Origin of the sequence: Prevotella fusca JCM 17724, assembly GCF_001262015.1 — a bacterium.
Taxonomy (GTDB): Bacteria; Bacteroidota; Bacteroidia; order Bacteroidales; family Bacteroidaceae; genus Prevotella; species Prevotella fusca.
Genome location: NZ_CP012075.1, coordinates 807,400 through 1,038,085 on the forward strand (window position 1 = coordinate 807,400; position 230,686 = coordinate 1,038,085).

Below are 230,686 nucleotides of genomic sequence, written 5' to 3' on the forward strand. Positions count from 1 at the left end.
CCACACAGAGGACGCACAAGCCGTGCGCCCCTACATCTAAAGCTATCCTACAGCCAACCGATTATCCACAACGTGAAGCACCACAGTTGGTACAAATCAGGCATCCCTCCTGATAAACCAGCGTTTCCTCGCCGCAGACAGGACACTTCTGACCAGATGCACTCGTACCGTCGGTAACGTACTTCTTCAAAGCACGCTCTACACCATTCTTCCATGTGTTGATGCTCTCACTCTTCAACTGCAAAGAACCGACGAGCTTGATGACATGATCTATTGGCATACGATAACGCAGGACACCGGAAATCAGCTTTGCATAGTTCCAGTATTCGGGGTTGAATTTCTCTGACAAGCCCTCAACTGTAGTCTTATAACCACGCTTGTTCTCGAACTGGAAATCATAACGATGACTGCCATCCTCGGCCGTCTGCTTGATAATCTTACCCTTGGTAACGCTCTTCGGCAGCGCAATACCTTCCTCGTCATCCTGCAGACCCGTGAAGATTTCGTATGGATAGCCATCCAGCAGACCCACAAAAGCCACCCACTTCTCCTTGTTGTTCTGGAAACGCACGACGTCACAGTCGAGTTCTTTCGGTCGAACCTCTACCACATGTGGACGCTCGCAGATATGCTCGTGATGCTCCTCAGCTGAATTAAGGTCTTTCGCCTTTTCTTCATCAGCGGGCTTGTCCTCCCTCTTCTTATCCTTCTTTGACACTGAAATCATCACACCCGAACGGCTGCCGTCACGGAAAATGGTACAGCCCTTGCAGCCACTGCGCCATGCCTCAACATAGAGTTTGTTAACCAGAGCCTCATCAACACTGTTCGGCAGGTTCACTGTCACGGAGATTGAATGGTCCACCCACTTCTGAATAGCCCCCTGCATGCGCACCTTCATCAGCCAGTCAACATCGTTGGCTGTAGCCTTATAATAAGGAGAGCGCTTCACCAGCTCGTCGATTTCTTCCTGACTGTATCGCTTCTGCGTGTCAACACCGTTCACCTCCATCCATGTCAGGAACTTACGGTGGTAAACTATGTACTCTTCAAAGGAATCACCTACCTCGTCCACAAAGTCTACATGCACATCCGTGTCATTCGGATTTACCTTGCGACGACGCTTGTATACAGGCATGAAGACTGGTTCTATACCCGATGTCGTCTGTGTCATCAGGGAGGTTGTACCCGTTGGGGCAATCGTCAGACAGGCTATATTCCTGCGTCCATACCTCTTCATATCCTCGTAAAGCTGTGCATCAGCTTCCTTGAGGCGGTTGACAAACGGGTTGTTCTTCTCACGCTTTGCATCATAAATCTCGAAAGCTCCACGCTCCTGTGCCATTGTCACAGACGAACGGTAGGCATTCAGAGCCAAGGTACGGTGTACCTCAACCGAGAAGTCAGTTGCTTCCTGTGTTCCATAACGCAATCCCATAGCTGCAATCATGTCGCCCTCGGCAGTGATACCCACACCTGTACGACGTCCCTTGCCGCTCTTCTCCTTAATCTTTTCCCAGAGATGATACTCAGCACTCTTCACCTCATCAAGCTGCGGGTCGGCCTTTATCTTTGCCATAATGAGCTCAATCTTCTCCATCTCAAGGTCAACGATGTCGTCCATAATCCGCTGTGCCAGCTGTGCATGGTGCCTGAACAGCTCGAAATCGAAGTGCGGATGGTCTGTAAACGGATTGATAACATACGAATACAGATTCAGTGAAAGCAAGCGGCAGCTGTCGTAAGGACAGAGCGGAATCTCGCCACAGGGGTTGGTAGAGACTGTCTGAAAACCAAGGTCAGCATAACAGTCGGGGATACTCTCACGGATAATCGTGTCCCAGAACAGCACGCCCGGCTCGGCACTCTTCCATGCGTTGTGTACTATCTTCTCCCATAACGTCTTGGCTGAAATCTCCTTCGTGAAGCTCGGCTCGCTGCTGTCTGTAGGGAACTGCTGGACGTATGTCTTATTGTCAACAACAGCCTGCATGAACTCATCCGTTATCTTTACCGACACATTGGCTCCTGTCACCTTACCCTCTTCCATCTTGGCATCAATGAATGACTCGGAATCAGGATGCTTGACACTTACGGAAAGCATCAATGCACCACGACGACCGTCCTGTGCTACCTCACGTGTACTGTTGGAATAACGCTCCATGAAAGGAACAAGTCCAGTCGAAGTCAGGGCAGAATTGTTGACAGGAGAGCCTTTGGGGCGGATGTGTGTAAGATCATGCCCCACACCGCCACGGCGTTTCATCAGCTGCACCTGCTCTTCATCAATGCGCATGATGGCACCGTATGAATCGGCATCGCCGTCCAGCCCGATGACAAAACAGTTGGAAAGTGATGCCACCTGATAGTTATTGCCGATACCCGTCATCGGACTACCGGCAGGAATAATATATTGAAAGTGGTCCAGAAGATCGAACACCTCCTGTGCCGTCAGTGGATTCTTATATTTATTTTCGATACGAGCAATCTCATTAGCAATGCGCCAGTGCATCTGTTCAGGCGATTTCTCGTAGATATTACCAAAACTATCCTTCATCGCATACTTGTTCACCCATACACGTGCAGCAAGTTCATCACCGTCGAAGTATGCCAAGGTTGCCTGGAAGGCTTCTTCAAAAGAGTAAGTCTGATTAGTTTCCATTGTTGTCGTTTTAGAAATTTTACGACTGCGAAGTTACGAATTGTTTTCCAAAATAGAAAACATTTACTTAACTTTGTAGCATCAAAATTATCCAAAATGAAAACAATCAATTCAAGGAAGACTATAAGAAAATACACCAAAAGGGATGTGTCAGAGAGTTTATTAAGGGCATTATTGGAGAAAGCAGAGCGAACCCCAACGATGGGTAACCTGCAGCTTTACTCGGTCATCGTCACACGCAAGGCGGAGATGAAGGCAAAACTCGCACCCGCTCACTTCAACCAGCCAATGGTTGAGGGGGCGTCTGTGGTACTTACTTTCTGCGCTGATTTCCGCCGTACAACGCTCTGGGCAGAGAACCGCAACGCTACACCGGGATATGACAACTTCCTCTCTTTCCTCAATGCTGCTACCGACTCCTTATTATATTGTCAGACTTTCTGCAACCTCGCTGAGGAAGAAGGGCTGGGCACTTGCTTTCTGGGAACAACCATCTACAACTCCAAAGCCATCATTGACGCATTACAGCTGCCACGCCTGGTGATGCCAGTTGCTACCATTACACTCGGCTGGCCTGACGAAGACCCGACACTCTCTGACCGCCTGCCTGTCGACAGCATAATCCACAATGAGACATACAACGACTACACACCGGCTCGAATTGATGCCTTCTATACTCCGAAAGAGCAGCTGGAAGAAAACAAACACTTCGTGGAAATTAATAATAAGGAAACCCTCGCACAAGTCTTCACCGATTTACGCTACACAAAAGAGGCAAATGAGGCAATGTCAAAGGAATTGTTAAAAACACTGGAGGAGCAAGGGTTTACAAAGAACTAACTGACCAACCAGCCACCCCCTCTCCTCCCCCTCCCCCGTAGAGAGGGGCAAGAATAGCGAGACACCCTAAAGTTTTCTACTGACTTTTTATGCTCGTAGCACCAAGATAGGTGAAACTTCTTACATATCCAAGTGTGTTGAGAACTTTGTTTCTCAAGCACTTGGATTTCTCACAAGAAATTATGCTGCGGAATTAAGGTAATATTTAAATAGTATAGTCATGACACAGGAAGAATTAAAGAAAGAGTATGACAAGTATAATACTCCCAGTATGTTTGACGCTCTTAAAGAGAGCGTAGAAGCACAAATAGTAGAAACGGAGGTCTATAAAGGAGTCTATTATGAGATTTTTCCATATTCTTTTCAACGGGTAGGGATGCGAAAAGGGAGACCCGTGAAGCAGTTCAGTCGTTTGAAAAGTTCAGACGATCTCTATTTCTATGGTTTCAATGAAAAAAAACAGATTGTAGAAGTTCGAGAAGGATGTGAGATTGAGAATCAGTTTGATTATCAGTTTATATTTTACAACGATGCTTATATTAAATCTTTGGACTATGACAATGACAAAGAACTTCAGAATATAAGTTACTATAACTTGGATAAATCTCACCAGATAGAAACTATGCTGTCTATAGGATGTTTTGGTGCAGGGGAGGAAGAATATTTTTATGATAATAATGGTAAATTACAGAAAATAAAAATAAGACAGTTTGAGTTGAATGGACAGGAGGGTTGTACCTTGTATCATACTTTTAAATATTCGCAAGATGGCAGTCTGGATTCTATCATAAAGTCTACCTCTATGTATGAAGAAGTTGTTTATACTGAAAAGAAAAAGTGAACTTTGTCCTGTTTATGAATAAACACTTAATGCTATCTCGGTATAGCAGTACGGAATGACGGTGGGAAAAGGGAAAATCCTTACGGTAAAGAGAGGGATATGGACTAAACGAGCCATTTCCCCTTTTTGCCCGCCGAATTTATATTGTGAATTTATATTTCCTTAATTCCGCAGCACAATTTCTTGTGAGAAATCCAAGTGCCTGAGAAACAAAGTCCTCAAGACACTTGGACATGTCAGAGATTTCACCTATCTTAGTGCAACAAACATAACAAGTAAGCAAAAATCTGACATGACAAAGGTAGCAATTAAAAACGAGAATATCACTTCCTTCGGAGGAATTTATCACATCATGGACGTTTTTTCAAAGTTGGGCTTTGAAAAACTTACCGAATCCGTGTTGGGCAGACGCGGATGCAGCGGCAAGGCATTCAGCCATGGAAGCATCCTGGGTTCTCTCTTCTTCAGCTACCTTTGCGGTGGGGACTGTCTTGAGGACATCAATGCGCTTATTGGGCAGTTCAGGCAGAGACCTGGTACGCTGTTACCCGGCGCCGACACAGTGGGGCGCGGACTGAAGGAGCTTGCTGAAGAGAATATTGTCTACAGGAGCGAAACCTCCGGCAGGTCTTACAGTTTCAACACTGCAGAGAAGCTGAACACCTTACTTTTACGGATGATACGGAGAATGGGGCTTATAAAGGCGGGCAGCCATGTTGACCTGGACTTTGACCACCAGTTTGTTCCTGCCCGCAAGTTCGATGCAAAGTATTCCTACAGGCAGGACCATGGCTATTTCCCGGGCTGGGCTTCCATCGGGGGCATCATAGTCGGAGGTGAGAACCGTGACGGAAACACCAATGTGAAATTCCATCAGGAGGACACGCTCCGCCGAATTATGGACCGTGTGACCTCCGAGCTTGGTGTTGTGACAGAGCGTTTCCGTGCCGACTGCGGGTCGTTCTCGAAGGAAATCATCCGAACCGTAGAGCAGCGCTGCAACACGTTCTATATACGTGCTGCCAACTGCGGCAGCCGGTGCGGGGAGTTCCGCCAGCTGGAAGAATGGAAGAGCGTTGAGGTTGGCTATGAGAGATGCGATGTCACCTCCGTCAGCATGGACGACCTCATCGAAGGAAAGTCATACAGGCTTGTCGTACAGCGTATTCCCTTGAAAGACAGGCACGGCAGGGTACAGACCGACATGTTCGGAGTGATATACACATACCGCTGTATCCTTACCAACAACCGGACATCCACAGAGAAGGACATCATTACATTCTACAATGAACGTGGAGCGAGCGAAAAGAACTTCGACATACAGAACAATGACTTCGGCTGGGCACATCTGCCCTTTTCCTTCATGGCTGAGAACATGGTTTTCATGATGGTTACCGCCATGCTGAAGAACTTCTATCTCTATCTCGTCCGCCATATCAGCGAAAAGGTCAAGCCGTTGAAAAAGACAAGCAGGCTGAAAGCCTTTATCCTGCATTTTGTCAGCGTGCCGGCAAAATGGGTGAGAACAGGAAGGCGGAACGTTCTGAACCTGTATACAAATAAAGCATACTATTCTGAAGTATTCCTTGAATAAGCAGCATTTCTTTGTGGTTCTCATATTCCCCATTGGTTTGGGTGGGGGATTTCATGCCTATGCAAGAACCAAGAAGCCCCGAAAAACCTCATATCAGCATATAGAGCCCAAAAAGACATCTCAACATATAAAATCGCCTCACAAGGAAAAACGCTGCGGAATTGAGGTATTAAAAGTTCCGGCTATAAGTTCATCCCCAATTTTCATTAATTCTTCTTCAAATTGATCTTTATCATTAATGTCTTTCAATCTATCGTAAACAATCTTTTTATAAGTATCCGTATGTACTTTGCTATGGGCATGAGCCGATACGCCAACAGCATCTTTTAGATGTAATTTCCAATTGAGGTTTAGTTGTAACAATTATAAATGTCATCTATGCTGTTAGCATCTTCAATAGTCATTCCATTGGGAACTAATCCTGCATAAAGCAGTGTGTAAGTATGTGTGCGATACTCTTTTGATAGTAAATTGTAAAAATAAGATTGTATTTCTGTTAGTTTTTTGGGGTCAAGCAGTCGCCCTTTTCCAAGATGTTCTTGAAACAGAACACTACTCAAGTCTTCTAACATAAACTTATGGGGTGGAAAATCAATATCTTCATCAAGTTTCATATCTTTAATTGCTTCGTAACCATTCATTATATCATTGACTGTGTTTTCTTGGCATCTTAAATCTTGATGTAAACTATCTATCATCAGTGACGATGTTGCCAATACGCATTCATAACCATTTCCCCACACAAATGGGTGCTGTGTGGGGGTGGAAAGCGAATTAATCGCAAGTATTCTGTCATACTCCATTCGGTTTATACATAAGCCCAGATTAGTAATACTATCCTGTTGAGTCAGTTTTAAATTATGGATTTTTAAATTGGGATTTTTGAAACTCATCAATCCACATGCAAAAAGAGACTCTCCTATATTTTGTAAATTAGCATTGTATATCAATGTTTCAAAAGTTTTTGGGCTGTCATCCAGTGTAGATTTATAAAAAATGACTTCTGCCATTTTCGATTCAATAGTGTCAGGAAAGACTCTTTTCACAAAGGTTTGGAATCTCTTGTAAAATTCAAACTCGTCAGAATATTGTAATGACAACTTCAGTGCGGCAGCCTGATATTCTATAGGGGTTACCAAAATATGATTTTCATCTCGAATATACTCTTGGAATATATATCCTAAAAAGTTTAAAATCTCATTCTTATATTGAACCTTTCCTTTTTGGCGTATATTGAAGTCCATTACTTCAATTACAGGCTCTATTATATTATATATTTTAGTTTGATGTTTTATATTGGGAGCCAATTCGTTATAAAGGAAACACTCTATATCTTCTGACGAGTCCTCGGTAGAGAACAGATAGTCTAACTGATAAGATACTTCTTCAATGGCATCCTTATTAGGTGCTTGATAATATTGCCAATTTATTTTCATTTTTTACTGTTTTAAGAGCATACTTTTGCTTTTGGATAACCAACTTGTTTCCCTCTATAATTATATTCAATTTGCATCTTATTCTTTATTGCAAATTCGTCCATTCTTGCATCGCAAAAGTCACACGGTTTTATACCTTCAATTTTAACTGTTTTACCTGTAGGAGTTTTAATAAATGTTGGTTCAGAATTTATTGTAAGTTTTGTTCCCTCAAGATTTCCAGCATGTCTTGCTTCTATTGTTTTAAGTATTTTCTGCTCAGAATCTCCTACTCTCCCAGGTATTGTTTTTGCTTTAGGATCCGGCTTCATAGTTCCAGAATCAAGTAAACTTCCATCTGAATCATGAAGCCACCAAGACGTTTTGTTTAAACCCAACAAATCAATCCGGTTATTTGTATCACTTACATACCCATACAGCGTCGGGTTATTTCCTACTAATCCTATAGGGTCCTGACTGATATAGGTTCCTGTATTCGGGTCATAGTAGCGGAAGCGGTTATAGTAGAGGCGAGTCTCATCATCCTCATACTGTCCTAACTGGCGGAAGGGAATGAAGTCACGGATGCCCTTGCGGTTGCGAAGGTCACCATAGATGTCATAGTCTGCTTGCCAGACAACCGTACCATAGCTGTCATACGCTTCCACGGGGCGCCCCATATAGTCGCTGATGATCGTATAGCGTTCTCCGTTCTGCAGCTTTGCCACAGGGACGTATGAGCCTTCCTCATATACCCACGTGACAAGGTTCTCTACTGGCTCATCGCCCAGCATTCGGATGCGACCGAACTCATCGATGCTATGCTGCGGACAGTGCCTCCGCATGCCAACCGCACTTTATACCGCAAGATTATCGTATCTTGTTCTATCAGTTACAACTTCGTCAGACTCTTCATACATCCCAACATATTCCAAGCATAGTGACTTACACTCTTCCTTGTGTTATTTAACCAGAACATTATGAAAATGTTGTAATAGTTGATTTACTTTCTTATACTCAGTTCGTCCCATTTCCGAATGCGCCATCAGCCCACAGAGGTTAGAATAAAAACATTCCATCAAATGAAATTGAACTTCTTCTGTCGCATCTTTTAGCTTCTGAGCCATTCCTTTATATACTTCTATTCTATTATTATTGTCAGAAATATCTGTCAGTTCTAACAAAGATTCTATTATTGTTTTCATAAGCTAAAATTTACTTTTTCTGTCTTTATAATAGTTGAATTTGGTAACTCTTTGATATTTATAATACCTTGATATCCTCTTCCTTCAAGAATTTCAGTTCCGTCTTGACTAATCTGCCTAGCAGCTGTCCCTTCTCCTATCCATGTTCCAGCTTGAGGTCTAAATGTTGTGACATATTCTATATCAACTCCCCATTCTTTTAGAAGAGCTAAGTCTTCCCTCAACGCTTGTTCTGATAAATATTTCTTGTTTGTCACATAATTATATTCTTTTCCTAATCTGTTTGATTTACCATGATATTTGTAAAATATTTCATCACCATTAACTTGTCGCATATTTACAACTCCATCTGTGAAATTTTTTCGATGAAATTCGGGTATACTTGGACCTTTTTTCTTTACCTTTTTACATCTAATCCAAATACATCAGCCCACATATTTAAATCCCCCACGTACCCATACAGTGTCGGGTTATTTCCTGCCAGCCTTATCGGGTCTTGGCTTATGTAGTTACCAATCCTCGGGTCATAATATCGAAACCTATTGTAGTAGAGGCGAGTCTCATCGTCCTCGTACTGTCCTAACTGGCGAAAGGGGATGAAGTCACGAATGCCCTTGCGGTTACGAAGGTCACCGTAGATGTCATAATCGGCTTGCCAGACAACAGTACCATAGCTGTCATACGCTTCCACGGGGCGACCCATATAGTCACTAATGATCGTATAGTGTTCTCCATTCTGCAGCTTTGCCACAGGGACGTAAGAACCTTCCTCATATACCCACGTGACAAGGTTCTCTACAGGTTCATCGCCCAGCATACGAATGCGACCGAACTCGTCGATGCTATGCTGCGGACGGTCCTTCTCCTCATACTGCCACTCCTGCACCATCACGTTGCCGTCCCAGAGATAGCGGAAGACGTGACCGTTGAAGAGCTTTGCCGTGCGACGCCCAAGGGCATCATACTCGAAGCGGACGGTCTTGCCGTAGGGAAGCCGCACCTCCTTGAGCATGCCGTTGCCATACCACTCATAGGCATAGTCACCTGTCTGCCAGGCAATATGCGTGCCACTTTCCTCCGACACCTCATGATTCTGATGCTGTGTCAGTCCACGACGTGGAGTCTTCAATATGAGGTTGCCCTCTACGTCATAGAGATAGTCATAATGGCGGTCACGGAGAATCCTGCCGCCCTTGCCGTATTCCCTGTCCCTGCGGTCACGACTGCGGAAGACATTGCCCACGGCATCGGGCATACGGTAGTCGGCCGTACCATCTTCATAACGGGCACCCGTCAGACTGCCAACCGCATCATAGGCGTAGGCTGTCTTTCCTCCCGTGATCCCGTCTATAACACTCTGCAGACGTCCCGATGCATTCCACGCATAGCGGCGGTCGTAGCCGTCCTGACGCAGCGAGCGGCTCTTCTGCGTGATGACATTGCCATAGGCATCGTAGGTACGTGTCATACGGATGCCACCAGAGAAGATCTTCTCTATCTTCAGCCCCTCGCTGTCACGGACGATCTTCTCCTCCCAGCTCTCACCGCCACCACCGGCTGCCGTCACACGGTTGAGAAGTCCGTCCTCATCAAAGCTGTTCCGTACGACAGAACCAAGTGAAGTACGTGTCTCTATACGGTTTCCAAGGTCATCATAGACATTCTCCACCGTCGTACCCCTGTCATCAGGCAGACCACCACTGAAACACTCCCTGATTACACGACCGCCTTCGTCATACTCCATGGCAACGCTTCCCGTAGCATTGCGTGCCTCGGTAAGCCTGCCGAGTGCATCATAGCAGAAAGCCTCCATCGTACCGTCACTGAAGCTGCTGCACAACAGCCGTCCCCGCTGGTCATACTCATACTCCGTCCATCTGCCGCCAGCCCTGTCCTCACGGATGACACGTCCGGAGCAGTCACGCATATACCTGCGGTGCATACGGTCAAAGCCCGTCTCACCTCAACCACATCCTAATCACCAATAGGATATCACGAAAATGCTATAATCAAATAGGTGCAAATGTCCCGTTACTCCATTCTCGCCCCATATAACTTTTATATGCTCCAATATCGGCTTTACATTTTAATTCATTAGCTATTTTCCAACTTGAACTATTACCTGATGATCACTTTATCACAGCATCCCAATAATGCGGACAATAGACTGTTATTGTTCTTTGCCCTTCTTTTTCTTCAAAACCACTAAATGAAATTCCAATGCTATCAAAAATATAGAATCCATATTTTATAATACCTGGATAAGTCTTTTGCAATTCCTGAATAATATTATTATCTTGAAATAGACTATATCCATCAAAACACAATTCAACACCATTGTTTTCTATAACAGAAATTTCCATCAATTGATTATTCTCAAAGGTGAAAGATAAATCCTCCGAGTATAATTTCGTTATCTCTTTTTTTTGAACCGTCTTAAATGAGACATTATATTTTTTTTGAATACTCTCTATAGAAGAGCCAAAAATAAAATCATTTATTCCTTTGTAAGGTTTAATTAAATACTTCATTTTCTGATAGGTATTATTTTGTACATATTTTCATTTTATCTCTCTGCCTCTGATATTAAGCCTTTTTCATATGAATAGTCTAACATCTCATTAATGGAAGAATCGTATTTACTTCCAAAACTTGACTGAATATCATCAATATCCATTTGAATCGCATCTGCAAACTTTCCTTGATTTATAAGATCTAATTGTGTTTGCCGATACAAAGCTCCTTCTTTTCCTTGCCAACCATGACTAGATGTCATCCTATGATCGGTTGTTTCCATCCAAATACTTGGTCCTTCGCCATGAGAAAGACCATTAATTGAGTTTGCAGGTGTGTGATGCACTTCCCCTCCAATATTACTACTTCGCACGGAAGAATAAGAACCACCCCCTTTTAATCCAAAAATATCGGTCCTCTTATTTAAATCCCCCACGTACCCATACAGCGTAGGATTGTTTCCTGCCAGCCTTATCGGGTCTTGGCTGATGTAATTACCAATCCTCGGGTCGTAATATCTGAACCTGTTGTAATACAGCCCAATCTCCTCGTCCTCGTACTGACCTAACTGGCGGAAAGGTATAAACTGCCTGCTGCCGTGAAGATTGCGGAGATTACCATAGATGTCATAGTCTGCCTGCCAGACGACATTACCTTTATCATCATATGCCTGGACAGGACGGCCGATGTAGTCACTGACGATGCTGTAATGTTTGTCACCAACAATCTTGGCGGTAGGGACGTAGCCGGCACTGTCGTAAACCCACGTGATGAGATTCTCAACTGGTTCAGGCCTGTCAAGTGTGACCTCACCTGTCTCGGTGACAACCGTATTCGGACGGTCAGCCTCGGCATACTCCCACTCATGCAGGATGACATCACCATCCCAGAGGTAGCGGTACACTCGTCCGTCAAAGACCTTCTCTATGCGTCTGCCTAAAGCGTCATACCTGAATGTAACAGTCTTTCCGTCCGGCCGTGTTACACTCCTGAGCATACCATTGCCCTGCCACGTATAGGCATAGTCACCGCTCTGCCATTGAAGGAGCTCATCCCGCACCTCCGCATTACGTGATGGCTCCATCCTGCGCATGGTCTTCAGCACAAGGTTGCCATGGCTGTCATAATAATACCGCCACTTCCTGTCCTCACGCAACTGTCCACCACGGGCATAACTCCTGTCCGTCCGGTCGGGGCTGTCGTACACGTTACCCATTGCATCCGGGTTACGCCACTGACGGCTGCCGTCACCATACACAGCACCCGACAGAGAACCGAAGGCATCATAATCGTAACGGACACTCCTGCCGTTTATTGTATCAAGCGTCCGTAGAAGGCGGAGATTATCACCCCAAAGGTATGACTTGTCATACAGCGTCCGCCCATTGTGACGGACACGCTGATGCGCAGGGCGGCCGACATTGTCATACTGCATAAGTGCACTCCACGCAACCGACTATGGTACACGAAGTTTCAAATATGAATAGACATTATCACAACATAGATCCGTCCTAATACTGGTTCTTCCGCTAAATGTAAAGACTGAAAATAGAATAAAGACTTATTTCCATTTTCTACAAACAACTTATTCCCATACCGATCGCTATTTGTAAACTATTTTCGTACAACCCAAAACCAATACATGACCTTTTGGCTTTGAAAAGACGCCCAATTGACTTGCAATAGATGCCCTTTTGAGGTCTAACTGACGCCCTTTTGAAGTCCAATTAAGCACCTTTTCTTGCACGACTTCATAACCAGCTGATTTACTGTTGGTTGCAGTCATGCTTTTTACACGTGCTTTTGCCTTTATTTGTAGATGTTTTACCCGAAATTATGTCATGATTTTTCAATAGCTTATCTGCAAATTTTCGAAGCGTTAACATGAAAAGGTTTTCTGTGTCGGAGGATGAATAAAACAGACAGCCAAGACAGCCTTGGCTATCTATTTGTTTAACGCATAACCTCGGTTCTTCCTTTAAAGCTATACGAAAAGTGTCCACGTATTTAATGGAAGAACCTTTTGTAATACAGTTCGTTTCTTTAACACATTTAGATTTTCTATATTCTTTTTATTTTGAACGTAATTGCCTCTTTATTTGCATTTTAATTACTATTATAACTTCTTGTTTTGAATATTACAGTATTATCTTGATTCTATAAAATCACCAACTTCACCTGTATAGGGATTAAATTCAAACCTATAGTCGGTATTTGAAACTACAACAAAAAAATAGAGCGAATCATTTATATAATAAACATCATAAAATAAAGGTCTATCTATATTTCTTTTTCCTTTTAAAATATCTTTTAAATCCCAGATTACTTCACCATTTCCATTAATAATATAAGCCATGTTGTATACTTTACTGTATGGTGCTTGGACAATTGCAACATATTGATTATTTTTTAACATTAATGGAATCAGTTTGTCTTGATGCTCTATTCTATGATTTGTACCATTATAAAACCATGTTATAGCACAAGGCAAGGTGTCTAGTACTGTAAATGTTCCCTTTTTCTCTTTTGAAGTATCTCCATAATCAACCATGAAGTTTTTTATCTTTCCCATTATTTATATATAACTAATTTTTCTTGGTTTACCAATTGGCTCTAACTTAGCCCTATCCTCGAAATTTAAAATTTGAATTTGATTTCCTCCACCCTCGTATATTATTCCATTATAAGTTTGAGGACCAACTGTGCCTATTTGAACTCTTACTCCTTCTGGAATATGAAACTTTTGAACATGTGATATTTCTGGCTTAAATTCAGGAGTAACAGCTAATTTATTTCTTACAAAATCAACATCCGTAATTTTATCTGTTGTTGCCCATCCTCCTGGTCTCGTTTATCCTGGAGACATAGCCATTTCTACATCTAAGCCTCCTTTAGGTATAGTAGTAGATACTATTTCTCCACTTCCCCAAGGATTTTTCCCAGTAGGAGCTGGCAATGCTAGCATATCTAATCCAAACATGTCAGTCCACTTATTACAATCCCCCACATACCCATATAGCGTAGGGTTATTACCCATCAACCTTATCGGGTCTTGGCTGATGTAATTACCTATCCTTGGGTCATAATAGCGGAAGCGGTTGTAATAGAGCCCAGTCTCCTCGTCCTCATACTGTCCTAACTGGCGGAAGGGGATAAAGTTCCTGCTGCCGTGGAGATTGCGGACGTTACCATAGATGTCATAGTCTGCCTGCCAGACGATATTACCTTTTTCATCGTATGCTTGGACAGGACGACCGATGTAGTCACTGATGATGCTGTAATGTTTGTCACCAACAATCTTGGCAGTAGGAACGTAGCTGCCACCGTCGTAAACCCACGTGATGAGATTCTCAACTGGTTCTGGTCTGTCGAGTGTGACCTCACCAGTCTCGGTAACAACCGTATTCGGACGGTCAGCCTCGGCATACTCCCACTCATGCAGGATGACATCACCATCCCAGAGGTAGCGGTACACACGTCCGTCAGAGACCTTCTCAATGCGTCTGCCTAAAGCGTCATACCTGAACGTAACGGTCTTGCCGTCAGGTCGTGTTACGCTCCTGAGCATACCATTACCCTGCCACGTGTAGGCATAGTCACCGCTCTGCCATGCAAGGAACTCTTCCCGCATCTCCGCATTACGGGATGGTCCCGTCCTGCGCATGGTCTTGAGCACAAGGTTGCCATGGCTGTCGTAATAATACCGCCACTTCCTGTCCTCACGCAACTGTCCGCCACGGGCATAGCTCCTGTCCGTACGGTCGGGGCTGTCGTACACGTTACCCATCAGGTCCGGGTTGCGCCACTGACGGCTGCCGTCACCATACACAGCACCCGACAGAGAACCGAAGGCATCATAATCGCAACGGACACTCCTGCCGTTTATTGTATCAAGCGTCCGTTGAAGACGGAGATTATCACCCCAGACGTATGACTTGTCAAGCAGCGTTCGCCCATTATGACGGACACGCTGATGTACAGGGCAGCTGATATTGTCATACTTCATTGTACGCTCCACACAACTGGTTGAGATGCACGAAGTTTCAAATATGAATAAACACTATCACAACATAAATCAGCCCTGATGCTAACCTCCATTCTAACTAAGCCTACTTAAATGGCAAAAGATGCTCAGCTAAAGTCCAACTAAGCCTTACTTGGACACTAACTGAGCACTTTTTCTTGTTCATTATACCGATTTTATATATAGTCTTAAAGTATCATATTAAAAGTGTATTGTTCATCTTCACGCGGATCTTTATAACTTATAAACTCATTAGTAAGTTCAAAGTTAAATCCATAACCATAAATAGTGCTGTCGGTCGTTACTCTTTTTTTATAACCAGATATAGCCACACGATATTTGCCTTTTTCGAGTCTTATTCTGAAACCTTTATACAATGTTTGCCCATCTAACGTCTGATAGGATAAACTATCTAATGTAGGATTCTTAAACTGACTTATTTTAAAATTAACCAAACTCCCCAAAGAACCTATCCAAATGTTGCCGTCTTCAACATTTAGATTAAATCCATCATAGGTAAAAACTTCATTCCAATGGTCTTTTATAATTTCGTCACGACCTATCAAAATCTCATAATCTATAGAATTAATGGGGACAATAGGAATCCATACCCCTTCCTTCAAGGATTCAATATATAATTCATAATTGTTCTGAAAAACCGCCAAGAGATTTTTACGCTTTATTTGTTTTTTTTCAAGAAACCTCTTTAAAGAGGCTATACAAACGACATAAATGCCATAACTTTCAACTGATAGTATTCTTTTTTCCATTAATTACTTACATTAAAATATATCATTATTTATAGTATAACTCTTTTAGCTTCTGCAAACCCTCTAAAGGCGTCACATCCTTATATAGAATCTCATCAGTACCAGGCTTTTTAATAAATCCTTTCTCTGTAAAATCCTTATAAGCATTTTCTGCCTTTACAAAGAAGTCTTCTACTGTTCCTGAGAATTTAGAACCATGGAATGGAACTCCTTCTTCGATAAGTTTTGCATGCAATTTTTGATGTAATGTTGAGGTTCCCGCAGCAGTATTAGGATACCACGCAATAGAGTTTGTTTGAGAAAATTGGTAAGGTCCAACTTCTTTGCAACAGATCGTGGGATTAGATGATGCCCCATACCAGTTCCTAATAAATCAGAATATAACCCAAATTCGTCTATCCAGACATTAGTATCTATCACATACCCATACAGCGTCGGATTTCCTCCTCCTAACCTTATAGGGTCTTGGTTGATATAATTACCAATCCTCGCGTCATAATATCTGAACCTGTTGTAATACAGTCCTGTTTCATCGTCCTCGTACTGACCTAACTGGCGGAAAGGAATGAACTTCCTACTGCCGTGGAGGTTGCGGACGTTACCATAGATGTCATAGTCAGCCTGCCAGACGATATTACCTTTTTCATCGTATGCTTGGACAGGACGACCGATGTAGTCACTGACGATGCTGTAATGCCTGTCACCAACAATCTTGGCAGTAGGGACGTAGCTGTCACTGTCGTAAACCCACGTGATGAGATTCTCAACAGGTTCTGGTCGGTCGAGTGTGACCTCACCTGTCTCGGTGACAACTGTATTCGGGCGGTCAGCCTCGGCATACTCCCACTCATGCAGGATGACATCGCCATCCCAGAGGTAGCGGTACACACGACCGTCAAAGACCTTCTCAATGCGTCTGCCTAAAGCGTCATACCTGAACGTAACGGTCTTTCCGTCCGGCCTCGTTACACTCCTAAGCATACCGTTTCCCTGCCACGTATAGGCATAGTCGCCGCTCTGCCATTGAAGGAACTCATCCTGCGCCTCCGCATTATGCGATGGTCCCATCCTGCGCATGGTCTTCAGCACAAGGTTGCCATGGCTGTCATAATAATACCGCCACTTCCTGTCCTCACGCAGCTGTCCACCACGGGCATAACTTCTGTCCGTACGGTCGGGGTTGTCATACACGTTACCCATTGCATCCGGGTTACGCCACTGACGGCTGCCGTCACCATACACAGCCCCTGACAGAGAACCGAAGGCATCATAATCGTAACGGACACTCCTGCTGTTTATTGTATCAAGCGTCCGTAGAAGACGGAGATTATCACCCCAGACGTATGACTTGCCAAGCAACGTCCGCCCATTGTGACAGACACGCTGATGTGCAGGGCGGCCGACATTGTCATACTGCATAAGTGCGCTTCACACAACTGACTATGGTACGCAAAGTTTCAAATATGAATAGACATTATCACAACATAGATCCGTCCTAATACTGGTTCTTCCGTAAATGCAAAGATTGGAAATAGAATAAGAGGCTTATATACTTACACGGTATGACTATCCAAAATCAGATAGTCTTACAGGGGGGACAAGCTACAAGATAAAGTGCAGAAAAAGCAAATAATTACCATGGCTTTCCGTCTTCTACAAACAACTTATTCCCATACTGACCACTATTTGTAAACTATTTTCGTATAACCCAAAACCAATACATGATCTCTTGGCTTTGAAAAGACGCCCAATTGACTCGCAATAGATGCCCTTTTGAGGTCTAACTAACGCCCTTTTGAAGCCAATTAAGCACCTTTTCTTGCACGACTTCATAACCAATTGATTTACCGCTGGTTGCAGACTTGCTTTTTATACGTGTTTTCCCACTTTATTTTAGGTGTTTTGTTCGATATTATGTAATGATTTTTCAACATCTTGTCTGCAAATTTTCAATGTGTTAAAAAGAATAGCTTTTCGGTGTCGGAGGATGAATAAAATGAGGGTGTGTCAAAATAAAAATACCATTTTGATAATCTTACAGTTTAAAACAATCCAATAAAAAATGACCATTCCTGTACTCGATTTTGAGTAAAGAAATGGTCTTTTCTTTGCTTTTAGGAAAACCTACTATAGTTTGAAAGTTGTCAAGTTATTAATTTGCATTTTGACACACCCTCATTTGTTTAATGAACACTTTCGGTTCTTCCATTAAAGCTATACAAAAAGTGTCCACGCATTTAGCGGAAGCCCCCTAATGGTAACCTCAATTCTAACTAATCTTTACTTAAACGGCAAAAGATGCTTTATTGACGTCCAACAAAGCCTTACTTGGACTTCAACTAAGTACCTTATTCTTAGAGAGCAAACAAGGTTCTTCGCCTTGAGACTATATGCATGGTAAGTGTCTACTTTTTAAAAGGAAGGAGAGTGATAGGGGGCTATAGTTGTTAATCTATATGCTACTATTAGACAAGCCTTCAGTGATTTATGACCCTTATAGTCTCATTTTTACCACACTCTAAAATCAGGACGACAATACCCCTCTATTAAATCCACTATTTCATATACGAATTCGCGATTATCTTGATTGTCTTCTGCTATTTTGCTGAAAAATGATAAAACTTCTTTCTTGCTCTTTCCTGTTTTTTTATAAGAAGACAATATTTTCTTATATTTCAAATAAAACTCTAATGGAAGGTTTTCGATATTTACATATTTCGCCTGCCAATCTTTAATATCTGAAATAATTAAACGAGCATCTTTTTTATCTATCTTAAACATATGTTTTGAATTTATTCTGTAAATCATTTAATGCTTCTTGGTATTCTTCCAGTGTCATTGATCTTGCAGGCTCTATAACACCATGCGTACCATTTTTATCAGGCTTAAACATCAAGAGGTCACCTAAATTATCTGAGTCTATTTGAAACATTGAGGAACCCTTTTGTGTACCTCCAAATTCTATCGGCTTTCTATGAGGGGGAATATTAGTGATACTTGTATTTACAGACATCCCACCGCTATTAGGATAAACTTTTCCATCAACAACTTTTATGTCAACATTTGGTCTAACACCTAATTTGTCTGCAGTGTTCCCTATTAAAGGGACATTATTATTTTGTTTCATTCCCCTAAACAAGACCTCCAAACCAAACACATCCACCCAGAGATTTGAATCTCTGATATACCCATACAGTGTAGGGTTATTACCCATCAACCTTATCGGGTCCTGGCTGATGTAATTACCAATCCTCGGGTCATAATATCTGAATCTGTTGTAGTAGAGGCGAGTCTCATCGTCCTCATACTGTCCTAACTGGCGGAAGGGGATGAAGTCACGGATGCCTTTTATGTTTCGGAGGTCACCGTAGATGTCGTAGTCGGCTTGCCAGACAACAGTACCATAGCTGTCATACGCTTCCACGGGGCGACCCATATAGTCGCTGATGATCGTATAGCGTTCACCGTTCTGCAGCTTTGCCACAGGCACGTATGAACCTTCCTCATATACCCACGTGACAAGGTTCTCTACTGACTCATCGCCCAGCATTCGGATGCCCCCAAGCTCGTTATTGCTATGGTCTTGCTATGAGGAATCCACACTTCCTTGAGCATACCGTTTTAACAAAAAGCTACATCAAAATCTCCAATTTCAATTAGTTTATAAATTGAATCACAAACTTCTATTTTTAATCCACATCCATGTTCTTGTTCCTCTTTTATTCTAAATCCGAGTCCGAAAAGTCCTTGTTCATTTTGTTCAAATAAAACAAAAATTTTCATAAGTTCAACATCGTCTGGCAGAGTTATGCTAATTCCTTTTCTATTAAAGTAATCTTTAATGGCATTAAAGACATCACCATACCATATTTCAAAATCGTTTATAAACAGAGCTATCTTTTTCTTATATTCATCAGTTAAGACCTCATCAGAAGCTTCTAATCCATCAGATAGAATTATATTAATACTCTTGCCAATATGTTCAGCAAAAAACTTCATCGATAAGTCTTCATCAAATAAAATATCACAACTATTTAACATAATCTTTAACTTTTACATTCTATTTTTATTCCTGTATCTTTACTATTTAATTTCTTAGCAGCATCTTTAGCCTCATCACTTTCATATTTAAAACCTGTTTTTTGTTCAAATTGGCTAACAGATCCTTCATGAGGAAGAGAAGCCTCATGGTCTGCCCGCTTGACTAACTGCATTACAGCTGTATTGTCATCAGGATTATAGGTAGCATGATGCCATGTTACTTCACCATAAACCTCTCTATGCGCATTAATTGTTGCCTTTCCTCTTTTCCCTAATATTTTCGATTTTTTATTTGCTTCCCTAAAATCCCAATCACGACTTCCCTGCATTTTTATGGTAACTTGTTTTATCACTTTTTCTTTTGAAAAAATGACAGTGTCATACAACCCAAATACATCAGCCCACATATTTAAATCCCCCACGTACCCATACAGTGTCGGGTTATTTCCTGCCAGCCTTATCGGGTCTTGGCTGATGTAATTACCAATCCTCGGGTCGTAATATCTGAACCTGTTGTAGTAGAGGCGAGTCTCGTCGTCCTCGTACTGCCCTAACTGGCGGAAGGGAATGAAATCACGGATGCCTTTTATGTTTCGGAGGTCACCGTAGATGTCATAATCGGCCTGCCAGACAACAGTACCATAGCTGTCATACGCTTCCACGGGGCGACCCATATAGTCGCTGATGATCGTATAGCGTTCGCCGTTCTGCAGCTTTGCCACAGGAACGTATGAGCCTTCCTCATATACCCACGTGACAAGGTTCTCTACCGGCTCATCGCCTAACATTCGGATGCGGCCAAACTCGTCAATGCTATGCTGCGGACGGTCCTTCTCCTCATACTGCCACTCCTACACCATCACGTTCCCGTCCCAGAGATAGCGGAAGACGTGACCGTTGAAGGGTTTTGCTGTACGACGCCCAAGGGCATCATACTCGAAGCGGACGGTCTTGCCGTAGGGAAGCCGCACCTCCTTGAGCATTCCGTTGCCATACCACTCATAGGCATAGTCACCTGTCTGCCAGGCAATATGCGTGCCACTTTCCTCCGACACCTCGTGGTTCTGATGCCGTGTCAGTCCACGGCGTGGAGTCTTCAATATGAGGTTGCCCTCTACGTCATAGAGATAGTCATAATGGCGGTCACGGAGAATCCTGCCGCCCTTGCCGTGTACGCTTGAACGCTGTAGGATGCAAGAACTAGATTTAGTCATATTTTTAATACTTTGCGGTATCTATGCGTTGCATCTTTCCATTTTTATATTTAATATTAATTATAAACCCACAATCATATGCTTCTATTAAAATGTCAGAGAACTCTGTTGCAATTTTTATCTTGATTATCTTATTATCAAAATATTCCCAGCTATAATTTTGAAGAAAACCTATTTCCTCTGCATTCAAGATAATTACAGAACAATCATCAGAACCAGATATGTTTTTCTGTTGTTCTTTTATAACAGGAGTCTCTAAAATATCTATATTTTTGTCGTTGTTGTATAATCTGATGAACTCACCATCTTTATCTTTGAGATATAGCAAATTAGGATTCACAGAAATAACATTATCCATATTTAAATGACATATCTGTATAATCTCAGAATTAAGCTCTTCTTTTCGTTGGGAATTCTTCCCTATGTCTTTCTGAAATACTTTGTTAAATAGTTTCATCTGAGATGAATCGTTCTCCGCACTCATTTCTGAAAAAATAAAACGAGAACTAGATATTCCCAAGTGATACAACTCATTCGCTAAATGATTTAATTTATCTATATCATTATCAAACCATTTATACTCGCCTTCCGAAATAGAATAATACCTTTCATACCAAGCAATCCAAGTAATAGTTATTGCTAAAACATACTGCTTGAGGTACGGGATATAGCCAACTTTGTAGTAATTATTTTTATTTACTTTAATTTTTTCTAACATATGGAATTACTTTATAATTCTTGTTATAGTTACATTTCCCTTTGGTACCTGGTCTATTATACCTTCTGATATACCACCAGAGGTCTTACCTCCAGCTATAAACAAATCATTAGCACCAGAAATTCCCGAGCTTGCTGATCTTAAGTTATAATTTTGAGGATTTGAAATATCTATTCTGTACATACCTCCTTTTCCTTGCCAACCACCCTTAGGAATACCTAAAGCTTCTTCTATTATAGAAATATCTCCATTAGCTTTCTTTAATAAATCATCTATCTGATTGCTTGGAGAAACAAACTGTCCGTCAGGTCTTCCAACCATAGATGAGTTTTTAACAAATTGTTCATAACTATCACCAGGAATGAGAAATGAAGCTCCATTCTTAAAATCAGAACTCAGCTTGCAATCTGATAATCCCCAAACATCTACATACTTATTCAAATCCCCCACATACCCATACAGCGTTGGGTTATTTCCCGCCAGCCTTATCGGGTCTTGGCTTATGTAGTTACCAATCCTCGGGTCATAATATCGAAACCTATTGTAGTAGAGGCGAGTCTCATCGTCCTCGTACTGTCCTAACTGGCGAAAGGGGATGAAGTCACGGATGCCCTTGCGGTTGCGAAGGTCACCATAGATGTCATAGTCGGCTTGCCAGACAACAGCACCATAGCTGTCATACGCTTCCACGGGGCGACCCATATAGTCGCTGATGATCGTATAGCGTTCTCCGTTCTGCAGCTTTGCCACAGGAACGTACGAGCCTTCCTCATATACCCACGTGACAAGGTTCTCTACCGGCTCATCGTCCAGCATTCGGATGCGGACGAACTCGTCGATGCTATGCTGCGGACGGTCCTTCTCCTCATACTGCCACTCCTGCACCATCACGTTCCCGTCCCAGAGATAACGGAAGACATTGTTTATATAATAATAGCTTTAAGATTATGTGTACAGCAAGTTTGTTGTTACATTACTTTATGATAGCATTTATTTCTTTCTCTAAGAAATATAAATCATTGATTATAGGATCTTCATAATCGCTGAAAATATCTAAATAGGCTCTAGTTATTCCATTGATTGGATTCAGCGTCAAACTTCTGATGTTATCTGACAATAAACTCTTTGTTTTTTCCAATCTTGAAATAATCAAGTCTAATTTAGGCTCGATAGATTGCCTATTTTTCAAATCAACTATTACTTTGTCTAATTTATTTTTTATTTTTTCCATTATATTGGTAAATTTCTAGTGTCTATAATCCAATCTTTTGGCCAATTTCTAGGCATTAAAACTTGATCTGCATTACCTATTAGAACAGTACCAGAAAGAGTAGTTTGTGAAGCAACTTTTCCAATATTAAGAATAGTACCTTTAGGAACTTTTATTGTAGCCTCAAATTCTCTAGTATTACCCCACTGTGGCAAGAGAGCAGCATCTATTTTGGCTTGTATTCTATCAGAAGCCTTAGATGTAGTTGCAAATGCTCCTGTAGGCCCAGCTTTTCCACCATATACCCGATACAGTATAACATCATCAGTTGTTATGAATGTTTTATATTTACCATCTTTAAAGGTTTCTATAACTTGGTCAGGAAGTATTTGTTTTTTTATCTCTTTCATCTTCCCTTTCAAATTATCAGAACATTTTAGTCCAAATACGTCAGCCCACTTATTCAAATCCCCCACATACCCATACAGCGTAGGGTTATTGCCCATCAGCCTTATCGGGTCTTGGCTGATGTAATTACCAATCCTTGGGTCATAATATCTGAACCTGTTGTAATAGAGGCGAGTCTCATCATCCTCATACTGTCCTAACTGCCGGAAAGGAATGAAGTCACGGATGCCTTTGCGGTTGCGAAGGTCACCATAGATGTCATAGTCTGCTTGCCAGACAACCGTACCATAGCTGTCATACGCTTCCACTGGGCGACCCATATAGTCGCTGATGATGGTGTAGCGTTCACCGTTCTGCAGCTTTGCCACAGGAACGTACGAACCTTCCTCATATACCCACGTGACAAGGTTCTCTACCGGCTCATCGCCTAACATTCGGATGCGGCCGAACTCGTCGATGCTATGCTGCGGACGGTCCTTCTCCTCATACTGCCACTCCTGAACCATCACGTTCCCGTCCCAGAGATAGCGGAATACGTGACCATTGAAGAGCTTTGCCGTGCGACGTCCAAGGGCGTCATACTCGAAGCGGACGATCTTGCCGTAGGGAAGCCGCACTTTCTACCGCAATATATAGTAAGGGGTTAATGATTCCTTATGAAGAAAAAATATTGTGCAACACCAACAACATTTTTATCTTCTAAATAAATTTATAAAACTAAAAATATCGTCAGCTTCTTTTTTCATACCCCAAGCCCCTAATGCTCCAAGATCATTTGAATATATAGAATTATCATTGGAATTATTTCTATTAATGAAATAAGCTAAATCACCATCCTGTCCTATCATGAAATATTTAGGTTCAAATTCATAAATTTGATATGTCTGATTTCTTTCCTCTAAGTCAGAATAAGAATACATACATATTCCTGTGTTTTCAATTTCAAAAACATCTCCATCGTTAATCTCTGATAGAAATTTAACATACAAGCTTGGGAACTTCATATTAATTCTGTTCTCAAGTTCAACTATACTTTTTTCATTTTCTTTTGTTTTCATACATTATATTTTTTATATATCAAAAAATGGATTACCTATATTTTGTCCTCTTAAGCTATCAAAATATTTATACGAATCTTTTATCACTTTCTTGGCTTGCTCTGGTGCAACTCCAGCGTCTATCATTTCCTTATAACTTATATTAAACTCTTGTTTCAAAGTTGTATTCCAACCACCATATCCTGCTCTTCTTGTTCGTTGTGATGAGCTAATTTTTGCATGTGGCTCACCAGAAGCAGACTTTAATAATGTAGCAGGAGCGTCATTTCTATTATAGCCATTAATATTTTTTTGCGCCCATAAGTCTTGAATAGGATGATGACTTTGTACAAAACCATCTGCTCTAGTATTCGTATGACCATGAGCTCTGTTTGATTGTGGAGATAAGTTACCATGAACATCGACATCTCCTGTTTTATAACCATTAGGCGATTTGCATTTTAAACCTAAAATATCAACAAATTCATTACAATCTCCCACATACCCATACAGCGTCGGGTTATTTCCTTCCAGCCTTATCGGGTCTTGGCTTATGTAGTTACCAATCCTCGGGTCGTAATATCTGAACCTGTTGTAATACAGACGAGTCTCATCGTCTTCGTACTGTCCCAACTGGCGGAAGGGGATGAAGTCACGGATGCCCTTGCGGTTTCGGAGGTCGCCGTAGATGTCATAGTCTGCCTGCCAGACAACAGTACCATAGCTGTCATACGCTTCCACGGGGCGACCCATATAGTCGCTGATGATCGTATAGCGTTCATCGTTCTGCAGCTTTGCCACAGGCACGTATGAGCCTTCCTCATATACCCACGTGACAAGGTTCTCTACCGGCTCATCGCCTAACATTCGGATGCGGCCGAACTCGTCAATGCTATGCTGCGGACGGTCCTTCTCCTCATACTGCCACTCCTGAACCATCACGTTGCCATCCCAGAGGTAGCGGAAGACGTGACCGTTGAAGAGTTTTGCAGTGCGACGCCCAAGGGCATCATACTCGAAGCGGACGGTCTTGCCGTAGGGAATCCGCACTTCTTTGAGCATACCATTGCCATACCACTCATAGGCATAGTCACCTGTCTGCCAGGCAATATGCGTGCCACTATCCTCTGACACCTCGTGGTTCGGATGCCGTGTCAGTCCACGACGTGGAGTCTTCAATATGAGGTTGCCCTCTACATCATAGAGATAGTCATAATGGCGGTCACGGAGAATCCTGCCGCCCTTGCCATATTCCCTGTCCCTGCGGTCACGACTGCGGAAGACGTTTCCTGCAGCATACGATAGTCGTCCGTACCGTCCTCATAGGGGTGCTTAAGTGTAAGTTACGTAAAATCACTTAGAATAACGAACTACCATTATTCTTCTAACCATTTATGTTTACGTAGCCACTCTCTTGTATCATTAAGGAATGGCTCTCCAAAATCTTGAATTCCATCTAATTTTCGTTTATACTTTTTAAATGTTTCAACCAGGAAACTATAAAAAGTTTTCCCCATTAGCAAACGTTGATTTTCCTTGGAAAGGGGATAATATTTCCCGTCTATAAAAGGTCTGACAACTTCCTCTTCGATAGCTATGTCTATACCCAAAGCATTGTCACTCTTATAAAACCTCCTCATTGATTTTCGACCATATTCTTTGGGAAGGCAACGAAAACATAACCATAACTTGAATGAAAAACAATTCTTATACTTTGGAAAAACCTCGGCCTCATACCCATACAGTTCTTCTTCAATTTCCCATATTTTACACCATTTCGCACCTGGCGCATCTTTAGTAAGTCCTAATTCTAACATATCTATTCTATTTAATGACGACATTTATTACCTGGAGGAAGTACCCCCCTTCTTTTCTCGTATTTTTTTATCTTAGCAGTCTCGACTTTATGAATGTGTTTTTTTGAGCCTATACCCTTGTTCGCATCCATAATAACACCCTCACGTTGTAAATATACTTGAGAATATCTTTTTTTAGGATTATATGATTCCCCAATTTTCCAGATATCATCTTTATATAAATAAACCTTTCCTGTTGGAGCTTTACTACCTTTTGAGTAAACATTGTAAAAGCCATCTTTAGACGCTCTTAGATAATATAATTCTGTATTCCTTAAACCATAAACATCGAATTCTATGTTTAAGTCTGAAACATACCCATACAGCGTCGGGTTATTTCCTTCCAGCCTTATCGGGTCTTGACTGATATAATTACCAATCCGTGGGTCATAATATCTGAACCTGTTGTAGTAGAGACGTGTCTCATCGTCCTCATACTGTCCTAACTGGCGGAAGGGGATGAAGTCACGGATGCCCTTACGATTGCGAAGGTCACCATAGATGTCATAGTCTGCTTGCCAGACAACAGTACCATAGCTGTCATACGCTTCCACGGGGCGACCCATATAGTCGCTGATAATCGTATAGCGTTCACCGTTCTGCAGCTTTGCCACAGGAACGTACGAACCTTCCTCATATACCCACGTGACAAGGTTCTCTACCGGCTCATCGCCTAACATTCGGATGCGACCGAACTCGTCGATGCTATGCTGCGGACGGTCCTTCTCCTCATACTGCCACTCCTGCACCATCACGTTGCCGTCCCAGAGATAACGGAAGACGTGACCGTTGAAGAGCTTTGCCGTGCGACGCCCAAGGGCGTCATACTCGAAGCGGACGGTCTTGCCGTAGGGAAGCCGCACCTCCCTGAGCATACCGTTACCATACCATTCATAGGCATAGTCACCTGTCTGCCAGGCAATATGCGTGCCACTTTCCTCCGACACCTCGTGGTTCGGATGCCGTGCCAGTCCACGACGTGGAGTCTTCAATATGAGGTTGCCCTCTACATCATAGAGATAGTCATAATGGCGGTCACGGAGAATCCTGCCGCCCTTGCCGTATTCCCTGTCTCTGCGGTCACGACTACGGAAGACATTGCCCACGGCATCGGGCATACGGTAGTCGTCCGTACCGTCCTCATAGCGGGCACTCATCAGACTGCCAACCGCATCATAGGTATAGGCTGTCTTGCCGCCCGTAATTCCGTCCATCACACTCTGCAGACGTCCCGACGCATTCCACGCATAGCGGCGGTCGTAGCCGTCCTGACGCAGTGAGCGACTCTTCTGCGAGATAACATTACCGTAGGCATCGTAGGTACGTGTCATACGGATGCCACCAGAGAATATCTTCTCTATCTTCAGCCCCTCGCTGTCACGGACGATCTTCTCCTCCCAGCTCTCACCGCCACCACCGGCTGCCGTCACACGGTTGAGAAGTCCGTCCTCATCAAAGCTGTTCCGTACGACAGAACCAAGTGAAGTACGTGTCTCTATACGGTTTCCAAGGTCATCATAGACATTCTCCACCGTCGTACCCCTGTCATTAGGCAGACCACCACTGAAACACTCCCTGATTACACGACCGCCTTCGTCATACTCCATGGCAACGCTTCCCGTAGCATTGCGTGCCTCGGTAAGCCTGCCGAGTGCATCATAGCAGAAAGCCTCCATCGTACCGTCACTGAAGCTGCTGCACAACAGCCGTCCCCGCTGGTCATACTCATACTCCGTCCATCTGCCGCCAGCCCTGTCCTCACGGATGACACGTCCGGAGCAGTCACGCACATAGGAACGGTGCATACGGTCAAAGCCCGTCTCACCGACAATCTCCCCACGGAGGTTGCGGTCAAAGGTATATTCCTCCCCATGCTCGTTGGTAAGCATACGGAGACGGTCCATGCGGTCGTAGGCAAAGCGCAGCACGCTGCCGTCCTCGCCCTCACGCTGGAGGATGTCGCCCATCGGCGAATACTTGTACTTCACACGGTGGAAGCCCTCGCTCGCCTCGACCACATCCTCATAGGAGTTGTAGCGGAGCTTCGTCGTACGCTTCCCAGTGGTGATGGCAGTAACCCTGTTCAGACGGTCGTAGCGGAAAGTCTGTCTTGCACCAGCAGAGGTAAGTACAGAGAGAATGGAATTCTATGTGAAAATATAAACGCAACTAAATCCATACAAATATTTTCTTACCTTCTTTCTAAGCCCTACTTAAACTAATGCAAAAAACCATTCTAAAAACTCATTAAAACCTCTCCATTGAGGGTGTAACTTTCCTCTTTGGAAATCAATTGTTTTTTGTCCAAGCTCAAGTTCTAAAACTTCACCAGTTAAACGATTATAAAAGAATCCTCCTTCGCCTTCAAAACTATCAAGTGGTATATACTCTTCTGGTAGATTTAATGCAGAACGCATATCTTCTATTTGCTCAAAATATGTTGAGTTTATAGCAAACCAACACACATTATATATATCACTATATCTACCAGAGAATGTTATAGCATTTGTATAAAGATTAAACTGGGCAAATGGTGTTTCCAAATCTATCCCAAGTTTAATCATAACTTCCCGATAGCTTATGTCTTCTGTTAAATCATACAGACCAACTTCTTCCAAATATTTCTTTATTTTTTCTGATAACATAATTTTTTATTTACAACCTGTTATTTTATTTCTTACATTTAATTCTGCTTCTGCTCTCTGTTTCCAATAAGCTTCTCTATCTGTTCTAAATAATCCTCTATCTACAGGATTATCAGGATGAGCATTAGGTAAATAAGGATGCAGTGCATTACTTTTATAATACTTTCGATGTGTAGATGCAGATAGCTCAAATAATGAACCTTTTGCATTTTGCTTTGAATGATGCAGATTAATCAGCTGGTATTTCCCATCTTTAACTACAAAAGGGGCGTCTCCTCTTAAAGCTCTATCTAAATTAGTTTCTATTATCCCACCTTTTCCTTTAGAAGGTAAATCCCAATCTATCTTCTGCTGAAAAACAGTATGTATATTTCCAGATGGCGCATGAAAAATAGTTGCTGTAAAGAAACCACTCAATCCCCAAAGATCAACCCAATTATTTAAATCCCCACATACCCATACAACATAGGATTATTTCCCATCAAACTTATCGGGTCTTGGCTGATGTAATTACCAATCCTCGGGGCGTAATAACGGAAGCGGTTGTAATAGAGGCGCGTCTCATCGTCCTCATACTGTCCCAACTGGCGGAAAGGGATGAAGTCACGGATACCTTTTATGTTTCGAAGGTCACCATAGATATCATAGTCAGCCTGCCAAACTACGTTGCCATAACTGTTGTATGCTTCCACAGGGCGCCCCATATAGTCGCTGATAATCGTGTAGCGTTCACCGTTTTGTATCTTTGCCACAGGAACGTACGAGCCTTCCTCATACACCCATGTGACAAGGTTATCTACTGGCTCTTCACCCTGCATACGGATGCGACCGAACTCATCAATGCTATGCTGCGGTCGGTCCTTCTCCTCATACTGCCACTCCTGCACCATCACATTGCCGTCCCAGAGGTAACGGAAGACGTGACCATTGAAGAGCTTTGCCGTGCAACGCCCAAGGGCATCATGTTCTATGTATTCTTCTTGTCATACGTCTTTATTTATCTAAATTCATTATAAATAAACTTGCACGCATCGTCCTCTGTTTTAAAGGACGCAAGTTCATTTTGATTACCATGTTCATCAATATATAATACTTTCCACATGCTATAGTCTTCAACTAAGACAATAGTATCCCACGTAGCAATAGAGCCTTCTAAAGAATATTCGTGGGGCGAAATACCCATAGACAGTAGCTGTTTAGCTAACTCTTTCTTATTCATTACATTATTATATTTCTTTTAATATACCACGATTAACGAGTACTTTTATTTGCACAGGTGTTTTATACTGGGTTCCTAAACCTATTTGCCCAAAGGCAGGTGCAATAGTCGACCTCTCAACTTCAAATGGTTTTATCACTTCATATATATGGTATTTGCCAGTATTGTTCGGAGGAAGGGCACGCATAGGCATAGGTGTACCTGCTGGTGCTAAATATTTGCCAGTATCTCTACCAAATCTATCCACTTTTTGACCAGGCATCAGAAACACTCTCTCAATATCACCTAACGCACCGTCATTAGGCGGATAATATGGTACAATATCTGTTGCTATTTTTTTATTCTGAATAACAGTATCATTATTGCTGACAATAGATTTATAGCCAGTTTTTTTACTACACTCTGAAAGACCCCAAATGTCTATAAGCGTATTACAATCCCTTACATACCCATACAACGTAGGGTTATTTCCCATCAATCCAATCGGGTCTTGGCTAATATAATTACCAATCCTCGGGTCGTAATATCTGAACCTGTTGTAATACAGACGAGTCTCATCATCCTCGTACTGTCCCAACTGGCGGAAGGGGATGAAGTCACGGATGCCTTTGCGGTTGCGAAGATCACCATAGATGTCATAGTCTGCTTGCCAGACAACAGTACCATAGCTGTCATACGCTTCCACGGGGCGACCCATATAGTCGCTGATAATCGTATAGCGTTCACCGTTCTGCAGCTTTGCCACAGGAACGTACGAACCTTCCTCATATACCCACGTGACAAGGTTCTCTACCGGCTCATCGCCTAACATTCGGATGCGACCGAACTCGTCGATGCTATGCTGCGGACGGTCCTTCTCCTCATACTGCCACTCCTGCACCATCACGTTGCCGTCCCAGAGATAACGGAAGACGTGACCGTTGAAGAGCTTTGCTGTACGACGCCCAAGGGCATCATACTCGAAGCGGACGATCTTGCCGTAGGGAAGCCGCACCTCCTTGAGCATACCGTTGCCATACCATTCATAGGCATAGTCACCTGTCTGCCAGGCAATATGCGTGCCACTATCCTCCGACACCTCGTGGTTCGGATGCTGTGTCAGTCCACGCCGTGGGGTCTTCAATATGAGGTTGCCCTCTACGTCATAGAGATAGTCATAATGGCGGTCACGGAGAATCCTGCCGCCCTTGCCGTATTCCCTGTCTCTGCGGTCACGACTACGGAAGACATTGCCCACGGCATCGGGCATACGGTAGTCGTCCGTACCGTCCTCATAGCGGGCACTCATCAGACTGCCAACCGCATCATAGGTATAGGCTGTCTTGCCGCCCGTAATTCCGTCCATCACACTCTGCAGACGTCCCGACGCATTCCACGCATAGCGGCGGTCGTAGCCGTCCTGACGCAGTGAGCGACTCTTCTGCGAGATAACATTACCGTAGGCATCGTAGGTACGTGTCATACGGATGCCACCAGAGAATATCTTCTCTATCTTCAGCCCCTCGCTGTCACGGACGATCTTCTCCTCCCAGCTCTCACCGCCACCACCGGCTGCCGTCACACGGTTGAGAAGTCCGTCCTCATCAAAGCCGTTCCGTACGACAGAACCAAGTGAAGTACGTGTCTCTATACGGTTTCCAAGGTCATCATAGACATTCTCCACCGTCGTACCCCTGTCATCAGGCAGACCACCACTGAAACACTCCCTGATTACACGACCGCCTTCGTCATACTCCATGGCAACGCTTCCCGTAGCATTGCGTGCCTCGGTAAGCCTACCGAGTGCATCATAGCTGAAAGCCTCTATCGTACCGTCGCTGAAGCTGCTGCGTGTCAGCCGTCCCCGCTGGTCATACTCATACTCCGTCCATCTGCCACCAGCCCTTTCCTCACGGATGACACGTCCGGAGCGGTCACGCACATAGGAACGGTGCATACGGTCAAAGCCCGTCTCACCGACAATCTCCCCACGGAGGTTGCGGTCAAAGGTATATTCCTCCCCATGCTCGTTGGTAAGCATACGGAGACGGTCCATGCGGTCGTAGGCAAAGCGCAGCACGCTGCCGTCCTCGCCCTCACGCTGGAGGATGTCGCCCATCGGCGAATACTTGTACTTCACACGGTGGAAGCCCTCGCTTGCCTCGACCACATCCTCATAGGAGTTGTAGCGGAGCTTCGTCGTACGCTTCCCAGTGGTGATGGCAGTAACCCTGTTCAGACGGTCGTAGCGGAAAGTCTGCCGTGCACCGGCAGAGGTAAGGACAGAGACGACATTACCCTTATGGTCATAGCCCCACCGTGTACCCACACCCTTCTCATTCTTTACAGAGACAAGATTGTTCTGCTCATTGTATTCCAGGTGTACCGTCCTGTCATCAAGGCTCACCGAAGACAGCAGTCCACGTGTGTCATACTCAAAGAAGGTAGCCCGGTCATCCGCCTCTATGACGGCAGCGAGCTGTCCCTCTCCGTTGACAGGCGTGCCGTCTTCAGAAGGTTCATGATAAACAAGAACACGACGGTTGCCCAAGGCATCAGTCTCAGTTATCAGCCTGTCCTCCTCATCATAGGCACGTGTCTCCTCCGTTCCGTCAGGATGGACAACACTTGTAAGATTACCACGTTCATCATAGCAGTAGCCTGTCATACGTCCTTCGCCATCCCATTCACGGTAGACCTCATAATATTCTGTATATTCGTAGCGTTCACGCACACCCAGTTCGTCTTCCACGGAAGTGACAAGCTGTTCTGGGGTGTAACGATAAATAGTCCTCTCGTTCTCCCCATTGACAACTACGTTATAGCCTTCCTCTGTGTGGTATTCCATCCAGCCTTCCTGGTAACCGCCCTCACCCCAGGTATGTATGCAGCGGGCCTTCTTTCCTTCTCCCTGATACTCCCAATAGAAAGTCTGGCCGTCCCTGTCGGTCTTCGATGTCATAAGATGGTTCTCATATTCAATATGAGTGGTCTTACCCATGGCATCCGTGACACCCGTCATATCACCCGCCTCGTTATAGCTATACTCGACGAGCGTCTCGTCCTCGTGTCCGTCAGCAGACAGGAGTACTACTCTTCTTACCTCCGGGCAACGGTCATACTCAAGGCGTAGCTTTCTTCCAGAAGCATCAGTGATTTCCTTCAGTTTTCCTGCTACATACTGGAACTGTATTGTCTGTCCGGAAACATTCCTGATGGATGTTAGTCTCCACCTGTCAGCTTCTACAGCATTGACCCTTGCATAAGTCTTGGTAATACGGCTTTTATGGTCATAAGTTTCAAAAAACTCATGTCCACGACGGAGTGTCAGATGCTCAGATCGGATATAGGCTTCTTCTCCCTCGGAAAGCATAGGGAAGCCCAAGACCCTTCCGTCCTCGATACGCACACCGATAGCATCCTCCTCAGGGTCAAGGATTATATCAAGGTCATAGTTGTTCTGACAGCCATGACCGAGGATACCCACATAGTCATTACTGCTACTCCACTTCCGCTTCCATTCAAGTGGCATAATCCCTTGAAAGGCAAAGTCAGTACCCTCATAGACTACTGCTCCACTCACAAGATTCACCGGTTCAAAGCCCAACTTACAAAGCAGAGAACTAAACCGATTATCTTCTCCTGCTATCTTCTTCATCAGCTTGTTTGCACCTATTCGGGCATATCGCATGATAGCACCAAAGCCAAAACTCATGGCAAGCCCTTTCAGCATACCAGCCCAGTCAGGGACAAGCGGATCACCAATATTTACAGGTGCTCCGTAAGGAATAGGAAGCGAACCTGAGAATGGAGCATATCTGGTTGGAATAAGATCCCAGAATTTCTTATGTCCAGGCTGTATCGACAAAGGTATTCCTATATCGCTACAAGTCATTACGAAGTATCCTTTTCCACTCAGTCGAGAACCTTCTGCGTAGACTCTTTCTGCTCCAAAAAAGTTCATTGAATCATGACCGATAAGAGGTGCCATTGTAAATATACCTACTATAGGGATGTGAACAAGTGGAATAATAATACCTTGCGTATCAGATACTCCTCTCTTGAATCCATTTACATGAACTGTGGCACCGATATATGGAATATAGTCCATCGGATCCATAACGAAACCAATAAACGGATGAAAAGCATTCCATGATGTCGTAAAATGGATGTCAATTCCTAATATCGGGGTCAGATGTGTATCAACTAAATTCATCTATACTGGGTTGTTTAGGGTTCTTTATTTGCTGGAACTGTAGGGTGGCACGAGATGCCCAGTCTTCACCATATATTCTGTTCATTCTGTCTTCAATATCTCGCCGCTCATCCTTTGTCAGCTTTTTATCATAGAATAAGAGGAAAGCTGCAACAAGGAAGGATTCTGTATATTTGTGGCTTTCTGCTTCCATCATTGAAAGATGTGGAAGGACTCTACGAAGAAGTATGGAAGCACTCTCTTTTGTGGAATTTAGAATGGAGGCAACTATAATATTCTGGCAAACTCCCATAGCACCGATAATATCGTTATGAGAAAGACAATAGTCCATCGCCTTCCCGAACCAGTTAAGTCCTTCATTGTGCTTGCCAATATAGTTTAAATATGAAGCCTTATAGGTATAAAGAGTAACGGTCATAGCTGCTACTGAACCGTCTGACTGGTGGGAATCACACAAGGTTATACCCTTATCCAGCAGTGCAAGTGCTTGTCCATCCTTGTAACGGAAAAGGAAACCAGCATAGACGATATAGGTGTAGAGCCACAATGATGCCTGGCCGGATGCACGACCGATATCCAGCAGACGTTCTCCAAGATTATCCAACTTACCCCTTTGGTCTCTGGAGGCAGCCTTGCCCATCTCAACCATAATCTTTCTGATCTTTACGTTTGGATCTTCGGGATTGCCTTGTGTAAGCAGTTCGTTATAAGCTCCTTCCATATCAAGGTTATTCAAGTTTATGGTCACACATTGTTTTTTAAGGCTGGAAGCCAGTGAACTGTAAACTTCTTTATCCGTATAATCAATAACAAGCAGTGCAATATGGGAAGGAAGTGATTTACAGAATTCTGTTAACCATTTTTCAAGCTGGTCATAACCACATAATAGTCTGGGAACAAGTCCGAGAAGAAGCATGCTCCGACCGTGATTTGGAAGGCTCTGACTGAAACTGTCCAAAACCGAAAGCAATAACGGCTCCTGATGAACGTGGTCAGCCTCTTTCACCTTGGCAAGATATCGGGTGTGTTCCTTCCAAGGGAGTTGCGGGAATTGTTCCAGTGCACGTGCATACTCTTGAAGCCAGTCATTACAAAGCTGCCATGCGAACGTATGTGGATCAGAAAAATCTGTCAGCATCACTACTGGTGTCTCTTCTATCTTACCGTAAGGTGATGACTCTAATTTCAAAAATCCATTGACAATGGGAAGGTCTGCCTCCCTGATTGCAAGCCTGACAAGTTTATAACCTGACTTTCCTGCCATTCGTTCCTTCCAGATACCCTGTATTCTGCCTATCCGTTCTGCTATTGGGTTATGTTCGTTTGACACCATATAAAATACTAATTGAGATTGATGGATCCGCTACCCTTGACAGTCGTCGTAATGGATTCGATATCTGCAGCCACTTTACCCTTAATACTTACAGTGTTGCCAGCATTGATGTTTACTTTGTTTGCTTTCTGTTCGACAAGTGCATTGCTCTTGATCTTTACAGACTGCGTACCTGTTGTAGTGTATTGCTTTGTTGTCTGTTCGATAGAGTCCTTTCCATCTACCGTGATTTTCTTACCATCAACCGATATATCCTTGCCGTTTATCTTTATCGTTCCATCTTTGTGTAACTCAATGGTAGCACTACCACAGGAGATGAGTATTTCCTCAGACGACTTGAACGTGGCATTTCCAGAACCATCCATGAAAATACTCGTATTACCTGGGTCAGCTAATGTAACGCTACCCTTTGAGTCATCAAGTTTCAGTGAACTGCCACTGCGTGTGGTGAGGCTCTTGCAGTTATTGCCCTTGCCGCCGCCACCACCTGTCGATCCGTTGAACAGGCTGCCCATGACATAGGGACGGGAGGGATCTCCGTGGCGGAAGCCGACGAGGACATGGTCGCCGACCTCGGGGATGAATACGAAGCCGCGGTTGCTCTTCACGTCACTACTGCTACCACCATCCGGTGTCATCACACGGATCCAGTTCGTGTTCATGTCGTCAGCCTGCCAGTTCATCCGCACCTGGATGCGGCCGCTGCCCTTAGGGTCGTCGTTCCTCGTCACCGTAGCCATCTGCGTCTCGGCATGGGGGATGCGTGCGTCGGGCACGGGGATCACCTCAAGGGCGGAGGGGAGTGCCTTGAAACGGTTGCGGTAGTAGCCGTCCTCACCCACCTCGTGCACGATCTCGGTGATGATGAACTCGCCCAGCGTCTTGCGGGAGAGCGACCTGAAGGACTGGTAGAAGGAGCTGTCTATCTTGACGACGCTGCCCACACAGAGACCCGGGACACGGCTCTCGGCGGTGACGTAGTGGCTCTCCGCCGTCTCGGCCGACTGCTTGCGGCGCATGTAGTCCACCAGCTCCGGACCGGAGTTGACACGCTGCTCGGCATACTGGCGTGCCGGGACGCTGAACAGCTTCATCGAGGCTGCCACCGCCTTGCGGGCAAGGAGGTCCTGGCCGGCCGTCTCCGACGGGCTCGCCTCGTTCATCTGCTGGTCGGATGAGGAGTGGTAGCTGTAGGCCTTCTTGGGACGGGCAAGCGTCTGGATGCCGATGTCAAGCGAAGAGAGGGTGGTGCCGAACTCAAGGCAGACCGAGTCGGGAAGTGTCTTGGGGCGCCCGAAGACGAGTGATGTGCCGTCATAGTAGAGCCATTCCTTGTACTGTGCGGCAAGGCGGCGGATGAAACCGAACTGGGACTCGCCGTACTGGCAGAGATAGTCAGGCGTGCCGCCGTAGGCTGCATTGACCCGTGACTCAACATTCGCATCGTCACAGAGCCGGCTGACGATTTCTCCGATCTTCTTCCCTGTCCATGAGAAGTTGCCGGGGGCGGTCTCCAGGCGGTAGGTGGCGGAGTAGCCGGACACGATGAGATGCCCGAACTCGCTGTCCTCACGGTGCATGTGGACGTTCGTCACCACGCCCAGGAAGGAGGTGCTGCCGTCGGTGCGGACGGTCAGGGGCTCGCCGAGCCAGTCGGAGCTGCCGCCCATGTCATGTGAGAAGCGGCTGCTGCCGGTCTCGAGGTCGAGGACCAGCTCGAAGTAATGATGGTCGCCTATGCGCTGTTCCAGGCGGAAGGACTTGAAGGTGGGGATTGCAGTGTCACCGATGGTCACGGTGAAGCGTATGTCGGGAAATGCCATGTCGTATCGTTTTTACTGTGGGAATGTCTGTCGGGAAAGGGATGGTCATAAGGAAAGGGATGTAGGCATAAGGCAGGAGGGCATGCCGGGAGACCTGCTCCCTGACATGCCCTCCCCGCCGTCCGTAGGCTTATGTGCGTGGCCAGCGGTTGTCAAGCTCCGCATTGCCCACCGTGATGGTCTCCGCAGAGAAGGTCATCGCGATGGTCATGGGAGTCTCGTTCTCAACGTTCAGCGTCTCCTTGTAGTGGACGATGTACGCATTCTTGAAGCAGATCTCCTTCATCTTCGCGTCCTCCTCGGTCTTCTTGTAGACGATCTTGCCCTCGACGGCCTTGAACTGGCTGTTGAGCATGGCCTCGATGGCCGTCGTGTCGTCCGTTGACTCTACCGTCACGCTTACGCGGCCGCCCGAGATGCTTGATGAAGGCTTGCCCTTGCTGTCAGTGTTGCGGCTGAACTCGTAGTTGGAATAGAGTACGTCGTACTCCTTGCCACCCAATTCCAATGTTGCTCTGAATGAACCCATGATTGAAAAAATTTTAAGTTGTTAATAAATAATGATCAGAGAGGCAACTCTGCATCATCCTGCAAGGGACAAAAAAGAGAAAACCTCAAACAACTTCCTGAAGTCTCCTCTGTGCGGCTGTGAACAGTCTTGCTCTGAATGAAGAGGAAGAATTGCAATCTGTTGTATAATAGAATATTGTTTCCTACAATATATACGCAAATATATACTGCAAATATAGAAAGATACCCCCGTACATGCAAGTATCTCGCCCGTATTTTATCCACCTTTAACATTCCTTGTCAGGTTTTTACGGTTGCTGCCCGATAAGACCAAAACAAGCATACGCTACAAAGCGGAATCACTTTCAGTCCAGCCCAGTTCATCAGGACATGAATGGTTTGGGCTTGAACTGACAGCCGACAGGTATCTGACAAACACTTGTTCTCAACTACAACTGTCTGACAACACCACACCTGGCAGGCAGCAATACTGGTTCATCCGTTAAATGCGTGGATGCTTTTCGTATAGCTTTAACGGAAGAAGCGAAGTTGTGCGTTAAACAAAGCAGACAGCCAAGACCGTCTTGGCTGCCTGCTTTATTATCATCCTCCGATGCAGAAAACCTTTTCATGTCAATACTTTGAAAAGGCAGACAACGTCTTGAAAAATCATGACATAATTTCGGATAAAATACCTACAGATAAAGGCAAGAACACGTGTAAAAAGCAAGTTTGCAACCGGCAGTAAATCAGTTAGTTATAAAGCTGTGCAAGAAAAGGTGCTTAATTGGACTTCAAAAGGGCGTCAGTTAGACCTCAAAAGGGCATCTATTGCAAGCCAATTGGGCGTCTTTTCAAAGCCAAGAGACCATGTATTGGTTTTGAGTAGCATGAAAATAGTTTACAAACGTTGAGTGATATGGGAAAAAGTTGTTTGTAGGAGACGGAAAGACATGGTATCTGTTTGCCTTTTCTGCATTTTTATCTTGCGCTCTATCCCTTTTTGTGAGACCGTCCGATCTTGGACAGTCATACCATACAGGTGTATAAGCCTTTGTTCTGTTTCCAATCTACGCATTTAACGCATATCGGTCATTAGAGCCTAAACAGATTGTGTTTGATCGGAGTCCAATTAAGCATCTGCTTCTTTACAAGGATGTAACACGCTGACTGATTAGAACTTGCAAACAAGAGAAACTTCCTTTTTTTTCCCGCTGTTTTCAAGCAGGATTTCAATGAATTATGTAATAAAAAATCAAAAATTAGAAGACCTCAATTCTGCAACCAAATACGTAATTTGTTATTAACACGTTTTATAAGTCTCTGAGGAAACGAGTCCTCGGAGTTTTGCCCTCCGCAGAATTTTCACTAAGTTCATGGTGAAGATAATTCAAGAACAAGATGCTATCAGTACAGAACAGAAGGATAAAAGAGCATACACAGCATGATCTGAAACCATAAAAGTAACATGAGACAATGCCGTAAAATAAGGAAAACAATCTTGCCCTTCTATAAAATAATGATTATCTTTGAACCACAATTATCACACAGGATTCATTATGGACACTCTGTCAAAACAACAACGTCATAACAACATGGCATCCATCAAGGGCAAGAATACCAAGCCCGAAATGATTGTCAGACGATACTTGTGGCACTCTGGTTTTCGGTATAGGGTGAATAACCCACGCCTGCCGGGACACCCCGACATCGTCTTACGTAAGTACAGAACCTGTATCTTCGTAAACGGTTGCTTCTGGCATGGGCATGAAGGATGCAGACATTATGTTGTCCCCAAGACCAATACCGACTTCTGGGTGAGGAAGATTATGCGCAACAAGGAACGGGACAAGGAAACCCAACAGCAGCTTGCACGGATGGGCTGGCATTGCATCACGGTATGGGAGTGCGAACTGAAGAAAGACAGGCGTGAACAGACCTTGGCATCACTGGCTTTTACGCTCAACCATATCTATCTGAAAGACCGCTCCATACTTTATCAAGTTCCCGAAGAGGAAACAGGAATGTGTATTGCCGCTGAACCAGAGGGAGAGTATTAGCAGACAAAAAGATGAGTTGACAAGTAGACGAGATAAGTGAGAAAGACAGAGTAACAAGAAGACAGAAAAGTTAGTTGACAGGTGACAAGCTGACAGGCAAACAAGATAATGGAGAAAGGTCAAGTGACAGACTGAAAGACAAAACAATAGATTATTATTTTACTCTTTGGTTAGCCTTTCTTATTGAGCATAAACTATCCTTCCCTACTGAGCACAAACCACCCTACCCCGTCTGTCCGTTCTGATAATTACAGCAGGGGATACACGGCAGCCAGACGCACGATAAACACTGTAAACAGTATTTGCCCGCAAAGGAAGCCTACGAAGAGACAACGTGTCACCATGCTGTACGACACTGCAGCAAGAGGGAAGATTGTTTATTTCAAGTGCGGATGGGTTATAGCTATCATACCAGAAAGCATGTACATTCCTATTATAACCAACACTGAAACAGTCTGTACCATCATCACTGGAAAATGACAAATCACCGCCACAGACACAACCCTGCCTAACAAAGAAGGTCTGCTTGTCCATGTCAAAACCAAGACCAACTCCGTCCGAACAGCCCTGCATAAAAACCAAGATAAACTCTATCATCAGTGTTGATACAAACACGATGACTATCAATAATATCTTCCTTGTATTCCATACTCTCTGCTTCATCTTTACAGTTCCTGTTACAAGCAAAAAAGCCAATGCAAACAGCGAACTGTTCGTATTGACTTGTAGTTTGGAATATCAATATTCAGTTTTATCAGTCTTTGCAGTCCATTGTTCAAAAACCTTAATCGCCTCATTACGCAAAAGGATTTCTGATGGTTTTCTGCGATATTGCGGTTTTACCTCAATCTCCTGATAGATGAAATCATCATCGAACCCAATTTCAGCAGCATCCTTGCGGTCGTTGGCATAGTAAATCTTGTCGAGGTGTGCCCAATAGATTGCACCGAAACACATCGGACAAGGCTCACAGGAGGTATAGATTTCACAACCTGTGAGGTCAAAGGTGTTCAGCTTCTGACATGCCTTACGGATAGTAGAGACCTCGGCATGAGCTGTCGGATCATTGTAAATCGTCACTCCATTGCTTCCCTCAGCAATGATTTCGCCGTTACGGGCAATAACAGCTCCAAACGGACCGCCGCCATTGCGTACACTTTCGGCAGAGAGTTCAATTGCTCTCCGCATCAATTCTTCTTTTGTCATTTCGTATGGTACTTTATTAGTTATTTATAACTTATTCACGTATCTGCTTATAAATGCGGTCGAAGGCTTTGCGTAATTCCGACTCATTATCTATCGTCTTACGGATTGCTTCAAGATTTCGGGCATTCGGAGAGCCCGGTATCCAGAGTTTCAGATAGCCTGCCCGTCCATATTTCTCCTTCATATGGTCACGGAACCGCTCCCACATCTGTTCATCATTCTTCTCGGGATAGTTCTCAATACCAAAGAGAATGGCACGTGAGAACACCACCTCAGGCTCAAGGTCACGGTCAGCCTCAGCTACTATCTTTCCATATATGCTGCGTGGTGTGCGTGAACTGCTGGCTCGATGATCCTCAACGGCTTCCTTCATTATCTTTATCTGTTCGGCAGAGAACCATTTTCTCAGTCGTGCATCAGCAATGAGAATCTTTCCGCTGGTTATATGATGGATGGCACGTGGTCCTGCCATGCCAAGGTCGTGATAGGCGGCAATGACATACACCATATTCACATCAGCACCCGTCACAGCTGCCAAAGCAAGCGAACTTCTTATGACACGCTGGACATGTCCGAGTCCGTGACTCTTACCAAAAGCGTTATAGCGTGGGAGAATCTGTTGCTCCACAAAGGTCATTATTTCAAGGTTGGGTTGTTGCATTGTTGGGTGATGGGTGTTGGGTGATGGGTGGTGGGTGTTGATGATTTGTTATAAGTAATGGGTGTTGATACGAACTATAATATTGTTGCTAACTGATGATAGACTGGTGTTGATACGAACTATAATGTTATTGCTAACTGATGATAGACTATAAAAATGAACTCGCCCTCAGTAGTAATCACTCCCCTCTCTCTTTGGAGAGGGGTTGGGGGGGCAAGGATATTCTTTTATGAGCTAACTATTGCAATCGTGGTTGCTATGCCATAGAGCAGCATATTGCGGGCTGTATGTGCCAGGATGAGATTCAGCTCCTTACCTTTCTTTATCTTCTTCATCAACATTGCCGTCTTGTAATGAAGGATTCCATAAGGTGCAAAGATGAAACACAAGAATATCACGAAGAGAGTATCTTGCTTTTCTCCTAAAAAAAGGATGCACGCCATCTGAAGATAAGACATAAGACCTAAGGCTGTATATAGTTTTTCAGCTTCTTCCTCGCCTATTCGTACAATGAGCGTAATCTTTCCATCACGTTTATCATTGTCCCTGTCACGATAGTTATTGACGACAAGCAGTGTATCAATCACCAAGCCACAGATGACACCTGACATAATAACCTTCAGACATAACGCCTGCGAATGGTCGGGAAGAATAACGTATGTGGTGAAAACAACTGGTACAATGCCAAAGAACACAAGTACCAGGAGGTCGCCCAATCCAAGGTAAGAGAAGTATGTTGTGTAGAGAAAAGCAAAAACAACACAGACTACTCCTACAAGTATCATCTTCCAACCACCAAAGAAAATGAGTGGCAAACCAACAAGACAAGCCAACAACGAGGTGAATACGAGTCCAATACGCATGGCAGGAAGTGTTATCCAACCTTCTGAACAAGCCCGCTTCGGACCTAACCGGGTGGTATGGTCATCGTTCCCCTTCACGCAATCGAAGTAATCATTGATGAAGTTGGAATCAATCTGCATCAGAAAAGCAAACAGGAAACAAAGAATGGCAGGGACAATCCGGAAGTTCTCCCCGCCACTTATCTTCCAAGCCCACGCAGCACCTATCATCACGGGTACCATTGCACCAGTGAGCGTCTTCGGACGCGCAGCAAGTATCCATGCGGCAAGACTGTTAGTCTTTATGTTATCGTTCTCAGAAATCAACTTTATTATTTAATGTATAAGTGATTAGTTAAAGAAGTTCCAGCTGATACCAAACCTTAATATACGCTGGTTCAACGGATAGTGAGGCGTGAAGAAATACTTGCCTCCGTCATCATAGTTCACATGCGTGAACATTATAAAGAAACGAGTGTGCTGGAGACGGAAGTTGGCATAAGCATCAAGAAGTGGGTAGTTGCCAATCTTTGTACGGCTTGCTTCAGTCTCCTGTATACCAAAAGCACCGATACCCGGTATATACTCTGGCGCATAATAACTCGTGAAGTAACGACCGTCAACACCAAGGTCAACATCAAGCACACGTGCTATCTTGAACCGAACAAACAGGTTGCTATAGGCATTGAAGGTAGGCACTGGGAGTATGTCCTCCTTGCTTGACTTCTGCAAGGTCAGCACATTCTGCCAGTTAAGAATACCCAGACGGAAGTCCTGCTGGAGCTGTAATGTAAGCAAGTTGACAGGACTACCAGTCTGACGGACATTCAAGTCATTATGCTGTACAAGGTAGTTATCACCGCTTTTCACACGGTCGTTCTGTATTCCGAAGTAAGTGTAGTTCTTGATAACATCATAGCCCACACGCATTCGGGTGCGAGTCTTCTTCAAAGAGAACTCACCAAGGATGCGGGAATGTATCTGCTGGTCAAGGTTGTTGTCCCACCAGTAATGCTTTCCATAGAACTGGGTCATATAGAACGATACAGCAGAACGATGCAGGAACGCCGTAGCTGCTAACTGAACCGTGTCACCCAAGAGCGGAAAACCAAGGTCAGCATGACCATCAAGATGGAACTGTCCAGCCCTGTTGCCTGCTAACCACGCCTCAGCACTGATGTCATAATGGAACGCCTTTCCTTGTGTCTTCAACAGCTGTCCACCCACAGAGACATCGTGCTGGTTCCACGTCTGATCCCCATTATACAAGGCTACAGTAGAACCACCTGGCGTTATCATTGACGGAAGTGCATAATGACGCAGTTCATAAGAGACAAACGCCTTAAGTCCGGCTTTTGCCCACTTGTTAAATCCTTCCAGCAAGGCAACTGCAAAGGTATTCTTCAATGACCAGTGCTTAGTTCGGTCAAAGATAGAATCGTTGGCTGCAGTACCATAATTAAAGTAATTCTGTGCGTAGAAATCCGTCGGTGTATTGTAAGCCTGATAAGTACGACGATAATTGTCAAAACGTACAGTATGGATGAAACTCGTTACTGGAACATACTCATCCTTCATCCATTTCTGTGTAGAATCCTTTGCCAGTGCGTCCTGCTTCTTGAGATTAGCCATCTGTACAGAATCCTCAAGATTAACAGTCATACGGTCACTTGCCTTGACACTGTCCGCAACAGCCTTGACCTGAGACACATCACCAGCAATGGCAGCATCATCAGGACGACCAGCCGAACGCTTTTCTTTATCGTATGCTTCTTCGTCAAACTGCTCACCATTCGCCTTTGCACGGCGGCGGGCTTTCTCCTTTGCCTGCTGCGCTTCCTGTGCTTTCTGGGATTTAAGTGCAAACTGCTTTGCCTTGATTTCCTCTTCTGTCATTGGCACTTTACGGAAGAAGCCGAGGCTGTAACGATGATTGAAGAAGACATGCTGATTGTCATTTCTGTTCCAGTTCTGCTTCAAGATGGTCGGAATTTCGTCCTCACTGTAATTATCACGGAACGACTCGGGATGCGTGATATAGGCATCATTGGCAATACCTCCATTCTCTGCCACCTTCTGATGATTCAGAGAAATGAGCAAATGTGCCTGGTAACGCTCCCCCAAATAACTTCCCCACATAGAATAATTGAAGAGGGAAGTACTCTGGTTACTGTAATATCCACGTCCGTACAGATAATCAAACTTAAAGCCGAAGCCCCACTTCTTACCTGCATTCACTGCAAAGAGTGCCTTGAAACGGTCTTCGCCGTTGTTCCTGTTACCAGCAGTATTATAGGAAAGAATGGTAATTGGAGAAAGTGTTGAAGTAAACTGGAAGTCGCCCGGCTGTACGATAAACATATCATACGGATCAAGGAAGAAGAACTCCGATGCCTGACGACGGTCTATGAAGATTCGGTTTTGACGTGGTGCGCCAAGGTTTCCCAGCGTATTATACTCTCCTCTCAATCCCGTGTTAAGCCCCGAGTTCATATACATATACGACAACGTATCGGGAACAGCAGGCTTGCGGTCACCGAAACGCTCATCAACCGTCCACACTTTCAGTCCACGTGGTATCTCCTTGTGCTGACTTTGTATAGAATCCGAACGTCCAGAATGGCGATTGTTCCTATAATCTTCAGCAGAGAATGTACCATCATCAACCGTAGAGGGGTCATCGCTCTGCGCCATAGCAGCATTGCCCACTAACACAAGCAGGGCAAACAAGAAGGCAAATCTCTTCATCTAACGTATAAAACGGAGTACACACTCGATAATCTTAAAGACCATCGCAGCAAGAATAATAATTATACCAACCGTAGTTGTATCGGCAAGGAGATAAACTGCCACACCTATGACTGCACCCAACATAAAGATGCCGTTAAGCCACTGACGGACTGGCAGGAACCTGTCTTTCTCTTCACGTCTGCGACGACGGTGGTCGGGACGACGCACCGTACTATTCTGTATTTCCATTTTTTATTCTTTATTATATTCAACCCAAAGGGAGAATGTACAAGCCCGTCCTGCCTATGCCAATAGGCATTATCCATGGACACACAAACCATGCTTTCCTTACAGAAAGCCATTGTTACACCCTCAGGTCTATCTGTTCGTTTCTTACTTCAAAGCCTGCACGAAGCCCTCAAAGATACTATTCTTACGGTCAACGGTAGCACGACGGAACTTTCCAGATACCGGCAAAAGACGGGTCTGCTTCTTGTTCACAGCATATTTGTCAGTAATCCACTGCTCAGCCGTAAGGTTTGACACATTACCCTGAACGTCGTAATTATAAGTCAACCGGTTCATTGTCAACGTAGCCTGCCCGTCACGACAGGTTGCCTGAAGGACATAATTGAACTGGGTAAAGTCAAGGGAAAGGAATGAAGACGAGAAGACGAGTTTTTCATGCACCGTTGCCACGATACTGTGCTCACTCTTGTTTACCAAGGCGACCTTACTCCCATCCAACTGGTTGCTGCCTTGTGTCAGTTCAGTTAGATAAGCAAAAGCCTTGTCATAAAGCTGGTCTGCCGTTGCCCCGGGAGCATCAACTGTTTCCATCCATACGACCTGTCCGCCCACTTCCGGGATAATACCTTTCTGAAGATAGAAGTCTTTATTATCTTTATTCTCCGTGCGTACCGACTTATTGGCACGTGCAGCAGCTGTGGCAGGCGTTGTCGGAACAACCCAAGCATCCGAAGTGCTCCCCTCAACGGCACTGTCACCAGCCTTTGGTGAAGGTGAAGCCTGCGACTTACTGGCAGCTTCACTGATAGCTGCAGCCTCACGAGCCAGCCGTTCTGCCTCTGCCTTTGTCTCGGCAATCTTCTTTTCTATATTCTTTGCCTCAGCTTCTTTCCTGGCTTTTGCTTCCGCCTCGGCTTTAGCCTTTGCAGCCTTAGCCTGCTCCAAGGCAGCCTTAGCTTCTTCCAACTGACGCTGTGCCTGTTCCAACTTCTGTTCCGGTGTAAGCGTAGTCTGTGCCATAGCCATCATTGGAAGACACATGAACAAGAATATCAAAGTTTTCTTCATAATCTCAAACTTTTATCAAACGACGATTTAATAAGCAAAGATACAAAATTTCCTTTACTTTTCAAGCCTTTCGCAAAATTTTTTATCTTTTTTTATTGAGACAGGATAAGGGAAAGACAACGTAACAGAAGAAAAGAAGATTGGATAATATAAGACAGAATAACATAAAGACAAAGTAACAGAAGAACAAAAATAGGGTAATGCAAAGACAAAGTAAACGAAGAACGAAAGTTTACGGAGGAACCACTTTGTCATATATTTTCGCACCCTGCTTTTCAATACATGCTCTTTTGGCTTCTAAAAGACGCCTAATTGGCTTGCAAAAGATGCCCTTTTGAAGTCTAACTAACGCCCTTTTGAAGTCCAATTAAGCACCTTTTAGAAAGCAGTTTCATAACCTACTGATTTACTGACGATTGCAAACCTACTTTTTATTCATATTATTCGCCTATATTACAGAACACTCAGCTAAGATATTGTAATATTTTTTTCAAGCCCTCGCAGCAACTTTTTCACCATGACCCAAACGAACTAAACAAACATTTTTTCACCCTCCTCTGACCCCTCTTTTTACATTTAAAATCTGGGTATCTCGCATTTTACTCCCCTCTCCACTCGGAGAGGGGCTGGGGGTGAGGCTACTTCGCCTCCAACTCCTTTTGCAGACGGATAATTTCATCACGATACTGCGCTGCCTGAAGGAAATCAAGGTCTTTTGCAGCCTGCTTCATAAGGGCTGTTGTATTTGCAATACTCTTCTCCAACTGCGCCTTGCTCATCTTCGTAATAATCGGATCAGCAGCAAAGAGGACACCATTATTCGGTTCAACGTAAGCCTGTCCGACGTTCCTGCTAACAGAAGCAGTCTGTGCTGTGAGATTCGCCTCGCCACCCGTTGGCAGCGTCCCCTTGATAGCCTTGACAATCTGTTTCGGTGTAATATGGTTCTTTTCGTTGTACTTCAGCTGTTTCGTACGCCTTCGCATCGTCTCGTCAATGGTCTTCTGCATACTCTCCGTGATGTTATCGGCATACATAATCACCTTTCCATTCACGTTACGCGCTGCACGTCCTGCCGTCTGTGTCAAACTTCTATGGCTACGGAGGAAGCCTTCTTTGTCGGCATCAAGGATAGCTACCAGCGAAACCTCCGGCAAGTCAAGTCCTTCACGCAACAAGTTGACACCCACAAGGACATCGTAGATGCCGGCACGGAGGTCGTTGATAATCTTGATGCGGTCAAGACTGGCTACATCACTGTGGATGTAAGCCGTGCGGATGTCATGGTTCAGCAGGTACTCTGTCAGTTCCTCTGCCATTCGCTTGGTCAGTGTCGTCACCAGCACACGCTCTTCTTTCTCAGCACGGACAACTATTTCGTTCATCAAATCATCAATCTGATTCTCCGAGGGGCGAACGTCAATCTCCGGGTCAAGCAGTCCTGTCGGACGAATAAGCTGTTCAACCACAACACCTTCCGCTTCTGCCAGCTCGAAATCAGCCGGGGTAGCCGACACGTATATAATCTGATGGATAAGACTGTGAAACTCCTCAAAACGCAGCGGACGGTTATCAAAGGCGGCAGGAAGCCGGAAACCATATTCCACAAGATTGGTCTTACGGGCACGGTCACCGCCATACATCGCCGAAATCTGCGGCACACTCACGTGACTCTCATCAATCACCATCAAGTAATCATCGGGAAAGAAGTCCAGCAGACAGTAAGGACGCATCCCCGCCTCTCTGCCATCGAAGTAACGGGAATAGTTCTCAATACCGGAACAATGACCGAGTTCCTTGATCATCTCAATGTCATACTCCACACGCTCCTTGATACGTTGCGCCTTGATATTATCCCCTATCTCGGTGAAGAAATCAACCTGTTTCACCAAGTCGTCCTGTATCTGACGTATAGCCCCTTCGGTCTGTTCCTTAGACGTAACAAAGAGGTTGGCTGGATAAATCTCGTAAGCATCAAAAGTAGCAAGGCGATGGAAGTCCACAGCATCCACCTCCTCTATTGAATCAATCTCATCGTCCCACCACGTAATACGCAGCACATTGTCGTTATAAGCCATCGCAATATCCACCGTATCGCCCTTCACACGGAAGTTTCCACGCTGCAGTTCGATGTCATTGCGCATATAAAGCGCATCCACCAGACGCCTTAAAAAATCATTGCGGTCAATCACCTGCCCTTTCTTGATGGAAACAACATTTTCCTTCATTGCCACAGGTGCACCCATACCGTAGATACACGAAACGGAAGAGACGACTATCACATCCTTGCGACCTGACAGCAAGGAGGATACAGCTGACAGACGCAGCTTGTCAATCTCGTCATTGATGGCAAGGTCTTTCTCTATGTAGGTATCAGTCACAGGCATATACGCCTCCGGCTGGTAGTAGTCATAATATGAAACATAATACTCTACGGCATTATCAGGGAAAAAGGCTTTCATCTCCTCATAAAGCTGTGCTGCCAGAGTCTTGTTGTGCGACAAGATCAGTGTGGGCTTATTGACATTTGCGATCACGTTTGCAACAGTGAAGGTCTTACCCGAACCAGTCACACCCAACAGCACCTGGCTCCTGTCGCCACGCTCAAGTCCGTCAGTCAGTTCCTTGATTGCTTCCGGCTGGTCGCCTGTCGGCTTATATTTCGATGTTAAATTGAAGTCCATTTTCTACACGTCAAGTGAATCAATCTTTGATTGCAAAGATACAAAAAACCGCTGACAGTATATAATTAATAGTGATTTTTTGCTAAAATTGCAAACCTCCTTTGCGTATTTATAGAATAATATGTAACTTTGCAGTTCAAAGTCAAATTATGAAGAAAAGAATTCTCATTGGCATTTGCGCTGCTTTGCTCCTGACAAGCTGCGCCCATGAATATAATCAGGTTTACAAGACAACTAATAATGATTATAAATACGAATTTGCAAAAGAATGTTTTGCAAAGGGCAAGTATAGCTTCGCCGTACCATTGCTGCAAAGCCTTGTAACGGTTGAAAAAGGTACTGACAACGCACAGGAATGCCTCTATATGCTGGCAATGGCTGAGTACGGTCTGAAAGACTATCAAGCTGCTTCAGAAACATTCAAGAAGTATTACCAGACCTATCCACGTGGACAGTATGCGGAGATGGCATCGTTCTATATCGGACAGAGCCTCTTTGAAGGTACGCCGGAACCGCGTCTTGACCAGACACCTACCATCGCTGCCATTGCTGCTTTCCAGGACTATCTGGACATCTTTCCGAACGGCAAGATGAAAGGGACTGCCCAGCAAAGGCTCTTCGACTTGCAGGACAAACTGATCCGCAAGGAGTATATCAACGCAAGACTGTATTACAACCTCGGTTCTTACTTCGGCAACTGCACCAGTGGCGGCAACAACTACGAGGCGTGCATCATCACGGCACAGAATGCTCTGAACGACTATCCTTACAGCAACTTACGTGAGGATTTTGCCATCCTTGTTATGAAAAGCAAGTTTGAGCTGGCACAGATGAGCGTTGATGCCAAGAAACTGCAACGCTTTCAGGATGCAGAAGATGAGTGCTACGGATTTATCAACGAGTACCCTGAGTCTAAAGAACGCAAGACAGCCGAGGAATACATAAAGAAATGTAAGGAAATAACAAAAGATTAAAGAATAACAGACTTATAAAATATAGACAATTAGAATGGATTACAAGAAGTCAAAAGCACCGTCAAACACGGTAACCCGGGATGTTCAGGAACTTTGGAAAGATACTGGTAACATCTATGAAAGCGTTGCTATCATAGCAAAGCGCGCAAACCAGATCTCGGTTGAAATAAAGCAGGACTTGAGTAAGAAACTTGCTGAATTTGCTTCTTATAACGATTCTCTTGACGAGGTTTTCGAGAACCGTGAGCAGATTGAAATCAGCCGTTATTACGAGAAACTGCCAAAGCCAACTTTGCTGGCTACCCAGGAGTTCTTGGATGGCGACGTTTATTGGCGCGACCCTTCTAAGGACACTCTGAACGAGGAAGAAGATTAAACTATGATACAGCGTAAACAAACAGTATTTCTGTTTATTGCACTGCTTGTCACCATTGCCTGCCTCTGTCTGCCCGTAGGCAGCTTTGAGCCGAAGGGAATGGGTGCAGAAAACCAGCTGATGAATCTCTGGATAAGCGATGCAAATGGCGGTAGGAACTTCAATGTATGGGCATTGTTTGCCATTCTTCTGGTTACCTGCCCTATCAACCTCTTCGCCATCTTCGATTACCACAACCGCAAGCGGCAGGCACGCTTCTGTGCTTTCTCCATGCTGATGATTATCGGTTGGTATGTTGTCTATGGCGTGTTCAGTCAGGTTCTTATGACCGGCTTCACTTTCCACATAGAGTTTGCAGCCTGCCTTCCAGCCGTTGCTTTTATCCTCCTGTGGCTTGCACGCCACTCCATCCTTGCTGATGAGGCTATGGTAAGAGCTGCCGACAGAATACGATAAGATAAAGAACCTCTACATCATAGATAAAGAACCCCATATATCATAAGGAGACAGTACCAAAAGTTTGTTAATTGGTGCTGTCTCTTTTTTTGATACTCTTTCAGCCGGTCCAGACTGATCCTTAGCTTATTCTAATCCTTAGCCAGAACGATGGCGTTATATTTGATTCTTTCTAAATTTGGAGTGATAAAGCCTATAAAAACAAGAAGAAAACTACTGAACTTATCACAAGATTATTTTTAATTTCATCTTGCTGTCATTTTAACATTTCACACGAACTCTTTGCTAACCAATCAGTTAAATATTCACGATGGATGACAGTAGTGACAGGAAACTCAGTTTTGAAGTAATCGTTTATTGATTATGAACTGCTTACCCATACAAGAAAAAGACCAATGTATAGCGGCTTATCATTTCTCAATAATCCTACCGTCATCCCTGATTATATAATTACGGATTTCTTGTGGAGAACCTACGGATGTAGTTTTAACCTTAATGGAAAAGTTTTTATCAATTCTAAAGGATGTAATCTCCTCAGACTCATTACTGCCAGGTTCAAACCAAACTCCTTCAACATACAGGTTTGACATAATGGTATTATTCTTAACAGTTAGTAAATAAAACCGATAGTCAAAATCGCCACAGTCCATTGGTATCAATATCAAATATATGTCGCCTTTATTAGGTAAAGGTAGATACCTGAGTTTACCTCCTCCATCACAAAGAAAATCTGAAGCCCCTTTCAAGAGTTTACTATCTATCTGATTGTACTTTACAGTCTTTACATCAATACGCTTATCGTATGGCAACGTTTCGTTGCTCTTTGCCAAGGGGCTTTTACTTGCAACTCCCTTAGGGGAGGCTTTACGTATTTTGTTACTGAATGCCTTAAAGCTCAGTTGTGCATCAGCAGGGAGTTCTTCTAACATATTGTCAGTATTTCCTTTGTACCGAACAGAACTCACCTCATTCAAAGAGTCACAATAAAACAAAACAAGTTTTACGGTGTGCCATATTTACATCTTTTTTAGTCGTACCTCGCAAATATACGAATTTTCCCGCCATTCCGCAAACGAAAGAGCGGAAACTTTGGGTTGCACTCGTCCATATTGCATTGCCATATAATCATTTATAGGTATTTTTCATGGTAAACGAATGAAACATGCGGTCTTATTCCATGATTATTGCTACCTTTGTCGTTGAAACCATAACACCCCTAAAATAAGATGCAGTCAAGACAACTTAACCGAAGGCAGTATTTCAACGAACTCGCAACCACAAGCGAGAAGTATTTCATTCCTTACATCAAGCGGTACAGGCAGGTAGGGAAAGGCACGAATGTGTTGGAGATAGGCTGCGGGGACGGTGGAAACCTCCTGCCTTTCTCACGCATGGGCTGCGATGTAGTGGGCGTGGATATGGCAGAGGGACGGATAAGGGACGCAAGGAAGTTTTTCCAAGAGAACGGAGCAAAAGGGCGTTTCATCGCCTCCGACGTGTTCCTGTTGAAGGAACTCAGGCATCAGTTCGACCTGATTGTCTGCCATGATGTGATAGAGCATATCGACGACAAGGAGGAATTTATGCACAAGTGTAAACAGTTGTTAAAAATCGGGGGGGTAATTTTCATGTCCTTTCCTGCTTGGCAGATGCCTTTCGGTGGGCATCAGCAGATATGCCGAAGCCGCTTCCTCTCGCACCTGCCTTTCTTTCACCTGCTTCCGACGAGATTGTATGAGCGGATATTGAGGGCTCGGAAGGAAGACGAGGGATGCGTCAGAGAACTGTTGAACATCAAGAAGACCAAATGCCCGATAGAGTTGTTTGAGAGGACGATGAGAAAGGAAGGTTTTGAAGCCATTGACAGGACTTTCTATTTCATCAATCCGCATTACGAGGTGAAATTCCACCTGCGTCCCCGAAGGCTGTACGCCGTGATAGGGGCAATTCCATATATCCGCAATTTCTTCACAACATCGTGTTTCTACTTCTTGAAATCGGCAGGGGAATAATTTTTTCCTTGCCTTGAAAAAATAAAGCAAAGAGTAGAATTGTTCGGGAATAATCATTATCTTTGTCGGAGATAAAGAGTTCTTTGCAAGCAAAACAAAGCAGTACACAGCAAATGGAACGGTTGCCAAATCGTTACCCCAAAATCAGCCAATCGCACAAGGTGCCCTTGTATAAAGGATTGTCGCTATTCTATCCAAAGTTACACAAATATTTTGTACTACTGACGTTTTTTGCAAGTATTCTGATGAAGAGAACGACTTTAGAAAGATATGTGATTGAACAAGACAAACAACTTAGATTATTCCAAGGCTTATCCTGAACTGGAATATTATCTTCTTTCGCAAGTGTGACCGGAACAAGAACCAAGTGATATTTGTAAATTATTTTCAATATCTCCAATTATGTTTTCAACAAGTAAAAAAAGCAAAAACAACGCATGCCAAGCGGATTTGTAACCTACAGTATTCCAGATAGTTATAAACCCCTACAAGAAAAGGTGCTTAATTAGACTCCAAAAGGGCGTTAGTAACAACTCAAAAGGGCATCTATTGAAACTCAATTGGGCGTTAATTGAAGTGCAAGTAAGCGTCTGTTAGGTTTAGGGAGGGGAAAGAAAGCTCCAAATTGTAAAGATACTTGACAATCTTTTTGTTAGTCTTATTAGCCCAATCAGACTGATTAGGCTGATATGACTGATCAGCTCAACAAAAAAAGGACAGGCGATCGCCTGTCCTTTTATATTCTTAATTCTTTGGCATCAGCCCTTCGATATACTTACAAAGGATATTGATTCCCTTTACATTCTCGCCTCCCTGTGGAATAATCACGTTGGCATAACGCTTGGTCGGCTCGATGAACTGTTCATGCATTGGCTTCAACACTTCCAAATAGCGGTCAACAACCATCGAAACAGTGCGACCACGGTCTATCGTATCTCGCTGGATATTACGGATAAGACGCTCATCAGGGTCGCAGTCAACGAAGATCTTGAGGTCCATCATATCACGCAAGCGCCTGTTGCTCAATGCCATAATACCCTCAACAATGATTACCGGCTTTGGCTCTACGTGAATTGTCTCTGGCAAGCGGTTGCTGAGGATATAACTATAGGTAGGCTGTTCAATTGCCTTTCCCTCACGCAGCTCATTCACCTGCTTGATCAGCAGTTTCCAATCGAAGGCATCCGGATGGTCGAAGTTGATTGCCTTGCGCTCTTCATCGGTCAGCCCCGTCGTGTCATTGTAATAGGAATCCAAAGGCACTACAGCCACATAATGAGGAGGAAGACTCTCAACGATTTTCTTCACTACGGTGGTCTTTCCCGAACCTGTCCCACCGGCTATTCCAATGATTGTTATTTTATCCTTCATCTTGGTTGTTTTTTATTATTCTTATTATTGGGCTCTTATAAGACTAATTGGACTAATAAGGCTCATTAGCCTAATATCCCTAAATCCCTGAACATCCTTTCGTAATACTCCGCCTTCTTCTCTACCTTCATCGGATAAGCACGGCTGCTGCTGGGCTGACGATAAAGGCGCAAGGTGCGTTGCTCGAAGCTGAATTCCTTATATTCACCCATCTTCATCTTGCGTGCATCAATACCATAATGCTCCGTGAACACTTTTGTAGCCAACTGACCTGCTGCCAGTACAGCCTTACACGCTGGCAACGACCGAAGCATACCGTCAAGATCGGCTGGTTCAATGATTTCCAAATCTTTATCCGAAGCCGTACCCGTTGTGCGATGAATACGTAAGGCTGTATCAAAAAGAGCAATCCCCTTCTCCTTCAAGAACGGCTTAAGTAAATCGAGCTTATAGGTTTTCTTTTCCTCATCCACAAAGTAGAACTTATCCCCGAAGAAGATATGACCGAATATGCGCCACATATCATTCGTGTAATTAGGATAATACCACTCCATACACCACCGCTTCGGTGCTGGCGGAAAAGTTCCTAACAGCAACAGCTTGGCATTGGACGGCAACCACGGCTCGAAGGGATGGGTTTCAATTTCCATTATCTTGAGAAATTAGGGATATTGGGCTTATTGGGCTAATTAGGCTATAATAATCCTTACTGCTCCTTAGCAAAGTAACTCACGACCGGCAAGTGGTCAGAATACCCATCAAGCCATACACCACCGGCAGTGGTACGCTTGGTATTGCCCTTGTACTTTCCTGTTTCCTGGAAAAGATAGTCACGACGGAAAATCTGACTCTTCCAGTACTTCAGTTCAGAGAAGTCTTTTCTGCCATCCTTGTTCAACAGGTTAGGAGTCATGATAATCTGGTCAAACAGATTCCACTTGCCCTGATACTGCAAAGTTCCTGTACCTTCCTTTACAAGCATATTATACCAAGGGTTATACATGTCACCTGCACCGACCTGGCTCATCTCGCCCTTTGCCGACAGGCATTCATACATACTCTTATTAGTAGGGTCATCGTTCATGTCACCCATCACAAGCACCTTCACCTTCGGGTCCTCACGCAGCAGGGAGTCCTTCAGTGCCTTGACTTGCGTGCCACCTATCTCACGATAGTGAGAACCTGCACCACGACTTGGCAAATGGCAGACAACAACAGTGACGTGCTCACCAGCCAACGTACCGCTGACCGTGAGGAATCCACGGGTTGCACGGGCACTGTCCTGTGGCAGGTCATAGACGTAAGGTACCAATTTAGTATCTCTTACGGTAAAGAGCTTTGGATTATATATCAAAGCACAGTCAATACCACGACGGTCAGGACCTTCGATGTGCACGTACTTATAGTTGCGTGCAGCCAGCTCGGGCTGGGCAGTAAGGTCACGCATTACATGGTCGTTCTCTACCTCAGACAAACCAATCACCGCACAACCGACGTTTGGAAGGACGTCAGTACCCATTTCAGCCAACACAGTTGCCATATTATGCAACTTATGAGTGTACTTCATCTCATTCCATTGATAACTTCCATTCGGTGTGAAAGCATGATCGTTCTTCCCTTTGTCATGCGTATAGTCAAAAAGATTCTCCTGGTTGTAGAAGCCGATGGCATAAACTGAAAACTTCTTCTGAGCAGAAGCAGGCGTACCGAAAAGCACGGCACAGAAAAGAACAAATAGTAATTTTCTCATTATTATTCTAAATGTTGTTATTGTTATGTTATTATCAGAGTTTCCAAACATGAGTCTGTATCAGACTGGAAATCAGTGACAATCCGTAAGAACGCTTCCTTGTGTTTCCGCTATTGAAACTTACTTGCGAACACTCACTTCTTGCACCATAACCGCTAAATACAGTCACATTGAGTTTGCAAATATCGGTAATAAATCCGACATTTAGGCATAATTCTCGAAAAAAACATCAAAAAGCCTTTCTATTTTAAAATTTATTTTGTTACTTTGCAATCAAAGTATAACATCTATTAATGTAATCAACTATGCAGAAAAAGCTGAAACTCGCCGTTTTAGCACTATGTAGCTCGTCTATGGTGGTCGCACAGAACACCAATACCACGACGAGCCAGCAGGAGCAGACGGCCAACGCTATGGATGAATCGGCGTTCACCTTTACTGAAGCGCAGTTAGGTGAGGACAATGACATGAATGACAATGTCACGATTCTTAACTCAAACAGTAACGTCTATGCCTCGCAAATCGGATTCCTGTATTCCCCCATGCGCTTCCGTTACCGTGGATTGAACCAGAAGTATAACGACATCTACATCAATGGTGCGCCCATGAACGACATGGAAAGCGGACAGTTCCGCTACTCTATGGTGGGTGGTATCAACCAGCAGACACGCAATGTCGACTTTGCTCTTCCTTTTGAGAACAACAACTTCTCAATGACGGCACTGGCAGGAAGCAACAACTATGACTTCCGTGCCGGCTCAATGGCGGGCGGACATCGCCTCACCCTTTCTGCAGCCAACCGCAACTATACCGTCCGTGGCATGTACAACTATGCCAGCGGCTTCAATGCCAAGGGCTGGGCTATTGCTGCCAGCGTAGCTTATCGCTGGGCTAACCGCGGCTATGTTGAGGGTACATTCTATAATTCATTATCTTACTACTTCGGTGTCCAGAAGAAGTGGAACAATGGTCATTCACTGGCTTTGTCAACATGGGGCAACCCTACCGAGCGTGCATCGCAGGGCGCAAGTACCGATGAGGTGTACTGGCTTGCCAATGACTATCAGTACAACCCATACTGGGGCTATCAGAACGGACACAAGCGCAACAGCCGTGTCATAAACGACTTTGCCCCGTCTGCCATCCTCACATGGGACTGGGACATCAATAAGAAGACGAAGCTCACAACGAGCCTCTTTACCAAGTACTCTATGTACAAGAGCACAAAGCTGAACTACAACAACAGTGACAACCCACAGCCTGACTACTGGAAGAACCTTCCAAGCAGCTATTATGACGTGTGGGACGAGGGCAATGCACGCTATCGTACAGCACAGGCTTTCGCTGACTGGAAGACTGCTGTGGAATGGTGGGGCAAGAAGGAGAACCGACAGATTCAGTGGGATCGCCTTTACTATGCCAACCGTCAGGCTGCTGCCAACGGACAGGATGCACTTTATTATATACAGGCAAAGCATAATGACAACCTGACGACAACTCTTTCGTCTACACTTACGAACCATATCGGAAAGAACAAAGTGCTCAACATCGGTTTGTCACTTGCTCAGAACTATGCCCGTCATTACCAGACAATGGAGGATCTGCTGGGTGCAAAGAGCTTCCATAACGTAAACACATACGCCATCGGAACATACGCAGCCAACGACCCACGTGTACAGTACGACCTCAACACCATGGGAACACTGGGTCTGGGCAAGCTCATCTACGAAGGTGACAAGTTCGGTTATGACTATAACATCAACGTACGTCGTGGACAGTTATGGACAAACTACGCTGAAACTATCGGGAAACTCCACTATATGGTAGCCGGCAGAATCGGATATGACAACATGTATCGTGTCGGTCACATGCGTAATGGTATGTTTGCAGACAACTCTGACGGCAGAAGCAAACACGCAGAGTTCCTGTCTGGTGGCTTGAAATCAAATGCTACACTCACACTCGGTGGAGGCAATGCACTATCACTTGGTCTGGGCTATGAGCATCGTGCACCAAGCGCAAGCAATTCCTTTGCATCACCAGAGATGAACAATGACTTCGTCCTCAACCTCCGCAACGAGCGTATCTTCTCAAGTGAACTCAGCTATCAGTACTCCGGCAGCTGGCTTCATGCCAACCTCAGTGGTTACTATAACCACATGACACACGTGACCGAGTGGCAGAACTTCTACTTTGATGATGCCAATTCATTCACTTATGTCAGCATGACAAACATGAAGAAGAACTACTACGGCATTGAGCTGGGGCTTGATTTCAAGCTCACAAGTTTCCTTAACTTCAAGGCACTCGGCACATGGAGTGAGGCTGAAAACGCCAACAATGCTGATGTCATCTACATGAACTCAACGAAGAACACCTATCACAAGGATATTGTTTATAACAAGGGAATGCACGAGGCAAATACTCCTCTGAGTGCCTACAGCGCAATCCTCAGCTACCACAAGGGTGGATGGTTCATTGACTTGAGCGGTAATTACTATGACCGAATCTACCTTTCATACGCGCCAAGCCTCCGTTATGGCAACACACTCCGCACAATGGGTACCGCGCTTGGTGGCATGGATGCTGACGGCAACTACACTCCTTACGCACAGAGTGAAGGAAAGGGCGGCTTCATGCTCGATGCTTCAATCGGTAAGAGTCTTTACCTCCGTCATGGAAGTCTGTCAATCAACTTGATGATTACAAACCTGCTGAACAACCAGAAGATTGTCAGCGGCGGTTATGAGCAAAGCCGTAGCAACTACACTGTCAACAAGACAACTGGAGCAGCAACAACCCGTGCTTACGATTTCTATCGCAATCCTAAGAAGTATTACGTGAATGGTATCAACGGTATGTTGAACATAGCTTACAAATTCTAAAACTAAAGATAAGAAACGATTATGAAGAAACTGAAATTTATAATGATGGCAGCTGTCTGTGCTCTCTTTGCTTCCTGCATGGGCGGCAGCTATGCAGAGCCTGACGAGCATGCACCAGCTCCTTACGGCAACAACGAACTGACAGAAACGAATGTCATTTCCATTGCCCAGCTGAAGAGTAACTATTCAAACTATATCGGTACTGATTACCGTGATGGCATCAGCTATGCAAAGGTAACTGATGACATCAAAATCAAGGCTGTCGTTACCAGTTCTGACGTTGCTGGCAATTTCTATCAGGAATTGGCACTGCAGGATGCAACGGGTGCAATCATCGTAAGTATAGCACAGAAAGGCTTATACGGTGCATTACCTATAGGTACTGAAATCTTAGTCGCCCTGAAAGACCTTTACGTAGGCAACTACGGCAAACAAGCACAGATTGGAGTTCCTACGACCAATGCCTCTGGCGCAACATCCATCGGTCGTATGAGCCGCGCCACATGGGACCTGCATTACAAGATACTCTCTACGGGCAACAAGGTTGAACCGACCGAGTTTGCGGTAGGTAACAAAGAAACCACATGGGACCTCAACACCGATGGCGGTAAGCTCGGTGTTATCCGCAACGTAAGTTTCAAGAGCAGTAACAATCCCAAGGTTACAGACACTTTCGCCAGCGTTGATGGCGGTGCCGGCAGCGTAAGCTGGACATTAAACGAGCAGGATGGCAAGAAGGTTATCGTCTACAACAGTAACTTTGCTAATTTCGCCAACAACAAGATACCGACAGGCAAGGTTGACATCACAGGTATCTTCAAGCGATTCAACAACCAGTGGGAAATCCTCATCCGTTCACTTGATGACATCAAATCTGCTGAGAAGATAGATCCATTCAAAGGACTCCCAGGTAAGGGTGACGGCACACAGGCTAACCCATTGGACATCACACGTGCACTGGCGTATGCAAAGCTGAACAAGAAGGATGCTACGACTTACTACATCAAGGGTATTATCTCACAGGTTGACGAAGTATCGCTCCAGTATGGTAACGCACGCTACTACTTGTCTGACGATGGCACATCAACCAACCAGCTGCAGGTGTTCCGTGGTTTCTATCTGAATGGTAATAAGTTCACTGATGCCTCACAGATCAGTGCAGGAAAGAAGGTCGTAATTCTCGGCACCTTAGATTTCTACGAGGCAACATCTACACCACAAGTAGGAAAGGGAAGTAAGATTATCTCAATTAATTAACAAGACAAATAACAAAAAGAAAATGAAAAAGATTATTTATTCAATGATGGCATTGGCAATGACAGCCACAGCCTTCACAAGCTGCGAGGACGTTCCAGCACCATACAACATTACTTTTGAGGAAGGCAATAATAACACTACACCATCAGCTCCTGCTTCGGGAACTGGCACGGAAGCTGACCCATTCAATGTTGCTGCAGCACTTAAACATATTGATGCAGGTCAGAATCTCGACAAGGAAGTATATGTTTCCGGTACGATTGTAAGTGTCAAGGAGATTGATACTAACAATTATGGTAACGCAACCTACTTCATCTCTGACGACGGAACAACCAAAGGACAGCTGACTGTCTATCGTGGCTATGCACTTGGCAACAAGAAGTTCACGCCAAACGATGTCCTCAAGGCTGGAGACAAGGTTGTCGTATATGGTAAACTTGTCAACTTCAATGGAACCAAGGAGTTTACACAGGGCAACTACATCTATACCCTCAATGGCAATAAGGCTTCACAGACACCCGTAGTAGATTTGAATACAGAGGCAACTGCATGGACCGTAGCTGAAGCTGTGCAGAAGATACAGGCAGGGCAGACAGCCAATGGCGAGGCATACGTAAAGGGTATCATCGCTGAAGTAGCTTCCTACAACGACAAGTACAAGAGCATCACTTACTATATCTCTGACAACGGCACAGACAAGACACTCCAGGTGTTCTCCGGAAAGGGTCTGAATGGTGCTGGCTTCGCTGCAAAGACCGACCTTCAGGCTGGCCAGACAGTTGTTGTAAAGGGTAACCTGAAGGCGTTTACCAACAGCCAGGGGCAGGTTATCATGGAGGTTGACAAGGACAACAAGATCATCTCTATCAGCGGTCCATCAAACCCACAGCCTTCCAATGCAATCCTTACAGCAAAGTTTGAGACAGGCATGGACAACTTCACGATTAAAGACATCAACCTTCCATCCGAGCTCACTTACATCTGGAAACATGATGCCTCCAAGAAATACATGAAGGCTTCTTCACATAAAGGCACTGCTGACTATGCAGCACAGAGCCGTCTGGAGTCACCTGTTTTCAGTCTCGTGGGCAAAAACTCGGCAACTCTCACATTCAATGTTGCAGCCAACTACTTCACAAATGCAGCCAACAACTTTAAAGTACAGGTTTCTACCGATGGTACAACATGGAATGATGTTGCCCTGTCAACCTATCCTGCTGCAGACTGGAAGTTTGTTACCACAACCTGCGGCCTCTCTGCATACGCCGGTCAGCCTACTGTCCGCATCGGTTTCCTTTACACTTGCGACGGCACAAGTGCCGCAGGTACATGGGAAATCAAGAACGTAGAAGTAAAGTAAAAAACAGCTTGAAATATTTGGCAGGGTGCAGAATTATTCGTAATTTTGCACCCTGTTAAGTGTCTGTATCTTTTAAGAACAAAGAAAAGGCAATGGCAAGCATATTATTAACAATTAGATAAAAACAAAATGAAACAAGGTATTCATCCAGAAAACTATCGCCCCGTCGTATTCAAGGATATGTCCAACGGCGATATGTTCCTTACAAAGTCTACATGCAAGACTTCAGAGACAGTAGAGTTTGAAGGCGAGACTTACCCAGTGGTAAAAGTCGAAATCTCAAGCACCTCTCACCCATTCTACACAGGTAAGAGCAAGCTTGTCGATACAGCAGGTCGCGTTGACCGCTTCATGAGCCGTTACGGTAAGTTGAAGAAGTAATCGATAATACCCTTCGACATTATTACATACAAAGTGCGGACAAACGTAGTTGCATATACGTTTGCTCGCACTTGTGCGTTTTTGGCTACCGGGATTTAACTCAGAGTACGGTCTCAGAAAACAAAGTTTCATACGCCGGCATCCCTCTGCATACCCTTGGGACTTCAGACTTCTGCGAGACATTTCCCTTTTACGCTGCACAGTCAGCCCAGTGAGAGGGTTTCCCGCAAACCCTGCACCGTATTTCGCTCACACAGCGAATGCGAAACAAAGAACAAAGAAGCTCCACAGCATCCTGAAAGTCATCGAGGACGCAGAAGCCAACGCTATGAGGTAACCCACAGTTCACGAACAGCAAAGACAGCCAAAATGCGCTACACCAGCACTTGGAAATAAAAACAGCAAAGCATAACAGAACCACTCAACAAACTATTTGGAAATAAAAACAGCAAAACATAACAGAACCACTCAACAAACTATTAAAACCCAAAGACAGAACAATGAAAAGAATAACACTAATCACAACAGCACTGTCATTCTCGTTCCTTGCCCTTACAGCATTCACATCATGCAGCAAGGACGATGACAACTCCAATGACACAGGGGGAAAAGAGAATGTTTTTAACAACACCAACTCCAATCTCAAAGACCTGCGTCCAGTAACACACCGGCTGGAATTTCCGAAACTGAAAGGCGGCAAGAGCGTCATCCTCACCCATAAGCTGAGCGACGGTGAGGTGAACTACAGCGTGGAGTGGGACGTGGAGAAGAAGTCGAACCGCTGGACCTGCTACCAGATATATGCCAGCAATGCAAAACAAACCGTGAAAAGAAAGGACCAGAAGAGTGCAAACCTCTACCCTATGGATCCGCTCTGGCCAGCCAATGCCTTCTTCACTTACGACCCTTACCGGGGTTCGGGCTATGACCACGGACACCTTTGTCCCTCACAGGACAGGGTAAACAGCCGGGAGTCGAACGACCAGACCTTCTATCTCAGCAATATGCAGCCACAGGTTCACGACTTCAATGCAGGCATCTGGGAAGTAATGGAAAGAAAGATGAGAACCTATATCACCTATACGAGTGGCTCAAAGGACACCTTGTTTATCTGCCGTGGTGGTACGATTGACAAGCAGGGGCAGTACACCTATATCAGGAACAACTTCATCGTCCCCACTTACTTCTTCTCTGCAGCCCTGATGAAATACAAGGTCAGAGGACAGGGCGACTGGCAGTATAAAGCCATCGGCTTCTGGTTCAAGCATGAGAGTAACTCTCGCACATCCCTCACACCTTATGTTGTCAGCATCAAAGAACTTGAAGAAAAAACCGGCATTGACTTCTTCTGCAACCTGCCCGATAACATAGAACAGGATGTAGAAAACAAGACTCCAGGTCAGATGATCATTGTCTGGAATATACGATAGGCTATCTGCCTGTCACCATAATATAAAAAGAGCGCATCAAACAAGCTGCTACAGCAATGTTTAACGCGCTCTTTTTTCATAGTGTTGACAACGCAACGACTGTCAGTTATCCCGTTCCAGCCATCAGAACCGACACCGTTTTGTAAAGATAATTCCACGCTTCAAAATTTACTCATGCTTAATTGCACCTCAATTAAGCCTTAACAGAGGTCTAACTGATGCTTAATTGAGGTCCAAGTAACGCCCAATTGAAACCCAATTAAGCACCTTTTCTTGCACTGTTTTATAACTAATTGACTACCTGCATATTAGAAACACGGAAATCAAGGCTCATTATTTCTTTTCCATACCGCTAAGAATAAGAAATAATGTAAGGAAAATTCAAATTGAAAAACAGCAAATACCACCATTCTCAGTAAAAGGATTCTTTCTGCACAGACTCATCAGGACCAGCCTTCAAGCAGATGTCCAGGACCAAACAAACACCCTTATTTATGCTACCCAGTAAATACAAACAGCCATCTTGACAAAGATAATTCACCACAAAAAACCTTTTGAAACAGAATCAACACGGGAGAGATTCTTAAAGGACATAAAAACGAGGATTATGATTAGCATTTTTCAGATTTTATGAGTACCTTTGCCATGTGGCAGTGTGTACTTAACCGAACGGGGAAAAAGCACGCCGACATACAAGAAGACAAGCTATAACAGAGAATACTGAATGAAAGAATTTATCATATCTGACGTCAAGGCTGAGACAGCCGTCCTTGTAGGTCTTATTACCAAGGAACAGGACGAGGCCAAGACAAAGGAATATCTTGACGAGTTGGAATTTCTTGCTGACACTGCAGGTGCTGTCACCGTGAAGCGATTCACACAACGGGTGAACGGTCCGAGTGCTGTCACATACGTCGGAAAGGGAAAACTTCAAGAGATAAAAGATTATATCAAGCTGAAGGAAGACGAGGAAGAGCCTATTGGCATGGTCATCTTCGACGATGAACTGTCAGCCAAGCAGATGCGTAATATCGAGCAGGAACTCGGCGTGAAGATACTGGACCGGACTTCCCTCATCCTTGACATCTTCGCCATGCGTGCCCAGACTGCCAATGCCAAGACACAAGTGGAACTGGCACAGTACCGATATATGCTTCCACGTCTGCAACGCCTGTGGACGCACTTGGAGCGTCAGGGCGGCGGCTCGGGCTCTGGTGGCGGCAAAGGTTCGGTAGGTCTGCGTGGACCGGGTGAGACCCAGCTGGAAATGGACCGCCGTATCATCCTTCAGCGCATGTCACTTCTGAAGCAGCGGCTGGTAGAGATTGACAAGCAGAAGGTGACACAGCGCAAGAACCGTGGGCGTATGATACGTGTTGCACTGGTAGGTTATACGAATGTGGGCAAGTCAACAACGATGAACCTACTGGCGAAAAGCGAAGTATTTGCAGAGAACAAACTCTTTGCAACACTTGACACAACCGTGCGTAAGGTAGTTGTAGAGAACCTTCCTTTCCTGTTAGCTGATACCGTAGGATTTATCCGTAAGTTACCGACCGATCTGGTGGACTCCTTCAAGTCTACCCTTGACGAGGTGCGTGAAGCCGACCTCCTGCTGCACGTCGTAGACATCTCCCATCCTGACTTTGAGGAACAGATACAGGTGGTCAACCAGACATTGTCTGAACTCGGCTGTGCTGACAAGCCGTCAATGATTATCTTCAATAAGATTGACAACTATCATTGGGTGGAGAAAGAGGAGGATGACCTCACACCAGCCACGAAGGAGAACGTCACACTGGACGAGTTGAAGAAGACATGGATGGCTAAGGAGCACGACAACTGCCTCTTCATATCAGCCAAGCAGAAGGAAAATATCGACGAATTCAGGGAAGTGCTTTACAAGAAAGTGCGTGAACTGCACGTTCAGAAGTACCCTTACAATGATTTCCTTTACAACATTGAGGAAGAATAAAAGTTATTGGGCTAATTAGCCCAATTAACCCAACAAGGCTAATAACAACTAAAAGAAAACGCTTATGCAATACCGTTCCCTTACCCGTGAAGAGATTGAGACACTGGAGAATAACAACTGCTGGGCAGAAGACTGGAGCCAGGTGAAGGTTGTTGAGGAAGGATTCCAGGCGAAGTTCTTCCACCGTGTCATGTTCTATGGTGACATCCGGCTGGGAAGTTTCCAGAAAGATGTTGAGATAACAAAAGGGTTCTTCAAACATTCCGGCATCAATGATGCGACCCTTCGCAATGTGACTGTCGGGAACGACTGTCTGATTGAGAAGATTGGGAACTATATCAACAATTATACGATTGGCAACGACTGTCTTATCTCCAACATCTCGGTCATGGAGACAACGGAGGGGGCTACATACGGAGAAGGCAACCTTATCTCGGTGCTGAACGAGGTGGGCGACGGAAATGTAATCTTCTTCCATGACCTCAACAGCCAGTTCGCAGCCTTCATGGTGAAGCATTTCAACGATAAAGACCTCAAGAATGCCATCCGAAGACTGGTTTCGGAAGAGATTGCACGCACAAATCCTGAACGTGGCACGATCGGTAACAGCGTGAAGATTGTCAACACGAAAGAGATTACGAATACTGTAATACAGGACGACTGTGAGATTTCCGGCGCAAGTCGTCTGAGTGACTGTACCATTCTCAGCTCTGAATATGCCAGCGTCTATATCGGCACGGGGGTCATCTGCGAGAACTCCATCATATCAGACGGCTCAAGCATTGTGAACAGTGTGAAGATGCAGGACTGCTTCATTGGCGAGGCATGTCAGATTGTTAATGGCTTCACGGCATCACAGAGCGTATTCTTCGCCAATTCATTCATGGCAAACGGCGAGGCATGTGCAGCCTTCTGCGGACCGTTCTGTGCTTCTCACCACAAGAGTTCGCTGCTCATCGGTGGTATGTTCTCGTTCTATAATGCGGGTTCTGGCACCAACTTCTCCAATCATGCGTATAAGATGGGACCGATGCACTGGGGCATTCTGGAGCGTGGAACGAAGACGGCAAGCGGCAGTTATCTGCTGATGCCTGCGACAATCGGAACTTTCTCCGTCTGTTTCGGTAAGCTGATGCACCACCCCAACACCACTGCCCTACCCTTCTCCTACCTTATTGCCGAGGCTGACAAGATGTTCCTCGTGCCGGGTCGCAATATAACTACCGTCGGACTTTACCGTGACATTCGCAAGTGGCCGAAGCGTGACATGCGTCCACAGCAGACACAGAAGAGTATTGTCAACTTCGACTGGCTCTCTCCTTTCTCTGTCGGTGATGTTCTACAAGGCAAGAAGATACTTGAAAATCTGCGTCAGGCAAGCGGTGACAACGTTTCATCTTATAACTACCATGAGTATGTCATCAATGCCAGCAGCCTGCGCAAAGGCATCAAATACTATGACATTGCATTACGCATCTACATGGGTGCCGTGCTGAAGCGGGCACACAAGTGGGGCTTCTTTGGCAAGCCGGAGACTGAAGTGGGTACTGGAAGATGGGATGACCTGTCGGGGCTTCTGCTCCCTGTATCGGAAGAACAGCGCCTGATTGACGACATCAAGAACGGCAGTCTGGAGACTATCCAGGAGGTTATTGAACGCTTCCGGGAAATCAATGACAATTACCGTGTCTATCAGTGGGCATGGACTTACCGCCTGATCTTGGAATACTATGACATCGAGGAGATTACTCCCGAGGATGACGCACGTATCAAGAAGGATTATATCGAAGCACGTCGGGCATGGATTGCTGAGATTAAAAAGGATGCCGAGAAGGAGTTTGAGATGGGCGATGTAGCCAGAGAGGTGTTCGAGTCGTTCGTCAACAGCCTCGACCATGAGATTGACTTTGAGAATTAATAATTACACCTTATATAATATTAAACAACTGACTGTATGAGAAAACATTCCCTTAACCGCACCCTCATGAAGGGACTCAGCTTAGGAATATTCTTCCTGTTGGCCACTCTGACGGTTCATGCACAGCATTACAGCTATGAAAGTGTACCGAATGACCCGATGCAGACACGTATCTACACACTGAAAAACGGTCTGAAAATCTATCTGTCTGTCAATAAAGAGAAGCCACGTGTGCAGACTTACATCGCCGTACGCACTGGTTCACGCAATGACCCGAAGGAAACAACGGGACTGGCACACTATCTGGAGCACCTTATGTTCAAGGGTACAACCCACTTTGGTTCGTCAAACGTGGAGGCTGAACGTCCTTACCTTGACTCTATCGAGGCTCGTTTCGAGCAGTATCGGCACATCACTGACCCTGCTGCACGCAAGCAGTGGTACCATCAGATTGACTCAATCTCACAGCTCGCAGCCCGCTACAACATCCCGAACGAGTACGACAAGATGATGACTGCCATCGGTAGTGAGGGTACAAACGCCTACACTTCTAATGACGTAACTTGCTATGTAGAGAATATTCCATCTAATGAGTTGGACACTTGGGCAAAGGTTCAGGGTGATCGCTTCCAGAATATGGTTATCCGTGGCTTCCACACAGAGTTGGAGGCGGTATATGAGGAGTATAACATAGGTCTTACCAGCGACTGGCGCAAGATGTATGCAGCACTCTTTGCAAAGCTATTCCCTACCCATCCTTATGGAACACAGACTACTATCGGTCTTGGTGAGCACTTGAAGAACCCTTCAATCACCAACATCAAGAACTATTTTAACAAATACTACGTACCAAACAACGTGGCAATTTGTCTCTCTGGTGACCTTAATCCAGACGAGACTGTAGCCATCATTGAGAAGTATTTCGGTACTTGGAAGCCAAGTGCACATATTGATGTGCCACAGTTCCCAGTACAACCAGCCCTAACAGCACCAGTAGATACGACTGTTATCGGTAAGGAAGCTCCAACCTTCTTCATGGGTTGGCGCGCTGATGCTGGCAATTCTTTGCAGATGGATACATTAGAGATTGTTGCGCAACTGCTTTCTAACGGACAGGCTGGACTCTTCGACCTCAACCTTAACCAGAAGTTGAAGGTACAGGAAGTCGGTGCAGGAGTAACCGACATGAATGACTATTCTGTCTTCTATCTCTATGGACAGCCAAAGAGCGGACAAACTTTACAAGAGGCACGTGCCCTCGCTTTGTCAGAAATCGAGAAGCTCAAGAAGGGCGCATTCTCTGATGATCTTCTTCCATCTATCATCAACAACTACAAGCGTTACTACTATACACAGCTGGATAACAACCAGTTCCGTGCAAATCAGTACGTGGATGCTTTCATCAACCATAAAGACTGGAAGCAGGAGGTTGATAAACTCAATCGTATTTCAAAGCTAACCAAGGCTGAACTTGTAAGATTTGCTAACAAATTCCTTGGCAACAACTTCGCTTGTGTCTATAAGGAGCAGGGCAACGACACCACTATCAAGAAGGTGGAGAAGCCATCTATCACTCCTATCCCTACCAATAACGACAAACAGAGTGACTTCTTGAAGGAGATTGTAAACACGAAGACAACTCCTATACAGCCACAGTTTGTTGACTACAAGCGTGACCTTACCAAGGCTACAACAAAGAAGGGGCTGCCTGTTCTCTATAAGCAGGACACATCAAACGACCTCTTTACACTTTGTTTCGTAGTTCCTTACGGTGACGAACACAACCCAATGCTCAGCTATGCGGCAGGTTATCTTGACTATTTAGGTACAAACAAGCTCAGCAACGAGCAGATTAAGCAGCAGTTCTACAAGTTAGCTTGCGACTATAGCATCTCTGAAAGAAACGAGGTTTCGTACATCACATTAAGTGGTCTCAACTCTAACCTGCCTCAGGCACTTGCACTCTTGAACAACTTGCTCAACAATGCAAAGGTTGACAAGGAGGCTTACGAACTCTATGTAGAGCAGATCCTGAAGTCACGTAGTGACAAGAAGGCTAACCAGAAGGCCAACTTCGCAGCCCTCAGAAACTATGTTACTTACGGAAAGTACAACCCTACTCGCAATATTCCAAGCGAACAGGAGTTGAAGTCAATGAACCCACAGGAGCTCCTTAACCTGCTTAAGAATTTGAAGAACTACAAGCAGACAGTGCTCTACTATGGTCCTTCAAGTCTGAAAGCGGTTGACCAGCTTGTCAGCAAGACAATCCTTTCGCCAAAGAAGTTCGCTGAAGTCCCTGCTATCAAGCGCTATAAAGAGGAGGCAACACCACAGAACGAGGTTATCATTGCCCCATACGATGCAAAGAACATCTATATGGTTCAGCTCCATAACGAGAACAAGTTGTGGTCAGCTGACCATGCACCAATCATCGCACTCTTCAACGAGTACTTCGGAGGTGGTATGAACGCAATCGTCTTCCAGGAGTTGCGTGAGGCACGTGGTTTGGCTTATTCAGCTTCAGCTGTCTATGCTTCGCCTTACCGTTTAGGAGGTAATGAGAGCTTCTACACCTACATCATCACACAGAATGACAAGATGATGGACTGCGTAACAGAGTTCAACAAGTTGCTCAACAGCGTACCAGTACGTCAGAGTGGCTTCGATCTTGCAAAGCAAAGTCTAATGAAGAGCCTTGCTTCTGCACGTACGACAAAGTACTCCATCCTCACATCTTATCTTGCAGCACAGCGTTTAGGTCTTGACTATTCATTGAGTGAGAAGATTTACAATGCCCTTCCAAGTCTGCAGCTTCAGGATGTTATCAACTTCGAGAAGGAGAATATTGCCAACAAGCCATTCAAGTATATCATCCTCGGTGATGAGAAAGAGCTTGATCTCAAGGCGTTGGAGAAGATTGCACCTATCAAGAGAGTGACAACAGAGGAAATCTTCGGCTATTAAAAGACAATAGATAGATACAAAAACATATTACTAATAAATAGAAAAACCCTGCCTGCCCTACCTAAAAAGGGCAGACAGGTAAACAAAACATTATGGCTGAATTCAAATATGCCCCAATGTTCCAATTGGGCAAGGATGACACCGAGTACCGCCTGGTATCAAAGGAAGGTATCAGCGTCGGTGAGTTTGAAGGTAAAGAAATCCTGAAGGTTAGCAAGGAAGCACTTACCTTGCTGGCACAGGAGGCGTTCCACGACTGTGAGTTCACACTCCGCCGTGCGCATAATGAGCAGGTTGCAAAGATTCTGACCGACCCGGATGCGTCAGAGAACGACAAGTACGTTGCTCTCCAGTTCCTCCGCAATGCTGAAACAGCAGCAAAGGGCGTGCTGCCTTTCTGCCAGGACACGGGTACTGCCATCATTCACGGCGAGAAGGGTCAGCAGGTTTGGACTGGTTTCGAGGATGAGGAGGCACTCTCCCGTGGCGTGTTCAACACCTTTACAGAGGAGAATCTCCGCTACTCACAGAATGCTCCGCTCAATATGTACGATGAGGTGAATACAAAGTGTAACCTCCCCGCACAGATTGACATCGAGGCTGTTGAGGGCGCAGAATATCGTTTCGTAATGGTAGCTAAGGGTGGTGGCTCTGCTAACAAGACCTACTTCTACCCGATGACCAAGGCAACTATCCAGAACGAGGGCACTCTCATTCCTTTCCTCGTTGAGAAGATGAAGAGTCTCGGTACGGCGGCTTGTCCTCCTTACCACATCTGCTTCGTAATCGGTGGTACTTCAGCAGAGAAGAACCTCCTCACCGTTAAGCTCGGAAGTATCAAGTATTACGATAATCTTCCTACTACCGGCGACGAGACAGGACGTGCTTTCCGCGACATCGACCTCGAGGAGAAACTTCTCAAGGAAGCTCACAAAATCGGTCTCGGAGCACAGTTCGGTGGTAAGTATCTTGCTCATGACATCCGCATCATCCGTCTGCCACGCCACGGTGCAAGCTGCCCTATCGGTATGGGCGTCAGCTGTTCTGCCGACCGTAACATCAAGGCAAAGATCAACAAGGACGGTATTTGGTTGGAGAAGATGGACACCAACCCGAGCGAGTTGATTCCAGAAGAGTACCGCAAGCCGGGAGAAGGTGCGAAGGGCATTGAGATTGACCTCGACAAGGGTATGGATGCTGTTCGTGCTGAGCTGACAAAGTACCCGGTTTCAACCCGTGTCAACCTCAAGGGTACCATCATCGTTGCCCGTGACATCGCTCACGCTAAGCTCAAGGCACGCCTGGATGCAGGCGAGGAGCTGCCAGAGTACTTCAAGAACTACCCTGTCCTCTATGCCGGACCAGCTAAGACTCCAGAGGGCTACCCATGTGGTTCAATGGGTCCTACCACTGCCAACCGTATGGACCCATACGTTGATGAGTTCCAGGCACACGGTGCATCACTCGTGATGATTGCTAAGGGTAACCGCACACAGGCTGTGACAGACGCCTGCCAGAAGCATGGCGGCTTCTACCTCGGTACTATCGGTGGTGTTGCTGCCGTTCTCTCACAGAGCAGTATCAAGAGCATTGAGTGCGTAGAGTATCCAGAACTTGGTATGGAAGCCGTATGGAAGATTACCGTTGAGGACTTCCCTGCCTTCATCCTCGTTGACGACAAGGGGCACGACTTCTTCAAGGAACTGAAGCCTTGGACGGGCTGCAGCTGTGAGAAATAAAACCCTCCAACACATAAAGCAGCTGTACCAGCGTTGTTATCTATCGTAAATCGCAGGAAAGCACAGGCCTTTTCCTAACGACACACTGGTATAGCCTCATCTTACAAAGCGGTATAAGACGAACTTCCGTGACGTCTTTATACCGCTTTTTCATTTGATACTTCACCAAGAACAGAGCCGCAACTGATGCGAAAAAACATGACAAAAAACCGCAATGCTTCCCTCTAAAAAACCGAAAAAACATCCATTTTCATCTCATTTGTAACTAACAGCTAATCAAACACTTGCAAAACACAAATGTAAAAGGTGCTTAATTGGACTTCAAAAGGGCGTTAGTAAGACTTCAATTAACGCCCTTTTGAAAGCCAAAAGGGCATCTTTTAGAAGCCAATTAAGCATCAATCGTTTTCAGAGAATGGAAAAAATATTACAAATCGGGGAGGTGGTGGGTGGTGGGTGATGGGTGGTGAAGGATAGTAATAAAGAAGGGTGATGAAAAGTAAAAGAACTTTGAAACTCATAAAGTTATATCTTTAATTCATTGTAAGAAATGATGCGGCTGAAGTATTGATGAGGCGTTTTTTCAGGATATTTGGTTCTATATTGTCCATTATAAGCGTTTTTGTAATGGTTGTTATTTGCAGTATAAAAGATTCATTCTGCCTTAATATATCTGTTTTGTTGATAGATAAAGGTTTTAATCTGTTTCTATCGGATGCCAATATTTTTCGTATTGATGGCGAAAGTATTTCTACTTGTTCATATTCTGTCTTGAATTTTATTGCACACAGGTAAAAGAATGTGCGCAATATCAGGGCTTTTAGTATTAAAGTGTGTGAAATAATGGCTCAATTCTATTATTCAGTAACAGGAAAAGCCGTAATTTTGCAATGAATTATTAAAGGGAGAATGCTTATGGGACAGAATATTATTATATCAAAGCAATTCAAGAGTGAATTGGCTACAGCCATCTCAGAATGTGAGAATGACAAGACTTTCGTACTCGTCGATGAGACGACACGTGAGAAGTGCTGGGAACTTATCAAGGACGAGTTCTGTCTGAAACAGGCGCAGGTGATTAGTATCGGTACGACTGACGGCAATAAAACGCTCGACACGCTTGCCTATGTATGGCAGGCATTGCAGCTGGGCGGTGCAACACGTCACTCCCTGCTGATCAATCTTGGAGGCGGTATGGTGACCGACCTTGGTGGCTTTGCTGCTTCAACCTTCAAACGTGGTATCAACTTCATCAATATTCCGACGACACTCCTTGCAATGGTGGATGCCAGTGTAGGAGGCAAGACAGGTATCAACTTCGGTGGATTGAAGAATGAAATCGGTGTTTTCAGTGATGCCGGCTTTGTTCTTCTTAATACCGAATGGCTCAGAACACTGGATGCAGAAAACATCCGCAGCGGTTATGCTGAGATGTTGAAACACGGTCTGATAGCCGATGAGGAGATGTGGGCAGAGCTGGTCGGCTTCAATCTTGCGCAGCCTGACCTACAACAGCTTGCCGTAATGCTTGGCAAGAGTGTCCGTGTGAAGGAGCGTATTGTTGAGGAAGACCCACATGAGAAAGGTCTGCGAAAAGCACTGAATCTTGGCCATACCTTTGGTCATGCCTTTGAGTCATGGTCAATGAAACGTAATCCTGTCCTTCATGGTTATGCTGTTGCTTTCGGGCTGATAGCTGAACTTTATCTGTCTGTCGTGAATACTGGTTTCCCAATCGAGCGGATGCGGCAGACGGTCAGTTTCATCCGGGAGTATTACGGTTCGCTGCGAATTACCTGCAATGATTATCCAGACCTCATTGATTTCATGCACCATGACAAGAAAAACCGTGGTGATGAAATCAATGTAACACTTCTGGGTGCTGTCGGTGATGTCCGCATTGACCAGTCTGTCAGCGAAGAGGAGGTCAAGGAAGCACTTGACTTTCTGCGTGAGGGATAGGCAGTGAAAAGGGAGAATGGGCGGTTATACCCCATCTTCCTCTGCCATTTCCAGTTCCGATTTCGGTTCTTCAGAGTTGGGATGGTCGGTAGGTGTGTCAAGCTGGGTAGCTTTGGTGATGCGGATATGGCTCATATTGTCTATAGTTACGTCCATTGGCATATATTCATCACTGTTAGGGTCGGGAGAGCCGACGCTGGCACCGAAGTAGAGAATATTGCCCTCTGCACGGTCGAACATGAAGCCTACGAGTGCACCATTCTTACCGTACTGATTGTTGGTAAACTCTCTGAAGTCATCTTTTGTGAAGGTACGGTCATAGAAAGTTGAGCCATCCTGCCGGAGGATGTTAAGCTGTATTTTATTATCGTAATACTTGCGTCCATCCTCGTCATGCACCATGGCGAGCGACTTGTCCGCAAAACGGCGGATGCGGATTGTATATGCATTACCAAGCCATTCTATCTTTTTCTCATACTGGAAGTCAGACATCTGCTGTGGACCACTCGGCAGCTTTGGCTTTGGTACAATCTTAGTAATAATATCCTTCGATTTCTTTTCCTGTTTGCAAGCACTGATACCTAAAAGCATCAAGCCCATGAGTAGGAAGTGGAGTATTTGTTTTGTCATAATCTGTGAATCTTGTTCACAAAAGTACGCATTTTCTTTGAACCTTGCAAGTATGGGGATTGAAAAGAGTGGGCAGTAGTAGCTTGATGGGGAGAGGTAAGCGGTGATGTGTTTGCAGGAGTGTTATCTGCCAGGCGTTTCCTCTCCGTGACTTTTGAGCTATAGCTGTTAGTTGGGAGAGGAATACGCTTGTTGAGGTTACAGGCAGTCCTTTATCAGCTTGACAAGCTGTTCTTCGCCCAGTCCTGAACGTTCGGAGGCTGTGCGGATAGTTGCTTTCTTGAGGATAAGTTTGCCCAATGGCGAGTTCAGCATCTTGAAGGATGGGTAGCGGGAAGCAAGTTCTTTCTTGAGATGCGGATAGGTCGCAAAAAGGTCTTTCAGAAGGGTGTCGGAGGTAATATCGAGGGATGGAGCATGGCTTTCATTGCCATCATCTCCAGTTGGATTAGTGGTAGCAGGTTCGGCAGAACCAACAGAACTGTCCGAATCATCAGAACTGCTATCCTTCCCTGCCCACGTCAACAATGTCTGCGAACCCGTCAGCTCACGGATATGCGTACAATCCTGCATCATCTCCAGTACGCCACGGAAGCGACCTTCGGCATCACGCACAGCAAAGTACACAATATATATGAACACTTCCGGCTTGTTAATCCAAAATTCCGCCTTGTCCTGTTCGCCACTGCGGAACTTCTCAACGATTTCCTCTACAATGTGTACGCTCTTTCGTGGGTGACAGTTGGACACCTGTCTGCCAATGACATTCTTTGACCTTGGGAAGATGCGGTGGTCCGTATCGGAATAGAACTTCACCAGTTCGTTCTCGTCCACGAAAGAAATGTCTACTGGTAGATGCTTGTAAATAAGGTTAACCTGCTCCAGAGTCAGCTTACCTGTTGCCACATCCAGTTCTTGCTGTGGTCCTGCAGCGTATCCATACTTGCTGAGTAATGCTTGCAGGTCTTCTGCAAAGCCTTCCTTGGGTGATGAGTATTGGGTGTCTGGTGTTGATGGTGTCTCCACATTGAAGAATGCAAAGCCGATTTCCTGGTCACCCGATTTCATATCTTCAAACTCTTCAGGCGTAATAAGTGCAAGTGAGGTGGGATAGAGAATTGTCTCCTCTTTCTCCATCAGGTCACGGGCATGTGCTATGAATGGTTCTTGTGCAGCAATGAAGGTCTCCTCATCGCCTGTCTCCAGCAGCTGCACAGACTCTTTGATTTCATCACGTATGATGTCATCAAAGATCCACATAGTTGTTGTCGGACGGTCAAAGCCTTTCTTTTCCAGAAGAGGATAGAGTTGATTCTGCTTGCGCTGATAGTGGATGGGATACTGACGTATCTGGTCATAAAGCTCCAGCCACTGGTTCTTGATGACCGGATACTGCATGAGATCTTCCACAGCAAGCAACAGACGGCGCATCTCATCGTTCTCTTTATAATAATGTATGAGCGGATGACCGGCAGGCAGTTCGGGGCGACTGTTATCCATGAAGCCTTCCACGAGTTCCATCATCCTGCGCATATCAGCCCGTATGCACTCGTCTTCGTCGCCCGTCTTGAGGTTCTGTTCCATGTAAGCGATGTGATAAGGGCGGATTGTTCCCACCTTCGTCCGCATCACTTCACGTGCCTCTTCCAGTGTAATCAGTCCAGTTTCGTACTTCTCTTCAACTTCCTGCAGTGCCTGCATCTTCTCCATCTCGATTTTCGGGAGAAACTCTTTCATCTTATTTGCCATAGTTCTTGTTACTGATTTATGAATTCTGCAGCAAAGATACAGTGTTGTAAGAGCATAAAAGGATAACAAATGTGACCATGGAAAGTTAAATAACAATAATTTATAATTGCTGTTACTGCTGTACTCTCTTGTAAGATGGGGCTTGTGTAGGCGGTGATTATCAAAGAGGGCATTATACTTTATCAGTGTTCTCTTATGGGATGAGGCTGTCAATCAATGGTTTCAATATATTCTCAAACAAGGATTTCCTGTCAATGTACGGGCGTACTTCGTTGCCTACAATGAAGCATGGCGGGATAATACAGACGATATAAGCATTACCATCTATGAAGTAAGGTATTGCATGTATAGGTGACTTGAAATCATCCAACAGGAAGTATTCAGTATCAAAACTGTTGATACACCATTTTGTTTCCGCAGATTTCAAGGCAATGATGGTAACAGCAGTCTGTTTCACACTGTCTTCGAGCACCAGCACTTCCTTTATTGCTATCTTAAGCGAGTGTTTCAACCATTCGCTGTTCAGTCCTTTTACCACAGCTTTTGCAAGCCTTGTGTCAGCTTTGTCATTGTCCGTGCCGCTAAAAACCTTACCTGTCCATAGCAAGGAGTATGTCTGTCCGGAAGACAGGATGCGGTAAGCAGGCATGTTCTTCTTTCTGTCGGCGACCGTCTGCAGCGTGTCCAGCTTATGCAGCAGTGCTTTTTCCGTAGTCTGTGAGAATGCACTCTGTGCGTTACAAGTGCAAAACAAACAAGTAAGGTGCATGATATACAAGGCTGATTTATTCATTTTTTGTATGGATTTTAGCGTGGATTAATATCAGAGCAGCGGATGGTTTTATAGCTTGAAGGTTTCGATTTGACGATTTCTGCAAGCAAATACAAATATAGTCAATGTTTTCCTAAAACGCCTCTTTTGATTTTTTATTTTTCATTCATCAGCTGTTAATCCCCAATCTCTAAATTAAACCGCAATATCCATTATTGCCAACCGCATCGTTTTCTGGCATCTTTTATTTTCTTGCCGGCATCTGACCTGTCTTTATAACTTGACGTAACCCGCTATGTTTTCGTCATAAAGACAAACAATCTACTTGACAATATAACAAGTTACATTCAGGCTCTAATGACTGTTTGTGTTTAAAAAGTGATAGAGGTGGCAGGGAATGTCTGCTTAAAAAAACTTACAAAAGCACTGCAAAGGAATAATATTCCTTAAAATACAGTATTGTGAGGCATCTGACAAGGAATATTAGTTATATTTGTAAAAACTAACTATCGATCACTATGGCTAAAATTTCTTATGCAACACTTAGCTTTTATTTCTCAAAAGTTAAAAACCTTAATCCTTCTCAAGTAGGTACTTTTATTGGCGGTAAAGTTGAAGCAAATATTAAAGCCAATATCTTCAGGAATGCTTGTGCTATCCGACTTTCATACGCATTCAATTATTCTGGTCTTCGGATAAGTCGTTTAGACGGGAGTGTTTCTTCCGGCAAGGACAGGAGATGGTATCTGTATCGTGTTGAAGACGTGAAGAAGTTTGTCAGACGACGTATCGGCGGAACTCCGATAAAAGGACATTGTGCAGAGGATTTCAAAGGCAAGAAAGGTATCATTGTCTTCTCTGACTGCTGTTGGTCGGATGCTACTGGTCACGTAGACTTATTCAATGGAAAGGAAGTTGAGGGCAGCGCATATTTCAACGAATGTGGTACGGTTGTCCTGTATGAACTAAAATAGGTGCGAGATGAATATTCAGCGTAAACTTATCTGTTATGCGATAGCGTGTTTCCTCCTTTTGTCTGCCGCCAGCTGTGGCAGGATGGAAAGGAAACTGTTTGTCGTAGAAAAGAACGAACTGTATGGTTATGCCAATGAAAGTGGAGATACCGTCATAGACTGTGTTTACCCATTGGCATTCACGGACACTATATCCCGGATTGGTTTTGTTGCCGATGACAAGGGACGAATCAGGTGTTTCAATAATGAAGGTAAATTCCTCTTTTATACATATATGTGTGACAACGGACCGGATTATCCTCATGAAGGATGCTTCAGAATTGAAGACCAGAACGGACTCATTGGGTTTGCTGATACCCTGGGGAATGTTGTCATAAGTCCTAAGTATAAGTTTGCCTATCCTTTCTCAGGTGGAAAGGCAAAAGTAACCGATTCTGGTAAACCTGCTATTGAAAAGGATTCTGAGTATAGTAGTTGGGAATCAGATAACTGGTATTTCGTTTCACGGGAGGATGGGAAATAGTATTTCTCAAGGCGAACTATACATGACAAACTGCTGGTGAGCATGGTTTATGCTGCAGCTGTAATGAAAAACAGGGATGCACACTCGTGCATCCCTGTTTGGTTTTATCCTTAATCCCGCAGCATAAGACACTCCCTCTGTACGTACTCTGATAAGAAGAATAAACAGTCGTTCCTTAAAAAGCCCATTTCGCCGAAAAGTTAACCGAAATCAACTTTTCGGTGATAATTTTTATAACACTGCAGAGAAGCTGAACACCTTACTTTTACGTATGATACGGAGAATGGGGCTTATAAAGGGTTCTTCCGTTAAATGCGTGGATGTTTTTCGTATAGCTTTAACGGAAGAACCGGAGTTGTTCATTAAATAAAACATAGCCAAGACTGTCTTGGCTGCCTGCTTTATTATCATCCTCCCATGCAGAAAACCTTTTCATGTCAATACTTTGAAAAGGCAGACAACAGATTGAAAAATCATGACATAATTTCGGATAAAATACCTACAGATAAAGGCAAAAACACGTGTAAAAAGCAAGTTTGCAATCAACAGTAAAGCAGTCAGTTATAAAGCAGTACAAGAAAAGGTGCTTAATTGGACTTCAAAAGGGCGTCAGTAAGACCTCAAAAGGGCATCTATTGCAAGTCAATTGGGCGTCTTTTCAAAGCCAAGAGACCATGTGTTGGTTTTGAGTTGTATGAAAATAGTTTACAAACGTTGGTTGATATGGGAATAAGTTGTTTGTTGAAGATGGAAAGACATGGTATCTGTTTTTTGCATTTATTATCTTGTGCTTTATTCCGTTTTGTGAGACCATCTGATTTTGGATGGTCATACCATACAGGTGCATAAGCCTTTATTCTATTTTTAATCTATATAGTCGTCCCTTAAATACATTATATTATACTGATTTACAGTTATTTATCTCTCTATTTATTTGTGTATTTCTGCAAGTTTTTGTACCTTTACAGTATAAAACTTGCAGAAATATATGTTAAAAAGGACCTCTAATCAATTATCATTATTCTCTTCCTTAGAGGATATGCTCAATCACAATCACCCCCTTTATACGCTTGGTAATAAAATCAACTGGCGTAGATTTGAAAACTCCTTCTCTCGTTTGTATTGTAGTACAAATGGTCGCCCTGCGCATCCTATTCGTTTGATGTGCGGACTTTTAATCTTGAAACACTTGCGTAATATCTCTGACGAAAGTGTTGTTTTACAGTGGAGTGAAAATGCTTATTATCAGTATTTCTGTGGTCAACTGGAGTTTCTTCCTAAAGAACCTTGCGAAGCTTCTGATTTGGTTCACTTCCGCAATCGTATAGGCGAAGAAGGAATTGAAGTCATTCTTGCTGAGAGCATCCGTGTCAATACTGAGAATGATAATGAGGATCATTTTAACACAGCTTTTATAGATTCTACGGTACAGGAGAAGAATATCACTTACCCAACGGATGCGAAGTTGCATAAAAAGATAATCAATCGAGTGCTCAAAATCGTTCGTGAGAAGAAACTTCCTTTACGTCAGAGCTACCAAAGGACACTGAAAGCAATCTCTCGCAACCAACGTTTTCGCAATCACCCCAGGAGTCACAGGAAGGCTGTCAAGGCTGACCGGAGTCTGCGCACCATAGCCGGTCGTTTGGTCAGAGAACTTGACCGTAATCTTCCTGACAGGAAAGGCTATGAAAAGATGTTTGAGCTCTTCTATAAGGTCCTTTCTCAAAAACGTAACAGTCGTAATAAGATATATTCTCTTCACGAGCCTGAAGTACAATGCATCAGTAAGGGTAAGGAACATAAGAAGTATGAGTTTGGCAACAAAGCTTCCTTTATCCGTTCGCTATCAGGAATTATTCTTGCTGCCGTTTCTTTTAGGAATGAATATGATGGGCATACCATAGAAGCATCCTTACAACAAACCGAAAGAATGACAGGCAAGCGCATTGATAACTTGGCAGGAGACAGAGGATATAGAGGAACAGATCTGGTTGGAACAACAAAAATACTCATACCACAAGCCCCTAAAGACAAAGATAGTTACTATCAAAAGAAAAAGAAACACAAACTGTTTTGCAAGCGGGCAGGAATAGAGCCTACCATAGGACATCTTAAAAGTGATTACAGATTATCTCGCAACTTTTATAAAGGTGTGAAAGGGGATGCTATGAATATAATGCTGGCAGCTGCAGCATATAACTTCAGAAGAGCTATGAGAGCTCTTTTGTGCTTTACAAAAACTATCATCGAAAAGTCAGTTTTGGTTGACTTTTCGACAAAATGGGCTTTTTAAGGAACGACTAATTATGTATTCTCTATTAGGCCTAATGCTGTTCGTTTGATACTATCTCATACTTTGTTGTCGTGTAATGGCTGCTGCCAGGAAGTGGAGCTGTTTGTGAAAATAGATTTTATTCTTTGATAATTACTTTACGACTATATTTTAAAAACAAGGTGCATAAAATTATTTATTTGTACTCTCTGTAAGTGTTAGTATACTTTCCTAAGTTTAGATCTTGCATATTTTTTCAACAGAAATCAATTCCAATATATTCGCACTTGTTTTATCATCATAGAAAAGAACAATATTATCAGTACCGACAAGAGAACTTTTATATATGATTCCATCAAAATGACTTCCATCCTTAGCGCGTTGGATAAATCTAAGATATTCTGAAAACGCTTGAGTAGGAATGTATTCTAACTCTGATTTATCAGCACTTATGGGTTTTGAAATTTCATTATGAAACAGTTTTAGGAATAAGAAAGCTTGCCAATCATCTTTACTTTTCATCCAAAAATTAGGCTTAGGAATATTGCAAAGATTTATTAGTCTCAAATCTTTGGTTGTTCTAAACTTTCCCACATAAATTAAAGTCTCTTTGTCTTCTAAATAATTTCTTATCTCATTGCAGCAAGTCTTTTCTTCGAAAGCACCATAAAACATGGAAACTCCGACTGGACTCATCCTATTTGTTTTAGCAAACTTTATAGGAGGAGCTGTCAACTCTTCAAATAATTTGTATGGTGCACTATCCCCATTAGGGCGCCCTCTGTAAATATATGTGCCAGCCTTTAAAATATCTTCCAAGAGACATACCTTTTCACCAACCTCGCTGAGAACATCTATTTCTTCCCCATAAGTATCAACTGTATCTTTATAATAACTTATGTCTTTAAAGAAAGTATATCTTTGTTTTTTTACTCTTTCTGAAAAGTTTTCCCATGCATACGCCATTTTCTCGTGGTAGAGTAAAGCTGTCGGGTCTTTTCTAATCCAATAATCAACGTTAAAGCAGTTGGCTATGTTCTCAGTAAGTTTGTCATTATCAGTCATCAACTCAAAATCAAACATCAAGTCTTCTACATCTGTATAATATTCCACATTTGAAGGGGCAATATAAGAACCTAGTCTTTTATAACCAGGAATCTCATCCTCGCCTTTATCAAGAAAACTGCTAGCTAAATACAACTCTTCATCATCAATAGGGCCCAGGTAATCCGTAATCCTTTCTCCAACAAAATCCATGAAAGAAGTAAATTTACACACCTTTGTTTTACTGTTACAGTACGAACACTTTCCTATTCTACTATTATCTATTATAAATTGCTTCAAATGACTATTAGTAAAATGACTTAAACAGACGTATTTGTTCTCTTCGTCGGGTGTAACGTAACCACGAGAAAACAACTCCTCCTCTTCCATCATAAGTTCTTTAACTCTTCCCATAAGTTTTTGAATATTTTATTTTAAATATGTGTTATTTTCATTATGAAATGATTAATGTACAAAGGTATTCATTTATATAATGTTATAGCATAAATTTCTTATAAAATTGGTCTCTTTACAAGTAGCCTAATTTTAATAAAGTCATATAGTCATTAGCATCTAATATAACTAACTATCACCTTTTGTATTTACGCTCGTCGTCTACATAGTCCCAATTACTATTTCCACCAACCTCCCACTCTCTATTAGAATGGTGTGCAGAACTTGTAGAGCTTAATATTTTTCCCCATTGGCCAGGAATGTTCACCTGATTCTCTTTTTGGTTATTATGTCTGTTATGATATACTTCTATTTTGGAGAGAACAATATCGGTCTCACGTAAGTTAACTATGGTAGAGGTTTCCATATCAAGTGCATATAGCTCCTGTTCCTTTCTTATAATTATGATTTTGGCTGCTTTTAGATTTTTGTATATCTCATCTTTCTCTGACGTATCGATAACTTCTTTTATGTTATTGATTAGTGCATTCGTCTTTTCTCGATTAATTTCTGGAGCAATTTCTATATCTTCCTCATTATCGATATGACCAAACTGACATAGAATAGCCCTTTCTTGCATAGTAGAAGGATTAAAGCCTTTAATCCAATGTACCTTAGCATTATAATTAAGAGTATCAAGGATTCTTTGTTCTACCTGAGCAATGGCTCTTTTTCGCTTATCACGAATAACTCCATCACTATAAATGTTTACTCCAAATTTATGCCACAGACTTTTATTTACCTCTCTCATTGTTGACTTATTGTTTACTTCAAGAAGGCTATTCAAGGTTTTCAAAATGACATCTTTGTTATTATTGTCTATTACTTGTTTCTTTTGAGGATAAGTCAACACTTCTTTCAAGGAAAGGACATCTCCACCTTTATAAACAGCCTTTTCCTTATGGTCAACGACCAAATAACCATAAGGAGAATCTTTCTTACCTATAAATATAAGATCTACTCCAAACTTCTTTTTTAGAACTCTATCAAGTTCTTCTTTGTTTGAAGTTATCTTCTTGTATTTTAGGAAAATCGCTTTTAAATGCTTACGCCTTTTCTCGCTTTTTTCTTTGTTGGAAACCTTAAAGTGCTTGCTTATCTCATCTAAATGAATAGTATCGAGAACAACACCTCCCTTCTTAATGCAAATCATGTCAGCATCATTAAAGCTTTCATATCCGCAGCTTTCCAGGATAGCTTGGAATTGTCCTAACGTATCAAATGAATATGCAAACGACTCTTGTATCGCTTTCTTAACTTCGTATTGAGGATTTAATCCCATTAGCTTGTTAATAACTGCTTGAGAACGTAGCCTTTCATTATCATGCCCTATCTTTTTACCCTGTGGGTCTATTCTACTTGTAACAATATGAATATGGTGATTATTTGTATCATAATGACCATAGATTAAGAGAGGTTGCCCTTCTTCGCCATATCCCATTTCTTTTAGATATTTGTGGGCAAACTCTATCAGTTCATCGTAGTCATATTCATCTTTCTTGCAAGAGATAGCAAGATGAAATTGTGGCTTTTGAATATTATCATTCTTTGCAGAGTACTTGATAAGATAATCTTGTAAACTTGATGAGTTTACATTGCCTGTATTTTGTAGTAGGTCAAAGTTTTTAATCTCAAGAAGTTCTGCTGTTCCTTGAGTAACCTTCTTTTCATTATATTCGACGGCATTAAAGCGCGTACTTGACCTTAATATAGTTGCAATCATACTTACCCTTATTAGTTTATAAATTACTACAGCGTATTATTAAAGGGTACTGAAATGGCAACAGCCAATACCGTCAGTAAGCGTATTAAAGTATTCATTATAGCGATAGTACAAAGATAGACAAATATTTTGATATAACTATCAGAAAAACTTTCTTTGTATCTTTATAAACGTGTTGTAATATCCAATATAGATGAAAGAAGATAAAAGAGTCAATAGAATTAATCTCCATCTTAACAACAAAGAGTTGGAATTGTTTAGAAATAAAGCGAATAATTATAGCCAGATGTCTGCTATGATTAGGGATGCAGTTACTCAATTTGATGACATAAAAACGAAAGGTTGGATTACTGCCTTAAATGATTTGTCTATTTTAATCTCTAACTTTTCTACTGAACTTTCTAAGCAAGGAGGTAATTTGAATCAGATAACTAAACGTGCAAACGAGTTGATTTTTATGGGAGAGCTGGATAAAACGTACTATGAAGAAGTTATTTCACATCAGATAAAATTACTGCAGGAGCTGGTTTATGACGTCAAGAAACAGCAATCTGAAATCTTTAAGCGATTGCTGAAATCATAAAATACATTTTCCCTTTTGTCCTTATACTGGAGTTGCGACAGTATTTTCTTCCCACTTCGTGGGCAAGTGACCTGTGATGCCAATTTGAAAAATAGGCGTCTAAAGGTACAACTTGCTAACCAATTAAAAACAGTTGACCAAAACATAACATTCCGAGCAATACTTCCAATAATATTGCGTTTAGATAGCATTGAGAATATTTTAATATTATATGCCTATCATATTTTATAATGTGAATGTAGTATGATAATATTAAATTAATAACATATTAAGATATAAAAATCATAGCTTATGAGAACAATCTTCTATTATAGAATTAATTTATAATATTATTATGCTATGATTTTATGATATAATGACTTTATTATTAGATGATTATATGACAGTTATATAATATGATAATAATGAAATATTATTCTATTAACGCAGAGGTAATAAAGGGTACAAAGAAGAAAATGATAATATAATAGCGAAAGGGGGTATTTGATGAATTAACCGAATAAGCAACCTTTTTAAAGGGATATAATTAAACATTTTATTGTAATATAAGTGTATTACTAAATAGATGGAAAGATAAAGAGTTGTCTTGAGGGAAAGATAGAAAGGAAGATGCATGCTTACGGTCAGAATGCTTATCAAAGACCGTATTACAGCGAAAAGTAACCTTTTGGGAGCATTATTACATATAGATTCAAACCTCATTTTCCCTTTAGTCAAGTTTCATCATAAGCATCTAAAGCTTCATTTATTTCTTTTATTTATAAGCTTTATTTAAGTGCCGTGTAATCAATTGATTTACAGAGTAATAATATGTAGATAAGTAACCTTTTGGGAATAGATAAGTAACCTTTTGGAAAGGGATAAGTAACCTTTAGGGAACAACTATGTAACCTTTTGGGAAGGTTATCCCTTCTTTTATGTTACAAGAAGTGAATGATTGAATAAAATGATAGTACTTTTTTGGCTAAAAGATTTTCGCTGATTATCTTTGTGTTGTCGTTCCGATTGTTTTAATATAATTGCTGGCTAAGTTGACAGCCGTCTTCCCAGTACCCTTTAATAGATTTTTTTCGCTACGACGTTAAAGCAAACATTTCATCAGAATGATTTGTTAAAGGGAAGAAATGACAAAACGAATTTATACTTTAATCGAAAATGGAGGAATTAATGGTAGTCCTTTTAGCTTTAGTAATCTACTAATGCGATCACCATTACGTTACTCTATGATGGAAAGGCGTTTCCTTTACAAGTTATCAGAGGCGATTAAGATGCGATATGAGCAAATGGGATTAAGAATGCGTGAGAACTGGGATAATCTTGTGTTCAATATGACTGACAAAGATTTAGCCTCTATAGGCGGAAATACCCACATTGTACGTACATACACAACCATACGTGCACTTGCACAGAAATCAATAATTCAATTTCGCTATAACAAACAGAATCAACTAATCATTGATTATTTTCACTGGATAGATGCTTTTCGTTGGAATACGGAGACAAATGATTATACCGTTCGTGTTTCACCAGAACTATATGATTATGTCATTTCTTTAACGAAGTCTTTTACAGTTCTCAATCTTCATACAGCAATCCTCCTTGAATCCAAGTATTCACAGAAGTTTTACGAGTTTTGTTGCCAATACTCAGGTGACTTTCGTTTCATAGACCCATCAACTCCAAATGTCATATACAAAAAGCGTGTTATCAAGGTTTCTATCAAAGCTTTTCGTTTTACGTTTGGTTTATCAGAATTGAACGACCCAAAGACAGGTGAACTTCTGGAGAAAGAAAAATACCTGCGTTTTAAAACGATGGTAATGAAAGTCATTCTTCCTGCTCAAGAAGAACTATATAGGTTGTATCAAGAAAACCACTCAGATGTATGGTTTGATTATCAGGTTGGAGACAGATATGGTCGTGGTCGTAATGGTTCCCCCAGAGACTTGATATTCTATATCTATACACGTACTCATCCAAAATCGACTAATCCTAAAAAGAATCATCCTTGGAAAGAAGGAGAAGAACCGCTATATCCATATGAAGAACAGCAAAATCCTTCTTCAAGAGCTTCAAGGAAAATAAAAGAAAGTGACTGGCTCCAGATTGATGAACCAGAGCAAAGGAAGATAGTCTATCAGCTTTTGCTATGTTACCTTAACTCTGACGAAGTAACTTACTATATGAAACAAATAGATAAAGAGCAAGAACGTTGTCGGGACAGCTACGCTCAAGTCATTCAAGTTATATACGAAAAACAGCAGCAACCAAAGTTTCAACAAGGGACAAAAGCATATAAGCGTAAATGCTTGGTAGAGTTTGTTTTCACGAAGAATCTTAAACACTACGGTTGGTTTATCATGCCAAAGATATGATGTTTTTGATTTTTTGAACTGATGTTTGCAAAATAATTATCCTAATAAGATAAAAAGTAATATAATATTCTTAACTTTGTAGTGCTAACATAATCTGAAATAGCTGACAAAAACAGTTGCTATTAGAAGGTTGTGTTTGTCTAAAAGATTATTCATAGATGGCTTAATTGTTGTGAGGGCAAATGAGATTATCCTATGTTAATGATGTTCTTATTAGCTACTATTAGTCTTTTAGATTCAGCAATGTCTTGAAGTTGAGATGCGACAATTGATACAATGGACAATATTGTTTCACCTAAGTATCTATTATAACAGATGCCAGTTAATAAAAATGCATATCTACGTTATCAGTATTTAGACCTCTGCTTTAGTAATAAACAAAGACGGTTTAATATAGAAGAATTAATTGATTTTGTTAGTGAGAAGTTAGGTTATAACGTCAGTGTGCGTCAAATTCGTGAAGATATGAGCAATATGCGTTTAGCTCCATATCATGCTCCTATCAAAGCTGTTCCTTATGATGGCAAGAAGTGTCATTACTATTATTCTAATCCAGAATTTTCAATCTTTAACAATGAGTTAACGATGGAAGAAGTTACAAACCTTCGTTCTACGATAAAAATGCTTGGCAGATATCGTGGTATACCTGCTAACGCCTGGTTGGAAGAAGTGATATCTAATCTTGAATATCGTTTTGGTTGTAAAGCAAACTCTGAGAATCTTATCTCTTTTGAACAGAATGATATGCTTAAAGGACTTGAGCATCTTTCTCGAATAATTGATGCTACAATTAATCATCAGCCTTTAGAGATTACTTACCAGTCCTTTAGGGGAGAACCACGTTTATGTATTGTGCATCCGTATTATATAAAGCAATACAATAGTCGATGGTTTTTATTCGGACTTAACCAAACTAATGACCGTATAGAAAATTACGCACTGGATCGCATCGATTTTTTTAGAGATTCTCAATGCCCTTTTATAAAGAATAGCACTGTGAATTTCGAAACTTATTTTGACGATGTGATAGGCGTTTCTGTTCCTTATGAGGAAACTCCCAAAGAGTCTATTGTACTTAGATTCTCTGAAAATCGTTTTCCTTATGTTGTTTCTAAGCCTCTTCATAAGTCTCAGAAACTAAGAGAGGAGCCGAATACGATTTGCATCGAGGTTAAACCTAATCGTGAGTTATTTCAAAAGATTTTTTCTTTCATCCCCGATATTGAAGTACTTTCGCCATCTTGGCTTCGCCTTGAAATTACAAATAAAATACAATGTAATTTACAAAAATATTTGTCTGTGCATAAAGATTGCACAGATAATGTTTAACTTTGCAACAAATTAAGAAATATAATAGACATACATAATGACAGAGCAAGAGTTAGCTAATGTAATATGGGATATTAAGGAAGTTATTCGTAACTACTATGATGATTCAGAGGTAGAAGATGTTATTCTTCCTTTTACCCTTCTTCGTCGCTTGGATTGTGTCCTTGAGGACAAATATGAAACGATACTTGAAGAACTCAATCAGAGTCCTGAAAACATACGTAAATATAAGTTACAGGCACTGATGAAGCAGAATGGCCTTACATTCTTCAATAGTTCTGGCTTGTCTCTGAGAAAACTTCTTAATTCACCTGATCAGATAGGTGATGCTTTTAAAGAATATCTGGAAGGCTTTACCGATAATGTCAAGGATATTCTTGCCAATTTTGTTCATGAAGATGGAGATAGTGATGTAGTAGACTTATCTAAGATCTATTCCCGTCTTGACAGAGGCGATAAGTTATTTGCTGTAATCAAGCAGTTTGTTGAGAATGCAGACCTCCATCCAAGTAGAGTGAGTAATGCGATGATGGGTACTGTCTTTGAGATTGTTATCCGCCGTTCAAAAGAGTCTACTAACAGTAAGGCTGGTCAATTTTATACCCCACGTGAGATTGTAAAACTATTGGTTGCTCTTACCATGAGTGGAAAAGAACAGGAACTTTTTGTTCCAGGTAGAGCATTCACGATATACGATCCTTGCTGTGGTACTGGTGGAATGTTAACTGTTGGACGTGAACATCTTCAGGAGATGGCACAAAACAACAACTTAAAAGTGTATCTATATGGGCAAGAGTTAAGTCAGAAGACATACGCTATCTGTAAAGCGGATCTTTTGATGAAGGGTGACGATCAAAACCTTGACCAGCAACTTTTCCAAGGTGATACGCTTGCTGACGATAAACTCTATGGTAAGCATTTCAACTTTATGTTGGCTAACCCTCCTTTTGGTGTCGACTGGGGAAAGGATACCAAGGTTAAGAAGATAGTAATGCAGGATAATTGTCCTGGTGGACGTTTTGAAGCAGGACTACCTGCAACGTCTGATGGTTCACTACTCTTCCTGCAACACATGATTGCTAAGATGGATAGTAACGCTGGCTCTCGCATAGGCATTGTTCTCAATGGGTCGCCACTCTTCAATGGTGATGCAGGGACAGGATGGAGCAATATTCGTAAGATGTTGCTCGACCGTAACTTGCTCGATGCTATCATAGCCCTGCCTAAGAATCTCTTCTACGGTACTGACATCACCACCTATCTGTGGATACTTGATAACAAACGACCAGCAGAACGCTATCGCAAAGTGCTCTTTGTTGATGCTGCCCATAGCGAGTTTACCACCTTACTCCAGAAGAACTTGGGTAAGAAACGATTTGAGATAAGCGAGGAGGGAACGCACGACATCATTAGTATCTATAAGGCTTACGAGCCTTGCTGCCGTGACATTGTCTACGACAAGACAGGCGAGACGGAACACTTAGAGATTGCGAAGCTCATGGACTACGATGACTTCCTTTATACCAACGTGGCAGTACGACGTCCGTTGCGCCTGTGGTTTAGTGATATCCGTGCTACGTATGAGGCTTTATGCAGTAACGACGACTTTAAGGCTGACGACAAGAAGAACCTTATCTTGCGAGAGGTGGCAGCGATAGACGGTGTGGACGAACAGCGTAGCGACCACGAGTTCTTTGTGTTCTTGAAAGAGAATAGCGTGAAGACTACCAAGGCACAGAAGAAACAGTTGCGTGATGTGTTCGGCAGAGTAGCTGAGGATGCCCCCGAAGTGTTCGACGACCCTATAAAGAACAGTGGTGAGCTGGTTGCTGATACCAATCTGAACGATACCGAGAAGATACCAATGAAGGAAGATATCGACGACTACTTCCGTCGTGAGGTGCTACCTTTTGCACCCGATGCGTGGATGGAACGTGATAAAGACAAGGTAGGTTGTGAGTTCCCTTTCACCCGACTTTTCTATAAGTATCGCCCTTTGCGTAGTAGCGAAGAAATCCTTTCAGAACTGGCAGCATTAGACAGTGCGCTCAACAATGAACTCTCACAGCTAAAGGAGGACTAAGACGTATGAAGAAATACGATGAGTATAAGGATAGTGGAGTGGCATGGATTGGGGAAGTGCCGAAGCATTGGGAGGTACGTAAAATAAAACAGTGTTGTAATAAAGAACAATATTCTATTAAGACTGGCCCTTTTGGTTCACAATTAAAAGGAGAAGAATTAATGTCTCAAGGCGATGTGTCTGTCTATAGTCAACAGAATGTCATTAATAATGATTTTAATAAGATCCGATATTTTGTTTCTAACAAAAAGGCGAAGTCTCTAAGTAGTTTTTATACAAGGGCTAATGATGTCTTAATAACATCACGAGGAACAATAGGTAAAGCTGCAATCTTACAACCTCTATACCCTAAAGGTATTTTACATCCATGTTTGATAGCAATACGTTTAGACCAAGAGATTTGTCTACCTGAATGGCTTACAATGTATATAAATGAAACAGATTGTTTTAAGACAGATATTTCTGTTAGTAGTAATGCAACGACAATAGATGTTATTTATACAGGGACTCTTAAAGACATATATATTCCAATACCTACCATATCTGAGCAGACCGCTATTGCAACCTACCTTGATACACACTGTGCAAAGATAGATAACCTCATTTCTATTCAACAAAAGCGTATTGCGCTACTCCAAGAACTGAAACAGAGTGTTATCACTCATGCCGTAACGAAAGGACTGAACCCTAATGTCGAAATGAAACAGTCGGGAGTTGAGTGGATAGGAGATGTGCCTAAGCATTGGGAGGTGATGCCTTTAAAGAAATATTGTAAAATGAATAAAGGTCTTACTTTTACCAAAACTGATATTGTTGACGAGGGAGAATCTGTTATAAGCTATGGACAAATCCATTCGAAGTTAAATAATGGTGTCTCTTTGGATTGTAAATTAATTCGCCATGTTCCAATAGGAATTGTTAAAAATGGAGAGAAGTCTAAAGCCCATAAAGGCGATTTTATCTTTGCAGATACATCAGAAGACTATGAAGGTTGTGGTAATTTCGTATATAATGATACAAATCAAGCTATATATGGTGGCTATCATACTATAATATTACAAACTGAGACTTTGAATGCAAAGTATATAGGTTATCTTTTTAAAACAGATTGTTGGCGTTATCAGATTCGGTCACGTGTATATGGTGTTAAAGTATATAGTATAACTCAATCTATTTTGTCTATATGTTCTATTATTCTTCCACCACAAGATGAGCAAAAGCAAATCGCCTCTTACCTCGACCACAAATGTGCTACCATAGATACCTCTATCTCCAATGCCCAACACCAAATAGACCTTCTACAAGAGTATAAGCAAAGCTTGATAACGGAGGTGGTTACGGGCAAAAGTAAGGTAACTGATAACTGACAACATGCCGAGCACGAGCCGTGTTGGGGCTTGTCACGTAATGTGCGAAGCCCTTAGAAAGGGTTCAAGGACTATACTAAGGGATGAAACCTGAGTTTCATAAGTATTAAACTACCTGAAAGATGGTTTTTACCTAATGACTGTATAGCTATAACGGATGTAAGATAAACTAAATATTGACAACAAACAACAATAAAATATGCTAAATCCTTTAAACGAGACAACCTTTGAAACGCATATTGCAAACTATCTTGCAAACAGCGACCTCTATAATCAGCGTAGTAGCGCACAGTTTGACATCGAACGCTTGTGTGACACCGAGATGTTAGAACAGTTCTTACGAGCACAACCCATTGCGTGGAAGAAACTGTCACAACATTTCCCTGGCAAGGAGACAGAGACGGTTATCCGTGAGTACAACAAGCGATTAGACCGTGGAGAGAGTGTCCTGAACATCATGCGCAAGGGCTTCACGGTGAGTGGGGCTAAGGTAAAGTTCTGCCAGTTTAAGCCTGTTTTGGAAGGAGAAGGTACAGACAATTACCGCTTATATCGTGCTAACAACTTTAGTGTTGTACGCCAAATGCGATACTCTACAGGAAACGACAAGGGAAAGGAACTTGATATGTGTATCCTGCTAAATGGTATTCCTTTATTTACATTTGAACTGAAGAACGAAGGAACAGATCAAAATTACACACACGGTATTAGTCAATACCGAGAGAATCGCAACCCAGAGAATAGAATGCTCCGAAACTGTCTTGTTCATTTTGTAATGGATAACCAGTACGCATTTATGACTACAAAGCTGAAAGGAGAAAAAACAACCTTCCTGCCTTTCAACCGCGAGACAGTGAATCCGACGATAGAAGGCGAGTACCCAACAGCTTATATGTGGATGGAGATACTTCAGGCAGATTCTGTTCTTGACTTACTTGTAAACTTCATCAAACGTTATGAAGAGACTTACGAGGACAAGGATACAAAGGAACGTAAAAAAGAGACTATTCTTATATTTCCTCGCTACCATCAGCTTCGTGCTGTACGTAAGCTTCGTCGCTTAGTGCGTGAAGAAGGTGCTGGTAATAATTACCTTATTCAACATTCAGCAGGAAGTGGTAAGACAAAGACTATGGCTTGGTTAGCTCATCAGCTTGCTAACATGACACATGAAAATGGATCTGCCATATTTGACAGTATTATAATGGTAACCGACCGTATTGTACTGAATCGCAATATGGCTGAAGACGTTGTGAATTTTGAAACCACTGCAGGTACAGTAAAGGATATTCGAAGATCATCTAAGACACTTGCTAAAGCTTTGGATGGTGAAAACCGTATTATTATATCTACAGTACAGAAGTTTGCTTACGCTCTTGATCATCTCAAACATGAGAAGTCAAAGAAGTATGCCGTTATCATTGACGAGGCACATACAGCTGTTGGTAACGAGGCTGCAAAAGACCTTGTAAAAGCCCTTTCAACAGAAAAAGATTTAGAAGCAATTGGTGGTTATGATCCAGAGGAGTATGAGAGTCCGCTTGATGCGCTGATGGCACAAAGGCAAGTATATAGAAAGATGATGAAGCATATTTCTAATTTTGCTTTTACCGCTACTCCTAAAGATAAGACATTCGCTCTTTATGGTAAGGACGGAAAGGAAGCGCATGACTTGTATTCTATGAAACAAGCCATCGACGAGAAGTTTATCCTTGATGTCACACAGAACTACGTCAGTTACAAAACGATGTTCGAGTTAATAGCAAAAGATCCTACTAAAGATGCAAACGAACAGTTTGAGAAAAAGAAGGCTCTAAAAGTAATTGCGACAAAGCTGGGACAGGATAAGTATATTAAGTTGCGTAAGGCAAGTATGATGGTAGATCAGTTTATGAAATTTACCATTAATAAAATCAATCATCAAGCTAAAGCTATGGTAGTATGTGACTCACGACAAGCTGCCGCTGATTATAAGCAGATAATTGATCGCATAATACTTGATGAGTATAATGGTTCTATCAAGACCTTAGTAGCTTTTTCAGGTGAAGTTACAGACAGTAATGGTCGCAAGTGTACTGAAGCAAATTTGAATGATGATGGTGTTACTGATAATGCAATAGCAGAGAAGTTTAAGGACAATGACTATAAGTTTCTCATTGTTGCAGAAAAGTTCCAAACAGGTTTTGATCAGAAGCTTCTCCATACAATGTTTGTAGACCGTTCGCTCGGTGGTATTCAATGTATACAAACACTTTCACGATTGAATCGTACTTACTGGCCATACAAGGAAGACACACTCGTTGTTGATTTCCGAAATGATGCAGATTCTGTAAAAAAAGCCTTTAATCAGTACTACACAGTAACCTCTCTTACTGGTAGTGTTGACACACAGCGTGTATACACCTTAAAGGAAGATGTTGAAAGATGGAATATCTTCAGCGAAGAAGAAGTCAACGATGTCTGTCAAAGAATGATAGATCAGGAAACAGTTACAGGAATTCCATCACTTTTGTTGAATATTGTAAATGAAAGGGTATTACCTCTGTCTGACGAGGAAAAGGACGCATATCGTAAACTGGTAAACCGTTTTGTTCGTCAATACGGATTTCTGGCGCAGATTATGGAGTTTACTGACCCTGACCTTGAGAAGTTTTATGTTTTCTGTAAGGTGTTCTATAAGTATCTTCCTTATACCAAGGAGACTTTGCCAATGGAACTTGTTGATATGATAGATCTTGACAAACTTAGAATTCAGTTGTCGTTTGAAGGTAGTATTGAACTCGAAGACGAACCAACTGAGCTAAAGGCAAGTCGTATAGGAGAGGTCGGACAACAGAAAGAGGATGAGAAAAAGACTGTTGCTGAGTTGCTTGATATGGTGAATAGTCCCTTCGCTGATATTCTGAATGAAAATGATAAGATTATTAAGCAGATATGGGATGATCTTCTGAAAGACCCAGAGGTGATAGATGCAGCTCGTGCAGGAAACTCTTACGATGTAATGATCAATATCTGCAAACAGAAATTCGATGAAACAATCGTAAATCAAATTGATAAGTATCTCAACTTTAGAGAAATTCTTGACAAGGAGAAAGGCTTTGCTTTAACACTGATTGGTAAGTTTGTAGAGGCGTTGGTAATGCAAGCTAATGCTACGTCAAGTCTTGTCTATGATGAAGCTGTATTAAAAGACAAAATCGCTGAAGCTATGGCAGAAGAGTTTGAAGGTGTTTGTCAAAAGATGAGGAGTTTGCCTGAAATTGTAGATTATCTTTTCTTCATACTGAATACATCCAGCCTTCCAAAACTCGATGGTATTGATACCTTACTTCGAGAGGCTTTGAATAATATCTATACAAATCCTAATATTACGCCTGTTGTTAAGTATGCGTTCTTCAATTCATTGGTACAGAAATTTGAAGCATTCTTAAAGAAACTCTACTATCTGATCAACGATGAAGAAATTAATGGTCGTGATGGAAAAGATGCTTCATTGTCTGATGCTGTTCATGCCTTTAAATGTCTTTGGGACTTAAAGCATGCAAAAGATGAGGATCGTAAGAAGTTTGAAGCTTATCTTCAGAAGGTACGTGATTGGCGAAATGAAGAAGCGCATAATGCTCCTGACAAGAACGATTCTGATATAGCAGTAGCTATCAAGGTTGTGGTTGCAATGTACCTTTATGTTACAGCATATTCTATAACCGATCTGGAAATGGCTGGATTTTAGACTATACTGTGAAGTAAATCTGAGCAATTGTACCATGAGTCAAAAAATATTTTAACGCTATAAATGCATTCTTATAAAATTATCTCTTTATCTCAAATCGAATTGTAAAATCTCGATTTGGGGTAAAGGGGAATTTTTGATATGACAATTTCGTTGGTTTTATGAATATAGTCAATTTCTTATTGTAAATTTGTTTTTAATAATCAAAGATAACTTTTAAAATTTAACAAACTATGATTCAAAGATTTTTTCATCCAGTAGGACAAGGTGCCTTTTATTCAGAAAGACACATAGATGACAATATAAATATTGTGTATGACTGTGGTACCGAGTACACTAACAGAGGAAACAAAGGTACTAAGGGAGTAGTTTCTCAAAGTTTTAGTAAAAATGACGTAATACATTATCTATTCATTTCTCATTTTGATTATGATCATATTTCCAAGATTACTTTATTAAAGAAAACCGTTAAAAAAATAGAAAACGTAGTTTTGCCACTACTACATGAAGAAACAAAGCGATTCTTATCTGAAATTTATTTAGCTTTAGAAGAAGACGATTTAGCCACTTTGGTCAGTGACCCAACTCAATACTTTGACCCTGAGACTAAAATTATAGTTGTTAAACCTGGCGAGTATAGTGAAGTAAGATTAAGTAAAGAAGATGACCCAGTTAAGGGGGAAAAAATAATAAAGTAAGAATAATTCCCAGCGGAAGAATTTTACCTCTTGACTTAAATGAATCTGATTGGGTTTTTATTCCTCATAATTATGAGTATAAAATCCGTAGTAAGGCGTTTGTTGAGAAAATACAAGACTCAGTAGTTGATTTACAGAAACTAAAGAAGGATCCAGAATATACTACTCAAAAAAGAATTATTGATAAATAGTACTGATGCGATAAAATCGCGTTAAGTTTTACATATTATCAAATAGAGGTAGTTCTTTGACATATTGATTGTAAATGACAGAGGTTCTCGGCTTAGTGATTAAATCTCTGAGGTGAGTTTTCTCCAAAGCAGAAACTCTTATCAGCGTTGCCACTTCCGTAATGGTGTATGGGCTTTTGTTGTCCGCCTTTATTCTTGCAACAAGCAGATAGGCGATGACTGCAACCCAGAGATGGATTCGGACTGCATTCCCGGAATACCCCCACAAGGTCTTCACGACAATGTTCTGCTTTATCCACTTGAAGAACACCTCTATGTCCCATCTGTGCCTATACAGGACGGACACTTCCACTGCGCTGATCTCGAAGTTGTTAGTGATGAACACTATTTCTTCACACGTCTCCTCATCATAGTGGCAGACTGCCCTGAAAGGCTCAGGGTAAAGTGCATGAGTCTTTGGCTGAGTCAAGCGAATGGTAAAGTCGCCTCGAATACCATCCTCTCGGGAGAAGTCTTTTCTATGACCAATAATCTCGTATTTCATGTTGTCCTTCGGTCTGGTAACCCAATAGGCTCCAGCCAAATGGAAGCGAAAGAACTCATCGAAGTCAACATAGGCCTTGTCCATCATATAGAAGGCAAGAGGCTCCGGCGCAGTCAGTTCAAGTTCGTTGCTGTCATGCCATCTGCCATCCGTGATGTGGATGTTTGCTGGAATGCTCCCGCGCAAGTCAAGCAGAGTGTGCATCTTCACCGCCCCCTTGTTGTATCTTCCTAAAGCCCATGTCGCAAGTTTGACACTTGTGGAGATGGTCGTGGAATCGAGGGAGTAAAGTACGTTGTCTATAGTGACATCTGGTATCGAGGTCCTTGTGTATAAAGGTCTTACCAGATTTATCATATAGATGCCAAACTCCTCATAGATGCGGTAATCCCGATTGTCGTTAGCTCGGGAAAGTGATGACTGGTTGACCGTGTTGCCAAATCCAAGATGGTAGAGGATGTCCTTGTGGGCACCAAGACACAGGCAGATGTCCCGTAGGGAATCACAACTCGTCAGCTGTCCAAACAAAAGGTGCAGAAGCTGGTTGTAACAAGTCAAATCCTTGACATGCCAGTCGCCACGGTACTTCTTCACGCACTTGTCGAACTGATAACGAGGTATGTACTTCACAACTTGTGAAAACACATATCGACCGACGTTCATAACAATGCAGTTTTGGTTGCAAAGTTACGCTGTCATTTTCAAATCAAAAAATCAAAGAACGATCTGAAACCCTTATTAATAAAGGGATATATGAAGTTTAATTTAAAATTATTGCATCACTAGTAATTGATAAATTAAAAAGTATCTACAAAGATTTTGATGAAAATATAAACTTAAATTCCATGTTTTTATATTCTGGACCGGAAAAGGAAACAAGTAATGAAATCTATCAAGTATATCAGAGATATTTTAAGGACAAATTCTGCTCTAAACAGCTATATTATAAGTATATGCTTTACAAGCGACCTGCTTGCTTATACACAGGTGATGGAGACTTAAATTTTGTAGATGTTCAAAGTGTATATAAAGACTACTGGCATTTCATAGGAACTATACAGATACCTCACCACGGTAGCCTTTCATCATTTAATGAAAACATATTGTTCAATCGACCTTTCTTTTGTCCTATTTCTGTAGGGAAGAATAACTCCTATGGACACCCCTCTCAAGAGGTAATTAGTAGAATGCTTCAGTATAAAAGTTATCCTATACTTGTAACAGAAGATGTAGATAGTACTTTTGTTGAAATTATCAGACCATGGTAGTATAATTTTAACTATCAAACCTAAGAGTTTCTATCTGTATTATTCATTTATACTACTACATTAAAAAAGACTAAAGTTTAATTTGAACTTAAGAATATTAGTTGATTAAACAGATTTTTCTCACAATAGTACTATTGTTACGAAGTTTTAGCATCTGTGCAGATAGGCTGCACAGATGTTTGTTATCTTTGTAGCATAAATTAATTTAAATTATGAGCAAAACAAAAATACCGATAGCAACAGTCAGAGAACTTTGGTGGAAAGCTGCAGGTCGATGTGAATTTAAAGGCTGTAATAAGGCTTTATATCATCATGGTGTAACAATGGATAACTGTAATTTGGCTAACTATGCACATATTATAGCAGACTCTCCTAATGGACCAAGAGGGACAATCGACTCTAAAAAGTTAGCATCAGATTCTAAAAATTTGATGCTGTTGTGTCAAGATTGTCATAAATATATAGATAACGAAGGTAAAGATAAATATGATGCTGATACTCTCTTTGGAATGAAGAAGAGACATGAAGAACGTATGGAGTTTCTTACGGGGTTAAAAGAGGATGTTCAAGCCAATATTGTTGTTTTTCGTGCAAATATAGCAAGCGATTGCCCAGACTTTAATTTCTCTCAGTTGAAGGATGCATTATTGCCAAACTTCTATCCGACAAACACTAATCCAATAGAATTAGGAGCAAATTTATATAATAATCAGTCATGGGAAGAGTACTGGAAACAAGAAGTTGAAAATCTTAAGTACCAATGTGACAGAAATATCTTAAATGTTATTGATAAATGGGAGTATAAAAGAATTGCTCTCTTTGGGTTTGCTCCGATGCCTTTGCTTGTCTATTTGGGTACTCTCCTTAATAGCAAGCGTGAGGTTTTAGTATACCAGAAACAACGTAGTGGCGGATGGAGCTGGCAACAGGACAATAGCTCTATAGACTTTATTGTTAATAAACCTTCTATTACCGAAGGTAATCCTGCTTTAGTTCTCTCTCTTAGTGCTTCTATAACAGACCGAGTTAGAAGAGAAAGAGGTAATGATAATCTCTGGGAAATAACGATAGATAGTCCAAATATGGATTTTTTAGACTCAAAATCAACTTTAGATAAATTCTGTAGAATTACAGAAAATCTATTGGAGGAAATATCTAAAACATCTAATCATAAACCAATCGCATTATATTTGGCAGCACCAGTTGCTTGTTGTATAGAGCTTGGGAGAGTTTGGATGCCTAAAGCTAATTCGCCATTACACATCTACGAGTTTAATAAAACAGAAGATAAACTTGCAATAATAATTAACAACAAATAGTACTATTATGTTACAGACTAATGACAACTTAAGCAGGGAACTTAATGAATTGTTTCTTATGCTTTCTAAGAGTCTCGATATAACAAAGACTCAGTATGACAACTTAACGAGAAGCTATTCAGCTGTTGGTAAATATCTGGAAGAAGATCCAGAGTTGTCTTCATATCATCCTGTCATAACCCCACAAGGTTCACTCCGTTTAGGTACAATAATTCAACCCATAAATGAGGAGGATGATTTAGATGTTGATTTAGTATATCGTCTAATAGAGAAGGGGCCTACTTGGACCCAGTTTGATTTAAAAACTCGTGTTGGCAATCGTCTAAAATCGCACAGTCTATATAAGGAGATGCTTGATAAGGAAGGAAGAAGGTGTTGGACATTATTGTATAGGCAAAACTCTGATAATAACAAAGAACGCTATCACATGGATATATTACCTTGTGTAGCTGAAAGTACATATTTAGAGCGTTTTCATATCTTAAATGCTTCTGGATTCGACGCACAAGCGATAGATGATATCTCCATACGTATTACTGATAATAAATGTGACAATTATAAAACGTCTATCTGCATTAGAGAATGGATGAAAAGTAATCCAGATGGATATGCTATGTGGTTTGCTTCTCGCTGCAATATTACTTCACAAAACAATAGAGCCCTTTTAGAGAATGTTATACCTGTCCGCAAATATGTAGAAAACAAAACAATTCTTCAACGAATAGTACAGATACTGAAACGTCATAGAGACGTAATGTTTAATGGAGACAAAGAAAAACCGATTTCCATTATTATCACAACCTTAGCTGCGAAAGCTTATAAAGGTGAAGATAATCTTTTTATTGGTCTTAATAATGTGATTGATGGAATGGAGTCACAGATACATAAAAATCAAGATGGCACCTACGTTATAGAAAACCCAGTTAATTCAGAAGAAAACTTTGCTGATAAATGGACTAGTCATCCTAATAGACGTGATAATTTCTTTAGGTGGTTAGGTAAACTTAAGAGTGATAAAGGCGCTTTTCTTAATTGTAAAGGAAGTGTGTTACGTAATGTTTTCGCATCATCTTTTGGTAAAAAGGTTACTAATCTTATATTTGAGAAGAGAGCATTAGAACATAAGGCAGAAGCTTCTAATTCAAAACTAAAAGTGTCTTCTACAGGTATTATTGGAGCAATTGGAACAACGTTAAATGCAAAAAACACATTCTTTGGTGAAAAATAGGAAATATACTGTTTATGAGCAACTTAGTTCATTGCTAGCTTGCTTCAAAGGTGGACGTTCTGAGAGGAGACACAATGGTTTTACGTGGTGGTTTGAGGTTACTCCAACTCCTTTAAGTGATACTTATTTACTTAAAATAGTATATAATCAACATACTATACCATTGGTTTATGTGGAAGAACCAAAACCTTTGTTATTAGCAAAGGGAGCAGAATCGCTTCCACATACCTATAATACAAAAACTCAACAGCTATGTCTATTTATGCCAAAGAGGATGGAATGGACAAGTTCTATGCTTATTTCAAAAACAATCGTGCATTGGGCTATAGAATGGCTATACTATTATGAGGAATGGGCTTATTCAGGTAGATGGTATGGAGGAGGACATGGTAAATGGGATGTCATGAAGTCCTGATTTACCACGAATAAGTTTTGCCATCTAATGCATTCTTGTGGTGATAGATTTATAAAACAATTTTCTTACTAATATGGAAAGAGCCATACCAAACTACTTTTATTTATGTTTGATATGGCTCTTGGGTATTACATAAGATTAATCACACCATTTAGATTTCTTATGACTTAGGATACACTTACATTTCAATCGGTAATTCTGTAGAAGTATTCAAGTTCTTCACCTTTCAGGTTCTCTTGTGCCCAAAGGTCTGCTTCTCTCCAAAGAGTATCATAGAGGCGTGCAATAGCATCGTTTGTCTCATACCATTGCCAAATCTTGTGGTTAAGAACCATAACAAGCTCTGTGAGATAGACGTGATTGTCTTTCCACTCATTGAAAGCTCGCTTGTAGGTGTCTTTGATAGCGTAGAGACCAAACTTGTCTGCAATTGAAAAATCCATCCAAAAAGTGGTTTTTGGTTCATACGCATTAAGCAACTCTGCAGAATTTCCTAAAATCTGAATAATATCCATACTAAAAAGTTTAATAAAAAGTGATACTTTTCCCTTTAGTTCTCACTCTCTATGTGAGACTGACAGGGATTGAATTTTTATGTGCTTAGAGAAGTGGGGCAGAAATGGATGCACAAGGAATTTTTGTAAGAATTTGTATGGAAACCCAATTTGTTTTAAGAGAAATTGCGGAGGGTCCATACTAATTCTTATGAAAATAGTGATAAATGATACTTGTAAAGGAGTTGAATGCTACACTAACTTTGCACAATAAAAATCAATCCTATGTCGGTAACACAAGAAGTCGGTAACGCCTCTACAATAGGGCTTTGTTAATAAGAGAAGAATAAAATATATTTTCTACTAACGCTTTATATTTTAGGCATAACGTAGTCTTTGATAAGTGTTGTTCTCATGACAAAGTTATTGTATAAGTTTTGCAAAGAGAAGATAATGGTAAATACAAATAAGCGTCTTAATCTTCGATTTTCATTACCGTTTAGTGTATCTTTGCAAAATGTAATTAATGTGTATACTAGTATAGTCTATGAATAACAAAAATATAAACGATATCACCCTATTCCGGTATTTGTTTTCTTTAGATAATAGAGATTTACCTCGAAGTATTCTTATGTGGTATAAAAATATTGGCAGTATAGTTGACTCTGATAGGGAAAATGCAATCAGTGAGCTATATTCTTTAAGGGGAAATTGTCGTAATCTAGTTCTCTTGTCTAAATCATTTGTCGATACAATGGATAAATCCTATATAAAATTTACACAATTTCATATGGATATTCTTGAAGAGTTAGATGGAGAGAACGGAATTGTACGTAGTCCTTATTTTATAGAAGGTTGTTATGTTGTATATAGTGTGAAAAATGGATGTCTCACTTTATGGGTATTTCATAATAACGATCACATTGATAAATATCTATCAATTCCAACTTTTTACGTCTGTGTTTCTCCAAAAGATAAGATAAAAGGAGAAGGACATCAATTAGATGGAATGATAATTCCCTTAATAGATAATTTATATGAAGAAAATATTAGGGACTACATTGATATGGTTTTAGACTATCTCTGTTTAAGACAATGGGCAGAAGTTCAACTGAAATGTGTTTCTACAACTACAAAGAAACAGGTTAAGAAAGCAAAGAAAAGTCAGGTACATACTGTTCCTGGACTTGATTTTTACACCTTTGATAGCAAATGGTATACTGAATTATCTAATGACGAGTCTTTCAAAGTAAGTGGTCACTTCAGATTGCAGCCTTACGGTGATGGAACACGAAAGCTTATATGGATAAATGAGTTTACCAAGAATGGCTATCATAGAAAAGCAACTATTGATAAGGTAAAAGATGGAGAAGTTTCATTAGATTAGATACTCCATATTACTCTATATAGCCTAAAATAAACCCCACTGACAAATATAGAAATCAGTGGGGTAATTACTATGGCAGGGCATCTAATATTCCATCAATATCTCCGAATAGAATATCGTTATAGCCTACTTCGTAATACTGGTGGTCTTCGTCAGGCATAATGAGTATACCACTATGCTCTGAAACTGGATGCTTTACCGCCATAACCTTTGCATCCAAATGACCATCGCAGTTAGAAAGCTGTGCGGTTACATAAGGAAAGTCAGATTGCCAATGCACTTCCTTATCATCAGTGTTACGAATTGCCTCGTTCAGTGCGTTAACTTCTTCTGAACGAATGTCTATGTATTTCTTATAGAAATCTTGGTGTATCATTTTATTTGTTTTTGTGGAGAGGTGGTTAACCTCTCCTTTTTTAGAATGTTAGAAAGACTTGCGGCTTACAGTCCAACCTTGTAATAATAGGTCCTTATGTATGTTTGTTTGTCTTTCAAAGTCAGCTTCTGCTGCATAATCATTATTTACATATACTTGCTGATAAGTAATAAAAGCTTCTGATGATACTACTGTTATCACTTGAATAGCAATACGAATGTTCATATAACTTATATGTTTTAGAGAGTTGGTTAATCTCTCTGTTACCTTTTAATTGTCGAAGATGTATTCACTTATTTCTTTGCATAAACGACAGAAGATTGTTTAATACTTCAGTTGATATCTTATCCCATCCTCTTTCATTTATCCAAGGAGTGAATGCAAAACACACTGTAAAGAAAATACCTTCACTCTGTGTTATTGGATATTTTAAAGCATGAATTTCGATAGAAATTCGTTTCGCTGTTAATTCATCAACAGTTGTTACTTGTGGAAAATCTTTTTTCCATATACCTTAATTCCGCAGCATAATTTCTTTTGAGAACTCCAAGTGCCTGAGAAACAAAGTCCTCAAAACACTTGGATATGTCAGAAATTTCACCTATCTTAGTGCTATCAAAAAATAAACAAGCAAAAATCTGACATGACAAAGGTAGCAATTAAAAACGAGAATATCACTTCCTTCGGAGGAATTTATCACATCATGGACGTTTTTTCAAGGTTGGGCTTTGAAAAACTTACCGAATCCGTGTTGGGCAGACGCGGATGCAGCGGCAAGGCATTCAGCCATGGAAGCATCCTGGGCTCTCTCTTCTTCAGCTACCTTTGCGGTGGGGATTGCCTTGAGGACATCAATGCGCTTACAGGGCAGTTCAGGCAGAGACCTGGTACGCTGTTACCCGGCGCCGACACTGTGGGGCGCGGACTGAAGGAGCTTGCTGAAGAGAACATTGTCTATAAGAGCGAAACCTCCGGCAGGTCCTACAGTTTCAACACTGCAGAGAAGCTGAACACCTTACTTTTACGTATGATACGTAGGATGGGGCTTATAAAGGCGGGCAGTCATGTTGACCTGGACTTTGACCACCAGTTTGTTCCTGCCCACAAGTTCGATGCAAAGTATTCCTACAAGCAGGATTTTGGCTATTTCCCGGGCTGGGCTTCCATCGGGGGCATCATAGTCGGAGGTGAGAACCGTGACGGAAACACCAACGTGAAATTCCATCAGGAGGACACGCTTCGCCGAATTATGGACCGTGTGACCTCCGAGCTTGGTGTTGTGATAGAGCGTTTCCGTGCCGACTGCGGGTCGTTCTCGAAGGAAGTCATCCGAACCGTAGAGCAGCGCTGCAACACGTTCTATATACGTGCTGCCAGCTGCGGCAGCCGGTGCGGGGAGTTCCGCCAGCTGGAAGAATGGAAGAGCGTTGAGGTTGGTTATGAGAGATACGATGTCATCTCCGTCAGCATGGACAACCTCATCGAAGGAAAGTCATACAGGCTTGTCGTACAGCGTACTCCCTTGAAAGACAAACACGGCAGGGAACAGACGGATATGTTCGGAGTGATATACACATACCGCTGTATCCTTACCAACAACCGGACACCCACAGAGAAGGACATCATTACATTCTACAATGAACGTGGAGCGAGCGAAAAGAACTTCGACATACAGAACAATGACTTCGGCTGGTCGCATCTGCCATTTTCCTTCATGGATGAGAACATGGTTTTCATGATGGTTACTGCCATGCTGAAGAACTTCTATCTCTATCTCGTCCGCCATATCAGCGAAAAGGTCAAGCCGTTGAAAAAGACAAGCAGACTGAAAGCATTTATCCTGCATTTTGTCAGCGTGCCGGCAAAATGGGTGAGAACAGGAAGGCGGAACGTTCTGAACCTGTATACAAATAAAGCATACTATTCTGAAGTATTCCTTGAATAAGCAGCATTTCTTTGTGGTTCTCATATTCCCCATTGGTTTGGGTGGGGGATTTCATGCTTCGGCAAGACCCAGGAAGCCCCGATAATCCTCATAACAACATATAGAGCCACAAAAAGACATCTCAACATATAAAATCGCCTCACAAGGAAAAACGCTGCGGAATTGAGGATATATAAACCTTGTGAGGTAATTTCTTTAAGGTTTCATTAATAGACTTAATAATATTCTCTCTTGACATATCTTATTGGTTTGTGGAGAGGTGGTTAGCCTCTCCGTTGCTTAATATTACTCAACATATTGGAATTCATGAACATATATGTAAGAGTCGTCATCTTCATGCTCTTCATTCCATGCCTCAATATCTTCGTCAGTGAAGTCTTCTTTATCAATCATAGTAGAAACAAAGTCCCTCATTTGTTTTTCTGTTTCAAAGTATTCATAGTAGTCTGCATCCTTTACATAAGCATCAACTAAGTATTGCTCTGGAAAGTATTTACCATCAATGTCATTTGTTGCGAACACGTCACATCCTGCTTCCTCTACGATATAGTAAATAGTAAGTTCTGGCATAAGGTCTCCTAAGATGTGTCTGAAGTCTGTTGCTCCCCAAGCTTCTTCTGCATTGATGCGAATAACATCACCATCTAACTCATACTCTTCGATAAATCCACGGAGATAGCTCTCTTTCAACTGCTCGTCTGATGCGCCCAAAGCCTTAACAATATTGCCTTCCCATTCTTTAGATGCATCTTCAAGAACAGGTTTTGACTTGCCTGTGACAAAGTTGTCAATTACATCATAAACTTTCTTTAAATCACTCTCACTACCTTCAATTCGATAGCTTGTACTTGCCCAGTTTGCCATATTTTTAAGAATTTAATTTGTGATACATTTCCCTTTCGTTCAGCTGCTTTTGCAGCATCATTGTCGGGTTTCAAATTTTACGTGCAAATGGGTAGTAAGGTCATCAGGCAGATAAATAAAGGAATTTCATTATATTCTTATGGAATACCCAAATCTCTGATTTGTGGAAGGCTGTCATTAGAATATAACGAAATAGCTGAGCGGTCCTTTGAGTTCTGACGACCTTACTAACTTTGCAAAGGAAAAGTAAAACCAGACGGTGAATGCAAGGAGTGAAAACAACAACATCGAATACAGGGCTTTTATAAGACTAAAGGGGAAAAAGAGGATCTCTCGCTAAATGCATTGATTAAAGATAGAATAAAGGCTTATATACTTACACGGTATGATTATCCCAAATTTGATAGGCTTACGCTTGGGGACGAGCTACAGGATATAGGTCATAGTTCAGATGGTATCCTCAAATTTTCTCACAAGTAATAATGCTGTGGACTTAAGGTTTTAATCAAATAAGACCTACAAAAAAGTCTTCTTATTATCAACATATAATAACAATTTATTTTCCTCTAAAACGTCCATAGCAATTGCTTGGAATGTGGCCTTTAATGCCTGTTACATTCAGTTCATTGTCAAATACTATATAAGCGTCTATATCAACTTTTCTTTCAATGTCTATACGCTGCTGATTACATTTAGGTTTAATGATTCCATTTATTGTATTAAGTATTTGGGATAAAGCTTCGCGGCAACGTTGTTCAAGAGTCTTATCAGACTCTGTCTTTGCATTTGTTTTGAACTCAATCAGGCTTAATTCGTTCACCGTGAGCAATGCACAATCACACACACCACCCTGTTTTACTTTTGGACCTGTTATAATCCTATTGTCTAATGGTAATAATACAATCTCTGTTTTGTTAGGATTATCAGCACAAAAAGTCTCCGAAATATTGGGTGGAACTATATTGGTCCAGTCAGAATATCCTAAAGTGGCATCGTCGTAAACATATAATTTCTCGTCTATACTTATAACCATTGCACGTTGAACACCAATACGCCCACAATTACGTAATGCAGAACATAGTCTAAGGTTGCTAACGGCGGTAGGAATATTGGTATTATTTGATAGTCTTGCCATAAATACGATATAATATATTAAACTCACGCATAATTAGCTCTGATACTGAATCAAGATCATTCTTGCTGATTATACCAGATGATTCTGAGAGAACAGATTGATAATTCTCCATTTCAGCTTCTGTGAGACTAAAAGCTGTGAGAGATTCAGGGTCAATGTGATATTCTGGAGGAACAATCTCAGCAACCTTTCTTTTTATATTGTCATCTCCTTTTTCATATGCCTTATAAGCAAGTACAAGGTTATTAAGTATAGCTAGTGTGTATGGGCTATGCGAAGTTAACAAAAGCATATTATCCGTAGTTCCATTGTTAACTTTGCACAATAGCCTTATCATTGAGTTTTGTGATTCTGGGAAAAGACTTAACTCAGGTTCCTCTACGATATTTACAAAACAATTGTAACGACTACGACTAGAGAGATGTTTTAACATAGCGTTCTTGACCGAATCTGACAAATTCTCATTTTCCATAATCTTAGAAGTTTCTTTTTGCAATTTCTGTAATTCTTCTACAGACATGGGACGTTCTTTACCAGAAGCAACAATATTCCCTAAATAGTCAGAAACTATACAGACTGGTAGGGCTGACTGAATACCACTGGATGCGTTGATAAGACGAACACGATAATCACAGCCTTCAATCCAGCTAATATCATTCAAAGAATCATACTTGTAGTTCAAATTACCAAATGGAAAAGAATAACCATCTTTAAATCGTTCCTTCGATTCCCAAAAGGTCTGATTAAAAGTAAGGTTGGAAGCAGGAAGCCCATCAAATGTCTTCAACTTCTTTTCTGCTGAACTTAATATTATTCTTTCAGCAGGAACATACATTATTTTTGGTAATCCTGTGATAGTTCCATTCTTTTTTTCTATATTAAACGCATTTCCTGCATAAACAAATTTATACAGAGCACTTTCATATAATATGTAGGTATCGTTACGGAAAAAATCATCAATACGATGATACCCACATAATTGTTTTTTAAAGCGTGCATCTACAAACTTCGTAAAATAGTCCAAAGAATACGTCTCTGTCAATAATGTCTTTTCGAGCCATCTAAAAGTAGAGTACAACTTAACAATGCAACTCTTTCCTGTACCTTGGTCACCAATAAAAAGATTTACTTTGCGGAAGTTGATATCGATACTTCTTATAGGTCCGAATGATTTGACTACTAATCGTTCGTTCATAATCCTGTTTTTATTATTCTATTACATATTCTACTTTATATCCTTGGCAAAGATAATAATAAATAAGGGGAAAGTAAAGAAAAGATAAGAAAAACAATAATCTGCAATTCTATTTAACATGGGATCTCCTTTACTATTTCCTTAAAACTTATTCAGCTATTACGTCATAAATATGCGTAATGGCTTCATGCCACTTTATGACTTCTTTGGAACAAGGAGCGACAAGCGAGAGCCATTAAGTATTAGTACTGAATGGAATGTGTAGATGCAGTACTTAAAGAGTAGGCATCTGCTGTTCTGCACGCCAAGGATTTGAAGTCATTACCACTCCATAGTTTCTACCTTTTTTGTTCTTGTCCCGCACATTCAATTAGAATCTGCAAAATGTGTGCCCTTAGCTTATGAAAGAGGCCTGATTGGCTTGAAAATAGATGCCCTTTTGAACTCTTATTAATGCCTTCTTGAAGTCCAATTAAGCACCTTTTCTTGCATCACTTCGTGTTTGTTTACTTTACTTTCGATTATAATCTTGTCTTTTATAAGTGTTTTTTTAGGTGTATTATATGATTTTATACCATGTTTTTTACGTCTTTTCTGTATATTTTCGATGTGTCGAAATGAAAAGGTTTTCTGTGTCGGAGAATGAATAAAACAGGTTAGACAAGACAGCCTAGGCTATCAAATTTGTTTAAAGAATAGCGACCTGCTGTAAGCTTATGATTTTGATTCTGATATAACCGCTCTCCCAAAGTACATTGAAAAGCTCTGTTGATGATCCGTAGGAGAAGATACTGTGCTTTGAAAAGGATTAAAACAGCATAGACTGTTTTAAGGGTTTCCAGCGTAGCCTGTTTTCTGTAAGGCACGAGGTAAGATACTGCCATACAAATGAAGTGAAAGTTTGCATAGTTGGCTTTCTGCGGAGTTTGTTTGAGAAGTGCTGCCGAATGCCTGGAAGAAAACTGGCGGAGCAATGGGCATAGGTAACTTAGAAAGGGTTAGAACAATCTTTTAAAGTTTTATTTATTAGTGGGAACTAGGAGTGTTATTATAAACAAGTATTAAATTACAGGGCCTCAGTATTAGTGAAAAGGGCATGAGTATTACGTGCTGCGATTAAAAAGAGCAGCACAGCTCGAAAAACATCCGTGGTGACAAACCACGGATATTTCGTTTCATAGATGAAAAGTCTTAAAATCAATCAACATAGAGTTGTAAACAGCTTTTTCGTAGCCTTCGCTTTTTAGAACAGCCAACTCTTGTCTTGCAAATGAGTTTGCTTGTGACTTACTCAATCCGAATTTACTTCGCATTGGTCTGTTTGGGCGCATAGTATCTACTTGATAAAGTTCTTGATAAGTAGGGATATACTTGATGCGCTTTATAATTAATACTCTTGGATATCTTATCATAGTTCTATATTTTAAGAATTCTTGGATAGTTTATCAAAGTAAACCTTAAAGGCATTTGAATTCAATCTATATATGAAATAATCGGTGCAAGCATTTTGTACATTCCATTACGTTTGTGCGCTGCATATCTATATCTTATTTCACCGATGATGATACCATTTCTCGTAATAGTATCTTTATACGCTAAACTATCTGTTATGTGGATGTTATTACTCTCACAAATAGCTAAAGAAGAAGAACGGATATAATGTTTTGAACACATTCCGTAGTTAACTCTTTCTATTCTTCCTTTCACTATGTCAAGGACTGCATTCTTAATTTTTGTCTCCATTGCGTTTATTTTAATGACTTATTGATGTTTTATGTATTTCAATGGTAAGGTTTTTCTGCCTTACCATTGTATTGTTAGAGATAAGCAAGTCGCTCAGTTGCTTTTATTATTAAGTCCTTTAATTGCTCTTTATTCAGTTCGGGCAATAGGTCTATCACCATAAAGTTTTCTGTATCTTCTATCTCAATACCCTTATTAGCAAGGATTGTTTTTATGTCTAAACGGCTAAACTCATTGTACACCTTACATCTTATTTGGGTTTCATTTTCAAAAGAAATAGTATTGTCTATCTCTATCGGTTCGCCTATACCAATAAAAGCATCTATGCGAAGTTTACGTTCCTCTTGCTTGTCAATATCGAAATAAACAAAGTATTGCCCTGTAATGTCTATATTATCCGAAAGGATGCCGTGTGCATGTCTTATAGAGCCATCTGTTTTACGATAAGCGAAAGCAGTAACACTCTCTTTCTTCATCTTCTCTTTTAGTTTGACAACAAGTGCAAGACAAATATCATGATGCTCTTCTATTGTTCCTTTACGGAGTTCACCTACCTCGACAAGACTATCTATGACAAACGACCTCCAACCCTTACAATCAACATCATAGTAAGCAAGTGTATATTTGCATTGTTGGTGCTTTATGTTGCCTTTTATTGTGTGTCCTATACCATACAATGTTCCGCAAGCGTGACGCTCTGTTCCATCTTTCTTTCTATAGACAAAAGAAACAATTCCTTTGCGAAGTCTATCTACCAATGTTTCAAAAAGATTTTCCATAATTAAAGTATTATAGTTGATTACTCATTATCAATAAGTTCTTTAATATCTTCTTCAGAGTTAACCTCTGTTCCGTTGAAATAAAAGTGTGTATCAAGTGAGCCGTTAATATAGCTATCAAATTGCTCTCTATCACATCCTTTGCTATCGACATATTCGTAAACTACTTTCAGCCAAAGGATTTCCATTAGGCAATTTCTTACATTATGAGAATTAAGAGCTGCACACTCTAAAGCCTCTTCTAAATCTTCTTTCGTCCAATCGTAACCAAAGTTAGATTTAAAGTTCTCAAACTTATAGTCTTCCTTACTAAATCCTAAACTTACCAAAATCGCATAATTGTTTGTCATATCCAATTGTTCTTAAATGATACATTTCCCTTTCGTTCAAATGCTTTTGCAGCATCACTGTCGGGTTTCAAATTTTACGTGCAGATAAGTTGCAAGGTTATTAGGTAGATAAACAAAGTAATTTCACTATATTCTAATGGAAAACCCAAATCTATGATTTGCGGAAGGCTGCTGTTAGAATCTTGTGAAATATTGAAGAGGTACTTTGTGTTCTATCAACCTTGCTAACTTTGCAAAGGAAAATAGAAACAAGACAAGTGAATGCATTAAGTGAAACGATACTTCTATTAGGGCGTGTCACACGATAAGAGGAAAAATACGGCAAGTAGGAGACAATGTGTTTATGTTATAGCTATCTTGTCTTGCTGGTCCATAAAATGCAAAACAGCTCTTACCTATAACTCAAAATTAGGGGTCGAGTCTCTTCTTCTGAAAGAATTGATATGATTTGATATAAAAGGTTCGAATCACATCTTTTTGATTTTTTAATTAATCATTCATATTCAAGTACTTAGATGTTACGAAAATAATTTACAAGAAAAAGTTGTTTCATTGCTTTTTCAGAATCTTCGGAGTAAAAAGTGGGTCAAAAAGTGGGTCAAAGGAAAATTGGGGATAAAGAAAAAGTCCCTAAGTCATTGTGACTTAGGGACTTAATCGATGAAATAATGCGGAGAGAGAGGCTCTTTCTCTCGAACTATCACAAACTATCAAATCGTATCAATCTATTGTAATATAGTAGTTTACGCAAAATGTTAATAAAATGAGATTTCACGGAAAATCTTTGGTAATATCATTTTTAGGGTGTAACTTTGGGTGCATAAAACAATATACCCGAAGGTATGAATATCAAACGGAACATCATCTTCACGTTGGAGAGCAGGAAGAAGGACGGAGTTCTTATCACAGAGAACGTGCCTATTCGTATGCGCGTTAATTTTGCATCCAAGCGGATTGAGTTCACCACTGGCTATCGCATTGATTCAGCCAAGTGGGATGCAGATAAGCAGCGTGTGAAGAATGGTTGTAGCAACAAGTTAAAACAATCGGCTTCTGAAATCAATGCTTCGCTCTTGGAGTATTATACGGAAATACAGTCAATCTTTAAGAGGTTTGAGGTAGAGGACGTAATGCCAACGCCCGAACAGATAAAGAAGGCTTTCAATGCTTTGCACAAACCTGTGAGCGAAGAACCTAAGCCAAAGAAAGAAGCGTTGCCTTACGATTTCTTTCAGGTGTTTGATGATTTCGTAGAGGACTGTGGGCGTCAGAACAATTGGACGGACTCCACGTTTGAGAAATTTGCAGCCGTGAAAAATCATTTGACCAACTTTCGTGAAGGACTTACCTTTGAGTTCTTTGATGAGCGAGGCTTGAATGACTATGTGGGTTATCTGCGTGATGTAAAGGAGATGCGCAATACAACCATTGGCAAGCAACTGAGTTTCTTGAAATGGTTTTTGCGCTGGGCTTTCAAGAAAGGTGTACATCAAAACAACGCCTACGATAGTTATAAGCCTAAACTCAAGAGTACCCAAAAGAAAATCATCTTTCTCACTTGGGACGAACTCAACCGTCTCCGAGAGTTCAAAATCCCTTCTAACAAGCAGGCTCTCGAACGTGTGCGTGATGTATTCCTCTTCCAATGCTTCACAGGCTTGCGCTATTCGGATGTGTTCAATCTTCGCAGAAGTGATATTAAAGACGACCATATTGAGGTTACAACGGTCAAGACTTCCGACAGCCTGATTATCGAGCTGAACAATCATAGCAAAGCGATTCTTGACAAATACAAGGATGTGGCGTTTGAAAATGATAAGGTCTTGCCTGTGATTACCAATCAGAAAATGAATGACTATCTCAAGGAATTAGCAGAAATGGCAGGGATTGACGAGCCTGTGCGCCAAACGTATTACAAAGGTAATGAGCGTATTGACGAAGTTACACCTAAATATGCCCTGCTTGGCACACATGCAGGTCGCCGCACTTTTATCTGCAATGCGCTTGCATTGGGTATTCCTCCTCAAGTTGTGATGAAGTGGACAGGACATAGCGACTACAAGGCAATGAAACCCTACATTGATATTGCAGACGACATCAAGGCGAATGCCATGAGTAAATTCAATCAGTTATAACGCTAAAACGATATGAGCCAAGAAATAAATAAAACTGATCACCAAGATTTAGATCCCGTTGTACGAGCCATCGGTACTGATCTTGAGTATACACAAGTACGCTTAATAGCCTCTGCAAACGCAGACATGCTTTTCCACTATTGGAAAGTGGGACATTTTATTCTCTATCTCCAAAAGAAAGAAGGTCGGGGAAGCAAAGTGATTGACAACCTATCCAAGGCGATACGCTCAAAATATCCAGATAAGAAAGGGTATTCTCGCAGAAATATCTTCTATATGTGCCAGTTTGCCAGTGCTTATCCGTTGGAAGTGCTGAAAGAGATGGACAGGATAGATAGCTTACTCACAACTCCTACTGTAGAGAAGGTTTTAAGTCTGACAAACGAACTCAATCAAATTGTGCAACAACCTGTTGCACTAATTCAAGCCACAGAAAATCAATCGAATACAATTACGCAACAGCCTGTTGCACAATTAGAAGAAGTTACTGAAACATTGTCAGCAATCTATCACTGCGACATCAGTCAGATAGAGGAAATCTTCAAGCATTCTGCCATAGTTCGCACCAACTGGGCGAGCCATGTAATTCTGCTTAATAGTAAGCTTCCATTGGGCGAGTGCTATTGGTACATTTCGCAAGCAGTTGCTAATGGATGGAGTCGCAATGTTCTGCAGGTGCAGATTGAGACCAATCTTTTCGCTCGACAGGTCACGGCAAAGAAAGTGAGTAACTTCTCGGCACGATTGCCCAAACCGCAAAGCGACCTTGCCAACTATCTGATGAAAGACCCTTATATCTTTGATTTGATGGGGCAAACAGATAAAATGGCAGAACGAGACCTTGAACAACAATTGGTATCTCATATCACCAAATATCTTTTGGAAATGGGCAGTGGCTTTGCATTTGTGGCACAGCAGAAGCATTTTGAAGTAGGCGATTCTGATTTCTATGCCGACCTCATCCTCTATAACATCCAACTGCATGCATACGTGGTTATCGAACTAAAAGCTACACCTTTTAAACCAGAATATATGGGGCAACTGAACTTCTATATCAATGTTGTGGACGATACCCTTCGTGGCGAACACGACAACAAGACCATTGGCTTGCTCCTCTGCAATGGTGGAGATAAAGTGGTGGCACAATATGCTCTTTCTGGCTATGATCAGCCTATTGGTGTCAGTGATTATCAACTGACAAAGGCTATACCTGATGATTTGAAGTCGGCTCTGCCTACGGTGGAAGAAGTTGAGGAAGAGTTGTCGAAGATAATAGAGCAAGATAGCGAAAGATGAAATATCTATATTCGTTAGCAATTAATCAAAAAGAGGATTAAAGGTTTAATTTTTTACTCAGTAGTAAACTATTAGTTTACCTACAAGCATAAAAACTAACTACTAAACGAAGACACTCCAAGAAACTATACTAAACAATTTCTTGGAGTGTTTGCTATTTTCTCAACTGCCTCTTAAGTTTTCTTTGTTCTTGTTTGATACGTTCTTGTTGCAACAACAACTCTGCTTGCCGTTGCAGGGCTTGTTCATAATCAATAACCTTCTGCTGCATTTGCTGGATGGCTTTGGGATTACGATGTGTGATAAAAATGCAGTCAAGGTAGTCAAAATCTTTTTTGGTAGCTTTGCCTTGCATTCGCAGATAGCGATAACGGAGGTCGTAATCGGAGGCGGTTTGCAGTTGGTTTGCTCCCATACTGAAGAACCAGCAACTTATCATGACCAGTCCACAGACTAACAAGAGTAACATGCGCTCGGCTAAATGCACACTTGCAAAGAGCGAGTAGTTCTTATATTCTACGGGCTTTTGCTGCTCTTTGATGAGTTGCTGCAAGGCTTCAAATTTTGGGTCGAGCTTCTTGATCGACTCTGATAGTGCCTCCAAAACAAAAAGTTGATGCTCCTTGATTTTGGCTTGAGTTTCTTTCGAGAGATGGATTTGCACGGTTTCTTGTGTTTTAACGCTATCTCCCTTTGGATTAGATAGCTGTTCAGCAATAGTAGTGCGCAGTTTTACCTGTGCCTTACTGATGGCTTTGCATTCTTGTTTGAGTTCTTCGAGAATATCGAGAACAGGTGCTATTTCGTTATTCATACTGATATAAATTTGATGTGATTAAATTCTACGTTTACGATTAGCTCTATTGCGGAGTTTCTTTTGAAATCGAAGTTCATCAACATCTACGCCATTACTTGGTGCAGGCATAGAAAACATTTCACTAATTGCTTCAGATAGGTCGGTAATGAAATAGCTTTCATCTACAGAATGTGCCATAGGCTCATTTTGTAGATGAATTTGCTCTTGTTTGTGAGAATTTCGTTCTATCTCAGCATTGAGGCGAGAGAAAGAGCACGAACGAGCTATCTTTGAGCCTCTGAAACTGCATCCGTCTTTTTCAAAGATGATCCCCTGAACAACATCGGTATTACCTTTCGTCTTGAAACGAGTGGTAATACCTTGTTGCTCTAATTCTGCAACAAAATCTTTCCAAGTCTGAGATTGAGGTAATACAGCCTTGATAGTATCGAATATCTCATACCGCAATTTATCTTCACCTCTCAATCGTGATCGGTTTACCTCTTGCTTTCCTTCGCCAATGGTTAGACCATAACGCTCAGTCAGTCCTCTACAAATCTTCGTTGAACGATACTTTTCGTTGCGGTCGCTGATGGTCTTACCATTGTTACCGATGCGATTGATGCAAATGTGCAGGTGTGGATGTTGCCGGTCGCTGTGCCTTACAATAAGGCTCTGTGTGTCGCCATAGCCCATTTCATGAAGATATTCGTTGGCAATCTTCACCATTGTTGCATCTGTCAGTCGTTCTGAATCATGCGCTGAGAATGAGAGTATGGTATGACAAACTGGTTTCTGTACACTTGGACACATAGAGGCTTGTAAGTTGAAGTCGTGTGCAATGTCATTTGGTAAAGAACTGCGCACGCCATTGGCTTGTAAAACCTTGACTTTACCTTCACGCTTGCTAAGCATATAACTGACAACTCCACTGAAGTTTGTTCCTTTAATAATCTTGGCTATCATGGTTTCAATCGCTTCATAAGTTCATGAATAAGTTGTTTCAGCGCATTCAATTCTTCATTGAGTGCAGAGATGCCGAAAGCATTGAGTCGATGGGCTATTTGGTTAAGATTGTTAGCCATGCCAGAAATTGTACGGATGAGTTGCATTTCCTCTGGCTTTATTCGACTCTTTACTTCTGCATTTGTAATGAGCAGCCGTAAAAACTCTGTTCGAGAAATTGAGGCTTCACGTGCTTTTCCCAACAAGGTGTAGTACTCCATTGTATTAAGCCGAAGAAGCACTTGATATTTCCGTTTCTCTGATAATGTCTTGGTGGGTCGCCCACCTTTATTCTTCTGTTCCATTTTTTATTTTTTTGATGAGACCAACGGGATTTTCACCTCCCTAATAATGGGAGCAAGTAGGTTTTGAGATACTCAAAACACAAACTTGCTTCCCAAATACACGCTATCTTCTGATGCCACGTTTCGTGGTCGGTAATAACACCTGTTTCTCTTTGATTTTGGATTGAGCAACGAGCCATTCGTTGAGGTCCTTATGCTCTCGATAGCGTGCTGAGCCATCAACGACCTGCAGAAACATTTGCCTCAAAACTGCAAAAGATTTGCGCCCGGCATCGTCATTATCCAGAAAACTTTCCACTTCTTTATAGCCCACTATCTGTTCTCTGATGCGTGGCAAAAGTGCCAAAGAGTTAAGAACGATGGCATCACAGGTTGAAGAAGGATGGAGCGTTTGCCATGAGAGAAAATCCATGAAGCCCTCAAAGATTTGTAGGCGGTCGGTTCCTCTTTTAATCGTCGTAACAGCCTTCGGTGCGACACATCCTTTGAAATACATATTGCGGATTTCCCATCCCAAAGCATCGTTTGCAAATCCAATGGCATAGTATGTTCGTTTCATATTTTGGAATAGAACTTCCGAGCAGTAGGCGCTGGCTACGGGAAGAGGAATAGCACGTGCTGCGAGATAGCGGAGCAAATAGGGATTGGAGAGCGGTTGCGCAGATAGGATTTCCAACTTGCGCTCAGAGAATTTTCTCTTACCGCCAAAAGAAAATTCTTGATGCGCTACTTGTTTAGCGCCACTCAAAAGCCTGATGGCTTCGCTGGTAGTGCAACGATGTAAAGCGCATACAAGGTCGATGATGTCGCCATGTTCGCCCGAGCCGAAGTCGTACCACTGGTTGCGCTCTGTATTGACTTTGAAGGATGGTGTGCGCTCATTGCGCAGCGGAGAGTAGTACCAATAGTGAATGCCTTGTACTCGTGCTGGCGCATAGCCCTGTTGTTGCAAATAATCTGTGATAGAAATTTGCTTGATATTTTGTATTTCCATTGTGATTTTGTTTTAAGTTGAAATGAAATTAACGCCGCCTTTTTCTTTTGGAGGCTGGTTGATAATTGTTTGGTCAGACGGTCGTACACTATAGACACCCATTTGCGACCGACCAAACTCGTTTCTCTTTGGTCGGGTTGGTTCAGGTATATATAGCCTGCGTCCGACCGACCAACGGTTTTAGGGCAGATAATCTCTGTTGAGCCGATATTTTCCTCGCTCTTCCTTGACCACCATGCCTTTATTGAGCAGAAATTGTAGGAGTTCTTTGAGTTTGGTTTGCCCGTAGGATTGTCCAACCATCTTAGTATAAGCCTCTTTGAGAGTTACGATTAGTGTACTATATGGCAAGACTTCATTCGTAGAGAATACTTGTATCAATGCCATTCGATGTTCGTTACCGCTTAACTCTTGATAGGAGACGCGATGTGGTTTTCGCTCATTGTCCGAATACGAGAGGTCTATTTGGGGAATACAAACCTCATCTTCTACCTCCTTGATCCGAAAAGCGAATTTGTCAAAGGGTTTGGAACGAATGATGGCAGGGGCAACGATGCTTCGCTCGGGCAGCGTGTTGTCCCTCGTGACTTGCAGGACGGTCTCTGCCTTGTTGTTGAGTTCCGTCCCAATATGCCCTCGTGCGTTGTCGTCGCCTTTATTGAGGTGCAGCACGGTCTGAATGTGGATATTCTGCTCGCTGGTCCATTGCATCAGGTCGCCCACTAACTTGGTGGCCTCTGTTGAGTTATTGATGTCGAGCATCAAATCACGAATGCCGTCAATGACTACCAATCCCACGTTGGGCGTGTTGTAGATGGCATAACGGATAATTTCTCTGCGCTCGTTTGGGTCAGCAATGGCTCTGAGGTGGCTGAATCTCAGATGTTCAGGTTCTCTATCAATCGGCAGTCCTGCCAATCGCAGAATGCGCTGCATCACGAGTTGGCAATGATAAGGGCTTTGCTCCGTGTCAAAGTAAAGAATAGTGCGTTTACTTTTAGGAAATGATGCTTTATATTCCAGCACCTGCCCATTGACAAGAGCTGCTGCAACGATGGCACTCACATTGAAAGTCTTCTTGGCTTTCGCCTTACCTGTCGATACACTGAAGTTACCCAGTGTACCAATGATGGCTTCGCCTGCTTGTAGTACAACAGGAGGAAGTGCAAACTCATCGGTTACATGAATGAGCGATTTTTTCCAAATATTTTCATAATCTGTTGTATTCATCAGCGTCCTCCTGTCTTTCGCCCTGCCAATTCAAGTGCAAGGTCAGCATCCACAATAATCTTGCGACCTACTTGCGTAATGGCACGATTGATTTTGCCACTCTGTTTGATACGATTAGCTGTGGGCAGACTGCACCCAAAGAGGCGTGCAATGCCAGCCAAGCCGTATACATATCGTTTTTCTTCTTTGGAGGAAACCTTTGGCGTTTCTCCATTCGTGGACATATTGCCGTGTTGTGCCAAGAAGAGCAATTCTTCACCCGTCATCTGCCATACAGGCTTGCCCAGTAATTCATTTATTGTCATAATTCCATTGTTTTGAAATGAAAATTCGTCCTTGCGCATAGGGCTTTCAGTCAGCTCTGACGATACAAAAGTAGAGGGCTTTTAATGTTCTACCAAGTGAAAGGGATATGGTGGGAAATATAAGAGAAAATAGGGAAATCAGAGACTATCAAAAACACTTAAACCATACTCATAAAGTGAACAATATCGGGCAAAATACCGTTTATAAGTAATCATTATGATTGTTTTAGTGATTTTCTTTTACACGTACATTAGATTCTGAACAGGTGTAGATCTATAAAAATATTGAGAGGAAATCGTGTCTAATTTTTCACCAAGGGTAGCAACCTAACTTTGTGAAGGGAAAATAAGCCTCTGTTCGCTAAATTCAATCTCTCATTTACTTCCAGCAAACACTCTCCCTCGCAAGAATAAACTTTGGTTCCGTGTCATCACCACGGCACAAGCTACACGGTCGCAGCCCCACAGCAAGTACGAATACCAGCAACCGCCAACCACCGTGCGAGGTCGATTACACCTACCACTTCAAGCCCCAACGGTGGCGCACTCCCTCCTCCCTCTGGCATATAGACAATGGGCGGTAACCTACCACTGGCGAGAGTGTCCGCCAAAGCAAAGCGACTACCGATTAAAAGAAAGCAGACCTTGGTGCCGCACTGGGCGGATCCAAAGTCTGCTTGTATAGTGAACTATGCACAAGAAAAAACATTTATTTGTGCATATAGTGAAGATTTACTCCTCCTCATCATCTTCTGTCTGCCATTTTCCTGTGCGGAATGCTTCCCATTCATCAGAATGGAAATACTTTGAATGGAACTGATCCATAGCGGACAAAGATGGGGATAGTATTAAAACTGCATCGCTGTTTGTCGGCAAATCATCTTCATCCAGTTTTTGAAGGAATTCGATTGTAGGTTCGTCCTTCAGCAGAATCAAAACTTTGTCTAACAATTTATTGATAATCTTGACTTTGTTGAGGTTGAGCTGTTCCGATTGCTTTTTACCAGACATAACTTTTACTTCGGAATATGCTGAATGTAGGAGAGGACGAACGACCTCATATAGTTCAACTTTTTCTTTAGATACCTTATTCATCATTTTTGATATTTAAGAGGCATGTATGTCCTGATGTCATTCTTTTCTTTATTACCATCGATATTCCAATACCAACGTCCTGAAAACATATGAACATTATCTTTTCTCAGTTCTTCCATGCAATTGATATATTGGCTGATAATCATTGCAACATCTCCATTGTTAGGCAAAGCATCTATATCAAACACTTCAAAACCGTCAAAAGGTTTCATATCTCCAAGGATGTCATTTGCTGTTACAAGTACCTTGTTGATAAGTTTAAGTTTGAACTCATTAACTTCTGCCTTGGGGTCTTTTTTGACCAGTACGGCAACTTCGTCATGTAAGGCTTGCAACTGAGTTGCAGTCTTATCGAACTTCAAAATTTCTTCTTTTGTCATTCTAATACTATTTTAATTCGGACACAATCTTGTAAATTCAACATATTTCTTTTTAATAACTTCAATTGGCTTCCTTTGCTCATTGGAGTTGATATTCTGCATTAACTTCAAATCATCGTCTGTCATTATCAAAATACAGCGCCGTTGTCCTGACCAAAGGTCTATTGTGTTTTGAAGCATTTGTTTTGAAGGTTTGTTCCTTGTAAAAAGAATGCCAAAACGTCCAAAATTTCCAGACATGTAACGATTGAGCTGATTGATATGTTCTCGTTCTATCGAGTGAACATTTTTCAATTCCACAACAATTTGTCGGCAATCATACACATCGTACAGTTCTTTGAGGAAGTCAGTGTCGATGTTGTTGTAGAAGATTAAATCACGGATTTGGGTTCCTGACTCAATTCTACTCTGTTCTTGTGCAAAATCCAAATGAGGATATAGTAAAGAAGTCAAGACCTGCCCCATCAATTCCTCATATTTTTTATCTGCATTGTTTTTCTTGCCTGTATATAGTTTTGTAATAGAACAGACTTTCCTTCTTGCAGATTCTTTGCTTATTTTTGAGAACAGAGGGTCGTTCTTGCAATCATCTTTTGCAAGTTCCTTAATGGAAATGTATTTTTCTACTTGGTCGAAATGATGCCTATTATACTCCAGTATTTGGATGCGATTTTTAATGCCGTCATATTCCTTATTTATATCAGCAATAATATAGTCCTTATAGTAGCTGTCATAGTTTAGCCACGGTGAAAACCTCAGCCAACGCTTGGGTACAAACAGAATGCTTTGTTCCGTTTTTTCGTTGATTGGCAAATTTGTTGTTTCTTCAACTATGCTCTTCTTTTTCGTGTCATAATACGATATTTTAGACAAACTGAGAGGTATGCCATACTTTTTACACTCTTGTATTGTGTAGTCAATGAGGAAGGATTTCATCAGAGAACACGCAATATCACTAATCCTATCTTTAGAAATGTCCTGTACCAGTAACTGTATCTGCTCAATATGCTTAAATCCCAACTGCGACACTTGGGTAATTGCCTGAAACAAGTCAAGAACTTCTTTTGCTTTTGCCGTTGAGATAGGCCGCCCCATACGCTTGTTCGATGTGCCTAATCCAACCTCAGCGCATTCACTGAGATAAATTAAGGTCTCAATAGCTTTATCTTGCTTATCGTCCAAATACATTCGCCCCAATTCATTGAATGCGGTAATCACCGATAAATGTTGTCCGTTATCCATTTGTGATGGTGACTTCCACAAGAGAAATGGGTCAACATATAGAGGTATATCTTCGTCCATATATGGGATAGCGAAGTCTACCTTGCTTTGTAACAAGGGAATTCCATAATGATCAGATAATCGAGGTCGAATAAAATCTGTTGTATCAACCATAATATTTTTATTAACGGTTAGATGTAAACTTGCACCTTGGATAGTTAGAACACCCAAAGAAACATCCGTATCTACCTTGCCTTTCTACAAGTCGTCCTCCGCACCTTGGGCATACACCGTGTTGGATTTTATTTTGGCTATCGTATTGCTTGCGAAGTGCATTGTACTTGTGTTCGCATGTAGCACCTTTTTCCAAAGTCTTGCTATTGCTCTCAATGATACTAATAATTTTCTCTTTAATCTCTTGGCTAATTGCAGGAATTTTATATTGCAAAATTGCATCTTTTAAGCGGCAACGATTCACCACAATATGGGTGTTAACATTTACCTTCAGTTCTGCCTCGTTGTTGAAGCACACAATCGGAATAAATGGAATGTTCCCTAAATCTTTCAGCATGAACTTCAAGAAACGCACATGGCCATCATTTTGCAGAAGTGGGCTGTAAAAGGTTGACTTGTGTCCGTATATGCTTTGCGTCCAATATTCGGTGCTCTCCCCACCGAAAATCCAACCTTTATAGCCTTTGGTCTCAATTACAAACACGGCATAGGGTGATACCACAATATGATCAATTTGTGTTGACCTACCATTGCTCATGAAGAGAACATTGTCTATGACATGATACTCTTCAGGTAGTTGCGTTAGCTTATGATGCACCATTTTCTCTGCAATCTTACCTTTGTTGAAACGAAGGTAAAGGATTGCGGAGAAAATTAGCAGTGGTATGAGTGTAACTATTATCATATTGTTACAGAGGGTGTACTATCTGTTTTATATCACAAGGTTTATGTCTGTACTACTAATATGTGGAATAGGCTCATTTGTCCCTTCTAACATATACACTAAAGACGGTTTCTTGCTCTTTGTGCCTTTTGCTTTGTCAAGTCCAACAGACTCTACAATATAGTAGCCGATAACTCGCTCCTTGTCGTGCAAAACCAAGCGACTAATACTGAGCAATTCAGGATGCTCTTCTATGTCAGAATCGCTAATTCCATATTTGAACTGCATGTGCTTGAAGATATTTTTGTTTTCGGTCTTGCTACAATATGCAATCAAAGTGCCTCGATTATGCTTTGAGAAGTATAGAGCTTTCGGCTCAAAGAGGGACAATTGAATCCATACTCCATTTGTTTCTTCCTCTTCTAAACTTTGGTATTTGTGAACTAAAGGTAAGGGGGCTTGCTTTGAAACACATTTAACAAGTGTATGGGCTATGTGCCACATCATAACTGGTGGCACTGCATTACCGATTGCCTTGTATTGTCTTATCTGTGACACAGAATCAAACTGGAAAGTGTCGGGGAACGACTGTATACGTGCCGCCTCACGAGAAGAGAATCTTCTGTAACGCTCACCAATCATATAGACGGGGTCTGTGCTGTTTAGGCTTACTTTTGCAAGGTGTGCACTTATCGTATTACACGGCTCATCAAGTTGCATGGCTCGTCCTTTGTTCATCTTTTGACGAACAGCCATCATGCCAGCAACAGCCTTTTCACTGAAGAATAATGATTCGTCGGTGTCGGATTCTTGCGAAATGACATCACGCAAAACCTTTCTGTCTGCCTGTTTGACTTTTGCTGGATAGGAAAATTTATGGTAGTCTTCAAAATCCCGAAAACCAATGATGATGACACGCTCTCGTTTTTGAGGAACGCCATATTCCGAAGCATTGAGCAGTTTATGTACAACGGTATAGCCAGCTGCCTTAAACTCGCTCATAATCATAGGGAAGGCTTGCCCTTTATTAGCAGAGAGTAATCCCTTGACATTCTCTGCAATAAAGAAACGAGGTTGACGCTCCTTTAAGATTTTTACCATCTCAAAGAAGAGCATTCCCCTTTCGTCCTTATATCCCAAGCGTGGCGGATTTTGTGCAGAAATAGAAAATGACTGACAAGGGAAACCGCCAATAAGCATATCGAAGTCTGGTATCTCGTTGATGTCAATATCGCGTACATCTTTGACGATGCACTTATGTTCAAAGTTGGCATTATATATTTGAGTACAGTAATTGTCGTTGTCAACGGAGTAGACAATTTCAAACGGATTCTTCTTATACTCTTTTCCAAGATAAGAGAAACCGCCCAACACGCCTAAGTCCATGCCACCACATCCACAAAACAGCGAGGCTACTTTTATCTTTTCCATGCTAAAATTTCTGTTGGTTCAAATATGTTTGAGTCGAAAGAAACTTCCATACCATCACGTGGCATCGCTTCAATCTTATCTGTCTTGTATAAAGCAACTGGGTTCCTGAGAACAATCAGTACCTTGCTATGCGCACTAAGCATCAAGCGATAGACACAGTAATGCTCTTTGATTGTATTGGCAACTCGCCACTCGTTTGGCGACATGTGGAAGCCGTACATCTGGATTTTCTGTTTGCTCACAGTTGTCTTTACCTCAATATAGCGGTGGTCCTCGGTTCCATCACCCTCAAAGCTATCTATGTCAAAGCCCGGATGGTATGATGGGCTGTCAACAATTTGGACGAGTTTAATAAATTGCTCGCCGTAGCCATTGATTTTCAAACGCATCTTTTCATGACCGCAAATAATTGCTTCGCCAAGGTTTCCTATGTCCTTTGTCGTTCTATCGCCAGAGACAACATCCTGTATTCTCTCACCGAATACAACATCTATTTCATCATCTTGTTGCAGCAGACTTCTGATGTCGGTCTTGAACATATCCGGCTTCATGGAGTCGTTGACGTATGCAAACCAATTTGGCTCTACAGCTGAAAGACTTGCGGTGTCGAGGTCATTCTGACCATAGAAAGATTCATATCCCTTAAACCAAGTTTTATCCTTGGCAAAGGCCTGAATAGCTTGGAGCTCATTGCCTTTCAGGTAAAAGTAGCTGCCATTTTTGGTAAGCAAATCGGCAAGCTCCATGTAATCAAGAATGTCTCCAGCATACCTTGTCATATCACCCTTTGTGCGTGAAGCACCTGTGAGTGACTTCGTATGTGGGTCGGCTGGGTTATAGTATTTGATTTGATTCTTACGGTTGTCAAGGATGGTCTTGGCAACTTGCTTAGGAGAAATCTGCCCACTGGTTACTCGAACATCGTTAAATATGCAGTAGGTGGCTTCCTCGGCTGACAAAGACATCTCCTTTACGCTGTTTTCGGAACTCAACAGCTCATTACCTGCCAATAATACCTGAATGATGGTCTTGGCTGGTTTGAATCGTATATTCAAATAGATAATGTCCTTCAAGTCCTGTGGCTTCATGTGCCCACCAGGGAATTGAAATGACATAAGGAAAAGTCTGAAAAACTGAGTGAGGTCTTGGTTCTCGTACAAGAACGTTGCCATTTTGGATGTACGAGTAATGTCAGCCTCCTTGTCTTCTACATAGAAGCCAAAGAGTGCTGGGATTTCTGTTCGCCAATTCTGTAAAGTCTTTTCTTCCATATCAATGTTACCAGGGAACATCCTTATGGCATTCAAGTACTTCTTATTATAATCCTCACAACTACAATCTGGGATGCGGCAACATTCTCCAGCCATATAAAGAAGAACATTCTCAATATTGCTTTTGAAGCGTGGTCGTACAAAATGGATTCTATGCCAGTATTTGTCTGGCAGATTATAGTATTTTATTTCTTGCTTGGCCATAATGTTTCTTTCAAATGTTTAGCAATAGCGTTCGCCATCAATGGGGGGACGGCATTGCCGACCTGTTTGTATTGGCTCGTTTTACTGCATGTGAACACAAACGTGTCTGGAAATGATTGTATTCTTGCACACTCTCTAACTGTTGGAACTCTATTCCATTTGTAGTGAAAGTGATGTCTGTGTCCTGTATCAATGGTTATACTTGGTGCTTTACTGTTTAAGCGTGTCCATGCGATATGAACTTTTCTTATACCCTGTAAAGATTCGGGCAGGTCTTTGTAGTTGCCGCCGTCAGGAACAAGGTTGATAATGTCTATTGTCTTTTGGTTGTGTTCGGTAGTCTCATGATTAAAAACACCACTGCTGTTTGCACGGATAAATTTTTGATAATCGCTCTGAGGCTCTACCGCATACTTGTCGCCATCTGTCATAGAGCATTCAGGCAAGTCTGACAATGCTTCACCTGTTGTAACCTTATGCTCTACCTCTGGCAGATTAAAGTCGAACTCGCCATTTTTCAAGCCAACGAAAACAGCTCTTCTTCTATTTTGAGGTACGCCATAATTCGAGGCAGTAAGCACCTTGCATTGAACATTGTATCCCAATGCCTCAAAATCATCAAGGATTGCCTTTTTGATAACACCCTCTCCCATTGACAATATGTTAGGCACATTTTCCATGACAAAAGCCTTGGGCTGGAAATAAGCAACCATTGCAACAAACCTTTTATAGAGTTGGTTTCGCTCGTCCTCTATTATTCTTTTTCCTGCAACAGAAAAACCCTGACAAGGAGGCCCACCGATAATGACATCTACATTATTCGTTTGTATCGCCTCTTCAACTTCTTGTGGTGTCAATGCCAAAAGGTCTGCACACAAGGTTTTCGCACCAGGACGATTATATGCGTAGGTCTTCAGTGCATCTTGCCAATGGTCTATGGCAATAAGACTTTCAAGACCTGCCATTTCAAATCCAAGCGACAAACCGCCACATCCTGAAAAGAGGTCAATGAATGTATGTTTCTTGTTCATTCAGTTTCTCTTTATTATTTAATTTCTTTGAGGTTGTCACGTACAATAGTCAAGAAATTCGTCTCGTCATCCAAATCTTCTCCTTGAAATTGTTGGTTGAGTGTGGCGATTACATCCTCAATTTTATTTATTTGCTCTTGAAGCAGCATCTGTTTTTCTTCACTCATAAAGCTAATCTATTTTCTTCATTATGGTTTATCTCCAAAAGGTCTTTAATATCGACCTTTAATATTTCGGCCAACTCTACCAACTGCAACACAGATGGTTGTATTCTGTTTGAACGCCAACGTGATATGGTAACCTCAGATAGATTCATCTTTGTCGCCAAGTCGCTATTAGTTAAACATTTGTCAGCCATAAAAACACGCAATCGGTTTCTGCACGTAGTCTTTGCCATGTCATTTATGATTTTATCTATGCGTCAAAGTTACCACTTTTATTTTATACTTTGGTCATTTTATGATAACCATTTGTCATAAACGTGCATTTTTGAATAAAATAGAGGGCAAAATAATAAGAAAAACGGCAAGAATGATAAGTTTCTTGCCGTTTATGAGGGATTTTAGACTACATCACACCACTAACAGGTACGTTCACGATGTCGTGAACGGGGAATTTCTCGCAGCTGATGTAGAGGGTGTCGAATGCGTCGGAGCCGTCGGTGCGGTGCTCTAAGAGGTCTTCTTCTGATTCGGCGAGCTTCTCGCCTGACTTGTCCTTGCGGAATCCGTTGCGTCCTCTTGACACTCCTGCCGACTGGATGGCAAGAATAAGGCCGGGATTGTTGCTACGGCTGAAAAAGGGACATAAGGCGTTGTTTGCCAGCGAAGCCCTTGACCGATGAGCTGGTGCTGCTCGTTGAAACGCATTGGGTTGCATAGATGACCCACTTCTACCTGCCAGCCGTGGCGTTCAAACTCGTGGATGGGCACGAAAATCCTACTCGTTGGTGTGAGGTTTTGTTACGACCAAGAGCAATAGTATAGTAGTTGATGACAGTCTTATTCTAGTAGCTCTGAATGATACGTAAGAATAGAATCCCTGACATCGTGCCGCAATAAACCATACAAGAAATACCGAGAAACTTTTTGGGTGTAATAAAGGGTGTAAATCACGTAATTCGTTGATTTACACCCTTGTTTGCGGAGAGAGAGGGATTCGAACCCCCGGTGCCTCTCAGCACGGCGGTTTTCAAGACCGCTGTAATCGACCACTCTACCATCTCTCCAGAAAGTAACTTTCGCAGTCTAACTGCTTCTTTGTTGAAAGCGAGTGCAAAGGTATGGATATTTTTTGAGACCACAAAATATTAGGATGATTAATTTTGGAACAAAACACTTTTTAACCAAAATAACAGATCCCGAATGCCTTGAGGGTTCATAATAGATAGCAACAAATTAAAGGATGCTACTAAAACAGGTGAGATAACATTCGACAGACCTGAGCCCGTTGAGAATCTTATCACATGGGCTTACGACAGCTATGCCCCTACTGCTAATCTTGTTGGTGACAGGCGTACAGTATTATCAGCGACTACGTCGGTCGATCCACCCAAGCATACGATGGCAAAGGTAACGTTGTTTGGCTGACCGACTATTACATCTATAGTAACGCCCGCAACCCTTACGGCAGCAGGAAGCTCATTCCTTTACGACAGTCTGGGCAGAATGAGGACGAAGAAACGTAAGCATCCAACATTATCCGTCTTTCTCCTATTTCATCTCATCACTACCTTTGTGCGAAAAAATGTGGGTCTTCCGGAATTTGGAGTGATAATAATTAGTTATTAATAATCAACTACTTACACCATTGCTCATATATGTTAAACCCTTTATATACGGAGAATTATAATCATAATGTGCTAATTAGTACTGCAGGAGTTACTATAACTTATAAATTCACTTCATTTAGTCTAAATCCATTATTAATGAGAAGGTTATGAAGAGATTTTTATCTCAAAATTTGAGTATCATTCATAGGTTATCACTCCAAATGTCGGATGAACCAAAAATGTTTGCACTCAACGAAACAAATGTGGTTCTCCCGAAATATGGCGTGATGAAGTAAACCTACTCATAATAAGGGTTCTTCCGTTAAAAGCGTGGACACTTTTCGTATAGCTTTAACAAAAGAACTGAAGTTATGCATTATACAAATAGACAGCCAAGACAGTCTTGGCTGTCTATCTTTATTATCATCCTCCGACACAGAAAAACTTATCATGTTAACGCTTCGAAAATTTGCAGATAAGACATTGAAAAATCATGACATAATTTCGGTTAAAGCATCTACAGATAAAGGCAAAAAAACGTGTAAAAAGCAAGTTTGCAACCATCAATAAATCAGTTGGTTATAAGGTCATACAAGAATAAGGTGCTTAATTGGACTTCAAAAGGGCGTTAGTCAGACCTCAAAAGGGCATCTATTGCAAGTCTATTGGGCGTCTTTTCAAAGCCAAAAGACCATGTGTTGGTTTTGAACTGCATGAAAATAGTTTACAAACATCGGTTAGTATGGGGATAAGTTATAGAAGACGGAAAACTTGTTAATAGATAGACAAAATATTTATTTGTCTTTTCTACATTATACCTTTCAACTTGTTCCCCTTTGCAAAACCATCTGTTTTTGGATAGTCATACCATGCAGGTGTATAAGCCTTCATAGATGCAATCTATGCATTTAACGGAAGAACCATAACAAGGCACGCAGAGAAATGGAGAACACGGAGGTGAAAGCAATGTCACAGAGGTACCGATGGCACAAAGAGTGACAAAGGCATAGCGTCCAGCTTGCTAATAGCTTTGGAAAACAAACGCCATTCAAAGACCTTTGCGGGTAAAGTTCGCAAACGCCCTCCTTTGCTCCACGCACCGACGGCGCCTCCGTGCCTGCCATAGCTTTGTATCTAATAATCCTCCGTCCACCCTCTGCCTCTGTGTGCCATCTCTTCAATGTTCTAAACTCACGAGGCAAAACTCATCACTCCAAATTCCTGAAGACTCATATTAACTCAGCCCATTCAGATTAGTAAGACTTGTTAGCCGACAGGCTATCAAAGTTTAGAGGTACGAACAGCATTATCTTCTTCTAATTTGCCTTAAACAGTGTAATGCTTTGTATATAAACAAGTTGGGAGCAGGTGACAGCAGTGCATGTTTCGAGGCATGGCATCTTTGTTTTAGGTAAAGACAGATGCATAATCTAATTTATCAGTGTCGGGAAGAATGTTATGTATTTGTCGACAGGTTTGTTGATTTTTGTATTTATCCCCAACTTTTTCCTTATCAACTTTGTTTTTGTGTTTTTTATTTGTTATCTTTGCGGTTGATTATTGATTAAATAAAAAGTGTTCTAAGACAATATATGGCTAAAATAAAGACAATCGGAATTCTGACCTCTGGCGGTGACGCACCGGGTATGAATGCGGCAATACGGGCTGTGACCAGGGCTGGCATATATAATGGTTTTGACGTCAAGGCTGTCTATCGTGGATATGACGGATTGATTACTGACGACATCAAACCCTTCACAACCGAGAATGTCAGCGGTATCATCGGGCAAGGTGGCACCATCCTCAAGACAGCACGATCAAAGGGCTTTGCGACGGAGGAAGGACGCCAGCAGGCATACGACAACCTTGTCAAAGAGGGGATTGACGCACTGGTTGTCATTGGTGGTAACGGATCGCTGACGGGTGCCATGAAGTTTGCACAGGAGCATGATTTCTGTTGCATCGGCTTGCCCGGTACGATTGACAACGACCTTTACGGTACGGACAGCACTATCGGGTATGACACGACGATGAACACCATCATGGAGTGTGTTGACCGCATCCGTGACACCGCACAGAGCCACGAGCGCATCTTCTTCGTCGAAGTGATGGGACGTGATGCCGGCTTCCTGGCACAGAATTCGGCTATTGCCAGCGGCGCTGAGGCTGCCATTATCCCGGAAGACTCAACCGATGTCGACCAGCTGGCACGTTTCATGGAACGTGGTATCCGCAAGTCAAAGAAGAGCTGTATCGTCATTGTCTCTGAAAGTCCTAAGTGTGGCGCAATGTATTATGCTGACCGTGTACACAAGGAGTTCCCTGACTATGACGTACGTGTATCAATTCTTGGGCACCTGCAGCGTGGCGGTCGTCCCTCAGCACGTGACCGCATCCTTGCGAGCCGTACGGGTGTTGGTGCCATCGAGGCCATCCTTCAGGGACAGCGCAACATCATGGTGGGTGTCAGGAACAACGAGGTGGTCTATGTACCGCTGTCCGAGGCAATCCGCTCTGATAAGCCTTTCGACAGGAAACTTATCAAGGTACTTGACGAGCTGAGTATCTAAAAAGTTTCTTTTCCACCTTACTTATATATAGAGGAAATAATAATAAAAAACAATAAAGAAATTTATGTCACAGATTAATGGGCGTATCTCTCAGATTATCGGTCCTGTTATCGATGTCTACTTTGATACCAAAGGAGAGAATCCTGAGAAGGTTCTGCCTAAGATTTACGATGCCCTACGCGTAAAACGTCCGAACGGGCAGGATTTGATTATCGAGGTACAGCAGCATATCGGTGAGGATACCGTGCGCTGTGTGGCTATGGACAACACCGAAGGTCTGCAGCGTAACCTTGAGGTTGTACCTACAGGCAGCCCTATCGTCATGCCGTCCGGCGACCAAATCAAGGGTCGCATGATGAACGTTATCGGTCAGCCTATCGACGGTATGGAGGCACTGAACATGGAAGGTGCTTACCCTATCCACCGTGAGGCTCCTAAGTTTGAAGACCTCTCTACACACAAGGAGATGCTCCAGACCGGCATTAAGGTCATCGACTTGCTTGAGCCTTATATGAAAGGTGGTAAGATCGGACTTTTCGGTGGTGCCGGTGTGGGTAAGACGGTGCTTATCATGGAGCTGATCAACAACATCGCAAAGGGTCACAACGGTTACTCTGTATTTGCCGGCGTGGGCGAACGTACCCGTGAAGGAAATGACCTGATCCGTGATATGTTGGAGTCAGGCGTTATCCGTTACGGTGAGGAGTTCCGCAAGGCTATGGATGAAGGCAAGTGGGACCTTTCACTTGTTGACCAGGAAGAACTGCAGAAGTCGCAGGCAACACTTGTATATGGACAGATGAATGAGCCACCTGGTGCACGTGCATCAGTGGCACTCTCAGGTCTGACCGTTGCCGAGGAGTTCCGTGACCACGGAGGTAAGAACGGCGAGGCAGCCGACATCATGTTCTTCATTGACAACATCTTCCGTTTCACACAGGCTGGCTCTGAGGTGTCAGCGTTGCTGGGTCGTATGCCATCAGCCGTAGGTTATCAGCCTACACTGGCAAGTGAGATGGGTGCTATGCAGGAGCGCATTACTTCCACAAAACGTGGTTCAATTACTTCAGTACAGGCGGTTTACGTGCCTGCTGACGACTTGACCGACCCTGCACCAGCTACTACCTTTACCCACTTGGACGCAACAACGGAGTTGAGTCGTAAGATTACCGAGCTCGGTATCTATCCGGCTGTAGACCCACTGGGTAGTACCTCACGTATCCTTGACCCACTGATTGTCGGTAAAGAGCACTATGAATGTGCGCAGCGTGTAAAACAGTTGCTGCAGCACTATAACGAATTGCAGGATATTATCGCCATCCTCGGTATGGATGAGTTGTCTGACGAGGACAAGCAGGTGGTGAACCGCGCCCGTCGTGTACAGCGTTTCCTCTCCCAGCCGTTTACGGTTGCAGAGCAGTTTACTGGTGTCAAGGGCGTGATGGTCCCAATCGAAGAGACAATCAAGGGCTTCAACGCTATCCTGAACGGTGAGGTTGACGACCTTCCTGAACAGGCGTTCCTGAACGTTGGTACGATTGAGGATGTCAAGGAGAAGGCTAAGCGTCTCTTGGAGGCTACCAAGTAATCATTTCCTTGCACGAACTGAATAATAATTGAATTGTCTATGTTGACACTTAAAATAGTTTCTCCCGAAAGGGTTGTCTTTACAGGCGAAGTGGATAGCGTGCTGGTTCCGGGAACTGTGGGACCGTTTGAGATTCTCAATGATCATGCACCTATCATCTCAACGCTGGTTGAAGGCAAGGTGGTCTATAGCGTAAAGGGGACAAAGAGCGAGCTTCAGATCGTTGGCGGATTCGTTGAGGTGAAGAAGAACGAGGTGAGTCTCTGCGTGGAAATCTGAAGTTGAAAGCTGGCAGGCAGCTGAATAAGCATGATAGATTATAACAAGCTATATAAGAAGTACTATAAGACCAGTCTGTGGATTATCGCAGGACTCTATCTTATCGGTTTGCTGGTGGTGCAGCTGACGCAGCACCCGTCTTATATCACCATGCTTACTATCAGTGCTGTGTATTCGCTCATCATAACCTCTGTATATGGAGGAGCATGGAAAGGAGTAGCCAGTCAGTCGCCTGCTGTTCTGAGCAAGTTCTATCTTGTTGCTTCGGGACTACGGATGCTGTTGGCATTCCTGGTTCTTCTGGTTTATGCCTTTGTGGTGAAGGAGCGCACGATGATACTCAGCTTTGCTGTCATCTTCATGGTTTTCTATCTTGTGCTGTTGGCATTCGATACCGTCTATTTTTACAAAGTGGAAAAGAACAATAAAATTAATAATTAACGAATGAAGTATCTCAAGCATCTGTTTTGTATGGCAATGATGCTCTTTCTGCTTCTTCCTGGTGCCGCCGCATCAGAGAGCAAAGGAGAGGGGATTGACCTGCAGGAGATATTGTGGGGACATATCAAGGACTCATACGAGTGGCACGTTACCAATATCGGTGACAAACCAATCATCATCAACCTGCCGGTCTTTGTGAAGACATCAAAAGGCTGGTATGCAGGCAAGGCAGAGGATTTCGCCGAAGAGCCATTGACGGAAGGACCACATGCGGGTTACCGTCCCTGCAAGTACAATCCAGATTTGTTCATTGCAACGAAGGGAAACTACGAACGTCGTATCGTTGAGTTGAAGGAGGACGGCACGGAAGTGCGTCCCTTTGATATATCTATAACGAAGTCGGTGTGCGTACTCTTCATTGATGCCATCATTCTCTTGCTGTGTATTCTGATTCCGGCACGCTGGTGCCGCCGTCATAAGTTTACGGACAAGGCACCGAAGGGTTTTACGGGATTGATGCACATGCTGGTGATGTATATCTATGACGAGGTGATTAAGCCTACGTTGGGTAAGGATGCAGACAGGTTTGCTCCTTATCTGCTCACGTGTTTCTTCTTCATCTTAGTTGCCAACCTGATGGGTATTATTCCATTCCCTCCAGGTGGTGGTAACCTGACAGGTAATATAACCATAACCTTCTTCTTAGCCGTGTGTACGTTCCTCGTGACAAACCTCTCGGGAACAAAGCATTATTGGAAGGATATCTTCTGGCCTGATGTGCCAACTTGGTTGAAGGTACCGGTGCCTTTGATGCCAGTTATTGAGATTTTTGGTATCTTCACAAAGCCTTTCGCATTGATGGTGCGTCTCTTTGCCAATATGATGGCAGGACATGCTATTGCGTTGGCATTGACGTGTATTATCTTTATCATGGCGACTATGGGTATTGTCCTTAGTTCTTCCATGACGATTGTGAGTGTGGGCATGAGCATCTTCATGATGCTGCTCGAGTTGCTTGTATGTTTCATCCAGGCACTTGTATTCACGATGTTGAGTGCTGTGTTCATCTCATTGGCACAGGTACACGAGGCAGAAGCGTAGTTTCGGAGTTGACGAGTTGACAAGTTAACAAGTTGACGAGTTGCTTGTTTTAAGGGAACTGCTTAGACAGAGGGTCTGGCATTCCGAAACACGCTAACCTTATTGGGAATGATAGTCCTGTTAGGAATACTAACCTTGCCAAACAAGTTGGTCCTGACAGCCTCGCTATTTCTTCCTTTCAAAAGCAAAATAAGAAAATAAAAACAATTAATAAATTAAAAGCAAAAAACTATGTTGACATCATTGTTATTAGCAGCAGAAACTGCAAAGTTGGGCGCCGCTATCGGTGCAAGTATCGCAGCCGTAGGCGCAGGTATTGGTATTGGTCGTATCGGTGGTCAGGCTATGGACGCTATGGCTCGTCAGCCAGAGAAGATCGGTGAGCTTCGTTCTGCTATGATCATTGCAGCTGCATTGGTAGAGGGTGTTGCCTTCTTTGCTGCAATTATCGCTCTCCTCTGTGTATTCTAAACTGCACACAGAGTTATTTAAACAAAATTGGTAAGAAAAGTAATTTAGCAGCTTATGTCATTATTATTGCCAGATAGTGGCTTACTCTTTTGGATGACCCTCGTCTTTCTGGTGGTCTTCTTCATCTTGTGGAAATGGGGCTTCCCATCGATTATCAAGATGGTGAACGAGCGCAAGGAGTATATCGACGAGAGTCTTGCCAAGGCAGAGGAAGCCAACTTGAGGCTTGCCAACATTCAGAAACAAGGTGAGGAGCTGCTCATGGAGGCACGTGAGAAACAGGCACAAATCCTTAGGGAGGCGTCTGAGACACGTGACACCATAGTCGGACAGGCACAGGAGAAGGCACACGAAGAGAGTGCCCGCATCCTTTCTGAAGCCAAGGCGGAGATTGAAAGTCAGAAGCAGGCTGCCATCCGTGACATCCGTTCGCAGGTTGCAGATCTCTCTGTGCAGATTGCTGAGAAGATTCTGCATAAGGAACTGTCTGGTTCTGCTGAGCAGGCACAGCTTATCGACCGCTTATTGGATGAAGTTGCTTCTTCTAACGGAACTGAAAGTAAATAATCGCTTATGAATACAGGTGTAATATCGGTTCGCTATGCTCGTGCGCTGTTGAAGAGTGCCTGTGAGCAAGGTCTCGAGGACAAGGTATATGCTATCATGCAGACCCTTGCCCAGAGCTACCTTCAGGTGCCGGAACTCCGCATGACGATTGAAAGCCCGATGCTTCCGAAGGAGAAGAAGCGCAAGCTATTGGAAGTAGCCTGTGGTGACAACTGTCCTGAGCTTATTGGGAACTTCCTTTCCCTTGTCATGAAGGCGGATAGAGAGGAGTTGCTGCAGCTTATGGCGAATGACTATGTCGCTCTGTATCGTAAGCAGAAGAACATCATTCGCGGAAAGGTCATCACAGCCTCGCCTGTCTCTTCCCAGACGGAAGACAAGATGAAAGCACTGGTACAATCCAGAGCACAGGGAACCGTTGAGTTCAACACTGAGGTTGACCCTTCACTCATCGGCGGCTTTATTCTGGAGTATGATACTTACAGAATGGATGCCAGCGTGAAGAGCAAACTGAATGCTATCCTCACACAATTAAAAAAGTAATAGATTAAAACATGTCAGATAAAATTAAACCAAGTGAGGTGTCTGAGATTCTTGTAAAAGAACTTCAAGGCATCAGCTCTGAGGAGAAGTTTGATGAAGTCGGTACCGTACTGACCGTCAGCGACGGTGTGGCACGTGTCTATGGTCTTCGCAATGCTGAAGCCAATGAGTTGCTTGAATTTGAGAATGGCACCATGGCGATTGTCATGAACTTGGAAGAAGACAATGTAGGTTGTATCCTTCTTGGTCCTACTGCAGGTATCAAGGAGGGGCAGAGCGTCAAGCGTACACACCGCATTGCCTCTATCCGTGTCAACGACAACTTCTTGGGACGTGTAGTCAATCCGCTTGGAGAGGCTATCGATGGTAAGGGTGATATTAACCTGACTGATTCTTTTGAGATGCCGCTGGACCGCAAGGCTCCGGGTGTTATCTATCGTCAGCCAGTGAAGGAACCGCTCCAGACTGGTCTGAAGGCCGTTGACTCAATGATTCCTATCGGTCGTGGTCAGCGTGAGCTTATCATTGGTGACCGCCAGACAGGTAAGACAGCCATTGCCGTTGATACCATCATCAATCAAAAGAGCTTCTATGAACAGGGCAATCCTGTTTACTGTATCTATGTTGCCATCGGTCAGAAGGCTTCTACCGTTGCCACATTGGTACAGAACCTCAAGGAGCATGGCGCAATGCCTTACACGATTATCGTAAGTGCAACAGCGGCTGACCCTGCTGCCATGCAGTATTATGCGCCATTTGCCGGTGCTGCTATCGGTGAGTACTTCCGCGACCGTGGCTACTCTGCCCTCGTTATCTATGATGACTTGTCAAAGCAGGCTGTAGCTTATCGTGAGGTATCATTGATTCTCCGTCGTCCTTCAGGTCGTGAGGCTTATCCTGGTGACGTCTTCTATCTCCACTCTCGTCTGCTTGAGCGTGCCGCACGTATCAACAACCAGCAGGAGATTGCCGAGAAGATGAACGACCTCCCAGAGTGCATGAAGGGACATGTAAGAGGTGGCGGGTCACTCACCGCTCTGCCTATCATTGAGACACAGGCAGGTGACGTGTCAGCCTACATCCCTACTAACGTGATTTCCATTACCGACGGTCAGATTTATCTTGAGTCAGACCTCTTTAACCAGGGTTTCCGCCCGGCTATCAACGTAGGTATTTCCGTATCTCGTGTGGGTGGTTCAGCACAGGTCAAGAGTATGAAGAAGGTGGCTGGTACGTTGAAGATTGATATGGCACAGTATCGTGAGTTGGAGGCATTCTCTAAGTTCTCATCAGATATGGACAAGGTCACAGCAATGACCCTTGACCGTGGACGTAAGAACAACCAGTTGCTTATCCAGCCACAGTACAACCCGATGCCAGTGGGTGAGCAGATTGCCATCCTCTATTGCGGTGTGAACGGACTGATGCGCGACGTGCCTGTTGACCAGATACGCCAGTGTCAGGATCAGTTCCTCGACAGCATGCGTTCAACCCATGCCGATGTAATCAGCGAACTGGCTTCTGGCAAACTGGAAGATGCTTCCGTCAAGGTAATCGAGGAAGTCATGGGCAATATTGCCGGACAATATAAATAAAGACAATACAGAATGGCATCCTTAAAGGAAATCAAGACTCGTATAGCCAGTGTTCAGAGTACCCGTAAGATTACGAGTGCGATGAAGATGGTTGCGTCGAGTAAGTTACACCATGCTCAGAATGCCATCGAGAGTATGCTTCCTTACGAGGCTATGCTCGAACACATTCTCAAGGCTTTCCTGGTCTCCACGCCCGACACGGATACTCCGTTCGACGAGGAGAGACCTGTGAAACGTGTTGCCTTACTCGTGTTCTCCTCAAACAGTTCCCTCTGTGGTGGATTCAATGCGAATGTCATCAAGCTGATGCAGCAGACGATAGACGAATATCATGCGCAGGGCTTGACCGACAAGGACATTGTCATCTATCCCGTAGGCCGCAAGGTGGCTGAAACAGCTAAGAAGCGTGGATATACCTGCGTGTATCCTTATCCTCACCTTGCTGACAAGCCTAATTCTGAGGAGTGTCGCAATATCGCCAAGGAGTTAGGTCAGAAATGGCTGGATGGTGAGTTTGATAAGGTGGAGATAATCTATCATCACTTCAAGAGTGCAGGTAGCCAGATTCTCCAGCGTAAGAATTTCCTTCCGATTGACCTTGAGGAAGAACTCAATGCTGACTCTTCGCGTGACCTTTCATCGCATATCGCAACCAAGGCAGCACAGGAATATCTCAAGAGGAAAGGACAGCCCGCTACGCAGAGGTCAAATAATGAGACTATCGTTCCTCTGAATGATAACTTTATCATTGAGCCGGACCTGCACACTGTCTTGACGGCATTGATACCGAAACTGCTGCACCACATGGTCTTTACTGCCCTTCTCGACAGTAATGCATCTGAGCACGCAGCACGAATGGTTGCTATGCAGACCGCAACTGACAATGCTGACGAGCTGCTCCGTTCGCTCCACTTGCAATATAACAAGTCGCGACAAGCAGCCATCACGTCAGAGTTGCTCGATATTGTCGGTGGCTCGGTAAACAACTAATATCCTCTGCCTGTGCTTTGGTGGCAGGTGGAGAATTGAAGAATAGAACAGGGACAGGCTTATTGCTTGTCCCTGTTTCTTTTGTCATTGGACTGTAAGCATCCGACATTATCCGTCCTGGCACTTTATGTCCACCCTATATGACTGGTTTCATATAAGGGGTAAGCACCCTGAAAAAGGTTCTTCCGTTAAATTCGTGGATATTCATCATTATGCTTGTATAAAAGCTGTCATTATCTATCTTAATAGTGACCTAAACAATGTTTTGTAAAAACATTTCAAAGCAAGAAATCGAATTGATGCTCTTCTGGCTTTGAAAAGACGCCCAATTGGCTTGCAATAGATGCCCTTTTGAGGTCTAACTAACGCCCTTTTGAAGTCCAATTAAGCACCTTTTCTTGCACTACTTTATAACCAACTGATTTACTGTTGGTTACAAACTTGCTTTTTATACGTGTTTTTGCCTTTATCTGTAGGTATTTTACCCGAAATTATGTCATGATTTTTCAATCCGTTTTCTGCGGTATCTCACAAGGTACAAGCGAACAGTTGCAGATTTAGATAAAAGCCCTATTCTCCCAATGATATGGATTTAGAAATGAAGAACACTTCACTTTGAGGCTATAACCATTGTATGCGTAGGCGTCTACGCATTTAACGGAAGAGCCCTAAAATAGGTAACAAAACTCTTGCTCATAAACATAAAAAAACGTAAATTTGTCGCATAACCAACTTTGATAATATGCAAAAAACGCAATGGGAAAGGACAAGGGCATTCATCCAACGCAAAGAACTATCGCTGGTTACGGCTTTACACCTTGGCTCGATAATCCTCTGCGGACTGATTTACATCCTACTGCCGGAAGACATCCATCTACGCTGGGGACTGACCTACTGGCTGATATGGATTGCACTCCTGTCGCCCTTTGCACTGATGATAGCAGCACGGAAAAGCAAGCGGAAGCTGGCCATACGCCTTTACGGCGGTCTGATGGGAACGTGTCTGTGGCTGTCCGCCATATTCCTTCACCTCATAGGAGGCGACATCTTTTTCCCTCCCACCCGTCTCTGCAAAGACGGTGACTACCTTGCAAGGCGAATGTACGACTTCTTTGACGACAACCTGACGGCTGTTTACAAAGTTAGCGGGCTGACAGAAAAGAGAGTTGCATTCTTCAGCTACAGCACGCCCGACTCCATCAAGGTCTACGAATCGCTGAATGCCATCGCTCTCTACTGTCCTACCCGAATAGTGGAAGACCCATTGGTCAGCGACACGACAGGTCCTGTCCGTGTCATCGAACAGCTATACGACCGCCCGACAGAGCCCGGACAGAAGAAGAAAGTGGAACAACTTGCCCACCAACTTAACCTCAAACTCGGCTATACGCTGAAATAATAAAACAAGAAAGAAGATATAACTATGCACTACTTAGCACTTAAACAACGTGTTTGCCTTGTCGCAACACCCCTATCTATAACACTTCTTAGCAGTAGCTTCAGAAGTGGTAAGACCCATGCTAACGAGTTGCCTGGCAGCATTCGGATGGCTGCTGACTCCTTAAACAAGTATAGTATCTTTTCAGAGACTTACACTCTCGACCCAGAGGTTCGCCAGTCACAAGAAAATAATTACGCTGATTGGCTGCGCCGTCACGCTACCCCTGACCAGACACAACCAAGGACGAACAAATGAGTTATCGTTTCCTCTCCAATACACCTTACAACCACCGTGCTTTCTTTCTTTACTATTTTGACCAAGAGAATTGTCAGATGCAAGAAACGCAGGAGGCAATTGATAGTTTGGCATTCTTCGATTATATGAGACAGTATGGGTATGACCCGGGGATAGTCCTTGGCTTCGAACCTAAACAGAAATACTATGCCGCTGCTGTCGAAGCTGCCGACAAAGGACATACAGGTATCCTGCTGTTTCTCGTCAAATACAAGAACCCTAATGACCGACAGCGCATCTGTAAATTGCTACTATCTGACTTTAAGAAGAACGGGAAACTGACCGATGAATGCTGTACTGCACTCGAAACATGGGGCAATCCAGACTTTGACCGATATAAGAACGCTAAAGACCTCCGTCGAATCAATAAGCTGCTGGAGCTCAGCTTGAAGAAAAACGAGGAAATAACCGAACTGTGCCATACGGCACTCAAGATATGGGAAAAACCAGACTTTGAATGGTATGCAAAAGCCGTCTGCCAGACAATGGCAAGCAAGAAGAAGTATGACAAAGACCCTTTTTTGCTCACCCTTCTTTGGAGCTATCCATCTTCCTGGAGCTATAACCTGCTTGAAGACAGGCTCTCTGGAAAAGACCAATTATACAATAAGGAATTAACGGAGCATTTCCTTAAAAGAAGTGCTAAAAGAGGACCTGTCCCTCCTGTCTTCCAACCACTGTACGATAAGTATCTGAAAGGATTGATAAAGACTAAGCCAAACTAATCCAATCAGTTCAACTAACCCTACAAGCCCCTCCTCCGTAGGGAGGGGAGTAAACAGCGAGACACCCCTTGTGGCACTTTGAGACTTGGAGCTTTGAACATTGAACTATACCCGCCTTTTCTTTGTTACTCTGTCCTTTCATACGCTGTCTTCCGTTCATTATGCAGCTTCTGCCTCCTTTTTACTTTCCCTTCTCCCTCTGTTGAGGGAATAAAACAAAAGATATGGATAAAATGTTTCTTAAACAAAGTGCGTGCATTATTGCAACACTCATCATGCTAATCCTTCTTGGCTGTAGTTGCAGTTGTTGTAAAAGTCAATCGGACAGATTGGACGATAGTGCAACGATGGCACTCGACTCTTTCCGCCAGTGCCGCTATATAGCTCTTACTAAAGGAGTTGGTATGTCTGGTCGTCGATCAGAACAATATGATTATGCCAACCAGCTAAGCCGCCACGCTACAGTCGAACAGTTAGCAGAGATTGCCAATACCGATACTTCACGCATCTCAAGGCTCTGGGCGTTCAGAATACTGCTGAAGAAAGCTGACAAACAAGTACTCGATGTATTGAAACAGGCATTAAACGACACTATGCCCGTGCAGCTTATGTCTGGCTGTGAGCGTTATAACGAGCCTTACAACCAAGCGACCATATCCGTCTACAGCTACGACCACGAAGAACTCAAACTATCCGAGCAACAGCTATATTCCATCGACAGCCTGATATTCTTCGGTTATATGAAGAAGTATGGATTTGACAATGTAGTACTCGTAAACCTCAAAGCCCATCCAATCTATTATCCCACAGTTGCCAAAGAAGCCGACAAAGGGAATGAAGCTATCCTGCCCCTCCTCGCTAAATATCAGAACCTCAATGACCGCCAGCGTATCAACAAGCTACTGAAAGCCAGTCTGAAGGAAAACGGAGAAATGACCTATTCGTGTCGTGAAGCTATCAGAACATGGAGCGACCCGGCCTTTGAGTGGTATGCAAAAGCCGTCTGTCAGACAGCTGTCAAGAAGCAGGGTTATTACATAGATGATTATCTCCCACTGCTCTGGGCTTATCCTGCCACTTGGAGCTATCAGATTCTTGAGGATATACTCTCTGAAAAGAAAGATTTAGCCTCTGACAACGAATTCACCTGTAACAAGGAGCAAACATTAGACTTTCTTGCCGAACAAGTCAGGACGCAGCCTCCCCACCCTCTCTTCCGACCGCTATACGATAAATATCTGATGAAAAAGGATTGATCCGCACTCTCTCCTTCTGCAGCGAAGTTTTACAATCTCCCGGCTGATAGACTTATAACCTGACAAAGGTATGCACTATTTCCATCAGCAGAATGATGACAACAACGAGCATCATTCTGCTGAAATTCCTGTCCCCCTCTTTGAATATTCTTTACACCAAGGAGGCAAGTTGACGAGTGTACGAACAGACAGGCTAACCAGTTGCTTGTGAAAAAGACGGGGTTATGGGAGACAGAATAACTGAGGAGCGAGAAGACGGAATGACTCTAAGAACGGAAAAAGACAAAGAGACAAAGGGATGAAGAAGACAGAAAGAAAGAAGAACAGAAAGCAAAGGGATGGAAGAGTGAGAAAGACAAAAACATAAAAGAACAAATAGGTTATCACCATATTAAAACAAAAAAAGACAGAATAACAAGTTAACCCGTTACTCTGTCTTTTGTTCTTTTGTTACTATGTCTTTATATTACCCTGTCGTTTTTATTTTCTTATGTCATTATGTCTCCATGTTATTCTATCTTTTCCCACGGCACAACAGCAGGCTTAGGGAGATTGTATCCGGCGCAGACACCCATTCCGTTCCGCATATTACTGTAAGTAGGACGAACAGGAGAAAGACCAGCCTGGCTAAATGCATTGTTGGACAACTCGTTCAATGTAAGCAGGAAACGGTAATAAGACGGTGCGATATGATAGAGTTCCAGCTTCAGTCCTTCCTCTACCCCAAACTTCTCCTTCAATTCTTTCAGTGCTTCCTTGGATTCATAGCCATACCATCGTCTGCTCTCAACTTTAACATTCAGATGAAGGGTATAGGCGGCGCCATTGATGGTCTTATCTTCAAAGATATAAAAGTCCTGATAGAAATCGTTGCTGAAACCGAAATCATCATCAATGCCTGAAAGCGGATTGAGGAGTGGCTCATTCTCTATGTAAAGAGGCATATAGCTTTCAGAAATGCTATAGTGGACAGCCACACTGTCCCATTGCTCGCTATCACGCTGCTCCATATAATCCCTATAGCGATAATATAGTTTTACCATCTTCATATCACTGCCATATCTACGATAACCTTCTACGTAACAGGATTGGAGTTCTGCACGTTTTACCCGCACAGCATAATAGTCGCGCGTCTGGGCAGGATCGGTAAAGGTTGCCAACAGCTGCTGCCGCATCACTCCATACTTTGAGCCTACCTTTCGTACTGACAGATTATTTACCTCAACAGGCTCTGGTATCTCCGTAGAGCTCTCGACAGGCTCCAGTCCCTGCGCCTCAACACGCAGCTGCACCTTGTCGCCAGCCTTCTGATGTGCCACAACACGATAACGCCCGTTGCCCAAGGCTGTTATAGGCTGTGCCTGTCCGTTCAACTGATAGGTAATGTTCGCATCATCTATCATCGGATTCTTGTGTGCAGTTTGATAGGTCTTCAGCGGAATACTGTGCGATACGGTGATATAAGTGGTATCAGCAGTGGAAGGCATACAATAGACAACCAGTTTCGACGGTGTATCGGGCAGACTGCTGATACTGAAATCATCCTTGCAACTCATTACTGACAGGGCAAGGATGAGAAGAAAAAACATCTTTTTCATGCTCGGAGCTTAAAATTTAAATGTATAACTGAACGATGGAATGATGGGGATAAAGGCATTGTTCTTTATCCTTACACGGTTTTCGCTGTCGATTTTCACCCTTACCCAAAATGAGTTCAGATGGCAATACGCATTATACAGGCTGAGATTCCAGATTCGTTCGTGCCCTTTCTTCGTTGTGTGGTGGAAGTCAAAACCCAAATCCAGACGGTGATAAGCAGGCAGGACAATGTTATTAGGCTGCTCGTAAGCGAAGTTCAGACTGTTGCCATCAGATGACTGGAAGTTCAGTCCTCCCTTTCTCTGATCTGGCACATTGGGCAGACCTATATACTGTGTAGGTACGGTCATACGGTTACCCGTGCGGAAAGTCCATGCTGCATAGGCTGCAATCTTCTTGCTGATGTTCCATCTTCCAGTGAAAGAGAGCTTGTGGCGGTTGTCGAACTTGTCGTAATACCACCCATCATGAAAGTCATCAAACTTCCTTTCGCTCCATGACAACGTGTAGGAACCATGCAGACTGAAACTGGAAACATGGTAATCAGCATCCAGTTCAACACCATAGGAACGCCCCTCGCCATCCATAACCGTGTGGTCCCAGTTGGCAGCAGGTGGCTCAAGTCCCGACCAGCTGGCATACTGCAGGATATGGCTTGAGTGCTTGTAATAACCCTCCAGAGACAGCAGCCAATACTTGCTGGGCTTCATATAAGCTCCTGCAGCCAGCTGCCATGAGCGCATAGGTTGCAGGCGTGCGGTGGTCGGAACCCAATAGTCGGTCGGCAGGTCAAGGAAAGAGTTGGCAATCTTGTGCACAAACTGGCTCATCATCGTGTAGCTTGCCTTGAAAGAAAGCCGTTCAGCAGGCTGGAACTTCATGGACAGGCGTGGGCTCAACGTTGCAAAAGTCTTGTCACTGATACAGAAAACATCAACATTCACACCCCCGTTGACGCTCCATTTCTCATTGAGCATCATTTCGTCCTCGGCATAGAATGTCAGCTGGTGCGCCACATTCTTGTTATGGCTTTGAGTTGCAATTGTATCTGTCTTTGGGTTATTACTGTCCTGATAGCTGTCAAGCCTACTGTAGGTCTGCGGCTTGAAGTAGTGGTAGGTATAATCCTGTCCGAAACGGATGTGATGATGTGGGTTCGGACGGAAGTCAAAGGCAGCACGATAGCCGATGTCATCAATAGACGACCGGTAGCCATGTGAGGTCAGTGTCGATATGTTTTCTTTCCCCGGCTGCATGGACACCCATTTATCCGACATGTCCACAGTTGACCGGTTATGTGTATAGACAGCTGTGAAATTCGCAAAGAGTTTTGGCGAGAACTGATAGTTCCAGTCCAGCGCCATATTGAGATTACCCCAGTGGAAACGTTCCTCGAATGAGCCATAGTCACGATCCGTGGAAGAGGAGCTACTGCTCCAGTCTTCTCGGGAATCCAGACCGTCTTCCCCCGAATAGATACTCAGTGACATACGTGAACGTTCACTGAAGATATTAGTCAGCTTGAGATTCATGTCATGGAAAAAATAAGAAAGACTTTCCTTATCCTCACGCTTGTGGTTACTGATGGCGAAGGCAGGACGCGTCAGCAAGTCAAGCCAGCTGCGGCGCAATCCGAAATTATAGGATGTCTTGCCCTTTCTGATTGGTCCCTCAAAGTGCAGAGCACCATCCAGCAGACCGACACGAACACTTCCATGTGCATGATAAAGGTCGCCGTCAGCCGTACGCACGTCTATGACGCTCGACAGTCTGCCGCCGTAACGTGCAGGAAATCCGCTCTTGTAAAAATCCACATTCTTCACCACATCCGCATTGAATGAGGAGAACAAGCCAAACGTATGGTTGGTATGATAGAGCGGTGTTCCGTCCAGCAGGAAGAGATTCTCATCGCTGTTGCCGCCATGAACATAAAGCCCGCTGGCAAGTTCCATTCCGTCCGACACACCACTCGTGCGCTGCAACGTCTTGATAACGTCAGGACTGCTCAGCAGTGAGTATTCAGTCTTTATGTCTTTCTGTGAAAGGGAGAGCTTTCCCGTCTGTGTTTTCAGCAAAGGCGAATTAAGGTCAGTCGTCACCACCAGTTCATCCAGCTGTGCATCACCCTGAAGGACAATGTCATGATTCTGATTGGCAGTGAGTTCTACTGTTTCAACAAGAGTCTTGTAGCCCACGTAGCTACATCTTATTTCATGCCGTCCCTCGCTCAGCGTGAGAGAGAAGTGCCCATAAGCATTGGTCATCGTTCCCTGCCGTGTTGTGAGGTCGTAGACAGTTGCATTGATAAGCGGTTCACCATTACGGTCTTTCACGTATCCACTCAGTGTAAAGCGTTGCCGTGCTTTGTCCTCATCCACGCCTTGGATTGTCCTTTCCACGTGCGCAAAGCCTCTCATGGCAGCCATATCGTATCCCGAAGCCTTCTGTGCAAATGAGCCAAATGAGCTTAAACAGAAGGCAAACATAAGTATTTGTTTGTTCATTTGAAATTATTTGAGTTTGCAAAGTTACTATTTTTCAATGTAATATTTCCATGTTCAATATACTTTTTAGAAGCTGGTATAGAGATTATCAACCCGATAAAACTTGAACCTAAGTCGGTCATCAGCCCACTATGGGCTCATTATCCTGATTAATCGTATTGGCTTTGGAAAAGTAAGCCTTCCAATCAAACAAAGTTTGTTTGCCTATGGCTGTTCCCACACTGGCAACACACTGCAAGGTGTTTAGCACTCAACACCACTGGTGTTTACCAACATCACCACGTGTGCTGGAGTACAACACATCAGCAGAAAACGGGAAAAGGTTTTATCGGACACCAATGATTTATTTTGAATTGGGCGTTACTTGCGTTGCAACTAACGCCTAATTGAAGTCCAACTAACGCCCTTTTGCAATGCTACTAAGCACCTTTTCTTGCACGACTTTATAATCAACTGGTTATCTTCAACTTACAAATCCACTCAAAAGCGTTCCCTCCAGCTACACAGATGATATATAAAATACAGACATACAAGGCAAACGTTCCTGTCATCATAAGTAACTTACGGACAGAGGATTAGCAGTACACTTCAAAACAAACAACACACCTGAACCCTCCTTGTTATGTTTCCCGATTACGCCCAAGAAGTCCACGAAGCCAGAAATAAAGTTCTTCCTGCAAACGGAAAAGACGCCACGAACAGCGCAGGGGCATATAACCGAATTTGCGTTTTATGGAAGGGCTTACCTGCTCAAGGGTGATGGTCTGCCAGACATGGTGCATAACCTCCAACCCATGCTGGCGTTCGGTTGCAGACAGTTCATTGCGATGGAGGTAATAAAACATATAGACACCCACCAAGTTGAGCCATCTCACCGTCTCATAACAACGGAGACTCTCGTCAGATGCACCTATGCCGATGAGCTGACAACGCATGCTCTCATTAGCCAAAAGGAAATCGAAACGGCGCACGCTGACACTTCGCGTAACGGAAACTGGTTGCTGACGATAATAATAAACACCCTCACAGCAAGCCACCTTACGCGAATAATAATAGTGAATACGGGTGGTGTTATCATCACTGTATGCCCGCTGCGATTCGTCGTAAGGATATGCCTTGTGAATGGCATTACGCACAACATAACAGCCATGAATCTGCCAAGTAAGACTCTCCCGAAAAGCCTCATCACCCGTCATCGTACTGAATGAGGACATCTTATAGTCCTTCAGGCTTCCATCCACATAAGCATAAAGAAGGCGAAACAAGACACAGTCGACATCCTCCCGGAACGAATTGCATACCTTTTCCAAAGCATCCTGACTCAACCAGTCGTCACTATCCACAAAGCCGATGTAATCGCCTGTTGCATGAGACAAGCCCACATTTCGCGCATGTGCCTGTCCACGGTTCTCCTTTAGGGCAAATACTTTGATACGCTCATCCCTTTCAGCATACTGACGCAGCACTTCCAGCGAGTTATCCGTTGACGCATCATCAACGCAGATAACCTCAATATCCTCCAAGGTCTGCGACAACAGCGAGTCAAGGCATTGTGGGAGATACGCTGCTGTGTTATAGACGGCTACAAGTACACTAATCTTTGGCATGGCGGGTAAACTTATTCTTCACTTTACTTACCAAGGCTTCCCATAGTCCTGCCTTTGACTTCAGTACACTGAGGGAAACTATCGTGCTGATGACACACAACACCACGGCAACACCCCATCGCAACCAGTCGCTCTCTGAACGGACACAAAGGAACACAAGGAAGCCGATTGACAGCTGGACTGCGGCATAGAACATCACTGAAGAGGACAGCCGGTAATGGTAACGGCTGTAAGCATAGACATAAACAAATACGAAATTGAGAAAGCCTGCCACTGCAACGCCGACTCCTGCACCGAAGATGCCCCATTGCCTGAAGCCGACAATCACCAGTAGGACAAGGAAAACATCATAAGAGGACTCTAAGAACAAGTAGGAACGGGAGTCGCCTTTTGCCAAGGGAATATACTCCACCGGCAGACGCATTGCCCGCATGTACATGGCAAGAACCAATACCTGTGCCATACTGAGGGATGGCAGGAACTTGTCGGAATAAAGAAAGAGTATCAATTGCGGCAGAAATAACAAGAAAAGTGCCAGCAAAGGGGAGATAAGCAGGAGTGTGACTTCTATCTGCCTGTTGACAATCTGGTTAAAAGTAAACTTCAAGCTGTTTGCGCCCGACAGACGAGGAAAGTAGTCGGTTTCCATCGCTGAGAATATCATTCCTGCATAGACCATCGTCATCATGAAAGCGGAATTATAGAAACCTACGGTCTCAATCTCTCCTACATTGTTGAGGTAACTGCGGATAACAAGTTCAGCACCAGAGCCCAAGATACCCGCAAGCACAAACGCTGTTCCCAGACGAATCATCCCCCAGCCCTTGCCAAGGAACGACCTGTGGAAAGAAATGCGGAGAGGATAAAGTCGGTAAGATACCATGATGGTCAATATCATCTGCACCAAAGCCATCAAAACCAGGGATGGAACAATGGCTGCATTGCTGAAGAAATAATAAAGCGGAACCGTCAGAACCAGTGCTGCAAGCACGTTATACACGGAAATCGCAGCCAGGGAACGTAGTTTGCGCACGCCCTTGAGTATGGCAAGCTCGCCACCTGCCAGTGCCGTCAGGGCTACACAGGGTGAAAGAAGGATGAAATGCAGCGTGTGACCGTCCCACGAGAAGGTGTAACGGCTGAGCAAAGGACTGAACACAATACAGGCAAACATACCTGACAAGGCAGTGAGCAGGCTCCATGAACGGACGAGCGCAATGTCTTCTGTCAGCTTTTCTTCATCCTCCCGGTCGTAATCCTCTGATATATTACGCACCGCACTCATGGAAATTCCGAAGTTGGTGGAGTCACCGATGAGCTTTGTCGTGGAATTGAACAGCGAGATAAGACCGACTCCCTGAGGACCGAGCAGCATCGCAACAAACTTGTTGCGGATAATACCAATCAGCACATTGAGCCCCTGCACACCACCGAAGAGGCTGATGTACTTCAGGATATGCAGATAACCATCAGTGTTGGAGTCTTTTTTCATCGTATTATCTAACGGATATAAAAGTTTTTTATTATTTTTGCAACAAACAATTATTTCATGAAACTATCCATCATCATACCCATCTATAACGTTGAAGACACACTCCGACGCTGTCTGGAGAGTGTGCTGGCACAGGTGGACGAGACGATGGAGGTGGTGCTTATTGATGACGGGTCGACGGACTCTTCAGCCGTGATAGCGGAGAAAATGACGGCTGGAAGGGATGAATGCAGGCTTATCCGCCAAGCCAACAAGGGACTATCGGCAGCAAGAAACGCAGGAATCGAAGTGGCTACAGGGGACTATATCACCTTTGTCGACTCTGATGATTTTGTTGCCGATGGTACGTATCCCGCCTTGCTTGCTGTACTTGACGGACATCCCGCCTATGACATCCTTGAATATCCTGTCATGGTGCATTACGGGAGTGCGACAAGAGAACGGCTGCTGACCTTCCCTGACACCACCATCGGTTCCATCCGTGACTACTGGCTCAGCGGAGGTCATCTCCACACATACGCCTGGAACAAGCTGTTCCGCCGTGAACTCTTTGCTGACATACGCTTCCCCGAGGGCAAGGTGTTTGAAGATGTCCACACTTATCCTCTCCTGCTGCAGCGTGCAAGGATTGTGGCAACAACCTCCGTGGGACTGTATTACTACTGTCAGAACGACAGGGGAATCACGGCACGGGCTGGAGGAAAGGAGCTGACCGACCTGCTGGAAGCGCATCTCAAGCATCTCAAGCTATGGGGTGAGCTGACGCCGGATTACTACCAGTCACTGCTCAACATACAGATGGATGTCTACGAGGCAACGCATGCCGACCCCATCCTCCCTGTCCTGCCCTATAAAGGAACGTTGAAACTCTTTTTTCTCCACTTAATAGGATTAAAACGCTTATGCCAACTCAACCGATTTATACACAGAATAAGGAAAAGAAGCCGCTTGTGAGCTTCATTGTAACCTACTATAATGAACCGACTTATATGCTGAAAGAATGTGTCAACAGCATTCTGGCATTGAGTCTGAACGAGTCTGAACGGCAGATTATCGTCGTGGATGACGGTTCGGAGGTATCGCCTGTCAACGACCTTCTTGAACTTTCGCCGAATATTATCTACGTGCGGCAGCCCAACCAGGGACCAAGCCAGGCACGGAACACGGGCATAGAACTGGCTTCGGGCAGCTTTATCCAGTTCGTTGATGGCGATGACTGCCTGCTGACAAGTGCCTACGAACAGTGTCTTGACATCGTCAGATACAAGGACACGGATATGGTTCTCTTCCAGTCAACAGACAAAACAATATCCAAACCGATAACCGATGCCGAGGGTCCGATGAGCGGAACAGAGTATATGACACATCATAACCTGCGTGGTAGCGTCTGCACTTTCCTTTTCAGCAAGGAGATTCTGCACGACCTGCGTTTCCCTAAGGGCACGTTCCACGAGGATGAGGAGTTCGTGCCACAGATTATGTTGCGTGCCGAAAACCTCTATACGACCAATAACAAGGCATACTACTATCGTAAGCGGAAGAACTCTACGATGCACAAGACCGACAAACGCTGGCACATCCGCCGTCTCGCTGATGCCGAACAGGTTATTTACCGCTTGAAGGAAAGGGTGGATTATCTCCCTGTCAAGGAGCGCATTGCCATGGACAGGCGTATTGCCCAGCTGACGATGGACCATATATATAACGTGATTACACTGACTCATGACGAGACACATCTCAACCATGTACTGCAACGCCTGTCCCGACGTGGGCTCTTCCCGTTGCCAGACAAGGACTATACAACAAAATACAAGTACTTCCGAAAGATGACAAGCACAGCCTTCGGACGCAAGATGCTGATGATGGCTTTGAGGGTAAAGAAGGCATAAATCATTAATTCAAAGTTCGATATAATGAATTCTGAATTAAGATAACTCTGCCAATTCACTATCCAGGGTTCAATGCTCATAATACTGATTACCATTATCAAGATGTATTTATCCCACAACTGGTCAACTTCTAAACTTGTCCACCTGTCCACTTGTCCGCTTGCAAACTGTCATTTTTCTTTACAAACAAGAACAAACAAAATACGCCAAACAGCACTTTCCAACCGCACCCACAACTAACAGTAAATCAACAGGTTATAAAACACAAAACATAAAGATGCCTAATTGGACTCGTAAAGGGCGTTAGTTGGAGCTCAAAAGGGCGTTAGTTGCAACGCAAGTAAGGCTTAATTCAAACCTGAAAGAGCATCTACTCTAAAACCATAGGTCAAAAAATATTACAAAACAAATTCATAATTCACGATTTGATGTTCGAATTTATGATTACTTCGTGAATCAGTAATTCATACTTACTCAAACAAACACCTTATCAACACCTTATTATTATATTCGATTCCACCCTCGGAAAACTGCGCCTGAACTTAAAATCAGCTTCACAAAATTTGCATAAATGTAATTTACAAGTTACCTTTGCCTATGGAATACAAGAGGAACACAACCGATAAAGACTATTCCGGGGACTCCTTCAATGTGCAAGATGAAAAAACATGGAGGGAGATTATCAAGATACTTGATATAGTGAAACAGATAGAAAGGATTATCAAGGCGTATGAAAATACTTCTCTTAGGCGAATATAGCAACGTACACAACACACTGGCACGTGGTCTGCGCGAGCTTGGACATACAGTGACGGTCGTGTCAAATGGGGATTTCTGGAAGAATTACCCACGTGACATTGATGTTTCCAGACGCCCGGGAAAGATAGGCGGTATGCTTTTGATGGCAAAGATTTACGCACTACTGCCCCGCCTGCGAGGCTATGATATCGTGCAGTTCATCAATCCTGTGTTCTTTGATTTGAAGGCAGGACGCCTTTTCCCACTCTTCCGTTATCTGAAAAAACATAACAAGAAAGTCGTTCTGTGTGGTTTCGGAATGGATTACTATTGGGTAAACACCTGCTCAACAACGATGCCGCTGCGTTACAGCGACTTCAATATCGGCAATGAACTGCGCCAGAACAAGGAGGCAATAGTCGAGAGAGAGGATTGGATTGGCACGGACAAGGAACGTCTAAACCTGCTGATGGCTGAGCAATGTGACGGCATCGTGACAGGACTCTATGAGTATTGGCGTTGCTATGAGCCGTATTTCCCTAAGAAAACAACCTTCATACCCTTCCCCATCGTCGTGGGTGAAGCTCCTGACATAGCCGACGAAACACCCGAAAAGCTGAACCTCTTTATCGGAATCAGCAAGAACCGCTCTGCCTATAAAGGGACGGATATTATGCTGCAGGCTGCCGAAACCGTGAAGAAACAACACCCTGACAGGCTGAACCTCAAGGTTGTAACAGGCTTGCCCTTTGACGAATACGTACGCACGATGCTCGGCTCTGACGCTATCATGGACCAGCTCTACAGCTATACGCCTTCCATGAATCCGCTGGAGGCTATGGCACACGGCATCATCTGTATCGGTGGCGGTGAGCCGGAGAACTATGAAATCATCAACGAAACCACGCTCCGCCCCATCATCAACGTCCTCCCTACTTACGAAAGCTGTGTTACTGAGCTCACCCGCCTTGTCACTGACCTGTCTCTCATCCCCCAGTTGCGCCGCCAAAGCTACGAATACGTACACAAGCACCATGACCATATCAAGGTTGCCCGACAGTATGAGACCTTTTATCATTCGCTGTAGGCAGTCATTGCCTTATCAGATTAATCAGGCTAATTGGGTTAATCAGGCTAATCAAGCTAATTAAGCTAATTGAGCTAACTGCCTACCCCCTCTTAGTGCATCATCCTGGGGAACAGTATCATACAAAAACAGTTTTACCACAGCCCGACAAGGAAATGCCGAACTGTGGTAAAATAGTTATTGACAGTTACTTATAATCGAAAAGTATTACTTTACGATGTACTTCTTGTTATTTACAATGTAGATACCCTTTGGCAGACCCTCCAATGAGGTTGCACCAGCACGGACAACCTGTCCGTTGAGGTTATAGACGGTACCCATAATCTCATTGTTACTCTCTTCTGTAACAATATTGTCGATACCTGTAACCATATCCTCTTCAACACCATCAATGAAGAATCGTATAGTCTTTGCATATGCCTCAGAACCTGTTGCAATCCAGCAACGGAAACCCTTGATTGGGAGAGGATGCTGTGTAAAGTGCCATTTTCCATCTTTTGCTCCCAAAGCATAAGAGTATGCCGGGACTATATTAGTAGTCTGGTTGATAAGTGAACCACAGAACTGCAACTTCTCTACAGGAGGTGTTGAAGCAGTAGAAGGTTCTCTAATAACTCCATAGCTATAATTGCTCAGCCTAGAAGGGTCCTTAGTCAACGACACACTATTGATAACGTAATAAGGAGCAGGTATACTTAGCCATCTTTCATCCTTCAACTGCTTTTTATATGGATCTTCATGCTCAATACCTATCGGCTCTTTGCTTGGCTTAATGAGGTAGAGTTGATTTTTCTCAATAGCAATCGCATAATCATCGCTAAGATCAACACTCTTGAACTCAATACGTGTTTTTACTGTACTATGCTGCTTTGGATGACGTGAGAGCTTGACATCTTCGCCAAATGCAGTCTTTACCTGCTCAACCGTAAGATCAACAGGAAGCATAATAGAGTTCCATTTGTCGATTTCCATAGTGCGCTTCAAAATAAGAGTACCAGAGTTGAGAGGATCTACCTGCAATTGCATGTAACTAATGTCTTCCTCTCTCTCATCCAAAACAATGTCATTATTACCACAATATTGTAGTTGGACATTATCCCAACAGGTCCAGTCACGGTCTTCTGATGAGCCTTTAATCTCAATACCAATATCCAGTATATCATTATTATGTGGCACATAAACAAGCACAGTGTTATTATATCTACCCTTATCAAACTCTTTACCTGCCTTTACATAAGGGCTTTCTTTAGTCTTTAAGCCTTTACCTCCTTGCTCTGTTGACAAATCATCATCATCATAGATGCGAAGTAAATCATCCTTGGTATAATCGAACTCATGACCAAATCTATTCAATGTGGTGCTTACATTAGAGATTGTAGCAGTGTTATTTTCCACCCTTGCAAATAGCTTTGACACCATATAGCTACCCCTATCCCTGTTATAGAAGCCATTGCAGGAAACCTTATACCAGCCCTTCTTGATAATATTGACTTTCTGTGTAACCGTTCCATTGGCATTAGCATCATTACCTACATTACGGACATTCGCATTTGTATAGCCTGCATATTCTGCCATATAATAGTTTGGCTTTACAGAACCATTGCCTACATAGTAGGTATAATTTTTATCGTTTGGTATAAACGCCTTTTCCGTATTTGGATAATAAGTCCATTTTACTCCACTGGCTATCCATTTATCAACGTAATTACTACTACGTGAGAAGTTCTGGTCATAAACAAGGAAAGTTGCGTCAGATGGAGCTTCATCAGAAGCATACTTTTCTTTGAAAGCTTCTTTCAGGTCTTTCTTCGTTACAATTCTCCACTGACTATTCTTATCAGACGAACTTACGGATTCAGGAAACTTTAAAATATTTGTCCTACTGTACCCATTTTTTTCCAATCGCAGATAGTGCTTACCATAATACCCTTGAAGATTCTCATCATTATTAAAAGAAATATTATAGGTTCTGCTGCCAGAATATGTCTCGGTAAAAGTCCAGTCTATAATACCATTAATATGAAGTGTTTGCTTACAGTATGGATTCTTAATTTTAGTATTATCGAATTCTATTCCTCTGTCAACATAAACACGATTATAATTTATATTATTATTATAACCTGGTGTATCCATTCTGCGCCCAAATGCTATCAGGTTTCCAGCACTGGTCCCAAGCGGTCCTTCCATCTGATAATAACCATTCTTCTTCTTGATATGAATTGGCATACCTACATTAAAACCGACAGCAACTGTTCCCCAGTAGCTACCAGTGTTAAGGAACTTTTTAGTACCAACGTTGTAAAGGTAGATGGTATTCATATCCTCGTCGGATTTATCAGCAACATCATCAATGGAATTTCCATTCCAAATATGGTTGCCATCTTGTCCCTGTGCCATTGCACCTGTATGGGAAAATAAGCCTAATATAAACAAGGCTATTGTTATAAGTGTAAAATGTCTTGCCATCTTTACTATTCTTTTTTAAATTTACTTCAGTTTAAACTAATAATTAATCTTCCCAAATACTATGATTAACAATACCCCATGGTGTACTTGGCTTAGCACCAATACCTCCATCAGGATCTCCAGGGATAATACGGTCATTACCCTGACCATGCTGTTCAGGGGTACCATCTCCATCATTATCAATCTGTGATGCGCCGGGTAATTGCATTACCTCGCCGAAATTAAAAGCCACTATTTCCGCAAGCGGCTTCAGGTAAACTTTTTTCTCCATTATTCTATTATTTTTTATCCAACAAAGTGATTAATCTTTATTATTACTACTATCGCAACAGCAGTATATCATCATACTACTATCTATAAACTGATCGGAACGTAAAAGTCGTTTATACAATTCATTCACTATAGTGCCTCATTTTCCATAGGGTAATGGCAAAGGCATTACTTCTATTATCTGTTAAAAATGTTTGCAGAAAGTCTGTAAATTATGTTTTGAGACTCTCTCTTCTGTCCTTTTATTTTAACACAAACTAATAGCTTTTGTCATATTCATGATGCAAAGATAGTATCTTTTTCGCTTACACCTTATATATTAACTTACATTAACCCTTTTCCGTACAAACATAAAGAATTAATAGTTGTAAATTTACCCAAATAGTTCTATTTATCGTATTCAGACTGAAACATGTAGAACCATACGCCTGCTGTTTCTGTTCCCATGCAAGGAACACCAACGTTTAACATAACCGCAACATAGTTCTTAACCGACTTCCAAATCGCTGACAGCATCATTACCAAGGCCCTGTAAATCATTACCAATGCCTCGTAATAATAAAGCCCAATCTGGTTAGCGGAAACTATCACTACACCAAAATGACACAAAAGACAACTGAACAAAATGGAGGAATACATCCGTTTTGTAAGGATAAAATCAATCACAGAAAATTACAGATGCTTAACAGCGTTGCAATTAAGCCTTAACTGGCGTGCAACTAAGGCTTAATTGAAGGCTTAAAGGGCGTTAGTTGGAACGCAATTAAGCACTGATAATCTTGCCACTTTGTAATCAGATGATATCCTGATGGTTGTACGTTTGAGCCAGTGCGGTATCTTTTCATGGTCAGAAGAATATTATTCAATATTATATGTAAAGATATTTCGCAACTTCAAATCCATTGGTCCAAAAACTCTTCATATGTCTATACTATCAAATAATAACAAAGAATTTACGACCTTATGACTTCAAAACACTCTGATGGGCGACTTAGGTTAAAGAAAACAGAACCTGCCATAAACAAAAAAGTGAAGCCTACAGCTTCACTTTTTTCTTTTTTCCATGACTCTCGTTACTCATGCGGTCAAGCGCAGTAACGACATAGACGTATTTTGTATTGCCGTCCCTATAATTGAGGCGGAGCCTGTTACCGTAAGGCATGCCCACTATCTTGGAAGCATCATGGAGGTTGATTGGCTCATCAGTACGGAAACGATAGACAACATAACGATAAGCTGCATCTTTCCAGCCTTCTCCCCTCGGAGCCTTCCATGTAAGATAATAGCCATCTCCCTCCTGCCTTGCCTTCACTTTCCTTGGCTTTGACGGCGCATCGTCGTCAATGAATGGCATCAATGGCTGCAATGCCGGATAACGCCAGTAGTGAGTGCGCAGAAGCGTACCGTAGTTACCCGGATTGTCAACGACCGACTTTGCATACCACAGCACAGTACCATTGACATTCGCAGACTGCTCGTGCAGACGGCGTTTGGCAGGAAGCTGATTGGAATTAGGATTCTGCGGGTCAGCATGCTTCACCGTGCGAAGAACGTCCTCGCCTATATAAAGCGGCCGATTGCCTGCATTGCGGTTCCACCATCCGATAAGTTCCTTGTAATCTGCAGCACGATTGCCGATTTCCCAATACAGTTGCGGCACGCAATAGTCAACCCATCCGTTGTTCACCCACTTCAGCACATCGGCATACAGGTCGTCATAGTTCTGAAGACCATTCGTGCGACTGCCGTTCCTCGGGTCGCTCTTCTGATTGCGATAGATGCCGAAAGGTGACACGCCGAACTTCACCCAAGGCTTCCGGCGATGGATAGACTCGCCCAACTGCTTGATGAAGAGGTCAACATTGTTGCGTCTCCAATCGTTGATATTGGTAAATCCACGTCTGTCACGCTGGAAGTTACCCTGGTCGGGAATAGCAAGTCCTGCGACAGGATAAGGATAGAAATAGTCGTCGATATGCAGTCCGTCAATATCATATCGGCTTACAATGTCATCAACCACTGCACAGATGTAATTACGATTCTCCGGCAGAGCAGGATTGAGGATGTAAAGACCATCGTATGAGAAGACACGGTTAGGATTGGTCATCGCAATATGATTAACCGCCAACTGACTGGTATTCTTCGTCTTAGCACGATAAGGATTAATCCACGCATGGAGTTCCATACCACGGTTATGGCACTCGGTAATCATCCACTGCAATGGGTCCCAGTAAGGCGAGGGAGGTGTGCCCTGACGCCCCGTAAGGAACTTACTCCATGGTTCGTACTTACTTGGATAAAGTGCGTCACACTCTGCACGCACCTGGAAGATAATGGCATTCACGCCATCTCTCTGTAATTCGTCCAACTGATAACGCAATGTACGCTGCATCTGCTGTGTGCCGATGCCTTGGAACTGTCCGTTGACACACTGAATCCATGCGCCACGGAATTCCCGTTTCTTAATTAGATTCTTACCATACACAACATTGCCTGCCCCGACAAAGACCATCGCGGCAATCAATAATCTCAAGAGAGAATGAAATTGTCTCATGTGTTTTTTAAAATTTAGAAGTTTAATTTTAGGAGTTAAACCTTAGAAGTTACAAGGGTGAAACCTATAGGTGTCATCGGAGTCAAAGAGAATTAGAAGGAGTTTAAACTATAAATTCTCATGTAAAATTCAGCATTTCTCCTTATCATCTACGTCTTACTCTGTTACTTTCCCACCCTTTTTGCCCTTTCACTTTCTTATCCTTTTACTCTTAACAACGCCTTTTACTCTTCACGTTTTTACCGTTTTGCTCTTTTACCTTTCACCGTTTCTCCCGCCATCCTGCGGAATGTCTGACGATGGAACTTACGTTCAGCTTCCAACACCTGCATTACCTTTACACCGGAAAGTACCTTTAGCATCTCCACATGATAGCGGTGTTCGAGCTGTTTCAGCTGCACTTCGAGCGCATCAGCTTTATCAATCAACTCACGTGCTTCACGTTCAGAGGAAGGTTTTGTATTGTGAAGGACCCGCAACCTGTTGAAATAACCACGCTGCTTGTTCCGCATCTCGTCATAGACAGGGAAGAAACGTGCTGCCTCCTGCTGGTTTAACCCAGTCTCTGCCGTGATGAACCGATGCAGTTCTGCCCGCATTTTATCAGGGTCGAACTTTCCCTGCGCATACGTTGATGCCATACAGAGAATAGCACAGAACAATAAGATAATTCTTCTATATTTCATAATTTCCTGCTGTAACGTTTACCATCTGCCATCAATCTCCAGCCATATAGGCATACATATCATCCTCATCCACCATGAAATAATCAGCTGCCTGTTCAAAATCATCATCTGAAACAGACACCATGTCAGCTATCTGCCCCACGTCAATATCCGCCAAAGCTGCACCATTCCCCTGTCGAGAACTGAACAGGTTGTAAGCCAGAAAGCCTATCAGCACCACACCGATGGTCATTGCAGCAACAGCCAACGGACGGAGCCTGCGCATCAATGCACGCCGTGGCTTCTGCGTAAGTGCCTCATGCCCCTGCTCTTCCGCCGGTATCTGCACCATCACACGGGATGAGAGTTCGGAGAAGTAATTCTCCGGAACAGTGAAAGGACGTTTATTACCGTATTCCGATTGTAACAGATTTTCTGAATCCATAGAGTTATTTCTTTGATATAACTTAGACTGAGGAAAGGCTGAATGGTTTAAACACCACGGCAAAGAAAACTACTCATACCGCTTCACATAGTCGGTTATCTTCTGCACCGCAATATGATAGGATGCTTTCAGCGACCCTTCGCTCGTACCCAGAACCTCGCTCATCTCCGAATATTTCATCTCATCATAATAACGGAGCGTGAACACCGTGCGCTGTACATCGGGCAGGGTTGCAATGGCTTCCTGCAGTAATGCCTGACTCCTGTCACCATCGAAATATTCATCAGCAAGAAGACGGTTGGCAACAGCGAGGTCAGCATCCGCACTCGCAAGTGTTGCCGTCTTCTGATGACGAAGGAAATCAAGTGACTCGTTGATGGCTATCCGATAGAGCCACGTGGACAGACGTGCCTTCCCTTGAAATACAGGAAGACTCTTCCACGCCTTGAGAAACGTATTCTGCAACACGTCATCGGCATCATCATGAGTAAGAACAATACTACGAATCTTCCAATACAGCGGCTGACTGTATTGGTCTACAATCACGGGGAAAACCTTCTGTCTTCCTTCAGGACTCGCCAACAGGCGAATCACTTCCGACTCATCGAGGGGAGACACTGTCTTTTCAGAAACGGGTTAGTCGTCAAGAGCGACACCGCTTCTTAACGGATAGAAACCTTGCGGACCAGCTTGCCCACCTTGACAATATAACATCCCTTCGGCAGATTGAGCGTATAACGCTTGTCGCTTCCGTCAACTTTCACGCTCATCACGCGCACACCCGTCACATTATATATGGAGAGTAATTCGTCCTCTGCACCCAAAACATGCAGCACGTTTCCCACAACGGATATTGATGCCGTCTGGAAATCCTGCTCGATGAGGTCAACCGCCGTGCGTGCCTGCATCGGAGCTGCAGCTCCTACAGAGAGCAGTAATGTGAATAGAAAAGGAGTAAATATATTTTTTATCATAGACTTATGCTTTTAATATTAGCTACAAAGATAACAATTTTCAGAATACATACACTTACTTTATTGCCCTGACGGCTAAAGATTTAGTATCAATTAACACATACGACCTGTTATGCTGAAGCTGAGAACGTCACTTAACCCTTCATGGGTCTTGACTTGACGGAGTAAGCATATAGGTACGTTTAAACCTACTATAGAGCTTTCAACAAGATGGAAATTAAGCTCCGATTGGACGCTTTTGGGTTGAAGAAATATCTTTACATAATTTACCGAAAAGACCTTTTCAAAGATTAATCTGATACCGCCAACACCTAACCCTGTAACTATTAACATATCAACCTGTTACACAACAGCAGGATTATCAGTGCTTAACAGCGTTCTAACTAACGCCCTTTTAACGTCCAATTAAGCCTTAGTTGCATGTCAAGTAAGGCTTAGTTGCAACGCAATCAAGCACCTTTACTTCTTGAAGCATGATTTTATTATTACAAAACAGGTTGTATTCATCTCAGCTTCTCGTTCGTACTTCCTAATATTCCCGAGTGCTAAGACTCCTCAATGACCAATTCGGGAGAAAGAGGGAAAGACCCGATGAGAAAGAAGACTGTCTGACCGAAGGGGTGAAAACGGGCAGCGAGCAGGGCTGACAAGGCTACGGAGAGCAGTGCATAAAGGCATACTCAACGACTGACCGTAGTGGAGAATGCTTGCAGAATGCTATCCGCCAAGTCGGACAACAACAGCCTTTCCCTTTAACTGAAAGGGTTTCTCAAGGATTGCCGCATCATGCCTGCCAAGCTGTCTGCCATCAACCTTACTATCTTCAAGGACAAAAACCACTGTTTGGCGGCTTTCCGTGAACTGCGCCTCCTGTACTATCCCCACCTCCACAGCTATGCCATGGCGCACGATGATATTGAAATCAATCGCACCTTGCGTATTCTCCGAACCGACTTTCTCATCCCCTTCAAATCTGTATAACGCATTGTTTGAAAGTGGTATGCGTCGGTTGTCCTTGAGCAAGGCAATCTCTCCCTCCAACGGCAGGATATATCGGGTAAAACCAGTGAAGTCGGAGAAGTCGCTCTCCGTGTCATCAATAATGGCAGACGATATGCGCAGGTCGAAACGCCGTGCTGACAAGTCGCCGTCAGCAGGTGCAATAAAAACCTGACGTGTGATGCCTCCTTTCCACTTCGTTGTCTTGTACGCTTCTTTTCTGATTACTTCCATCTTCTTCTTTATTTCTTTTCTATTCCCAAAGGCTAAACAAGGAAAAAACAGTTGACTTGTTGCACTCCTCTTGCCTTCTGCCTCTATCGGCTGCAAAGATAAGTAATAATAAGGAAAAAGTCAAGCAATTGCCCTCTTCATCAATAGCTCCAGCGAGCCTACAAGCCTCTTGCCCAGCAACAACTTTGCTATCAAACAGAGCAGAAGGACTGCCCAACAACAAACAATACGGCAGACAAAGAACAGGAAAGAAGAGGGAAAAGGCATTAGTCCGACAAAAAATCACCCCCTTAAAAACAAAAGAACCTTGGCAAAGCCAAGGTTTCAGCGGTGCGTACGAGACTCGAACTCGTGACCTCCTGCGTGACAGGCAGGCATTCTAACCAACTGAACTAACGCACCATACATTACAGATTGAGGGTTTCAGCGGTGCGTACGAGACTCGAACTCGTGACCTCCTGCGTGACAGGCAGGCATTCTAACCAACTGAACTAACGCACCAAAACGGATACTTAAAACCCTTTTTCTGTTTTGCGAGTGCAAAGGTAACAATAAAAATCTATACCACCAAAATTAATTTATCCTTTTTCAATAAAAAGTTGCATTATCCTTGCATCTTTATATTCACCGTCACAATAAAGCCACTCTTTCAATATGCTTCCATCGCTGAAGCCAAGGGATGAAAGACAATGGTACGACACGGCGTTCCCAACATCTACAACTGCATATATCTGTCTAAGGTGCAGTACGTTGCGTGTATAGTCAATTAGCTTTGAGATGGCAGCATGGGCATAACCCTGCCGACGGAACCTCCTCATGATGATGATACCCAGCTCGGCACGCTGGTTCTTAGGATCAAAACCAACAAGGTCGATGACTCCCACCGCTTCCTGCGCCTCGTTCTCAATCATCAAACGAAGCTGGTCGTCGATATAGATGTCGTTCTTCGCATCAGCAATGTAATTGTGCAGCGCATAACGGCTATAAGGAACATTCGTAGAGCCGATATTCCACAGGCTCCTGTCATTCTCAATCTGATAGAGCACATCAAGGTCTTCCGGCTCCATGGCTCTCAGCATGACCTGCACATCAGTTTTCTTCTCCATTCATCACCCTCCTATTATTTCGGCCATGGTTATGACCCTGTTCTCCTTCCGATGGTAGAAACCAATATGGACATTGCGCAACGGACACGCAGCAAACGCATCCAGAATGTCCTGATAGCTGTATAAATCGGTGTCATAGACGATGCAGAACTGCCTGTCCCGCCCTCCGAACCTGCCGAGGAGCTCGTTATGCACCGTCTCCAAAGCGTCCCGTCCTGCCACACGATACTCTGCCGAAAGCGCATTCTCAGTGGCAAGACGTTCGCAGCTCTTCACCACATCTTCGCCTCCCACAAAGATATAATGTGGATAAGAAGTACCTTTAGGAATGCGAAATCCCATCTTCTTACGCACGGCACGGACTGTCGTCCCCACCAGCGTACCAAGGGCTTTCGCATAGATAGCCGCCTTGATGGGCAGCCGCCACAGCACATTCATTCCGCCATAATGCTTACGGAAGAAGATGAGCATGGCATCATAGAATACGTGAACATAACGGAAGCTGGACTTCTGTGTGCTCTCGCCCTTGTAATGCAGGATGCGGACAGGCAGATACCAGTTCTCAAAGCCGCCTTTCAGCAGCCGATAACTGAGGTCGACATCCTCACCATACATGAAGAAGTCCTCATCCAGAAGTCCCACCCGGTCCAAAGCCGACTTCCGCAGGAAGCAGTAAGCACCGCTGACAACCTCAATCCGTCCCGGAACATCCCATGACAGACTGCCCATATAATAATGTGCAAACCTGTCACTCTGCGGAAAATGCTTGCAGAGTCCTGCCATCTTATAGAACGAAACCATAGGAGAAGGCAGTCCGCGGCGGCTCTCCGGTGCTCTTTCACCACAGTCATTGAGCATCTGCACACCATGCGCACCAGCCCCGGGATGGCTGTCCATGAAGGCGACAGACGCACGGATGGCATCTTCGCCCACGACAGTATCGGGATTCAAAAGCAGCACATACTCGCCCTTACTCTGGCGGATGGCAATGTTGTTACCGCACGCAAAGCCAAGATTATGTGCACTGGCAATGAAATGAACCTCAGGGAAACGGCTGCGAAGATACGCCACCGAGTCATCATGGGAGTGATTGTCAACCACAATCACCTCAGCGTCAATGCCTTTCAAAGCACGCCGAAGGCTCTCGAGACATTGTCCGAGATAGTACTTGACGTTATAGTTTACGATGACAACACTCAGCTTCATTTAATCATGGTCTGAATTATCCAGGTGACACTCATGCTCACAACGTTTCTTGCTGGGATACACGAAGAACAGGCTCAACGCCAGAATTACGGCAAGATAGAAGAAACTGACGCTATCACCAAAGGCATAATAAAAGAATATATTGAGCACCATGGGCACGCAAAGTACCATCATACGCACGCTACCCCAGAAGAGCAGGTGACTGCTTACATGACTTTCGTCAGTATGCAGGATAGCACGCACGTAGCCTATCTTGAACAGGAAGAGTGCAAGAGGTATGGCTGCAAGGGTCAACATCTGCATCAGAAACTGCAGCGTGACCACCGTTTCATTGCCTAAGTCAGCCCATCCGCCGGGCAGTATAAGCCCCGTCTCAAACACAGCGACGACCAGCAGTGCCAGCAGACAGGAGCCAACGAGCTCTGTAAGAAGTATTTGTCTTGTTTTATCCATAGTCGTGACTAAGATTCAAAAGGTGTACGGTTCAGAATACTTCTGCCCAACGTCACCTCATCCGTGTACTCAAGTTCATCACCAACAGATATACCCCGTGCGATAACCGACAGTTTCACGTCGGCGTTCTTCAGCTTCCGTGAGATATAAAAGTTGGTAGTATCGCCCTCCATCGTACTGGCAAGGGCGAGGATAACCTCCTTCACCGTCCCCTCCTCCACACGCTTTACGAGCGATTCTATCTCAAGGTCGTGCGGTCCGATACCGTCCATCGGCGAGATGATACCGCCCAGCACGTGGTAAAGTCCATGAAACTGCTGGGTGTTCTCGATAGCCATCACGTCCTGTATGTTCTCGACCACGCAGACCACCGAGGCGTCCCTGCGAGGGTCGGAACAGATGGAACAGACATCAGCATCCGAGATGTTATGACACACCCGGCAGTACTTCACGTCATGTTTCACCCGTATGACAGCATCGGCGAATCTGTCAACATCCTCAGTTGACTGGCGGAGCAGATGCAGAACAAGGCGCAGAGCGGTTTTCCGCCCCACACCCGGCAACTGTGAGAAAGCCTCGACGGCTCTCTCCAAGAGTTGAGAAGGATATTGTTGCATTTAAATTTATTCTCGCAGACAGAGAGAGTTGAAATCCGTATTTTCCTGATTTGAATAAGTCGTTCCCAAAAGTTGAGACCTCACCGAGCACTGACAGCATCGCAACCAAGGCTTAATTGCATCGCAACTAACGCCCTATTGACGTCGAACTAACGCCCTTTTGCAACACAACCAAGCACCTTTTCCTGCACAGCTTTATAACACTCAGCTTACCAGCACACTTGCAAGAACAATGAAAAAACCCGGGAAACGAGCAGCTTTTGCCAGCTCTGAAGCCGCAGAAGGAAGTCGGACGCTCCCTATCAAGTCCTATCAATCATCAAAGAGATAGATACCAAGACCGACCTTCAATCCCACCGTTGAGTAATCATGCTTCTTGAACGACTGATCGTAGTAGATTGCAGGCTCAATGGTTACCGAACGGTTGATGAAGAAGGCATAGCCCACCTCAATACCCGGCATCAGGTCATTATAGCTGTGATTGGCATGGAGGAGCTTCGCACCCGCACCCAGATAGAGTCCGTTCTGTGTGATATAGTATCGTCCGCCAACGCCAACGCTGATATGGTCGGCAACTGTCTTGGAACCATTATGCACTGCATCAACCATAGCAAGCAGCATAACATTATCCCAAGGGAAGTAACCAGCCTTTGCCTGCACACCTATATTGAACCCGTCCTGACCGTTATAATGCAGGTCAAGTCCTGTAAGAGAAGCACCGAGATAGCCTTTTCCCTCCTGAAACTGTGCTGATGCACAGATGCTCACAATCATTGCCGCGACAAGCAGCATACATCTTTTTATCATAGCAGAATATGAAATAAGTAAATACTAAAGATTGACAAACATTCCCATCGGTTCATGTCAATATTCTAAGACAAAGGTAAGGATAATATTTGGAATGAGGAAAAAATTGACATTCTTTATAGAAAAGAGAAAGACACCCAGCCCTGCATGCCACGAAATCTTTTTCATCATAAATTTGTTATCTAATCTTTAATGCCTATCTTTGCAAAGCAAATCATCCCTGCGAAACTTCCCTGCATGGCGCCACTGACTGGAAACGGAACGCCGCCGATGCCGGACAAAGCAAGGAGAATCAGCCTAAAGGATGGAAGACGGACAGGAAACAACGCCTCCCGGACAGAAGCAATAACATTACATCACAGTAAATAATTTATGAAGAAGGTTTTTTTACTTACGCTCATCTGCGTAATAACAATCACAACACAAGCACAGACGAACCTCTCGGACTATCTTACGCAACGGCTGCCGAAGCGGGAGACACGTGCCGTATGGCTTACGACACTTGCCAATCTTGACTGGCCGAAGACCTACGCAAGGTCGGAGGAGAGCATACAGCAGCAGAAACAAGAACTCATTGACATCCTTGACAGTTACCAGAAGGCGAATATCAATACCGTACTGCTGCAGGCTCGTGTGCGTGCAGCTACCATCTATCCTTCCGACATTGAGCCGTGGGACCATTGCATAACGGGCGTTGAGGGCAGAGCACCGGGTTACGGCTATGACCCGCTTGCCTTTGCTGTGGAGGAATGTCACAAACGTGGAATGGAAATACATGCATGGATAGCAACGATCCCTGTGGGTGCAAAGAACTCACTGGGCTGCAGACTGCTCGCACAAAAGGGTTTCCGCATCAGAAGCTACTCTACAGGTTCTTACCTTGACCCTGCCGACCCACGTGTTCCTTCGTATCTCGCTGCTGTCTGTGGTGAGATAGTAAGAAAGTATGATGTGGACGGCATCAACCTTGACTACATCCGTTATCCTGACGGATGGCCACGCCCTTCTTACCGTGACGGCGATACTCCCGACGAGCGTCGCAGCTATATCACGGCGATAGTACGTGCCATCCACGACGAAGTGAAAGCTGTCAAGCCGTGGGTGAAGATGTCGTGCTCGCCCATCGGCAAGTACTCCGACCTCAGCCGATACAGTTCAAAGAACTTCAACGCACGTGACCGTGTCGCACAGGAGGCACAGGAGTGGCTGCGCACGGGGCTGATGGACCAGCTCTATCCAATGCAGTACTTCCGCGGGGAGAACTACTACCCTTTCATTGCCGACTGGGTAGAGAATGCACACGGACGTGAGGTGGTGACAGGACTTGGTACTTACTTCCTTGACCCACGTGAGGGCAACTGGTCGTTGAGTGACATGACCCGTCAGATGTACGTCAGCCGTGCCATCGGCATGGGTCACGCACACTTCCGTTCCTACTTCCTCACATCCAACAAGCGGGGTATCTATGACTTTGAAAAGCAGTTCAATGCCACGCTCTCACTGCCTCCTGCGATGAAAGGCGGCAAAGGTGCGACTGCACCTACACAGCCTGCCAACGCTTCCTTCGCACAGAAACGGGAGGACAAGTCGGTCACTCTGAACTGGAAAGGTGCTTCACCTTATTATAATATATATGCCAGTAGCACCTTCCCTGTCGACACGAAGGATGCCCGCAACCTGCTCTTTGCACGCTATAACGGACAGTCGCTGGAGTTGAAGAACGTCAATCCGTCCCTTCACTTCGCTGTCACGGCGATGAACCGCTATGGAGAAGAGAGCGCAGCACTGCAAGAGGCGGAACGACAGGTGCGCACCCCTCATCCGTCCTTGCTGTCTAACGACGGGACAGACATAGCTGTTCCTTCCGAGGCAAGCCAGACTGATGCCGACCATTATGCCATACTCACAATGCAGGGGCAGACAGTCCGCAACATAAGAAGCAAGGCTGTAAGACAGAACAAGCTGCACATTGGTTCCTTGCCCGAGGGAATGTATTGGCTCAAGGTTTACACTCGTAAGAACAAGGCATATACCTTAGGGGCATTCATGATCCGCCGACATAAAAACAAGGAATAGACTACTGGCTCTGAGAAAATGTCTCAGGGCATAGGACAAGCAAGTCACTCATCGACAGAGTCTGGTGTTTCGTGAGGTAAAAGACGGATGATGCAGGATGCTTACGGTTTTCTTAAAACCAACTGAAAGACGAGAAGATTTCCATAAACCTACATTGTTCATAGGAAAATCCTACTACTCGACAAACTGCAAAATCCTGTTGAATGAATGAACAGAAAACACCCATTTTGTAAAAATTAAATCACACATGGGAAATAACAGATGCTTAATTGCGTTGCAACTAAGCCTTAATTGACGTCTAACTAAGGCTTAATTGAACCCTTAAAGGGCGTTAGTTGGAGTGCTATTAAGCACTGATAATTTCACTCTTTTGTAACCAGTTGATAACCTGATGCTTGCAACCTCGGGATTTATCAACCTCTGCTTATGATTAAAAGGAGATTTTTCAGTATTTTATGTAAAGAAATTTCACTGACCCAAACAAGCTGTTTAAAACTGTTTTTCCATTTTACATCCGCCTACTCCGCCTCCGTGTGCCCTTTCTTTAACCCAAGCTATCCATTAGAGCCTGAACAGATTATGTTTTATCCTCAAGCTGACTGTTTGTCTTTGCAACGAAGGTGTAGCGGGCTACATCAGGTTAGAAAGACGGACAAGAAGCCGATAATCAAACCAAAAAAGTTCAGTCCCTAATACCCATGAGAGGTAAACAAAAAAGCGAGGAACCTTATAAGAGGTATCCTCGCTTTCTATTTACGGAAAATTGTTTATCCAAAGTTATCGTACATGATGGCATCCTGATCAACACCAAGGCTGTCAAGATAATCGGTAACAGTCTTGATAAGCATTGGAGGTCCACAGAGATAATACTCGCAATCCTCTGGTGCTTCGTGCTGCTGCAGATACTCATCACGGATGCAGTTCACGGCAAAACCGGTGTAATACTTCACTCCTGCCTCATCCGCCTTCGGGTCCTGACGGTCGAGAGAGAGGTGGAAGTGGAAGTTTGGATATTCCTTCTCCAGTTCCCAGAAGTCCTCAAGGAAGAAAGCCTCGCTGAGTGAACGCGCACCATAGAAAAAGTGCATCTCACGGTCACGGGTGTGGAGTGTCTTTGTCATGTGCATAATCTGCGCACGCAAAGGAGCCATACCTGCACCACCGCCAATCCAAATCATCTCCTTACCAGAGGTGAAGTTAGGATGGAAGTCACCGTAAGGACCGCTCATCATCACCTTGTCACCCGGCTTGAGCGAGAAGATGTAAGAAGAACCGATGCCTGTCGGAACGTTCTGGAAACCTACCTGCGGACGTGGCAGGAACGGGGTTGAAGCGATGCGTACAGTCAGCGTGATGATGTCACCCTCAGCTGGATAGTTTGCCATAGAGTAAGCACGAACCGTATCTTCAGGGTTCTTTGCCTTCAGTGAAAGAAGATTGAACTGCTTCCACGGACCGAGGTATTCCTCGCCAATATCATTCTTGTCAAAGTCCTTGTCATAGTCGATGCAGTCGTATGCAGGAATCTTGATCTGTGCATACGAGCCCGGAACGAAGTCCATGTGCTCACCTGGAGGCAAGGCAACCTTGAACTCCTTGATGAAGCTGGACACGTTCTTGTTGGAAATGACGGTGCACTCCCACTCCTTGACGCCCATGACAGACTCTGGAACCTTGAGCGACATATCGCCCTTCACCTTACACTGACATCCCAGACGCCAGTTCTCCTTGATTTCCTTACGGCTGAAGTGAGGACGCTCAGAGTCGAGAATCTCACCGCCACCTTCAACGACCTGCACCTTACACTGTCCACAGCTTGCCTTTCCACCGCAGGCAGAGGGCAGGAAGACGCCGTTCTCATTCAGTGTAGCCATTACGGAGCTACCCTGGTCAACGGTCATCTGCCTGTCACCGTTAATAGTTATCGTTACCTTTCCGCTCGGACTGAGATACTTTTTAGCCACAAGCAGGAGGATCACCAACACAAGGATGGTAATCAGGAATACTACAATACTTGTTGTTATGAATTGTCCCATTGTTTACTTAGATTTTAAGACCTGAGAAGCACATCATTGCCATTGCCATCAGTCCTACTGTAATAAATGTGATGCCCAGTCCCTGCAAAGGCTTTGGTACATCAGAATATTCCATCTTCTCACGGATAGCACCCATTGCCACGATAGCCAGTGTCCAGCCTATACCAGAACCGAAACCATAGATGAGGGCATCCCATACGGAACCGATATACTGTGTGCTTGAAGGATCAAGACCGACACGCTGCTGCATGAAAAGAGACGCACCCATAATGGCACAGTTAACGGCAATCAGCGGAAGGAAGATACCCAATGCTCCGTAAAGGGAGGGTGAGAACTTCTCGACTGCCATCTCCACAATCTGCACGATACCGGCAATGACAGCGATAAAGAGGATGAAACTGAGATAAGTAAGGTCGACACCGTCAGCAAGACAGTCAGGACCCAGAACCTTGGTCAGCAACAGATAGTTGACTGGTGTGGTAACGAGCAGCACGAATGTTACGGCTACACCAAGACCCAATGATGTCTTCACGCTCTTTGAAACGGCAAGGTAAGAACACATACCGAGGAAGAACGCAAATATCATATTGTCCACAAAGATGGACCGGAAGAATAAACTAATAAGATGTTCCATAATTACTTCTTGTCTTCTTTATAGAAATATGCACGATGAACCCAGATAACACAACCGAGGAGGATGAGTGCCATGGCAGGCATTGCCATCATTCCGTTGTCCATATATCCTGCATCATAGAGGCTCTGCGGGAGAATCTTGAAGCCGAGCAGTGAGCCACGACCGAAGAACTCACGGATGCCACCCACGACAACGAGGATTACGGCATAGCCAAGACCATTGCCGACACCGTCGAGGAAACTTGGCCAAGGCTTGTTGGTCATGGCGAAAGCCTCCAGACGTCCCATAAGGATACAGTTGGTAATAATCAGTCCGACATAGACAGAGAGCTGCACACTCACGTCGTAAGCCACAGCCTTGAGAATCTGGCTGACAATGGTTACCAGAGCAGCTACCACCACCAACTGCACGATAATACGGATGCGGTTAGGGATTGTGTTGCGGATAAGTGAAATAATAACATTGGAGAATGCCGTAATGATGGTAACGGCAAGTCCCATAACAATTGCCGGCTTCAGCTGTGAAGTTACGGCAAGGGCAGAACAGATACCGAGCACCTGGACCATAATCGGGTTGTCCAGATTCAGCGGATTGCTGAACACCTCTCTATTTTGTTTTGAGAATAAATCCATATTCTTGTTGTTCTAAAAGATTAGAATGTTATTTGCTGTTCAGGAATTTAACGTAAGGCTGGAGTCCGCCTTTCTCTGTCTGGAACATCTCAGTCACGCCGTTGCTGGTAAGCGTAGCACCCGTCACGGCATCCACCTGTGTTGTCGGGTCTTCAATCTTCTTCTCTACAGCGAGCGCAATCTTCCGGGTATTATCGCCAGCAAACAGCTGCTTACCCTTGAACTTATCCTGCCATGCAGTATTGTCCTTGATTTCAGCACCGAGACCGGCCGTCTCACTCTCATGGTTGAAGTAAGCTCCGAATACGGTTCTCTTGTCACCGTTGATGGCAATGAAGCCGTTGATAGGTCCCCAAAGACCGTTACCATAAACAGGGATAACATACTTGTCCTCACCGTTCACCTTACAACGGAACAGTGCCAGCTTGCCCTCCTTGGCATCCTTGCTGTTCAGCTTGAAGCCGGCATCAACGCCACCCTGCTTTCCTGCCTCAACGAGCTTGCCGTCGGCATTGATGACATCATCGGCAACGATGATCTTCTGCCAGAGCTCAACTGCCTCCTCATTACTCATACCACGGTCCTGATTAAGCGCAAAGAGAATCTGCTTCTGCTGGTCAAGCTGTACATTGGCATCCTGCATTGGCTTCAACGCCTGGAACACGAATGCAAGCAGAAAGGCTACTATCAGCACGAGGATGGCAGAATAGATAATTGTATAGGAATTACTATTTGTTTTCATTTCTTCGTCCTCCTTATTTATTTAGCACGCTTTGCGCGCTTGCTGATGTTTGACTGAACTACACAGTAGTCGATGAGTGGGGCAAACATATTGCCGAAAAGGATGGCGAGCATCATACCCTCTGGATAACCCGGGTTCAACACGCGGATGATGACAGCCATCGCACCGATGAAGAATCCATATACCCACTTACCTGTCTCGGTACGGGCTGAGGTAACCGGGTCGGTTGCCATGAAGACAGCACCGAAGCAGAAACCACCCAGTACGAGGTGCTCATACCAGTGGATAGGTGTTGCGCCTGTTGACTGGAAAAGAAGTCCCATCAGTGTACCGCCGAGGAACACGCTCAACATTGTCTTCCAGCTGGCGATGTTTGTCCACAGAAGGATAACAGCACCGATGGCAATAGCAATAACCGATGTTTCACCGACAGAACCGGGGATAAGCCCGACAATCATGTCATTGAACGAAGCCTGTACGGCTGTTCCCTGTGCTATCTCGCCCAATGGGGTTGCCATTGTGAAGCCGTCAGGCAGCGTATAGCCGAAGCCGAAGATCGAATCCTTTGCTACCCAGATGCTGTCGCCAGTCATCTTGCTCGGATAAGAGAAGAAGAGAAAGGCACGTGCAGCCAAGGCAACGTTAAAGATGTTCATACCCGTACCACCGAAGATCTCCTTGGTGAAGATTACCGCAAAGGCTACCGCAAGGACAAGTGTCCAAAGTGGTGTGGTTACAGGGATAATCAACGGAATCAGAATACCTGACACCAGGAAACCCTCCTGGATTTCCTCACCCTTCCACTGTGCCCAGGCAAACTCAATGCCCAGACCGACAATGTAAGACACGAGGATGTTCGGCAACAGGGCAAGCAGACCATAGAGGAACATCCCCATGCAGGTTGCATCAGCCAGCTTGCCTGCTGCTACAGCGTTCTGATAGCCGATATTGTACATACCGAAGAGCATGGCAGGTACCAGTGACAGTACCACCAGACTCATAATTCGCTTCGAGTCAATAGCGTCATGGATGGATACACCGCTCTTTGATGTCTCATTAGGAACATAAAGGAACGTCTCGAAACCATCGTAGACACTCTTGAAAGCGTGAAGCTTTCCGCCCTCTTCAAAGTTCGGGCGTATCTTATCGAGATAATTTCTTAAACTCATAATACTTTTATTATAGGGTTCTTAAAGTCCGAAGTTTCTGTTTCCAGAATTGTTACCAAGCGTCTGTAATGGTATTACAAGCCGTTTGTAATGTCTGTACAAAGCGTTTGTAATGTCTGTACAAGCCGTTTGTAATCGTCTTACCAAGCCCTGCCAACATCATTCCCTGCCAACGGGAACTTTCCGTTACGTCAATGACTGCTGGCTGACTGCTGACGGATAACATTCTGAGAAAACTGAACTGAAACTGAAGTTAAAGTCATTGTGGGCTCATCAAGACCCTACGCATTCTCTTTTCTAAGAATATCCAAGCCCTCACGAACTATCTTCTGCAAAGGCAGCTTGGAACTGTCAACGAACTCGGCGAGGGCAAAATCCTCCGGGCTTACCTCATAGATACCCAGCTGCTCCTGACTGTCGATATTGCCAGAGAGAATTGACTTGATGAGATATTCACCATAGATATCCATCGGCAGCACCCTGTCGTACTCGCCACTCATAATCATGTGACGCTCGCCACCCTTGATGCGGGCATCGAGGTTATATGCCTTCTTGCCCTGCAACCATGTGAAGTAGCTGCGGGAAGTGGAGAAGTCATTGAAACGGGGAAGCATCCAACCGAAAATCTCGTTTACGTCATCGCCCTCCGGGATGACCGTCACCTCAGAAGTATGTGCACCAAGTACAGCTTCGTCATTGGCAACAACACCTGTGAGAGGATTACCATTGATGACACGGACATGACAGCCGTCGGCAACGTTTTCTGCAAGAATCTGCTTCAATGGTGTACCAACAAGCACATCTACATAGCCAGTCTGCTTTACCATGCTGCCTGCAATGGCAACACGACGGGTGAGGTTCACCTTACCAGTGTTGAACAACCGACCGAAGAAGATAACGGCTGTTGGGTCAACGGTCCATACCACCTCGCCCTTGTTGACTGGGGAAATATGGTTTACCTGTACACCGACATTACCTGCCGGACAAGGACCATCGAAGACTGTCACCTCAGCATCCTTCGCTGCGGTAAGTGCAGTAGCAGTCTGCCCAGCACCAATACCCAAATAAACCTTTGCAATCTTGGCGAGAGCAGTCAGACCAGTCTGGAAGTCTTTCTCCTGACCATCCAACTCAAACTCGAAGTCACCCTGCAAAGGTTTATCACGAAGTGCAGACACGAAAATCGCCTTTGGCTCCGTGTCCGGACGTGTAGCAACAGCATAAGGCAGCTGGTTGATATAACCGAAAAGTCCTGCCTGCAGCAAAGAAGACTTCACTTCGCCTGCGGACAAGCCTGCCACATTCTTCACACCAAAATCAGCATACTCCTGATGTGCATCGGCAGTGATTTTCACACGCAACACCTTACGTCTCTCCCCTCGTTCAACAGCTGAGACTGTACCACTTACAGGGGAAGCGAAGCTGACCTCGGTGCACCCTTTGTCAACGAACAACGGGTCACCAGCCCGGACATGATCGCCCTCACGAACGGTCACCTTAGGTGTCAGACCCGGGAAATCATCCGGTACCAATGCGTACTCCTTGGATGACTTCACAGGTAAAATCTCTTCTTGTGCGCGTCCTGTAAGGTTAATGTCTAAGCCCTTTCGTAACTTAATTACATTTGCCATAACAATGATATAAATCCGATTTTATATTATTTCATCTTAAGATTATCATATCCAAATAAGCTGTACGCTACAAAAGGGACGTGTCAGGATTCCTGTTGTATATAGGAACACACGCCCTGTGTGCCCGCAAGCAATCTTTCCATAGCAGACACACAAGCGGTACCGACCTACGCTTTGGGACAGCTTCGTCTGCTCTTACCTGCCCTATTTTCTGCAAAAATAATGCAAGTGAGCGCAATGAAAGTTTACTTTCTGTTTGCCAAACGCAGCTTATTTTCTGCAAAAATAATGCAAGTGAGCGCAATGAAAGTTTACTTTCTGTTTGCCAAACGCAGCTTATTTTCTGCAAAAATAATGCAAGTGAGCGCAATGAAAGTTTACTTTCTGTTTGCCGAACGCAGCTTATTTTCTGCAAATGTAGCAAAATTTAAGGAGATTTGGCACATTTGGATGTAATAATTTCAGTATAAACCGTTTTTTTAGTAGTTTTGTAGACGCATTGAAGAAACTTAGGACAATCATCCGATGGGTTATATGGACCATAGCAGGTCTTTACATAACCACAATAGTACTGCTGCATATACCAGCAGTGCAGGCTTCGCTTGCCCATAAAGTAGCCGACATTGCTGGTGGGAAATTAGGAACTGAGGTACATGTAGGACGCATTGACTTAGGCTTCATCAACCGTTTCGTACTGGACGATATTCTCATCTATGACCAGAGTCACAAGAAGATGCTGTCGGCTTCACGGGTCGGTGCACGGGTCGACATCTGGCGTCTTCTGCGTACAGGGGAAATCAACATCTCCTCTGCACAGATATTCGGACTGAAGGCGGAACTGTACAAGACCAGCAAGGATGCCAAGCCAAACTTCCAGTTTGCTTTGGACTCATTAGCTTCTAAAGATACTACAAGCCATACTCCGCTGCATTTATCAATCAACAGTCTTGTTATCCGTCATGGTAGCATTAAATACGATTGTATGGATGCACCTACCACTCCTAACCGACTGAATCTGAACCATATCAATCTAAGTGACATTTCGTCTTATATCATCCTCCGCAAGCTGGATGACACAAGCGTGTGGGCTGACCTCAGAGCCTTGTCTTTCAAGGAAGCTGCGGGGCTGGAAGTGAAACAGCTGGCATTCAGACTAAAGGCTGACCAGCATCAGGCGATGCTGCAAAAACTTGACTTCGAGTCTACTGACAGCAAGATAGCCATGAAAGAGCTGTCAGCCACCTACAAGATAAACGGGAAGAAGCTGGACTACAACACCTTGCGATATACCGTCAAGGACTTCAAAGCATCCGTTAAACCCTCTGACTTCGCCTCTCTCCTACCCGGCTTAAAAACGCTTACGACACCCTACACCGTCGCACTGGAGGCACAGGGCACGAGCCGTTCGGTACGGGTGAAACGACTTGACATTTCCGACCAGACGCTTTCCACACAAATCAAGACAAAAGGATGGGTCGGCAATCTCGACAGGAAACCTTCATGGGACGTCACCTTTACGCCCTTACGAATCAGCAAAAAAACACTACAGGATATTGCCAAGGTTGCGAAAAAGCCGCTGCCAAAGCCTTTGGAGAACATCGGCAATATCTACTATCGTGGCTCGTTCGCCCACAAAGCCGGCAGATATACGGCAAAGGGACAGCTCAACACGGATGCCGGCAACATTCATCTTGCCGCTGTGATTCATGGGAAAAACATTCAGGCTACGGTCAACACACCCGATTTCAACATTGCGAAAGTACTTGACAACCACGACTTTGGCAAGGTTGTCACCAACATGAAGGTGGAGGGTAGCACCGACCTTTCATACATCATTGCGAAAGGCGACGTAACATCATTCACTTACAAAGGATATACCTACAGGAACATCCACCTTGACGGCAGCTATCGAGACGATGTGTTTACGGGTAAAATATCAATAAATGACCCTAACGGAAAGCTGGACATTGACGGAAAAGCAGCCAACATCCTTGCCTTCATGCGAGAAAAGGGGAAACTCTCTGCCGACATCATGATTGCTGCCAATGCCGTTAACCTGCATAATCTCCAGCTGTCTGACGCACTCGGCAACAGGACAATATCCTTCACTTCCAACATAAAAGGGCAGGGCTCGAACCTGAATGACATCAACGGAAGCCTCAACGTCAACGGTTTCGCCATGAACGGAGAGGGACAGAACATCGGTCTTGAGCAGCTGAATGTCAAGATGAACAACGGAGTCCTGGGCAGGTCACTCGATGCACAGACTGACTTCGGCGACCTGCACATAGCCGGACAATACGAGTATGCGTCAATTCCACAAAGTATAACGCATGTACTGGGACATTATCTGCCCAGTCTCATCCGCTCCACTCCACAGTATAATGTGAGAGGCAAGGCAAACTATGCCTTTGCCTTGCGACTGGATGACACAAAACAGATTAACAGTCTGTTCAAGACCTCGCTTGTCTCTGCACACCCCGTCAGGGTTAACGGTCTCATAAACGAGCAGCGGAACGAACTGAACCTGCACATCAATGCACCTGACATAAGCTATGCAGGGCAGCAGGTAAAGAACCTCACACTGAACATCAACAGCCAGTCACAAGGACTGCTTGCCAGCATCTCTGCCGAACGAAAGGGTGAGAAGGGTCCGCATATCCTCATGAATGCAGAGGGGCTCATCTCCAACAACATGGTCAACTCTGACATATCCTTCCGCATACCAGGTTCTTCTCCTGTCTACGGAAACATCAGCAGCATTGCTTCTTTCTCACGGCGACACGGCGACTTGGAAACACGTCTGCACTTCAATCCATCAACCATCAACTTTGATTCCATTGCTCTGCAGGTACAGCCTTCCGACCTTTCCTACCATCGTAACAACCTGACGATTGACCACTTTGAACTGTCAAACCATAACCAGCACATCATTGCCAACGGACAGACGTCCGGCTACCAGAGTGATTCCATCCTTGTCAGCTTCAAGGAGATTGACATTCCTTACATCCTTGACCTTGTCAACTTCCACAGTGTCGGCTTCTCGGGAACAGCTTCGGGCTCAGCTTCCATCAAGTCATTCTTCCATCATCCACAGATGGAAGCCCAACTTGAGGTACATGACTTCCAGTTTGAGAAAGGCGACATGGGTACGCTCTATGCTGACGTGAACTATAATGACAGGGAAGGAAAAATCAACATCAATGCACATGCCGACACTGACGACAACACACGCACGGACATAAAAGGTTATGTTGACATCAAGAACAGCTACATCAACCTGCCCATCTATGCCAACGACACCCATCTTTACTTCCTGCAGAGCTTCTGCGACTCGTTCATGGACAATATCCAGCTGCAGGCAAACGGATGGTGCAAGGTTGTCGGACCGCTCAGCGACATCAATCTTGAAGGTGACATGCACGCCTACGGAAGCGTACATGTAAAGCCGACAGGAGCCACCTATGCAATGCGCAATGCACGCATACGAATCATTCCGAACGAGATTATCTTCGGCAATGACACCATAACGGATGCACAGGGACACATCGGCATCATCACTGGCGGACTGCATCATAACAACCTGCGCCACCTGACTTACGACATCAACGTCGAGGCAAGGAACCTCTTGGCATACAACTTCCCTAAGAAACAGGGCAAGGAATCATTCTGGGGGATGGTCTACGGCACAGGAAACTGCAACATAAAAGGCGGACCGGATGCAACAACCATGAATATTGAACTCTCACCCGAGAAGAATACCTTTATTACCTATAACGCCGCATCAGCCGATGATGTGGGCCCAAGCAACTTCATCCGCTGGATCAACACTCCTGTCGACAGCATTGGTATATTGATACCTGACGCAGCCGACTCTGTCAGCATCGCAGCCAAACCTGCCGCCAAACGGCACATCATAGCCCCTGGATATGACGACATTCCGAGCGACCTGCACATCAACTTCCTCCTGCATACAAATCCGAACCTTACACTCGGCGTATTGCTTGATGAGACTACAGGGGACAACATCCGCCTGAACGGTTCGGGCATGATTCGTGCCACCTATTATAATAAGGGGGCGTTCCAGCTCTTCGGAAACTACAACGTTAACCATGGGCAGTACAACCTCACGATACAGAACATCATCAAGAAGCAGTTTGTTTTCCAGCCGGGTTCGACAATAGCTTTCGGCGGCGACCCGTTCAATGCGGCACTGAACCTGAAGGCAAACTATATCGTCAACTCTGTCCCGCTGGGCGACCTCGGACTGGGAAGGTCCTTCACGGCAAACAACACGAAGGTGAACTGTCTGCTGAACATCGAAGGAACGCCGGGCGCACCGACCGTCTCCTTCGGACTCGACCTCCCCTCACTCTCTCCTGACGCACAGCAGATGATACGCTCCATCCTCAACTCCGAACAGGAGCTCAACCAGCAGGTGCTCTATCTCCTTGCTGTCGGACGATTCTATCCGCAGAGCAACAACAACAATACCGCACAGAACAGTGAAGCGCCAAGCAGCGCATCGCTTGCCATGCAGAGCCTGCTCTCCGGTACGATTTCACAGCAGATAAACACCGTCCTGTCAAACGTTGTGAAAGACAACAACTGGAACTTCGGAGCAAATATTGCAACAGGAAACGAAGGATTTGACAATGCTGAATACGAAGGAATGTTCTCAGGCAGCATACTCAACAACCGCCTCCTCTTCAACGGGCAGTTCGGTTACCGCAACAACATAGCGAAAGACAAGTCGTCCTTCATCGGCGACTTCGACATCCGCTACCTCCTGTCGCCAAACGGAAACATAGCCTTCCGCGTCTACAACCAGACCAACGACCGCTATTTCACACGTAACTCGCTGACAACACAGGGAATAGGACTCATTCTCAAAAAAGACTTCAACAGGCTCAGCGACATCTTCAGAAACAGGAAGAAAAAAGCAAAAAAAGACAAGCAAAAACATTGATATTCAGAATATTATTCGTAACTTTGCACCCGATTTGGGCGAATCGTGCCCATTTCATAGATAATATAAAGTCGAACTTTATTAATTAAATTATTTTTTAAACACTTTATGGCAAATTTCAAAGACGTCCAGAATGTACAGCCTTTAGCTGACTTCAACTGGGATGAGTTCGAGAACGGCGTACACGCTGAAGCAAGTAAGAACGACCTTACAAAGGCTTACGACGAGACTCTCAACAAAATCCAGGAGCATCAGGTAGTTGAAGGTACTGTTATTTCAGTTGACAAGAAGGAAGTAGTTGTTAACATCGGCTACAAGAGCGATGGTATCATCCCTGCTTCTGAATTCCGTTACAACCCAGAGCTCAAGGCTGGTGACAAGGTAGAGGTTTACGTTGAGAACCAGGAGGACAAGCGTGGTCAGCTCGTTCTCTCTCACAAGAAGGCTCGCCTCCAGAAGAGCTGGGAGAACATCAACAAGGCACTGGAGAACGACGAGGTTATCCAGGGTTACATCAAGAGCCGCACTAAGGGTGGTATGATCGTTGATGTATTCGGTATCGAGGCATTCCTTCCTGGCAGCCAGATTGACGTTCATCCTATACGCGACTACGACGTATTCGTTGGCAAGACAATGGAGTTCAAGGTTGTTAAGATCAACCAGGAGTTCCGTAACGTAGTCGTTTCACACAAGGCACTCATCGAGGCTGAGCTCGAGGCACAGCGCAAGGAAATCATTTCTCACCTTGAGAAGGGTCAGATCCTCGAGGGTACCGTTAAGAACATCACATCTTACGGTGTATTCGTTGACCTCGGTGGCGTTGACGGACTCGTACACATCACTGACCTCTCTTGGGGCCGCGTAAGCGATCCACACGAGGTTGTTGCTCTCGACCAGAAGATCAACGTCGTTATCCTCGACTTCGATGAGGAGAAGAAGCGTATCGCTCTCGGTCTCAAGCAGCTCACTCCACATCCATGGGATTCACTGGATGCAGAGCTCAAGGTTGGCGACCACGTTAAGGGTAAGGTAGTTGTCATGGCTGACTACGGTGCATTCGTAGAGATCCAGCCAGGCGTAGAGGGCTTGATCCACGTTTCAGAGATGAGCTGGAGCCAGCACCTGCGTTCAGCACAGGAGTTCATGAAGGTTGGTGACGAGGTTGAGGCAGTTATCCTCACACTCGACCGCGAGGAGCGTAAGATGTCTCTCGGTATCAAGCAGCTCAAGGAAGACCCATGGGAGGCTATCGAGGTTAAGTATCCAGTAGGCTCTAAGCACACTGCTAAGGTTCGCAACTTCACTAACTTCGGTATCTTCGTAGAACTAGAGGAAGGTGTTGACGGTCTTATCCACATCAGCGACCTCTCTTGGACAAAGAAGGTTAAGCATCCTTCAGAGTTCACCACACAGGGTGCAGAGATTGAGGTTGTTGTCCTCGAAATCGACAAGGAGAACCGTCGCTTGAGCCTCGGCCACAAGCAGCTCGAGTCTAATCCTTGGGATGAGTACGAGGCAATCTACACTCCAGGTTCTGTACACGAGGGTAAGATTACCGAGTCTATGGACAAGGGTGCAGTCATCACTCTGAACGAGGGTGGTGAAGGCTTCGCAACTCCAAAGCACCTTGTTAAGAAGGACGGCACACAGGCACAGCTTGGTGAGGTTCTCCCATTCATGGTAATCGAGTTCGTTAAGGACACTAAGCGCATCATCCTCTCTCACTCTCGCACATTCGAGGAGGTTAAGGATGAGCCACGTCGCCAGCGTCCAGCAAACAACAAGCCAAAGAATGACGCAGCTGCTATCAACAACGTTGCAGCAGGCACATCACTCGGCGACCTCGGCGTTCTCGCTGACTTGAAGAAGAAGATGGAAGGTGGCAAGTAATCTGCACACAGAAATCTAACAAATATAAAAAGAGTATCAAGTTTTCTTGGTACTCTTTTTTTTGTACCGTAAATCCTACCCTAACATACCATCCAAGGCTGAATACAAAACAGTTTTAGAGGGATAGAGTACAGTGAACTACAAAGCTACAAACGGATAGTAAATAGAGAAACAACTTGATACATTCCATTAAAATAAGTATCTTTGCAAGAAAATAAAGAAAATGCAACAAAATAACAATCAGACCTTATGGCAAGTAATAAAAAGCTACTTCAATGTCTTGCCTGACAAGGGCAGCGAGAAAGAGGTAGTAACGCAGATTACTGACGGCATCAACTTCCAGGGAGCTAACCTCTGGGTACTGATCTTTGCCATTTTCATAGCCTCACTGGGACTCAATGTCAATTCAACGGCAGTTATTATTGGCGCCATGCTCATCTCTCCACTGATGGGACCGATTATAGGTATGGGCCTGGCAATAGGAATAGCAGACCTGTCACTATTCCGCCAGTCAATGAAGAACTATCTGGTCAGTACGTTCATCAGCGTCATTACAGCAATGCTGTATTTTACGGTCTCGCCCATAACAGAAGCACAATCAGAACTCTTGGCCCGCACATCCCCTACCCTCTATGATGTCTTAATCGCTCTTTTCGGTGGAGCTGCCGGCATCTTGGCCATATCCACAAAAGGAAAGAACAATGTTCTGCCTGGTGTTGCCATTGCCACGGCACTGATGCCACCCCTCTGTACAGCAGGCTATGGACTGGCCGTACACAACACTTCTTATTTCTTCGGAGCCTTCTATCTGTACTTTATCAACACTGTCTTCATCGCTTTTACCACTTGTATAGGTGTGCGACTACTACATTTCCACAGGAAGAAGTTTGTAGATCTTGAACAGATGAAACGCGTAAATTATTACATTGCATCTATTCTCACCATCACAATCCTACCTGCTGGCTATATGACATGGAACATCCTTAAACAGAGTGTTTTTGAGAACAATGTAGAAAAGTTTATCACAAAAGAACTGTCCTATAACGGGACAAATATCCTGTCGCACGAATATGACACAGAAGCAAAGACTCTTCATATCGTTGCTATAGGCAGACCGATAACAACCGACTCACTAATGAAGGCACAGTTGTCAATGCCAGATTATCAACTGGAAGGCTATACGCTGAAAATAGTACAGGGAATCAACCCTGACAGCATTCCCATAATGCAACACAAGAAACGAGGAATGACAACGCTGGGAGAGAAAAACACTCCTGAATGGCAGGAGCTGGTTTATAAAAATGATGTCTTACTGAAGCAGTTAGAAAGCTACACACACTATTCTGAACTATCAAGCAGCATCAAGGACGAACTGAAAGCAGTCTGCCCTACTGCCAAGAGTCTTACACTCACAAAAGCATCAGAGTCTTTCCTTGATACCACATTAGTGAAAGACTATGTCATAGCGATTGTGAAGACAAGTAAGAACCTTCCTGCCGACAACCGAAAACAGCTCTACAACTGGCTGAAGGTCAAAGTAAAAGCTGATAGCCTTGACTTAATGATTGTAACAAAGTAAAGAATATAATGATAAGGAATGAAGAGTGTCATCAAACGCCAGAAGTTGGTATGTTTTTTTTACAAAAACACTTGTCGACAAACAATAAAAAAAGCAGAAAACCCGCATTTGAAACACCTCTACAACATACTGAAATTCAACACATTATCCAAGCATGCAATAAAAGGTGCTTAATTGGACTTCAAAAGGGCGTTAGTTAGACCTCAAAAGGGCATCTATTGCAAGCCAATTAGGCGTCTTTTAGAAGCCAAAAGACCATATATTGGTTTTGAGTTGTATGAAAATAGTTTACAATTATTGGTTGATATGGGAATAAGTTGTTAGTAGAAGACGGAAAGACATGGTATTTATTTGCCTTTTCTGCATTTTTATCTTGTGCTTAATCCCTTTTTGTGAGACCGTCTGATTTTGGATAGTCATACCATACAGGTGTATAAGCCTTTTTTCCGTTTCCTATCTACGCATTTAACGGAAGAACCCATTTAATCCCTTGAAACACTATTAGCAAACAGCCTGGAAGACCCCATCAAGAACAATCCACAACTATTGGTTAACAGGCTGTCATTTTCCACTTCATATAGTATTCATAACAAGCCGGACAGCTTCACGCCGCTTGTCAAGGACTTATCAGGACATAGACAGGATAAGATAAAGACATAATAACAGACAGACTGGGTAAGGGAAAGACATAATAACAGAAGAACATGCCTTAGAAAATAACAGAGACACTCCAAAGAATCAAAATAATCAACAAAGCTATAAGCTAAAAATGATTTTAGCAAGGACTTCCTTAGGACGCAGCATCGTCTCGGTATAAGCAAATGATGTTGTCGTAATCATCCTCTGCCTGTATTCCCTCATACCAAACAGATTGCTAAGCTGCAAAGAAAACTCATAGTTCTTCTTTTGATAAGATACAGAAATATTAGAGAAGTGCGTGAAAGATGATGCTATATCCTTATTATGATAGAACTCGCCCATATAGCTGAACTGCCATTTGTCAAGGAAGAAGAACAACGACAAACTCTCCGTGAATAAGCGAATCGGTTTAGATGACAGCATGTTCCGTTCTCTACTTCTGAACTGACTTTCTAAAAGATTGCCGGATGCCTCAAGACTAAACCAGCGCAACGGTCGCATAGAAAGTCCCATATAAGTTGTATAGTTACGGGTAACAAACGGTTTAGGCGTGTTTCCAATCAACATCGAATAATAATTCCACACCTGTGAAAGTCTTAGCGTTAACATCAGTGAAGCCCAGTCAAATGATTTGGTAACTTCCTCACTGGTTCTCAACAGGTGAGAATGAGTATATAGGTTAGTGAATGAAGAGTAATAAACACCGTCCAACAGTTTGCCTCTTAGCATCCGGCTATCCAATACCGTCAGATAAGAAACAGATGCGTTGGCAAACCATCCCTTGACAATGTCTTTATACCTCAATGCCGAAAGGATGCTGTGATTCCGTGTAGCTTCCAATTCATTCTTCCCTTGGAAAAACGTTCTGTAACTGCTGAATACAGGTAGCATTGTAGATGAATTGAGCTGCACAGGTATCCAGTGATAGCCATAACCAAGCGTCCACTCCGTTCTACCGTTAAGTTCCCAGCCAAAGTGCAGGTTGGGTTCTATGGTTACCTTGCTCTGATGTATTGCTGAATTAGATATGTAATACTCATTAATCCTCAGACCAACATTGAGATTACAGTCCTTCGACTTGTAACTAAGCTGTGGGGAAAGAAAGAGATTATGACACCCATACCTATCTTCCCGAAGACTGTCAGCAGTCAGGTAGTTTGAGACAGAAAGATTCTGCAACAGAGCCTTGCCACCAACAAGGTACGAAAGGTAGATATGCCCCACCCTATGTCTGAAAGAGGCAGAGACCTCACCTTTCAGTTCCTTCTGATATATCTTCTCCGTTTTTCCGTTAACAAGCAGCAACTCTTCCGGCAGATAATTATAGGACAGGAAGCCGTTTAAGGTAATACTGTTCTTGTCTTTTATGTTAATTATAGCCTTGGTCCTATTGCTGACTGACATCTTCCGAGGCTGTACAAACTGCCGTATCTGGTGCCCATTGAACAAGGCATCCCCTACACCTGAATTGAAATCAAGAAATCCTTTCAATGTGTTTTCTACAAATGATTTGTCACGATTTATCTGATAACTCATCTCTGCTGTGTACTCCCTCCGATAACTGCGCTGCCTCTGTTCCTCCACAACCATAGAGTCGCCCACTACATTATTATATATAGTCTGTGCATACTGCTGGTATCTGGAACGATTGAAAAGCGATGTAGCCTGAAGACGTAAATTATCCTTCTTCGGTGTCACGAAACACCAGTTGGTTGCAAAGAGATGTGTATCATTGAAAGTATAACGATTACGGTTTAACTTTGGGTTTTTAACTGACGATAGTGAGACTAAGCCGTCAACATCTCCCCTATCACCTGTTAGTTTTTCTATATCTGTGATCTCATGTTCTATATCATTTCCAGTATTAGTTGACTTATACATTGACACACTCTGCTTCTTCCGCGCAAAGAACATCCCCATCAGCTTCTCATCATACAAGCCATGCCCGGGATGCTGCAACGATGCACCAGCCCCTATATGTGCAATCCCTTGCCACGTGTTCTTTACATCATCACGCAGAACTATATTCACAGCAGCCTGCTCACTGAACTTTATATCACGCAATGCCCTGACAGGCTGATGATTCTCCATCACCTGCACCTTTTTTACCTTCCTTGCATCCAGATTCTCACTCAGCATTGCATACTTGCCTCCACTGAGGTCAATCCCCTCAATATAGAACTTGTTAATCGGAGTACCGTTATAACTTATCTGTCCTGTAGGAGCAACTGTAATACCGGGCATCTTTGCGAGGACGTCCGCAATACTCCTGTCCTGTTTCTGCATGAACTGGCTGACGAGATAGTTAAGTGTATCACCCGTCTGCCTTATCTTCTGCGGTTTCACCTTTACTTCTTTCAGCTGATACGCCTTTCTACTGAGAATAATAGTCTGCCCATCCTTAAAACCGGATAGCGGACATATAAGTTTTTCATAGCCCATCTGCGAAAAGCGTATAGAGTCAACCTCGGTATTATCATTCTTTGCTATGCGAAACAAACCACTTGCGTCCGTTTTCGTAAACACTACCGACTTTTTTCCATGCAGCAATATGACAGAGACTCCCGGCAAGGCTTTGCTTTCCTCACCAACTACCTTACCCGTATAGACCTGTGCAGATACTGCCTGTGAATGAAGCAAAAAGCACAGAGTCAGACTAAGAGCAAAGCAGAACCTTGCCCTCAACGAAAACACACGAAATATCCTATTCTTTCTTTTCAAGTAACGCTGCATGGTTCTTAGAACTATCTATCCGTCTGCCGTTCTTGTCGTACGCCACACACTGACATCCCAACATCTTTCCAGAGAAAGTTGCATCGTCTTCATACGACAGCTTCATCAAGGCATTAAGCTCTTTGGACGAACAATTTTCAAAAGACTTCTTCGGCAAGCTGACCGGTCCCGCCTTCCCCGGCTCTATACCGATACACTCGAAACGGAAAATACCTTCCGACTCTTTTGCCAGCAATATCAAACCCGGCAGTCCGCCCAGCTTCCAGGGACCATTGTCAAGGGGAATATCCAAGGTGTACCAAGCCGTCCACTTACGTCCCTTGAAGGTTGTCTCCGCCTTCTGACATTCATAACCGGCTACGACCGTATCGCCTTCCAGCAACGTCCAGTTGATGACGGAACTGAGCTCCTCTACCTTGAAGTTTTTTAATGTGTACCATGTCACCGTCTGCCTGCCTCGTTCGGGAAAGTTCTTCAAAACCTGCCAAGTCACGCTATTACCGTAAACACCTTGCTTTTTCTTCTCTGCGCTGTAGTCTTCATAATCCCTGAAGCCTAAGTCAGCCAGACTATCCGTGATTTGATTTTGTCGTCTGTTCTTGAGGCTGAAACAGACAGACTGGTCATCAAGAATATCCAAACTTAAACGATCCGTCAAGGTTGCCCTGCCATAGCACTGCTTATAAGCAAAATCGTATGTAATACGAAGATTCAGACTGTGCCGGTTATCTGCATAACAAAGACAAGAGGACAATAGCATAAGAAACAGGACAAAGCAACTCTTAAAACTATTCATAAAATCAGCATTAGTTTCACATCTTTACTTATTAAGATTTCTTTATTCTACAAATCTATATATTATAGATTAAAAAAACAAATCATCATAAACTTATCACTACGTTTTAACACTTTTTACACAGAACAACAAAGAATCTACTGAAATTCCTTCTTGACTACAGCATAACATCAGAGCGACGACTTCCTGTAAACACTTTTGACGTAATTTAAAAAGAGATTCCGCATTGGAGAATGTGCTATTAAAGTCTTATCGGTCAGTAATAGCTGCCGTTGTTTTTCAGTTTAAGTCGCCTCTTACAGAACGAAAGTGAGCCTTCCTGATGAGCCGATGGGGAATAGAGAAGAGAAAAAAGAAACCCGCACGGAACTCGTACGGGTATTAAAGCATTCACAAGAATGTGTTGAAATAGTGCCCGGTGACAAAGCACAGGAGCGTACACGGCATGCGTCAGTGAACAAAGTCAGACAATGGACACACACGTCACGCAGCCCTGCTTTCACGCAGCCTCAAGGACAACTACCTACTTCCTAATCCTCGTCGTCGTCATCCAGCACCGTGTCAGCTACCTTCATGCCTTCAATCGGCAGGGCACGGTCGATGACAGCATTGTAAGAGATGGAGCTCTCGCTACGTGACAGACCGAGCGGCATCAACTTGTCATGGATGACAGACATCAGATGATGGTTGTTGTATGCGTACATCTTCAGGAAGAGGTCATATTCACCTGTGGTATAGTGACACTCTACAACCTCCGGGATTTGGCGCAAAGCCTCAACAACATCATCGAACTTCTCTGGATTCTTGAGGTTCAAGCCAATGAAAGCGCAAGTCTCGTAGCCGATGCGCTCAGGGTCAATAACAAACTGGGAACCTTTCAGGACTCCAAGATTGGTCAGCTTCTGGATACGCTGATGGATAGCTGCGCCGCTGACATTGCATGCACGTGCAACCTCAAGGAATGGGATTCGTGCATCCTCGGAAATGAGCTGCAGAATCTTCTTGTCAAGACGATCTAAACTTCTATGTGCCATTATTGAACTATTGTTATTTTGCTTACAAAGGTATTAAAAATCTTTTAATTAGCAAAAAGAGAAGTGGTTTTTTACAACAAATCCAAACATTCTTTCCTACTCCAGCTTGCTATCCTTACTCATTACAGCTGTAAAGTTGACATTCAACACATTAGCCTCTCTCAACGCCTGTTTGAGATCCATAATCGTACCCATATCCGCATGGCGGTCTGCCTTGATGCTTACGCTGAGCTGCCGCCGCTGTTCGGGAGGCAATGCTGCAGAGAGTTGTATCAGATACTTCTTTATCTCGGGAATCGTGGTGAGGTTATCATTCAGCTGGACAACCATCTTCTCCCCCTTCACCTGTCCGAGGTTGTTGACAGGAAGACCGATATAGATATACTGCACGTTTGATTTGTTGTACAGGCGTGACAGCTCGGTTGCCATCGGCACCTGGCACTTCACGTGCACCGTTGTCTTCCGCATGTGGACAACCAGCATGAAGAAGAAGAGGATGGAAAAGATAAGGTCGGGCAAGGAAGCTGTGTTCAATGCCGGTATGTCATGATTTCTGCCACGATAGAGTCTCATTCCCTGCCCCCTTTCTCAGTACTGTCAACACTGGCAATTGTATATACTTCAGAAATGCGCATGGGCACTTCTTCAGCTATCCGCACCTGCTGTTCATGGCTGCACTGTTCAAAAGTCTTGCCGAAAAGGGCAAGTGAACGCTGGTTGCGCACGGTATTATAAGCTGCAACCAACTGGTTCTGCACATGGAGATAGGTGTCATAAGAAGCCTTACGGTCACTCTGCAACTGTATGATGTGCCCCTTCCCGTTGGTCTTTATGAACTGCGTTGCACGCTGTCGGACCTCCTTCAGTGTCACAGCCTTGCCGTCAAGCATCACCTTATTTTCCGCATCAATGCCAAGACGCACCACCCTCTTGCTGTCAACGGCAGCAGGTGGTGTATTCTTCTTGTCGACAGGCGGAAGCTGCCTTGACAGTCCCTTGTCAAGGTCCATGGAAGAAGCCACAAGGAAGAGTATCAACAGCATGAACGAAATGTCAGCTGTTGACGTCGTGTTCAGTCCCGGGACTTTACGCCTGTCTCTTCTGCGAAACCTCATTTCCGATGCTCCTTTCTATAGTAACGTGTGGCACCGAAGATGACTACTCCTGCTGCAAGCACGAGAAGCAGCAGTGAACTGTTGACGAACATATCCGACATACGAAGCCAGAAGGTGTCAGCAAAGTTCTGTCCGTTGACCACCATCGCCTGCGTTGAGCCGAAAACAAAGGTCAGCAAGAGAATCAGTGCCGTTGCACCATAGGTGATATAGGTTATCTTCCGTGCAGGAATACCGTTTGTTACTCCCTCGTTCTGATTTGCTCTCCGTACTCCACGGACCACGGCAACGACAGAGACAATGAGCGTAACAGCAAAGAGAAACCACATAAAACCCAGCAGAACATCGGTCAACAGGGGTGCATTGAAAGATGAATCGGCGGTGAAAGGTGCATCAAAACCGATGAGATAGAACGCCAGAAAGATTATAGCCGACAGGGCTACTATCACATAGAAGACACGCTGTGATATGCGTTCCTCATCCATCTTTGCCAATCCCTTTATTTTCATCATCTTACCTGTTAAAATTCAAAGTCTGAAATCCTCAATCTGAAAGCGCCTTTGCCTCCCGGACTATGCATCGCCTTTCAGCTTAAACTTCATTATCGCGTCCAGCAGCGAGATGGCTGACTCCTCCATCTGTGCCGTGATATGCTCAATCTTTGAGAGGATATAGTTGTAGAACACCTGCAAAACAAGGGCTACGATGATACCGAAGATAGTCGTAATCAGTGCCACCTTCATTCCCGCAGCCACAATCGTCGGACTGATGTCACCAGCCTCCTGAATCTGGTCGAATGCCATCACCATACCGATTACCGTTCCAAGGAAACCGAGCGACGGTGCCATGGCGATGAAGAGCGTAATCCACGAACAGCCCTTCTCAAGATTGGCACTCTGCACACTGCCGTAGGATGTAACGCTCCGCTCGATATTCTCAATAGAGTCATCTATACGCAGCAATCCCTGGTAACAGATGGATGCCACCGGTCCGCGTGTCTCACGGCTCAGCGACTTCGCCTGCTCAATTTCGCCTGCAGCAATCATATCCTCCAGCTTGCCCACGAAGCGTTTGGCGTCAATCTCCGACAGACTCAGATAGATGATGCGCTCAATGCAGAACGCCAGACCCAGCACCAATGCCAATGCCACAAGCGACATGAATCCTGCATTACCCTCGATAAACTTACGCTTCAACGACTGATGAAAGCCCGTATCCTTTGCAGCAGGTGCTTTCGCAACAGCCGCATCGGCCACGCCCGTAGCATCCAATGCCTCATCCGACAGCGTATCGGCAGACGCAGCAACGCCAGAACCAGCAGGCGCCTGAGCTGAAACAGTTGTTAAGCAAGAGAAAGTGAGAGTTGTTATGATTGCAAACAAAGCAATTAATTTCCTCATAATTATAAAACCCGTAGTGGTCTCCTCATTTTATAAAGGCATTGCTGCCCTTGGTTATGAAAGGCTGAATTACCTCTTTTATTATCTGCGCAAAGGTATATAAAAATGTAATAACAGCCAAATCTTTGTGCTTGAAAAGATTAAAGGCTGGTCCTAATGACCGACCGCTTTGGATTAAATAAAGCCACCGTGCATCTTGTGTGAGAAACTATACAATTCAACTAAGAATCATGGACATCCATGGCTAATCACCGGTTGGGGGTTAAAGATTTCCACCCACTCACGAAAACGGGCAAGCCCTTCCTCACCGAACTTTGCAAGACTTGCAACAGCCTGTTCCACCGTCTTTTCACGGTCAAGATGCGTCTTGGAGAAGAACTTGTCAGCGTAACAGATAACCTTCTCCTCCATCGTTTCAGGCAGGAAATCCTGCTCGGGAAGAGGAAGCCGCTGGGCTATAATCTGACTGCGGGTGATGCCTGCACCGGTATGGCGCTCGCAGACACGGGCATGACGGGGGAAGCCCTCCGCACGCAGCATCTCGGCACCGATGCGCCCGTGACAGATGTAAGGTTCGCTGCCAAAGCATTCTATGCCGGGTGCATTGCAGCGGATGATACCGATGTCGTGCAGCATGGCTGCCTCCTCAATGAACTGACGGTCAAGCGAAAGTTCGGGATGTCGGTCAGCAATAGCAAGGGCTTTGTCAGCCACGGAACGGCTGTGGACGAGGAGAATATGGCGCAGGGCATTGTCCTCGGGGTAAAACTTATTGATGATTGCCTGATAATTCATTGTTCTTGGAGAAAGGTTTAGGGGAAAGTTTGGGCTGTAGAATGTCCAAGATTTCCAGGACGTATATAAAGCCTATCGCTTCAACATCTTCCAGATAATCTACAAATCATAGCGTTTCCCGTTTCGTATGGCTCTCAACAAACCCACGAAAAAAGCCACGCCTCCTCTCCCAGCAGCTTACACTGCCATGAAAGAGGAACCGTGGCTCATGGTCATTATGATAATCTTTCTTTATTCTTCGTGTGCTCTCTCGATGTAAGCGATGACGTCACCCTTGTTCACCTTAGCACCCTGCTTGGCGTTGATTTCAACCAACTTGCCGCCGAGGGCAGCAGGAACTGTGACGATTTCACCCCAAGGAGCCTGAACGTAGCAGAACACGTCACCCTCCTTGTACTCCTTACCGATGAACGGCTCGATAGCAGGAGCTGCCTCACCGTCACCCTGGAACTCCCAGAAGAGCTGCCCCTTGACAGGTGACACGATGGCATCAGCCTTGGCATGCTTGAATGCCGCAGCCTCCTCCGGACTAACCTTTGCACCGAGCTTGGCATCTTTTGCAGCCTGAAGGTCAGCAAGGAAGTTCTTTTTAGCCTGTCCGCTCTTATAGTTGCGGTACTGCTCCGGGTGCATAGCCAGCTCGAAGAGTTCCTCATCATCCTGTCCGTAATCCCATCCGTTCTCATCCATTTCCTTGCGGAAGTCGTCGAGTGCGTTAGGCAGCAAGGTGTGAGGGTCAGCATCAGTGAACTCAAGCCCCTTCTGCTTGGCAAGGTCTTTCAGCTCCTGACAAATCTCACCCGGCACACGACCACTCTTTCCGAGAATCATACCCCACATAGAGTCGTCCATCATCACGAAGCGACCCTTACCCTGCTCAAGGGTGAGGAGGTTCATGAGGGCAATGTTCTTGGTGTACTGTGAGAACGGGGTTACCAATGGAGGATAGCCGACGCGTGGCCATACGTATGCCACTTCATCGAACAATTTGATAAGCATATCGTCAACTGAAAGCTCTGCCTCTCCCTTCTTCTTGCGGAGGTTATTGATGGTTGCACGGATACCACCGAGGTCGGCCATCATTGAACCCATCATGCCACCTGGCAGACCGCAGCCTAAGAGCAGTGAGCTCATGTACTTGTTCTGCGGGTTAATGAAGTAACCGAGCCACTCGTCAATGAATTCCTGGGTCATGGCACGTGCCTTCATGTAAGCATCCATGTTGATTTCCGGCACATCAAAGCCAGCGTTCTTCAGCATGCTCTGCACGGAGATAACGTCAGGATGGACCTTACCCCATGACAACGGCTCGATGGCAACATCAAGAATATCCATGCCGTTCTTGGCAACTTCGAGCATGGAAGCCATTGACAAGCCCGGACCAGAGTGACCATGATACTCCAGAATCACGTCCGGGTGCTTCTCCTTGATGCGACGGGTCAGCTCACCGAGGAATGCCGGCTGGCCGATACCAGCCATATCCTTCAGACAGAGTTCCTCTGCACCAGCAGCGATTTCCTCGTCAGCCAGCTTGCAGTAGTACTCGATGGTGTGTACAGGAGAGGTAGTGATACAGAGCGTACCCTGTGGAGTCATACCGGCTTCCTTCGCCCACTTCAATGCAGGAGCTATATTGCGGATGTCGTTCAGACCGTCGAAGAGACGGGTAATATCCACACCCTGTGCGTGCTTCACACGATACATCAGTGCACGGACATCATCAGGAACAGGATACATACGCAGCGCGTTCAGACCACGGTCAAGCATGTGTGTCTTGATACCAGCCTCATGCAGAATCTTGGTGTAGGCACGTACTGACTCGTTAGGGTTCTCACCTGCCAGTAGATTTACCTGCTCAAAAGCACCACCGTTGGTCTCCACACGTGCGAAACAGCCCATCTCGATGAAGATAGGTGCGATGCGTACCAACTGATCCTTACGTGGCTGGAACTTACCAGAGCTCTGCCACATGTCTCGGTAAATGAGACTGAACTGAATTTTCTTTCCCATATTTATGTTTCTGTTATTATCTAAATGAAGGGGTTGTAACTTACAATCTAACCTGCAAAATTAGATAAAAATTTCCAAAAAACGACTGGCAGCTGATATTTTTTGCAATAATTGACTATCTTTGCAGTCTAAAAGTAAATACATGAAGAAATTGTTTTTTCCCCTTATAAGTCTCCTCCTGCTTCTGCTCACGGCATGTTACAATCAGGTAACGACAGGAGACCATGGGGCAATAGACGTGGAGACACAGCTGAAAGGTGACAGCACACGCTACGGACTGGCGTGTGACGGCTGCTCGGATTCGGTGATTATTCTCCTTCCCAACGAGGGTGGCGACCCGATAAAATTCGACATTGTAACGGCAAAACGCAACGGAATGGTCTACGGAAATCCGCAGATTGGTGACGAACTGGCGATTGTACCGAACCCCATCGACCCATACGAGGCTGAAATGGTCATCGACCTTGAACAGATGAAGGGTACTTGGACGTTCCAAGTGGTGCCGAAGCTGAAACCGAACCCTACGAAAACGGAAGAGGAGATTCTGGCAGGAATGAGCGATTCGATGAAGAAAGCACTGTTTATACCACGTGAATACGGTTTCACACTGAAAAGTTATAACCAGGCTTCGCCAGTGGGTTACATCATGAAATCGAACTCATTGGAGGACGAAAGCCCTGTTTTTTACCCGAAAGTGACGGTTTATACGAGCTGGCATATCTTCAATGGCAGGCTCTATATCTACAAAGATACGATTGACGAGCAGGGGCACCGCATCCCGCAGGATTCCGTCGGCTTCGATTCCGGCTCCATGCGCCATCTCTCTGCTGACTCCATGGCTGCCCTCTTTGGCAAGAAAGTGATGCAATATCACCGAAAGAAGAATGCTCTGGAGGCAAACAAGGAAGCGCAGAAGGCTGAAGAGAAGAACGCTGCAACGGCTACTGTCAGGAAGTAAGTCCTGCTCCTTCCTTTTTGTTTATTTCCACATCCCGTCAGGCACACCCTCTTCCGTGGAGGGTGTGAGGACTGATTATCCCATGAAAGGTGTTTTTCCCTTTCAGACAAAGGCTTATTATCCCTTTTATCTGGTTCTTCCGTTAAATGCGTAGATTGGAAACAGAACAAAGAATTATACGCTTGTATGGTATGACTATCCAAGATTGGACGGTCTCACAAAAAGGGATAAAGCACAAAATAAAAATACAGAAAAGGCAAACAGATACCATTTCTTTCCGTCTTCTACAAACAACTTATTACCATATCAACCAACGTTTGTAAACTATTTTCATACTACTCAAAACCAATACATGGTCTTTTGGCTTTGAAAAGACGCCCAATTGGCTTGCAATAGATGCCCTTTTGAGGTCTAACTAACGCTCTTTTGAAGTCCAATTAAGCACCTTTTCTTGCACTACCTTATAACTGACTGATTTACTGTTGGTTGCAGACTTGCTTTTTACACGTGTTTTTGCCTTTATCTGTAGGTATTTTACCCGAAATTATGTCATGATTTTTCAAAGTATTGTCTGCGATTTTCAAAGTATTGACATGAAAAGGTTTTCTGTGTCGGAGGATGATAAATCAGGTAGCCAAGACCATCTTGGCTATGTTTATATTTAATAAATAACTTCGGCTCATCCGTTAAAGCCATACGGAAAGTGTACACGCATTTAACGGATGAGCCTTTTATTTTCTTATCTTTTTATCTTAGAAAAGACTTTTTACTCCTTAATATTCGGCTCTTCCAAACCGAGGTGACGTTTCTTGTCAACCACCTTCAAAGCAAGACCAATAATAAGGGCTATCACACCCAAACCAGCAAGCATAACCAGCGGAGCTGTATAGTTGAGCTGTGTCGGGTCGGTAACACCAACGTTTGTCTTGTCGAGCACCTTTCCTATGAGCAACGGGAACAACCACAGACCGATGTTCTGAATCCAGAAGATAAGTGCGTAAGCAGAACCGATGATCTTTGCATCCACGAGTTTTGGAACACTTGGCCACAATGATGCTGGCACAAGTGAGAAGGAAGCACCGAGAACAAGGATGGTTACATAAGCCACGACAACACCACCTACCTGACTTGACTTGAACTGTGGAAGTACAAAGGCAAAGGTGAGGTGACAGAGAATCAGAAGCAATGAACCCAACACGAGCATAGAGGCTGCCTTACCCTTATGGTCAACATAGCTGCCGAGGATAGGAGTGATGCCTACTGCGAGCAATGGGAATACAGCAAAGATGGACTCTGCTGACTGACGCATATAACCCATGTAGCAGTAAACAACAAGGCTCACAACAGACAACAGCAGCATTGAGTTTTTCAAGCTCTTCTTTTTCATGAAGTTGAACATGAAGGCTGTTGCAGCTACAACGAGCATGATAACGTACTGAACGATTGTCACACTTGATGATGCCCAGAATGAATCTGCAGGAAGTTCGTGGAACGTAAGGTTACACTGGAGCATATTTACAGCATACTTCTGGAATGGGAAGATAGCAGAGTAATAAAGTACACAGAGCAACGCAACGAGCCAGAAACCCATACTTGAGAGAATCTTACCGAGGTCACTGATCTTAAACGGATCGTCTTTCTCCTCTGCCTCACCTGTCTGTGAGTCGAGCTTCTTATCCATGAAGAAGTAAACAATGAACATCATCAATGCAATACAGATAAGTACTACACCAAAGGCTACAGAACGAGAAACATTAATATCACCACCGAGCTTAGCAAAGAATGGTGAGAAAATCATACAAGTAGCAACGCCAAGACGAGCCAAAGCCATCTCTGAACCCATTGCCAATGCCATCTCACGACCCTTGAACCACTTTACGATACCACGGGAAACGGTGATACCAGCCATCTCAACGCCACAACCGAAGATCATGAAACCGCAGGCTGCTACCTTTGCAGATGCCGGCATACCCTCATAGAAAGGAGATACGCCCAACTGCTCGAAGACTGGAATGTGGTTGAGGTTATTAGTGAACCATACGTCAAGTGCACTACCAGCAAAGCCGTCGCTGACAGCATAGTACTTGATTAAAGCACCAGCTAACATCACTGCACCAGACAAGATAGCAGTGAAACGGACGCCCATCTTGTCAAGAATAATACCTGCAAAGATGAGAAAGAACACAAAGACATTCAGGAATGTCTCTGAACCCTGCATGGTTCCGAATGCTGTTGAGTCCCATCCTCTCTGCTCCTGCATCAACTCCTTGATTGGAGAAAGGATGTCAACAAAGATGTAGGCACAGAACATTGCCAGGGACAAAAGGAGGAGAGCCGTCCAGCGCATTGCAGCTGAATCTCTCAATGATGTTTGAATTTTATCAGTCATGATGATTTTTTAGTTAACGAGTTTACGAGAGGACAAGTTGACAAGTTAGACAAGTTGACAAGTAAACAAGTTGTTTGTAAGATTATAAGTTAAAAATGAACGGGCTTATGAGTTGACAAGTGAACATGTTGACGAGTGAACGAGTTAATACTATCAAGCACCTTGTTTACTTGTAAACTCGTTCACTCGTCAACTTGCCAACTACTTCTTCAGCCAGCGGTCGAGCCAGTTGAAGAATGTACGCTGCCAAAGAATACCGTTCTGTGGCTTCAATACCCAGTGATTCTCATCGGGATAGAGAAGCAGCTCGGCAGGAATACCGCGCAGACGGGCTGCATTGAAAGCACCCATTCCCTGGTTGGCATTGATGCGATAGTCCTTCTCACCGTGGATACAAAGGATTGGCGTATCCCACTTGTCAACATTCAGATGAGGACTGTTAGCGTATGTGCGCTTGGCTGCCTCAGTCTTGTCCTTGTTCCAGTAAGCATCATCATACTCCCAGTTGCTGAACCAAGCCTCCTCTGTATCGGTATACATACTCTCAAGGTTGAAAGCACCGTCGTGTGAGATGAAGCACTTGAAACGCTTGTTATGAATACCTGCAAGATAATAGACAGAGAAGCCGCCGAAGGATGCACCGACTGCACCGAGACGGTTCTTGTCAACGAAAGGCAGGTTGTTCGCTGCATCGTCAATGGCTGAAAGATAGTCGTTCATGCACTGACCAGTCCAGTCGGTACTGATCTGTTCGTTCCATGCACTGCCATAACCTGGCAGACCGCGGCGGTTAGGTGCGATGATGACATATCCATGAGCCGCCATTATCTGGAAATTCCAACGATAGCTCCAGAACTGAGAGACAGGACTCTGTGGTCCACCCTCGCAGAAGAGCAGCGTAGGATACTTCTTGTTCGGGTCGAAGTGTGGAGGAGTTATCACCCACTCCTGCAGTTCCTTGCCATCGGTTGTCTTCACCCAACGGTCGTGTACTTCGCCCAAAGCAAGCTGGTCATAGATGTGCTTGTTCTCAAAGCTGAGCTGCGTCTGCAGGCTTGCCTTCTCTTTCTTTGCTGGAGTGACTGCGAAGATTTCGTTAGCTTGAGAAATACTCTGGCGGATAGCAAGCAGCTTCTTGTCACCCAGAAGAGCAATGCTCACATAGTTGTGGTCGCCCTCGGTGAGCTGTTTCACCTCACCCTTGAGGTTGGTCTGATAGATATTCTCCGTAGCATGCCATACGCCGATGAAGTAGAGTTCCTTTGAATTAAGACTCCATGTGTAATCATCTACATTCGAATCGAAGCTCTCCGTGACGTATGTCTTCTTGCCTGTCGCCAGGTCGTAGACGCAGAGACGGTTGCGGTCACTCTCATAACCGTTGTTCTTCATGCTCTGCCAAGCAATGTACTTGCCGTCAGGAGAGAACTTCGGATTTACATCATAACCCACGTTCATATCGCCTGCCTGATGGTTGACAGCCTGATTGCGCATGCTCTTCGTTGCATCAATCTTCGGCTCGACATAGTCTGCTGGTTTGCAGAGATTCTTCGTCTGGCGGGTTTCCACATTATATATATATATGTCGGCATCGGTAGAGATGGCGTATTGTGTGCCCTCCTTCTTGCGGCAGGTGTAGGCAATAAACTTGGAATCCTTGCTCCAGTCAATCTGCTCAATACCACCGAAAGGAGCCAGCGGACTCTCATAAGGCTCGCCTTCGAGCACGTCAATGCCTGCACCAACTCCCTCAGCAGTAACGTCAGCCACGAATGGATGAGCATTCGTTGTCACATAATGGTCCCAGTGACGATAGTTCATATCAGTGATGACCATACCCGTTGCCTTCGGCAGATCGCTCGGATTCTGCTTGATAGTACCGTAGTAAGGGATGCTCTTGATGAGCACAACACGCTTACGGTCGGGTGAGAAGCGGAAGCCTTCGATGTCGATGTCCGACTGTGTGAGCTGCTTACGGTTCGTTCCGTCAGCATTCATTGTCCACAACTGACCGTCAGTGAGGAAAGCCAGAGTGTTGTTGTCGAGCCATGCTGCATCACTCTCACTCTTTGCAGAGACCGTGAGCAGACGGTCGTTCTTGCCATCGGCATCCATCACACGAAGGACCTGATGCCCCTTGTTTTCCTTGACACTGTAGTAACCCACCTGATAGACAATCTTCTTGCCGTCAGGTGAAGCCTGTGCAGCACCGATACGCCCCATGGCCCAGAGAGCCTCGGGAGTCATGAGGTCGCTCTTCAGCGTGATGTTGTTGCGTCCGATGTTCACATCCTGTGCCTGTGCAACGCTGCCACTCATCATCAAGGCGGCAGTCATTGCGATGGTTAAGTTTTTGTTCATAGCTTATAGACCTTTCTTTTTGTTATTGAGTTCTTCCTGTCTACGACGGAGTTCTTCCTGCTGTTTCTGCTGCATCTCCTGCAAAGCCTGCATGCGGGCAAAGAGACCGCCGCCCTTGTTGGACGGGTTGTTCTTCTTCTCGGTGCGGCGTGCCTCAAGAATCTCGAGGAGTTTCTCCTCATTGGTTGTCTTACGCAGTGTCCACATGATGGCTGCTGAGAAGAAGAGGGAGATGAAGTAGTAGAAGTTCAGACCCGATGAGTAATCATTGAACATGAAGAAGAAGAACAGCGGCATTGCAAACATCATCCACTGCATCATCTTCATCTGGTCAGCCTGCTGTCCTACCATCTGGTCCTTCTGCTGCTGCATGGTGAACCATGTGTAGAGCAGGTTGGCACCACAGAAGAGGATACAGGTCAGTGAGATATGGTCACCGATGAGCCAGAGATTCTGGTTCCATGAAATAATAGGGTCGAAAGTACTGAGGTCATCCATCCACAGGAAGCTCTGGCCACGAAGCTGAATGGCATTCGGTACGAAGTTGAACATCGCAATCCAGATAGGCATCTGTATCAGCATCGGCAGACAGCCTGACAACGGGCTGACACCATACTCTGAATACTTCTGCATCATCGCCTGCTGCTTCTGCATCTGGTCTTCAGGTTTGTTGAACTGCTTGGTAGCCTCATCCAGTTTCGGCTTCAGCACACGCATCTTAGCTGAACTCATATAACTCTTCTTCACCATCGGGAAGGTGATGAGCTTCAACAGTAAGGTAATGAGAATCAGCACTACTCCCATTGGGAACACCTTGCTCAACCAGTCGAATACATAGAGCGTGAACCAGCGGTTGATGATGCGGAACAAAGGCCAGCCGAGATATACAAGGCGTTCCATGTCGAGCTCTTTACCGAACCTGCTTTCCTTCTCTACAGACTGGAGCAGGCGGAAATCATTAGGACCAAAATAGAACTCGAACTCTGACGGACGCTTGCCAGTAGGGTCAAAGCCCGCCTTCATATTCGCCTCATACTGCTTGAGGTAGTGTGTTCCCTTCTCAAGTGGTGTGCTCTTGAGCTTTGCACCCTGCGCAAAGTTATCCTTTGAAATCATCACAGCAGAGAAAAACTGGTTCTTGAAAGCCACCCAGTCCATATCCTTCTCGGTTGTTTCTTCTTTCTCAGACGTTTCACTAAGATAGTCAGTACCACTGTCATGCTTCTTATAGGTAAGAGTAGCATAACGGTTCTCAAACGTGAAACCACGCTCCTGCTGACGGCAACGCTCCTGCCAGTTGATGTCCATCTGGTTGTAATTCGGTGCAAACATCCCGTTCATACCCTCTGCCTGCAATGACATACGGAGGAGATAACCATCGCCAAGACTATAGTTCAAGGTGAGGGTCTTGCCCTTTCCTGCAACGGCAGTAAACGTAACTGTGGAATCAGTCACGTTTGACGGTGTGAAGACAAGGTCTTTCGTCTCGATGTTGCTGTTCTTTGCAGCCAGCATAAAGTTCAGACTCTGGTCGTTACCACTGAACAAGGTAACGTTCTTCTGGTCCTTTGAACCGTCCTTGACAGCGATGTCATGACCGATGTAATTCTTGATGACAGCCTTCTTTACGACACCGCCCTTGGTGTTCAAGGTCAGTTCCACCTTACTGTTCTTCAGCGTGATGTCCTGTGCCTTTCCGTTCAATGCCGAATAGAACAGGGCTGTTGTGTCAGCCGCCACGGCAGCTTTCTGCTGTGCCTGCTTCTCAGCAGCGAGTTTTGCATCCTGTGCTTTCTTGGCTGCAGCAATAGAATCCTTTACAAATTCAGCTCTCTGCTGTGCCAGTTGCTCGGCTGATGGCTGCTGCCACCAGGCGAAACCAAAGAGAATCAGGGCTATGAGTACAAACCCTGTGATCGTTCTTTTATCCATTTATTATTTTTTCTGATTTTCTATTGAAGTCTTTATGAAATCGAGGAAGAGTGGGTGCGGCTGGAGTACGGTTGACTGATACTCCGGGTGGAACTGTGTTCCGATGTACCACTTCAAGCCCGGAATCTCAACAATCTCAACCAAGTCGCTCTCCGGATTACGGCCGACACACATCATGCCGTTCTTCTCAAACTCTTTCTCGTAGTCGTTATTAAACTCGTAACGGTGGCGGTGACGCTCCTGTATATGCTCCTGCTTGTAGATATTGAAGGTGCGTGAGCCCTGACGCAGCACGCACTCAAAGGCACCGAGACGCATCGTACCACCCATGTTGGTGATGTTCTTCTGCTCTTCCATGATATCAATGACGTTATGCATCGTCTTCTCATCAATCTCACGTGAGTTGGCATCCTTGTAGCCAAGGACATTACGGGCGAACTCTATCACCATCATCTGCATACCGAGACAGATTCCGAAGGTCGGGATATTGTGGGTGCGGGTGTAGTGGGCAGCAACAATCTTACCCTCGATACCACGCTGACCGAAGCCAGGACAAACCACGATACCGTCCTGTCCCTTGAGCTTCTCGCCGATATTCTCCTCCGTCAGCTCCTCAGAATTGATGAAGGTAATGACGGTCTTGCGGTCGTTATAGGTTCCTGCCTGCAGCAGTCCCTCACGGATACTCTTGTAAGCATCCTGCAGGTCGTACTTACCCACAAGTCCGATGTGCACCTCCTCTGTAGCCTTACGCTGACGGTCGAGAAACTCCTTCCACGGACCGAGTGCCGGCTTAGGCCCGACTTCCTCGCCGCACTTGCGCAGTATGGCAGCATCCAATCCCTGCTCCAGCATATTCACAGGTACGTCATAGATGCTTGGAAGGTCCTCACTCTGCACGACGCAGTCGAAGTCTACATTACAGAACGCAGCCACCTTCTTACGGATGTCATCCTCGAGATGCTTCTCCGTGCGCAGCACGAGAACATCCGGCTGGATACCCACACTCTGCAGTTCCTTCACACTGTGCTGCGTAGGCTTTGTCTTCAGCTCACCCGCAGCCTTAAGATAAGGAACGTATGTCAGGTGAAGATTGATGGCACGCTTGCCCAGTTCCCACTTCAACTGGCGGATAGCCTCAAGGAACGGTGCCGACTCGATGTCGCCGATGGTTCCACCAATCTCGGTTATCACGAAGTCATAGTGATACTTCTGTCCCAACTGCTTGATGTTGCGTTTGATTTCGTCCGTGATGTGCGGTACAACCTGGATAGTCTTGCCCAGATAGTCGCCGCGACGCTCCTTGTCAATGACGCTCTTGTAGATACGTCCCGTAGTCATGGAGTTGGCTTTCGTGGTCTTGATACCCGTGAAGCGTTCGTAGTGACCGAGGTCGAGGTCGGTCTCCATACCGTCCACCGTCACGTAGCACTCGCCGTGCTCGTATGGGTTCAGCGTACCCGGGTCGATGTTGATGTACGGATCAAATTTCTGAATGGTAATATTGTAGCCTCTTGCTTGAAGAAGCTTACCGATTGACGACGAAATAATTCCTTTACCAAGTGAAGAAACCACGCCGCCCGTAACGAAGATATACTTTGTTTCAGCCACGATGTATGTATGTTTAATTATTGTCTTTGAAAACGAATATCGTTGGTTCCAAACTAAAATGCAAAGATACTAATTTTCCGTGAATTAGGCTGATTATAAGGAATAAATTTAGCATGTATTTCATTCTGTGCCTAAAGCGTGACGGTCCGCCCCCGTCAACAAAACCAAATCAGGCGACAGGACAGCCTGCTTTCATTTTGTCGTTTTACTTGCTGCATACCTGTATTATAACCGGCAAAAACATCCTGTTTCAGACCATAACAGATGTTTCTTATAACATTCTGTCTTTCCTGATCTCTGATGAACTGGGACGTATCTTCTTCTCTGTCTGCCAGTTCCTTGAAACTCTGTCCCACCCCTTTCATAATCCCATCTTCCTTGAAAACAGTCTGAGTATTTGCAGAAAAGGACGAGTAAGGATTCTGCAACTTTACTTACCTTTCTTCAGAAAATGGTTTATCAATGAAGGCGGACCGTCTTCTCCGTTTCTCAGTTTTTAATCTAAAGGAGAGCAAATTTCCCTTATCTCCTCCTTATTGCACCTGTTCCCCAACAAGGCTGAACGAAACGCTCTATCGTCACACCAAGTTCGGAGGTCACACGGTCCATAATTCGGCGAAGCGTGTCCTCCTGATGGAATTTCACATTGGCGTTTCCGTCACGGTTCTCACCTCCGACTATGATGCCCCCCGATGGAAGCCCAGCCCGGAAAACAGCCATGGTCCTGCTTGTAGGAATACTTTGCATCGAACTTGCGGGCAGGAACAAACTGGTGGTCAAAGTCCAGGTCAACATGGCTGCCCGCCTTTATAAGGTTCTCCCGTTAAATGCGTAGATTGGAAACAGAACAAAGGCTTATACACCTGTATGGAATGACTGTCCAAGATCGGACGGTCTCACAAAAAGCGATAATGCACAAAATAAAAAAGCAGAAAAGGCAAACAGATACCATGTCTTTCCGTCTTCTACAAACAACTTATTACCATATCAACCAATGTTTGTAAACTATTTTCATGCTAGATCAAAGCTAATACATGGTCTCTTGGCTTTGAAAAGACGCTCAATTGACTTGCAATAGATGCCCTTTTGAGACCTTACTGACGCCCTTTTGAAGTCCAATTAAGCACCTTTTCTTGCACTGCGTTATAACCGGTTGATTTACTGTCGGTTGCAAACTTGCTTTTTACACGTGTTTTTGCCTTTATCTGTAGGTGTTTTACCTGAAATTATGTCATGATTTTTCAATCCGTTGTCTGCGATTTCAAAGTATTAAAATGAAAGGGTTTTCTGCGTCGGAGGATGATAATAAAAAAGATAGCCAAGACAGTCTTGGCTATCTTTTTGTTTAACGCACAACTTCGGTTCTTCCGCTAAAGCTATACGAAAAGCATCCACGCATTTAACGGATGAACCCACTAATTGACCTTCAACTAAGACTTAATTGGAATGCTATCAGACACCAACAACCTTACGACTTCGGGATTTATTCTTACAAAACATCTCCAAGTTCTTGAAAACTGACGCTGTAAAACAAAACTGTTCATCAGAATATCATCTTTCACTTTGCCGGAAATTTCATGGTATGAAATCATAAATCAGCCTGCAACCTTCATCATTTAGATTGCAGACCAAGGAAACAATATGGTCACTATTACGAATCCTATTTGAACCGTACCTGTAGATTCAACTTAAAATACAGTTGCCCATCTTCTCCGCGATACAATTTCGCATATTCATACCTGCCTGTTGATGCAGTCTCCAACTTCGTATTGCAATATAGATAATCCTCAAAGAGATTACGATCATAAAAGTGATAACAGAGCACGTCACCATCATCTTTTACAACAAGATACCCTCCATTCGCCTGATACTCACCATTCCATGGAGTATGGGGCACCATACCAAGGGCTGACGCAACGAGGAAATTCTTAACCTTGTGTTCATAGAACTTCTGGTTGTATGTTGTGTCATAACCTAAAGGATTACGTACGGAAATCGCATCCGTCACTTCCTTTAAACTTCTGATTTCTCTCAGATTGCTTTCCAATATAACTTCAGCCATGATACGTGGTAGGCAACTTTCTATCAAGATAAAATTGTTACGGCAGACAGGATCATCCATAACCTTGAATTTAAATGTCCCGCCCAGTCGTTTTATCTCCGCAACACGATCTCGCACTTTCGTTTGTGTGCCGATAGAATTAATTGCATCTATCTCTAAATCGGTGAAATCATGTCCAGCAACTAAATAGGTGAAGTTCGTTGTTTTGCCAGCATTGAAGAGGGTTGAAGTACTCCCCAACTGTGATTTAATACTGAATCCAAGTAGAGGAGTCATTCCTGTTCTAAGATCATGTATAACAATAGTTATATCTTTCTTTTTTCGGGGACTTGCTTTTATCTTATGACAATGTATTTCAGACATAAACTGCTCTATCAATGGAGCGGTAAAAGCCCCCTTTGACGTTCGTATAACGTCAAGCAGAATATTTGCATAATTAAGAAAGTCTGCAACATTCTTACGTAACAGCTCTGCACCATTTTCTGATACAATAACAACATCATCTTCCAATGCGTATTCATAGCAAGTTTTTTCTTCGTCACGCAGAATCTTCAAGATAGGATAGAACAAGTTTTCTATCTTGTTCAACTCACCATCACCAGCAAATACTTTCTTTTCTCCCAGTAATTTTAGAAAGGCATAGATTTCACTCCATTCTCCTTTATTTGCAGTTTTAGCCATATATTTGATTTTAGATTATTCCTAACATTTCAAGTTCTTTCTTTGCAGTAGCCTGAATAGCAGGCACAGCCACAGAATTACCAAACTGCTTATAGGCAGATGCGTCTGCAACAACTATCTTAAAACTGTCTGGGAATCCCTGTAACCTTGCCCATTCTCTCGGTGTCATTCGACGAATTCCTTCTCGATTAACTTCACCTTTTATATGCGTAACTGGCGTAAAGTCTTTTAAACGTTTATCAACTATCAAATTACGTTCCCTACCCATTCCACCGACAACTATAGCATTTGCAACACCATTTGTGTCAATGATTTCATAACCAAAACCATTTCCAGCTGCTTCATGCCGAGCCCTATGTCGCTTTAAAGTTTCTATATAAACAGTTGAAAGGTAGTATTTAACCGAGGGAACTTCTTTCTCCATAACATCAAGGAACTTTGGACGATTGTCCCCAACCGTTTGCGGCTCTGGATATTGAAACCGAGCAATATCAACATGAAGATCCTTGCGGAAACCTATAATATAGATCCGTTCACGATGCTGCGGAACACCATAGTCCATTGCGTTTAATACTTGTGGTGGAACCACATCATAGCCAGCATTATCCAGATGAGTGAGTATTGTTTTCAGAGTACGACCTTTATCATGGATAGCCAACCCCTTTACATTCTCCAAAAAGAATGCTTTTGGCTGATGTTTTCTAAGGATTGCCTCTATTTCAAAGAAAAGCGTTCCACGAGTTTCATCCTTAAAGCCCAACCTCCGACCAGCTAAAGAGAAAGCCTGACAAGGAAAACCTCCACAAAGTATATCAAAGTTTTGAGGTATATAACTTTTAGTCGACTCTTTAGTTATATCCCCAAACGGCATTTCTCCATAATTAGCAAGATATGTTTCCTGTGCCTTGGCATCAAACTCTGAGGAATATATACACTTTCCTCCTAAATTCTGAAAAGCTATTCGGAATCCACCAATTCCTGCAAATAAATCTATAAAAGTGAATTTAGGATGATCTGGGGCTGGAAATGGAACATTAAAGAAATCATGAAAAAGATTATATTGCGCAGGAGCTTCTGCAACTTCCCACAATTCATCGTCTGACAAAGAGTTTTCATCAGCACCTTTCATACGTGTTCCCTTGCGTGAGAGAAAATTACGGATAGCTAATATGATTTCTTCTTTTCTATCCCTACTTTCATCATTTCCCATATTATGCAAATAATGACTAAGGACAGCCATCTGATTCTCATACGAAGTTTCACCATAAATCTTTAGACCATCCTCCGTAATTTCCTCAGGAAAATCTTTCAATGTAAAATCTCTATCTAATTTCTTTACCACCATTCTGTAATCTCACTAATTCCATGCAAATATACTAATTTTCCGTGAATTAGACGGAGCATTAAGTAACTAAAGTTTCCCACTTGTATAAAACCTTATAGTAAGTCCTTGAAATAGAGGCATAAAAAAGAAGAAATGTCGATTGTCATTTGTATGTTTGTATTACTGAACATCCGATATACAAGATAATAACATTTCTTCTATGAATGCAAACATACAATAGATTTCGGAATTAGAGAAGATTCTGAGTGTTAAAAATGTAACAAACAGGTCGATTCTCTTACTCTTCGGCAAGTTTAATCTTGGCAGATTCCTGCCCAGACCGTCCTTGGACAAGAAGCGTGGTGAAATGAACTGGTGTGTCGTCCTGCTAAATATGGTCTGCCACTTTTTACACGATAGTCCGCAAGTATAATGCAGAGAAACTGTCAGACACCCAATGCCACATCGTTGACGACACCATGGACGGATTCTTTGACCCCATATTAAACCAACGATTTCAGCCCATATATGTTTAGTATAATATGCCCGGGATGACATAATACCATATGTGGGAAACTTTAGTTATCAGCAATCTGCCGCACACAGTCCTGCCACGACACCAGTCGTCCATGCTGCCTGCAGATTGAAACCACCTGTTATGGCATCGATATCCAAAACCTCGCCCGCAAAGAAAAGACCGGGACAGACTTTACTCTCAAGGGTCTTGGCATTGACAGACTGCAGGCTGACACCACCACAAGTCACAAATTCCTCACGGAAAACACCCTTACCGGCAATGGTGTACTGGTCATTGACCAAGGTCTCTGTCAGGCGGTTCAAAGTCTTGCGCCCTATCTCACCCCACGGTTTCACTGCGTCTAAGCCAAGTTTGTTCAAGATATAGAGCCATAGACGACTTGGAAGGCCGAAAGGATGCAGCGTACCGAGCTGCTTTCGTGGATTCGCAGCCTGCAACTGCAAGAGCGTCTCCTCCACTTCTTGTCGCGTCCGCTCACCTGTCCAGCTGACAGCAAACGGAGCTTTATATTCATGTTCCGCAAGCCAACGCGCAGCGTATGAAGACAATTTCAGGACAGCCGGTCCACTCACGCCCCAATGTGTCACAAGCAATGCCCCCTGAGCACGCATCTTCGTTCCAGGAACAGCCGTCACGACGGAATCGACAACCGTTCCCATGAGATTGCAGAAAGCACGGTCCCTTATATTAAAGGTGAAGAGCGAAGGCACAGGTGCTTCAATCTCATGTCCAAGGCGTGTAAGGTACTCCAAACCACGAGCGTGGGGCGACCCACCCGTTGTTACTATGGCACGATGGAACAGGCGATGTGAACCATTCTCAAACATAAGCTCCAACCTCCCATCCTCCACACGTCGGAAGTCTGTCAGCCGATGCCGGCAACACACCGTCACCTCCAACTCACGAGCCTGCCGCACCAGACAGTCGATAATGACATGCGAATCCTGTGCTTTCGGGAAGACACATTCATCTTCCTGTGTCACCAACGGTACACCATACCGTTCAAACCACCGATAGGTATCTTCATGACTAAACGCTTTCATCAGCCGCTTCATCAGCTTATGTCCACGAGGATAAGCCTGCTTCATGTCCGTTATAGCAGCAAAGCTGTTCGTCACATTGCAGCGTCCGCCACCCGTAATCTCCACCTTTGCCAGCACCTTCTGTGCCCTTTCAAAGATTGTCACCCTACTTGCAGGATTTGCTCTACGAGCTGTAATGGCAGCCATGAACCCCGCTGCTCCACCGCCAATGATTGCTATATCCATTCGTTAAAAATCAAGATTCATAATTATGATAACTACCGCCTGTAAAGTTCATTGCTGTAAATAACCTATAAATTAACAAACAGAACAAACAACATGTTTGCATGTCAACAAAATACGTGTTCACTCATTACCATGTACTTTACACAAACAACCTGTTCACTTGTCAACTCACTACGGAATCACTTTCTTACGTTTTCCACTGAACTCGGTAAAGTCAACACGAATAATCTCAACTCGGTGGAAACTCTTATGAGCATACTTGTCACCAATATCCTTGAAATCGGATGACAGCTTGTCAATCAGCAGATGCAGGGCGTGCATCTTCTCTTCTTCAGAGAGATGGACATGTGCCTCACCAAAGAAGATGGCACTTTCATACTCAGTGGTGAAGTTACGTGGCAGCAGATGAACATTACCGATAATGCAAAGCGACACCTTCGGATTCTGTCCGATGGCTTCCAGCTTACGTCCCTCAGGAGCACAATGAATATAAACACTGTGGTCACCGTCCCAAACAAAGTTTACAGGGACTCCATAGCCTGCACCTTCCGAAACCATACTCAAGACACCATACTCACCATCACGCAACAGTTCCATAGCACGGTCCTCATCCATCAGACGGTCCTGCCTGCGAACACGGTCATTAACATATTTCATGCCGTTCATATTTTATACAATGAATATATTTATGAAGAAAAACACACTGGTTACCTGTCATGGATAAAAACCCATAGAAACAAGCTCGTACTACTCCACCTTTTTCCTACCTTGTTATAAAAAAAGACCTTGGCTGATTCACATCACCCAAGGTTTAAATACTAAAACTAAATTAACCACTAAAAAAACTTAGCACAAAGTTACACGTTTTTCCCCAAAACTCCAAGAAACGGATGAACTTTTCATTATCAAATACCCTATATTTAACCTTTATTAACGAAAATATCCCTCAAATGTCATCCTGCACCTTTATTTGAAGAAACGAAAAAAATCCTTATCATCATTATTTGATAAAAGTTGGATGCAATGTTAAATTCTGAAACCAACTTTTCTCTTAACCTATTTAATAATAGGGCATATCCCTGCAAGAGCATACCCTCCGCACATTCACATTGACACTCAAACATCTCTTCCGTTTCATCCTATCTTACTCATTTTCAACCATCATTACTACTAATCAGATGCGATATAAAAAACTTTAAGAAACGCAAATAAACAGTTATCCGACTTTTCAGATAATATCCATGAAAAACAAGCTCCGCATCAAGTTCCACACCACATAATTCATTCCGAAAACTTGCAGCTTTGCAATTTTCTTGCTATCTTCGCAGACAGGAAAGCCACACATGGCTACAGAACAAGAAACAGATCATGGGAAGAAATAAGTTTGCACAAGACGAGATAAAAGAGATAGCAAAGTTACTCCGACTGAAGAATGCCGGTACCCGGGCGAAGCAGAAGCTGGTACGTCACGACCTCCGCACAATCTACGAGTTTAACATCTCCGACTTCAACAAGCCGGGCAAGGCTTTCGGCGAAGCTGACCTGCAGGATGCTATCGACCGTGGTGCCATCCAGATTCTCGACGACGCAACCATTGCTGACATGAAGGCAAAACGTGCCCGTGACAAAGCCCGTGACGAGGCTGAACGTGAACGAAAGGCAATAGAATCAGGCGAGATGACCGATTGGAAAGCCAGTGCCAAAGAATGGGAGGAATGGGAAAAGTCACAGGGCAGCAAATAGAGTAGCCATGAACAACATGACTGCCTGCGGATAAGACCACAAAGCCGTTATCACCCCAACACCCATCACCCAATCACCCATCACCCAATCACCCATCACCCAATGAACATAAAAAAAGAAAAATGACACTATATCCAAAACTTATCACAGACGCACTGGAAAAGGTTATCTATCCAGGCACGAAGAAGAACATTATCGAAAGTGAGATGCTGGCAGACACACCCAGCATCAACGGCAACAAGGTGAGCATCATACTCATCTTCCCACGTGAGACCGACCCATTCCTCAAATCAACCCTCAAGGCTGTCGAGGCACAGATTCACTACTCCGTGGGCAAGGAAGTGGAAGTTACCATTACCACTGAGTTCAAGAACGCACCTCGCCCGGAGGTAGGCAAGCTCCTGCCCGAGGTAAAGAACATCATCGCCGTCAGCTCCGGCAAGGGAGGAGTGGGAAAGAGCACCGTCTCCGCCAACCTCGCCATCGCACTGGCACGCCTCGGCTACAAGGTAGGACTGCTCGACACTGACATCTTCGGTCCGAGCATGCCAAAGATGTTCGGCGTAGAAGACGAACGCCCATACGGTGTCCAGAAGGACGGTCGCCAGCTCATCGAACCTGTTGAGAAATACGGCGTAAAACTGCTCTCCATCGGCTTCTTCGTCAATCCCGACACTGCAACTCTCTGGCGTGGCGGCATGGCGACCTCAGCACTGAAGCAGCTCATCGCTGATGCCGACTGGGGCGACCTCGATTATTTCATCCTTGACACACCACCGGGAACCAGCGACATCCACCTCACCCTCATGCAGACACTTGCCATCACAGGTGCCATCATCGTCTCCACACCACAGAACGTAGCCTTGGCTGATGCACGCAAGGGTATCGACATGTACCGCAACGACAAGGTGAACATCCCTATCCTCGGACTGGTTGAGAACATGGCATGGTTCACACCTGCCGAACTCCCTGAAAACAAATACTACATCTTCGGCAAGGACGGCTGTAAGAGCCTCGCCAAGGAACTTGACTGTCCGCTCCTCGCCCAGATTCCGATTGTACAAAGCATCTGCGAGAATGGCGACAAGGGCACACCGGCAGCCACACAGATTGAAACCATCACCGGACAGTCTTTCCTCAGTCTTGCACAGGCTGTTGTCACCGTGGTGAACCGCCGCAACAAGGAGCAGGCTCCGACGAAAATCGTCGATGTGAAGAACTGATAACGATGGCACTGCCCCTTGCAGAATGCTTTTCCGCACACTTCACAGAGATTGTGTCAAAACAAATCATAGGGATGCACAGACCGTGCATCCCTGTTTTCTTTATCCTTTTTGAGGACTTTGTTTCTCAGGCACTTGGATTTCTCGCAAGAAATTGTGCTGCGGAATTAAGGAATTGATAAGAAAACACAGCAAAGGGAAAGCGACAACGATACCTAAGATTTGACCTAAGGTGACCATTGGAATATACTTGAAGATATTTTTCATAACTGATGTGCTTGAACTATCACTCTTCCCTACTTACTGACACGATCCTTACTCATTGCCGTGCAAACTTACTCTTTATTCTTAAATCGTCTTTTAAACTCGCTTTTTGGCATCTTATATTTCAAATACCGTATGACGTTTTCACGATAGAAGCTGTCCATATACGCCTTATCATAGTCCTTATCATAATCTCGGATAGACTCATCTACGCCAACATCCTTCAACACTGGAATGGGATTCTCCTTTGTTCCATACTCCGGATTGTTCATGTCATCCTTATTTACTGTTAATATAACCTTCCGTCCATAAGGCCAATACATCTGACTTATATCAACAAAGTACATTATACTAAGATACTTCTTATATTCTACAGAATAAAAGGGATTATACCATCCTTCTGGATTCGCAAAATAATTACCATCCATTTTTGTTATAAAGGTTTCCACTGTCTTGACATCTTCGTCTTGATTCTCCAAATAATATTTAGATTTATCTTCTGGCATAGTAACCTCTATATCATAAGAATTATTCATAAACTCTTTGTAATACTGTTCTGCATCATCGTTATACTTATTTGAATAATAAAATATATTGATAAGGAAACACAGCAAAGGGAAACCAACTGCTGTACCTAAAATCTGCCCTAAGGTGACCATTGGTATATACTTGAAGATATTTTTCATAATTGATCAGCTTGTATATCTATTCCATGTCCACTTTGCTTTCTACTCTGCTTAATAATTTGTAGCATTTCTTTATACAAGTTGTTTTCCTTTTTATTCATACCCCATTCTATACCATTACTTATCAAAGACGCAGCAACACCCACTCCAAATTTCTGTGCATTCAACTTGGTAAACAAATTCCTACTTATTTCTTTTCCCATATTCTTTGCAGTATTTCTTGTAAAACAACTCCAAATGCCACGAGTCATTACATTGCCACTCACCACTTCTTCTAAGCCCCAACGACTAAGCGTACCAAGAGTTTGACGATTACTGCCTATTACAGGGATTGCTGCTTCGCCAGCAGTTAATCCCCCTCCGACGGCCATGTCTCGCCAAGTTTCTCTCGTCACTATGCCTCCGTCAGCTTCCAATTCTGCCTTCTCTCCTTTTAAGATTTTGCGAGCATACTCATGCTGATTCTGCATATTCTGATTACGGTAGTTATCATCGGCTCCCGAAACATAATCATACACTGCCAGTCCCGAGCCGATGATGAGACCTACTACATCCCCAGCACCTGATGCCTTGAAGGCATTAGCAGCTGCTCCAATAAAACCTTGTGAAAGATTGGAATAGTAATTCAACTCTAATATCTTCTTATTACTATCGCTGATCTTCTTTGAAAGTTCAAGAGCTTTCTCATGACTCATCACCAATGAGACAATCCCTCCTTTCTGACAGGTAAGGAAAGAACGTTCCAAAACCGCATTCGCTCCTTCTATATAAGCCTTGCGATGAAACAGCTCCCATATCCCTCCCGTAGTACTGTCACACTCATGCTTTGCAAGTCTGCATTCCGTTGTCTTATCAGCATAATACACTGCAGCTCCGCCTAAAGCACCTGTGGTAATGACCGCTGCCGCAACGACTGCCGTGCCAGCTCCACATGTCAGGACCGTCAGAGCCACAACGGCTGCGCCCAATGTCAGACCAAGAAGCAAGCCGCTAAGCCCATCATAATACGAAACTTTGATGCGACACTGCAACTGACAGGTTAATTTCTTGTCGCAGGTGTTGAGTAACGCTTTCTTTTCCTTGCCATACAAAACCTTGGCTTTTCTTTCCGTCACGATTTGGCTGGGTAATGTAGACATCATCTCCGTAAAAATAGCATTCAGACCCCGCAGGTATATATGATTGTATCATAACTTTTGTTTATGGAAAGACTGGATATATTTATCAGAAGAACAGGATTGGTAATAATTACTTTTTACTCCTAAACCTCCTTTCAAATTCCTCCTTCGGCATCTTATACTTTAAGTAGTTGATGACATTGTTCCGATAAAACTCTTCTATAAAGACAGAATCGCTATCTTTACCACTAAACCATATTGGTTCACTCACACCGACTGCTTTCAGTACTGGTACAGGATTGTCTTTAGTTCCATACTCGGGGTTATTCATATCGTCACGGTTGACTGTAAGATAAAGCTCTTTGTTTCCATAATTTCCATTGACATCTTTAAACGTAATGATATTCATATACTTTTTGTATTCCCGACAATAGAAAAAGGTATATTCTGCACAAGGATTATTGAAATAATTTTGTGAATTATAAGTAGTATCAAACCTTTCAAAAAGAGGATACCTCTCTTCATCTACATTATATAAAAAATACTTAGAGTTACCAGAAGGCATTGCTACCTTGATAGTATAACTTGAGTCTATATACTGTTCAAAACAATAAATAGCATCATTATTATACTTGTCCTTATAATATAATGCATCAACTATCTTAGGCATCAAAGGAACTATAAAAAAAGAGCCTATAACACTTCCAATCGCTACCCAAGGAATAAAACTTATAAATTTCATTTTAGACATCACTATCTACTTTTTAGTCTTAAACCTCCTTTCAAACTCTTCCTTCGGCATCTTATACTTCAAATAGTTGATGACATTGTTCCGATAAAACTCTTCTATAAAGACAGAATCGCTATCTTTACCACTAAACCATATCGGTTCACTTACACCGACTGCTTTCAGTACGGGTACAGGATTCTCCTTTGTGCCATACTCGGGATTATTCATATCGTCACGGTTGACTGTCAAATAAAGAGTTTTCTCTCCATAACTTCCATTAACATCCACGAATGCGATAATATTCATATACTTTTTATACTCCTTACAATAGAACGAAGTGTAATCCGCACTTGGGTTATTAAAAAAATTACGAGAATCATAAGTTGTATCAAAATTTTCATAGAGAGGGTATTTCTTTCTATCTACATTATGTAAATATAGTTTAGAATCAGCGTTAGGCATGGACACTTTTACAATATAACTATTATTTCTATATTGATCATAGAACATAGCTGCATCATTATTATATTTCTCTTTATAATAAAATTTATCTATAAGATTTGACACCGCCGGTACTACAAAAGCAGAACCTATAAGACTTCCTATCAGCACCCAAGGGAAAAAACCTGCATATTTTAATAATTTCATTATTATAATGTATTTGCTACAATTGTAATCTTTTTCTTATTTTCTTTACGACTCTTTATAATTTCTTTTACCATATCCTTATATAATATATTTTCATCTTCATTATCATTCCCCTCTATATGATTATTCCACATAGCACCTAAAACGCCTATAGCCAGACCTGCACCAATGAAAACCCCATTGGGAACTTTAAATTTCAAAACAGAAGTCTTGCCCGTGAATATTTCCTTAAAAGAATTAGCAGTGACACCCTGCTGCTTCCCCATCAATTCACCAGCCTTTCTGTAAGCTCCTTCTGCTGCCTCCTCGTTACCTGCTAAGATATATTTCAAAGCATTCTCATTTTGTTTCATGGATTCTTTTGCCAACTCATCGTTGCGTATTGTTACTGTTGCCACAACCTCAGTGCCAGCTCCAACAAGCCCTCCCCCTGACACAGAACCTACCGTTATTCCGTCTGAGCTCGTCAGAACACTATGGTCTGTTTTCATTGACGTCTGGTCATCATCTTTTTCAAGTGCTGATTTCGCATACGAATTTTGTTTCCGGACATTACTATCACGAAAGTTCTCAACATCACTGGTACAATAGAAGTAAACCGACAGCCCGGAACCTATTATCACTGCTATCGCAGACCCTGCAGCCTGTCCCTGGAAACCTGCAAGCAACGCATTAGAGACATTGCCTATGAATCCCTGCTTGATCTTTGACCACGCATTTACATTACTAATCTCATTGTTAGTCTTGCTTATCATTTGCGCTAACTCTAAAGCCTTGGCATGGTCCATAACCAATGTCACGACACCGCCTTTACTGCAAGTAAGCATTGAACGCTCCAAAAGGGCATTATGCCCCTCGATCTTAGCCTTTCCATGGAACATCCCCCACTCTCCAGTAAGCGAATCATCACATTCGTTGGCTAAGTATTTGTAAGTTGCAGCCGCACCATAGGATGCCGCTCCTCCCACAAACAAAGCCATTGAGGCTGCAAAAGCAACATTTGTAGCCGTTGTTGCAATAGCCACTGCTGCACCAACCACTGCTGCACCAGCTCCACATGTCAGGACCGTCAGAGCTACAACGGCTGCACCCAGTGTCAGACCAAGAAGCAAGCCGCTAAGCCCATCATAATACGAAACTTTGATGCGACACTGCAACTGACAGGTTAATTTCTTGTCGCAGGTGTTGAGTAACGCTTTCTTTTCCTTGCCATACAAGACCTTGGCTTTTCTTTCCGTCACGATTTGGCTGGGTAATGTAGACATCATTTCCGTACAAATAGCATTCAGACCCCGCAGGTATATATGATTGTATCATAACTTTTGTTTATGGAAAGACTGGATATATTTATCAGATGAACAGACTTGTCAGGAATTACTTATTGTTCTTAAATCGTCTTTTAAACTCACTTTTTGGCATCTTATATTTCAAATACCGTATGACGTTTTCACGATAGAAGCTGTCCATATATTCCTTATCGTAATCCTTGTTATCTTCTCTGATAGATTCATTTACTCCTACCATTTTTAAAACAGGAATAGGATTATCCTTAGTTCCATATTCAGGGTTGCTCATATCATCCTCGTTTACTGTCAAATACACTTCTTTATTGTCATAACCATAAACCTTAGGAAAATCAAAATACATTATGCTGAAATATTTCTTATACTCTGGGCTATAGAAAGGGATGTAACGTGCCTCAGGATTAGCAAAATAATTACCATCCATCTTCACCATAAAGGTCTCTAATGTTTTAGTTTCTGGCTCAAGATTAGATAAATACATTTTAGAGTCATAATCATACATATAAACTTTGATATGCTTTGATTTTTTAATATAGTTCTCAGCATAAACCTCAACATTATCATTATATTTATATGGGAAATACAATTTGTTAATAAGAAAATATATCAAAGGGACAACCAACACACCTCCTATAATCTGCCCAGCCAATACCATTGGAATATGTTTAAAGATTCTTTTCATTGACCTGTTGCTTTTATATTAATTCCTCCTTTACTTTCTCCTCGAGCATCATTTATCTTCTCAATAATCTCCTTATATAAGTCATTCTCCTTTTTATTCATACCCCATTCTATACCATTACTTATCAAAGACGCAGCAATACCCACTCCAAATTTCTGTGCATTCAACTTGGTAAACAAATTCCTACTTATTTCTTTCCCCATATTCTTTGCAGTATTTCTTGTAAAACAACTCCAAATGCCACGAGTCATTACATTACCACTCACCACTTCTTCTAAGCCCCAACGACTAAGCGTACCAAGAGTTTGACGATTACTGCCTATTACAGGGATTGCTGCTTCGCCAGCAGTTAATCCCCCTCCGATGGCCATGTCTCGCCAAGTTTCTCTCGTCACTATGCCTCCGTCAGCTTCCAACTCAGCATCTTCCCCCCTTAAATATTTGCGAGCATACTCATGCTGATTCTGCATATTCTGATTACGGTAGTTATCATCGGCTCCCGAAACATAATCATACACTGCCAGCCCCGAGCCGATGATGAGACCTACTACATCCCCCAGCACCTGATGCCTTGAAGGCATTAGCAGCTGCTCCAACAAAACCTTGTGAAAGATTGGAATAGTAATTCAACTCTAATATCTTCTTATTACTATCGCTGATCTTCTTTGACAGTTCAAGAGCTTTTTCATGACTCATCACCAGAGAGACAATCCCTCCTTTCTGACAGGTAAGGAAAGAACGTTCCAAAACCGCATTCGCTCCTTCTATATAAGCCTTGCGATGAAACAGCTCCCATGTCCCTCCCGTAGTACTGTCACACTCATGCTTTGCAAGTCTGCTTTCCGTTGTCTTATCAGCATAATACACTGCAGCTCCACCTAAAGCACCTGTGGCAATGACCGCTGCCGCAACGACTGCCGTGCCAGCTCCACATGTCAGGACCGTCAGAGCCACAACGGCTGCGCCCAATGTCAGACCAAGAAGCAAGCCGCTAAGCCCATCATAATACGAAACTTTGATGCGACACTGCAACTGACAGGTTAATTTCTTGTCGCAGGTGTTGAGTAACGCTTTCTTTTCCTTGCCATACAAGGACCTTGGCTTTTCTTTCCGTCACGATTTGGCTGGGTAATGTAGACATCATTTCCGTACAAATAGCATTCAGACCCCGCAGGTATATATGATTGTATCATAACTTTTGTTTATGGAAAGACTGGATATATTTATCAGAAGAACAGGATTGGTAATAATTACTTTTTACTCATGAACCTCCTTTCAAATTCCTCCTTCGGCATCTTATACTTTAAGTAGTTGATGACATTGTTCCGATAAAACTTTTCTATAAAGACAGAATCGCTATCCTTGCCACTAAACCATATCGGTTCACTCACACCAACTGCTTTCAGTACGGGTACAGGATTGTCTTTTGTTCCATACACAGGATTATTCATATCGTCACGGTTGACTGTAAGATAAAGCTCTTTCTCTACATAACTCCCATTAACATCCTTAAATGCAATGATATTCATAAACTTCTTATACTCCTTACAATAGAAAGAAGTGTAATCAGCACTTGGGTTATTAAAAAAATCACGAGAGTCATAAGTTGTATCAAAAACTTCACTTAAAGGATACTTTTCATCATCAATGTTATTTAGATATAACTGTGACTCTTCTGGTGGCATTATTACCTTTATTGTATAACATTTATCCATATACTGTTTATAAAATATTACTGCTTCGTTGTTATATTTATTCTTATAATATAATACATCAACAATCTTAGGCATCATCGGTACTATAAAACATGAACCTATCAGACTCCCGATAAGCACCCATGGAATAAAATGCGTATATTCTGTTATTTTCATATTTATAAGCTATTTGCTAAGATTGAGGTTTTAGTTTTATTATTTTTCCTTGCTTTCTTTATTTTATCAATCATACTTTTATATAACAGATTTTCTTCCTTATTATCTCCCCATTCTATATGATTATTCCACATAGCACCTAAAACGCCTATAGCCAGACCTGCACCAATAAAAGCCCCATTATGGACATTATACTTAAACACACGAGTCCTACCAGTGAAAATCTCTTTAAAGGAATTAAGATTTACTCCCTGCTGCTTCCCCATCAATTCACCTGCCTTCCTGTAAGCTCCTTCTGCTGCCTCCTCGTTACCTGCTAAGATATATTTCAAAGCATTCTCATTTTGTTTCATGGATTCTTTTGCCAACTCATCGTTGCGTATTGTTACTGTTGCCACAACCTCAGTGCCAGCTCCAACAAGTCCTCCCCCTGACACAGAACCTACCGTTATTCCGTCTGAGCTCGTCAGAACACTATGGTCTGTTTTCATTGACGTCTGGTCATCGTCTTTTTCAAGTGCTGATTTCGCATACGAATTTTGTTTCCGGACATTACTATCACGAAAGTTCTCAACATCACTGGTACAATAGAAGTAAACTGACAGCCCGGAACCTATTATCACTGCTATCGCAGACCCGGCAGCCTGTCCCTGGAAACCTGCAAGCAACGCATTAGAGACATTGCCTATGAATCCCTGCTTGATCTTTGACCACGCATTTACATTACTAATCTCATTGTTTGTCTTGCTTATCATTTGCGCTAACTCTAAAGCCTTGGCATGGTCCATAACCAATGTCACGACACCGCCTTTACTGCAAGTAAGCATTGAAGGCTCCAAAAGGGCATTATGCCCCTCGATCTTAGCCTTTCCATGGAACATCCCCCACTCTCCAGTAAGCGAATCATCACATTCGTTGGCTAAGTATTTGTAAGTTGCAGCCGCACCATAGGATGCCGCTCCTCCCACAAACAAAGCCATTGAGGCTGCAAAAGCTACATTTGTAGCCGTTGTTGCAATAGCCGCTGCTGCACCAACCACTGCTGCACCAGCTCCCGCTGTAGCTATTACAAATGCAACAACCAAAGCTCCAGCAGCAAGACCAATGAGCAAGCCACCAAGTCCAGAAAAGAATGTCTGTTTGATACGACATTGTAACGAGCAACTCAACTTCTTGTCACAAGTATTCAGCAAAGGCTTTTTCTCTTTGCCATACAAGACCTTAGCTTCACGTGTGAGTCCTAATTGTGCCGGAACTCCTCCTGTCATCTCCGTGCAGATAACATCTGTTCCGGCAGGTATATATGATTGTGCCATAGTTATTTCAATCTGTGAATACGATAAATTACCAGTATCTCAATATTATTCTTCACCTCCTCGATGATATTCACCTTGATTTCCTGAGGAAGTCCGTCGTCAGCAAGGAGAATGTCATGATAGAGCTCATAGTTATATTGCGTAAAGCCATACTTGACAATCGGCTGGTAGCGTTCCTTATAGGTCCTCATGATGCCAAACTCATTGACCACCTTTGTACGCTGGTCGTCAGCAGAGATATAGCGTGAAATCTTCTTCAGTCCCGTCTCCTCATCCGTAGTAACCTCCTGGGTAAGAGAAGTCTTGATCGGTGTCTGGTCAAAAAGGAAAGAATAGAAGTTCTGGTCGAACTTATCATCTTCCAACTTCTTTCCTATAAGATACTTATCAAAGAAAACATCATAGAACAGCTTACCCGACAATTCTGTTCTGAAAGTCGGTTCATAAGTGAACTGCCTGTCGATAAGGTCAGTAAACTTCTCCACCTGCTTGCCTTCGTCAGACCCCTTTCCCATTGTAGAATTGATGGTATAGAACATCTCCGCACGGTATTCCTCCCATCGTTTCTTGATCTCCTCAAAGTTCACCACTTTGTTGATCTTGCCAGTCTGTGAGTCAACAGTAACCTCTGCACGGCACTTGATACCGTCAATCTTATCCAGCAACTCCAGTGCAGCCATCATGTTCTCCGGTCTTATCTTGACAAAGCTCTCTGTCACTTCACCTTTGAACCTGTTGCTTTCCAGCGTTGAATCATACTGCAAAGAAAGTTCACGCCGTGTGTCAGAATGGCTTGTCACCATCCCGTCTATACGGTTCAACACCTTCTGTTCGCATCTGTACTTGACTGTCTTGTCAAACAAGTCAGCTTTCTCGTAAAAATTCCGCCATGGGCTTCCTTCTTCTCCCCAATCTATCATACCGGTTTTTATAGAATTGGTAAATACTGCCATAGGATTTGCATGGAAAGAGGAAGAAGAACTACAAACCCTGCTTGTCAAGTGCAAATATAAACAAAAAGCATTAGAACAACAAATAAACTTACCGGACAACACTAAAAGAAATATTCTTTTTGTAGAAAACAAGCTGCACTCAGCAAATTGGGAACAAGTTTCCTGTGCGTTCTTTTGCATTATTCTGGGTTCTTCCGTTAAATTCATAGATTGGAAACAGAATAAAGGCTTATACGCTTGTATGGTATGGCTATCCAAAAATAGACGGTCTCACAAAGGAGGATAAAGCACAAGATAAAAATGCAGAAAAGGCAAACAGATACCATGTCGTTCCGTCTTCTACAAACAACTTATCCCATTCCAACCAACGTTTGTAAACTATTTTCATGCAGTTCAAAGCTAACACATAGTCATTTGGCTTTGAAAAGACGCCCAATTGACTTGCAATAGACGCCCTTTTGAGGTCTAACTGACGCCCTTTTGAAGTCCAATTAAGCACCTTTTCTTGCACTGCGTTATAACCGGTTGATTTACTGTCGGTTGCAAACTTGCTTTTTACACGTGTTTTTGCCTTTATCTGTAGGTGTTTTACCTGAAATTATGTCATGATTTTTCAAACCATTGTCCGCATTTTCAAAGTATTGACATGAAAAGGTTTTCTGCATCGGAGGATGATAACAAGGTAGGTAACCAAGACCGTCTTGGCTATTTTTTATTTAATAAACAGCTCCGATTCTTGCGTTAAAGCTATACGAAAAACATCCATGCATTTAACGGAAGAACAAAAATAATTGCGTAAAACAGAGAAGAAAGGAAGAAGGGGATGTGCGGAAAACACGCAGTGGGAGGATGAGCCTGCCCCCACAGGTTCATCAGCCCCCAATGTGGACTGTTTTTAGTTTGACAGTATTGTTTCCTAACATCTTTTATTTTCTCGTCAGCATCTCATCCGTCTTTATAACTTGACGTAGCCTGTTATGCTTTCATTACAAAGATGAACAAGCTGCTCGGTGATAAAACAAATCTGTTTCAGGTCCTGATGACCGGTTTGAAGTAAAAGAAAAACAGGAGACAAACACCCGTGAAGGATGCCTGTCTCCTATCCGCTGATAAGTCAGTAAAATGCTTACTGCTTACAATATGCTTATTTCAAAAGTGCTTCGAGGGCAGCAGGGAAGTTCTTAGCTTTTGCCTTCAAGTTCAGAAGCAGTGCTTTCTCTGTTTCGTCTACCTGACCATCACCGCTGATCTTCTCAGACAGCATCTTGACTTCTTCCTCGTCAATCTCACCGTCTGCGAGAATGTTATCAGAAACAGCCTCAACGAAGAACTCCTGCCACTCAGGAGCATTGTCCTTACCGGAAACAGCATCGTTGAGCTCAAATAGGAATTCAACTTCTTCTGCATCGATTACGCCGTCAGCATAGAGTACTTCACGGAGCTGTGCTACCTCTTCCTTGTCGATTACACCGTCAGCGAGAAGGTTTTTCTTCAATTCTTCTAATTTTCCCATAATTTTAAAGTATTATATTAACTTGATTCTGCAACACTATAGATTGTTTGTTTTGTTACATTCTGAGTAACTGAAAGTTTCTCGGTCTGTGTCATGTCAGAAGAATTCACTAAACTCAGTGTCGCAAAACAATTTAACAAATCCTTGACTGACGTGGCAAAAATACAAATAAAATCTGAGAAACCTGTTGATTCTGCAGGTATATTTTCATTTGCAGATTAATCTGTGTGTATCATCTGTCCTGTGACAGCAGAAAGTCCGGGGACTATGTGCCTCTGTATGAGAACACTTTAACCCGAACCGTTCATCAGAGGCTGAACAGGTTTTGTTTTTATTGTCGGGCGGATTGTTTGTCTTTGCAACAAGGCGTAGCGAGCTATGTCAAGTTATAGCGGCAGAGAAGATAGCGACAAGAGGATAAAAGATGCCAGGAAACAATATGAAAGATAAGGATAATGAGCCCTTTGCGGGCTCAATGAGATTTGGGCTCAAGGAGAAAGGTTACGGCTGGCAGGGTGTAGTCAGCCTCAAATAAATAATTCTCTATAAATGGCGAGACCGATAAAAACGCCAGCCAAGATGCGGCATAACATAATCAATGCCTTGCGGTCAGATTTCTTTTTGATACGTCCATTGATGACGATGGGTGCAACAATCCACAGGACTAAAGCGAGAATTATATATATCAACATGATAGTCTTTTTTTATTTGAGGGTGTACCCATTGATGACAATTACGGTACACCCTCATGAATAACATTGTAATGGTATTAATGAACCTCACCTTTCCGGTACATCTCGTTAACGCGTTTCTGAACTTCCGCATAGCGAGAGCCGAGTTTGTGCTTGCGTGTCACACCATTACCATAAGTCCCTTTGATGACGTCATTAGCCGTCTCCTGAACTGAACCGGCAGGCTCTGTCATTGTAGGCTCTGTCGTGGCTGATGTGCCGTGATTACCAGCAGAAGCAACCTGCTTGTCCGTTGCAGCATTGGCAGCGGTGTTTACGTCCGGGGCGTTGTCTGAAGAAACAGGAACTTCGCCGTCTGAATTGTTTTCAGAAGCATTCTTGCTGCTTGCCTTTCCAGTTACATTCAGCCCGTTGGTATCAGTTTCCGCCTTAGTTGCAGAGTCAGCCTGTGCTGTCTGTGTAGTATCTTTCCGTACACCAGTACTGTCGGTAGCGACTGCAACAGCAGTATTCCCGGATTCATTTCCCTGACTGCTGTATAGGTAATAGCCACCACCAAGAAGAGCTACAAGGACAGCTGCCACCAGCCACTTCTTTCCGTTTCCGCCTCCCTTGCTGCCAACGGTCTCGTCTGATGGCGTAGACGGTGGCGGTACTGGAGTAGGTTCCGGCTGCTTCACCTTTGGAGTAATCCCATCTTCGGGTTTCTCTTCCGGTTGAGGAGTCTTTGTCCTCAGTGTAACTTTTCTTTTAATTTCAACCATAATATATTAGTTGCAGATGATTGAGAAACCAGGAATCTCGTCGAAGGCAGTGCCAAGATCCATTACACGGCTCTCGTTCTTGAGGGCATATTCACCTTCGTTGTTCTTGATAGAACATACACAGTAAACATGACCTTCGTCAGTAGAGTCAGCCAGTACCTCAAGGTAATCGCCAGAGTCGCTCTGAAGTTCAACACGACCACCCTCTTCAGCGTAAGTTACATCAAGCTGGTCAATGGCAGCCTTATAGTTAACGATGCAGACGAAAGCCTGCTCAATCTCGTCAAGACTGGCAATGTTAATCTGTTCAGTCTCCTCATTGCCCTCGGCAGGTTCCTTGTTGTCGCCTAAGTGAAGCATGAACGGGAACTTATCCAGTGCACCGAGGTCACTCCTCTTGCCACGATATTCGTTAGAGAAGACGCCACCGACTTCGCCATTCTTCTTCTTGAAAAACAGGCAAAGGTCCAGGTCAGTATCTGATGTCCAGAACAGCTTTACTTTCAGCTTGCCTGAGAATGTGAATGCGCACTCCTCCTGCTTTCTGCGAAGAGTGATCTTTCTCTTTAATGTTACTTCTGCCATAACTACTAATTCTTTAAATGTTATTGTATATGAATATTAAAAATTAAAATCGTCACTGGTACTCCTTACCACCCTGCTTGTTTCTGTCTTGTGCCTGGAAGGAGATACGTCCATGTCGAAGAAGTCATCCTCGCTGTTTGGTGTAGCAGGTGATGCCATCTGAGGTTTTGATTTGGGAGCAGGCGATATGTTTTTTTCATTGCCAAAGAAATCATCTTCCGACTGTCTTGTCTGTGAATCGAAGTCGTTGTCCTCATCAGGTTCATTGCCCTGAAACAACGAATCTTTCTTTGCATACTGCTTGTCAAATGCTGTTTCAGCATCGAATATCTGTTTGAACAACAGTTTCATCTCACCCTTATGGTCAGGGTATCTCGCCTGTAAGTCGGATAAGAGTTCTCTTGCTTCATCCCACTTTTTATCTACTATGAAGTCTTTTACCTCATAGATGCCTTGCTTATAGTTCTCTTCAGCCTGTAGGACAGCAAGTTTTTCCTCGGCACGACGGATGTTCAAACGGAGGTTTTCATCTTCCCGTATTCTTAGTGCTTCCTTGCCAAGCGACACAACTTCTGCCCAGTTCTCCATGAATAAGGCTGAATCAATCTTGCGTTTTATCGTCTGCCACTTCTCTTCTTCTTTGGCAAACTCCACCTTAGCAGTCTTCAGTCTTTCAACCTTTTCCGTCCATTTTCGTTGGTTGGGAGTGTCGGTGTCTATGAGTTCGTTGCATGTCGCAATAGCAGCATCGAAGTCTTTTGAATCTTCAGCCTCTTGGTATTGCCGTATGAGTTCAGCAATCTGCTGGTCATGTACCTCTTGTATCTGTTCAATCTGCAGGATTCTTTCCTGTGCATCTTTGTTCTCACTGTCAAAGGATTGCACCTTCTTCAGTTCCTCAAGTGCCTCCTTGTATGATTTCTGTGCAAGGAACATGTCAGCACGGGTCAGATACTTCTCTATCTGTGCCTGTGAGTCAATCTGTTTTCTTGCAATCTGATGGATTCTGTCAGCCTCTTTGGAATTAGGCATCAGGTTCAGGGCTGCATCACTTTGCGACAGCGCATCCTGCCATTGCTTTTCTTCAAGACTCTTCTGTGCCCTTTGAATGATACTCTTGTATTGCTCTTCCTTCACCTTCTTCTCGGAGAGGAGACGGGTTGCTTCAGCCTTCTTCTGACGGGCTTCCTGGTCGTCAGGATTGTGCTGAAGGGCGATGTCAGCCCAGTCAGACATCTGTGCATAGTCCTGCTTCTTCTCATAGTCATAAATATTAGCCAACGCTTCTTTGTATTTATTTTCTGATTCGTGAGCAGCTTTGTCCTTTGCTTCCTGCTCAGCCCTTTTCCGTTCAGCTTCCAGTCGTCTTGCTTCCTCTTCCTGTGCAAGTTTCAGCCTCTCTAACTCTGTTGCGCCATTGGCGATAGCCATCTGTGTTGCCTCGGAGAACTGGCTGCAGTCCATGATGGAATAGACTGCAACGATATGGGGGAGGTCAGAATCCTTATAGAAGATATACTTGTCCTCTGACAATAAATACCGTTCCTTGATGGCTCTGATGAACTGTTCGTTTGTAAATGTGTTTCCCAAGAACATGACACCCTTGACCTTGTCGTTAGGGATGTTCAGGTTCTTGACGAATGTTGTTATTTCCCTGACAATGTCATCCACGATGACATGTGTGCGTGTGTCGATCTCCTTCTTCAGAACAGTAGTGTCATAGATGTTAGGAAGTTGGGAGAATCTGACATTCGTGATGGTAATCGGACGTCCTGGTATAGCATCTTCCAGCTTCTCTATCCACTGGTCAGCGAACTGTCCAAGACGGAGATATTCCCTTTCGTAATCCTGTTCTGAATCAAGAAAAAGCTCTCTCTGATTGATACTCTTGACCACCTTCTCAAGTAAAGCCCTGCTTCTGAGGTCAGTACCCATGCCTTTCAAGGCATCTTCTGCTTTTCTTAACAGGATGTTATCTGTATGTTCATATACAGAATAACTCAGGTTTTCGTTGCAGGCATTGAGTAGCAGATAGAATCCGTCTTCCTCATACTGCCCCCTTCTGAAGGCATGTTCCAGTGCAAGCTGTCCGATACGGGCAACCGATTCTTTTACTACGAAATTGTTTTCTTCCAATACCGACTGCAGGAAGACAAGGCGGGCTGCATCTGAAATGTCCTTCGAGAAAGAGATGTATGTATCAATCTCTCCGGGCTTTTCATCAACCGCAGATCTTAACTCATCCAGGATGCCGGATGTGTAGAATATCTTGTACATTTCCTGTTTTCTTCCATATCTCATGAAAGAAGCAGTGGAATCTGGAATCAGATCAAAGACATTACCATAATAGTGATTGTCATTGTTGTGGTAATGTTGTTTGTTATCTTTACCATAGACAATGGTATCATTAGCTACATCTTCATAGAAGTATAACCAGAAACGATTTTCTCCATTGGAAGGAGTAATGAGATGTGGTACACCATCGACGCAGACTGCGCCGATGATATACCATTTATCTATGTATAAAGTAAGAACCTTCATTTAATGATTACTGATTAAACGCTTTCTTTATTAATGTTTCCAAGAAGCAAGCGCCTTCTGCAATGATGATTGGCTGATGGTAAGTGAACACATCGCCCTGAATCTTCCGGGCTTTGCGATACTCATCATCATTGTTGCAGATGTAGCTTGTGATTCTGTTCGGGAGGTCTGCAAGGTCCTCTCGCAAATTGTCTGCCTGTGGGTAGAGACGGGTCTTCTGACTGACGAAATCAATGAATATCTCCATGAATTTCTCAAAGTTGGCAATGCCTGAGAAATCAAATTTATTCATCTCATTTGCAAAATACTCGCCAGTAAGCTCATCTTCTGTATGAAGTTCCTTGGGAGTACCATCACTCATAATATACTTGACGCCCGTTTCGCCACAGATGTCTGCATCTGCTTCCTGTTGTTTCCTTATGTGCTCCTTGGGGTCGACAAGTCCCTTGGCAACCTCAGCCTTGTTGTCAATTTCAATCTCATCACGGTATCTGACTTCCAGTGTCTTTTCGGTAACTAAGTTTACACCGGCATTAAGACAGTTCTCGTAGTACTCATTTGTCAACCTTCGGGTTGCTGAACTTCTGAGCCAATGGAACAGCCTACCGCCCTTACCGAATGAAAGCACATCAATTCTGTTGATATGATTCATGTGTTCGGTCTTTATTGCCTTACCGATCAGCATACCTGAATAGAAGAGCAGGAGACCTGTCACATAGGCAGGGATGGTAAAGACGAACTTTGCATTGTTATTGATTGAAGAATAGAATTCCTCATAATCATTCTCTGACCTTAACTGGTCAAAGATGCTGTTCAGATAGTAAGGAGCCTTTGACGGCTGGGTCAATACTTCCTTGATATTGGCAACAAAGACATTGGTCTTCTTGCCTTCATGGAAGTTGACCAAAGCCTGGCGGAAAGACTCGGACTTGATAACAGCATTGAAGAATACGCCGGCAGCTATGCGGACAGAACTCTCCCGATAGAGGGAAGACTTGTTGCCGTTGTCAGGGTCCTTTGCAAGGAGCAGGATGTCACTGGTACTGCCGCCGACATCAATTCCCAGGAACATATTGTCTTTGTTCAAGCCAAAGTCCCGTGAGAGTGCAAAGCTGCAGACAGCTTCAGCCTCGGTGGTGAGTTTCTCACTTGGTTCCGGGCGGCGTCCAACTGTAATAGGCGTCATCTTGCAGAGCTCCTCAAAAATCTTCTCAAGTTCAGCACGGTCAGCCTCCATCATAGAACCGGGATAACTCCATTTAAGTTCTTCCGGTCGTATTCTCTCCTCCTTGTACAGGTATGCACAGGTCTGTAGCCAGATGGATTTCAAGAAAGCACGCTTCTTCTGCAGCCCCTTCTCATTATCCAGCCACTTCATGTTATAGTGCAGTGTGCCAGCCTGGGTCTTGATCTCATACTGGTCCATCTCCTTCACAAAGACGTTAGGTCTGTTTACAGGAACACCACCGGCTATTTCCTCTGATTCATTGTAGCAGTTGTATCTTGAATCATGTTCATGAAGCCACGACTTGACCTGTCCGTTGTCGGATGTGTAATTCGCAAAGAACAGGAGTTCATTGTTCTCAGCAATAGAACGAACATCATTGTTCTCCTTGCCGACAAGCACCGTTCTGTAGTTTCTGAACTCAACAGGGTTCGCACCTCTGTCGTCCGGGTTGTAATAAACGCAAGTGTTGTTGCTGCCGAAGTCCACGCCAACAATGGCTGACCCCTTGAGGTCAATAGTGGTTTTATCACCAATTACCTCCTGTCGGAAGATCAGATAGCCGGCATGAACATCTTTGCCTGTGTCTTTTACAAAGGCTGAAAGTCCTGCCAAAGGCTTGTCCGCACTGATGATGTTGTACTTAGGCAGGTCTTCACCTTGCCCAGCCGGATAGGTGATGAGCTTCTTGATGTCAATCAGCTTGTCTTCATCAGCAGAAGGCTGATAGTCGCCTGTCCAAAAGTTGTTATCTATCGTCCTTACAAATTCACCTTGCCACTTGAAGACAGGTTGGAATTGTTCCTGCGCATCTGCGGTAAACTCTGAATAAAGATAATATTTGTTCCATTTCTCTGAGACGAAGTCCGGCCACATGATCACCTTACCCTGGTCAGTCATCCAGTCAATTTCGTACTCACGGGTGTTCAGTGTAACCTTCTGTCCGTCAATCTCG

Annotated in this window: 196 protein-coding genes, 3 tRNA genes and 1 pseudogene (1 of these 200 cut by a window edge); 60 read left to right on the top strand and 140 right to left on the bottom strand. The window is 43.6% G+C overall.

Going from position 1 to position 230,686, the window contains the following annotated elements; genetic code table 11:
• Positions 1 to 61 precede the first annotated feature (61 nt).
• Positions 62 to 2,662 carry an adenosylcobalamin-dependent ribonucleoside-diphosphate reductase gene (locus ADJ77_RS10570; protein ID WP_050696392.1) on the bottom strand — a complete coding sequence of 867 codons (2,601 nt, stop codon included), beginning with the start codon at positions 2,660 to 2,662 and terminating at the stop codon, positions 62 to 64.
• A gap of 96 nt (positions 2,663 to 2,758) precedes the next feature.
• Between ADJ77_RS10570 and ADJ77_RS10575 the strand changes: the two genes are divergently transcribed.
• The 3 genes from ADJ77_RS10575 (at position 2,759) to ADJ77_RS10585 (ending at position 5,937) form a co-directional block, all read left to right on the top strand.
• On the top strand, positions 2,759 to 3,502 hold the full coding sequence (locus ADJ77_RS10575; protein ID WP_042740900.1) for a nitroreductase family protein: 744 nt from the start codon (positions 2,759 to 2,761) through the stop codon (positions 3,500 to 3,502).
• 220 nt (positions 3,503 to 3,722) lie between these two features.
• Positions 3,723 to 4,343 (top strand): hypothetical protein, encoded by a 621-nt coding sequence (locus tag ADJ77_RS10580; protein WP_025078120.1) that lies wholly within the window; start codon positions 3,723 to 3,725, stop codon positions 4,341 to 4,343.
• A 292-nt stretch (positions 4,344 to 4,635) separates the two neighbouring features.
• Positions 4,636 to 5,937, top strand: a complete 1,302-nt coding sequence (locus tag ADJ77_RS10585) for an IS1380 family transposase (protein ID WP_050696393.1) — start codon at positions 4,636 to 4,638, stop codon at positions 5,935 to 5,937.
• Between the two features lie 138 nt (positions 5,938 to 6,075).
• Here the strand turns inward: ADJ77_RS10585 and ADJ77_RS10590 are convergent, their stop codons facing one another.
• The 33 genes from ADJ77_RS10590 to tssD all read right to left on the bottom strand — a co-directional run bounded on the left by ADJ77_RS10590 (position 6,076) and on the right by tssD (position 38,093).
• The gene (locus tag ADJ77_RS10590; RefSeq protein ID WP_025079244.1) at positions 6,076 to 6,300 is read right to left on the bottom strand and encodes a hypothetical protein; all 225 of its coding nucleotides are present in this window, start codon (positions 6,298 to 6,300) and stop codon (positions 6,076 to 6,078) included.
• Positions 6,288 to 7,373 carry a hypothetical protein gene (locus ADJ77_RS10595; protein WP_025079245.1) on the bottom strand — a complete coding sequence of 362 codons (1,086 nt, stop codon included), beginning with the start codon at positions 7,371 to 7,373 and terminating at the stop codon, positions 6,288 to 6,290. The genes ADJ77_RS10590 and ADJ77_RS10595 overlap by 13 nt, the downstream gene beginning before the upstream one ends.
• A gap of 11 nt (positions 7,374 to 7,384) precedes the next feature.
• Entirely contained in the window at positions 7,385 to 8,197 is an 813-nt protein-coding gene (locus ADJ77_RS14275; protein WP_244148558.1) for an RHS repeat domain-containing protein, read from the bottom strand.
• Positions 8,198 to 8,314: 117 nt separating this feature from the next.
• Entirely contained in the window at positions 8,315 to 8,557 is a 243-nt protein-coding gene (locus ADJ77_RS10605; protein ID WP_025079246.1) for a hypothetical protein, read from the bottom strand.
• Positions 8,554 to 8,892, bottom strand: coding sequence for a hypothetical protein (locus tag ADJ77_RS10610; protein ID WP_025079247.1), 339 nt, complete (start codon positions 8,890 to 8,892; stop codon positions 8,554 to 8,556). Before ADJ77_RS10610 ends, ADJ77_RS10605 begins: the two co-directional genes overlap by 4 nt.
• A gap of 62 nt (positions 8,893 to 8,954) precedes the next feature.
• Positions 8,955 to 10,499, bottom strand: coding sequence for an RHS repeat-associated core domain-containing protein (locus ADJ77_RS13550; protein WP_082224170.1), 1,545 nt, complete (start codon positions 10,497 to 10,499; stop codon positions 8,955 to 8,957).
• Positions 10,500 to 10,686: 187 nt separating this feature from the next.
• A complete protein-coding gene (locus ADJ77_RS10620) occupies positions 10,687 to 11,088 on the bottom strand; it encodes a hypothetical protein (protein ID WP_025079091.1) in 402 nt (133 codons plus the stop codon).
• Positions 11,089 to 11,123: 35 nt separating this feature from the next.
• Positions 11,124 to 12,506, bottom strand: a complete 1,383-nt coding sequence (locus ADJ77_RS13555) for an RHS repeat domain-containing protein (protein WP_025079092.1) — start codon at positions 12,504 to 12,506, stop codon at positions 11,124 to 11,126.
• Positions 12,507 to 13,217: 711 nt separating this feature from the next.
• A complete protein-coding gene (locus ADJ77_RS10635; RefSeq protein ID WP_025079093.1) occupies positions 13,218 to 13,643 on the bottom strand; it encodes a hypothetical protein in 426 nt (141 codons plus the stop codon).
• A 279-nt stretch (positions 13,644 to 13,922) separates the two neighbouring features.
• Positions 13,923 to 15,089 (bottom strand): RHS repeat domain-containing protein, encoded by a 1,167-nt coding sequence (locus ADJ77_RS13560; protein WP_082224171.1) that lies wholly within the window; start codon positions 15,087 to 15,089, stop codon positions 13,923 to 13,925.
• A gap of 194 nt (positions 15,090 to 15,283) precedes the next feature.
• Entirely contained in the window at positions 15,284 to 15,865 is a 582-nt protein-coding gene (locus ADJ77_RS10645) for a hypothetical protein (RefSeq protein WP_025079096.1), read from the bottom strand.
• Between the two features lie 171 nt (positions 15,866 to 16,036).
• Positions 16,037 to 17,284, bottom strand: coding sequence for an RHS repeat domain-containing protein (locus ADJ77_RS13565; protein ID WP_082224172.1), 1,248 nt, complete (start codon positions 17,282 to 17,284; stop codon positions 16,037 to 16,039).
• 1,089 nt (positions 17,285 to 18,373) lie between these two features.
• Entirely contained in the window at positions 18,374 to 18,646 is a 273-nt protein-coding gene (locus tag ADJ77_RS10655; RefSeq protein ID WP_025079099.1) for a hypothetical protein, read from the bottom strand.
• On the bottom strand, positions 18,639 to 19,415 hold the full coding sequence (locus ADJ77_RS14280) for an RHS repeat domain-containing protein (protein ID WP_025079100.1): 777 nt from the start codon (positions 19,413 to 19,415) through the stop codon (positions 18,639 to 18,641). The genes ADJ77_RS10655 and ADJ77_RS14280 overlap by 8 nt, the downstream gene beginning before the upstream one ends.
• Before the next feature lie 71 nt (positions 19,416 to 19,486).
• Positions 19,487 to 19,906, bottom strand: a complete 420-nt coding sequence (locus ADJ77_RS10665) for a hypothetical protein (protein ID WP_025079101.1) — start codon at positions 19,904 to 19,906, stop codon at positions 19,487 to 19,489.
• A gap of 5 nt (positions 19,907 to 19,911) precedes the next feature.
• Positions 19,912 to 20,694: an RHS repeat domain-containing protein gene (locus ADJ77_RS14450; RefSeq protein WP_282958393.1), complete on the bottom strand. Its 783-nt coding sequence runs from the start codon at positions 20,692 to 20,694 to the stop codon at positions 19,912 to 19,914.
• A gap of 63 nt (positions 20,695 to 20,757) precedes the next feature.
• Positions 20,758 to 21,120: an RHS repeat domain-containing protein gene (locus tag ADJ77_RS14290; RefSeq protein ID WP_234398175.1), complete on the bottom strand. Its 363-nt coding sequence runs from the start codon at positions 21,118 to 21,120 to the stop codon at positions 20,758 to 20,760.
• Positions 21,121 to 21,124: 4 nt separating this feature from the next.
• On the bottom strand, positions 21,125 to 21,838 hold the full coding sequence (locus tag ADJ77_RS10675; RefSeq protein ID WP_025079102.1) for a hypothetical protein: 714 nt from the start codon (positions 21,836 to 21,838) through the stop codon (positions 21,125 to 21,127).
• 6 nt (positions 21,839 to 21,844) lie between these two features.
• Entirely contained in the window at positions 21,845 to 22,726 is an 882-nt protein-coding gene (locus ADJ77_RS14455; RefSeq protein ID WP_282958394.1) for an RHS repeat domain-containing protein, read from the bottom strand.
• Positions 22,727 to 22,811: 85 nt separating this feature from the next.
• On the bottom strand, positions 22,812 to 23,069 hold the full coding sequence (locus ADJ77_RS10685) for a hypothetical protein (RefSeq protein WP_025079104.1): 258 nt from the start codon (positions 23,067 to 23,069) through the stop codon (positions 22,812 to 22,814).
• Positions 23,069 to 24,073 carry an RHS repeat domain-containing protein gene (locus tag ADJ77_RS14295; RefSeq protein ID WP_025079105.1) on the bottom strand — a complete coding sequence of 335 codons (1,005 nt, stop codon included), beginning with the start codon at positions 24,071 to 24,073 and terminating at the stop codon, positions 23,069 to 23,071. The genes ADJ77_RS10685 and ADJ77_RS14295 overlap by 1 nt, the downstream gene beginning before the upstream one ends.
• Before the next feature lie 75 nt (positions 24,074 to 24,148).
• Positions 24,149 to 24,514, bottom strand: a complete 366-nt coding sequence (locus ADJ77_RS10695; RefSeq protein ID WP_025079106.1) for an SMI1/KNR4 family protein — start codon at positions 24,512 to 24,514, stop codon at positions 24,149 to 24,151.
• A 12-nt stretch (positions 24,515 to 24,526) separates the two neighbouring features.
• The gene (locus tag ADJ77_RS13575) at positions 24,527 to 25,672 is read right to left on the bottom strand and encodes an RHS repeat-associated core domain-containing protein (RefSeq protein WP_208595989.1); all 1,146 of its coding nucleotides are present in this window, start codon (positions 25,670 to 25,672) and stop codon (positions 24,527 to 24,529) included.
• 197 nt (positions 25,673 to 25,869) lie between these two features.
• Entirely contained in the window at positions 25,870 to 26,310 is a 441-nt protein-coding gene (locus ADJ77_RS10705; RefSeq protein ID WP_154663398.1) for a hypothetical protein, read from the bottom strand.
• 11 nt (positions 26,311 to 26,321) lie between these two features.
• Positions 26,322 to 28,367, bottom strand: a complete 2,046-nt coding sequence (locus tag ADJ77_RS10710) for an RHS repeat-associated core domain-containing protein (RefSeq protein WP_050696395.1) — start codon at positions 28,365 to 28,367, stop codon at positions 26,322 to 26,324.
• Between the two features lie 195 nt (positions 28,368 to 28,562).
• Positions 28,563 to 28,994 carry a hypothetical protein gene (locus ADJ77_RS10715; protein WP_025079258.1) on the bottom strand — a complete coding sequence of 144 codons (432 nt, stop codon included), beginning with the start codon at positions 28,992 to 28,994 and terminating at the stop codon, positions 28,563 to 28,565.
• A gap of 6 nt (positions 28,995 to 29,000) precedes the next feature.
• Positions 29,001 to 29,411 carry an HNH/ENDO VII family nuclease gene (locus ADJ77_RS10720; protein ID WP_050696396.1) on the bottom strand — a complete coding sequence of 137 codons (411 nt, stop codon included), beginning with the start codon at positions 29,409 to 29,411 and terminating at the stop codon, positions 29,001 to 29,003.
• Positions 29,412 to 29,434: 23 nt separating this feature from the next.
• Positions 29,435 to 29,884 carry an RHS repeat domain-containing protein gene (locus ADJ77_RS10725; RefSeq protein ID WP_234398199.1) on the bottom strand — a complete coding sequence of 150 codons (450 nt, stop codon included), beginning with the start codon at positions 29,882 to 29,884 and terminating at the stop codon, positions 29,435 to 29,437.
• A gap of 107 nt (positions 29,885 to 29,991) precedes the next feature.
• Positions 29,992 to 30,213 (bottom strand): hypothetical protein, encoded by a 222-nt coding sequence (locus ADJ77_RS10730; protein WP_025079259.1) that lies wholly within the window; start codon positions 30,211 to 30,213, stop codon positions 29,992 to 29,994.
• Positions 30,214 to 30,220: 7 nt separating this feature from the next.
• The gene (locus ADJ77_RS10735; protein ID WP_082224173.1) at positions 30,221 to 34,408 is read right to left on the bottom strand and encodes a glycohydrolase toxin TNT-related protein; all 4,188 of its coding nucleotides are present in this window, start codon (positions 34,406 to 34,408) and stop codon (positions 30,221 to 30,223) included.
• The gene (locus ADJ77_RS10740; protein ID WP_025079242.1) at positions 34,395 to 35,741 is read right to left on the bottom strand and encodes a hypothetical protein; all 1,347 of its coding nucleotides are present in this window, start codon (positions 35,739 to 35,741) and stop codon (positions 34,395 to 34,397) included. The genes ADJ77_RS10735 and ADJ77_RS10740 overlap by 14 nt, the downstream gene beginning before the upstream one ends.
• Before the next feature lie 8 nt (positions 35,742 to 35,749).
• Positions 35,750 to 37,564: a type VI secretion system Vgr family protein gene (locus ADJ77_RS10745; protein WP_082224174.1), complete on the bottom strand. Its 1,815-nt coding sequence runs from the start codon at positions 37,562 to 37,564 to the stop codon at positions 35,750 to 35,752.
• 130 nt (positions 37,565 to 37,694) lie between these two features.
• The gene (tssD, locus tag ADJ77_RS10750; protein ID WP_025079278.1) at positions 37,695 to 38,093 is read right to left on the bottom strand and encodes a type VI secretion system tube protein TssD; all 399 of its coding nucleotides are present in this window, start codon (positions 38,091 to 38,093) and stop codon (positions 37,695 to 37,697) included.
• Positions 38,094 to 39,633: 1,540 nt separating this feature from the next.
• Here tssD and ADJ77_RS10755 point away from each other — a divergent pair.
• Positions 39,634 to 40,134: a very short patch repair endonuclease gene (locus ADJ77_RS10755; RefSeq protein WP_025078744.1), complete on the top strand. Its 501-nt coding sequence runs from the start codon at positions 39,634 to 39,636 to the stop codon at positions 40,132 to 40,134.
• Between the two features lie 204 nt (positions 40,135 to 40,338).
• On the opposite strand, the gene ADJ77_RS10760 is transcribed toward ADJ77_RS10755, so the two are convergent.
• The 8 genes from ADJ77_RS10760 to uvrB form a co-directional block, all read right to left on the bottom strand.
• Complete coding sequence (locus ADJ77_RS10760) at positions 40,339 to 40,797, bottom strand: hypothetical protein (RefSeq protein ID WP_050696399.1); 459 nt, start codon at positions 40,795 to 40,797, stop codon at positions 40,339 to 40,341.
• Between the two features lie 75 nt (positions 40,798 to 40,872).
• On the bottom strand, positions 40,873 to 41,340 hold the full coding sequence (locus ADJ77_RS10765) for a nucleoside deaminase (RefSeq protein WP_025078743.1): 468 nt from the start codon (positions 41,338 to 41,340) through the stop codon (positions 40,873 to 40,875).
• Positions 41,341 to 41,371: 31 nt separating this feature from the next.
• The gene (locus ADJ77_RS10770; protein WP_025078742.1) at positions 41,372 to 42,001 is read right to left on the bottom strand and encodes an HD domain-containing protein; all 630 of its coding nucleotides are present in this window, start codon (positions 41,999 to 42,001) and stop codon (positions 41,372 to 41,374) included.
• A gap of 227 nt (positions 42,002 to 42,228) precedes the next feature.
• The gene (gene menA, locus ADJ77_RS10775) at positions 42,229 to 43,170 is read right to left on the bottom strand and encodes a 1,4-dihydroxy-2-naphthoate octaprenyltransferase (protein ID WP_025078741.1); all 942 of its coding nucleotides are present in this window, start codon (positions 43,168 to 43,170) and stop codon (positions 42,229 to 42,231) included.
• A gap of 24 nt (positions 43,171 to 43,194) precedes the next feature.
• A complete protein-coding gene (locus tag ADJ77_RS10780; RefSeq protein ID WP_025078740.1) occupies positions 43,195 to 45,591 on the bottom strand; it encodes a putative porin in 2,397 nt (798 codons plus the stop codon).
• Positions 45,592 to 45,822: a hypothetical protein gene (locus ADJ77_RS10785; RefSeq protein WP_025078739.1), complete on the bottom strand. Its 231-nt coding sequence runs from the start codon at positions 45,820 to 45,822 to the stop codon at positions 45,592 to 45,594.
• Between the two features lie 144 nt (positions 45,823 to 45,966).
• Positions 45,967 to 46,890, bottom strand: coding sequence for a DUF4468 domain-containing protein (locus ADJ77_RS10790; RefSeq protein WP_025078738.1), 924 nt, complete (start codon positions 46,888 to 46,890; stop codon positions 45,967 to 45,969).
• Positions 46,891 to 47,528: 638 nt separating this feature from the next.
• The gene (uvrB, locus tag ADJ77_RS10795) at positions 47,529 to 49,574 is read right to left on the bottom strand and encodes an excinuclease ABC subunit UvrB (protein WP_025078737.1); all 2,046 of its coding nucleotides are present in this window, start codon (positions 49,572 to 49,574) and stop codon (positions 47,529 to 47,531) included.
• A gap of 149 nt (positions 49,575 to 49,723) precedes the next feature.
• Between uvrB and ADJ77_RS10800 the strand changes: the two genes are divergently transcribed.
• Genes ADJ77_RS10800 through ADJ77_RS10810 form a run of 3 tightly spaced genes read left to right on the top strand, consistent with a single transcriptional unit; the run spans position 49,724 to position 51,380 of the window.
• Positions 49,724 to 50,548 carry an outer membrane protein assembly factor BamD gene (locus ADJ77_RS10800; RefSeq protein WP_025078736.1) on the top strand — a complete coding sequence of 275 codons (825 nt, stop codon included), beginning with the start codon at positions 49,724 to 49,726 and terminating at the stop codon, positions 50,546 to 50,548.
• A gap of 34 nt (positions 50,549 to 50,582) precedes the next feature.
• Positions 50,583 to 50,924, top strand: coding sequence for a DNA-directed RNA polymerase subunit omega (locus tag ADJ77_RS10805; RefSeq protein ID WP_025078735.1), 342 nt, complete (start codon positions 50,583 to 50,585; stop codon positions 50,922 to 50,924).
• 3 nt (positions 50,925 to 50,927) lie between these two features.
• Complete coding sequence (locus ADJ77_RS10810) at positions 50,928 to 51,380, top strand: DUF4293 domain-containing protein (RefSeq protein ID WP_025078734.1); 453 nt, start codon at positions 50,928 to 50,930, stop codon at positions 51,378 to 51,380.
• A 410-nt stretch (positions 51,381 to 51,790) separates the two neighbouring features.
• On the opposite strand, the gene ADJ77_RS10815 is transcribed toward ADJ77_RS10810, so the two are convergent.
• A complete protein-coding gene (locus tag ADJ77_RS10815) occupies positions 51,791 to 52,309 on the bottom strand; it encodes a hypothetical protein (protein WP_234398144.1) in 519 nt (172 codons plus the stop codon).
• Between the two features lie 297 nt (positions 52,310 to 52,606).
• Here ADJ77_RS10815 and ADJ77_RS10820 point away from each other — a divergent pair, with 297 nt between their 5' ends.
• Entirely contained in the window at positions 52,607 to 53,392 is a 786-nt protein-coding gene (locus tag ADJ77_RS10820) for a class I SAM-dependent methyltransferase (RefSeq protein WP_050696400.1), read from the top strand.
• Positions 53,393 to 54,136: 744 nt separating this feature from the next.
• Here the strand turns inward: ADJ77_RS10820 and udk are convergent.
• The 3 genes from udk to ADJ77_RS10840 form a co-directional block, all read right to left on the bottom strand.
• Positions 54,137 to 54,763 carry a uridine kinase gene (gene udk, locus ADJ77_RS10830; RefSeq protein ID WP_025078732.1) on the bottom strand — a complete coding sequence of 209 codons (627 nt, stop codon included), beginning with the start codon at positions 54,761 to 54,763 and terminating at the stop codon, positions 54,137 to 54,139.
• 65 nt (positions 54,764 to 54,828) lie between these two features.
• Complete coding sequence (locus ADJ77_RS10835) at positions 54,829 to 55,413, bottom strand: uracil-DNA glycosylase family protein (RefSeq protein ID WP_025078731.1); 585 nt, start codon at positions 55,411 to 55,413, stop codon at positions 54,829 to 54,831.
• A 56-nt stretch (positions 55,414 to 55,469) separates the two neighbouring features.
• Positions 55,470 to 56,513 carry an endonuclease/exonuclease/phosphatase family protein gene (locus ADJ77_RS10840; protein WP_025078730.1) on the bottom strand — a complete coding sequence of 348 codons (1,044 nt, stop codon included), beginning with the start codon at positions 56,511 to 56,513 and terminating at the stop codon, positions 55,470 to 55,472.
• Between the two features lie 305 nt (positions 56,514 to 56,818).
• Between ADJ77_RS10840 and ADJ77_RS10845 the strand changes: the two genes are divergently transcribed.
• The 10 genes from ADJ77_RS10845 (at position 56,819) to aroB (ending at position 74,387) form a co-directional block, all read left to right on the top strand.
• Complete coding sequence (locus ADJ77_RS10845) at positions 56,819 to 59,398, top strand: TonB-dependent receptor (RefSeq protein ID WP_025078729.1); 2,580 nt, start codon at positions 56,819 to 56,821, stop codon at positions 59,396 to 59,398.
• Positions 59,399 to 59,419: 21 nt separating this feature from the next.
• Positions 59,420 to 60,655: a DUF5689 domain-containing protein gene (locus ADJ77_RS10850; RefSeq protein WP_025078728.1), complete on the top strand. Its 1,236-nt coding sequence runs from the start codon at positions 59,420 to 59,422 to the stop codon at positions 60,653 to 60,655.
• A gap of 22 nt (positions 60,656 to 60,677) precedes the next feature.
• Positions 60,678 to 62,015: a choice-of-anchor J domain-containing protein gene (locus ADJ77_RS10855; RefSeq protein ID WP_050696401.1), complete on the top strand. Its 1,338-nt coding sequence runs from the start codon at positions 60,678 to 60,680 to the stop codon at positions 62,013 to 62,015.
• Positions 62,016 to 62,144: 129 nt separating this feature from the next.
• A complete protein-coding gene (locus ADJ77_RS10860; protein WP_004361523.1) occupies positions 62,145 to 62,396 on the top strand; it encodes a type B 50S ribosomal protein L31 in 252 nt (83 codons plus the stop codon).
• A 500-nt stretch (positions 62,397 to 62,896) separates the two neighbouring features.
• A complete protein-coding gene (locus tag ADJ77_RS10865) occupies positions 62,897 to 63,826 on the top strand; it encodes a DNA/RNA non-specific endonuclease (RefSeq protein ID WP_025078727.1) in 930 nt (309 codons plus the stop codon).
• A gap of 724 nt (positions 63,827 to 64,550) precedes the next feature.
• On the top strand, positions 64,551 to 65,801 hold the full coding sequence (hflX, locus tag ADJ77_RS10870) for a GTPase HflX (RefSeq protein WP_050696402.1): 1,251 nt from the start codon (positions 64,551 to 64,553) through the stop codon (positions 65,799 to 65,801).
• Positions 65,802 to 65,865: 64 nt separating this feature from the next.
• A complete protein-coding gene (locus tag ADJ77_RS10875; RefSeq protein WP_050696403.1) occupies positions 65,866 to 67,719 on the top strand; it encodes a DUF4954 family protein in 1,854 nt (617 codons plus the stop codon).
• A 36-nt stretch (positions 67,720 to 67,755) separates the two neighbouring features.
• The gene (locus ADJ77_RS10880; protein ID WP_025078726.1) at positions 67,756 to 70,686 is read left to right on the top strand and encodes a M16 family metallopeptidase; all 2,931 of its coding nucleotides are present in this window, start codon (positions 67,756 to 67,758) and stop codon (positions 70,684 to 70,686) included.
• A gap of 92 nt (positions 70,687 to 70,778) precedes the next feature.
• Positions 70,779 to 72,425, top strand: coding sequence for a fumarate hydratase (locus ADJ77_RS10885; RefSeq protein WP_050696404.1), 1,647 nt, complete (start codon positions 70,779 to 70,781; stop codon positions 72,423 to 72,425).
• Between the two features lie 915 nt (positions 72,426 to 73,340).
• Positions 73,341 to 74,387, top strand: coding sequence for a 3-dehydroquinate synthase (gene aroB / locus ADJ77_RS10890; protein ID WP_025078725.1), 1,047 nt, complete (start codon positions 73,341 to 73,343; stop codon positions 74,385 to 74,387).
• A gap of 24 nt (positions 74,388 to 74,411) precedes the next feature.
• Here aroB and ADJ77_RS10895 read toward each other — a convergent pair whose 3' ends face one another.
• The 3 genes from ADJ77_RS10895 to ADJ77_RS10905 form a co-directional block, all read right to left on the bottom strand.
• Positions 74,412 to 75,017 carry a DUF4738 domain-containing protein gene (locus tag ADJ77_RS10895; RefSeq protein WP_025078724.1) on the bottom strand — a complete coding sequence of 202 codons (606 nt, stop codon included), beginning with the start codon at positions 75,015 to 75,017 and terminating at the stop codon, positions 74,412 to 74,414.
• Between the two features lie 198 nt (positions 75,018 to 75,215).
• On the bottom strand, positions 75,216 to 76,766 hold the full coding sequence (locus ADJ77_RS10900) for a DUF438 domain-containing protein (RefSeq protein WP_050696405.1): 1,551 nt from the start codon (positions 76,764 to 76,766) through the stop codon (positions 75,216 to 75,218).
• Between the two features lie 193 nt (positions 76,767 to 76,959).
• Positions 76,960 to 77,559: a hypothetical protein gene (locus ADJ77_RS10905; protein WP_025078723.1), complete on the bottom strand. Its 600-nt coding sequence runs from the start codon at positions 77,557 to 77,559 to the stop codon at positions 76,960 to 76,962.
• Positions 77,560 to 78,056: 497 nt separating this feature from the next.
• Here ADJ77_RS10905 and ADJ77_RS10910 point away from each other — a divergent pair, with 497 nt between their 5' ends.
• The 3 genes from ADJ77_RS10910 to ADJ77_RS10920 all read left to right on the top strand — a co-directional run bounded on the left by ADJ77_RS10910 (position 78,057) and on the right by ADJ77_RS10920 (position 81,331).
• A complete protein-coding gene (locus tag ADJ77_RS10910) occupies positions 78,057 to 78,512 on the top strand; it encodes a type VI secretion system amidase effector protein Tae4 (RefSeq protein WP_025078722.1) in 456 nt (151 codons plus the stop codon).
• A gap of 7 nt (positions 78,513 to 78,519) precedes the next feature.
• Positions 78,520 to 79,035 carry a WG repeat-containing protein gene (locus ADJ77_RS10915; RefSeq protein ID WP_042741026.1) on the top strand — a complete coding sequence of 172 codons (516 nt, stop codon included), beginning with the start codon at positions 78,520 to 78,522 and terminating at the stop codon, positions 79,033 to 79,035.
• 988 nt (positions 79,036 to 80,023) lie between these two features.
• Positions 80,024 to 81,331, top strand: a complete 1,308-nt coding sequence (locus tag ADJ77_RS10920) for an IS5 family transposase (RefSeq protein WP_050696407.1) — start codon at positions 80,024 to 80,026, stop codon at positions 81,329 to 81,331.
• A gap of 216 nt (positions 81,332 to 81,547) precedes the next feature.
• Here ADJ77_RS10920 and ADJ77_RS10925 read toward each other — a convergent pair whose 3' ends face one another.
• Together ADJ77_RS10925 and ADJ77_RS10930 are read right to left on the bottom strand one after the other, a co-directional pair.
• A complete protein-coding gene (locus tag ADJ77_RS10925) occupies positions 81,548 to 82,768 on the bottom strand; it encodes a HEPN-associated N-terminal domain-containing protein (protein WP_025079114.1) in 1,221 nt (406 codons plus the stop codon).
• A gap of 175 nt (positions 82,769 to 82,943) precedes the next feature.
• On the bottom strand, positions 82,944 to 84,530 hold the full coding sequence (locus ADJ77_RS10930; protein ID WP_025079115.1) for a relaxase/mobilization nuclease domain-containing protein: 1,587 nt from the start codon (positions 84,528 to 84,530) through the stop codon (positions 82,944 to 82,946).
• A gap of 193 nt (positions 84,531 to 84,723) precedes the next feature.
• Between ADJ77_RS10930 and ADJ77_RS10935 the strand changes: the two genes are divergently transcribed.
• From ADJ77_RS10935 to ADJ77_RS10965, 7 genes are all read left to right on the top strand, one after another.
• Positions 84,724 to 85,113, top strand: coding sequence for a plasmid mobilization relaxosome protein MobC (locus tag ADJ77_RS10935; RefSeq protein WP_025079116.1), 390 nt, complete (start codon positions 84,724 to 84,726; stop codon positions 85,111 to 85,113).
• A 1,124-nt stretch (positions 85,114 to 86,237) separates the two neighbouring features.
• Positions 86,238 to 87,488 (top strand): replication initiation protein, encoded by a 1,251-nt coding sequence (locus tag ADJ77_RS10940; RefSeq protein WP_025079117.1) that lies wholly within the window; start codon positions 86,238 to 86,240, stop codon positions 87,486 to 87,488.
• 315 nt (positions 87,489 to 87,803) lie between these two features.
• The gene (locus ADJ77_RS10945; protein ID WP_025079118.1) at positions 87,804 to 88,817 is read left to right on the top strand and encodes a helix-turn-helix transcriptional regulator; all 1,014 of its coding nucleotides are present in this window, start codon (positions 87,804 to 87,806) and stop codon (positions 88,815 to 88,817) included.
• A 37-nt stretch (positions 88,818 to 88,854) separates the two neighbouring features.
• Positions 88,855 to 90,900, top strand: a complete 2,046-nt coding sequence (locus tag ADJ77_RS10950) for a type I restriction-modification system subunit M (RefSeq protein WP_025079119.1) — start codon at positions 88,855 to 88,857, stop codon at positions 90,898 to 90,900.
• Between the two features lie 5 nt (positions 90,901 to 90,905).
• Positions 90,906 to 92,267: a restriction endonuclease subunit S gene (locus ADJ77_RS10955; protein ID WP_025079120.1), complete on the top strand. Its 1,362-nt coding sequence runs from the start codon at positions 90,906 to 90,908 to the stop codon at positions 92,265 to 92,267.
• 199 nt (positions 92,268 to 92,466) lie between these two features.
• A complete protein-coding gene (locus tag ADJ77_RS10960; RefSeq protein WP_050696408.1) occupies positions 92,467 to 95,997 on the top strand; it encodes a type I restriction endonuclease subunit R in 3,531 nt (1,176 codons plus the stop codon).
• 233 nt (positions 95,998 to 96,230) lie between these two features.
• A complete protein-coding gene (locus ADJ77_RS10965) occupies positions 96,231 to 96,695 on the top strand; it encodes a ComEC/Rec2 family competence protein (protein ID WP_025079121.1) in 465 nt (154 codons plus the stop codon).
• 219 nt (positions 96,696 to 96,914) lie between these two features.
• Here the strand turns inward: ADJ77_RS10965 and ADJ77_RS10970 are convergent, their stop codons facing one another.
• On the bottom strand, positions 96,915 to 98,093 hold the full coding sequence (locus tag ADJ77_RS10970) for an IS4 family transposase (protein ID WP_050696136.1): 1,179 nt from the start codon (positions 98,091 to 98,093) through the stop codon (positions 96,915 to 96,917).
• Between the two features lie 817 nt (positions 98,094 to 98,910).
• On the opposite strand from ADJ77_RS10970, the gene ADJ77_RS10980 reads away from it, so the two are divergent.
• From ADJ77_RS10980 to ADJ77_RS14080, 3 genes are read left to right on the top strand one after another with little or no spacing between them, the layout of a single operon-like run.
• On the top strand, positions 98,911 to 100,017 hold the full coding sequence (locus tag ADJ77_RS10980; RefSeq protein WP_025079211.1) for an HNH endonuclease: 1,107 nt from the start codon (positions 98,911 to 98,913) through the stop codon (positions 100,015 to 100,017).
• Positions 100,018 to 100,024: 7 nt separating this feature from the next.
• On the top strand, positions 100,025 to 101,245 hold the full coding sequence (locus ADJ77_RS10985; protein WP_050696410.1) for a nucleotidyltransferase domain-containing protein: 1,221 nt from the start codon (positions 100,025 to 100,027) through the stop codon (positions 101,243 to 101,245).
• Entirely contained in the window at positions 101,214 to 101,660 is a 447-nt protein-coding gene (locus ADJ77_RS14080; protein WP_025079210.1) for a hypothetical protein, read from the top strand. The genes ADJ77_RS10985 and ADJ77_RS14080 overlap by 32 nt, the downstream gene beginning before the upstream one ends.
• A 185-nt stretch (positions 101,661 to 101,845) precedes the next feature.
• On the opposite strand, the gene ADJ77_RS10995 is transcribed toward ADJ77_RS14080, so the two are convergent.
• On the bottom strand, positions 101,846 to 102,175 hold the full coding sequence (locus ADJ77_RS10995; RefSeq protein WP_050696411.1) for a hypothetical protein: 330 nt from the start codon (positions 102,173 to 102,175) through the stop codon (positions 101,846 to 101,848).
• Between the two features lie 526 nt (positions 102,176 to 102,701).
• On the opposite strand from ADJ77_RS10995, the gene ADJ77_RS11000 reads away from it, so the two are divergent.
• Positions 102,702 to 103,541, top strand: coding sequence for a hypothetical protein (locus ADJ77_RS11000; protein ID WP_025079209.1), 840 nt, complete (start codon positions 102,702 to 102,704; stop codon positions 103,539 to 103,541).
• A 70-nt stretch (positions 103,542 to 103,611) separates the two neighbouring features.
• On the opposite strand, the gene ADJ77_RS11005 is transcribed toward ADJ77_RS11000, so the two are convergent.
• Positions 103,612 to 103,917, bottom strand: coding sequence for a hypothetical protein (locus tag ADJ77_RS11005; RefSeq protein ID WP_025079208.1), 306 nt, complete (start codon positions 103,915 to 103,917; stop codon positions 103,612 to 103,614).
• 48 nt (positions 103,918 to 103,965) lie between these two features.
• A complete protein-coding gene (locus ADJ77_RS14040; RefSeq protein WP_167336716.1) occupies positions 103,966 to 104,142 on the bottom strand; it encodes a hypothetical protein in 177 nt (58 codons plus the stop codon).
• A 418-nt stretch (positions 104,143 to 104,560) separates the two neighbouring features.
• Here ADJ77_RS14040 and ADJ77_RS11010 point away from each other — a divergent pair, with 418 nt between their 5' ends.
• The gene (locus ADJ77_RS11010) at positions 104,561 to 105,862 is read left to right on the top strand and encodes an IS1380 family transposase (RefSeq protein ID WP_050696412.1); all 1,302 of its coding nucleotides are present in this window, start codon (positions 104,561 to 104,563) and stop codon (positions 105,860 to 105,862) included.
• A 285-nt stretch (positions 105,863 to 106,147) separates the two neighbouring features.
• Here the strand turns inward: ADJ77_RS11010 and ADJ77_RS11015 are convergent, their stop codons facing one another.
• The 7 genes from ADJ77_RS11015 to ADJ77_RS11040 form a co-directional block, all read right to left on the bottom strand.
• On the bottom strand, positions 106,148 to 106,726 hold the full coding sequence (locus ADJ77_RS11015) for a hypothetical protein (RefSeq protein ID WP_025079023.1): 579 nt from the start codon (positions 106,724 to 106,726) through the stop codon (positions 106,148 to 106,150).
• A 556-nt stretch (positions 106,727 to 107,282) separates the two neighbouring features.
• Positions 107,283 to 107,861 carry a hypothetical protein gene (locus ADJ77_RS11020; RefSeq protein WP_050696413.1) on the bottom strand — a complete coding sequence of 193 codons (579 nt, stop codon included), beginning with the start codon at positions 107,859 to 107,861 and terminating at the stop codon, positions 107,283 to 107,285.
• Positions 107,842 to 109,056 (bottom strand): ATP-binding protein, encoded by a 1,215-nt coding sequence (locus tag ADJ77_RS11025; protein WP_025079025.1) that lies wholly within the window; start codon positions 109,054 to 109,056, stop codon positions 107,842 to 107,844. Before ADJ77_RS11025 ends, ADJ77_RS11020 begins: the two co-directional genes overlap by 20 nt.
• A 1,175-nt stretch (positions 109,057 to 110,231) precedes the next feature.
• Entirely contained in the window at positions 110,232 to 110,468 is a 237-nt protein-coding gene (locus tag ADJ77_RS14045) for a hypothetical protein (protein ID WP_025079026.1), read from the bottom strand.
• Between the two features lie 61 nt (positions 110,469 to 110,529).
• A complete protein-coding gene (locus ADJ77_RS13875) occupies positions 110,530 to 110,799 on the bottom strand; it encodes a hypothetical protein (RefSeq protein WP_025079027.1) in 270 nt (89 codons plus the stop codon).
• A gap of 74 nt (positions 110,800 to 110,873) precedes the next feature.
• Positions 110,874 to 111,578, bottom strand: coding sequence for an SH3 beta-barrel fold-containing protein (locus ADJ77_RS11035; protein ID WP_025079028.1), 705 nt, complete (start codon positions 111,576 to 111,578; stop codon positions 110,874 to 110,876).
• A gap of 20 nt (positions 111,579 to 111,598) precedes the next feature.
• Positions 111,599 to 111,928 carry a hypothetical protein gene (locus tag ADJ77_RS11040; RefSeq protein ID WP_025079029.1) on the bottom strand — a complete coding sequence of 110 codons (330 nt, stop codon included), beginning with the start codon at positions 111,926 to 111,928 and terminating at the stop codon, positions 111,599 to 111,601.
• An 842-nt stretch (positions 111,929 to 112,770) separates the two neighbouring features.
• On the opposite strand from ADJ77_RS11040, the gene ADJ77_RS11045 reads away from it, so the two are divergent.
• The gene (locus ADJ77_RS11045; RefSeq protein ID WP_025079030.1) at positions 112,771 to 114,063 is read left to right on the top strand and encodes a site-specific integrase; all 1,293 of its coding nucleotides are present in this window, start codon (positions 112,771 to 112,773) and stop codon (positions 114,061 to 114,063) included.
• A 12-nt stretch (positions 114,064 to 114,075) separates the two neighbouring features.
• On the top strand, positions 114,076 to 115,359 hold the full coding sequence (locus ADJ77_RS11050; RefSeq protein WP_025079031.1) for a PDDEXK nuclease domain-containing protein: 1,284 nt from the start codon (positions 114,076 to 114,078) through the stop codon (positions 115,357 to 115,359).
• Positions 115,360 to 115,513: 154 nt separating this feature from the next.
• Here the strand turns inward: ADJ77_RS11050 and ADJ77_RS11055 are convergent, their stop codons facing one another.
• From ADJ77_RS11055 to ADJ77_RS11130, 18 genes are all read right to left on the bottom strand, one after another.
• A complete protein-coding gene (locus ADJ77_RS11055) occupies positions 115,514 to 116,173 on the bottom strand; it encodes a hypothetical protein (RefSeq protein WP_025079032.1) in 660 nt (219 codons plus the stop codon).
• A gap of 21 nt (positions 116,174 to 116,194) precedes the next feature.
• On the bottom strand, positions 116,195 to 117,121 hold the full coding sequence (locus ADJ77_RS11060) for a relaxase/mobilization nuclease domain-containing protein (protein ID WP_025079033.1): 927 nt from the start codon (positions 117,119 to 117,121) through the stop codon (positions 116,195 to 116,197).
• Complete coding sequence (locus tag ADJ77_RS11065; RefSeq protein ID WP_004352645.1) at positions 117,118 to 117,465, bottom strand: plasmid mobilization protein; 348 nt, start codon at positions 117,463 to 117,465, stop codon at positions 117,118 to 117,120. Before ADJ77_RS11065 ends, ADJ77_RS11060 begins: the two co-directional genes overlap by 4 nt.
• A 103-nt stretch (positions 117,466 to 117,568) precedes the next feature.
• Positions 117,569 to 118,459: a CHC2 zinc finger domain-containing protein gene (locus ADJ77_RS11070; protein WP_025079034.1), complete on the bottom strand. Its 891-nt coding sequence runs from the start codon at positions 118,457 to 118,459 to the stop codon at positions 117,569 to 117,571.
• Between the two features lie 180 nt (positions 118,460 to 118,639).
• Positions 118,640 to 119,692, bottom strand: a complete 1,053-nt coding sequence (locus ADJ77_RS11075) for an AAA family ATPase (RefSeq protein WP_208595996.1) — start codon at positions 119,690 to 119,692, stop codon at positions 118,640 to 118,642.
• On the bottom strand, positions 119,689 to 119,994 hold the full coding sequence (locus ADJ77_RS11080) for a DUF3853 family protein (protein WP_025079035.1): 306 nt from the start codon (positions 119,992 to 119,994) through the stop codon (positions 119,689 to 119,691). Before ADJ77_RS11080 ends, ADJ77_RS11075 begins: the two co-directional genes overlap by 4 nt.
• Before the next feature lie 446 nt (positions 119,995 to 120,440).
• A complete protein-coding gene (locus ADJ77_RS13880; RefSeq protein ID WP_154663399.1) occupies positions 120,441 to 120,605 on the bottom strand; it encodes a hypothetical protein in 165 nt (54 codons plus the stop codon).
• A gap of 121 nt (positions 120,606 to 120,726) precedes the next feature.
• Positions 120,727 to 121,092: a hypothetical protein gene (locus ADJ77_RS11085; RefSeq protein WP_025079036.1), complete on the bottom strand. Its 366-nt coding sequence runs from the start codon at positions 121,090 to 121,092 to the stop codon at positions 120,727 to 120,729.
• Entirely contained in the window at positions 121,089 to 121,469 is a 381-nt protein-coding gene (locus ADJ77_RS11090; RefSeq protein WP_025079037.1) for a hypothetical protein, read from the bottom strand. Before ADJ77_RS11090 ends, ADJ77_RS11085 begins: the two co-directional genes overlap by 4 nt.
• Before the next feature lie 12 nt (positions 121,470 to 121,481).
• Positions 121,482 to 122,864, bottom strand: coding sequence for a GxxExxY protein (locus tag ADJ77_RS14050; protein WP_025079038.1), 1,383 nt, complete (start codon positions 122,862 to 122,864; stop codon positions 121,482 to 121,484).
• A 10-nt stretch (positions 122,865 to 122,874) separates the two neighbouring features.
• Complete coding sequence (locus tag ADJ77_RS11100; protein ID WP_025079039.1) at positions 122,875 to 123,609, bottom strand: nuclease-related domain-containing protein; 735 nt, start codon at positions 123,607 to 123,609, stop codon at positions 122,875 to 122,877.
• Positions 123,610 to 123,636: 27 nt separating this feature from the next.
• Positions 123,637 to 125,019 carry a DNA (cytosine-5-)-methyltransferase gene (gene dcm, locus ADJ77_RS11105; protein WP_025079040.1) on the bottom strand — a complete coding sequence of 461 codons (1,383 nt, stop codon included), beginning with the start codon at positions 125,017 to 125,019 and terminating at the stop codon, positions 123,637 to 123,639.
• Positions 125,007 to 126,494, bottom strand: coding sequence for a protein NO VEIN domain-containing protein (locus tag ADJ77_RS11110; RefSeq protein ID WP_050696415.1), 1,488 nt, complete (start codon positions 126,492 to 126,494; stop codon positions 125,007 to 125,009). Before ADJ77_RS11110 ends, dcm begins: the two co-directional genes overlap by 13 nt.
• Positions 126,476 to 127,525 carry a DNA cytosine methyltransferase gene (locus tag ADJ77_RS11115; RefSeq protein ID WP_050696416.1) on the bottom strand — a complete coding sequence of 350 codons (1,050 nt, stop codon included), beginning with the start codon at positions 127,523 to 127,525 and terminating at the stop codon, positions 126,476 to 126,478. Before ADJ77_RS11115 ends, ADJ77_RS11110 begins: the two co-directional genes overlap by 19 nt.
• A 14-nt stretch (positions 127,526 to 127,539) precedes the next feature.
• Entirely contained in the window at positions 127,540 to 127,692 is a 153-nt protein-coding gene (locus tag ADJ77_RS13885; RefSeq protein WP_021671756.1) for a hypothetical protein, read from the bottom strand.
• Entirely contained in the window at positions 127,689 to 127,922 is a 234-nt protein-coding gene (locus ADJ77_RS11120; RefSeq protein ID WP_023926435.1) for a helix-turn-helix domain-containing protein, read from the bottom strand. The genes ADJ77_RS13885 and ADJ77_RS11120 overlap by 4 nt, the downstream gene beginning before the upstream one ends.
• Positions 127,923 to 128,092: 170 nt before the next feature.
• The gene (locus tag ADJ77_RS11125; RefSeq protein ID WP_036874533.1) at positions 128,093 to 128,272 is read right to left on the bottom strand and encodes a hypothetical protein; all 180 of its coding nucleotides are present in this window, start codon (positions 128,270 to 128,272) and stop codon (positions 128,093 to 128,095) included.
• A 396-nt stretch (positions 128,273 to 128,668) separates the two neighbouring features.
• A tRNA-Ser gene (locus ADJ77_RS11130) sits at positions 128,669 to 128,753 on the bottom strand.
• A gap of 2,135 nt (positions 128,754 to 130,888) precedes the next feature.
• Here ADJ77_RS11130 and pfkA point away from each other — a divergent pair.
• From pfkA to ADJ77_RS11195, 14 genes are all read left to right on the top strand, one after another.
• Entirely contained in the window at positions 130,889 to 131,866 is a 978-nt protein-coding gene (pfkA, locus tag ADJ77_RS11135) for a 6-phosphofructokinase (protein WP_050696417.1), read from the top strand.
• 64 nt (positions 131,867 to 131,930) lie between these two features.
• Positions 131,931 to 133,454 (top strand): F0F1 ATP synthase subunit beta, encoded by a 1,524-nt coding sequence (atpD, locus tag ADJ77_RS11140; protein ID WP_050696418.1) that lies wholly within the window; start codon positions 131,931 to 131,933, stop codon positions 133,452 to 133,454.
• Positions 133,455 to 133,493: 39 nt separating this feature from the next.
• The gene (locus ADJ77_RS11145; protein ID WP_025078688.1) at positions 133,494 to 133,733 is read left to right on the top strand and encodes a FoF1 ATP synthase subunit delta/epsilon; all 240 of its coding nucleotides are present in this window, start codon (positions 133,494 to 133,496) and stop codon (positions 133,731 to 133,733) included.
• Between the two features lie 30 nt (positions 133,734 to 133,763).
• Positions 133,764 to 134,174, top strand: a complete 411-nt coding sequence (locus ADJ77_RS11150; RefSeq protein ID WP_025078687.1) for a hypothetical protein — start codon at positions 133,764 to 133,766, stop codon at positions 134,172 to 134,174.
• Positions 134,175 to 134,177: 3 nt separating this feature from the next.
• On the top strand, positions 134,178 to 135,275 hold the full coding sequence (gene atpB / locus ADJ77_RS11155; protein ID WP_042741020.1) for a F0F1 ATP synthase subunit A: 1,098 nt from the start codon (positions 134,178 to 134,180) through the stop codon (positions 135,273 to 135,275).
• Between the two features lie 231 nt (positions 135,276 to 135,506).
• Positions 135,507 to 135,746 carry an ATP synthase F0 subunit C gene (atpE, locus tag ADJ77_RS11160; protein ID WP_025078686.1) on the top strand — a complete coding sequence of 80 codons (240 nt, stop codon included), beginning with the start codon at positions 135,507 to 135,509 and terminating at the stop codon, positions 135,744 to 135,746.
• A gap of 54 nt (positions 135,747 to 135,800) precedes the next feature.
• Positions 135,801 to 136,313 (top strand): F0F1 ATP synthase subunit B, encoded by a 513-nt coding sequence (atpF, locus tag ADJ77_RS11165; protein WP_025078685.1) that lies wholly within the window; start codon positions 135,801 to 135,803, stop codon positions 136,311 to 136,313.
• A gap of 6 nt (positions 136,314 to 136,319) precedes the next feature.
• Complete coding sequence (locus tag ADJ77_RS11170) at positions 136,320 to 136,856, top strand: F0F1 ATP synthase subunit delta (RefSeq protein WP_025078684.1); 537 nt, start codon at positions 136,320 to 136,322, stop codon at positions 136,854 to 136,856.
• Positions 136,857 to 136,867: 11 nt separating this feature from the next.
• Positions 136,868 to 138,451 carry a F0F1 ATP synthase subunit alpha gene (gene atpA, locus ADJ77_RS11175; RefSeq protein ID WP_025078683.1) on the top strand — a complete coding sequence of 528 codons (1,584 nt, stop codon included), beginning with the start codon at positions 136,868 to 136,870 and terminating at the stop codon, positions 138,449 to 138,451.
• A gap of 12 nt (positions 138,452 to 138,463) precedes the next feature.
• Positions 138,464 to 139,441 carry a F0F1 ATP synthase subunit gamma gene (locus ADJ77_RS11180; RefSeq protein ID WP_050696419.1) on the top strand — a complete coding sequence of 326 codons (978 nt, stop codon included), beginning with the start codon at positions 138,464 to 138,466 and terminating at the stop codon, positions 139,439 to 139,441.
• 742 nt (positions 139,442 to 140,183) lie between these two features.
• The gene (locus ADJ77_RS11185) at positions 140,184 to 140,840 is read left to right on the top strand and encodes a hypothetical protein (protein WP_025078682.1); all 657 of its coding nucleotides are present in this window, start codon (positions 140,184 to 140,186) and stop codon (positions 140,838 to 140,840) included.
• Between the two features lie 24 nt (positions 140,841 to 140,864).
• Complete coding sequence (locus tag ADJ77_RS13890; protein ID WP_154663400.1) at positions 140,865 to 141,137, top strand: hypothetical protein; 273 nt, start codon at positions 140,865 to 140,867, stop codon at positions 141,135 to 141,137.
• On the top strand, positions 141,134 to 141,901 hold the full coding sequence (locus tag ADJ77_RS11190) for a hypothetical protein (RefSeq protein WP_025078681.1): 768 nt from the start codon (positions 141,134 to 141,136) through the stop codon (positions 141,899 to 141,901). The genes ADJ77_RS13890 and ADJ77_RS11190 overlap by 4 nt, the downstream gene beginning before the upstream one ends.
• Positions 141,902 to 142,230: 329 nt before the next feature.
• A complete protein-coding gene (locus tag ADJ77_RS11195) occupies positions 142,231 to 143,157 on the top strand; it encodes a hypothetical protein (protein WP_244148559.1) in 927 nt (308 codons plus the stop codon).
• Between the two features lie 509 nt (positions 143,158 to 143,666).
• On the opposite strand, the gene ADJ77_RS11200 is transcribed toward ADJ77_RS11195, so the two are convergent.
• From ADJ77_RS11200 to ADJ77_RS11215, 4 genes are all read right to left on the bottom strand, one after another.
• The gene (locus ADJ77_RS11200) at positions 143,667 to 144,755 is read right to left on the bottom strand and encodes a DUF4249 domain-containing protein (RefSeq protein ID WP_025078680.1); all 1,089 of its coding nucleotides are present in this window, start codon (positions 144,753 to 144,755) and stop codon (positions 143,667 to 143,669) included.
• A 9-nt stretch (positions 144,756 to 144,764) separates the two neighbouring features.
• Positions 144,765 to 147,260, bottom strand: coding sequence for a TonB-dependent receptor (locus ADJ77_RS11205; protein WP_025078679.1), 2,496 nt, complete (start codon positions 147,258 to 147,260; stop codon positions 144,765 to 144,767).
• A gap of 620 nt (positions 147,261 to 147,880) precedes the next feature.
• Positions 147,881 to 148,867, bottom strand: coding sequence for a glycosyltransferase family 2 protein (locus ADJ77_RS11210; RefSeq protein ID WP_050696421.1), 987 nt, complete (start codon positions 148,865 to 148,867; stop codon positions 147,881 to 147,883).
• A complete protein-coding gene (locus ADJ77_RS11215) occupies positions 148,854 to 150,359 on the bottom strand; it encodes an oligosaccharide flippase family protein (RefSeq protein WP_025078677.1) in 1,506 nt (501 codons plus the stop codon). Before ADJ77_RS11215 ends, ADJ77_RS11210 begins: the two co-directional genes overlap by 14 nt.
• 57 nt (positions 150,360 to 150,416) lie before the next feature.
• Here ADJ77_RS11215 and ADJ77_RS11220 point away from each other — a divergent pair, with 57 nt between their 5' ends.
• The 3 genes from ADJ77_RS11220 (at position 150,417) to ADJ77_RS11230 (ending at position 154,073) form a co-directional block, all read left to right on the top strand.
• Positions 150,417 to 151,313: a glycosyltransferase family 2 protein gene (locus ADJ77_RS11220; protein ID WP_050696422.1), complete on the top strand. Its 897-nt coding sequence runs from the start codon at positions 150,417 to 150,419 to the stop codon at positions 151,311 to 151,313.
• The gene (locus ADJ77_RS11225) at positions 151,262 to 152,248 is read left to right on the top strand and encodes a glycosyltransferase family 2 protein (protein WP_081784447.1); all 987 of its coding nucleotides are present in this window, start codon (positions 151,262 to 151,264) and stop codon (positions 152,246 to 152,248) included. The genes ADJ77_RS11220 and ADJ77_RS11225 overlap by 52 nt, the downstream gene beginning before the upstream one ends.
• A gap of 730 nt (positions 152,249 to 152,978) precedes the next feature.
• Positions 152,979 to 154,073 carry a glycosyltransferase family protein gene (locus ADJ77_RS11230; RefSeq protein ID WP_025078675.1) on the top strand — a complete coding sequence of 365 codons (1,095 nt, stop codon included), beginning with the start codon at positions 152,979 to 152,981 and terminating at the stop codon, positions 154,071 to 154,073.
• A 207-nt stretch (positions 154,074 to 154,280) separates the two neighbouring features.
• Here the strand turns inward: ADJ77_RS11230 and ADJ77_RS11235 are convergent, their stop codons facing one another.
• From ADJ77_RS11235 to ADJ77_RS11310, 15 genes are all read right to left on the bottom strand, one after another.
• Positions 154,281 to 156,539 (bottom strand): hypothetical protein, encoded by a 2,259-nt coding sequence (locus tag ADJ77_RS11235; RefSeq protein WP_025078674.1) that lies wholly within the window; start codon positions 156,537 to 156,539, stop codon positions 154,281 to 154,283.
• 43 nt (positions 156,540 to 156,582) lie between these two features.
• Entirely contained in the window at positions 156,583 to 156,810 is a 228-nt protein-coding gene (locus ADJ77_RS11240) for a hypothetical protein (protein WP_025078673.1), read from the bottom strand.
• A gap of 1,035 nt (positions 156,811 to 157,845) precedes the next feature.
• Positions 157,846 to 159,363 (bottom strand): glycoside hydrolase family 10 protein, encoded by a 1,518-nt coding sequence (locus ADJ77_RS11250; RefSeq protein WP_050696424.1) that lies wholly within the window; start codon positions 159,361 to 159,363, stop codon positions 157,846 to 157,848.
• Positions 159,364 to 159,602: 239 nt separating this feature from the next.
• Complete coding sequence (locus ADJ77_RS11255; protein ID WP_050696425.1) at positions 159,603 to 160,049, bottom strand: hypothetical protein; 447 nt, start codon at positions 160,047 to 160,049, stop codon at positions 159,603 to 159,605.
• 31 nt (positions 160,050 to 160,080) lie between these two features.
• Positions 160,081 to 160,473 carry a hypothetical protein gene (locus tag ADJ77_RS11260; protein WP_025078671.1) on the bottom strand — a complete coding sequence of 131 codons (393 nt, stop codon included), beginning with the start codon at positions 160,471 to 160,473 and terminating at the stop codon, positions 160,081 to 160,083.
• Between the two features lie 69 nt (positions 160,474 to 160,542).
• Positions 160,543 to 161,091 (bottom strand): RNA polymerase sigma factor, encoded by a 549-nt coding sequence (locus ADJ77_RS11265; protein ID WP_025078670.1) that lies wholly within the window; start codon positions 161,089 to 161,091, stop codon positions 160,543 to 160,545.
• 44 nt (positions 161,092 to 161,135) lie between these two features.
• Entirely contained in the window at positions 161,136 to 161,447 is a 312-nt protein-coding gene (locus ADJ77_RS11270) for a T9SS type A sorting domain-containing protein (RefSeq protein ID WP_025078669.1), read from the bottom strand.
• A 717-nt stretch (positions 161,448 to 162,164) separates the two neighbouring features.
• Positions 162,165 to 162,680, bottom strand: coding sequence for a HutD/Ves family protein (locus ADJ77_RS11275; protein WP_025078668.1), 516 nt, complete (start codon positions 162,678 to 162,680; stop codon positions 162,165 to 162,167).
• Between the two features lie 328 nt (positions 162,681 to 163,008).
• Positions 163,009 to 163,082: transfer RNA gene (locus ADJ77_RS11280), tRNA-Asp, on the bottom strand.
• A gap of 25 nt (positions 163,083 to 163,107) precedes the next feature.
• A tRNA-Asp gene (locus ADJ77_RS11285) sits at positions 163,108 to 163,181 on the bottom strand.
• A 77-nt stretch (positions 163,182 to 163,258) separates the two neighbouring features.
• A complete protein-coding gene (locus ADJ77_RS11290) occupies positions 163,259 to 163,786 on the bottom strand; it encodes a GNAT family N-acetyltransferase (RefSeq protein WP_025078666.1) in 528 nt (175 codons plus the stop codon).
• A gap of 3 nt (positions 163,787 to 163,789) precedes the next feature.
• A complete protein-coding gene (locus tag ADJ77_RS11295) occupies positions 163,790 to 164,992 on the bottom strand; it encodes a glycosyltransferase family 2 protein (protein ID WP_025078665.1) in 1,203 nt (400 codons plus the stop codon).
• Positions 164,993 to 165,445 carry a hypothetical protein gene (locus tag ADJ77_RS11300; RefSeq protein WP_025078664.1) on the bottom strand — a complete coding sequence of 151 codons (453 nt, stop codon included), beginning with the start codon at positions 165,443 to 165,445 and terminating at the stop codon, positions 164,993 to 164,995.
• Positions 165,446 to 165,453: 8 nt separating this feature from the next.
• Positions 165,454 to 166,062, bottom strand: coding sequence for a recombination mediator RecR (recR, locus tag ADJ77_RS11305; protein WP_025078663.1), 609 nt, complete (start codon positions 166,060 to 166,062; stop codon positions 165,454 to 165,456).
• Positions 166,063 to 166,374: 312 nt separating this feature from the next.
• A complete protein-coding gene (locus tag ADJ77_RS11310; protein WP_025078662.1) occupies positions 166,375 to 166,869 on the bottom strand; it encodes a membrane protein in 495 nt (164 codons plus the stop codon).
• A gap of 372 nt (positions 166,870 to 167,241) precedes the next feature.
• Between ADJ77_RS11310 and ADJ77_RS11315 the strand changes: the two genes are divergently transcribed.
• A complete protein-coding gene (locus ADJ77_RS11315) occupies positions 167,242 to 168,945 on the top strand; it encodes a glycoside hydrolase family 10 protein (RefSeq protein ID WP_050696426.1) in 1,704 nt (567 codons plus the stop codon).
• Between the two features lie 767 nt (positions 168,946 to 169,712).
• On the opposite strand, the gene nqrF is transcribed toward ADJ77_RS11315, so the two are convergent.
• From nqrF to ADJ77_RS11345, 6 genes are all read right to left on the bottom strand, one after another.
• Positions 169,713 to 170,981: an NADH:ubiquinone reductase (Na(+)-transporting) subunit F gene (gene nqrF, locus ADJ77_RS11320; RefSeq protein WP_025078661.1), complete on the bottom strand. Its 1,269-nt coding sequence runs from the start codon at positions 170,979 to 170,981 to the stop codon at positions 169,713 to 169,715.
• A 7-nt stretch (positions 170,982 to 170,988) separates the two neighbouring features.
• Entirely contained in the window at positions 170,989 to 171,615 is a 627-nt protein-coding gene (gene nqrE, locus ADJ77_RS11325) for an NADH:ubiquinone reductase (Na(+)-transporting) subunit E (protein ID WP_025078660.1), read from the bottom strand.
• A 2-nt stretch (positions 171,616 to 171,617) separates the two neighbouring features.
• Entirely contained in the window at positions 171,618 to 172,247 is a 630-nt protein-coding gene (locus ADJ77_RS11330) for an NADH:ubiquinone reductase (Na(+)-transporting) subunit D (RefSeq protein WP_025078659.1), read from the bottom strand.
• A 28-nt stretch (positions 172,248 to 172,275) separates the two neighbouring features.
• Positions 172,276 to 172,989 (bottom strand): NADH:ubiquinone reductase (Na(+)-transporting) subunit C, encoded by a 714-nt coding sequence (gene nqrC, locus ADJ77_RS11335; RefSeq protein WP_025078658.1) that lies wholly within the window; start codon positions 172,987 to 172,989, stop codon positions 172,276 to 172,278.
• 17 nt (positions 172,990 to 173,006) lie between these two features.
• Positions 173,007 to 174,158 (bottom strand): NADH:ubiquinone reductase (Na(+)-transporting) subunit B, encoded by a 1,152-nt coding sequence (locus tag ADJ77_RS11340; RefSeq protein WP_025078657.1) that lies wholly within the window; start codon positions 174,156 to 174,158, stop codon positions 173,007 to 173,009.
• A 281-nt stretch (positions 174,159 to 174,439) separates the two neighbouring features.
• Complete coding sequence (locus ADJ77_RS11345; RefSeq protein ID WP_025078656.1) at positions 174,440 to 175,789, bottom strand: Na(+)-translocating NADH-quinone reductase subunit A; 1,350 nt, start codon at positions 175,787 to 175,789, stop codon at positions 174,440 to 174,442.
• A 120-nt stretch (positions 175,790 to 175,909) separates the two neighbouring features.
• Between ADJ77_RS11345 and ADJ77_RS11350 the strand changes: the two genes are divergently transcribed.
• The 4 genes from ADJ77_RS11350 (at position 175,910) to ADJ77_RS11365 (ending at position 184,227) form a co-directional block, all read left to right on the top strand.
• On the top strand, positions 175,910 to 176,245 hold the full coding sequence (locus ADJ77_RS11350) for a hypothetical protein (RefSeq protein WP_244148560.1): 336 nt from the start codon (positions 175,910 to 175,912) through the stop codon (positions 176,243 to 176,245).
• 43 nt (positions 176,246 to 176,288) lie between these two features.
• A complete protein-coding gene (locus tag ADJ77_RS11355; RefSeq protein WP_050696428.1) occupies positions 176,289 to 180,758 on the top strand; it encodes a translocation/assembly module TamB domain-containing protein in 4,470 nt (1,489 codons plus the stop codon).
• A gap of 108 nt (positions 180,759 to 180,866) precedes the next feature.
• The gene (gene rpsA / locus ADJ77_RS11360) at positions 180,867 to 182,648 is read left to right on the top strand and encodes a 30S ribosomal protein S1 (protein ID WP_050696429.1); all 1,782 of its coding nucleotides are present in this window, start codon (positions 180,867 to 180,869) and stop codon (positions 182,646 to 182,648) included.
• Positions 182,649 to 182,871: 223 nt separating this feature from the next.
• Positions 182,872 to 184,227 (top strand): TIGR00341 family protein, encoded by a 1,356-nt coding sequence (locus ADJ77_RS11365; RefSeq protein ID WP_025078850.1) that lies wholly within the window; start codon positions 182,872 to 182,874, stop codon positions 184,225 to 184,227.
• A 756-nt stretch (positions 184,228 to 184,983) separates the two neighbouring features.
• On the opposite strand, the gene ADJ77_RS11370 is transcribed toward ADJ77_RS11365, so the two are convergent.
• The 9 genes from ADJ77_RS11370 to ADJ77_RS11415 all read right to left on the bottom strand — a co-directional run bounded on the left by ADJ77_RS11370 (position 184,984) and on the right by ADJ77_RS11415 (position 194,749).
• Positions 184,984 to 187,506, bottom strand: a complete 2,523-nt coding sequence (locus ADJ77_RS11370) for a peptidase associated/transthyretin-like domain-containing protein (protein ID WP_050696430.1) — start codon at positions 187,504 to 187,506, stop codon at positions 184,984 to 184,986.
• 64 nt (positions 187,507 to 187,570) lie between these two features.
• Positions 187,571 to 188,395 (bottom strand): GLPGLI family protein, encoded by an 825-nt coding sequence (locus ADJ77_RS11375; RefSeq protein ID WP_081784453.1) that lies wholly within the window; start codon positions 188,393 to 188,395, stop codon positions 187,571 to 187,573.
• A gap of 530 nt (positions 188,396 to 188,925) precedes the next feature.
• Entirely contained in the window at positions 188,926 to 189,429 is a 504-nt protein-coding gene (locus tag ADJ77_RS11385; protein ID WP_025078846.1) for an Lrp/AsnC family transcriptional regulator, read from the bottom strand.
• A gap of 96 nt (positions 189,430 to 189,525) precedes the next feature.
• Positions 189,526 to 190,002 (bottom strand): ExbD/TolR family protein, encoded by a 477-nt coding sequence (locus tag ADJ77_RS11390; protein WP_025078845.1) that lies wholly within the window; start codon positions 190,000 to 190,002, stop codon positions 189,526 to 189,528.
• Positions 189,999 to 190,544, bottom strand: coding sequence for an ExbD/TolR family protein (locus ADJ77_RS11395; protein ID WP_025078844.1), 546 nt, complete (start codon positions 190,542 to 190,544; stop codon positions 189,999 to 190,001). Before ADJ77_RS11395 ends, ADJ77_RS11390 begins: the two co-directional genes overlap by 4 nt.
• Positions 190,541 to 191,056 carry a hypothetical protein gene (locus tag ADJ77_RS11400; RefSeq protein ID WP_025078843.1) on the bottom strand — a complete coding sequence of 172 codons (516 nt, stop codon included), beginning with the start codon at positions 191,054 to 191,056 and terminating at the stop codon, positions 190,541 to 190,543. The genes ADJ77_RS11395 and ADJ77_RS11400 overlap by 4 nt, the downstream gene beginning before the upstream one ends.
• 60 nt (positions 191,057 to 191,116) lie before the next feature.
• Positions 191,117 to 191,944, bottom strand: a complete 828-nt coding sequence (locus ADJ77_RS11405; protein ID WP_025078842.1) for a MotA/TolQ/ExbB proton channel family protein — start codon at positions 191,942 to 191,944, stop codon at positions 191,117 to 191,119.
• A 228-nt stretch (positions 191,945 to 192,172) separates the two neighbouring features.
• The gene (locus tag ADJ77_RS11410; RefSeq protein WP_025078841.1) at positions 192,173 to 192,739 is read right to left on the bottom strand and encodes an HDIG domain-containing metalloprotein; all 567 of its coding nucleotides are present in this window, start codon (positions 192,737 to 192,739) and stop codon (positions 192,173 to 192,175) included.
• Between the two features lie 231 nt (positions 192,740 to 192,970).
• Complete coding sequence (locus ADJ77_RS11415; RefSeq protein WP_050696432.1) at positions 192,971 to 194,749, bottom strand: biotin/lipoyl-binding protein; 1,779 nt, start codon at positions 194,747 to 194,749, stop codon at positions 192,971 to 192,973.
• Positions 194,750 to 194,891: 142 nt separating this feature from the next.
• Between ADJ77_RS11415 and ADJ77_RS11420 the strand changes: the two genes are divergently transcribed.
• Positions 194,892 to 195,707 carry a hypothetical protein gene (locus tag ADJ77_RS11420; protein ID WP_025078840.1) on the top strand — a complete coding sequence of 272 codons (816 nt, stop codon included), beginning with the start codon at positions 194,892 to 194,894 and terminating at the stop codon, positions 195,705 to 195,707.
• 766 nt (positions 195,708 to 196,473) lie between these two features.
• Here ADJ77_RS11420 and ADJ77_RS11425 read toward each other — a convergent pair.
• The 9 genes and pseudogenes from ADJ77_RS11425 to ADJ77_RS11470 form a co-directional block, all read right to left on the bottom strand.
• Positions 196,474 to 198,096 (bottom strand): MFS transporter, encoded by a 1,623-nt coding sequence (locus ADJ77_RS11425; protein WP_050696433.1) that lies wholly within the window; start codon positions 198,094 to 198,096, stop codon positions 196,474 to 196,476.
• A 201-nt stretch (positions 198,097 to 198,297) separates the two neighbouring features.
• Positions 198,298 to 200,457 (bottom strand): S9 family peptidase, encoded by a 2,160-nt coding sequence (locus tag ADJ77_RS11430; protein ID WP_025078839.1) that lies wholly within the window; start codon positions 200,455 to 200,457, stop codon positions 198,298 to 198,300.
• A gap of 3 nt (positions 200,458 to 200,460) precedes the next feature.
• The gene (gene yidC / locus ADJ77_RS11435; RefSeq protein WP_025078838.1) at positions 200,461 to 202,389 is read right to left on the bottom strand and encodes a membrane protein insertase YidC; all 1,929 of its coding nucleotides are present in this window, start codon (positions 202,387 to 202,389) and stop codon (positions 200,461 to 200,463) included.
• A gap of 3 nt (positions 202,390 to 202,392) precedes the next feature.
• Complete coding sequence (locus tag ADJ77_RS11440) at positions 202,393 to 204,000, bottom strand: CTP synthase (protein WP_025078837.1); 1,608 nt, start codon at positions 203,998 to 204,000, stop codon at positions 202,393 to 202,395.
• A gap of 597 nt (positions 204,001 to 204,597) precedes the next feature.
• Positions 204,598 to 204,790, bottom strand: a pseudogene (locus ADJ77_RS13600) (IS1380 family transposase); the annotation flags it as partial.
• A gap of 870 nt (positions 204,791 to 205,660) precedes the next feature.
• Positions 205,661 to 206,743: an HpaII family restriction endonuclease gene (locus tag ADJ77_RS11455; RefSeq protein WP_025078834.1), complete on the bottom strand. Its 1,083-nt coding sequence runs from the start codon at positions 206,741 to 206,743 to the stop codon at positions 205,661 to 205,663.
• A 10-nt stretch (positions 206,744 to 206,753) separates the two neighbouring features.
• Entirely contained in the window at positions 206,754 to 208,088 is a 1,335-nt protein-coding gene (locus ADJ77_RS11460) for a DNA cytosine methyltransferase (RefSeq protein WP_025078833.1), read from the bottom strand.
• A 564-nt stretch (positions 208,089 to 208,652) separates the two neighbouring features.
• Entirely contained in the window at positions 208,653 to 209,873 is a 1,221-nt protein-coding gene (locus ADJ77_RS11465; RefSeq protein ID WP_025078832.1) for a BaiN/RdsA family NAD(P)/FAD-dependent oxidoreductase, read from the bottom strand.
• A 171-nt stretch (positions 209,874 to 210,044) separates the two neighbouring features.
• Positions 210,045 to 210,530 carry a pyridoxamine 5'-phosphate oxidase family protein gene (locus ADJ77_RS11470; protein WP_025078831.1) on the bottom strand — a complete coding sequence of 162 codons (486 nt, stop codon included), beginning with the start codon at positions 210,528 to 210,530 and terminating at the stop codon, positions 210,045 to 210,047.
• 711 nt (positions 210,531 to 211,241) lie between these two features.
• Here ADJ77_RS11470 and ADJ77_RS11475 point away from each other — a divergent pair.
• Together ADJ77_RS11475 and ADJ77_RS11480 are read left to right on the top strand one after the other, a co-directional pair.
• Complete coding sequence (locus ADJ77_RS11475; protein ID WP_025078830.1) at positions 211,242 to 211,616, top strand: hypothetical protein; 375 nt, start codon at positions 211,242 to 211,244, stop codon at positions 211,614 to 211,616.
• A 122-nt stretch (positions 211,617 to 211,738) separates the two neighbouring features.
• On the top strand, positions 211,739 to 212,839 hold the full coding sequence (locus tag ADJ77_RS11480; RefSeq protein ID WP_050696435.1) for an Mrp/NBP35 family ATP-binding protein: 1,101 nt from the start codon (positions 211,739 to 211,741) through the stop codon (positions 212,837 to 212,839).
• A 335-nt stretch (positions 212,840 to 213,174) separates the two neighbouring features.
• Here ADJ77_RS11480 and ADJ77_RS11485 read toward each other — a convergent pair whose 3' ends face one another.
• From ADJ77_RS11485 to ADJ77_RS11565, 17 genes are all read right to left on the bottom strand, one after another.
• Positions 213,175 to 213,789 carry a hypothetical protein gene (locus ADJ77_RS11485; protein ID WP_025078829.1) on the bottom strand — a complete coding sequence of 205 codons (615 nt, stop codon included), beginning with the start codon at positions 213,787 to 213,789 and terminating at the stop codon, positions 213,175 to 213,177.
• Complete coding sequence (locus ADJ77_RS11490) at positions 213,786 to 214,931, bottom strand: hypothetical protein (protein WP_050696436.1); 1,146 nt, start codon at positions 214,929 to 214,931, stop codon at positions 213,786 to 213,788. Before ADJ77_RS11490 ends, ADJ77_RS11485 begins: the two co-directional genes overlap by 4 nt.
• A 106-nt stretch (positions 214,932 to 215,037) precedes the next feature.
• Positions 215,038 to 215,661: a hypothetical protein gene (locus ADJ77_RS11495; RefSeq protein WP_050696437.1), complete on the bottom strand. Its 624-nt coding sequence runs from the start codon at positions 215,659 to 215,661 to the stop codon at positions 215,038 to 215,040.
• 3 nt (positions 215,662 to 215,664) lie between these two features.
• Positions 215,665 to 216,285 carry a hypothetical protein gene (locus ADJ77_RS11500; RefSeq protein WP_042741173.1) on the bottom strand — a complete coding sequence of 207 codons (621 nt, stop codon included), beginning with the start codon at positions 216,283 to 216,285 and terminating at the stop codon, positions 215,665 to 215,667.
• 2 nt (positions 216,286 to 216,287) lie between these two features.
• Complete coding sequence (locus ADJ77_RS11505; protein ID WP_050696438.1) at positions 216,288 to 217,553, bottom strand: DUF4280 domain-containing protein; 1,266 nt, start codon at positions 217,551 to 217,553, stop codon at positions 216,288 to 216,290.
• A gap of 106 nt (positions 217,554 to 217,659) precedes the next feature.
• The gene (locus ADJ77_RS11510) at positions 217,660 to 218,271 is read right to left on the bottom strand and encodes a hypothetical protein (RefSeq protein WP_025079285.1); all 612 of its coding nucleotides are present in this window, start codon (positions 218,269 to 218,271) and stop codon (positions 217,660 to 217,662) included.
• Entirely contained in the window at positions 218,268 to 218,741 is a 474-nt protein-coding gene (locus ADJ77_RS11515; protein WP_154663402.1) for a hypothetical protein, read from the bottom strand. Before ADJ77_RS11515 ends, ADJ77_RS11510 begins: the two co-directional genes overlap by 4 nt.
• A gap of 40 nt (positions 218,742 to 218,781) precedes the next feature.
• Complete coding sequence (locus ADJ77_RS11520) at positions 218,782 to 219,363, bottom strand: DUF4280 domain-containing protein (protein WP_050696440.1); 582 nt, start codon at positions 219,361 to 219,363, stop codon at positions 218,782 to 218,784.
• Positions 219,364 to 219,521: 158 nt separating this feature from the next.
• On the bottom strand, positions 219,522 to 220,142 hold the full coding sequence (locus ADJ77_RS11525; protein ID WP_050696441.1) for a hypothetical protein: 621 nt from the start codon (positions 220,140 to 220,142) through the stop codon (positions 219,522 to 219,524).
• A 2-nt stretch (positions 220,143 to 220,144) separates the two neighbouring features.
• A complete protein-coding gene (locus ADJ77_RS11530; RefSeq protein ID WP_025078187.1) occupies positions 220,145 to 221,458 on the bottom strand; it encodes a DUF4280 domain-containing protein in 1,314 nt (437 codons plus the stop codon).
• 2 nt (positions 221,459 to 221,460) lie between these two features.
• Positions 221,461 to 222,378, bottom strand: coding sequence for a hypothetical protein (locus ADJ77_RS11535; RefSeq protein WP_025078188.1), 918 nt, complete (start codon positions 222,376 to 222,378; stop codon positions 221,461 to 221,463).
• A gap of 1,177 nt (positions 222,379 to 223,555) precedes the next feature.
• The gene (locus ADJ77_RS11545; RefSeq protein ID WP_025078190.1) at positions 223,556 to 223,924 is read right to left on the bottom strand and encodes a TerB family tellurite resistance protein; all 369 of its coding nucleotides are present in this window, start codon (positions 223,922 to 223,924) and stop codon (positions 223,556 to 223,558) included.
• A 527-nt stretch (positions 223,925 to 224,451) separates the two neighbouring features.
• A complete protein-coding gene (locus ADJ77_RS13900; RefSeq protein ID WP_154663403.1) occupies positions 224,452 to 224,616 on the bottom strand; it encodes a hypothetical protein in 165 nt (54 codons plus the stop codon).
• Positions 224,617 to 224,693: 77 nt separating this feature from the next.
• Complete coding sequence (locus ADJ77_RS11550; protein ID WP_025078191.1) at positions 224,694 to 225,380, bottom strand: hypothetical protein; 687 nt, start codon at positions 225,378 to 225,380, stop codon at positions 224,694 to 224,696.
• Between the two features lie 6 nt (positions 225,381 to 225,386).
• A complete protein-coding gene (locus tag ADJ77_RS11555; RefSeq protein WP_025078192.1) occupies positions 225,387 to 225,965 on the bottom strand; it encodes a hypothetical protein in 579 nt (192 codons plus the stop codon).
• A gap of 36 nt (positions 225,966 to 226,001) precedes the next feature.
• A complete protein-coding gene (locus ADJ77_RS11560; protein WP_050696442.1) occupies positions 226,002 to 228,506 on the bottom strand; it encodes a hypothetical protein in 2,505 nt (834 codons plus the stop codon).
• 7 nt (positions 228,507 to 228,513) lie between these two features.
• Positions 228,514 to 230,686, bottom strand: the 3' portion of a protein-coding gene (locus ADJ77_RS11565) for a hypothetical protein (RefSeq protein ID WP_050696443.1). It continues 1,214 nt past the right edge of the window; only the last 2,173 of its 3,387 coding nucleotides appear in the window; its start codon lies off the right edge, out of view; its stop codon occupies positions 228,514 to 228,516.

What these genes read in the sequence shown, in the direction of transcription:
- ADJ77_RS10570 (WP_050696392.1), bottom strand. Translation starts at nt 2,662, where the DNA reads ATGGAAACTAATCAGACTTACTCTTTTGAAGAAGCCTTCCAGGCAACC.
- ADJ77_RS10575 (WP_042740900.1), top strand. Translation starts at nt 2,759, where the DNA reads ATGAAAACAATCAATTCAAGGAAGACTATAAGAAAATACACCAAAAGG.
- ADJ77_RS10580 (WP_025078120.1), top strand. Translation starts at nt 3,723, where the DNA reads ATGACACAGGAAGAATTAAAGAAAGAGTATGACAAGTATAATACTCCC.
- ADJ77_RS10585 (WP_050696393.1), top strand. Translation starts at nt 4,636, where the DNA reads ATGACAAAGGTAGCAATTAAAAACGAGAATATCACTTCCTTCGGAGGA.
- ADJ77_RS10595 (WP_025079245.1), bottom strand. Translation starts at nt 7,373, where the DNA reads ATGAAAATAAATTGGCAATATTATCAAGCACCTAATAAGGATGCCATT.
- ADJ77_RS14275 (WP_244148558.1), bottom strand. Translation starts at nt 8,197, where the DNA reads ATGCGGAGGCACTGTCCGCAGCATAGCATCGATGAGTTCGGTCGCATC.
- ADJ77_RS10605 (WP_025079246.1), bottom strand. Translation starts at nt 8,557, where the DNA reads ATGAAAACAATAATAGAATCTTTGTTAGAACTGACAGATATTTCTGAC.
- ADJ77_RS10610 (WP_025079247.1), bottom strand. Translation starts at nt 8,892, where the DNA reads ATGCGACAAGTTAATGGTGATGAAATATTTTACAAATATCATGGTAAA.
- ADJ77_RS13550 (WP_082224170.1), bottom strand. Translation starts at nt 10,499, where the DNA reads ATGCACCGCAGGTATATGCGTGACTGCTCCGGACGTGTCATCCGTGAG.
- ADJ77_RS10620 (WP_025079091.1), bottom strand. Translation starts at nt 11,088, where the DNA reads ATGAAGTATTTAATTAAACCTTACAAAGGAATAAATGATTTTATTTTT.
- ADJ77_RS13555 (WP_025079092.1), bottom strand. Translation starts at nt 12,506, where the DNA reads ATGCAGTATGACAATGTCGGCCGCCCTGCGCATCAGCGTGTCCGTCAC.
- ADJ77_RS10635 (WP_025079093.1), bottom strand. Translation starts at nt 13,643, where the DNA reads ATGGGAAAGATAAAAAACTTCATGGTTGATTATGGAGATACTTCAAAA.
- ADJ77_RS10645 (WP_025079096.1), bottom strand. Translation starts at nt 15,865, where the DNA reads ATGGAAAAAAGAATACTATCAGTTGAAAGTTATGGCATTTATGTCGTT.
- ADJ77_RS13565 (WP_082224172.1), bottom strand. Translation starts at nt 17,284, where the DNA reads ATGCAGTATGACAATGTCGGCCGCCCTGCACATCAGCGTGTCTGTCAC.
- ADJ77_RS10655 (WP_025079099.1), bottom strand. Translation starts at nt 18,646, where the DNA reads ATGTTTAAGATAGATAAAAAAGATGCTCGTTTAATTATTTCAGATATT.
- ADJ77_RS14280 (WP_025079100.1), bottom strand. Translation starts at nt 19,415, where the DNA reads ATGCTGGGCGATGAGTCAGTAGAGAACCTTGTCACGTGGGTATATGAG.
- ADJ77_RS10665 (WP_025079101.1), bottom strand. Translation starts at nt 19,906, where the DNA reads ATGTTAAATAGTTGTGATATTTTATTTGATGAAGACTTATCGATGAAG.
- ADJ77_RS14450 (WP_282958393.1), bottom strand. Translation starts at nt 20,694, where the DNA reads ATGTTAGGCGATGAGCCGGTAGAGAACCTTGTCACGTGGGTATATGAG.
- ADJ77_RS14290 (WP_234398175.1), bottom strand. Translation starts at nt 21,120, where the DNA reads ATGACTAAATCTAGTTCTTGCATCCTACAGCGTTCAAGCGTACACGGC.
- ADJ77_RS10675 (WP_025079102.1), bottom strand. Translation starts at nt 21,838, where the DNA reads ATGTTAGAAAAAATTAAAGTAAATAAAAATAATTACTACAAAGTTGGC.
- ADJ77_RS14455 (WP_282958394.1), bottom strand. Translation starts at nt 22,726, where the DNA reads ATGGTGCAGGAGTGGCAGTATGAGGAGAAGGACCGTCCGCAGCATAGC.
- ADJ77_RS10685 (WP_025079104.1), bottom strand. Translation starts at nt 23,069, where the DNA reads ATGGAAAAAATAAAAAATAAATTAGACAAAGTAATAGTTGATTTGAAA.
- ADJ77_RS10695 (WP_025079106.1), bottom strand. Translation starts at nt 24,514, where the DNA reads ATGAAAACAAAAGAAAATGAAAAAAGTATAGTTGAACTTGAGAACAGA.
- ADJ77_RS10705 (WP_154663398.1), bottom strand. Translation starts at nt 26,310, where the DNA reads ATGTTAGAATTAGGACTTACTAAAGATGCGCCAGGTGCGAAATGGTGT.
- ADJ77_RS10715 (WP_025079258.1), bottom strand. Translation starts at nt 28,994, where the DNA reads ATGTTATCAGAAAAAATAAAGAAATATTTGGAAGAAGTTGGTCTGTAT.
- ADJ77_RS10725 (WP_234398199.1), bottom strand. Translation starts at nt 29,884, where the DNA reads ATGGTGCAGGAGTGGCAGTATGAGGAGAAGGACCGACCGCAGCATAGC.
- ADJ77_RS10730 (WP_025079259.1), bottom strand. Translation starts at nt 30,213, where the DNA reads ATGAATAAGAAAGAGTTAGCTAAACAGCTACTGTCTATGGGTATTTCG.
- ADJ77_RS10735 (WP_082224173.1), bottom strand. Translation starts at nt 34,408, where the DNA reads ATGAATTTAGTTGATACACATCTGACCCCGATATTAGGAATTGACATC.
- ADJ77_RS10740 (WP_025079242.1), bottom strand. Translation starts at nt 35,741, where the DNA reads ATGGTGTCAAACGAACATAACCCAATAGCAGAACGGATAGGCAGAATA.
- ADJ77_RS10745 (WP_082224174.1), bottom strand. Translation starts at nt 37,564, where the DNA reads ATGGCATTTCCCGACATACGCTTCACCGTGACCATCGGTGACACTGCA.
- tssD (WP_025079278.1), bottom strand. Translation starts at nt 38,093, where the DNA reads ATGGGTTCATTCAGAGCAACATTGGAATTGGGTGGCAAGGAGTACGAC.
- ADJ77_RS10755 (WP_025078744.1), top strand. Translation starts at nt 39,634, where the DNA reads ATGGACACTCTGTCAAAACAACAACGTCATAACAACATGGCATCCATC.
- ADJ77_RS10760 (WP_050696399.1), bottom strand. Translation starts at nt 40,797, where the DNA reads ATGAAGCAGAGAGTATGGAATACAAGGAAGATATTATTGATAGTCATC.
- ADJ77_RS10765 (WP_025078743.1), bottom strand. Translation starts at nt 41,340, where the DNA reads ATGACAAAAGAAGAATTGATGCGGAGAGCAATTGAACTCTCTGCCGAA.
- ADJ77_RS10770 (WP_025078742.1), bottom strand. Translation starts at nt 42,001, where the DNA reads ATGCAACAACCCAACCTTGAAATAATGACCTTTGTGGAGCAACAGATT.
- ADJ77_RS10780 (WP_025078740.1), bottom strand. Translation starts at nt 45,591, where the DNA reads ATGAAGAGATTTGCCTTCTTGTTTGCCCTGCTTGTGTTAGTGGGCAAT.
- ADJ77_RS10785 (WP_025078739.1), bottom strand. Translation starts at nt 45,822, where the DNA reads ATGGAAATACAGAATAGTACGGTGCGTCGTCCCGACCACCGTCGTCGC.
- ADJ77_RS10790 (WP_025078738.1), bottom strand. Translation starts at nt 46,890, where the DNA reads ATGAAGAAAACTTTGATATTCTTGTTCATGTGTCTTCCAATGATGGCT.
- uvrB (WP_025078737.1), bottom strand. Translation starts at nt 49,574, where the DNA reads ATGGACTTCAATTTAACATCGAAATATAAGCCGACAGGCGACCAGCCG.
- ADJ77_RS10800 (WP_025078736.1), top strand. Translation starts at nt 49,724, where the DNA reads ATGAAGAAAAGAATTCTCATTGGCATTTGCGCTGCTTTGCTCCTGACA.
- ADJ77_RS10805 (WP_025078735.1), top strand. Translation starts at nt 50,583, where the DNA reads ATGGATTACAAGAAGTCAAAAGCACCGTCAAACACGGTAACCCGGGAT.
- ADJ77_RS10810 (WP_025078734.1), top strand. Translation starts at nt 50,928, where the DNA reads ATGATACAGCGTAAACAAACAGTATTTCTGTTTATTGCACTGCTTGTC.
- ADJ77_RS10815 (WP_234398144.1), bottom strand. Translation starts at nt 52,309, where the DNA reads ATGTTAGAAGAACTCCCTGCTGATGCACAACTGAGCTTTAAGGCATTC.
- ADJ77_RS10820 (WP_050696400.1), top strand. Translation starts at nt 52,607, where the DNA reads ATGCAGTCAAGACAACTTAACCGAAGGCAGTATTTCAACGAACTCGCA.
- udk (WP_025078732.1), bottom strand. Translation starts at nt 54,763, where the DNA reads ATGAAGGATAAAATAACAATCATTGGAATAGCCGGTGGGACAGGTTCG.
- ADJ77_RS10835 (WP_025078731.1), bottom strand. Translation starts at nt 55,413, where the DNA reads ATGGAAATTGAAACCCATCCCTTCGAGCCGTGGTTGCCGTCCAATGCC.
- ADJ77_RS10840 (WP_025078730.1), bottom strand. Translation starts at nt 56,513, where the DNA reads ATGAGAAAATTACTATTTGTTCTTTTCTGTGCCGTGCTTTTCGGTACG.
- ADJ77_RS10845 (WP_025078729.1), top strand. Translation starts at nt 56,819, where the DNA reads ATGCAGAAAAAGCTGAAACTCGCCGTTTTAGCACTATGTAGCTCGTCT.
- ADJ77_RS10850 (WP_025078728.1), top strand. Translation starts at nt 59,420, where the DNA reads ATGAAGAAACTGAAATTTATAATGATGGCAGCTGTCTGTGCTCTCTTT.
- ADJ77_RS10855 (WP_050696401.1), top strand. Translation starts at nt 60,678, where the DNA reads ATGAAAAAGATTATTTATTCAATGATGGCATTGGCAATGACAGCCACA.
- ADJ77_RS10860 (WP_004361523.1), top strand. Translation starts at nt 62,145, where the DNA reads ATGAAACAAGGTATTCATCCAGAAAACTATCGCCCCGTCGTATTCAAG.
- ADJ77_RS10865 (WP_025078727.1), top strand. Translation starts at nt 62,897, where the DNA reads ATGAAAAGAATAACACTAATCACAACAGCACTGTCATTCTCGTTCCTT.
- hflX (WP_050696402.1), top strand. Translation starts at nt 64,551, where the DNA reads ATGAAAGAATTTATCATATCTGACGTCAAGGCTGAGACAGCCGTCCTT.
- ADJ77_RS10875 (WP_050696403.1), top strand. Translation starts at nt 65,866, where the DNA reads ATGCAATACCGTTCCCTTACCCGTGAAGAGATTGAGACACTGGAGAAT.
- ADJ77_RS10880 (WP_025078726.1), top strand. Translation starts at nt 67,756, where the DNA reads ATGAGAAAACATTCCCTTAACCGCACCCTCATGAAGGGACTCAGCTTA.
- ADJ77_RS10885 (WP_050696404.1), top strand. Translation starts at nt 70,779, where the DNA reads ATGGCTGAATTCAAATATGCCCCAATGTTCCAATTGGGCAAGGATGAC.
- aroB (WP_025078725.1), top strand. Translation starts at nt 73,341, where the DNA reads ATGGGACAGAATATTATTATATCAAAGCAATTCAAGAGTGAATTGGCT.
- ADJ77_RS10895 (WP_025078724.1), bottom strand. Translation starts at nt 75,017, where the DNA reads ATGACAAAACAAATACTCCACTTCCTACTCATGGGCTTGATGCTTTTA.
- ADJ77_RS10900 (WP_050696405.1), bottom strand. Translation starts at nt 76,766, where the DNA reads ATGGCAAATAAGATGAAAGAGTTTCTCCCGAAAATCGAGATGGAGAAG.
- ADJ77_RS10905 (WP_025078723.1), bottom strand. Translation starts at nt 77,559, where the DNA reads ATGAATAAATCAGCCTTGTATATCATGCACCTTACTTGTTTGTTTTGC.
- ADJ77_RS10910 (WP_025078722.1), top strand. Translation starts at nt 78,057, where the DNA reads ATGGCTAAAATTTCTTATGCAACACTTAGCTTTTATTTCTCAAAAGTT.
- ADJ77_RS10915 (WP_042741026.1), top strand. Translation starts at nt 78,520, where the DNA reads ATGAATATTCAGCGTAAACTTATCTGTTATGCGATAGCGTGTTTCCTC.
- ADJ77_RS10920 (WP_050696407.1), top strand. Translation starts at nt 80,024, where the DNA reads ATGTTAAAAAGGACCTCTAATCAATTATCATTATTCTCTTCCTTAGAG.
- ADJ77_RS10925 (WP_025079114.1), bottom strand. Translation starts at nt 82,768, where the DNA reads ATGGGAAGAGTTAAAGAACTTATGATGGAAGAGGAGGAGTTGTTTTCT.
- ADJ77_RS10930 (WP_025079115.1), bottom strand. Translation starts at nt 84,530, where the DNA reads ATGATTGCAACTATATTAAGGTCAAGTACGCGCTTTAATGCCGTCGAA.
- ADJ77_RS10935 (WP_025079116.1), top strand. Translation starts at nt 84,724, where the DNA reads ATGAAAGAAGATAAAAGAGTCAATAGAATTAATCTCCATCTTAACAAC.
- ADJ77_RS10940 (WP_025079117.1), top strand. Translation starts at nt 86,238, where the DNA reads ATGACAAAACGAATTTATACTTTAATCGAAAATGGAGGAATTAATGGT.
- ADJ77_RS10945 (WP_025079118.1), top strand. Translation starts at nt 87,804, where the DNA reads ATGCCAGTTAATAAAAATGCATATCTACGTTATCAGTATTTAGACCTC.
- ADJ77_RS10950 (WP_025079119.1), top strand. Translation starts at nt 88,855, where the DNA reads ATGACAGAGCAAGAGTTAGCTAATGTAATATGGGATATTAAGGAAGTT.
- ADJ77_RS10955 (WP_025079120.1), top strand. Translation starts at nt 90,906, where the DNA reads ATGAAGAAATACGATGAGTATAAGGATAGTGGAGTGGCATGGATTGGG.
- ADJ77_RS10960 (WP_050696408.1), top strand. Translation starts at nt 92,467, where the DNA reads ATGCTAAATCCTTTAAACGAGACAACCTTTGAAACGCATATTGCAAAC.
- ADJ77_RS10965 (WP_025079121.1), top strand. Translation starts at nt 96,231, where the DNA reads ATGATTCAAAGATTTTTTCATCCAGTAGGACAAGGTGCCTTTTATTCA.
- ADJ77_RS10970 (WP_050696136.1), bottom strand. Translation starts at nt 98,093, where the DNA reads ATGAACGTCGGTCGATATGTGTTTTCACAAGTTGTGAAGTACATACCT.
- ADJ77_RS10980 (WP_025079211.1), top strand. Translation starts at nt 98,911, where the DNA reads ATGAGCAAAACAAAAATACCGATAGCAACAGTCAGAGAACTTTGGTGG.
- ADJ77_RS10985 (WP_050696410.1), top strand. Translation starts at nt 100,025, where the DNA reads ATGTTACAGACTAATGACAACTTAAGCAGGGAACTTAATGAATTGTTT.
- ADJ77_RS14080 (WP_025079210.1), top strand. Translation starts at nt 101,214, where the DNA reads ATGCAAAAAACACATTCTTTGGTGAAAAATAGGAAATATACTGTTTAT.
- ADJ77_RS10995 (WP_050696411.1), bottom strand. Translation starts at nt 102,175, where the DNA reads ATGGATATTATTCAGATTTTAGGAAATTCTGCAGAGTTGCTTAATGCG.
- ADJ77_RS11000 (WP_025079209.1), top strand. Translation starts at nt 102,702, where the DNA reads ATGAATAACAAAAATATAAACGATATCACCCTATTCCGGTATTTGTTT.
- ADJ77_RS11005 (WP_025079208.1), bottom strand. Translation starts at nt 103,917, where the DNA reads ATGATACACCAAGATTTCTATAAGAAATACATAGACATTCGTTCAGAA.
- ADJ77_RS14040 (WP_167336716.1), bottom strand. Translation starts at nt 104,142, where the DNA reads ATGAACATTCGTATTGCTATTCAAGTGATAACAGTAGTATCATCAGAA.
- ADJ77_RS11010 (WP_050696412.1), top strand. Translation starts at nt 104,561, where the DNA reads ATGACAAAGGTAGCAATTAAAAACGAGAATATCACTTCCTTCGGAGGA.
- ADJ77_RS11015 (WP_025079023.1), bottom strand. Translation starts at nt 106,726, where the DNA reads ATGGCAAACTGGGCAAGTACAAGCTATCGAATTGAAGGTAGTGAGAGT.
- ADJ77_RS11020 (WP_050696413.1), bottom strand. Translation starts at nt 107,861, where the DNA reads ATGGCAAGACTATCAAATAATACCAATATTCCTACCGCCGTTAGCAAC.
- ADJ77_RS11025 (WP_025079025.1), bottom strand. Translation starts at nt 109,056, where the DNA reads ATGAACGAACGATTAGTAGTCAAATCATTCGGACCTATAAGAAGTATC.
- ADJ77_RS14045 (WP_025079026.1), bottom strand. Translation starts at nt 110,468, where the DNA reads ATGATAAGATATCCAAGAGTATTAATTATAAAGCGCATCAAGTATATC.
- ADJ77_RS13875 (WP_025079027.1), bottom strand. Translation starts at nt 110,799, where the DNA reads ATGGAGACAAAAATTAAGAATGCAGTCCTTGACATAGTGAAAGGAAGA.
- ADJ77_RS11035 (WP_025079028.1), bottom strand. Translation starts at nt 111,578, where the DNA reads ATGGAAAATCTTTTTGAAACATTGGTAGATAGACTTCGCAAAGGAATT.
- ADJ77_RS11040 (WP_025079029.1), bottom strand. Translation starts at nt 111,928, where the DNA reads ATGACAAACAATTATGCGATTTTGGTAAGTTTAGGATTTAGTAAGGAA.
- ADJ77_RS11045 (WP_025079030.1), top strand. Translation starts at nt 112,771, where the DNA reads ATGAATATCAAACGGAACATCATCTTCACGTTGGAGAGCAGGAAGAAG.
- ADJ77_RS11050 (WP_025079031.1), top strand. Translation starts at nt 114,076, where the DNA reads ATGAGCCAAGAAATAAATAAAACTGATCACCAAGATTTAGATCCCGTT.
- ADJ77_RS11055 (WP_025079032.1), bottom strand. Translation starts at nt 116,173, where the DNA reads ATGAATAACGAAATAGCACCTGTTCTCGATATTCTCGAAGAACTCAAA.
- ADJ77_RS11060 (WP_025079033.1), bottom strand. Translation starts at nt 117,121, where the DNA reads ATGATAGCCAAGATTATTAAAGGAACAAACTTCAGTGGAGTTGTCAGT.
- ADJ77_RS11065 (WP_004352645.1), bottom strand. Translation starts at nt 117,465, where the DNA reads ATGGAACAGAAGAATAAAGGTGGGCGACCCACCAAGACATTATCAGAG.
- ADJ77_RS11070 (WP_025079034.1), bottom strand. Translation starts at nt 118,459, where the DNA reads ATGGAAATACAAAATATCAAGCAAATTTCTATCACAGATTATTTGCAA.
- ADJ77_RS11080 (WP_025079035.1), bottom strand. Translation starts at nt 119,994, where the DNA reads ATGACAATAAATGAATTACTGGGCAAGCCTGTATGGCAGATGACGGGT.
- ADJ77_RS11085 (WP_025079036.1), bottom strand. Translation starts at nt 121,092, where the DNA reads ATGATGAATAAGGTATCTAAAGAAAAAGTTGAACTATATGAGGTCGTT.
- ADJ77_RS11090 (WP_025079037.1), bottom strand. Translation starts at nt 121,469, where the DNA reads ATGACAAAAGAAGAAATTTTGAAGTTCGATAAGACTGCAACTCAGTTG.
- ADJ77_RS14050 (WP_025079038.1), bottom strand. Translation starts at nt 122,864, where the DNA reads ATGGTTGATACAACAGATTTTATTCGACCTCGATTATCTGATCATTAT.
- ADJ77_RS11100 (WP_025079039.1), bottom strand. Translation starts at nt 123,609, where the DNA reads ATGATAATAGTTACACTCATACCACTGCTAATTTTCTCCGCAATCCTT.
- dcm (WP_025079040.1), bottom strand. Translation starts at nt 125,019, where the DNA reads ATGGAAAAGATAAAAGTAGCCTCGCTGTTTTGTGGATGTGGTGGCATG.
- ADJ77_RS11110 (WP_050696415.1), bottom strand. Translation starts at nt 126,494, where the DNA reads ATGGCCAAGCAAGAAATAAAATACTATAATCTGCCAGACAAATACTGG.
- ADJ77_RS11115 (WP_050696416.1), bottom strand. Translation starts at nt 127,525, where the DNA reads ATGAACAAGAAACATACATTCATTGACCTCTTTTCAGGATGTGGCGGT.
- ADJ77_RS13885 (WP_021671756.1), bottom strand. Translation starts at nt 127,692, where the DNA reads ATGAGTGAAGAAAAACAGATGCTGCTTCAAGAGCAAATAAATAAAATT.
- ADJ77_RS11120 (WP_023926435.1), bottom strand. Translation starts at nt 127,922, where the DNA reads ATGGCAAAGACTACGTGCAGAAACCGATTGCGTGTTTTTATGGCTGAC.
- pfkA (WP_050696417.1), top strand. Translation starts at nt 130,889, where the DNA reads ATGGCTAAAATAAAGACAATCGGAATTCTGACCTCTGGCGGTGACGCA.
- atpD (WP_050696418.1), top strand. Translation starts at nt 131,931, where the DNA reads ATGTCACAGATTAATGGGCGTATCTCTCAGATTATCGGTCCTGTTATC.
- ADJ77_RS11145 (WP_025078688.1), top strand. Translation starts at nt 133,494, where the DNA reads ATGTTGACACTTAAAATAGTTTCTCCCGAAAGGGTTGTCTTTACAGGC.
- ADJ77_RS11150 (WP_025078687.1), top strand. Translation starts at nt 133,764, where the DNA reads ATGATAGATTATAACAAGCTATATAAGAAGTACTATAAGACCAGTCTG.
- atpB (WP_042741020.1), top strand. Translation starts at nt 134,178, where the DNA reads ATGAAGTATCTCAAGCATCTGTTTTGTATGGCAATGATGCTCTTTCTG.
- atpE (WP_025078686.1), top strand. Translation starts at nt 135,507, where the DNA reads ATGTTGACATCATTGTTATTAGCAGCAGAAACTGCAAAGTTGGGCGCC.
- atpF (WP_025078685.1), top strand. Translation starts at nt 135,801, where the DNA reads ATGTCATTATTATTGCCAGATAGTGGCTTACTCTTTTGGATGACCCTC.
- ADJ77_RS11170 (WP_025078684.1), top strand. Translation starts at nt 136,320, where the DNA reads ATGAATACAGGTGTAATATCGGTTCGCTATGCTCGTGCGCTGTTGAAG.
- atpA (WP_025078683.1), top strand. Translation starts at nt 136,868, where the DNA reads ATGTCAGATAAAATTAAACCAAGTGAGGTGTCTGAGATTCTTGTAAAA.
- ADJ77_RS11180 (WP_050696419.1), top strand. Translation starts at nt 138,464, where the DNA reads ATGGCATCCTTAAAGGAAATCAAGACTCGTATAGCCAGTGTTCAGAGT.
- ADJ77_RS11185 (WP_025078682.1), top strand. Translation starts at nt 140,184, where the DNA reads ATGCAAAAAACGCAATGGGAAAGGACAAGGGCATTCATCCAACGCAAA.
- ADJ77_RS13890 (WP_154663400.1), top strand. Translation starts at nt 140,865, where the DNA reads ATGCACTACTTAGCACTTAAACAACGTGTTTGCCTTGTCGCAACACCC.
- ADJ77_RS11190 (WP_025078681.1), top strand. Translation starts at nt 141,134, where the DNA reads ATGAGTTATCGTTTCCTCTCCAATACACCTTACAACCACCGTGCTTTC.
- ADJ77_RS11200 (WP_025078680.1), bottom strand. Translation starts at nt 144,755, where the DNA reads ATGAAAAAGATGTTTTTTCTTCTCATCCTTGCCCTGTCAGTAATGAGT.
- ADJ77_RS11205 (WP_025078679.1), bottom strand. Translation starts at nt 147,260, where the DNA reads ATGAACAAACAAATACTTATGTTTGCCTTCTGTTTAAGCTCATTTGGC.
- ADJ77_RS11210 (WP_050696421.1), bottom strand. Translation starts at nt 148,867, where the DNA reads ATGCCAAAGATTAGTGTACTTGTAGCCGTCTATAACACAGCAGCGTAT.
- ADJ77_RS11215 (WP_025078677.1), bottom strand. Translation starts at nt 150,359, where the DNA reads ATGAAAAAAGACTCCAACACTGATGGTTATCTGCATATCCTGAAGTAC.
- ADJ77_RS11220 (WP_050696422.1), top strand. Translation starts at nt 150,417, where the DNA reads ATGAAACTATCCATCATCATACCCATCTATAACGTTGAAGACACACTC.
- ADJ77_RS11225 (WP_081784447.1), top strand. Translation starts at nt 151,262, where the DNA reads ATGCCAACTCAACCGATTTATACACAGAATAAGGAAAAGAAGCCGCTT.
- ADJ77_RS11230 (WP_025078675.1), top strand. Translation starts at nt 152,979, where the DNA reads ATGAAAATACTTCTCTTAGGCGAATATAGCAACGTACACAACACACTG.
- ADJ77_RS11235 (WP_025078674.1), bottom strand. Translation starts at nt 156,539, where the DNA reads ATGGCAAGACATTTTACACTTATAACAATAGCCTTGTTTATATTAGGC.
- ADJ77_RS11240 (WP_025078673.1), bottom strand. Translation starts at nt 156,810, where the DNA reads ATGGAGAAAAAAGTTTACCTGAAGCCGCTTGCGGAAATAGTGGCTTTT.
- ADJ77_RS11250 (WP_050696424.1), bottom strand. Translation starts at nt 159,363, where the DNA reads ATGAGACAATTTCATTCTCTCTTGAGATTATTGATTGCCGCGATGGTC.
- ADJ77_RS11255 (WP_050696425.1), bottom strand. Translation starts at nt 160,049, where the DNA reads ATGAAATATAGAAGAATTATCTTATTGTTCTGTGCTATTCTCTGTATG.
- ADJ77_RS11260 (WP_025078671.1), bottom strand. Translation starts at nt 160,473, where the DNA reads ATGGATTCAGAAAATCTGTTACAATCGGAATACGGTAATAAACGTCCT.
- ADJ77_RS11270 (WP_025078669.1), bottom strand. Translation starts at nt 161,447, where the DNA reads ATGATAAAAAATATATTTACTCCTTTTCTATTCACATTACTGCTCTCT.
- ADJ77_RS11275 (WP_025078668.1), bottom strand. Translation starts at nt 162,680, where the DNA reads ATGGAAGTAATCAGAAAAGAAGCGTACAAGACAACGAAGTGGAAAGGA.
- ADJ77_RS11290 (WP_025078666.1), bottom strand. Translation starts at nt 163,786, where the DNA reads ATGGAGAAGAAAACTGATGTGCAGGTCATGCTGAGAGCCATGGAGCCG.
- ADJ77_RS11295 (WP_025078665.1), bottom strand. Translation starts at nt 164,992, where the DNA reads ATGAAGCTGAGTGTTGTCATCGTAAACTATAACGTCAAGTACTATCTC.
- ADJ77_RS11300 (WP_025078664.1), bottom strand. Translation starts at nt 165,445, where the DNA reads ATGGATAAAACAAGACAAATACTTCTTACAGAGCTCGTTGGCTCCTGT.
- recR (WP_025078663.1), bottom strand. Translation starts at nt 166,062, where the DNA reads ATGCAACAATATCCTTCTCAACTCTTGGAGAGAGCCGTCGAGGCTTTC.
- ADJ77_RS11310 (WP_025078662.1), bottom strand. Translation starts at nt 166,869, where the DNA reads ATGATAAAAAGATGTATGCTGCTTGTCGCGGCAATGATTGTGAGCATC.
- ADJ77_RS11315 (WP_050696426.1), top strand. Translation starts at nt 167,242, where the DNA reads ATGAAGAAGGTTTTTTTACTTACGCTCATCTGCGTAATAACAATCACA.
- nqrF (WP_025078661.1), bottom strand. Translation starts at nt 170,981, where the DNA reads ATGGGACAATTCATAACAACAAGTATTGTAGTATTCCTGATTACCATC.
- nqrE (WP_025078660.1), bottom strand. Translation starts at nt 171,615, where the DNA reads ATGGAACATCTTATTAGTTTATTCTTCCGGTCCATCTTTGTGGACAAT.
- ADJ77_RS11330 (WP_025078659.1), bottom strand. Translation starts at nt 172,247, where the DNA reads ATGGATTTATTCTCAAAACAAAATAGAGAGGTGTTCAGCAATCCGCTG.
- nqrC (WP_025078658.1), bottom strand. Translation starts at nt 172,989, where the DNA reads ATGAAAACAAATAGTAATTCCTATACAATTATCTATTCTGCCATCCTC.
- ADJ77_RS11340 (WP_025078657.1), bottom strand. Translation starts at nt 174,158, where the DNA reads ATGAGTTTAAGAAATTATCTCGATAAGATACGCCCGAACTTTGAAGAG.
- ADJ77_RS11345 (WP_025078656.1), bottom strand. Translation starts at nt 175,789, where the DNA reads ATGGCAAATGTAATTAAGTTACGAAAGGGCTTAGACATTAACCTTACA.
- rpsA (WP_050696429.1), top strand. Translation starts at nt 180,867, where the DNA reads ATGGCAAATTTCAAAGACGTCCAGAATGTACAGCCTTTAGCTGACTTC.
- ADJ77_RS11365 (WP_025078850.1), top strand. Translation starts at nt 182,872, where the DNA reads ATGCAACAAAATAACAATCAGACCTTATGGCAAGTAATAAAAAGCTAC.
- ADJ77_RS11375 (WP_081784453.1), bottom strand. Translation starts at nt 188,395, where the DNA reads ATGAATAGTTTTAAGAGTTGCTTTGTCCTGTTTCTTATGCTATTGTCC.
- ADJ77_RS11385 (WP_025078846.1), bottom strand. Translation starts at nt 189,429, where the DNA reads ATGGCACATAGAAGTTTAGATCGTCTTGACAAGAAGATTCTGCAGCTC.
- ADJ77_RS11390 (WP_025078845.1), bottom strand. Translation starts at nt 190,002, where the DNA reads ATGAGACTCTATCGTGGCAGAAATCATGACATACCGGCATTGAACACA.
- ADJ77_RS11395 (WP_025078844.1), bottom strand. Translation starts at nt 190,544, where the DNA reads ATGAGGTTTCGCAGAAGAGACAGGCGTAAAGTCCCGGGACTGAACACG.
- ADJ77_RS11400 (WP_025078843.1), bottom strand. Translation starts at nt 191,056, where the DNA reads ATGATGAAAATAAAGGGATTGGCAAAGATGGATGAGGAACGCATATCA.
- ADJ77_RS11405 (WP_025078842.1), bottom strand. Translation starts at nt 191,944, where the DNA reads ATGAGGAAATTAATTGCTTTGTTTGCAATCATAACAACTCTCACTTTC.
- ADJ77_RS11410 (WP_025078841.1), bottom strand. Translation starts at nt 192,739, where the DNA reads ATGAATTATCAGGCAATCATCAATAAGTTTTACCCCGAGGACAATGCC.
- ADJ77_RS11415 (WP_050696432.1), bottom strand. Translation starts at nt 194,749, where the DNA reads ATGGGAAAGAAAATTCAGTTCAGTCTCATTTACCGAGACATGTGGCAG.
- ADJ77_RS11420 (WP_025078840.1), top strand. Translation starts at nt 194,892, where the DNA reads ATGAAGAAATTGTTTTTTCCCCTTATAAGTCTCCTCCTGCTTCTGCTC.
- ADJ77_RS11425 (WP_050696433.1), bottom strand. Translation starts at nt 198,096, where the DNA reads ATGACTGATAAAATTCAAACATCATTGAGAGATTCAGCTGCAATGCGC.
- ADJ77_RS11430 (WP_025078839.1), bottom strand. Translation starts at nt 200,457, where the DNA reads ATGAACAAAAACTTAACCATCGCAATGACTGCCGCCTTGATGATGAGT.
- yidC (WP_025078838.1), bottom strand. Translation starts at nt 202,389, where the DNA reads ATGGATAAAAGAACGATCACAGGGTTTGTACTCATAGCCCTGATTCTC.
- ADJ77_RS11455 (WP_025078834.1), bottom strand. Translation starts at nt 206,743, where the DNA reads ATGGCTAAAACTGCAAATAAAGGAGAATGGAGTGAAATCTATGCCTTT.
- ADJ77_RS11460 (WP_025078833.1), bottom strand. Translation starts at nt 208,088, where the DNA reads ATGGTGGTAAAGAAATTAGATAGAGATTTTACATTGAAAGATTTTCCT.
- ADJ77_RS11465 (WP_025078832.1), bottom strand. Translation starts at nt 209,873, where the DNA reads ATGGATATAGCAATCATTGGCGGTGGAGCAGCGGGGTTCATGGCTGCC.
- ADJ77_RS11470 (WP_025078831.1), bottom strand. Translation starts at nt 210,530, where the DNA reads ATGAAATATGTTAATGACCGTGTTCGCAGGCAGGACCGTCTGATGGAT.
- ADJ77_RS11475 (WP_025078830.1), top strand. Translation starts at nt 211,242, where the DNA reads ATGGGAAGAAATAAGTTTGCACAAGACGAGATAAAAGAGATAGCAAAG.
- ADJ77_RS11480 (WP_050696435.1), top strand. Translation starts at nt 211,739, where the DNA reads ATGACACTATATCCAAAACTTATCACAGACGCACTGGAAAAGGTTATC.
- ADJ77_RS11485 (WP_025078829.1), bottom strand. Translation starts at nt 213,789, where the DNA reads ATGAAAAATATCTTCAAGTATATACCAATGGTCACCTTAGGGCAGATT.
- ADJ77_RS11490 (WP_050696436.1), bottom strand. Translation starts at nt 214,931, where the DNA reads ATGATGTCTACATTACCCAGCCAAATCGTGACGGAAAGAAAAGCCAAG.
- ADJ77_RS11500 (WP_042741173.1), bottom strand. Translation starts at nt 216,285, where the DNA reads ATGAAATTATTAAAATATGCAGGTTTTTTCCCTTGGGTGCTGATAGGA.
- ADJ77_RS11505 (WP_050696438.1), bottom strand. Translation starts at nt 217,553, where the DNA reads ATGATGTCTACATTACCCAGCCAAATCGTGACGGAAAGAAAAGCCAAG.
- ADJ77_RS11510 (WP_025079285.1), bottom strand. Translation starts at nt 218,271, where the DNA reads ATGAAAAGAATCTTTAAACATATTCCAATGGTATTGGCTGGGCAGATT.
- ADJ77_RS11515 (WP_154663402.1), bottom strand. Translation starts at nt 218,741, where the DNA reads ATGCAGAATCAGCATGAGTATGCTCGCAAATATTTAAGGGGGGAAGAT.
- ADJ77_RS11525 (WP_050696441.1), bottom strand. Translation starts at nt 220,142, where the DNA reads ATGAAAATAACAGAATATACGCATTTTATTCCATGGGTGCTTATCGGG.
- ADJ77_RS11530 (WP_025078187.1), bottom strand. Translation starts at nt 221,458, where the DNA reads ATGGCACAATCATATATACCTGCCGGAACAGATGTTATCTGCACGGAG.
- ADJ77_RS11535 (WP_025078188.1), bottom strand. Translation starts at nt 222,378, where the DNA reads ATGATAGATTGGGGAGAAGAAGGAAGCCCATGGCGGAATTTTTACGAG.
- ADJ77_RS11545 (WP_025078190.1), bottom strand. Translation starts at nt 223,924, where the DNA reads ATGGGAAAATTAGAAGAATTGAAGAAAAACCTTCTCGCTGACGGTGTA.
- ADJ77_RS13900 (WP_154663403.1), bottom strand. Translation starts at nt 224,616, where the DNA reads ATGTTGATATATATAATTCTCGCTTTAGTCCTGTGGATTGTTGCACCC.
- ADJ77_RS11550 (WP_025078191.1), bottom strand. Translation starts at nt 225,380, where the DNA reads ATGGTTGAAATTAAAAGAAAAGTTACACTGAGGACAAAGACTCCTCAA.
- ADJ77_RS11555 (WP_025078192.1), bottom strand. Translation starts at nt 225,965, where the DNA reads ATGGCAGAAGTAACATTAAAGAGAAAGATCACTCTTCGCAGAAAGCAG.
- ADJ77_RS11560 (WP_050696442.1), bottom strand. Translation starts at nt 228,506, where the DNA reads ATGAAGGTTCTTACTTTATACATAGATAAATGGTATATCATCGGCGCA.